We start from the raw sequence: 223,526 nt of genomic DNA, 5'->3' as shown, positions 1-223,526 counted from the left end.
GGGGCGCCGCGGCGCAAAAGCGATGCGCGAATCGCACCTGCCTGCGATTATCGGGACCGCTTCACCGAACCTCCACATCGTGGCACGCGGGTGAAGCAACCGGGACAAGGCAACCGGAGCCCTATCCTTGACCCGGCACGGACCGCAGCCCCACCCCCACCAGGGGCTCCAGGCCCACCACGGCCACCTTCCGGCCCCCGTAGCTCAGTGGATAGAGCAGGTGCCTTCTAAGCACTTGGCCGCAGGTTCGAGTCCTGCCGGGGGCACCACTTCTCCACCCCGCGAAACCCTCCCTCCGGGAGGGCTTCCGTGCAGGTCAGAGGGACCCTAGCGGGAGTGTTGTAGCACCGCCGTAAGCCCCGCGCAGGCCCGGGCGGCGGGGGGCGCAGCCCCGTCGGACCCGGACCTGGAAGATCATCCGCTCGGCCCTGCCGCTGCCCGGCGCTCCGGGAGTTCACCGATGACCTGCTGGACGACGGCCAGCTCGCCAACAACCACGTCTCGCGCCTGCTGTCGGCCGGCAAGGGCGAGTCGATCGACGCACTGAACCGCTACTGGAACATCGTCAAGGGCAAACAGAGCCGCGACCGCGCGGAAGCGCAGGAACGTCTGTGGCAAGGGGGGAGCGGGGAGCCGGGAGCCCAAGCCGGCAGAACTTCGACAGCCCGGATCCCGCCCCCTCCTCTGGGCGGTGACCGAGAACGGAGACTGCCTCCACTGGCTGGCGCGCCCCGGCGCGGAACCCGACGAGTGGACCGTCGCCCTCAAGGAGGGACGCGGCCGGGAATGGGAATCCCACGCTCAGTCATGCACCGGGTTCCTGCGGTCCATTCTGGTCGCCGGCGGTACCCGGTCGGAGTTGTTCTACGACTTTCCCACCGACGAGGCGCACGAATTCCGTCCGAGCACCGACTTCCTCTGACCGACCCGGGAATTCCCGGTCCTGCTCGGCGCGGGGCGCGGGACCGCACGGCTAGGAGATGCCGAAGAGCCTGACAGCCTGGTAGTACGTCCACGCCGTGCCGTCGCAGGAGCCCTTGCGGGTGCCCGAGTACCGGGCGCAGACCCGGGTGAGGTCGGCGTGGAACGCCTGGTCCAGGCGGGCCTTGGCCGCCGGGAACAGGCCCGCCGCCCTGTGGTTGCGGTAGCCGAAGTCGTGGCGGGCGCAGGCGTCGCCGAACGGGAAGCCGAGGGGGTTGTCCGGGGAGGACGTGCAGAGGTCCGTGGACCAGTCGAATCCGTACGCGGCCCAGGCGGACCGGTGCGCACGTGCCTCGGACCACGCCTCGTAGCTGGCGGCGTCGGTCTGCGTCCAGCGTTCCAGTACCAGCGGTTTGTCCGCGGGGACGGCCGCGGCCGCCGACGCGGGCGGGGCGAGGGCGAGGAGGGCGGCCGCGGCAGCCGGGGCGAGGGCGGAGACGAGGCGACGGCGGCGCATGGGCATTCCTCGGGGCGGGGGCGGGGCGGGGAGGTGGTCCGCACCCCTGCCAACTGCCGTGGGGGCCGGGGGGTTACTGCACCGGCCGGCCGATGGCCACAGCTCTCAGGTATGACGCGTATGAGACTTCCGGCAGAGTCGGGATTCGTCCTGGGGAGGGACGCGCGGGAGGGGGTGGGCCGCCGAGACTGGAGGGCATGAACCGCCGTCCGCTCGTCATCGCCGCCGCTACCGTAGGAGTCCTCGCCACCGGCGCCTTCGCGCTGCCCAACCTCCCGCCCAACCCCGTGACCGACGTGGTCAACGACCGTGTGTTCCACGAGAGGGGCAGACAGTTCGCGACCGCGGCGGACGCCTCCGGGCAGCGGGGCCGGAAGGAGAGGGAGTTCGACCTGCCGTCCTGGATACCCAAGGACGCCACGCACGTGCGGATGAAGGTGCGCACCACCGGCGAGACCCGCCTGATCCGGTTCACGCTCGGCAAGACGCCGCTGGACGGCCCGCAGTGCGCTGCGGGCACACCGGGGAAGGTCCAGGACCCCGACCTGGCGGCCCGGTGGTGGCCGGACGGCATACGGGCCGAGGCGCGGCCCGAGTGCCGGGACCTTCGTCAGTACCAGGTCGCCGTGCGCGGCAAGCGGGTCTACGCCTGGACCGACGGCACGCTCTCTCCCGGCGCGAAGCCCCAGGCCGGCGCCTCCTCGGACCGTGCGCCGGGCGGGACGTGGGCCGTTCACCCGCGCCGCTAGAGGCAGCCGCCGCCTGCCGGTCGCCGGTCGCCGGCGGGCAGCGCGAGGGTCGGGGTTCGGGGGCTTCGGGCGGCGGAGCCGGGGGGTCAGGAGCGGCGGGTCGGGCGCCGGTCAGGGCCGTCACGGCGGCGGGGGCAAAGGCCAGGTCCCGCACCTGGGTCCAGGCGTCGGCCAGGCACTCCGCCTCGGTCTACGCGGCGATCCCGCTGCTCCCGGCGGCGCCCGGGGTTGGCGGCGGGTCGAGGTTGGCGTCGACGAGCACCAGCCGGGGGTGCCGGGCGGCGAGCACGATGGCGACGGAGCCGCCCACGCTGTGCGCGATCACCTCGGCGCCCTGGACCGAGCTGCCGTGAGGGCGGCCGCCAGGGAGTCGGCAGGTGCGTCGAGCATGTAGGCGAAATCGTCGGCCGGTCGCTGTGTCCGTGCCCCAGCAGGTCGAGCGGCAGCGACCGGTGGCCCGCGAGCAGCGGGTGTGCGGCGGCCGCCGCGAAGTGGGCGGGTGAGGTGGAGCCGAGCCCGTGCAGGTCCACGCGGGCCGGTTCCGTTCCGGGCGGCTCGACCCGGCGGATGCGGTCGCCTTCCGCTGTGAGCACGGCACTCCGCACGATCCGCTCCCCCGGTGTGTCCGAAAGGAACGAGGGTGGCCAGCCGCCCCCGCCGCCTCCTGGACTACCCTCGTCGGGTGATCGAGCACGTGAACCAACTCGGCAGTGACGCGCCCCAGATCGGGGCCCTCCCCCGGGGCCGCGCCGTGGCCGTGTGGTCCCTGGACACCACGCTCGGCCAGGTCGCCGGCCACCCCGTCGGCCGGGCGGACGACATCCTGGACGCGGGCGAACGGGACCGGGCCGCCCGGCTGGTACGCCCCGGGGACCGTCTCCGCTACGTCGCCTCCCACCTGGGGCTCCGGGTGCTGCTCGGCGGCTACCTGGGGCTGGCGCCGGAGCAGGTCGGGCTGGTCCGGGAGGACTGCCCGTGCTGCGGCGGCCCCCACGGGCGTCCCGCCGTGGCCGGGGGCGCCGTGCACTTCTCCCTCTCGCACAGCGGTGACCTGGCCTACTACGCCTTCGCCCGGCTGCCGGTCGGCATCGACGTGGAGCAGGTGCCGGACGCGAAGACGCTGGCCAGCGTGGTGAACAGCCTGCACCCGAAGGAGACCGCCGAGTTGGCCGCGCTCCCCGGACCGGCCCGCGAGATCGCCTTCGCCCGGCTCTGGTCCCGCAAGGAGGCCTACCTCAAGGGCACCGGTGCGGGGCTGGCGCTCGGGCTGGTCGACCCGTACATCGGCTCCGCCCCCGCCCCGGCGCTGCTGCCCGGCTGGACCCTGACGGACCTCGCCACCCCGGCGGGTTACGCGGCCGCCGTGGCCGTCGCCACCCCGGCCGCCGCCGGCGAACGCCCCGTTTAGGCCGTCGCTTTCGGATGTTGCCGGGTCCGGGGACCGGCCGGGGCCAGGTACCGCACCGCGCCGACCCCCGTGAACTCCGCCGCGGCCGCGCACATCCCGCACGGTTCCCGCGTGCTCCACAGCACCGTCGCGCCGAGGTCCCAGCCCGTCCGGGCGGCGCCGAGCGCGTTCATCTCGGCGTGGGCCAGTGGCGTACCGCGCAGGGGGCCCGTCCCGGGTCCCTCCTCGTACGCCTCGTTGCGCCCCTCGCACCACACGGCGCCCGACACGTCCGTCAGCACCGCCCCCACCGCAAGGCCGCCCGCCGTCAGCGCCTCGTAGGCGAGCGCGAGCGATCTCCGTACCGCCGCCGGGGCCGTCCGCCACGCCGCGCCGAAATTCAACTGCCCTTGCGCCATGGGGCCATTATCGTCACCCCCCATGGACATCCGCCGTGCCCTCTCCTCCGCCGAGATCACCGCCGCCGAGGCCCTCTTCGACGGCCCCGCACGCACGGACTGGTCGGAGCGCTTCCTCGCGGCCCCGGGCCACGTGATGCTGATCGCCTACGTCGACGGCGTGCCCGCGGGCATGGTCTCCGGCGTGGAGATGACCCATCCCGACAAGGGCACCGAGATGTGCCTGTACGAGCTCTCCGTGGACGAGGGCCACCGGCGCCGCGGGATCGGGCGTGCCCTGACCCTGGCCCTGGCCGAGGAGGCCCGGGCCCGCGGTTGCTACGGCATGTGGGTGGGCGTGGACACCGACAACGAGGCCGCCCTGGCCACCTACGGCTCCGCCGGCGGGATCGACGAGGGCGTCTTCACGGTGCGCGGCTGGCCGCTCGCCCCGTAACCCCCGCCCTACCCCCGGCAGTAGCCCTCCCGGCGGCGTGTCGTGCGCCCACTCGGCGCACCCTCCGCGCGCCCGCTCCCCCGCTCGCCGAGCATCGGCCGCATGACCGCACTGACGTCTCCGACCGCGCTCCTCCCGGCCGCCGCCGCCCTCCTCGCCACGCTCACCACCGCCGCCGCTCCCCCGCAGGCCGCCGCAGCGGCCTCCGGCGACGGCCCCACCGCCCCCTACGTCGTCGTCCTCAAGGACACCACCCCCCGCGCGCCGACCCGTGCCCTGGCGGCCGAGGCCGCCGAGTCCGGGGACGCGATCGGGTCCGTCTACGACACCGCCCTGAACGGCTTCGCCGTCCGCACCACCGCCGCCCGGGCCGCGGCCCTCGCCGCCGATCCGCGGGTGGCCTCCGTGGAGCCGGACGCGGAGTTCCGCACCGCCGACACCCAGCCGCTGGCCCCCTGGCCGCTGGACCGGATCGACCAGCGCGAGCTGCCGCTGGACGGCGCGTACACGTACGCCTCCAAGGCCGGGGGCGTCACCGTGTACGTCGTGGACACCGGGATCAACGTCCGCCACCAGGAGTTCGGCGGCCGGGCCCGCAGCGGTTACAACGCGGTGTGGCTGGAGACTTCCGGCGACTGCAACGGCCACGGCACGCACGTCGCGGCGACCGTGGGCGGAGCGACGTACGGGGTCGCCAAGGGCGTCTCGCTGGTCGGGGTGAAGGTGGCGAACTGCCGGGGATCCGGGCGGCTGTCGGGCATCCTGCGCGGTCTGGAGTGGCTGGTGAAGGACGCGGCGGCCGCGCCCGCCACGCCGGCGGTGGCGAACATGAGCATGGGCGGCACCCCCAGCTTCGCCCTCGACGCCGCGGTGACGCGGGCCGTCGCCGCCGGGATCACCTTCACGGCGGCCGCCGGGAACGCGGGCAAGGACGCCTGCGCTGGCTCCCCGGCCCGGGTCCCGCAGGCCGTCACCGTCGGCGCGACCGACGCCGCGGACCGTCGCGCGAACTTCTCCAACCACGGCTCCTGCGTGGACCTCTCGGCGCCGGGAGTGGGCGTGGTCTCGGCCTGGAAGGGGTCCACCACCGCCACGGCCCGCGCCTCGGGCACGTCCATGGCCGCCCCGCACGTGGCGGGCGTCGCGGCGCTGGCGCTGGCGGACGGTACAGCGCGCACCCCGGCCGAAGTCACCCGCGCCCTCGTGCGCGGCGCCGTCCCCGACCGGATCACCGGCCTGCCGGCCGGCACGCCGAACCTGTTGCTGCACACGCCGACCGTCCGCTGACCCCGCCCGCGCACCTGGCCGTTTCCAGCGGTTCCGGATCGCCCCACCGGCCGGAACCGCTGCCTCCGCGCCCTCCCGCGGGAACTCCTCCGCCGGACCCGGCCTGATGGGACATCAATGTGTGTGCCCTTCGGGCGAAAGCAAGCCATTGACTTCTCATCACCGCGACGCGACCTTGTCGGCCACCGCACCGGCTCGGCCTCCCCCACACAGCGGGTGGGGGGAGGGGTTCGTCATGACGAAGGAGTCGCGACCCAGTGAGTACGAGAATGCTCAGACGAAGAGTGCTGGCCGGGGCGGGAGCCCTATCCCTGGCCCTGACGGGTGGGGCGGTGGGCCTCGCGGGCTCGGCGCAGGCCGCGACGAAGACCACCGCCGTCTTCGAGAACTGCGACGCCCCGGCGCCGCAGCCGGACGGCTCCGGCAACCAGAACTTCACGGTGACGCTTCCCGACGGCGCCAAGGCCGGCGACGTCGTCCCGATCACCATCGATCCGGGCGCGAGCCCGCTGATCCCCGGCTTCTCCGTCACGACGGTGAACACGTCCAAGATCACCCTCAAGGTCGGGGCGACCACGCAGGTGGTCACGAGCCCGCCCGAGACCGTCAGCGTCGTGGCCGGTCAGCCGCTCGACCCCAAGGCGTTCTCCGGAACCGTCAAGATCCCGGACGGCACCGAGGGCACCACCGTCAACGTGGCCCTCGACCTGGCGGTGACCGACGCGGACCTCTCCGGTTCCGTCTTCACCACGACGTGCACCCCCGCTCCCCGGCCGAGCGCCTCCCTCGGCTCCGTCGCCGTGGAGGCCCTGCCCAAGGACCCGATCACCACCAAGCTGACGCCCAACAGCGGCAAGGCCGGTACCGCGGTCGCCGTCACCGGCGCCAACTTCGCCCCGGGGGCGGTCACCTGTTCCGCCCTCCTGAACGACGTCCCCACCGGTGACACCGGCACCGGCACGGCCGCCGCGAACGGCGTCGCGGACTGCAGCGTCACCGTCACCAAGAAGGCCGACAAGATCCGCATCGACGGCGCGATCAAGCCGTACAAGGACTTCGTCTTCGTCGAGGACCAGCCCGGCGTCAAGAACCCGGTCGACGTCGAGGTCCTGCCCGGTCCGCTCGCCATCGGTCCGCAGGGCGGCAACCCGGCCGTCGACTTCGGCAAGGTGACCATCAACGGCAAGGCGCAGTCGGTCGTGGGCCAGTTCACCGCGATGTCCGTCCAGGACTTCCGCGGCGGCACCCTCGGCTGGGACGTCACGGCGACCCGTACCCCGTTCCTGAACGAGACCACGGGCCACTCGATGACCAAGGCGCAGCTCGGCATCCAGCCGTCCTGCACCGTGACCAACGCGGACAGCCCGAGCACCTGCTCGGCCGGTACGCCGGGCGCGATCTCCGACACCCCGATGAAGATCGCCTCTCAGGCGGCCGGCGGGGACGAGCTGACCGGTGGCGAGTTCGCCGTCGGCGGCGCGGGGATGATCCAGCTCCCGCCGTTCATGTTCGCCGACACCTACCAGTCGGTGGTCACCTTCTCCATCGCCTGACCCGTACGCCCCGCTCGCTCCAGGGTGGTGCGGTGCTCCGGCGCCGCACCACCTTCGCCCTGTCCGCCGCGACTGGAGACCCGCCCATGCGCACCCGCACCCCTCTGTACGGTCTGCTCGTCAGCCTGCTCCTGCTGGGCGCGGGCCTGTTCCTCCCCGCCTCCGCCGCGAGGGCGGCGGACAACGGCACCTGGGGGGTCTTCCCGACCCCGCCGGCCGGTGCGGCGATGACCGACCGCGCGTACTTCTTCCACCAGGGCGCGGCCGGGACGACCGTCGCCGACAGTGCGACGATCATCAACTCCTCCGACCGGGAGCTGACGTTCCAGGTCTTCGCCACGGACGCGATGAACACGCCGTCGGGCGGCGCCTTCGCGCTGCTCCCCGTGGAGACGAAGCCCCGGGACGTGGGCACGTGGATCGCCCTGCCGCCGGAGACTGCGGGCACGGTGACGGTGCCCGCCAAGGGCCGCAAGGACGTTCCCTTCACCGTGAAGGTGCCGGCGGACGCGACGCCCGGCGACCACGTCGGCGGCATCGTGGTCCTGAACACCGCCGTGGAGGGCGTGCAGAAGGACGGCAAGGTCCAGGTCGGGGTGAAGCGCTCGGTGGGCGCCCGGCTCTACTTCCGGGTCCCCGGGCCGGTGGCCGCGGGGCTGAGCGTGGAGGACGTGCGGGTCAGCCGGTCGACGCCGCTGTTGCCGTGGATCCAGGACGCCCGCGCCACCGTCACGTACGCCCTGGTCAACCGGGGGAACGTGGTCGTCGAGCCGCGCGTCACGGTCTCCGCCGAGGGGTTGTTCGGGCGTGAGGTGCTGGACCGGCCGGCCCGCGAGCTGAAGCTCGTCCTGCTGCCGGGGCAGCGCGTGGAGCTGACGGAGGCCTGGCCGGACGCGCCGCAGTCCGACTGGGTGACGGTACGCGTCGCAGCGGATGCGGCGGCCCATCCCGACCTGGCCACCGCGTCCGAGGCGGAGTTCGTCGCCGTGCCGTGGCCGGCGGTGGGCGCGCTCCTGGTGCTCGCGGGAGCCGGAACCGGCCTGTGGGTGCTGCGCCGGCGAGGGGCCGCCCGCGACGCGGAACTCCCCACCCCCGCACCGGCCGTGGCCCGGGTGCACTGACGGGCCCGGCACCGGAAGCGCCACCGGGAACGGGACCGGGAGCGGCCTCGCCGACGACCCGGGCAGCGGAAACCCCCGGCCGGTGAGGGTGGGCCGGGGGTCCGCGGTTCGGGGTGCCCGGTGGGGCGTGGGCGGCTCCGTCAGTGGTTGCGGGGGAAGCCCAGGTCGACGCCCGCCGGGGCGTCCGAGGGGTCCGGCCAGCGGGTGGTGACGACCTTGCCGCGGGTGTAGAAGTGGATGCCGTCGGTGCCGTAGATGTGGTGGTCGCCGAAGAGCGAGTCCTTCCAGCCCCCGAAGGAGTGGTAGCCCACCGGCACCGGGATCGGCACGTTGACGCCGACCATGCCCGCCTGGACCTCCAGCTGGAAGCGGCGCGCGGCGCCGCCGTCGCGGGTGAAGATCGCGGTGCCGTTGCCGAACGGCGAGTCGTTGATGAGGGCGACGCCCTCCTCGTACGTCTCGGTGCGCAGGACGCACAGGACCGGGCCGAAGATCTCGTCGCGGTAGGCGTCGGAGTCGGTCTTGACGTTGTCGAGCAGGGAGAGGCCGATCCAGTGGCCGTTCTCGTTGCCCTCCACCGTGTAGCCGGTGCCGTCCAGGATCACGTCCGCGCCCTGGGCGGCCGCGCCCTCGACGTACGAGGCGACCTTGTCGCGGTGGGCGGCGGTGATCAGCGGGCCCATCTCGGAGGCCGGGTCGTTGCCGGGGCCGATCTTGATCTTCTCGGCGCGCTCGCGGATCTTCTCCACGAGGGTGTCGGCGATGGCGCCGACGGCCACGACCGCGGAGATCGCCATGCAGCGCTCGCCGGCCGAGCCGTACGCGGCGGAGACCGCCGCGTCGGCGGCCGCGTCCAGGTCGGCGTCCGGGAGGACGAGCATGTGGTTCTTGGCGCCGCCCAGTGCCTGGACGCGCTTGCCGTTGGCGGAGGCGGTCGTGTGGATGTGGCGGGCGATCGGGGTGGACCCGACGAAGGAGACGGCCGAGATGCCCGGGTGGGCGAGGAGCGCGTCGACGGCGGTCTTGTCACCGTGGACCACGTTGAGTACGCCGTCCGGCAGACCGGCCTCGGTCGCCAGCTCGGCCAGCTTGTTCGCCGCCGACGGGTCCTTCTCGCTCGGCTTGAGGATGAAGGTGTTTCCGCAGGCCACGGCCAGCGGGAACATCCACATCGGCACCATCGCCGGGAAGTTGAACGGGGTGATGCCGGCGACGACGCCCAGCGGCTGGCGGATCGAGGCGACGTCCACGCGGCTGGACACGGACGTCGACAGCTCGCCCTTGAGCTGTGTGGTGATGCCGCATGCCAGCTCGACGATCTCCAGGCCGCGGGCCACCTCGCCCAGCGCGTCCGAGTGGACCTTGCCGTGCTCGGCGGTGATCAGCTCGGCGATCGCGTCGCGGTTGGCGTCGAGCAGGGCGCGGTAGGCGAACAGCACCTTGGTGCGGGCGGCCAGCGAGGACTGGCCCCAGGACGCGAACGCCTCCTGGGCGACCCGTACCGCCGCGTCGACCTCCTCGGCGGAGGCGAGCGCGACCCGGGTCGTGACCTCGCCGGTGGCCGGGTCGGTGACCGGGCCGTAGTTGCCCGACGCGCCCTCGACGGTCTTGCCACCGATCCAGTGGTTGACGGTCTTCATGCCTTGCTCCTTCACAGATGGCGACGTCGCTGCGCGGCTTGCCGGTCGTACGCTTCACGGGCCTCGACCGCCGCCTTGCGGGTCGCGGTCTCGGCCACAGGAACATCCCACCACGCCTGTGCCGGGGGTGGGCCCGACACAGTGTCGGGCGTTCGGGTCTGTACGTAGACACATGTGGGACGGGTCGCCGCACGCGCCTCGGCGAGGGCTTCGCGCAGGTCACGCACGGTGCGGGCGCGAATGACGGCCATGCCGAGGGAGGCCGCGTTGGCCGCGAGGTCCACCGGGAGGGGGTCCCCCGTGTACGAGGCGTCGGGTGCCCGGAAGCGGTACGCGGTGGCGAAGCCCTCGCCGCCGACGGCTCCCGACAGGCCGCCGATGGAGGCGTAGCCGTGGTTGTCGAGGATCACCACCTTGACGGGGACGCCCTCCTGCACGGCGGTGACGAGCTCGGTCGGGTTCATCAGGTACGTCCCGTCGCCGACCAGCGCCCACACGGGCCGGCCGGGCGCGGCGAGCGCCACGCCGAGGGCAGCGGGGATCTCGTAGCCCATGCAGGAGTACCCGTACTCGACGTGGTATTGGTCCGCGGAGCGGGTCCGCCACAGCTTGTGCAGGTCGCCGGGGAGCGAGCCGGCCGCGTTGACCAGGATGTCCGTGCCATCGACGAGGGCGTCGAGGAGCCCGAGCACCTGGGTCTGGGTGGGCGGCAGGTCCTCGTCCGCCGCGGGTACGGCGTAGGCCTCGTCGACGCGCGCCTCCCACCGGGCCCGGCCCCGCCGGTACGCCTCCTCGTACGCGGGAGCGACGCGGTGGCCGGCGACCGCATCCCGCAGCTCGTCGAGCCCCTCGCGGGCGTCGGCGACCAGCGGCCGGGCGGCGAGCTTGTGGGCGTCGTACGCGTCCAGGTTGAGGCCGAGGAACCGGACCGCCGGGTGCTGGAAGAGGGTCGCCGACGCGGTGGTGAAGTCGGTCAGCCGGGTCCCGGCGGCGATCACCAGGTCGGCCTCCCGGGCGAGGTCGGCGGCTGCGGCCGTGCCCGTGTGCCCGATGCCGCCCACGTCGGCCGGGTGACCGTGCGGGAGGGCTCCCTTGCCCGCCTGGGTGGAGGCAACCGGGATGCCGGTGGCCTCGGCGAACGCGGCGAGGGCGGCCCGGGCGCCGCTGTGGCGGATGCCGCCGCCGGCGACGATGAGGGGGCGCGCGGAGCCCCGTACGGCCGCGGCGGCCGCGGCGAGCTCGGACCGGTCGGGCCGGGGCCGGCGCACGCGCCAGACCCGTTCGGCGAAGAACTCCTCGGGCCAGTCGTACGCCTGCGCCTGTACGTCCTGCGGCAGCGCGAGGGTGACGGCGCCGGTCTGCACGGGGTCGGTGAGCATCCGTACGGCCTGGAGGGCAGCCGGAATCAGCGCCTCGGGACGGGTGACGCGGTCGAAGTGGCGGGAGACGGGCCGCAGGGCGTCGTTGACGGTGACGTCCCCCGCGTACGGCACCTCCAGCTGTTGCAGCACCGGGTCGGCGGGCCGGGTCGCGAAGCTGTCCCCGGGCAGCAGGAGCACCGGGATCCGGTTGATTGTGGCGAGGGCGGCCCCGGTGACGAGGTTGGTGGCGCCGGGCCCGATGGAGGTGGTGACGGCGTGCGCGGAGAGCCGCCCGCACTGGCGGGCGTACCCGACGGCGGCGTGCACCATGGCCTGCTCGTTGCGCCCCTGGAGGAAGGGCATCGCGTGCGGTCCGGCCTCCAGCAGCGCCTGCCCGATGCCGGCGACGTTGCCGTGGCCGAAGATCCCCCAGGTGGCGGCGATCAGCCGGTGGCGCTGCCCGTCACGTTCGGTGTACTGGCGGGCGAGGAAGCGGACGAGGGCCTGCGCGACGGTGAGTTTCATCGGGAGGCCTCCGCCTGGGGGAAGGGCGCCTGGGGGAAGGGCAGCCTGGGGTCGGTCCCGGCGCCAGGCCAGGTGGCGCGGATCCAGCCGTGGTCGGGGTGGTCCCGGATGAGCCACTCCCGGGTGCGGCCGGGGCCGGCCATCACGTTCAGGTAGTACATGTCGTGCCCGGGGGCGGCGATGGACGGGCCGTGCCAGCCGTCCGGGATGAGCACGGCGTCACCGGTGCGCACCTCGGTGAGGATGTCGGTCCGTCCGGCCGGGGAGGGGCTGACCCGCTGGTATCCGAGGCCGGGGGTGTCGCCGTGGGGAGCGATCTCGAACCAGTAGATCTCCTCCAGCCGGGACTCCTCGCCGGGACGGTCCTCGTCGTGCTTGTGGGGCGGGTACGAGGACCAGTTGCCGCCGGGGGTGAGCACCTCGACGGCGATGAGCCGGTCGCACGCGAAGGAGTCGGCGGCGGCGAAGTTGTTGACCTGGCGGGAACAGGTCCCGGCGCCCCGCAGCTCGACGGGCACGTCCGCGGCCGGGCCGTACCGGGCGGGCAGGCGGCGGTCGCAGCGCGCTCCGGCGAGCGCGAAGCGGCCGCCTGCGGCGGAGGTGACGGTGGCGTGCGCGTCCCGGGGCAGGTACGCGAAGTCGGTGGGACCGGCGAACACCCCGGGGCGGCCGCGCAGTTCGAAGGCGTGCACCCCGCCGGCGGGGCCGGGTCCCGCTCCCGAGGCGGGGTCCGGGTCAGGGCCCGGTACGGGGTCAGGGGCCGGGCCCGGTACGGGGTCAGGGGCCGGGTCGGCGCCGCGTACGGGGTCGGCTCCCGGGGCGGGTCCGGCGCCCGGGTCGGGTCCGGCCCCCGCGTCGGGCCCGGCGCCCGGGTCGGGTCCGACGCCGGGGTCGCGGCAGTCGACCTGGCAGGCTCCGGACAGCGGGAGCACGATCCACTCCGCCTCCCCGCACGGGTGCGCGTACGTCTCCCCCGGTTCGAGGGCGAGCACGAGCAGCCTCGTCCATTCCATCCCCCACTCAGACACCACCGGCACGGCCGAGCACCTCCTCCACCTCGTCGGGAAACGGCATCGCGGTGGAACAGGCCAGCCGCGTGGCCACGATGGCCCCGGCCGCGTTCGCGAACCGCACCGTCCGCTCCAGGTCCCATCCGGCGAGCAGCCCGTGACACAGCGCGCCGCCGAACGCGTCGCCCGCGCCGAGGCCGTTGACCACCTCCACCGGTACGGGCGGGACGTCGACCACCGTGCCATCCCGGTGGACCGCCAGCACACCGTCCGGGCCCCGCTTGACGACCGCCAGCTCCACGCCGGCGGCGAGCAGCGCCCGCGCCGCCGCGTACGGCTCGGACACACCGGTGGCGATCTCGCACTCCTCCTGGTTGCCGACGGCCACCGTGGCCAGGGCCAGGGCCCGTGCGTAGTGCGCCTCCGGCTTCTCCCGCCACAGCATCGGCCGCCAGTCCAGGTCGAAGACCGTGGTCCGGGCCCGGGCACGGGCCTCCAGCGCGGCGAGGGTGGCGGAGCGGCTCGGCTCCTCGCTCAGGCCCGTCCCCGTCATCCAGAAGACCCGGGCCGCCCGGACCGCCTCCAGGTCCAGCTCCTCGGCCTCGATCTCCAGGTCGGGTGCCTTCGGCACGCGGTAGAAGTAGAGCGGGAAGCGGTCGGGCGGGAAGATCTCACAGAAGGTGAGCGGGGTGGGGAGCCCCCGGACCTCGGACACCCACCGGTCGTCCACGCCGAGGCGGCGCAGCTCCGTGCGCAGGTAGCCGCCGAAGGGGTCCGCGCCGGTACGGGTGACCACCGCCGTGCGGCGGCCGAGCCGGGCGGCAGCGACGGCCACGTTGGCCGGGGAGCCGCCGAGGAACCTGCCGAAGGTGTCGGCCTCGGCCAGCGGTACGCCGGTCGTCAGCGGGTAGAGGTCCGCCCCGATCCGGCCCATCGTGATCAGGTCGAAGCCCAACCGGTCGCCCGTCACTGCCGGTCCTCCCACGCGCTCGTCCACCTCGCCCGCCGTGCCCGCCGTGCCCGCGCCGGAGACACCGCCTGCGCCGTCCACCTCGTCCAACTCGTCCACCCCGTCCACCACCCCGTCGTCTTCCGTTCCGTCCCGCCGCGTTCCGGCCACCTGCGTTCCGGCCACCTGCACGCCCTCTCCACCGCCTACCCGCCCCGTGCGCCGTGCCGTGCGCGCCCTACGCCACCCCACGCTCCGTCCCACGCCGTCCCGCGCACCGCCTTCACCGTCCTCTTCGCCGCCCCGTCGGGCCTCGCCCCCTAAGGTGGCCGCTATGACGTCCTCCCCGCCCGCGTTGACCCGTATCCGCATCGGTTCGGCTCCGGACTCCTGGGGTGTCTGGTTTCCCGAGGACCCGCGCCAGACCCCCTGGGAGCGGTTCCTCGACGAGGTCTCCGACGCCGGGTACGAGTGGATCGAACTCGGCCCGTACGGCTACCTGCCCACCGATCCCGTCCGCCTCGCCGAGGAGACGGCCCGGCGCGGGCTGCGCGTCTCGGCGGGCACCGTCTTCACCGGACTCCATCACGGGCCCGCCGTGTGGGAGGACACCTGGGAGCACGTGTCGCGGATCGCCGCGCTGACCCGGGCCGTGGGCGCGTCCCACCTCGTGGTCATCCCCTCCTTCTGGCGGGACGACAAGACCGGGGAGGTGCGCGAGGACCGCACCCTCACCGCCGGCCAGTGGCGCGACCTGACGGCCCTGACCGAGCGGCTGGGCCGCGAGGTCCGGGACCGGTACGGACTGCGGATCGTCGTGCATCCGCACGCCGACACCCACGTCGACACCCCGGAGAACGTGGCCCGGTTCCTGGACGCCACCGACCCGGAGCTGGTCTCCCTCTGCCTGGACACCGGGCACTACGCGTACTGCGGCGGCGACAGCGTCCGGGCCGTCGAGACCTTCGCGGAACGGATCGGCTACCTCCACCTCAAGCAGGTGGACCCGCGCGTCCTCGCCGAAGTCGTCGCGGACGGCGTCCCCTTCGGTCCGGCCGTGGCCCGCGGGGTGATGTGCGAACCTCCGTCGGGGGTGCCGGACCTGGAACCGGTGCTGGCGGCGGCCCAGCGGCTCGGAGTGGACCTGTTCGCGATCGTGGAGCAGGACATGTACCCCTGCCCGCCCGACCGCCCGCTGCCGATCGCCCGGCGGACCCGGGCCTACCTGCGCTCCTGCGGCGCCCGCTGACCTTCCCGAAGGGACCCCCCGACATGAGCACGCTCGGCATCGCCGTCATCGGCACCGGGAAGATGGGCGCGGACCACGTCCGCCGGATCGGCCGCACCGTCGGCGGCGCCAGGGTGGTGGCCCTGGCGGATCCGGACGGGGACCGGGTCAAGGAGCTGGCGGGCACCTTGGACGGGGCGGGCGCGTACACCGACGCGGCGGCGGCGATAGCCGCGCCCGGGGTGGACGCGGTGCTGATCGCCTCTCCGGGACCGGCCCACGAGGAGGCGGTCCTGCGTGCCTTGGAGCGGGGGCTGCCGGTGCTGTGCGAGAAGCCGTTGACCCCGGATCCGGCGGGCGCGCTGCGGATCATGGAGGCCGAGCAGCGGCTGGGCCGCCGCCTGGTGCAGGTCGGTTTCATGCGGCGGTACGACGCCGAGTACGAGCGGCTCAAGGAGCTGCTGGACGCGGGCGGGATCGGCCGGCCGCTCTTCCTCCACTGCCGGCACCGCAACGCGGCCTCCCCCTCCTTCTTCACCAGCGACATGCTGATCACGGACTCCGTGGTCCACGAGGTGGACGCGGCGCGCTGGCTGCTGGGGCAGGAGGTCACGGCGGTGTCCGTGCTCTCCCCCACGCCCTCCTCGGCGGCGCCGGGAGGACTGCGCGACCCCCGGCTGGTGCTGCTGGAGACCTCCGGCGGGGCCGTCGTCGACGTGGAGATCTTCGTCAACTGCGGTGTCGGGTACCAGGTGCGGTGCGAGGCGGTGGGCGAGTCGGGCAGTGCCGTGATCGGCGACGGGCACGCGATGGTCGTCCAGGCGGCGGGCCGGTGGGGCGGTGAGATCGCGCAGGACTTCACGGTGCGCTTCGCCGACGCCTACGACCGTCAGCTGCGGAGCTGGGTGGCCGCGGCCGCGCGGGGCCGGGTGACCGGGCCGGACGCCTGGGACGGTTACGCGGCGTCGGCCGTCTCTCAAGCCGGCCTGGCGGCGGCGCGCAGCGGCGTACGGGCCCCGGTCGAACTGGTGGAACGCCCGCCCCTGTACCGCTGATCCCCCGCGGGCGCCGGGAACGCCCCCGGCCCGCGGGGCATCTCCCGGCGGCCCCGGGCCTGTCCCGGGCCTGTCCCGGGCCTGCCCCGGGCCCCTGCGCCCGCAGGCCCGAGCCCCGGACCCTCCCGGCACAACACCCCTCGCACCCCGGCACCCCCGACGCCCCCCGACGCCCCAACTCCCTGCGACCTCCGGGGCGGTGTGTCGCATCTGTCACAGGGGTCCCGCTTGTGTCACGCATGTCCGCATGACGCGGGTTTTCCGTCACAGGCGGTCGACAGCCCCTCCCCTGCCCTCACTCTGTGTCGTTCCCCGGGCACAACCCGAGTGATCGTCAGTGTCCACGCGCCGGCTCCCCCGACGGCCTCCCGGCCGACCCCGCAGCGTGGACAAGGAGGTGTCGTACATGAGCGACCGACAGCTGTGGTCGTACAAGGAGATCGCCGCCCACATCCGGGTCCAGCCGGACACGGTCCGCTCCTACCGCAAGCACGGGCTGCTCCCCGCCCCCGACCACGTGGAGGGCGGCAAACCCTACTGGTACGCCGACACCATCCGCACCTGGGTGGCCCGCCGCCCCGGCAACCGGGGCCGCCGCGAGGACTGACCGCCCGCCCCGGCCGTCCCCCGCCACGGCCGCCCCCGCCCCGGTCCCCGCCGCCGGGGCCGGGGCGGACGTCCCGCACCGCCACCCAGCGACCGGGCCTACCGGGCTCCGGCCGGTATCCGCTCCGTCTCTCCGGCCCCCGACTCCGACCCCGGACCGGCCTGCGGACCCGTTCCCGGACCGGGCGCCGGAGCGGCGGACTCGCCCTCGCTCAGCCCGAACCGCTCGTACAGCCGGCGCAGCGGCCCCGGCGCCCACCAGGTGGCCCTACCGGTCAGCTTCATGACCGCGGGGACCAGCAGGCTCCGTACGACCATGGCGTCCATCAGGACCGCCAGGGCGATCCCGAGCCCCAGCATCTTGGTGTTGGTCACCCGCGAGGTGCCGATGGCCACCATCACCACCGCCAGGATCACGGCCGCCGCGGTGATCAGACCGCCGGTGCGGGCCAGACCGGCGCGCACCGCCCCCTCGTGGTCCCCGGTCCGGTCGTACTCCTCCTTGATCCGCGATATGAGGAACACCCCGTAGTCCATGGAGAGTCCGAAAGCGATGCAGAACATCAGCACCGGCAGGGTGGTCTCGATGTCACCGGTCGAGGTGAAGGAGAGCAGGCCCGAGAGGTTGCCCTCCTGGAAGACCCACACCACCGCCCCGAACATCGCGGTCAGGCTCAGCGCGTTGAGCAGGATGGCCTGCACCGGTATCAGGACGCTCCCGGTGAGGAGGAACACCAGCAGCAGCGTGGCCAGCACCACCAGGGCCAGGGCCGCGGGCAGTTCCTCCGCTATGGCGTCCTGGGCGTCCACGAGCACCGCCGCCTGTCCGGTCACGGACGTCTCGAAGGGCGCGTCCACCTTCCGCACCTCGCCGACGAGGTCCTGTGCCTGTGGGCCCACGGCCTCCCCCTCGGCGGCGACCGAGAAGTAGGCGTACGACGAGCCGGGTCCTGCGCTCACCGGGCCGTCGATCCGGACCACCCCGGGCAGCGCGTCCACCCGCTCCCGGTACGCGGTCAGCTCCGCGGGTCCCGCCGCCCCCTCGGCCAGCACGATCAGCCCGCCCCCGGGGCTGCCCGGGAAGCCGTCCCGGATCTGCTGCTGGACCACGTGTGACTCGGCGGTGGCCGGCAGCTGCCGGTCGTCCACGGTGCCGAACTTCACCCCGAGGAACGGCAGGCCGAGCAGCAGCAGCCCCGCCGTGGTGGCGACCGCGAACAGCGGAGCCCGCCGCATCACCAGCGCGGTCGTCCGCGCCCAGCCCCGGCCGGGCTCCCCGGCCTGCCGCGCCCCGTCGGTACGCCGGCCCCGGCGCCACAGCGCGCGCAGGTCCAGGGAGTTGACCCGGTGGCCGAGCAGCACCAGGGCAGCGGGCAGCAGGATCAGCGCGGCGGCCGCCGCCAGCAGGACCACCGCGACCCCGGCGTAGGCGAAGGACCGCAGGAAGTACATCGGGAAGAAGAGCATCGCCGAGAGCGAGACGGCGACGGTCAGCGCCGAGAACAGCACGGTGCGGCCCGCCGTGCGCAGGGTGGCGCCGACGGCGCCGACCGGGTCGCGGCCCGCGGCGAGCTCCTCGCGGAACCTCCGCACGATGAACAGGGCGTAGTCGATGGCGAGTCCGAGCCCGAGGGCGGTGGTCAGGTTCTGGGCGAAGACGGAGACGTCGGTGAACTCGGTGAGTCCGCGCAGCACCGCGTTCGTCCCGAGGACGGCCACGATGCCGACGCCGAGCGGCAGCAGGGCGGCCACCGCGCTGCCGAAGACGAGGACGAGCAGCACGAGCGTCACCGGCAGGGCGATCAGCTCGGCGCGCAGCAGGTCCTCCTGGATCGTGGCGGTCACCTCCCGCTGGACGGCGGCCTGCCCGCCGAGCGAGACCCTGACCGGCCCGTGGTCCCCCTGGTAGTGCGGGGCGATCCGGTCCAGCACGCGGGTGGTGGTCTTCTCGTCGCCCGTCACCCGGGCGGCGATCAGCGCCCGCCCGCCGTCCTCGGAGCGCAGCGCGGGCAGCGGCGTGCGCCAGTACGAGCCGACGCCGGCGACCCCCTCTTCGGCGGCGAGGCGGACCGTCAGCCGTTCCGCCTCGGCGGCGACGGCGGGATCGTCGACCCCGGCGCCGTCCCGGGCATCGACGAGCAACAGCAGGTTGGGCTGGGAGCCGGGGAACTCGCGTTCCAGCACGGAGGCCGCGCGGGTGGACTGGGCGTCCGGATCCTCCCAGCCGCCGCTGCCCATCCGCTCGGCGACGCCGCCTCCCGCGAACACGGCCAGCGCCGTCACGACCAGGGCGAGCAGCAGCGAGAGCCGCGGCCGGGCCGTGACGATCCGGGTCCACCGGCCGCTCTCCCCGGGCGGCGGCGGATTCTTGACTTCGGGCATGACTCGGTGTCCCCTTCACCTGATTGCCAGGCCGAATACACTGGCAAATACGAGCAGTCGCTCGCGTTCCCTCAGAATGCGAGCGATCCCTCGCGTTTGTCAATCGCCCACGGGAAGCAAGGGATTGGACATGCCGGGGACACCCCAGGACAAAACGGCAGAAGAGGCAGGGGGGCCGACGGAATCCGACCGGGCCGCGGCCGCCGCTCCCCGGCGCCGCCAGGCCCGCGGCGAGCGGCGGATCAGCCAGCTCCTGGCGGCCGCCTCGGGCGTGTTCTGCCGTACCGGATACGCCGCGGCCAGCACCAACGCGATCGCCCGCGAGGCCGGGGTCTCACCGGGCACGCTCTACCAGTTCTTCCCGAACAAGGAGGCCATCGCGATCGAGCTCGGCGGCCGGCTGCTCCAGCGCGCGCACGAGACGCACGGCCAGGCCTTCCTCCCCGAGAACCTGGACCGACCCCTGCCCGAGCTGCTGGACGCCGTCCTGGACCCGGTCATCGCGTTCAACTGCGAGAACCCGGCGTTCTGGGCGCTGATGCACGGCTCCGGCGTCCCGGGCATCACGCAGGAGCACGAGGAACTGCACTGCAACCTGCTCACCCGGATCGAGGCGGTCCTGCACGGCTTCGCCCCCGCCGCCACGCAGGCCGAGCTCACCCACACCTCGAACATGATCCTGGGCATCTTCAAGTCGGCGCTGGACCTGATCCTCGCCCACGAGGGGCCGGAGCGCGCCGCCTACACCGCGGAGCTGAAGACCGTCCTGCTCCGCTACCTGGAGCCCATGGTCACCACGACTCGCTCCCGCTGACCCGGCCCGGGCGCCGCCCGCCCGGCTCCGGCCCGTCCCCCGACCCTTCGCCGGAGCGGGCCCCGACCCGCAGCCCCACCGGCGGGATCACAAGGACGGACAGCATCCCCGCGCCCACCAGCGCCGCCGCCCCGGCCGGCTCGACCGTCCCGGCCCGCACGCCCATCGTGGTGACGGCCTCGACCTTCGACAGCTCCGCCCCGCCGCTCTCCGGCGCCGCCCCGTGCAGCACCAGCCGGGTGACCAGTCCGGTGGCGAAGGCGCCGAGCAGGATGTCGAGCCCCATCGCCTGGGCCAGCGCCAGCATCCCCACGAGCACCAGCATCACCAGCCGTACCGCGAACCGCGCGCTGCTGTGCAGGGTCTTGTCTATGACGCGGGAGAACCACGGCGGCTTGGGCCGCAGCGCGCCATATCCGCCGTTTACATCCCACCCATCCGTATCGTCCGCCGCAAAAGAATGGGCGCGCATCCTCGCTTCGATACCCCCTAGGGGTATAGTCTCGAAGCGTCGGAGGAACAGGCTGGAGACATCCGCCGCCCCCACGCCCGGACCCACCCCTCATGAGGAGAACGACATGACCGCCGAGACGGACACCCAGACCACCGCCGTCTACCGCGTGACCGGCATGACCTGCGGGCACTGCGAGGGCGCGGTGACCGCGGAACTCTCCGCCCTGGCCGGCGTCAGCTCGGTCAAGGCCGTCGCCGCGACCGGCGAGGTCACCGTGGTATCCGCCGCCCCGCTGGCGGACGCGGACGTGCGCGCCGCCGTGGACGAGGCGGGCTACGAGTTCGCCGGCCCCGCCCAGCCGTAAGCGGGAGCCCGGAACCACCGCTCCCGACCCCGGGCGGCACCCGCCCCCCGCAGCACCCGCAGCACCCCGCCGGGGCGGTACCGGCCAGCTCATACTGGTTCCGTACCGCCCGGCCCTCCCCCTGGAGCACCGGAACATGACGAGCACAGTGCACGACGGACCCATAGCGGCGGTCGAGCTCACGATCGGCGGAATGACCTGCGCCTCCTGCGCGGCCCGCATCGAGAAGAAGCTGAACCGGATGGACGGGGTCACCGCGACGGTGAACTACGCCACCGAGAAGGCGAAGGTCTCGTACGCGGGTGACGTGCGGGTCGCCGATCTGATCGCGACCGTCGTGAAGACCGGGTACACCGCCTCGGAACCCCCGCCTCCGCAGCCGCAGCCGCAGCCGGACCTCCGGCCGGGCGCCCCGGCCGGCCCGGGAGCCGAAGCCGACGGGACCCGGGGTCCGGCCCCGGCGGCGGCTTCGGAGGCAGCCGACCCCGAGCTGGCCGCGCTCCGCACCCGGCTGCTCGTCTCGGCCGTCCTCGCCGCCCCCGTCGTGCTCCTCGCGATGGTCCCGGTGCTCCAGTTCGACAACTGGCAGTGGCTCTCGCTGACGCTCGCCGCCCCCGTCGTCGTCTGGGGCGCCCTCCCCTTCCACCGGGCCGCCTGGACCAATGCCCGGCACGGCGCCGCCACCATGGACACCCTGGTCTCGGTCGGCACGCTCGCCGCCTTCGCCTGGTCCCTGTGGGCCCTGTTCTTCGGCCACGCGGGCATGCCCGGCATGCGGCACGGCTTCGACTTCACGATCTCGCGGACGGACGGCTCCTCGGCCGTCTACCTGGAGGTCGCGGCCGGCGTCGTCACGTTCATCCTGCTCGGCCGCTACCTGGAGGCACGCGCCAAGCGGAAGTCGGGCGCGGCCCTCAAGGCCCTGCTGCGGCTGGGCGCCAAGGACGTCGCCGTCCTGCGCGACGGCGTCGAGGTCCGCGTTCCGGTGGGCACGCTGGAAGCCGGTGACCGGTTCGTCGTCCGCCCCGGCGAGAAGATCGCCACCGACGGCACGGTCGTCGAGGGCGAATCCGCCGTGGACGCCTCCATGCTGACGGGCGAGTCGGTGCCGGTCGAGGTGTCGCCGGGGGACGCCGTCACCGGCGCCACCGTCAACACCTCGGGGCGCCTGGTCGTCGAGGCCACCCGGGTCGGCTCCGACACCCAGCTGGCCCGGATCGCGCGTCTCGTCGAGGACGCCCAGAACGGCAAGGCGGAGGTCCAGCGCCTCGCCGACCGGATCTCCGCCGTCTTCGTCCCCGTGGTCCTCGTCCTCGCGCTCGGCACCTGGGTCGGCTGGCTGCTCGCCACCGACAACCCCACCGCCGCGTTCACGGCCGCCGTCGCCGTCCTGATCATCGCCTGCCCGTGCGCCCTGGGTCTGGCCACCCCGACCGCGCTGATGGTCGGCACCGGACGGGGAGCCCAGCTCGGCATCCTGATCAAGGGCCCCGAGGTGCTGGAGTCCACCCGCCGGGTGGACACCGTCGTCCTGGACAAGACCGGTACGGTCACCACCGGCCGGATGGCGCTGACCGGCGTCCACCCCGCCGAGGGCGTCGACCGCGGGCAGTTGCTCCGCCTCGCCGGTTCGCTGGAGCACGCCTCCGAGCACCCGATCGCCCGGGCCGTCGCGGCGGGCGCCGCCGACCTCGCCGGGGGGCTGTCGGTGCCGGAGGACTTCGAGAACCTCGCCGGACTGGGTGTCCGGGGGTCGGTCGACGGCCACGCCGTCCTGGTGGGGCGGGCCCGGCTGCTGGCCGAGCGCTCGATCGAGCTGCCCGCAGCAGTCGCGGCGGCCCTGGCCGACGCCGAGGCCGCGGGCGACACCGCCGTCCTGGTGGCCTGGGACGGGGCGGCGCGCGGGGTGCTGACCGTGGCCGACGCGGTCAAGGAGACCAGCGCCGAGGCGGTCGCCCGCCTGCGTGCGCTGGGCTTGACGCCGGTCCTGCTGACCGGCGACAACAAGGCCGTGGCCGAGACGGTGGCCCGCGCGGTGGGCATCGACGAGGTGATCGCGGAGGTGCTCCCGCAGGACAAGGTCGACGTGGTCAAGCGGCTCCAGGCCGAGGGCCGTACGGTCGCCATGGTCGGCGACGGGGTCAACGACGCCGCCGCACTGGCCCAGGCCGACCTGGGCCTGGCCATGGGCACGGGCACCGACGCGGCCATCGAGGCCGGCGACCTGACCCTCGTACGGGGCGACCTCAGGGTGGCGGCGGACGCGATCCGGCTGTCCCGGCGGACCCTGTCCACGATCAAGGGCAACCTGTTCTGGGCCTTCGGCTACAACGTGGCGGCCCTGCCGCTGGCCGCCGCCGGGCTGCTCAACCCGATGATCGCGGGAGCCGCCATGGCCTTCTCCTCGGTCTTCGTGGTGACCAACAGCCTGCGGTTGCGGTCCTTCCGCTAGTGGATCACCTTCGCATCCCCGCCACGATTCCTTCACGCGAGACGCAGATCACAGTGATCGCAACGTAACCATCCGGGGCCGTCGTGGGTCTAATGGGGCGGTGCCAGGGATGTCTTGGGGGACGTCTCACGGACGTCTTGGGGGATGTCCGAGGCACCGGCCGGCCGGGACGCGTGCCCGCGGGAAGCTTTGAGCGGCCCACCCGACCCGAACGGGTCCCGGCAGACACCGACGCCCCGGTCGGATCCCGTGGGGGGAATCCGTACCGGGGAAAGGAAAGCGCCCCGACCGTCGACCCGTGGGGGGATCGACGGCGGGGCGCTTCTCCCTGCCTGTGCGTGTACGTCGTGCGGGTGCGTCCTGCGCGTGCGTCGCCGCTCCGCGCCCGGACGCCGCCCCGGCCCGTGGGCCCCGGTTCAGCGGACCGCCGTGATCAGCGGCTCTCTACGGGGACGAAGTCACGCAGGACCTCGCCGGTGTAGATCTGGCGGGGGCGGCCGATGCGGGAACCCGGCTCCTTGATCATCTCGTGCCACTGGGCGATCCAGCCGGGAAGGCGGCCGATCGCGAAGAGCACGGTGAACATCTCGGTCGGGAAGCCCATGGCCCGGTAGATGAGACCGGTGTAGAAGTCCACGTTCGGGTAGAGGTTGCGCGAGACGAAGTAGTCGTCGGCCAGCGCGTGCTCTTCCAGCTTGAGCGCGATGTCGAGCAGCTCGTCGCTCTTGCCGAGCGCCGAGAGGACGTCGTGCGCCGCGGCCTTGATGATCTTCGCCCGGGGGTCGAAGCTCTTGTAGACGCGGTGTCCGAAGCCCATGAGGCGGACGCCGTCCTCCTTGTTCTTCACCTTGCGGATGAAGGCGTCGACGTCGCCGCCGTCGTTCTTGATGCCTTCCAGCATCTCGAGGACGGACTGGTTGGCGCCACCGTGCAGCGGCCCCCACAGGGCGGAGATGCCGGCGGAGATCGAGGCGAACATGTTCGCCTGCGAGGAGCCGACCAGACGCACGGTGGAGGTCGAACAGTTCTGCTCGTGGTCCGCGTGCAGGATCAGCAGCTTGTCGAGCGCCGAGACCACGACCGGGTCCAGGTCGTACTCCTGGGCCGGCACGGAGAACGTCATGCGCAGGAAGTTCTCGACGTAGCCGAGGTCGTTGCGCGGGTAGACCACCGGGTGGCCGACCGACTTCTTGTAGGCGTAGGCCGCGATCGTCGGCAGCTTGGCCAGCAGGCGGATCGTCGAGAGGTGGCGCTGCTTCTCGTCGAACGGGTTGTGGCTGTCCTGGTAGAACGTCGACAGCGCGCTGACCACGGAGGACAGCATCGCCATCGGGTGCGCGTCGCGCGGGAAGCCGTCGTAGAAGCGCTTCACGTCCTCGTGCAGCAGCGTGTGCTGGGTGATCTCGTTGCGGAACGACGCGAGCTGGTCGACGGTCGGCAGCTCCCCGTTGATCAGCAGGTAGGCGACCTCGATGAAGGTCGAACGCTCGGCCAGCTGCTCGATCGGGTATCCGCGGTAGCGCAGGATCCCCTGCTCGCCGTCGAGGTAGGTAATCGCGGACTTGTACGCCGCGGTGTTGCCGTAGCCACTGTCCAGCGTGACGAGCCCGGTCTGGGCCCGCAGCTTCGAGATGTCGAAGCCCTGGTCACCGACGGTGCTCTCGACCACCGGGTAGGTGTATTCACCGTCCGCGTACCGGAGTACTACAGAGTTGTCGCTCACGTCATCCCTCACCGACGTAGTGCCTCTTCTTCGAGGTGCCCTGACTGCCTCTACCTTCCCCCATTTGGCGCAGGAGAGTGCACTCGGGGTCGGCATTTGGTCTTCTCGACGGCACTGAGTGCCGCCAAGCTGCTCATCCTGCCCCTTCACACCGGCGCCGGGAACCCCAAATGATCGATCATTTAGGTGATGTTTCCCACCGGTATCCGGCCGGACAGCCTCGGAGCGACCGCCGTGTACCTCCTGCCTGCGGAAACCGTACGCACGGCCTGTCCGAGAGCCTTGCGTGACCCGACGAGGACGACCAGTTTCTTCGCCCTGGTCACCGCCGTATAGAGCAGGTTCCGCTGGAGCATCATCCAGGCTCCGGTGGTGACCGGGATCACCACGGCCGGATATTCACTCCCCTGGGAGCGGTGGATGGTGACGGCGTACGCGTGGGCCAGCTCGTCGAGTTCGGCGAACTCGTACCCGATCTCCTCGTCCTCGTCCGTCCGTACGGTCAGGCGCTGTTCGACCGGGTCGAGGGCGGTGACCACGCCGAGCGTGCCGTTGAAGACGCCGTTGGCGCCCTTGTCGTAGTTGTTCCTGATCTGGGTGACCTTGTCACCCACCCGGAAGACCCGGCCGCCGAACCGCTTCTCCGGCAGGTCCGGGCGGGCCGGCGTGATGGCCTGCTGGAGCAGGGCGTTGAGGTTCCCGGCGCCCGCGGGTCCGCGGTGCATGGGGGCGAGCACCTGGACGTCCCGGCGCGGGTCGAGCCCGAACCGGGCGGGTATCCTGCGGGCCGCCACGTCCACGGCCAGCGCTCCGGCCGCCTCCGTGTCCTCCTCGGCGAAGAGGAAGAAGTCCGGCAGCCCCTCGGTGATCGGCGGCAGGCCGGTGTTGATCCGGTGGGCGTTGGTGACCACCCCGGACTGCTGGGCCTGACGGAAGATGCGGGTCAGCCGTACGGCGGGCACCGGTCCGCCTTCGGCGAGCAGGTCCCGGAGCACCTCCCCCGCGCCGACCGAGGGGAGCTGGTCGACGTCCCCGACCAGCAGCAGGTGCGCCCCCGGCGCCACCGCCTTGACCAGCTTGTTGGCCAGCAGCAGGTCCAGCATCGAGGCCTCGTCGACCACGACCAGGTCCGCGTCCAGCGGCCGCTCCCGGTCGTACGCCGCGTCCCCGCCCGGCTTGAGCTCCAGGAGCCGGTGCACGGTGGAGGCCTCGGCCCCGGTGAGTTCCGAGAGCCGCTTGGCGGCCCGCCCGGTGGGCGCGGCGAGCACCACCTTGGCCTTCTTGGCCCGTGCCAGCTCCACGATCGAGCGCACGGTGAAGGACTTGCCGCAGCCGGGCCCGCCGGTCAGGACGGCCACCCGGCGGGTGAGGGCCAGCTTCACCGCGTCCCGCTGCTCGGGAGCGAGCGCGGCCCCGGTCCGGTCGGCGAGCCAGCCCAGGGCCTTGTCCCAGTCCACGTCCCGGAAGCCGGGCATCCGGTCGTTCTCCGCGTTCAGCAGCCGGCGCACCTGCCCGACCAGCGACAGCTCGGCGCGGTGGAAGGGGACCAGGTACACGGCGGTCAGCGGGTCCGGCCCGCCCTGCGGATCGGGCACGGGCTCCCGTACGACACCCTCCGGGTCCGCGGCGAGCTCGGCGAGGCAGTCGATGACCAGCCCGGTGTCCACCTGGAGCAGCTTGACCCCGTCGGCGATGAGCCGTTCCTCCGGCAGGAAGCAGTGCCCCTGGTCGGTGGACTGCGACAGGGCGTACTGGAGGCCGGCCTTGACCCGCTCGGGGCTGTCGTGCGGGATGCCGACGGCCTGGGCGATGCGGTCGGCGGTGAGGAATCCGATGCCCCAGACGTCGGCGGCGAGGCGGTAGGGCTGGTTCTTCACCACCGAGATGGACGCGTCGGCGTACTTCTTGTAGATGCGCACGGCGATGGAGGTGGAGACGCCGACCCCCTGGAGGAAGACCATGACCTCCTTGATCGCCTTCTGCTCCTCCCAGGCGGCCCCGATCAGTTTGGTCCGCTTGGGGCCGAGCCCCGGCACCTCGATGAGCCGCTTCGGCTCGTCCTCGATCACGTCGAGGGTGTCGGTGCCGAAGTGCTCCACGATCCGGTCGGCGATCTTCGGTCCGATGCCCTTGATCAGGCCGGAGCCGAGGTAGCGCCGGATGCCCTGGATGGTGGCGGGGAGCACGGTGCGGTAGTTCTCCACCGTGAACTGCCGGCCGTACTGCGGGTGGGAGCCCCAGCGGCCCTCCATCCGGAGCGACTCGCCGGGCTGCGCACCGAGGAGCGAGCCGACGACGGTGAGGAGGTCGCCGCTGCCGCGGCCCGTGTCCACGCGGGCGACCGTGTAGCCGGTGTCCTCGTTGGCGTAGGTGATGCGCTCGAGCACCCCGTCGACCACCGCCAGTTGTACCGCCGCCGCCCCGTCCGCTGCCATGGACCGAAAGCTACCGTCCGGCGCCGACAGCGCGTCACGCCTGTGGAGAACCGGGGGCGGAGCGGGTCCGGGACACCAGAAGGGGGTCCGGCCTCGCGGCCGGACCCCCATCACGGTTACCCCTCCCGTGTCGGACTTCCCGATCCCCCCAGATCCCCTCCCGAAAGTCCCGACGCACCATACGACCCGCGATTCCCGCACGGGGTTGCACCGGGATGCGGAGCTTTATCATTCCGTTACCGAGGCTGGGTCCGAGGTGCCGTCAAATCGCCGCAGAAGTAGCGTTTCCCGCATGAGCGAACCTTCATTCCAGGACGACGTGCTCCAGGAACTCGGCGACGACAAACTGACCGAGATCGCCGGTCTCCTCGGCACGGACACCAACGGCGCCCGCGACACCGTCGCGGAGACGGTCGGCGCCATGACCGGCGGCCTGCAGGAGAAGGCCGCGGCCGACGACGACGGCGGCGTCGAGGTCCGCCAGGCCGTCGCCGAGGTGGCGGAGCCCCCACTGCGGGGCGTGTCCACCCTGGGCGGCGGCCTGGGCGGCATGCTGTCCGGCGGGATGATGGCCGGGGTGCTCGCCAAGATCAGCAAGCCCGTGGCCGGCGCCGTGTCGAAGAAGACCGGCATCCCCGCGCCCACCATCAGCCGCGTCATCGAGCTGCTGATCCCGGTGCTGCTGGCGGTCTTCGCCAAGCGCGCGGCCTCGGGCAAGACCGCGGGAACCCCCGCGGCCGGCGGCGCCGCCCCGGCCCCCGGCGCGGCCCCCGCGGCGGGCGGCGGGCTCGGGGACCTGCTGGGCCAGATCCTCGGGGGCGGCAAGAAGTGACCCGTACGGCGTAACACCCGCCGGAGGGCGGTCCGGGGCGGCTGGAGCCGCAGCCCGGGACCGCCCTCCGCGGCATCCCCCGCCACCGCACGCCGCGCTATCCTCGGGCGCCATGGACACGCCCGAGAAGGCACCCGTACGGCTGCGGTCCCCCGAGCCCGGCGACCTGGGCTGGATCGTGCAGCGGCACGGCGCGCTGTACGCCGCGGAGTACGGCTGGAACACCGAGTTCGAGGGCCTGGTGGCGCGGATCGTCGCGGACTTCGCCGAGGACCACGACCCGTACCTGGAACGCGTCTGGATCGCCGAACTGGACGGCCGCCCGGTCGGTTCGGTGATGTGCGTCCGCGAGGACGCCGCGCCCGGCACCGCGCGGCTGCGGCTGCTCCTGGTGGACCCCGCCGGCCGCGGCCGCGGCATCGGCGCCCTCCTCGTCGACGCCGTCGTGGCCTTCGCCCGCTCGGTCGGCTACCGGGAGCTCGTCCTGTGGACCAACGACGTGCTGACCTCCGCGCGCTCCCTCTACCTGCGCGCGGGCTTCACCCTGGTCGCCGAGCGCCCGCACCGCTCGTACGGGGTCGCCCTCACGGGACAGGACTGGCGACTGCCACTGCGGGAGGGCTCCCCGCGCTGACGTCCGGACCGACCCCCGTACCGTCCGGACGCCGCGCGAGCGTCAGCGAGGTCAGCGCCACCCCGCCGACCAGGAGCACCGCCGCCAGCCAGCGCGTGCCGGAGACGGACTCCCCCAGCACCAGCGCGGCCGAGGACATCCCGAAGACCGGGACCAGCAGCGAGAAGGGCGCCACCGAGGAGGCCGGGTAGCGGCGCAGCAGGTAGCCCCAGGCGCCGAAGCCGAAGACGGTGGACACCCAGGCGACGTACCCGATGACGGCGGCCCCGGACCAGTCCAGGGACCGCAGCGCGGCCAGGTCCCGCTCCGGCCCCTCCAGCAGCAGCGAGAGCGCGAACAGCGGCAGCACCGGTACCGCGCACACCCACACCATGAAGTTCAGGGCGTCGGGCGGCGAGGCCCTGCGGGTCAGCACGTTGGAGACGCCCCAGCAGGCGGCGGCCGCGACGACCAGGACGAAGCCGAGCACCGGCCCCGAGGTCCCCCCGTCGACGGCGGCGACGGCGATCCCGGCGAGCGCGACCCCCATGCCGGCCACCCGCACCCGGCCGGGCCGCTCGCGCAGCACGACGGCGGCGAGGACCGCGGTGAAGACGGCCTGGATCTGGAGCACCAGCGAGGACAGCCCGGCCGGCATCCCGGCGGCCATCCCGGTGAAGAGCAGGCCGAACTTGGCGATGCCCAGGGCCGCCCCGACCCCGAGGATCCACTTCCAGGCGACCCTGGGCCGCCCGACGAAGAACACGGCGGGCAACGCGGCCGCGAGGAAGCGCAGGGCGGACAGGAGCAGCGGCGGGAAGTGGCCGAGTCCGATCTCGATCACGACGAAGTTGACGCCCCAGACGGCGGCGACGAGCACGGCGAGTGCGGTGTGTACGGGACGCATGGTTCGAGCATCGGCGCCCGGAGGATGTAGCACCAGCGCGAGTCCCTTCCGCGTTGGATGAAGCATTGCTACCGAATGGCCGCGGTGCCACGATGGGGGCATGCTCGATCTGGCCCGGCTCCGCGCGCTGCACGCCGTCTCCGTCCACGGCTCGGTCGCCGGCGCGGCGGCCGCCCTCGGCTACACCCCCTCGGCGGTCTCGCAGCAGATCGCCAAGCTGGAGCGGGAGACCCGCACCACGCTGCTGGAGCGTCGCGGACGCGGGGTCGCCCTCACCGAGGAGGCCCGCCACCTGGCCGACACGGCGCAGGAGTTGCTGGCGATCGTGGAGCGGGCGGAGACCACCCTGGAGGAGCGCCGCGGGCAGCCCGGCGGGCTGCTGACGGTGGCCGCGTTCGCCTCGGCGGCGCGCGGGCTGCTGCCGGGAGTGCTGGCCGACCTGGCCGCACGGCACCCGGCGCTGGACGTACGCCTCACGGAGGTGGACCCGCACCTGTCCGTCGACCTGGTGGTCCGGGGCGTCACGGACCTCGCGGTGGCCCACGACTGGGACATCGCCCCGCTGCCCGCGCCCGAGGGGGTCGAGCAGGCGGTGATCGGCGACGACCTCTGCGACCTGGTGGTCCCGGCCGGGCACCCCTTCACCCGCCGCGGGGTGGTCCTGCGCGCCGACCTGGGCGGGGAGCGCTGGGTGTGCCAGCCGCCCGGGCGGGTCTGCCACGACTGGCTGGTGCGGACCCTGCGGACGGCCGGCTTCGAGCCCGACATCGCGCACGTCGCCGAGGAGAACCACACCATCGTCGCCCTGGTCGCGGCCGGGCTCGGCGTGGCCGTCGTCCCCCGTCTGGGCACGGGCCCGCTGCCGCCGGGCGCGGTGGCCGTACCGCTGGAGCCCGGGCCCGTGCGCCGGTTGTACGCCCTGTGGCGGACCGGGGCCGCCCGTCGGCCCGCCATCACCGAGGCCGTACGGACCCTGCGGGAACACTGGGCCGCGACGGCGGCCCGTCCGGGGGACCTCCCGAGTGTCCGCCACCCCCCGGCCCCGGCCCGGCAGTAGGGTCCGGCGCGTGCCGAACCACGCCTCCCGCCGGACCCTGCTCGCCGCGGCCGCCCTGGCCGCCGTCACGGTGGCCGGGTCCGCCTCCGCCACCGCGGGGGCCCGGCGCGTCCCGGACGATCCGCGCTCCCATGACCGCGCCCCGGGCGGGCCGCCGGGCCGCCGGCCGGAGCCGGCCCGGCTGCGCGCGCTGGTGGAGGGGATGAGCCTCGCCGAGAAGGTCGGGCAGCTCTTCGTGTCCCGGGCGTACGGCCACTCGGCGACCGACCCCGACCCGGCGGACGCCGAGCGGAACCTGGCGCTGTTCGGGGTCCGCACCGCCGCCGAGCTGGTGTCCCGCTACCACCTCGGCGGGATCGTCTACTTCGCGTGGGCCCACAACACCCGCGACCCGCGGCAGATCGCGGAGCTCTCCGGCGGCCTCCAGCGGGCCGCCCTGGCCGGCGGCGCGCGGATCCCGCTGCTGCTCTCCACTGATCAGGAGCACGGGGCGGTCGCCCGCATCGGCCGGCCCGCGACCCTGCTGCCGGGGGCGATGGCGCTCGGCGCGGGCGGCTCCCCGGCCGACGCCCGCCGGGCCGCGCGGATCGCGGGCACCGAGCTGGCCGCCATGGGCATCCGCCAGGACTACGCGCCGGTGGCCGACGTCAACGTCAACCCGGCGAACCCGGTGATCGGCGTACGGTCCTTCGGGTCCGATCCGCGCGCCGTGGCCGCCCTGGTCGCCGCCCAGGTCCGCGGCTACCAGGGCGCCGGGGTGGCCGCCACGGCCAAGCACTTCCCCGGTCACGGGGACACCGAGACCGACAGCCACGTCGGGCTGCCCGTGATGCGGCACACCCGGGCCGTCTGGGAGGAGCTCGACGAGCCGCCCTTCCGGGCCGCGGTCGAAGCGGGCGTGGACGCGATCATGACGGCGCACATCGTGTTCCCCGCGCTCGACCCCTCCGGGGACCCCGCGACCCTCTCGCGGCCCATCGTCACCGGCATCCTGCGCGAACGCCTGGGCTTCCGCGGGGTCGTGGTCACCGACGCCCTCGACATGGCCGGGGTCCGCCAGAAGTACGGGGACGACCGGGTGCCCGTCCTGGCCCTGCTCGCGGGCTGCGACCAGCTGCTGAACCCTCCGGACCTGAGGCTCGCGCACCGCAGTGTGCTGGCGGCCGTCGAGGCCGGCGAGCTGACCGAGCCGCGGATCGACGCTTCGGTGCTGCGCATCCTGGAACTCAAGGCCCGGCGCGGCCTGTTCGGGGCGCCCCGGGTCTCCGCGGCGGGGGCCGGTTCCGTCGTCGGCTCCCCGGAGCACCTGGCGGCGGCCGACGCGATCGCGGCCGGCACGACCACGCTGCTGGCCAATCCCGTCGGGCTGTTGCCGCTCGACGCCGCGGCGGCGCCCCGGCTGCTGGTCACCGGGGCCGACCCCGTGTCCCCCACCGGCACCACGGGTCCCCCGGCGGCCGTCCTGGCCCGGGAGCTGACCGCGCTGGGCTGCCGGGCCTCCGCGGTGGCGCCCGAGCGGGCCGCGGCCGCGGCGCCGGGCCACGCGGCGGTGCTGGTGTGCACGTACAACGTCCCCGAGGGGGACAGCCCCCAGCGCGCGCTGGTGGCGGAACTCGTCGCGTCCGGGGTCCCGGTGGTGGCGGTGGCGGTCCGCAACCCGTACGACGCGGCCCGGCTGCCAGCCTGCGCGGCGGAGCTGGCGACGTACTGCTGGACGGACGTGGAGATGCGCGCGGCGGCCCGGGTGATCACCGGTGCGGTACGCCCCGGGGGCCGCCTCCCGGTCCCGGTTCCGGGCCGCTATCCGCTGGGCCACGGACTGGCGTACCCCTGACGGCGGCCGCCCGGCGGCGATCGGCACCCGGCGGGCCGCGCACGGCGACGCGAGGCACGCGACGGGCGCCGGGCGCCGGGCGACGGGCGACGGGCGACGGGCAAACGGCGGCGGGCATACGGCGATGGCCTCGGCGGCACACGGCACCGGGCGGGCGGCTCCGGCGAACGGCGGCCCGGGACACGGGTGAGGGCGTGTCCGCACCGTGTGCGGACACGCCCCGGATTCACCTGCCGGCTACGGCCGCAGCTGCGGCTCGCGCTCCAGGTCGCGCTGGTCGAGCTGCGCGTCCGGCGCCGCCAGCGGCGCCGCCTTGCCCGTGTCGGCGAGCGCGGCGGCCGGAGCCACCCCGGCCCACTGGAGGATCTTCGCGGTGGCCAGCGTCCGCTCGCCGTCCAGGAGCTTGGCGACGTTGGCCCCGTGGTTGGCGCCGGGGGCGGTCATCACGTAGCTGTCGCGCACCCCGTAGCCGAGGCGGAACGGTTCGGCACCCCACGGGTCGTTCTGCCCGTACACGAACAGCATCTGGTTCGCGTTCGTGCGGACCCAGTGGTCCACGTCCGCCATGGCCCCCGGCTGGAAGGTCATCGGGATCGAGCGGGGCACGAAGTTGCGCGGCGGCTGGTAGCCGTAGCGGCTCAGGCCCTTGAGGTGGGGCTGCTTGATGTCGGGCGAGCCGAGCTGGGTGCCCGCCTGGTAGTAGTACGGCGTGTACGTCTCCAGGCCCTGGTCGGCGTAGGCCGAGAAGCCGGAGATCGCGTCGATGGTGTCCCAGATCTCCTGGTCCGAGGCGGTCGCGGCGGCCGGGACCGAGGAGCAGTCGGCGAGCAGGCTGTACTGCCAGAAGGCCCAGACGTAGTCGAGCACGACGGCCTCGTAGGCCTTGTCGAGGGTGCCGACGGTGGTGAAGGTCCAGCCGTTCTCGGCGGCGGCGGCCGCGTACTTGGCCTCCAGCGGCTCGCGGCGCACCAGCGCCTCGCGCTGCACGGCGTTCAGCCGGTCGCGGCACTCCTTGGTGCCGACCTTGTCGAAGAACCGGTCGTAGGCCGAGTCCTCCTTGTTGACGACGTCGTTGGGCGCGACGTACGCGACGATGCCGTCCATGTCGCGCGGGTAGAAGCGCTCGTAGTACGTGGCCGTCATGCCGCCCTTGCTGCCGCCCGTGGCCAGCCAGTTCTTCTTGTAGGTCTTCTTCAGGGCGGTGAAGAGGCGGTGCTGGTCACTGGCGGCCTGCCAGATGTCCAGGTTGGCCCAGTTGGCCGGGTCGGGCCGCGAGGGGGTGAAGAATCGATACTCCAGCGACACCTGGTTGCCGTCGACGATGGTCGTCGGCTCGCTCCGGCGCGGGTTGGTGTTGACGTTGTAGCCGGAGGTGAAGAACACCGTGGGCCGGGACACGTCCTTGTGGAGCAGGGTCAGGCGCTGCTTGAAGGTGCCCTTCCACGGCTGCCGGTGGTCGACCGGCTGCTCGTAGTTCAGTACGAAGAAGCGGTAACCCGGGTACGGCTTCTCCTCGATCAGGCTCATCCCCGGGATGCCGAGGATCTGGTCCTTGATGTCCGTGGCGGCGGCCGGCCCCGCGGCGGTGGCCGCTTGTGCCGTGGAGCCCGCAACACCCACGGTGCCGATCAGCACCACGAGTGACAGCAGCCATCCGAGCGTCTTGCGCATGCACCCTCCCCTTGCGTTCACTTCGGTCGCCGTGAACCTAGCGGGGCGAACACGCGTCTGACCAGACCTAGTTGGGTCGCGCCGTCAGCACAGGATCCAGCCGGAATCGACGGATCCGGCCCCCACACTCCCCCTTACATACACGCAGCGACTGATCGCGCCGACAGTGACAGGCCCGGCATATCGGGTGAATCGCCCCACGTCGCGGACCGGCGCCCCGCCCCGCGGCTGGATGCTGACCTCCATCGGCCGACGCTCGCCGGGAACGCGGGCCACCGCCATCGCGCAGGCCTGGGTGCGGCTCTTGTAGATCCGCACCTCACCCGTCGAGAAGGGCAGCGTCCGCGCCAGCCGGCCGCCGCAGCCCTCGCTCGCGGCCCGGACCTTCCCGGCCCGCAGGGCCCCGGACCCCACCGCTCCGACCGGCCCCGCCTGCGCCGCCCCGGCGCCCCCGCTCCGGGCCTGCCAGGCCTGCACGGCCCCGGCCCGGGCCGTCCCGGCCTCTGCGGGCGTCGCCGCGACCAGCCCGCCGGCGCACAGCGACAGCGCCGCCGCGAACACCCCCAGCACGACGGCCCACCGTCCGCGCCCCCTCCACACCTGCACCATCCAGCCCCCCCAACGGTCGTACGCACACCGCGCGCACGCACGTACGACGTTCCGACCACCCGGAAGGTTGCAACGCACAAGCATCCGCGGCACGGTGGCCGGTTCGCGCCGGTCCGAAACGTGGCGAACCGCCCCAACGCACCCGGATCCGGCCCGCCCCGCCCGGCCACCGGACCCGCGCACTCCGGGTCTGTCGGACCCGGAGGCCCCTCCCCCGTACGAGTGCATCCACAACTTCCCAGCGGGAGAGGGGGAGTTCACGATCACCGGGAAGATTACGCTAGGCGATCGGACGACCGCCCACCGTAGCCGCGAAAGGCCACCGACATGACGAACGACCTGCTCGACCGCAAGCTGGAGCGCGCCTTCACGCACCTGGACGTCAACGACGACCGGGTCATCGACGAGCACGACATCATCGGGCTCGGCTCCCGCCTGCTCACGGCCCTCGACGAGCCGGCGGACTCGCCCAAGGCGGCGAAGGTCATGAGCGGGCTCGTCGACTACTGGGTCGAGCTGTTCAAGGAGCTGGACGTCGACAAGGACCACAAGCTCACGCAAGCGGAGTACAAGCAGGGCATGACGCGCCTCTTCCAGGACGGCGGCGCGGCGTACGACAGGTCCTTCCGCCCGATGGTCCAGGCGATCCTGACGGTCGTCGACACCAACGGTGACGGGCACATCAGCCCGGAGGAGTTCCACAAGGCCCAGCTGGCCTTCGACACGAAGCTGGACCCCGCGGACGCGGACGCCCTCTTCGCGAAGATCGACAAGAACCACGACGGGTACCTGACCGTGGACGAGCTCCTCGACGCCGTGCGCGAGTACTACACCGGTACGGACGAGGACGCCCCCGGCAACCTGCTGTTCGGCGAGCTCTGAGCCGGCGCGGCGGCGGCCCGGGTTCCGGGCACCGTCCCCCGCAGCCCGGACCGGCCGGGACCCCGGCGGGAGCCTGGGACCCGCCCGGCGACCCCGGGGCCGCCGGGGCCGGAGCCTAGGCCGCGGCCGGCTCGTCCTCCCCCACGAAGGTGCGCCACAGGTCGGCGTACCGCCCGCCGAGGCCCAGGAGTTCGGCGTGGGTGCCGTCTTCCACCACCCGGCCGCGGTCCATGACCACGACCCGGTCGGCACGGGCCGCGGTGGTCAGCCGGTGGGCCACCACCAGGGTGGTGCGCTTGCCCGCGAGCCGGTCGGTGGCCCGGTTGACCTGGGCCTCCGTGGCGAGGTCGAGGGCGGCGGTCGCCTCGTCGAGCAGCAGCACGTCGGGGTCGACGAGCTCGGCGCGGGCCAGCGCGATCAGCTGGCGCTGCCCGGCGGAGAGGTTGCGGCCGCGCTCGGAGACGGTGTGCAGGTAGCCGCCGTCGAGGGTGGCGATCATGGCGTGGGCGCCGACCGCGCGGGCGGCGGCCTCCACCTCGGCGTCGCTCGCTTCGGGCCGGCCGTAGGCGATGGCGTCACGGACGGTCCCCGGGAAGAGGTACGGCTCCTGGGGGACCACGCCGAGCCGGTGGCGGTACGCCGTCAGGTCGAGCTCCCGCAGGTCGGCGCCGTCGGCGGTGATCCGTCCGGAGGTCGGGTCGTAGAACCGGGCCACCATCTTGACCAGCGTGGACTTGCCCGCTCCGGTCTCGCCGACGAAGGCCACGGTCTGCCCGGCGGGTATCCGCAGGCTGATTCCGGCCAGCGCCTCCCCCTTCTCGCCCCGCTCCTCGGCCGTGCCGTACTGGAAGCGGACGTCCTCGAAGGCGATCTCCCCGCGCAGCTCCGGCACCTCGCCGGGGTCGGTCGGCCTCGGCGTGGAGGTGGGCTCCCGCAGCAGTCCCTGGATCCGGCCGAGCGAGACGGTGGCCTGCTGGTAGCCGTCGAAGACCTGGGAGAGCTGCTGGACCGGGGCGAAGAACAGGTCGATGTAGAGCAGGTACGCCACCAGCGCGCCGAGGGTCAGGGTCCCGGCGTCCACCCGGCCGGCGCCGACGATGAGCACGGCGGCCGCCGCGCCCGAGGACAGCAGCTGCACGAACGGGAAGTAGACGGAAATCAGCCACTGGCCGCGGACGCGGGCCTCGCGGTACGCGTCGCTGCGCTCGGCGAACCGGGCGGCGCCGGCGCCCTCGCGGCGGAAGGCCTGGACGATGCGCAGCCCGGAGACGGACTCCTGGAGGTCGGCGTTGACCAGGCTGACCCGGTCGCGGGCGAGCTCGTACGCGGCGACCGACTTGCGGCGGAAGTAGACCGTGCCGACCACCAGCAGGGGCAGGGTCGCGAAGACGATCAGCGCCAGCTCGACGTCGAGGACGAGCAGGGCGACGAGGATGCCGAAGAAGGTGAAGACGGAGACGACGGCGGTGACCAGCCCGGTCTGGAGGAACGTGGACAGGGCGTCGACGTCGGTGGTCATCCGCGTCATGATCTTGCCGGTCAGTTCGCGCTCGTAGTAGTCGAGGCCGAGGCGCTGGAGCTGGGCGAAGATCTTGACGCGCAGCGCGTACAGCACGCGCTCGCCGGTGCGGCCCGTCATCCGGGTCTCGGCGAACTGCGCGGCCCACTGGGCGACCACGATCACGAGGGCGAACCCGGCGGCCACCCAGACGGCGCCCAGCGCTGCCTGCTCGACGCCCTGGTCGATGCCGTGGCGGATGAGGATGGGCAGCAGCAGCCCGGCGCCCGCGTCGACGGCCACGAGGCCGAGGCTGACGGCGAGCGGCGCCCAGAAGCCCTTGAGGAGGCGGCGCAGACCGTAGCTCTCCTCGGCGGCCGCGGCGCGGGTCTCGTCCACGTCGGGTTCGTCGTCGGCGGGCGGCAGCGCGGCCACCTGTGCGAGGAGCTCGGGGGTGGCGGGCATCCCGGCCACCGCTCCGGCCATGGAGTGCCCGGCCCCGGGGGCGCGGATCCCGGCGGAGCCGTCGGGCGCGGCGGCGGAGGCGTGGTCCGCCTCCTCCTGGCGCCGCCACAGCTCGGGGGTGATCCCGCCCGCGACCCGGCGCTTGGCGTTGACGGGCTCGCAGTCGATCTCCGCTTCGAGTTCGATGCCCCGCTCCAGGTCGCCGTCCCGGTCGAGGTCGCGTTCGAACTCGTCCATCGGCGTGTCGGCCGGCGTGCGCGGCGAGCCGGCACCGAGGGCGTCGGGGTCGGTGAGGAGCCTGCGGTAGAGGGCGGAGCGGCGCTCCAGCTCCTCGTGCGTACCGAGGTCGGCGAGCCGGCCGCCGTCGAGTACGGCGATCCGGTCGGCCAGCGCGAGCGAGGAGCGGCGGTGCGCGATCAGCAGGGTGGTCCGGCCGGCCATGACGGCGCGCAGCGCCTCGTGGATCTCGTGCTCGACGCGGGCGTCCACGGCGGAGGTAGCGTCGTCGAGGAGCAGCAGCCGGGGGTCGGTGAGGATGGCGCGGGCGAGCGCGATGCGCTGGCGCTGGCCGCCGGAGAGGGTGAGCCCCTGCTCGCCGACCTTGGTGTCGTAGCCGGCCGGGAGGGCCTCGATGAAGCCCTCGGCCTGGGCGGCGCGGGCGGCGGCCCGGATCTGCTCGTCACCGGCCTCGGGGTGCCCGTAGGCGATGTTCGCGCGGATGGTGTCGGAGAAGAGGAAGGAGTCCTCGGGCACCAGGCCGATGGCCGACCTGAGGGACGCGTACGTCAGGTCGCGGACGTCGTGGCCGCCGACGCGGACGGTGCCGCGGTCGGGGTCGTAGAAGCGGGGCAGGAGGAGCGAGAGGGTGGACTTGCCGCTGCCGGAGGCTCCGACGAGGGCGATGGTCTCCCCCTCGGCCAGGGAGAGCGAGAACCCGTCGAGCACGGGCCGCTCGCGGTCGTAGCCGAAGGCGACGCCGTCGAACTCGACGGTGGCGGGCGAGTCGGCGGGCAGCTCGGTGGCGCCCTCCCGGATCACGGGCTCGGTGTCGATGAGCTCGAAGACCCGCTCGGCGCCGGCGCGGGCCTGCTGGCCGACGGTGAGGACCATGGCGAGCATCCGGACGGGGCCGACGAGCTGGGCGAGGTAGGTGGAGAAGGCGACGAAGGTGCCGAGGGTGACCTGGCCGTTGGTGGCCATCCAGCCGCCGAGGGCCAGCATGGCGACCTGTGCGAGGGCCGGTACGGCCTGGAGCGCCGGGGTGTAGCGGGAGTTCAGCCGGATGGTCCGCATCCGGCCGGCGAACAGCCGGCGGCCGGCGGCGCGCAGCTTGCCGGTCTCCTGGTCCTCCTGGCCGAAGCCCTTCACGACGCGGACGCCGGTCACGGCCCCGTCGACGACGCCAGCGACGGCGGCGGCCTGCCCCTGGGCCCACCAGGTGGCGGGGAAGAGCTTCTTGCGGCTGCGCTTGGCGATGAACCAGAGGGCGGGGGCCATGAGGAGCGCGACGACGGTCAGCAGCGGGGACAGCCACAGCATGATGCCGAGGGATATCCCGAAGAGGAGGAAGTTCCCGATGGTCATCGGGAGCATGAAGAGCAGGCCCTGGATGAGCTGGAGGTCGCTGGTGGCCCGCCCGATCACCTGGCCGGTGGACAGCTCGTCCTGCCGCCGGCCGTCGAGGCGGGCGATGGTGTCGTACATGTCGGTGCGCAGGTCGTGCTGCACGTCGAGGGCGAGGCGGCCGCCGTAGTACCGGCGGATGTAGGTGAGTACGTAGACGAGCAGGGCGGCGGCTATGAGCAGGCCGGCCCAGGGCGCCATGTCCCTGGTCTTGTCCCCGATGACGTCGTCGATGATCACCTTGGTGACCAGCGGGACGAGCGCCATGACGGCCATGCCGGCCAGCGATGACCCGAGCGCGAGGAGCACGTTGACCTTGTAGCGCCAGGTGTAGGCGATCAGCCTCCTGCCCCAGCCCTGGTGTTCCCCGACCGCCGTCTTCGCCGCCGTCACGTGATGCCTCCCCGTAGCTCCTGCCCTGCCGCCTCCCCCAACGCCCCGACCGGCGGATTTCATCCCTCCGCAACAATCGAACGGGTTTGCGCGCCGTTCGGCGAGCCGCCCTGAGCCGTACGGGTCACGGGGGCAGCGGGAGCCGCGGGGCGGCGCCCGGCGATACTCGGCGCATGACGATCAAGGACACCGAAGCCGACCCGGCCCCGTGGGTCCGCGCCTCGGCCCCGGCGGCCGCGGCCCGGCCCCTCCCCGCGCCCCTCCCGACCGCGGCCGCGGCCGCGGTCGCGAACCACGAACCGGACCGCGACGAGGACGACCTCCTCCTGTCGGGCTGGTTCACCCCGGCATAGGCCGTATCCGCCGGCCGGGCGCGGATGCGGTTGCGGTTGCGCGCCCGGCTCGCCACCTGGAAGGTCGGCGCGGGAGCCGCAGGAACGGCCGAGCTGGTCCTGTCCGAGCCGGTCACCAACGCCGTACGTCGTGGAGGCGCTCGCAGCACGGTGGGGCTGCCGCCCCCGGCCGCACGGCATCGGCAAGGCCGTCTGGGCCGAGGTGGGCCTCAGGGGGCAGGCAGCGGCTTCACGACGGGGGGCGCGGCGAGGGGCTTGTTCTCGCAGCCGAGGGCGTCGGTGACCCGGCGGGCCATCAGATAGGTGAGAGTCATCCGCCTGTCCTTGGCCGCCTGATCCACGACCGGCCCGTCCGGCCGGTCGAACATCGCGTCCGCCGAGAGCCGCACGTTTCGCGACTGTCCCCCGAGCTCACCGGGCAGGTCGCACTGGACGAGCAGCGTGGACTGGCCGGCGCTCGCCACGCCTCCCGCACCGTTCAACTCGTACGACGCGCCATTGTGGGACGGGGACACCTCGGAAGCCGCCCGGGGGGACCAGCCGAACGAAAAGATCGCATGTCCACGAACCTGCCGGTCATCCTCGTACCGGCACGCAGTGTTGAAATACGAGTCCTTGCCCGGCCGCATCTGCTGCACCGCCGCTTTCATCTTGTCCACCAGCTGGTCCGTGGACTTGTAGGCCTTCGTCTCGTAGCCCTCGGTACCGAGGATCTCCCGCACGAGCGCCTCCTCCTCCGAGGAGGCGATCCCGCACAGGTTCGCAGCCTTCCCCTCGGAGTCGCCCGAAGCGCACGACGCCAGCGTCAGCACGCAGACGAGCGCAGCCGTCGAGCTTCCGATGGTCTTGATCACGTCACGGCCTGAGATGTGCACGAGCAGCTTCCCGTCCCGAGGTGTATCCCTCGCCCGCCTCGTTCTTGGCGTGATCGAACGCAGGATCATCGCTGATCTTCCACTCGCGTCCCCACGCGTCCAACAGACTGCTGGTTCCCTCGACACCAGCCGCGTAGTTGCTGCTGGAATCCTTCTTGCTCTGCTCCTCGGCCGCTTCTTTGACGCCCTCGACCCACTCGTACTTGGCCGAGTCGATCAGTGAGCCGCCGACCGTGCCGACGACCGGGATTTCGCCGATGAGCCCGTTCGCGACGGCAGCCGTGTGCTCGGACACGCCTTCCGCCCACGTGACGCGGTCCTCTTCCTTGTCCTTGTAGACGTCGGCCCCGATGCCGTTCAGGGCACCCGTTGCGGCCCCGATGTCGTGCGCGCGGTTGTCCCAGTCAGCGCTCACGCCGTGCGGGGAGTCGGCCTTGTACGGGGCGGCGGTCGCGAGCTGTTCCGCCGAGTAGGAACGCTCCGCTTCGACCAACAGGGCGTAGGCCGGGCCGTCGTCCGCGATGCCGCGCATCACGCGGACCAGGCTGCCCTGGCCGACCGCGATCTGGGCCTGATCGCCCGAACCGTGGATGGAGTCCTTGCCACTGACAAGGCCGAGGTCGCTCTCCTGACCTCCCAGGATGAGATGGGTGTCCGCCACGTAGTCGACCAGGGCCTTGGCCATCGGCTGACGGAACTTCTCCAGTTCCTCCGGGAACTCGTCGCCGCCCATGTCGTCGTCGATGAGACGGATGGCGTTGTGCATGACGCGCGCCTGGCCCTCGGTGTGCGTGCCCGCCGGGCCCATCTTCTCCCCGGGCGCGTCGCCGGTGGCCGCCGCGTGGAAGGCCGCGGCGAAGCCGTCCATCTTGTGCGGGTTTTCCATCTCCATCGGGGGGCCGTACGGCCCCGACATCCACTGGTCGTGCCACTTGCGGTCGGTGAGCAGGTGGTCCAAGTGGTCGTTCTTGTTGCCGGGCGCGTCCGGGTCGAGGAAGTAGGTGGCCGTCTCCGGGTCCTTGGCCATGATGCCCAGGATCGCGTCCAGCGGGTCCGAGACCAGATTGGGCCGTTGGGAGTCGTACGCGTGGGAGTACATGTTCGGCTTTGTCTTCTCGGCCTCGATGATGCCGTGCCCGACATCATTGAGGAACTGCTTGCCGTAGCCGTCGCCGTGGCCCATGAGCGTCAGGAGCGCCTGGTAGCCGTACGTCGGCCGCAGGCCCTTGGCGACCAGTTCCGGGCCCTGCTCCTTGAGGCCGTTGACGAACGGCTGGTAGGCGTAGCTCCCCGGGTCCTTCGTGCCCGAGGCGATCGTCCCGGCGAGGCCGGAGTTGATCGACTCGTAGAGCTTCTTGTCGGCTGCCGACGCGCCGCGTTCGTTGGACGCCAGGTTCATCTGGTCGGCGAGCTGCAGGGTGTCCTTCGCGCCCAGCGCGTGCAGGTACGCCTCGCTGAAGTGCTGGTCCCCGGAGTTCTGCCGCAGGAGGTCGTTGTAGTGCCGCAGCTCCTCCGGAGAGGCCTTGCCGTCACGGATCTTCGAGGTGAGCGCGAGCGCCTCCACGGCCTCGACGTCGTTCACCGGCTTGGAGTTGAAGCCGAACATCGCCGTGCCGTCCGCGCCGGACGCGTTCAGCAGGGCTACCTTGACGTCGGCGTCGAAGTCCGTGACCGCCTTGACCGTCTCGGCGATCCGGCGCGTCCAGGAGCGTTCGACCTCCGGGAGGTCGGGGTCGTGGCGGATCGCGTTCGCGGCGGCCGGGTCCGTCTTGCTGAAGTCGTAGCTGGCGACGCCGGCGTCCGAGACCTTCATGCCGGCGGCGACCGCGTCCGAGACGGCGGAGGTCACTCGCGACTTGAGGTTCACGAACTGGGCGTGTGCGTCGCGGAGCAGCGACTCCATGGCGAGCGCCTCGGTCTGGGCCGCGTCGAACTCCCCGCGGGTGATCCCCGAGTTCGTGCTCGCCACCTGGGCGCTGGAGCCCAGCCAGCCGTTGCCCGTCGATACGCTCTGGACTTCCTTCTCGTACACGTCCTCCATGGTCTTGAACTGCTTCGCCATGGCCTTCCAGCCGTCGGCGGCCGTCGTGAGCGCGGAGAGGTCCGTCTGCAGGATCTGCTGGTACGTCGGCATGTCTCCCCTACACCCCCGAGATGTTGGACTTCACCGGCTGGAAGCCGCGGCCGGTCAGCTGGTCGTTCCCGGTGAACAGGTTCGACGCCCCGCGCAGTGCCGTCTTCTCGGAGTCCAGGCGGGACATCAGCCGCTTCACCTGGTCGTCCCAGTGGGTGTGCGCCTTGGTCAGGCCCGCTGCCGTGTCCCAGCCGTTGAAGGCGGCGACCGCGCCCTTCGTCGGTTCGTCGGCCGCGTCCGCGGCCTTCCTGGTCCCGGGCTGCAGGACGTTCTCGATGGTGTTGGCCGCCTTCTTCTTCTCCGGCGGGGCGGTCGCCAGGACGCCCGAACCGCCGACGCCGCCCGGTTCGGCAGGAACCTGGTTCAGCCGCATCCGCGGTGACGGGCCGGCGGCTGCGGCCTGCTTCTGCGCGGCCCACTCCTGCTCGAACGACACTGCTCCCCCTACCGAATGCCGGTACCTGATCACCACCACCCTAACGAGGGGCCCGGGCGGCCCTAGACGTGCGTCGGGGCGAACATCCTGAGGGTCGTCGGGAGGACCAGGACCGAGGGGCCCGGTTCCGCGAGGGACGCGGCCAGGTCCTCGCTCAGGGTCTGCGGCGTGGTCGTGGCCGCCGGGACGCCGAAGGACGACGCCAGGGCGACGAAGTCGGGGCGGGTCAGTTCCGTGCCCGTGGCCCGGCCGAAGGACGCCGTCATGTACTCCCGCAGGATGCCGTAGCCGCCGTCGTCCACGATCAGCCACGTGACGTCGAGGTCGTGCTGGCGGGCCGTGGCCAGGTCCGCGAGCGAGTACATCGCGCCGCCGTCGCCGGACACGGCCAGCACCGGGGTGCCCGGTTCGGCGACGCAGGCGCCCAGGGCCGCGGGGAACGCGTAGCCGAGGCCGCCCGCGCCCTGCGCCGAGTGCATGGTGTTGGGGTGCTTCGGGTCGAAGGCGGACCAGGCCCAGTAGGACAGCATCGTCATGTCCCAGAAGGACGGGGAGCGCGCCGGGAGCGCCGAGCGGACGGACCGCAGGAGGTCCTGTTCCAGGCCGACGTCCTGGGTGGACAGCCGGGCCGCGATGTCCGCCAGGACCGTGCGGACGCGCTCGGGGGCGCCCGGGTCCTCCCGGGCGGGAACGGTCTCCAGCAGGGCCTGGAGCGCGAGCCGGGCGTCCGCGTGGATACCGAGGGCCGCGTGGTTCGACTCCAGCTTGCCGAGGTCCGCCTCGATCTGGACGACCCGGCCCGTGGGGAAGAACGTGTGGTAGTTCGACGAGAGTTCGCCGAGGCCCGAGCCGACGACCAGCAGGACGTCGGCGTCCTCCAGGAAGTCGGTCATGTGGCGGTCCTCCAGCCAGGACTGGAGGGAGAGCGGGTGCGTCCAGGGGAAGGCGCCCTTGCCGCCGAAGGTGGTGACCACGGGCGCGTTGAGCCGCTCCGCCAGCTGCCTGAGCTTGCCCGCCGCGTCGGAGCGGACGACGCCGCCGCCCGCGATGATCACCGGGCGTTCGGCCCCTCCCAGCCAGTGGGCCGCCAGCGCCGTCAGCTCGGGGCGCGGGACCAGTTCGTGGGGGGTCGCGTCCATGCCCGTGACCTGCGGCACGATCGTTTCCGCGCGGAGCACGTCCTCGGGGATCTCCACCCAGACCGGACCGTGCGGGGTGGTCAGGGCCGACTCCCAGGCCTCGGCCACCACCGACGGGATCTGGGAGGGGGTGCGCGCGGTGTGCACGGACTTCACCACGTCCCGGAAGGACGCGGACTGGTCGCGCAGCTCGTGCAGATGGCCGTGCCGGCCGCCGCCCAGGCCCGCGGACGGCACCTGCGAGCAGATCGCGAGGACCGGCGCGGAGGCGGCCGCCGCCTCCGCGAGGGCGGGCAGGGCCATGAGCGCGCCCGGCCCCGTGGAGAGCAGCAGGGGGACGGCCTCCCCGGTGATCCGGCCGTACGCGTCGGCCGCGAAGGCGGCGTTGTTCTCCGTACGGAGGCCGATCAGTCGCAGGTCGGAGCGGCCGACCGCGTCAAAGAGGCCCAGCGCGTGCTGGCCGGGCAGTCCGAAGACGGTCGTCGCGCCGAGCGAGCGGAGCGTCTCCACGACCAGGTCCCCGCCCGTGCGCCCCGGCGGCGGTGCGAGGGCGGCGGCCGTCTGGGCCTCGGTGGGACGGAGTACCAGGTCGTGGTCGTGCGTCACGTGCTCAGTTGCCCTTCGCCTTCGCCGCAGCGATCTGCCGGCTCATGATCGTGGTCAGCTCGTACGCGGTGTGCGAGGCCGCGACCGAGGTGATCTCCGCGTGATCGTACGCCGGGGCGACCTCGACGACGTCGGCGGAAACGAGGTTGCAGGAGGACAGCCCGCGGATGATCTCCAGCAGCTCGCGGGAGGTCATGCCGCCCGCCTCGGGGGTGCCGGTGCCGGGAGCGTGCGCCGGGTCGAGGACGTCGATGTCGATGGAGATGTAGAGGGGGCGGTCGCCGATGCGCTGGCGGAGCTGGTCGGCGACCTCGTCGGCGCCGCGGCGGTAGACGTCGGCCGAGGTGACGATGCCGAAGCCCATCTTGGCGTCGTCGGTCAGGTCCTGCTTGCCGTACAGCGGGCCGCGGGTGCCGACGTGGGAGAGCGCCTCGGTGTCGAGGATGCCCTCCTCCACGGCGCGGCGGAACGGGGTGCCGTGGGTGTACTCGGCGCCGAAGTAGGTGTCCCAGGTGTCCAGGTGCGCGTCGAAGTGCAGCAGCGCGACGGGGCCGTGCTTCTTGGCGACCGAGCGGAGCAGCGGGAGCGCGATGGTGTGGTCGCCGCCGAGGGTCATCAGGCGGGAGCCGGCGCCGAGGAGGTCGTCGGCGGCGGCCTCGACCTGGTCGACGGCCTCGTTGATGTTGAAGGGGTTCACCGCGATGTCACCGGCGTCGGCGACCTGCGCCAGGGCGAACGGGGAGGCGTCCTGAGCGGGGTTGTACGGGCGCAGCAGGCGGGAGGCCTCGCGGATGGCGTTGCCGCCGAAGCGGGCGCCGGGGCGGTAGGAGACGCCGGAGTCGAAGGGGACGCCCACGACGGCCACGTCGGCGGTGCCGACCTCGTCCAGGCGGGGGAGCCGGGCGAAGGTGGCCGGGCCCGCGTAGCGCGGGATGCGGGAGGAGTCGACGGGTCCGCGCGGCTGCGTGCTCATGGGGAGTGCCCTTCTGGAGGTCCTGCTGGTGCGGTGATTCGAGCGTAAGCGGACAGCCGTGAGGGGCGAAGTGTACGTTTCATCCATCATGGCCCCTCGATGTGTACGGAGCATCCATGGAAGCCGCCCCTTTTCCCACCCCGCCGGTCCCCCTGGCGCGGCTCCTCGCCGACCCCGAGCTGGGGCTGCGGCTGGTGGCCGGGGGCGCCGGAGCCGCCCGGGCCGAGGTGCACGGGGTGCACGCCTCCGAGATGGCGGACCCGTCGCCGTACCTGCTGGGCGGGGAGCTGCTGCTGACGGCGGGCGCCGAGCTGGGGGCGGATCCCGACCGGTACGCGGCCCGGCTCGTCGCGGCGGGCGCGGCGGCGCTCGGCTTCGGCGTGGCGCCCGTGCACGAGGCGGTGCCGCCCGGCCTCGCCGAGGCGTGCGGCCGGCACGGGCTGCCGCTGCTGGAGGTCCCGCCGGGGACCCCCTTCACGGCGGTGGCCCGTACGGTGTGGCGGCTGATGGAGCAGGCCCGTACGGGGGAGCTTCGCCGGGTCACCGAGGCCCAGCAGTCCCTCGCGGCGGCGGCCGCCCGCCCGGACCCGGTCCCGGCGGTGCTGCGGCGGCTCGCGGCGAGCCTCGGCGGGCGCGTCGAGCTGGCCCCGGACGGCCGGTCGGCGGGCGGGCCGGTTCCCGCCGGGGCGGCCGGGGCGCTGGCCGCGCTGCTGGCCCGGGTGGGGCGGGCGGGCGGCCCGGCCACGGCCACCGACGAGTCCGGAGGCTGGCACCTCGCGGCGTACGCACTGTCCCGGCACCCGGAACCGCCGCCGGGGCCCACTCTGCCCGCGCCGCCCGCACCCGCGACGCCCGGCGCCACGGCGGCCGCGCCCCCGCCGCCCGGCGCGACGCCCCCCGCACCCGCGACGCCCGCCACGGCGGCCCCCGGCACCCCGCCCCCCGGCCCAGCGCCCGCCGGAGCCGCCGCCGGCCCGTCCGGAACCCCGGGCGCGCCCCCGCCAGGAACGCCCGCCACGCCCGCCGCCCCCGCTTCCCCCGTCGCCCCCGCCCGTGCCCTCGGCACCGCCACGCCCGCGCGGGCCCCCGGTGACCACACGATCGCCTCGGTGGCGGCGGTCCTGCTCGCCCTGCTCACGGCCGACCGGCCCGCCGGCGACGAGGCCGCCGCGCTGACCCGGCTGCTGCTCGGCGGCTCCCCCGCCGGGTCACTGCCAGGGCCGGGGCCCTGGTACGCCGTCCACGCCCGGAGCACCGGCGGCGGCGACCCCCTGACCCTCGCCGCGGGGCTGGGCACCGTACTGCTGGACCCGCACGGGGAGGCCGTACGCCTGCTCGCCGACCGGGAGCCCGGCCCGCAGCCGGGGTGGCGCCTGGGGGTCAGCGCCCCGGCGGCGGCCGAGGGGCTCGCGACCGCCGACGCGCAGGCCCGGCGGGCCCTGGAGCGCGCCGAGGCGGCCCGGACCCCCCTCGCCCGGCACACGTCCGGGGGCCTGGGGGCCCTGCTCGATCCCGCCGAGGCGCGCGCGCACGCCGAGGCCCTGCTCGCCCCGCTGAACGGGACCCAGGCCGCCACCCTGCGGGCGTGGCTGGCCCACCACGGCAGCTGGGACCGGACCGCCGCCGCCCTCGGCGTGCACCGCAACACGGTCCGCCAGCGCATCGCCCGCACCGCCGCGCTCCTGGACCGGCGGGACCTGGACGACACGGACACCCGGATGGAGCTGTGGTTTGCGCTACGCGCTCTGGACACCGGCGACAACTCGCCGGTAACTTAATCTGAGCAAGCGCTTAGATGAGCCATCAATCGAGCAACGACGACGGCGCGCGACCACCTCCGCGAGAGCGGCGGCGGTTTAGCCGCATAAGGGAGGGCCGGCCGTGCGCCGTACCGTTTTCAACGAGGACCACGAGGCGTTCCGCGAGACCATCCGCGCCTTCATCGAAGCCGAGGTCGTCCCCGTCTACGACGAGTGGTTCCAGGCCGGCCAGGCGCCCCGCGATTTCTACTACAAGCTCGGCGAGCTGGGCGTCTTCGGCATCAACGTCCCCGAGGAGTTCGGCGGGGCGGGCCTGGACACGCACAAGTTCGAGGCCGTCCTCTACGAGGAGACCTCCCGCGCCGGCGTGAACTTCGGCGGTTCCGGCGTGCACGTGCTGCTCGCCCTCCCGTACATCAAGATGCTCTCCACCGACGAGCAGAAGAAGCGCTACCTGCCGAAGTTCGTCACCGGCGAGGAGATGTGGGCGCTCGCCATGACCGAGCCGGGCACCGGCTCCGACGTCGCGGGCATGAAGACCACCGCCAAGCTCTCCGAGGACGGCACCCACTACGTCCTCAACGGCTCCAAGACCTTCATCACCGGTGGCGTGCACGCCGACCGGGTGATCGTCTGCGCCCGCACCTCCGCCCCGCGCGAGGACGACCGCCGCTTCGGCATCTCCCTCTTCGCCGTGGACACCAAGTCCGAGGGCTACTCGATCGGCCGCAAGCTCGACAAGCTCGGCCTGCGCACCTCCGACACGGCCGAGCTGGCCTTCGTCGACGTGAAGGTCCCGGTCGAGGACCTGATGGGCGAGGAGAACAAGGGCTTCTACTACCTCGGTGCCAACCTGCCGTCCGAGCGCTGGGGCATCGCCTTCGGCGCCTACGCGCAGGCCAAGGCCGCCGTCCGGTTCGCCCAGCAGTACGTGACGGACCGCACCGTCTTCGGCAAGCCGGTCGCGCACTTCCAGAACACCAAGTTCGAACTGGCCTCCTGCCAGGCCGAGGTGGACGCCGCCGAGGCGGTCGCCGACCGCGCCCTGGAGGCCCTGGACGCCGGTGAGCTGACCGCCGCCGAGGCCGCCTCCGCGAAGCTGTTCTGCACCGAGGTCGCCCACCGCGTCATCGACAAGTGCCTCCAGCTGCACGGCGGTTACGGCTACATGAACGAGTACCCGATCGCCCGCCTGTACGCCGACAACCGCGTGAACCGCATCTACGGCGGCACCAGCGAGGTCATGAAGTCCATCATCGCCAAGTCCATGGGTCTGTAAGGGATTCGGGACACCTACCCTTCCCCCATGAACGAGGCACTGACGACGCTCCTCGATCTGCTCGACCTGGAGCAGATCGAGGAGAACATCTTCCGCGGTACCAGCCGTTCGGCGCTGGTACCGCGCGTGTTCGGCGGCCAGGTCGCGGCCCAGGCCCTGGTCGCGGCCGGGCGTACCGTTCCCGAGGACCGCGCCGCGCACTCCCTGCACTCGTACTTCCTGCGCGCCGGGGACCCGGGCGCGCCCATCGTCTACTCGGTGGACCGGATCCGCGACGGCCGCTCCTTCACCACGCGCCGGGTCGTCGCCGTCCAGCACGGGCAGCCGATCTTCCACCTCTCCGCGTCCTTCCAGACGTACGAGGACGGGCTCGACCACCAGGCCGCCATGCCGGCCGCCCCGGACCCGGAGACCCTGCCCACCGCCGCCGAGGCCCTGCCCGCATACCGGTCCGCCTTCCGCGATCCGGGCACCGTGGAGCGGTTGATCGACGCGCGCGCCGCCGTGGACCTGCGCTACGCGACGGTCCCGCCCTGGGGCAGTGTCGGCGAGCCGCTGGAGCCCCGGTCCCAGGTGTGGTTCCGTACGTCCGGGAAGCTGGAGAGCGACGATCCCCTGCTGCACACCTGCCTGGCCACGTACGTCTCGGACATGACGCTGCTGGACTCGGTGCTGCTCGCCCACGGGCGGGGCGGCTGGGCGGTCGGGGACGTGGTGGGGGCCTCGCTGGACCACGCCATGTGGTTCCACCGGCCGTTCCGCGCGGACGAGTGGCTGCTGTACGACCAGGAGTCGCCGTCGGCGGCCGCCGGCCGGGGCCTCGGCCAGGCCCGGATCTGGACCCAGGACGGGCGCCTGGCCGTGACGGTCATCCAGGAGGGCGTCGTCCGGGTCCCGCGTGCGTGACGCCCGCCCCGGCGGCCCTCAGTCCCACCAGAAGCCCCAGTGGCGGGTGCCGGTGACCGCCTCCTCCGCGTAGGCGCGGATGCTGCCGGAGCCCTGCCGGACGTTGTCGGGGCAGAACGCGAAGTGCTCCGCCGCGACGGGGAGGGCCCGGTCGGCCGTCGGCGGCGGGGCCGACACGGACACCTGGAGCTCGTCGAAGCCGAGGGCGACGACCCGGGCGCCGAAGCGGTCCTCCCAGGAGCGCAGGACGACGCTGAGGAGGGCGGTGTCGTTCTCGTGGTTCGTGGGTCCGCACCAGCCCGCCGCGGCGGGTACGTCGGCGGAGCGGCCCGCGGGGACCAGCGCGAGTCGCGGGCTCGGCAGGAAGCCGGTGGCGATCAGCTCGTCCGCGAGCGCGCAGGCCGCGGCCTCCGCGTCGGCCGGGTCCGGTACGCCCTCCGGCCCCGGCCGGGCGAGGCCCGGCCACCGCCTGCCGAACGGGGCGATGAGCTCCTCGCCCTCCGCCCCCTCCACGGGATCGGGGACGACCCCGGTCCACAGCGCGCGCAGCACCGGTTCGACGCGGTGGTCGTCGGGGTCGGACATCCGCTGCGGCATGAACTCCCGTTCGTGCCACCACCGCTCCAGCCCCCGGCGGTCCTGGAACAGCACGGCCTGGAGTCCGGCGGCGGCCGTCGCAGGGGTGCGGTGCGCGGCGAGATCGCCGGCGCCCACGGCCCCGTCGGAGACCCACAGCAGCGGCTCGGGAGCCCTGCCCCACCTCCGCCGGCCGGGCGCGGCGACGACCGTGCCGGGCGGCAGTTCCAGTCCCAGGGAGCGTCCCCGGGGGTCGTCGGCCAGGACGGACAGCGGGTTGCGGGCGCGCGGCGGCTTCGGCATGGGGGCGACCGTAACGGCGGCCACTGACAGCGGGCGCCCCGGGCGGCGGCGCCCCTGCGACCGCGGCAGCGGACCCCGGCAGCCGCCGGCGGCCGGAGCCGCGGCCCGCCGGTCCCATGCCGCCGGCCGCCCTACGCCTCCAGCAGGCCCGCCGCGTCCAGCAGGTACGCCACCATCGGGTCGTAGTGGCGCGGGTCGCGCACGTGGTCGTCCAGGGGGATCGCCACCTGGAGGGTGCCCTCGGCCTCGGCGAGGAACAGCGCCGGGTCGTTGCAGTCGGCGTAGCCCACCGCGTCGAGGCCCCGCTGGGCCGCGCACCCCGCCCAGCCGTGGTCGGCGACGACGAGGTCCGGCTGCGGGCGGTTCGACGCCGCCAGGCCGTCCAGGATCGCGGCCATCGGTTCCGGCGAATGGGTGTGCCACAGCGTCGCGCCCCGCTCCAGGACGGCGACGTCGGCGAACTGCCACACCGAGCCCTCGTCGGCGTGCAGCCCGGCCGGAATGACCACGATCTCGCAGCCCGCCGCCCGCAGCGCGGCCGCCGTCGCCCGGTGCACGTCCAGCAGCCCGCCCGGGTGCCCGGTGGCCAGCAGCACGCTCTGCCGGTCCAGGGCGGCCTTGCGCAATCGCGCCGCCAGCCGGTCCAGGCCGGCCACGGTCAGCTCCGGGTCGATGGTGTCCTGCCCGTACCGGTGCTCGGCGTCGTCCACGACCCCGCAGCGCTCCGCCATCACCGCGAGGACGTCCTGCTCGTCGGTCCAGCGGTCGCCCAGCTCCAGGCCGAGCCAGTAGTGCCGGTCGCCGTTGGCGAGCTTGCGGTAGTGGGAGAGGTTGTTCTCGCGCGGCGTCGCGACCTGCCCCGCGATGCGGGTGCGCACCAGGTGGTCGACGAGTTCGGCGCGGCTCGGCGGTTCAGCAGATCGGGCGGGCGTCTCTATCGGCTTCGGCATACGGCCCATTCTGCCGCCGCCCGGGCGGAGGCGTCCCGTCCATCTCGGTCGCCGGACGCGCCCGCTCACACGGACAGCGCCCCGAACGCCCCGTGGGCGAGCCGGCGCAGCAGCGACTCCGTCGCCTCCCGGCCCAGCGCGGCCAGGTGCGGGGTGGAGTTCAGCAGGCCGAAGACGGCGTGCACGGAGACCCGCACCTCGTCCTCGCCCACCTCGGGGTGCAGTTCCCGTACGACGTCCACCCACAGCTCGACGTACTGGCGCTGGAGCTGCCGCACGAGCTTGCGGTCGGCGTCCCGGAGGCGGTCGAGCTCCCGGTCGTGCACGGTGATCAGCGCACGGTCGTCGAGCGCGAAGTCGATGTGCCCGTCGATGAGGGAGGACAGCACCCCCGGCGGGTCGCCGGCCGCCTCCGCCACCCGGTGCCGGCCGCCGGCGAGCAGCCGTTCGCTGATGCCCACCAGGAGCTCGGCGAGCATCGCGTCCTTGCCCGCGAAGTGCCGGTACAGGCCGGGGCCGCTGATGCCCACCGCGGCCCCTATCTCGTCGACGCCGACCCCGTGGAACCCACGCGCGGCGAAGAGACGAGCGGCCTCACTGAGGATCTGCTCGCGACGGGTGGGGACGGCCGCTCTGGTGCTCATGGGAAACCATTCTAGACAGGGCCGTTAGCGGTCGTTAACCTAACTCCCACAAGCGTTAACGCTCATTAACACCGTGCACCGAGCAAGGGAGCTCGACCGATGCAGCAGGCACCAGTGCTGACGAGCGCCGCGGACCCGGCGTCCGAGGCCTGGCGGGCCAACGAGGCCGCCCACCGCGAGCTGGCCGAGGACCTGCGCGCCCGGCTGGAGACAGCCCGGCTCGGGGGCGGCGAGAAGGCCCGCGCCCGCCACACCGCGCGCGGCAAGCTCCTCCCGCGCGACCGCGTGGACGCCCTCCTGGACCCCGGCTCGCCCTTCCTGGAGCTGGCCCCGCTGGCCGCCGAGGGGATGTACGGGGGCTCGGCCCCCGCCGCCGGAGTCATCGCGGGCATCGGCCGGGTCGGCGGCCGCGAATGCGTGATCGTCGCGAACGACGCCACCGTCAAGGGCGGCACCTACTACCCGATGACCGTCAAGAAGCACCTGCGCGCCCAGGAGGTGGCCCTGGAGAACCGTCTCCCCTGTCTCTACCTGGTCGACTCCGGCGGCGCCTTCCTCCCCATGCAGGACGAGGTCTTCCCCGACCGGGAGCACTTCGGCCGCATCTTCTACAACCAGGCGCGCATGTCGGGGGCCGGCATCCCGCAGATCGCCGCCGTCCTCGGCTCGTGCACGGCCGGCGGCGCGTACGTGCCGGCGATGAGCGACGAGGCCGTCATCGTCCGCGGCCAGGGCACGATCTTCCTCGGCGGCCCGCCGCTGGTGAAGGCCGCCACCGGTGAGGTGGTCACGGCCGAGGAACTGGGCGGCGGCGAGGTCCACTCCCGCGTGTCCGGGGTGACCGACCACCTCGCGGAGGACGACGCGCACGCGCTGCGGATCGTACGGAACATCGTGGCGACCCTGCCCGACCGCGGGGCCCTGCCCTGGTCGGTGGAGGCCCCCGAGGAGCCGAAGGTGGATCCGTACGGGCTGTACGGCGCGGTCCCCGTCGACTCCCGGACCCCGTACGACGCGCGCGAGATCATCGCCCGGGTCGTGGACGGCTCCCGCTTCCAGGAGTTCAAGGCCGAGTACGGGCAGACCCTGGTCACCGGCTTCGCCCGGATCCACGGCCACCCGGTCGGGATCATCGCCAACAACGGCATCCTCTTCTCCGAGTCCGCCCAGAAGGGCGCCCACTTCATCGAGCTGTGCGACCAGCGCGGGATCCCGCTGCTGTTCCTGCAGAACATCTCGGGCTTCATGGTCGGCCGCGACTACGAGGCGGGCGGCATCGCCAAGCACGGCGCCAAGATGGTCACGGCCGTGGCCTGCGCCCGCGTGCCGAAGCTGACCGTGGTCGTCGGCGGCTCGTACGGCGCGGGCAACTACTCGATGTGCGGGCGCGCCTACTCGCCCCGCTTCCTGTGGATGTGGCCGAACGCCAAGATCTCCGTGATGGGCGGCGAGCAGGCCGCGTCGGTGCTGGCCACGGTCAAGCGGGACCAGATCGAGGGCGCCGGCCAGGACTGGCCGGCCGAGGACGAGGAGGCCTTCAAGGCCCCGGTCCGCGCCCAGTACGAGGAGCAGGGCAACGCGTACTACGCGACCGCCCGGCTGTGGGACGACGGGGTCATCGACCCCATGGAGACCCGGCAGGTGCTGGGACTGGCCCTGACCGCGTGCGCGAACGCCCCACTGGGCGACTCCGCTTTCGGCATCTTCCGTATGTGACGTGAGGACCTCTTCGATGTTCAGCACTGTTCTGGTCGCGAACCGGGGCGAGATCGCGGTACGGGTCATCCGCACGCTGCGGCAGCTCGGCATCCGCTCCGTGGCCGTCTTCAGCGACGCGGACGCGGACGCCCGGCACGTACGGGAGGCCGACACGGCCGTCCGGATCGGCCCGGCGGCAGCCGCGGAGAGCTATCTGTCGGTGGAGCGGCTGCTGGACGCGGCCCGCCGCACCGGCGCCGGGGCCGTCCACCCCGGCTACGGCTTCCTCGCGGAGAACGCGGCCTTCGCGGCCGCGTGCGCCGACGCCGGACTGGCCTTCATCGGGCCGCCCGCCTCGGCGATCTCGCTCATGGGCGACAAGATCCGCGCCAAGGAGACGGTGAAGGCGGCCGGTGTCCCGGTCGTCCCCGGCTCCTCGGGCAGCGGCCTCTCGGACGCCGAACTGGTCGAGGCGTCGCGGGAGATCGGCATGCCGGTGCTGCTCAAGCCCTCGGCGGGCGGCGGCGGCAAGGGCATGCGGCTGGTGCGCGACGAGACGGTGCTGGCCGAGGAGATCGCGGCCGCCCGCCGCGAGGCCCGCTCCTCCTTCGGCGACGACACCCTGCTGGTCGAGAGGTGGATCGACCGGCCGCGGCACATCGAGATCCAGGTGCTGGCGGACTCCCACGGGAACGTGGTCCACCTCGGCGAGCGGGAGTGCTCCCTCCAGCGGCGCCACCAGAAGGTGATCGAGGAGGCCCCGTCGGTCCTGCTGACGCCCCAGCTGCGGGCGTCGATGGGCGCGGCGGCCGTGGAGGCCGCCCGCTCCTGCGGGTACGTCGGCGCGGGCACGGTGGAGTTCATCGTCCCGGGCGGCGACCCGTCCTCGTACTACTTCATGGAGATGAACACCCGGCTCCAGGTCGAGCACCCGGTGACCGAGCTGGTCACCGGCCTGGACCTGGTGGAACAGCAGCTGCGGGTCGCGGCGGGTGGCGCCCTGGGCCTCACCCAGGCCGACGTCGTGCTGACCGGCCACGCCATCGAGGCCCGCGTCTGCGCGGAGGACCCGGCCCGCGGGTTCCTGCCGTCGGGCGGTACGGTCCTGGCCCTGGCCGAGCCGTCGGGCGGCCCGGTCCGCACGGACTCCGGCCTGCTGGCGGGCGTCCCGGTGGGCTCCGCGTACGACCCGATGCTGTCCAAGGTCATCGCGTACGGCCCGGACCGGGCGACGGCGCTGCGGGTGCTGCGGGGCGCGCTCGCCGACACCGTGATCCTGGGCGTCCAGACGAACACCGGGTTCCTGCGGCGGCTCCTCGCCCACCCGGACGTGGTCGCGGGCGACCTGGACACGGGCCTGGTCGAGCGCGACCTGGCCGGACTCCTGCCGGAGGGCGTTCCGCCGGAGGTGTACGCGGCGGCCGCGCTGCTGGCCGAGGCCCCGGCGGTTGCGGGTGCGGCGGCCTGGGCGGACCCCTTCGACGCCCGCTCCGGCTGGCGCCTGGGCGGCACCCCGGCCTGGACCGTGCACCACTTCCGCCTGCCGGGCCAGGACCCGGTCGCGGTCCGCACCCGCCCCCAGGGCTCCGACACGGAACTCCTCCTCCCGACCGCCGACGATGACGCCGACGCCGGCCGCTGCCAGAATCCCGCCCCGCCGGCGTTCGAGGCGCGGGGTCCGGGGCGGAGCCCCGCGGCACCGGCCCGCGCCCGGATCGTCAGCCGCACCCCCGACGCCCTCACCCTCGAACTCGACGGTGTCACCCACCGGTTCAGCCACGCCGCCTCCCCGGAGGGGACCTGGCTGGGCCGCGACGGCGACAGCTGGCACGTCCAGGACCACGACCCCGTGGCGGCAGCGCTCGGCGGCCGGGGCCAGGGCGGCGCCGGAACCCTCGCCGCGCCCATGCCGGGCACCGTCACCGTCGTCAAGGTGGCCGTCGGGGACGAGGTCGTGGCAGGTCAGAGCCTGCTCGTCGTAGAGGCGATGAAGATGGAGCACGTCATCTCCGCCCCGCACGCCGGCACCGTCACCGAACTCGACGTCACCCCCGGCAGCACCGTCGCCATGGACCAGGTCCTGGCCGTGGTCACCGCGGACGAGGAGGAGGGCCGGTGAACGGGCTCCCGATGAAGGTCCCCGCCCCCGGCCTCCCGGCGCGGGTGCGCATCCACGAGGTGGGCGCCCGCGACGGCCTGCAGAACGAGAAGACGGCCGTACCGACCGCCGTCAAGGCGGAGTTCGTCCACCGCCTCGCCGCGGCCGGCCTGACGACCATCGAGGCCACCAGCTTCGTCCACCCCAAGTGGGTGCCCCAGCTCGCCGACGCCGAGGAGCTCTTCCCGCTCCTGGCCGACGTGGACGCGGCGCTCCCCGTCCTGGTCCCCAACGAGCGCGGGCTGGACCGCGCGCTCGCCCTGGGCGCCACCCGCATCGCGGTGTTCGGCTCGGCCACCGAGACCTTCGCGTCCCGCAACCTCAACCGCACGGTCGCCGAGTCCCTCGCCATGTTCGAGCCCGTCGTGGCCCGGGCCCGGCAGGACGGCGCCCACGTCCGCGGCTACCTCTCGATGTGCTTCGGCGACCCGTGGGAGGGGCCGGTCCCGCTCCCCCAGGTCGTCTCCGTCGCCACCGCCCTGCTGGACCTCGGCTGCGACGAGCTGAGCCTCGGCGACACCATCGGCGTCGCCACCCCGGGCCACGTCCAGGCCCTGCTGGAGGGCCTGAACGGCGCGGGCGTCACCAACGACCGGATCGGCGTGCACTTCCACGACACGTACGGACAGGCCCTGTCCAACACCCTCGCCGCCCTCCGGCATGGCGTGACCACCGTCGACGCGTCCGCCGGGGGCCTCGGCGGATGCCCGTACGCCAAGAGCGCCACCGGGAACCTCGCCACCGAGGACCTGGTGTGGATGCTCGACGGCCTCGGCATCGAAACCGGGGTCGATCTGGCCGCCCTCACCGCCACGAGCGTGTGGATGGCCGAACGGCTGGGCCGGCCCAGCCCCTCCCGCACCGTCCGCGCCCTCTCCCACAAGGAGTAGTCACACCATGCCCCTCGACCACCGGCTCACCCCCGAGCACGAGGAACTCCGCCGCACCGTCGAGGCGTTCGCGCACGACGTGATCGCGCCCAAGATCGGCGACCTGTACGAGCGCCACGAGTTCCCGTACGAGATCGTCGCCGAGATGGGCCGCATGGGCCTGTTCGGCCTGCCCTTCCCGGAGGAGTACGGCGGCATGGGCGGCGATTACCTCGCCCTCGGCATCGCCTTGGAGGAGCTCGCCCGCGTCGACTCCTCCGTCGCCATCACCCTGGAGGCCGGGGTCTCCCTGGGCGCCATGCCCCTCTACCTCTTCGGCTCCGAGGAGCAGAAGCGGGAGTGGTTGCCGAAGATGTGCTCCGGTGAGGTCCTGGGCGCCTTCGGTCTGACCGAGCCGGGCGCCGGCAGCGACGCCGGCGGCACCCGCACCACGGCGGTGCGCGACGGCGACGCATGGGTGATCAACGGCTCCAAGTGCTTCATCACCAACTCCGGTACGGACATCACGGGCCTGGTCACCGTCACGGCCGTGACCGGCCGCACGGCGGACGGCCGCCCCGAGATCTCCTCGATCATCGTCCCGTCCGGCACCCCGGGCTTCACGGTCGCCGCCCCGTACTCCAAGGTCGGCTGGAACTCCTCGGACACCCGCGAGCTGTCCTTCTCCGACGTACGGGTGCCCCTGGCCAACCTGGTCGGCGCGGAGGGCCGCGGCTACGCCCAGTTCCTGCGGATCCTCGACGAGGGCCGCATCGCCATCTCCGCCCTGGCGACGGGTCTGGCACAGGGCTGCGTGGACGAGTCGGTGAAGTACGCCAGGGAGCGGCACGCGTTCGGCAAGGCCATCGGCGACAACCAGGCCATCCAGTTCAAGATCGCGGACATGGAGATGCGCGCCCACATGGCCCGCGTCGGCTGGCGCGACGCGGCCTCCCGGCTGGTGGCGGGCGAGCCGTTCAAGAAGGAGGCGGCGATCGCGAAGCTGTACTCCTCGACGGTGGCCGTGGACAACGCCCGCGAGGCCACCCAGATCCACGGCGGCTACGGGTTCATGAACGAGTACCCGGTGGCCCGCATGTGGCGCGACTCCAAGATCCTGGAGATCGGCGAGGGCACCAGCGAGGTCCAGCGCATGCTGATCGCCCGCGAGCTGGGCTTCTCCGTCTGACCGCGCCCCGCTTCGCCCTCTCCCCCGGTCCGCGTGCGGGCCGGGGGAGAGCCGTGTCGGGGAGAGCCGTGTCGGGTGACCCGTCCGCAGTCTCCTGACGGCGTTTCCGCCGCCCCCGGCCAGCCGCCCGCCGGGCCCGCGCGCCCGGCGGGAGACCCGCCCTCCTCGCACCTGTGGGGAAAGGTTAGGCTAACCTTCCCTCCAAACGGCCAGCGGCCGCCCTGACCCACGAAAGCGGACATCGACATGCCCAAGTCGCGGACCTCCCCCCTCACCCGTCGCGGCTTCATCGCCGCCGGCGGCGCCCTCGGCCTCGTCGCGGCGCTCGCCGCGTGCGGCGGCGGCGACGACTCGGCGAAGGGCGACGGCGGCAAGGACAAGGGCGCGGCCGCCTCGGGCCCGTGGACGTTCAAGGACGACCTCGGCGTCGACGTGAGCAGCAAGTCCACGCCGAAGAACATCGTCGCCTTCACCGGCACCGCCGCCGCGCTCCACGACTACGGCGTCCCGGTCAAGGGCGTCTTCGGCCCGACCAAGACCGCCGACGGCAAGCCGGACGTCCAGGCCGGTTCGCTGGACATATCCAAGGTCGAGATCCTCGGGAACGTCTACGACCAGTTCAACGTCGAGAAGTACGCCTCCCTCCAGCCCGACCTCCTCGTCACCAACACCTGGGACGGCAGCTACTGGTACGTCCCGGAGGCGTCCAAGGACAAGATCCTGAAGCTGGCCCCGGCCGCCGCGATCAGCGTCGGCAAGGACGCCACCATGGACAAGGCCCTCCAGCGCACCGCCGACCTCGCCACGTCCCTGGGCGCGGACATGGAGGCCAAGAAGACGGCCGACGCGAAGGCCCGCTTCGAGGCCGCCGCCGAGAAGGTCCGCCAGGCCACCAAGGCCAACCCTGGCATCAAGGTCCTCGTCGGCTCCGGCTCCCCGGAGATCTTCTACGCCTCCAACCCGAAGACCTCCGCCGACCTGAGCTACTTCCAGCAGCTGGGCGTCGAGTTCATCACCCCGGACAAGCTGGACGAGGGCGACTTCTTCGAGAGCCTCAGCTGGGAGAACGCCGGCAAGTACAAGGCGGACCTCATCCTGCTCGACAACCGCAGCAGCGCCCTGCAGCCCGAGACCCTGGGCAAGGAGAAGCCCACCTGGGCCGAGCTCCCCGCGGTCAAGGCCGGCCAGGTCGCCCCCCGCGTGACCGAGCCGATCTACTCGTACGACAAGTGCGCCCAGATCCTGGAGGACCTCGCGAAGGCCGTCCAGGACGCCAAGAAGGTCGGCTGACCTCCCTTCCGTTCGGGCCGGTGTCCAGGCCGACGTCCCGGCTGCACACCGGCCGAACTCCGGAGGGATCTCCGCATGACCGCCGCCGCGCCGGACACCCCGGCCGCCGCCCCCTTCCGGTTCTTCGACCTCGAAGTGGTGCGCACCCTCCGGCTCGGGCACTCGTTCCTGCGCGTCACGTTCGGCGGGGAGGCCCTCGCGGAGTTCCGCTCGGGCGGCTTCGACCAGAGCCTGTCGCTGTTCCTGCCGCCGTCGCACCGGGAGCACACCGTGCTCCCGTCCACCGGCGAGGACACCTGGTACGCCGCCTGGCGCGGGATGCCGGACGAGGAGCGCCCGCCCATGCGCTCGTACACCGTGCGCGAGCAGCGCCGTACGCCCGACGGCGCGGACGAGGTCGACATCGACTTCGTGCTGCACGACGCCGGGCCGGCGGCCGGCGGCCGGGCGGATCGCCCGCGGCCCGCTGGGCGGGCAGCGCGGTCGCCGGCCGCCGGATCCTGGCGATCGGTCCGGCCGTCGCGGAGAACAAGTCCGTACGGTTCCGGCCCCCGGCCGGCGCCGACGCGTTCTTCCTGTACGCGGACGAGACCGCCCTCCCCGCAGCGGCCGCGATCCTGGAACGGCTGCCCGCCGGCCCGCCGGTACGGGCCTGGTTCGAGGTGCCGCACGCGGACGACCGGATCGGCCTGCGGGCTCCCGCCGGTGCGGACGTCACCTGGATCGTGCGCGGGGAGGCGGCGCGTGAGCGCGCCGGGGCGGTGCCGGAGGCGCTGCGCTCGGCACGGCTCCCGGAAGCCGTCGCCCCGTACGTGTGGCTGGCGGGCGAGGCCGGCGCGGTCCGCGCGGTGCGCCGCCACTTCGTGCGGGACCGCGCGATCGACCGTCGCTCGGTCGGCTTCGCCGGGTACTGGCGGCTCGGCGCCAGCGAGGAGCAGCTCCTCGCCGAGGCCGCCGCGGGCACGGCGCCCGGCGAGGATCCGGCGTCCGAGTGCTAGTCAGCGGCCATCGGCCGTGGAACGGTGTCGAGTTGGGCCCCGGTTTCCCACCGGGGCCCTTCGGCATTGCACTTCTAATTAGGTGAGGCTAACCTAAGAATCGCACGCCGGGGGCGGGTGGTTGTCGATACGGTCCCTCGACATCCCGCCCGCCCCCGGCACCACGGCGCGGACGCGAAGACCCCAGCGGCCCCTCTTCGCGACCGCGCCGCCGCGCGTCCACCCGCCGGGGCCCGCCGTGCTCAGTTCCAGGGCACGCCCGGCGCCCGGTGGAAGTCCACCCCCTGCGCGTCCAGCCGGGGCCCCTGCGCCGCGAGCCGCCGCCGGTAGTCGTCCCAGCCGAGCGACCCGGCCTGCGACCACCCCAGCTCGGCCAGCCCGAGCACCCGAGGGAACGCCATGTACTCCCAGTCCGCCCGGGTCGCGATCGTCTCCGTCCAGAGCGGCGCCTCCACCCCCAGCACCGCGGACTCCGGCACCCCGGCCAGATAGGCGCCCGGGTTCCAGGAGTACGCCCGCTCGACCGGCACGTGGCCGGCCCAGGCCAGGCCCGGCTTCGTCGCCGCGTCGTACTTCATGTCCAGGTACAGCCGGTCCGCCGGCGACAGGATCACCGGGTGGCCCGCCTTCGCGGCCGCCACCACCCCGGCCTTCTCCGCGGCCGACGTCCTGTCGTGGCCCCAGTACTGGAGGACCGCGCCCCCGGCGGGCCGGGCCGCCGCCAGCTGGTGCCAGGCGACCACCGTCTTGCCGTGCTTGGCGACCACCGCCTGGGCCCGGTCCATGAAGGCCGCGTAGTCCGCCGCCGGGGTCGTGTGCGCCTCGTCGCCGCCGATGTGCAGGTAGCGCCCGGGCGTCAGCTCCGCCAGCTCGCCGAGCACGTCGTCGACGAACTCGTACGTCCGCTCCTTCGCCACGCACAGCGAGCTGAAGCCGACCTTGATCCCGGTGTACCGCTCGGGGGCCTTCCCGTCGCAGTTCAGCTCCGGGTACGAGGACAGCGCCGCGTTCACATGACCCGGCATGTCGATCTCAGGGACCACGTCCACGTACCGCGCCCCCGCGTACGCCACCAGCTCGCGGTACTCGGCCTTGGTCCAGTAGCCGCCGGGCCCGCCGCCGACCTCGCTGCCGCCGCCGTGCTCCGCGAGCCGCGGCCAGGAGTCGACCGCCAGGCGCCACCCCTGATCGTCGGTCAGGTGCACGTGCAGGGTGTTGACCTTGTACTGGGCGAGCTGGTCGACGTACCGCTTCACCTGAGCCACCGTGAAGAAGTGCCGGGCGATGTCGATCATGGCCCCCCGGTACGCGAACCTCGGCCGGTCCTCGACCGTCCCGCCCGGCACCGTGCCGGGCCCGGCCACCGGGACCAGCTGCCGCAGCGTCTGCCCCGCGTGGAAGAGCCCGGCGGGGGTGCGCGCGGTGAGGGTGATCCCGTCGGGGCCGGACTCCAGGCGGTAGCCCTCGTCCCCCACCCCCTCCGCCTCCCCGTCGAGCCGCAGCCGGATGCCGTCCCCCGCCGCCCCGTCGACCACGGGCAGCGGCAGCCCGCTGGGGCCGCGCAGTTGCTCCGCCAAGAGCTCGCCGAGCTGCCGGACCTCCTCGCCCGCGGCCGGGCCGGTACGGATCACCGTGCCGGCCCCGAAGGCGTACCCCGGGCCTTCGGCGCGGGCCATGGCGGGCGCCGGCAGCAGCCGCTCGAAGGGGGCGAGCACGGCGGGGGGATCGTCGCCGGGCCGGGCGTCGTCACCGCGGGCGGCGGTGCAGGAGGACGCGGCGGCGAACGCGCCGAGGGCGAGGAGGGTACCGAGCGTGCGTCGCAGGACTCTCATGCAGCCAGGTATAGACCCCGTGGGGCGCGCCGGCCGGTGCAAGAATCGTCGGATGGCGGAAATCATCCAGAAGGACGGCACATGGACCTTCGACGGGGACACGGTGCGCATCGTTCCGGGCCGCGACAAGGGGGTGGGGCTGTTGCGCCAGACCCTCGGCGAAGTCGCCGTCCCGCTGCGCGCGGTGGCCGGGATCAGCTACGAACCGGGCCGCCGCTCCGGGCGTCTCCGGCTGCGGCTGCGTGACGGCGCCGATCCCCTGCTCCAGGTGACGGGCGGGCGGCTGCCGGAGGCCTCCGACCCGTACCGCCTCACCGTGGACTCGGACCGCAGCGGGGTCGCGGAGTACTTCGTGGACGAGGTGCGCAACGCCCTGCTGCTGGAACAGGTGGAGTCGGGCCCGGCGGACGCGTACCTGCTGACCGGCCCCCCGGTGCCGATCACGGCGGGCGCGGGCGACGGAACCGTCGCCTTCGACGGAGACCGCGTCACCCTGGAGTGGAACTGGACGGCGGAGGAGGCCAAGCGCTCCGGCGGGACCCGAACCGTCAAGCTCTCGGAGCTCCGGGCGGTGGAGTGGTGCCCGTCCAAGGGGCTGACGAACGGCTGGCTGCGCTTCGCCCCGACGGGGAACACGGCCGCCACGCCGCCCAAGTACGACCCGTACACGGTGGAGCTCTTCGGCTTCAAGAACGATCCCCTGATGGCACTGGTCGCCGCGGCGGTGGCCGCGCGCATGCCGCACCCGGCGGCCCCCGCCACCAGGGTCGCTCCCGCCTTGGCGGCCGCGGCCGCCGCAGCCCCGGCCCCGGAGGACGGCCCGGCGGACCACGACACGCTGCTGCGGCGGCTGCGCGAACTCGGCGAGCTGCACCAGTCGGGGATCCTCACGGAGGACGAGTTCACGGCCGCCAAACAGTCCGTTCTGCGGCGTTTCTGACCGGATCCATCCATTCCGTTGGTACGGACCAGAGAGATCCTGCCCGATTCCGGGCAGGATCTTTGCATTCACTTCCGTGAGACGCCACTATCTACGGGTGCTCGATCGCCGTCCGTCGCACGACGACCTCGTCGACCACCTGGTGCGCAGCACCGCGCTCCAGCGCGGCGAGGCCACCCGGGTGGTGCTCGACGTGCTCGCGTACTTCGACGAGACGACCGAGGAGTTCGTCCGCCGCCGCCACCGGGAACTGCAGTCCGGCGGATCGGTGAACGCGGAGATCTTCGAGCGGATCGCGGCAGAACTGCCGCACCGCGCCGTGGCGCCGCCGGAGCTCTCGCTCCGGCAACTGCGCCGCATCGTCTACGGCTGAGCACGGATCACCGGACTTCAGGAGGGGCAACACCGCATGTGCGGAATCGTGGGATACATCGGCAAGCGTGACGTGGCACCACTGCTGCTGGAGGGTCTGCAGCGGCTGGAGTACCGCGGCTACGACTCGGCGGGCATCGTGGTCAACAGCCCGAAGGCCAGCGCTCTGAAGGTCGTCAAGGCCAAGGGCCGGGTCCGCGAGCTGGAGTCCCGCGTGCCCAAGCGCTTCACCGGCACCACCGGCATCGCCCACACCCGCTGGGCCACGCACGGTGCCCCGAGCGACATCAACTCCCACCCGCACCTGGACCCCGAGAACAAGGTCGCCGTCGTCCACAACGGCATCGTCGACAACGCCTCCGAGCTGCGCGCCAAGCTCGAGGGCGAGGGCGTCGTCTTCGTCTCGGAGACCGACACCGAGGTCATCGTCCATCTGGTCGCCCGCTCCCAGGCGGACTCCCTGGAGGAGAAGGTCCGCGAGGCGCTGAAGGTCATCGAGGGCACCTACGGCATCGCCGTCATGCACTCCGACTTCGCCGACCGGATCGTCGTCGCCCGCAACGGCTCCCCTGTCGTCCTCGGCATCGGCGAGAAGGAGATGTTCGTCGCCTCGGACGTCGCCGCCCTGGTCGCCCACACCCGCCAGGTCGTCACCCTCGGCGACGGCGAAATGGCCACCCTGAAGGCCGACGACTTCCGCACCTACACGACGACCGGCACGACCACGACCGCCACCCCGGAGACCGTGGAGTGGGAGGCCGCCTCGTACGACATGGGCGGCCACGACACGTACATGCACAAGGAGATCTCCGAACAGCCCGACGCGGTCGACCGCGTGCTGCGCGGCCGGATCGACGACCGCTTCTCCACCGTCCACCTCGGCGGCCTGAACCTGGACCCGCGCGAGGCGCGCGGCATCCGCCGGGTCAAGATCCTGGGCTGCGGCACCTCGTACCACGCCGGCATGATCGGCGCCGGTCTGATCGAGGGCATGGCCCGGATCCCCGCGGACGCCGAGCCGGCGTCCGAGTTCCGCTACCGCAACCCGGTCGTGGACCCCGACACCCTCTACATCGCGGTCTCGCAGTCCGGCGAGACGTACGACGTCCTCGCCGCCGTGCAGGAGCTCAAGCGCAAGGGCGCCCGCGTCCTCGGCGTGGTCAACGTCGTCGGTTCCGCGATCGCCCGCGAGGCGGACGGCGGCGTGTACGTGCACGCCGGCCCCGAGGTCTGCGTCGTCTCCACCAAGTGCTTCACCAACACGGTCGTGGCCTTCGCGCTGCTCGCCGTGCACCTGGGTCGCATCCGCGACCTGTCGGTCACCGACGGCAAGCGGATCATCGACGGCCTGCGCAAGCTGCCCGCGCAGATCCAGGAGATCCTCGAGGGCGAGGACGAGATCAAGAAGCTGGCGGCCGAGTACGCCGAGGCCAAGTCGATGATGTTCATCGGCCGGGTGCGCGGCTACCCCGTGGCCCTGGAGGCCTCGCTGAAGCTCAAGGAGATCTCCTACATCCACGCCGAGGCCTACCCGGCCTCCGAGCTCAAGCACGGCCCGCTCGCGCTCATCGAGCCGGCGATGCCGACCGTCGCGATCGTCCCCGACGACGACCTGCTGGACAAGAACCGCGCGGCGCTGGAGGAGATCAAGGCCCGCAGCGGCCGGATCCTGGCGGTCGCCCACCGCGAGCAGGAGAAGGCCGACCACACGATCCTCGTGCCCAAGAACGAGGACGAGCTGGACCCGATCCTGATGGGCATCCCGCTCCAGCTGCTCGCCTACCACACCGCCCTGGCCCTGGGCCGGGACATCGACAAGCCGCGCAACCTGGCGAAGTCCGTCACGGTCGAATAGCGGGCGGCGGCGGGCGGGGCGCGACGGGCGCGCCGATCCGGCCCGCCGGGCACGACACAGGGAACGGCCCCCGGGACACCCCGGGGGCCGTTCCGCGTTCCGGGCGGTCGGCCCGCCGACAGGTGGCGGTGCCGCTCAGCTCGGCTCAGCTCGGCTCAGCTCGCGGCGACCGCGCTGCGGTTCGCCGACCTGCCCCGGCCGAAGGCCATCGGCCAGTGCGCCAGGGCCGCGGTGGCCCCGTACCAGGCCAGCAGCCCGGCGACCGCAGCCACCCAGCCGGCGGCCTTGCCCAGCACGCCGCTGTCCGCGAAGGCGCCGATCGCCAGGAGCAGCAGCGAGAGGGTGAACAGGCCGTACACGGCCTGTCCGAACAGGCCGCTCGCGGCGCCCACGGTGAGGGTGACGCCCAGCAGCACGAACAGGAGAAGGAACGTTCCGGCCGCGTCCGCCGAAACCTTCGCGTCCGCTCCCGCGGCCCAGGTGAACCAGAAGGCTCCCAGGCCCGCGAACGCCGTGCCGTTGAATCCGTCACCGCCGCGGAATTCGAGGATCCCGAGGACGAACAGGGCGATACCGCCGACGTACGTCGCGAGCGACACGGAGCCGGCGGCGGTCACGCCGTCGATGACGCCGGTGTGACCGACGCCGAACGCCAGAAGGGTGAGACCCAGGGCGATGTGCCCGAGGGTCGAAGTCGAGGCCGTGCTTCCCGCAGAGACACCGTTGTCCACGGCGGGCTCCCTTCGATCTGCAGTTGTTTGCTGCGTCCCAGCGGCACTTATTTACCCTTTACATAGACGCACAACCGCACAAGCGCCGTACAGCCGGTTACGGAATGACAACAACCGGTCGCTGTGCGCGCTTGGCCAGCCGACCCGCCACCGATCCGAAGATCCGGCCGACGATCCCGTGCGTGGAGCCGACGACGATGGCGTCGGCCGAATACTCCCGGCCGACCTCCTCCAGCTCATGGCAGATGTCCCCACCGCGCTCGACCAGGATCCATGGCACTTCCGCCAGGTAGTCCGCGCAGGCGAGCTCCAGCCCGAGCACCTCGGTCCGGTGGTCGGGCACGTCCACGAAGACGGGTGGCTCGCAGCCGGCCCACACGGTGGTGGGCAGCCGGTTGGCCACGTGGACGATGATCAGGCCGGATCCGGAGCGCCTCGCCATGCCGATGGCGTACGCGAGGGCGCGCTCACTGGACGTGGAGCCGTCGAATCCCACGACGACCCCGTGCCGGAAGGCCGGGTCGCACGGAAGGCGTGGCTGTTCCACCGCACGCAGCTCGGCGGCCGACGCGGGGTCGGCGAGGCGCTTGCGCTTGCGGTCCCCGGGTTCGGAGAATTCGTGACCGGCCATGGGTGTCTCGGCGAAGGTTCTTGGAGGAAGCGACAGGGGAAAAGTGGCGACACTGTGTGACGGAGCTCTGTCCGGGAAGCATCTTCCCAAGCCCATACCCACCAGGGTACGGCGACACTCTGATCCTGCACAGGGCTTGCCGCCCCTGGAGAGCGTCCCAGGGAGCATGCCGGAGCGAGCGCTCCTTGGCAATGACCGCTGTCCCCTACAGCCAGTGACGAGTCCGGGCGGAGCCACCCGTGCGCACAGTGACCGAGGCCCGTCGCGAGGCGTTGGACACACGTCCGACCGTCCAGGAAGAGCCCGCAGGGAGTACGCCGTGCCCGGCCATCCGGTTCACCCCGTCCAGCCCGCCCGGCGGACGCAGTCCGCCCCGTTCGCCGACACGACCCCGCCGTCCGCCCCCGCCCCGCGATCACCCCTCCACCCGTCCGCGCACCGCTCCGGACACCCCCACGACGACCCCGCGGGCGACGTCGTGCGCTGGGCCGCCTTCAGCTGCCTGCTCGTCCCGGTGGTGCTCGTCGTCTACGGGACCTCCTACGGCGGGGCCGCCGTCGCGACCCTCGGGCTGCTCGTCGTCACCGCCGCGTGCCGGGCGATGCTGCGCTACTCGGAGGAGACGGACCGGGCCGCGGACCGGGTCCTGGCGGAGGCGCGCACGCCGTCCGTCCACCGCGGCCGGCACTCGCGCTCCGGCACGGGGAGCCACCGCGGCTGCCACGGCTCCGACACCGCGTCCCCGCAGGACTGACTTATTCGTACACCCACACCCGCATGTTTTAAGCCAACTTCCCGGCAGGGTGCCCCCCTTGCCGGAATGTCCGCCCGCTCCCCCCACCACCAGCGACGACGGAGCCCGGGGGGCGCCGTGACCGTACGGGTACTGGCCATGGCCGGACAGCACGCTTCCCACCCGGGTAGCGGAGTGGAACGCTTCCTGATCGAATGCTTTTCGCCAAGTTGCCAAGTCGACATAGCGCTGCGTGCTGAACTTGTCACGCCGACACCACGGGACGCAGTAGATTCGATCATGTATTTACGGCGGGGGATCCACGTGCAAGGCCGAGGGGAAACGTGCAGGTGCGACCAGACCAAGGAGTCGCGACACCCAAGGGGGGCTTAGCGCCATGAGCCAGGATTCCACCGCCGTCGTCGCAGACGCCGGCCGGAAGCTCGCGGGGCGTCGCCGCAGGGAGATCGTCGCGGTGCTGCTCTTCAGCGGCGGACCGATCTTCGAGAGCTCCATTCCACTTTCCGTGTTCGGCATCGACCGGCAGGACGCGGGAGTTCCACGCTACCGACTGCTCGTGTGCGCCGGTGAGGACGGTCCGCTCAGGACCACCGGCGGACTCGAACTGACCGCGCCATACGGGTTGGAGGCGATCGCCCGGGCAGGCACGGTCGTCGTGCCCGCCTGGCGTTCCATCACCTCACCGCCGCCGCCCGAGGCGCTCGACGCGCTGCGTCTGGCGCACGAGGAGGGGGCCCGGATCGTCGGACTGTGCACGGGGGCCTTCGTGCTCGCCGCCGCCGGTCTGCTGGACGGCCGGCCCGCGACGACGCACTGGATGTACGCGCCGACGCTGGCCAAGCGGTACCCGTCCGTCCACGTCGATCCGCGCGAACTGTTCGTCGACGACGGCGACGTGCTCACGTCCGCGGGCACGGCGGCCGGAATCGACCTCTGCCTGCACATCGTGCGCACGGACCACGGCAGCGAGGCGGCCGGGGCCCTGGCCCGCAGGCTCGTCGTGCCGCCGCGCCGGACGGGCGGCCAGGAGCGCTACCTCGACCGGTCGCTGCCGGAGGAGATCGGCGCCGACCCGCTGGCCGAGGTCGTCGCCTGGGCGCTGGAGCACCTCCACGAGCAGTTCGACGTGGAAACCCTGGCGGCCCGCGCCTACATGAGCCGGCGCACGTTCGACCGGCGCTTCCGCTCACTGACCGGCAGCGCGCCGCTGCAGTGGCTGATCACCCAGCGGGTGCTCCAGGCACAGCGGCTGCTGGAGACGTCCGACTACTCGGTCGACGAGGTCGCCGGGCGCTGCGGGTTCCGCTCGCCGGTCGCCCTGCGCGGTCACTTCCGGCGGCAGCTGGGGTCCTCCCCGGCCGCCTACCGGTCCGCCTATCGGGCACGCCGCCCGCAGGCGGAGGTGGCGCAGGTCTCCGACATCTCCGGGGGGCCCCTGCCGCACCAGCGCACTCCGCAGCCCCAGCGGGCGGCGGCGGCCCTGGCCGCCGCGGGCCCGACGGTGACGGAGCTGTACGCCCCGGGCCGCGTCCTGCGGGAACACGCGTAACCCCCACAGCGGGTACGTGAGGCGCAGGTCCTCCGCCGGTCACCGCCGGCGGGGGACCTTCCGCATGTGCGGTCCCGGCCCGAAGGGACCGCATAAGGTGGGACACATGAACGATCGCATGGTGTGGATCGACTGCGAGATGACCGGGCTCTCGTTGACGGACGACGCACTTATCGAGGTGGCCGCACTGGTCACCGACTCGGAGCTCAACGTGCTCGGCGACGGCGTGGACATCGTGATCCGCCCGCCGGACGCCGCACTGGAGACCATGCCCGACGTGGTGCGCGAGATGCACACCTCCTCCGGACTGCTCGACGAGCTGGCCGGCGGGACCACCCTCGCGGATGCCGAGGCGCAGGTCCTGGCCTACGTACGGGAACACGTGAAGGAGCCGCGCAAGGCGCCCCTCTGCGGGAACTCGGTCGGCACCGACCGCGGGTTCCTGCTGCGCGACATGGCCGCGCTGGAGGGCTACATGCACTACCGGATCGTGGACGTGTCCTCGGTCAAGGAGCTGGCGCGCCGCTGGTACCCCAAGGCCTACTTCAACAGTCCGCCGAAGAACGGCAACCACCGGGCGCTCGCGGACATCAAGGACTCGATCGCCGAGCTGCGCTACTACCGCGAGGCGGTCTTCGTGCCGCAGCCCGGGCCGGACTCGGACACGGCTCGGGCGATCGCCGCCAAGCACGTCGTGCCGGGGCTGTAGGGCCGCACCGGCGGGGCACACCGGAGGCGGGCGCGGGAAAAGGGTGGAGCGAGCACCCTCCCGGACCCTGTACGCTTTTCTTCGGCCGGTCGGTTCTCCGACCGGACATGGTGGGTGTAGCTCAGTTGGTAGAGCACCTGGTTGTGGTCCAGGTGGCCGCGGGTTCAAGTCCCGTCACTCACCCTGTGGGGAGGCCCCGGTACGCGAAAGCGGACCGGGGCCTTCTGCGTGCCCGGTGCGGGGCCCGCCTCCGGTGCGGGGCCCCTGCCCGGTGCGGGGTCAGGACGACTCGCGGACCACGAGGCTGTTCGGCAGCACGACCGCCGGTACGCCCGGGTCCTTGCCGCCCGTCGCGCCCGGCTCCCCCGCGGGCTGTCGGCCCGCGATCCGGTCCAGCAGCAGCCGCGTCATGGTCCGGCCCATCTCCTCGATCGGCTGCCGGACGCTGGTCAGCGGCGGGTGCATGTGGCGGGCCACCACCGAGTCGTCGAAGCCGACCAGCGCCACGTCCTGCGGGATCCGGCGGCCGGCGGCACGCAGCTCGAACCGGGCTCCCGCCGCCATGACGTCGGAGGCGGCGAAGACGGCGTCGAGGGCGGGCCTGCGGTCCAGGAGCTCGCGCATGGCCCGGCGGCCGCCGTCCTCGGTGAAGTCGCCGACCGAGACCAGTTCCGCGTCGGCCGGGTGTCCGGCGGCGGCCAGGGCCTGCCGGTAGCCGTCCAGGCGGCACTGGGCCCCGTACACGTCCAGCGGGCCGGTGATCGTGGCGATGGCGCGGCGGCCCCGCCCGAGGAGGTGGCGTACGGCCTCGGCGGCGCCCGCGAGGTTGTCGGAATCCACGCTGGGCAGCGTCTCCTCGGCCGAGCGGCGGCCGCTGATCACGGTGGGGATGCCGAGCTCGGCCAGCAGCTCGGGCAGCGGGTCGCCCGCGTGGACCGAGACGAGCAGCACCCCGTCGACGCGGTGGCCGGAAAGGTACTGTGCCAGGCGGCGCCGCTCGCGGTCGCTGCCGGCCAGGGTGAGCACGAGCTGCACGTCGGTCTCGGCGAGGGCGGCGCCGACCCCGCGGACCACGTCGGAGAAGTACGGCTCGGCGAAGAAGCGGGCCTCGGGCTCGGGGATCACGAGGGCGACGGCGTCGGTGCGGTTGGCCGCGAGGGCCCGTGCCGCGCGGTTGGGTACGTACGCCAGCTCGGCCACGGCCGCCTCCACGGCGGCCCTGGTGTGCTCGCTGACCTTGGAGGATCCGTTGATCACCCGGGAGACCGTGCCGCGCCCGACTCCGGCGCGCGCCGCGACCTCCTCCAGGGTCGGCCGTCCCCCACTGCGCCCGTGCCCGTTCATGTCTTCCTCCCGGTTGTGAATCTACCCCTTGACGACTGTGGGAGCGCTCCCACACTGTGTCACACGACACCCGGCACGTTCCGTCCTTCAGGGAGGATGCACATGCGAGCCCACACCCGAGCCCGAAGAACCCTTCTCACAGCAGGCACCGCGTGGGGGGCGGCGGCCCTGCTGCTCGCGGGGTGCGCGCAGGACCCGGCCGAGAAGCCCGAGCCGGGAGCCCCGGCCGACGGCAAGGCGAAGACGACGCTGACCGTCGGGGTCTTCGGGGCCTTCGGGCTCCAGGAGGCCGGCCTCTACGACGAGTACACGGCGCAGAACCCCGGCATCCGCATCGAGCAGACCTCCATCGAGCGGAACGAGAACTACTACCCGCAGCTCCTCACCCACCTGGGCACCGGAAGCGGGCTCGCCGACATCCAGGCCGTCGAGGTCAACAACATCGCCGAGATCACCGCCACCCAGGCGGACAAGCTGGTGGACCTGGGCAAGGCGGCGGGCGTGGACAAGTCCGCGTACCTGCCGTGGAAGTGGTCCCAGGGCACGGCGAAGAGCGGGGCGACGGTCGCCCTCGGCACCGACATAGGCCCGCAGGGCATCTGCTACCGCAAGGACCTCTTCGCGGCGGCCGGGCTGCCCACCGACCGGGCGGCGGTCGGGGCGCTGTGGGCGGGCGACTGGAACAAGTACCTGGAGGCGGGCAAGGCCTACAAGGCGAAGGCCGGCGAGGGCAAGGCGTTCGTCGACTCGGCGTCGGGCGTGATGGCGGCGGTGACCGGGAGCAGCGCGCAGCGGTACTACGACGAGCAGGGCAAGGTCGCCTACAAGACCAACCCCGCGGTGCGCGGCGCGTTCGACCTGGCGGCCTCCTTCGCGACCGAGGGGCTCAGCGCCAAGCTCCAGCAGTTCACCCCGTCCTGGGACCAGGGCTTCTCCAACGGCAACTTCGCGACCGTCTCCTGCCCGGCCTGGATGCTCGGTTACATCCAGGACAAGGCCGGTCCGGCCGGCAAGGACAAGTGGGACGTGGCGGCGGCGCCGAAGCCGAGCAACTGGGGCGGCTCCTTCCTCGTGGTGCCCAAGGCGGGCAAGCACGCCGAGGAGGCGGCGAAGCTCGCGGCCTGGCTGACGGCTCCCGCGCAGCAGGCGAAGCTGTTCGAGAAGCGCGGCAGCTTCCCGAGCGCGAGCGCCGCGTACAAGATTCCGGCGGTGTCGGGAGCGCAGCACCCGTACTTCGGGGGCGCCCCGATCGGCGAGATCTTCGCGCGGGCGGCGGAGGGCGTGCCGGTGACGGTGATCGGTCCGAAGGACCTGGTGATCGCGCAGAACCTGGCGGACATCGGGATGCTCCAGGTCGACCAGAAGGGCCGCAGCCCGCAGGAGGGCTGGGAGGCCGCGGTGAAGGCGATCGACAACGCCCTGGAGCAGTGAGGCTGCGGTGACGGACGATACGGCTGTCCTGTCCCCCTCCCCCTCCGCCGCCGGTGCGAAGTCGCCGGCGGCGGAGGGGGGCGGCCGGGGGCAGGTGTGGCGCTCGCGGCGCTACCGGTGGGACGTGCGCTGGAGCCCGTACGCCTTCGTGGCGCCCTTCTTCCTGTTCTTCGCCGCCTTCGGGCTGTTCCCGCTGCTGTACACGGGCTGGGCGGCGCTGCACCAGGTGGAGCTGACCGACCCGGACGCCATGACGTGGGTGGGGCTGCGGAACTTCACCCGGCTGTGGGGCGACGAGTTCTTCTGGAACGCCCTGCGCAACACGGTCACCATCGGGCTGCTGTCCACGGTGCCGCAGCTGGCGATCGCGCTCGGCCTGGCCCATCTGCTGAACTACAAGCTGCGGGGGTCGGCCTTCTTCCGGGTCGCGGTCCTCACCCCGTACGCGACCTCGGTGGCGGCCGCCACCCTCGTCTTCGTGCTGCTCTTCGGGCGGGACTACGGGATGGTCAACTGGGCGCTGTCGGTGGTCGGCTTCGAGGCGGTGGACTGGCAGAACGGCACCTTCGCCTCCCAGCTGGCGGTCTCCACCATCGTGATCTGGCGGTGGACCGGCTACAACGCGCTGATCTACCTGGCGGCCATGCAGGCCGTGCCGGCCGAGCTGTACGAGTCGGCCGCTCTCGACGGTGCCTCGCGCTGGCAGCAGTTCATCCACGTGACCGTGCCCTCGCTGCGGCCGACGATCCTCTTCACCTGTGTGGTGTCGACGATCGGGGCGACCCAGCTGTTCGGGGAGCCGCTGCTGTTCAACGGCGGGGCGGGCGCCACGGGCGGCTCGGACCACCAGTTCCAGACGCTCGGGCTGTACCTGTACGAGCAGGGCTGGGTGAACCTGCACCTGGGCCGGGCCTCGGCGATCGCGTGGGCGATGTTCCTGATCCTGCTGCTGATCGCGGGCGCGGCACGGCTGCTGCGCGGACGGGGGGACTCCCGATGAGGGCACTGCGCGCGGGCCGGCTCACCTACGTGGTGCTCGCCCTGTTCACCGCGGGGTCGCTGTTCCCACTGGTGTGGACGGCGATAGCGGCCTCGCGGAGCAATACGCGCCTGGCCCAGACGCCGCCGCCGTTCTGGTTCGGCGGCAACCTGTGGCGCAACCTCCAGGTCGCGTGGACGGACGCCCACATGGGCACGGCCCTGCTGAACACGGTGGTCGTGGCGGGCACGGTCGCCGCCGGCACGGTGGCGTTCTCCACGCTGGCCGGCTTCGCCTTCGCCAAGCTGCGGTTCCGCGGCCGCAGCCTGCTGATGACGCTGGTGGTCGGGACGATGCTGATCCCGCCGCAGCTGAGCGTGGTCCCGCTGTACATGCTGATCGCGGAGCTGTCGTGGACGGACCGGCTCCAGGCGGTGATCCTGCCGACGCTGGTCTCCGCCTTCGGGGTGTTCTTCATGCGCCAGTACCTGCTGCAGGCACTGCCCACCGAGCTGATCGAGGCGGCGCGGACGGACGGGGCGAGTTCACTGCGGGTCGTCTGGCACGTGGTGTTCCCGGCGGCCCGGCCCGCGATGGCGGTGCTGGGGATGCTGACGTTCGTGATGGCGTGGAACGACTTCTTCTGGCCGATCGTCGCGCTGACGCAGAGCGGCAGCCCGACGGTGCAGGTGGCTCTGACCGGGCTGGGCCGGGGCTACATCCCGGATCAGTCGGTGATCATGGCGGGCGCGCTGCTGGGCACGCTCCCGCTGCTGCTGGTGTTCCTGGTCTTCGGCCGACAGATCGTCGGCGGCATCATGCAAGGGGCGGTGAAGGGATGACGGACACGGATGCCGGAGCTCGGTTCCCGGAGGGCTTCCTCTGGGGCGCGGCCACGGCGGCCTTCCAGATCGAGGGCGGCGCGGCACTGCGCGGGCCGTCCATCTGGGACACGTTCTGCCGTACGCCGGGCAAGGTGTACGGCGGCCACACCGGTGAGGTGGCGGTGGACCACCTGCGGCTGTGGCGGGAGGACGTCCGGCTGATGGCCGGGCTGGGGCTGGGGGCCTACCGGTTCTCGGTGTCGTGGCCGCGGGTGCTCTCCGGCGGGATCGGTTTCTACGACGCGCTGGTCGACGAGCTGCTCGCGCAGGGGATCCGGCCCTGCCTGACCCTGTACCACTGGGACCTGCCACAGGAGCTGGAGGCCGCCGGCGGCTGGCCGGAGCGGGAGACGGCCTACGCGTTCGCCGCGTACGCCGCACGGGTCGCGGAGGCGCTGGGCGACCGGGTGGAGCTGTGGACCACCCTCAACGAGCCGTGGTGCAGTGCCTTCCTCGGCTACGCCTCCGGGGTGCACGCGCCCGGCCGCACCTCTCCCGCCGACTCGCTGCGCGCCGCGCACCACCTCAACCTGGCGCACGGCCTGGCCACGGCCGTCCTGCCGTCCACCGCGCGGGTGGGCATCGCGCTGAACCCGAGCGCGGTGCGGCCGCTGACCGACTCGGCGGCCGACCTGGACGCGCAGCGCCGGATCGACGCCCTGGCCAACCGGATCTTCACGGGGCCGCTGCTGCACGGCGCGTACCCGCAGGACCTGATGGAGGACACGGCCTCCGTGACGGACTGGTCCTTCGTGCGCTCCGGCGACGAGGCGCTGATCCACCAGCCGTTGGGCTTCCTCGGCGTGAACTACTACACCCCGGCGGTGGTCTCGGCGGCCCCGGGCCGCGTGGGGCCGCGCGCCGACGGCCACGGGGCCACGGCCCATTCCCCCTGGCCGGCCGCGGACGACATCGCCTTCCACCAGCCTCCGGGCGAACGGACCGACATGGACTGGTCGATCGACCCGACCGGCCTGTACGACCTGCTGCTGCGCTTCGCCGGCGAAGCGCCGGGCCTGCCGCTCATGGTCACCGAGAACGGGGCGGCCTACGCCCCGGAACTGCACGACCCGGCGCGCATCGGCTACCTGGAGGCCCACCTCGCCGCGGTCCACCGCGCCCTGGAGGACGGCGCCCCGGTGGAGGGCTATTTCCTCTGGTCGCTGCTGGACAACTTCGAGTGGTCCTACGGCTACAGCAAGCGGTTCGGCATCGTCCACGTCGACTACGACACCCAGGTCCGCACCCCCCGCTCCAGCGCCCGCTGGTACGCCCGGCTGGCCCGGACGGGAGCCTTGTGACCTCCGGCGGCATGCCGGCGGCCCGGTTCAGCGCAGGGCGTGCCGGCCCGCCCGGGCGGCGACGGCCCGGCCCGTGGTGACGGGACGGTCCCCGGGGGTGTGATGCCCGACCTGGGGGTCGTGGTGCCCGATGTCCCGGCCGGAGACGTCGTCCTCGCGCCGGGCGAGCGTCTCCGGGACGGTCGTCGTCCCTGGCCCGGGGGCGAGTACAGCATCAGCTTCGGCGTGTCCGCGGCGAGGAGTGCGGAGAGGCCGCGGGCGACGGCGCCGAGGCCGCCGGTGACGAGGATCGACATGAACGGTTCCCTTTCCCTAGGATGAGGATGTGACGCAGATTCTGTGTGACGCACTTCCTGCGCCACACAGATAAATTTGAAGCATGGAGAAGTCGATGTCAACGGAGATCCCCCGTACGGGTGAGGCCTGGAGCCGCGCGGAGCTGCTCGCGCGCATCGTCACGGAGACCCAGCGGCACTACGCCGACTACTCGCGCTTCAGCCAGGCGATGGCCGACCACGTCGGCCTGCACCCCACCGACCTGCAGTGCGTCGCGCTCCTCGACATGGAGCCCGGCCCGGTGAGCACCGGCGACATCGCCCGCCTCACCGGCCTGACCTCGGGCTCCGCCACCCGCCTCGTCGACCGCATGGTCAAGGCGGGCGTCGTCGAACGGCACGCCGACCCGAACGACCGCCGGCGCTCACTCGTCTCCCTCGCACCCGAGGCCCGCGAACGCATCGGCGCGGCCTGGGACGTCCCCGGCCGTGCCTTCGGCGCCGTACTGGAGGGCTACTCCGACGCCGAACTCGGCGTCATCGCCGACTACCTGCACCGTGCCGCGGAAGTCGGCCGTGCCCAGGCCGTGCGCCTGAACACGGGCGACACCGCCTGACGGCCCGGACGCCCCGCCGGGCCGCCGGCGGACGCCCCGGCGGACGACCCGAGGCGGAACCGGACGCCCCGGCCCGGCGGGCGGTCCCCGTCGCCTCAGACCCCGCGCCGCTTGCGCCGGCCGCGTCGGACCCGCGGGCCGCCCGGGCCGCCCCGGGTCCGCCCGTCCAGCGCGATCCACACCCGGATCTCGGTCCCGCCGAGCACCGAGCGCCCCAGCCGCACATCGCCCCCGGTCGACTCCGCGACCCGGCGCACGATGTCGAGGCCGAGTCCCGTGGAGCCGTCACGGCCGCCGTCGTTGCCGCGGCGCAGGGCGGCGTCCGGGTCGGCGATGCCCGGTCCCGCGTCCGAGACCAGCACGATGACCGCGTCCGGGGTGTCGTGGACGTCCACCGCGAAGGGGGTGCCCTCGGGGGTGTGCCGGAAGACGTTGCCGAGCATCGCGTCGAGGGCGGCGGCCAGTTCGGGCCGCGCGATGGGGATGCGCACCGTACGGTCCACACCCGCCAGCCGCACCTCGCGGCCCTCGTCCTCCGCCAGCGCCGACCAGAAGGCCATCCGGTCCCGGATCACCTCCGAGGCGTCGCAGCCGGCGCCCGGGCCCGGCCCGGCCGGGCCGGTGGCCGGGCGCTGTTCGCGGGCCGTACGGATGATGGTGTCGACCTCCCGCTCCAACTGCTCCACGGCCGCCCGGGTCTGTTCGGCGGCCGGACCGTCCCCGAGCGAGGCCGTGTTGAGCCGCAGCACCGTCAGCGGCGTCCGCAGCCGGTGCGAGAGGTCGGCGGCCAGCTCCCGCTCGTTGGCGAGGAGTTGCACCACCTGGTCCGCCATGGCGTTGAACGCGACGGCCGCCGAGCGGAGTTCCTTCGGCCCGTCCTCCGGGACCCGCGCCCCGAGCCGCCCCTCGCCCAGCTGGTGCGCGGCGTCCGCGAGCCGCTCGGCGGGGCGGACCAGCCGGGCGCCGAGCCGGTCGGCCACGCCCACCGAGCCCACGATCAGGGCCAGTCCGACGCCCGCGAGGACCGCCCAGGCGGTGGTGACCCCGTTGCTGACCTCGCTCTCCGGCACGAGGATCTCCACCACCGCGATGTCCCCGGACCCCAGCGCGGTGGGCTGGAGCAGCGCCGATCCCCCGCCGGGCACCGTCGCCGTCGTGGCCCGGCCCATGCGGCGGGTCTCGGTGACGACCCGCTCGCCCGCCCAGCCGTCGCCGATGTCCGCGGGCGGACTGTCGCCGATCGCGGGCAGGTGCACGGCCATCCGCCCGGCGGCGCCCATCTGCGTGGTCTCCACCGCCTTGCGCAGCTGCGCCGGGTCGGTCGTGATGGACAGGGTCGGTCCGATGGTGGCGGCCTGCCGCTCGGCGTTGGAGAACGCCCGGTCGCTGGCCATCTCCTGGACCACCAGCCCCAGCGGTACGGCGAAGGCCACGACCACCATGGCGGTGACCGCGAGGCACACCTTGACCAGGGCCCACCTCACCGGGGCGGCTCCAGCTTGACCCCCACGCCCCGCAGCGTGTGCAGGTACCGCGGGCGGGCGGCGGTCTCGCCGAGCTTGCGGCGCAGCCAGGACAGGTGCACGTCGATGGTCTGGTCGTCCCCGTACGACTGCTGCCAGACCTCGGCGAGCAGTTCCCGGCGGGCCACGACGACCCCGGGCCGCCCGGCGAGGAACGCCAGCAGGTCGAACTCGCGCCGGGTCAGGTCCAGTACGGCTCCGTCCAGCTCGGCCTGGCGGCGCAGCGGGTCGATGGCCAGGCCGCCGACGCGCAGCACCCGCGAGGGCGGTTCGGCTGCGGCCGCCTGCGAGCGGCGCAGTACGGCGGCCATCCGGGCGGAGAGGTGCTCCACGGAGAAGGGCTTGGTCAGGTAGTCGTCGGCGCCGTCGTTGAGCAGCCGGACGATCTCCGCCTCGTCGTCGCGCGCGGTCGCGATGATCACAGGGACGTCGGTGATGCCGCGCAGCATCTTCAGGGCCTCGGACCCGTCCAGGTCCGGCAGTCCGAGGTCGAGGATGACCACGTCGAAGCGGTGGTGGGCGACCTCGCGCAGCGCCTCCAGGGCGGTGCCGACGCTGCGCACGGTGTGCGACGCCTCGGTCAGGTGCCGGATGAGGGCGGAACGTACGAACTGGTCGTCCTCGACCACGAGCACACTTGCCATGGCCCGCACCGTAGTCCATTCGGGGGACCCCGGGAGGTGCCGGGCGCCTCTTGGGGCGGGTGGTGCAGTATGTGCTCGATGCTACGAGGACTTGTACATGCCATGGCGTGGACGCTGGCGACCGGGGCCGCGGTGACCCTGTCGTGGTGGGGCGTGCACACCGTCATGTCGGGTACGGCCTACGATCCGCCGCTCGCGGTGCCGCTGACCACGCAGCCGCTGTCCTCGTCCACGCACCGCGACCAGCCCGACCCGCCGTCCCCGGAGCCGTCGCCCTCCCCCACTCCCTCGCCGTCCCCCAGCGCGTCCGCGTCGGCCTCGCCGGGCGCCGCCGCGTCGTCCTCGGCCAGGCCGTCCCCGAAACCGCCGGCCGGCCGGCAGCCGCGCCAGACGGACGGGGACGACGGCACGGTGAAGTCGTACAGCACCTCCGGCGGCCGGGTCGTCTTCGACATCGGGCCCTCCTCGGCGGAACTGGTCTCCGCGACCCCGGCGGCCGGCTGGCGCATGCAGGTGTGGAAGCAGGACCTGTGGATGCGGGTCACCTTCACCCGGGAGGGCCGCGAGGTGTCGGTGTTCTGCACCTGGCACGACCACCCCCCGCGGGTCGAGCTCGTCGACCCCTAAGGGCTGTCCCGTAATCCCCGGCGGGCGCGCGGCGTCAGCTACGGCGCCTCGCTGCGTTGTCGGAACGCCCTCATACGCCCAGCATGAGGGCGCCCCTCCGCCTTACGACGCACCGCATCTGACGCCGCGCGCTGATCCACCAGGGATTACGGGACAGCCCTTAGGCCGCGTCTTCCGGATCAGGGCGGATCAGCCCGGGCCCGCCCTGATCCGAAAGACACGGCCTGAGCCGATCGCCCTACCGGAACACCGACGGCGGCGGTTCCGGGGAGGCCACCGCGGAGGCGTCGCGTACTGGCGGGGCTCCGCCCGCGAAGTCCGCGAGGGCCCGCCCCTGCTCGACCCGTCCCGGGTGCGGATCGCTCGCCACCCGGCGGGTGAACTCCGCGACGGGCAGCTCCCGGTCACAGGCCACGAGCACGGCGTTGCCGAAGCGCTTCCCGCGCCACACCACCGGGTCGGCGGCCAGCGCGAGCTGTCCGAACCGGGATGCGGCCGTCGCGATCTGGCCCCGCAGGAACGCCAGCGGCGGACCGTCCGCGAGGTTCGCCACGTACCACCCGCCGGGCGCAAGGGCGCGGCGCACGTCGTCCAGGAACTCGGCGCTCGTCAGATGCGCCGGGGTCCGTGCGCCGCTGAACACGTCCGCGATCACCAGGTCCGCCCAGCCGTCCGGCACCTTGGCCAGCCCCGCCCGCGCGTCCGCCGAGCGGACCCGGATCCGCGCCTGCGGGTCCAGCGGCAGGTGTTTCCGTACGAAGGCCGTCAGGGCCGCGTCGATCTCCACGACCTGCTGGCCGGAGCGGGGGCGGGAGGCGGCCGTGTAGCGGGCGAGCGTGAAGGCGCCGCCGCCCAGGTGCACCACGTTCAGCGGCTGCCGGGCCGGCGCGCAGAGGTCGATGAGGTGGCCGATCCGGCGCTGGTAGGAGAAGTCCAGGTACCCGGGGTCGCCGAGGTCCACGTGGGACTGCGGGGCCCCGTCGATCAGCAGGGTCCAGCCGTCCGCGCGTTCGCGGTCGGGCTCCAGCCGGGCCAGGCCGCCGTCGACCTGCCCGACGACCGCCTCGCCGCCGCCGCGTCCGCGCTGCCTGCCCTTGCCCTTTTCCTTGCCTGCCACCCCACCATTGTGACGGGGCGGCGGACGGGCCCGCTCAGCGGCAGTTGTCCGCGGCCTCGATCAGCCGGGCCGCCTCGCCGAGCGCCGCGCGCAGCACCGCGGGATCGGTCACCGGGCCGACGGCCTCCGGGGGGAGCAGCCAGCCCGTGCCGCCCGCGGTGGGCGAGGCGGCCTCGCCGAAGCGCATCCCCCGGCCGTTGGTCTGCGTGCACGCGCTGCCCGGCAGGTCCCAGGCGTCGGCGGTGCCGGGCGGGACGAGGAAGCCGAGGGTGTCGCCCGAACCGTCGTGCAGGACCGGCCCGACCCCGTCGGCCCGGCAGGCGGCCCGGCGGATGATGTCGACCGCCTCCAGCCCCTGCCGGGTGGGCACGGTGACCAGGTCCGGCTCACCGGCCGGAACGGCACCGGGCCCGGGCGCGGTGTGCGTTCCAGTGCTCTCCATGCCGGCCTCCACCAAGGGAACCCCTCCTCGATCCGCGTACGAGCCGGGAGCGGGGAGTCGCCTCCCACTCCGCACGGGTTCAACGCACGGGAACGTCAACGGGTGCGGCGCCAAGACGCCGCAAAGGATGGCAGTTCATGGCGGATCACGGGTGAGATATCCGTTTTGTAGCCAAACATCGTGTGAACGACCCGTCACTGAGGGTACGTTCATGCGCGCCGGGCCACCCCCTCCACAGGCGGGGCGGGCGCGGCGCTGCGTCCCTCGCCAGAGAGGCCACGTCCATGGCGGCGTCCCCCCACTCCCCCAACTCCACGTTCCGGCGGCTGCGCGGACAGCGCTCCCCGGCCGAGTTCGCGGCCCTGGTGCGCCGGGCGGCGAAGGAGATCGGAGAAACGGTTTCCTGCGACGCCCGCTACATCGGCAGGGTCGAGTCCGGTGAGATCCGCTGTCCCAACTACGCGTACGAGCGGGTCTTCCTCCATCTGTTCCCCGGCCGCACCCTGGCCGACCTCGGCTTCCCGCCGCGCGAGGCCGTCCGGGGGCGCGCAGCGCACCGCGACCCCTTCTCCGCGAACGCCGCCGTCCCCGTCCCCGCCCACCACCGTCCCGGTCCCAGTCCCAAGGAGAGCGACGTGCTGCGTCGCGCGTTCATGGCGGGAGGCTCCGCGACCGTGGCGGCCGCCACCCTCGGTCTCACCCTGCTCGGCGACACCCGTCGCGTCCCCGCCCGCGCGGGCGAGTCCGAGGCCGCCGCCGTCGAGGACGCCGTACGGCAGATCCGGCTGCTGGACGACCGGCACGGCGCGGACGCCCTGTACCGCAGGGCCGCCGAACCCCTGCGCACCGCTTACGCGCTGCTCGACGCGGGGGCCGCCCGGCAGTCGACCGAGGACCGGCTGCACGCGGGCGCGGGCGAGCTGGCCGTCTCGGTCGGCTGGCTGGCCCACGACTCCGGCCGCTTCGACGACGCCCGCTCGCACTACGCGGAGGCCCTGGCGACGGCCCGGGTCTCGGGGGACGCGGGGCTGGAGGCGCACGCCTTCAGCAACATGGCGTTCCTGGCGCGGGACTGCGGCCGCTCCCGCGAGTCCGTACGGGCGGCCCAGGCGGGCCGGCGCGCGGCCCGTTCCCTGGGCTCCCCGCGGCTGCTGTCGCTGCTCGCGCTGCGCGAGGCGGGGGGCTGGGCCGGGCTGGCCGACCGCAAGGCCTGCGAGGAGGCGCTGGCCCGCGCCCACACGGAGTTCTCCCGGGGCGAGGGGGACACGGACCCCGAGTGGATGTCCTTCTTCGGCGAGGCCGAGCTGGAGTTCCTGGAGGCCCGCTGCTGGGCGGCGCTCGGGGAGTACGCACGCGCGGCCCGGCACGCCCGCCGGGCCGCCGACCTCCAGGACCCGCACTTCGCCCGGAACGTGGCCCTCTACACCGCCGAGCTGGCCGGCGACCTGGCCCGCGCGGGCGCCCCGGACGAAGCCGCCTGGGCGGGCGGCCGGGTGCTGGACCTGCTCGCCGAGGTGCAGTCGACGCGGATCCGGTCGATGCTCTCCGGGACCGCCCGGGCCCTGGTCCCGCACCAGCGCTCCCCTCGCGTCGGCACGTTCCTGACCCGGCACGCGGCGGTCTGAGTCCGGCGGCCGCGGGGGAACCGCGTCAGCCGTCCAGGTGCCCGGTGTCGTTCCAGCGCTCCAGCGCGGGGGCCCCGTACGCCCACCCGAGGACGGACAGCGAGGTGGGCTCCAGGCGGATGCGGGCGCCGAAGGAGGCCTCGAAGCCGAGCCAGCGGGCGGCGAGGGTGCGCAGGACGTGTCCGTGCGCGAAGACCAGGACGTCGCGCTCCGCGGAGCGCGCCCAGGCGACGACCTCGTCGGCGCGGGCGGCGACGTCGGCCACCGACTCGCCGCCCGGCGCCCCGTCGCGCCAGATCAGCCAGCCGGGGCGGACCGCCTGGATCTCGGCCGGGGTCATGCCCTCGTAGTCGCCGTAGTCCCACTCCATGAGCGCGTCCCACGGCTCGGCCCGGACGCCGAAGCCCGCGAGGTCGCAGCTCTCGCTCGCGCGCGCGAGCGGGCTGGTGCGGACCTCCAGGCCGCGCAGGCCCGCCCACGGGTCCCGGGCCAGCCGCTCGCCGAGCAGCTTCGCTCCGCGCCTGCCCTCCTCCAGCAGGGGCACGTCCGTGCGTCCGGTGTGCTTGCCGAGCTGGGACCACGCCGTCTGGCCGTGGCGGGCCAGCAGGATGCGGGGGGCCATGTGATTTCTCCCGGTATCTGAGAGTTCGCGCGTTTTACGGTGCTTCCGTCGCCCGACCATCATCCATCACTCGAACAGCGGGTCGCCCACCCCGTCCGCCCCACGGGCCACCGGCTCCCCCGGCCACCGGTTTCCGCCGTAAGTCCACGATTGTCAGTGGCGGATGGGACACTTCCGCCCGTGAGCTCCTACCCGCCCAGCGTCCCCCCGCAGAGCAGCGCGCAGCAGTCCCCGCGGCCGGCGGTCCCCCGGCCCGGGGCCCCCGAGCCCGCGGCCCCGCGCCCGACGACCCTGCGGCAGCGGCTCGCCGGCCTGCGCGGCCCCGCCGTGCCGCCCCGCCCGCTCGACGCCCGCGCGCTGGCGGCCCTCGCCGCCAACCCCGGCTGCGGCAGACGCGCCCTGCTCGACGGCGCCGGAGTGGACAAGACGGCGCTGGCCTCGGCACTCGGCTCCCCCGCCGCCTTCGGGCAGTCGCAGTTCGCCATCGTCCGCGGGAACTCCTTCGAGGCCAAGGTCAAGGGCGACGGCGGAGCCGCCCTGCTGCGGCTGGTCCACGAGCACCTGGGCGCCGGCGCCGAGCCGCCCGGGCCGGACGCCCGCGTCCCCGACCTCACCGCCGCCGGGCCCGAGGGCCGCGCCGCCCGTACCGCGCTGGCCCTGCGGGAGGCCACCGCCGCCGCGGCCTGGACGCTGCTCGACCACCCGATGCTGGCCCTGGAGGTGGCGGGCACCCCCGCCTACCTGGAGCCGGACGCCGTCGTGGTGCATCCCGACGGCCGCTGGACCGTCGTGGAGATCAAGTCGTTCCCGATGATCGACGGCGCCGCCGACGCCGCGAAGGTCGGCGCCGCGGCCCGGCAGTCCGCCGTGTACGTCCTCGCCCTGGAGAAGACCGCCGAGAAGCTGCCGGGCGCCGAGGCCGGGCACACGGTGCTGCTGGTCTGCCCGAAGGACTTCTCCAACCTGCCCACCGCGGCGCCGGTCGACGTCCGCCGCGAGCGGGCCGTCACCCGGCGCCAGCTGGACCGGCTGACGCGGGTCGAGGAGCTGGCCGGGGCCCTGCCCGAGGGGCTCACCTTCGACCCGGCGCGCACCGCCGAGGAGCTGGCCGAGGCCGTGGCCGCGGTGGGCGCCTCGTACGCCCCCGAGTGCCTGGCCGCCTGCGAGCTGGCCTTCCACTGCCGGGAGAAGGCGCGCGCCGCCGACGAGCTGACCTCGCTGGGCCGCTCCGTACGGGGTGAGCTGGGCGCGCTGACCACCGTCGAGGCGGCCCTCGCGGCGGCCCTCGGCGGCGGCCGCGCCGACGATCCCGCGTCGGCGGCGCTGCACCACGCGGCCCGGCTGCGCGCCGAGGCGCTGGAGAGCACCGGATGAGCCTGCTGAACACCCTCGCGCGGCTGCAGGCCGTCCGGGCGGGCCGGGCCCAGCCGCTCGCCACCGTCCGGCACCGGCACCTGGCCGAGGCTCCGCTGGTCCTCGTGCCGCTGACGACGGCCGGTGAGGCCGGGGCGCCGCTGGGCGCGCTGGTGGGCACCGATCCGGCGGAGCCGAGGCTGCTGGTCGTGCCCCAGCCGCGCGACCGGGACCTGCGCTGGGCCTTCCTGGCCGACCTCGCGGACGTGGTCCTGCCGTACGTGGACGCGTACGCCGACGACGTGGAGTTCGTGGAGCGCAGCGAGACCGACCCGGAGACGGGCCGCAAGACCAAGGTCGAGGCCGAGCTGTGCCGGGACGCTCCGCAGCTGATCGTGCCGAGCCGGGCCGGCGTGGAGTACGTACGGCTGCTGGGGCGCTCGATGCGGTTCCGGCGGACGGCCGAGGAGGATCCGGAGAACCCCTACCCGGCGCCCGCGCGGGTGCCGCTGCTGGGGCGCTGGTTCACGCACCTCGGCGAGCGCGCGCGGGTTCCGGGCTCCTCGATGCTGGTCTCGGCGACGGACCTGCTGTCCCGGCACTGGGCGAGCGGCCAGAGCAACCTGGAGGACCAGCACCTGGGCGCGCTGCTCGCCTGGATAGCGCCCCCGCGGGGCTCCTCGGGAGCGCAGGAGGCGCTGCGGGCGGAGCTCGGCCGCGACGGGGACGGGCAGTTGCTGGTCCCGCCCGCGGGCCCGGCCACCGACCCGGCGTTCGACAACCGGGTGCTGGCTCCGGCGATGGCCCGCTACGACGCGGCGCGCACGGCGCAGCCCCCGGACGGGGCGGCGCTCGCCCGCGCCGAGGAGCACGTACGGGCGCTGGTGGAGGCGCAGATGCGGCCCGCCTGGGACGCGGTGTGGCGCTCCGTGGAACTGCTGCGCGCGCTGCCGGCCGGGGAGCGCGCCGAGGAGCGCTGGACCCGCGACCGCTGGTCGTACACCGGCCACCGGGACCGCGTACGGGCCGGCGAGCCGCCGCAGCCGCGCCGCGACGACGCGGTGACGGCGGCTCAGAAGCTGGCCACCCGGGAGACCGAGCAGGTACGGCTCGACGCCCAGGAGGCGCTGGACGATCCGCTGGTGATGGCGGGCCGGCGCCTCGCGGGCGAGGCCTTCGCCGGCGAGGTCACCGAGGTGGTGATGGAATGGACGGAGACGAAACGGCCCAGTCCGCGCCCGCTGGTGATGGTGGCCACGGAGGACCGGCCGCAGCTCGCCGAGGAGGGCGGGACGAAGGTGTTCCGCTCGCTCGACGGACGCCCGCAGTCGGCGCGCTTCGTCCGGTTCGACGAGGACGGGCGGCTCGTGCTGCGGCTGCTGGACAAGATGGGCCGCGGCCGGGACCCGGAGCCGGGTTCGGTGCCGGAGAAGGGCGACCGGGTGTGCTGGACGCTGTTCGAGCACGACGCCCGCGGCGGCCCGAAGCTCCCGGACCCGGAGCGGACCCCGTGGACGCACGGCGGCCCGCCCGCACACCTGGCATCCCCGACCGCCCCCGCGCCCGACGCCGTGACCGACGAGGACCTCCTGTGACCGCTTTCGACCCGGGTGCGGCGGCCGCGCGGGCGACCGCCGCGATCCTCCACGACACGCTGCACGGGACCGAGCGGGGCGTCGTCGTCGACTCCCCGCCCGGCGCCGGCAAGTCCACGCTCGTGGTGCGGGCGGCGCGGGAGCTGGCCGCGGCCGGGCGCCGGCTGATGGTGGTCGCGCAGACGAACGCACAGGTCGACGACCTGGTGCTGCGGCTCGCCGAGAAGGACCCGGGCCTCAGGGTCGGCCGGCTGCACAGCAGTGACGGCGACGCGTACGATCCGGCGCTCCGCGAGCTGCCGTCCGTGACGCTCTCCGCCAAGCCCGGGGACCTCGCCGAGCTGCCGGTGACCGTCTCCACGGCGGCGAAGTGGGCGTACGTCAAGGACGCCGAGCCCTGGGAGCACGCGATCGTCGACGAGGCGTACCAGATGCGCTCCGACGCGCTGCTGGCCGTGGCCGGGCTGTTCGAGCGGGCCCTGTTCGTGGGCGACCCGGGGCAGCTGGACCCGTTCAGCGTCGTCGGTGCCGAGCAGTGGGCGGGTCTGTCGTACGACCCCTCCGCGTCGGCGGTCTCCACCCTGCTGGCCCACAATCCGCAGCTGCCGCAGCACCGGCTCCCCGTGTCCTGGCGGCTCCCGGCGACGGCCGCGCCGCTGGTCTCCCGGGCGTTCTACCCGTACACGCAGTTCCGCAGCGGTACGGGTCCGGGCGAGCGCACCCTCGCGTACGGGGTCCCCTCGGACGGCTCGGGCCCGGACCGGGTGCTGGACGAGGCGGCGGAGTCGGGCTGGGGCCTGCTGGAGCTCCCGGCGCGGCACACCCCGCGCACCGATCCGGAGGCGGTCCGGGCGGTGGCCGCGGTGGTCCGGCGCGCCCTGGACCGGGGGGCGGTGACCTCCGACGAGCACGGCCGGGGCCCGGCCCCGCTCACCGCCGACCGCGTCGCGGTGGGCACGGCGCACCGCGACCAGGCGGCCGCGGTGCGCTCGGCACTGGCCGGGCTCGGGGTCACGGGAGTCACCGTGGACACCGCGAACCGGCTTCAGGGCCGCGAGTACGACCTCACGGTGGTCCTCCACCCGCTGTCGGGACGCCCGGACGCGACGGCCTTCCACCTGGAGACGGGCCGGCTGTGCGTGCTGGCCTCCCGGCACCGGCACGCGTGCGTCGTGGTGGCCCGGGCGGGCATAGCGGAGCTGTTGGACGACCACCCCTCGACGGAGCCGGTACAGCTCGGGGTGACGGTGAAGTTCCCGGACGGCTGGGAGGCCAACCACTCGGTCCTGGCACACCTCGCCGAACACCGGGTGTCCTGGCGGCCCTGAGGACCGTCCCGTGATCCCCGGCGGGCGCGCGGCGTCAGCTACGGCGCCGGCCCCACGGGCGGCGCCCCGGCCGCCGAGATGCCGCTGCCCGTCCTCACCCGTCCGGGCATGCTCCCCGCCGCCCGTTCCCTCGCCGTTCCGGGGATCCCCGGCCTGATCGGACCCGAGGGCTTCCGCGCCCCGAGGGGCTCGCCGACGGGCTGGCCGGCGTGCTCGACGACGTGGCGGCGCCGGCCGCGGACCGCGCCGGGGAGCCCGCCACCGTGTGGCCCGGACCCCCCGGGCGCGCTACGCGGCTGACGGCCGGTCAGCACGGTCCCGGGGCCCGGTCGGGCCGGGACCGCGGCGCCCGCGGGGGCGCCGGCCGCTCACCTGCTCGACCCGTGCGCCACGGGACCGGCCGGGTTCCCCGTACGCCCCACATGCCGTACGGGCGTTCCCGCCGACCGCCGTCCGCAGCGGTGCACTCTTGCGCGGCGTTGGACAATGGACGGTGGCCCGGAAGCATTTCGCACGCGCAGCAGCTGGAGGACACGCATGGCAGAGCCCGAGCGGACCGAGCGGAGGCTGCGGCCCGCGCCGCTGCTCTTCGAGCCGTCGGACGCCGCCACGGACCCGGAGCACTTCTTCGATCTGGAGTCGATCGACGACCCGCGCGAGCTCCTGGTCCGAGCGACGGAACTGACACTGGCCTTCCGGGCGGCACAGGAGCGTGCGGTGGAGTTCCAGGCCGTGGCGGCGGCGCAGCTGGCGGACCCGCGGCGGTTCGACCGGCTCTCGCCGGCGACGATCGCCGAGCAGGCGGACTGGACCGAGGACTACGCCCGCAAGATGATCGAGTTCGGCGAGACCCTCCAGCGCGACGCCGGCCCCGAGGGCCCCTGACCGCGACGGGCGGCCGTGCGCGCGGCACCTGGCATATGCGGGGCGCAACATACCGCAGCACGGCCCGCCCTGTCCCCGATTCCGGTAACTCCCGGGAACCGGACCACTACGGCGGGTAGACCTGGATCCATGACGACCCTGACGACGGCATCCGGTTCCTCCGCCCTCGACGCCCGCGTCGCGCCCGCCACCCACGTCACCGCACAGGGCGCCGCCTGGCTCGCCTCCGCGTCCGCCTCCCCGCGGACCACCCTCGCGCTGTGGCTGGCGCGGCCGGGCGCGAGCGCCGTGCTCCCGTGCGGGACCGCCTTCGACGTCGTCAACGTCCCCGTCGTCCTCGGCCGCCGGGTGCTGGACCTGCTCTGGGACGAGGGCCCCGGCTGCGGGCCCGTCGCCGTGCACCGCGGCCGCCTGCTGCTGTTCGCCACTGCCGGCACCGCCCACCGGCTGCCCGCCCTGCTGGCGTGGGAGGAGTGGGGCGGCTCCCGTACGGCGCCGGTCCCCCTGTGCCACGGCCTGGGCGACGCGGTGACCGTGCCGCCGCTGGCCGCCGCGGCCGGGCCCTCGCGGTGGCTCGTGGCCCCCGGGACCCGGTCGCCGTGGCTGCCCGGCCCCGAGGCGCTGCTGTGGGCCTTCGTCCGCGCCGCCCGTGCCGCCGGGCCCACCACCGACCTGGGGATATCGATTTTTCCTTCCGCGGATCAGGATGCTAATGTCTCCGATGTCAGCAGGCGCCGCTAGCTCAGTTGGTTAGAGCAGCTGACTCTTAATCAGCGGGTCCGGGGTTCGAGTCCCTGGCGGCGCACAGACGGAAGAAGGCCTCCACGCGAGTGGGGGCCTTCTTCGTGTCCCGGTGCGGGCGGCGCCGCTCAGGTGGTGATCTTGACCGTGTAGGCGCCCGACTGGGTTCGGTCCGCCACCTCGATCGTGATCCGCTCACCGGGCACGGTGAACGTCTCGCCCACCTCCAGCGGCGCGTCCGCGAGCGGCGGGTACACCGAGCGGTCCCAGCAGGCCTCCGTCCGCGGGTGCCCGTCGATCACTTCGATCGGTCCGCCGCCCGACGCCGCCTCGTTGCGCACCCGGTAGACGAGGATCCCTTCCGTGCAGGTGTCCCCGTCGTTGCCGGAGGAGCCGCGCGCCTCCACGGCGATCGCGCTGCCGGCGCCGGTACGGATCACCGCGAGCCGGGTGCCGCCCGTGCCGCCGGCCGGCGGGGTCTGCGCGAGCGGCTGGAGCGTGTGCATCGAGGAACCGGACTGCACGCAGTCCACCTGGGAGGTCTCCAGCCAGCCCAGCTTCCACTTGTGCCAGGCGAAGAGGTCGGGCGCCATCCCGAACTGGCTGCCCATGACGTCCCAGTCCCCGACGTACGTGTCCCAGTCGCCCTTGCCGTCCGTCGGCCGGTGGTAGAGGTCGGGCAGGTCGAAGACGTGCCCCGTCTCGTGGGCGAGGACGTGGCGGTCCGGCGGGTGCCGCTCGAAGACGGTGACGATCCGGCGCAGGTCGGTACCGTCCGCGCGGATCGGGCGGTCGAAGTTGACGACCTTCGTGGCGTCGGAGTCCACCCCGGGCGCGTCCGGGTCGGCGACGAAGTACACGACGTCGTACCGCGAGAAGTCCACCCGGGCGTCGGCGGTGGCGACCGCGTCCCGGACGTAGGCCGCCCGGTCCTCGGGGGCCCAGTCGCGCTGTATGCCGTACGCGGTCGACGGCCGGGGCATCCGGGCCCACTGCCGCTGCGGGTGCGGGACGAGGCGGAAACGGCCGTACGAGGCGCGCTCGAAGAACTCGCTCGTCGCGGGGAAGTAGTCGCCGGTGACCTCCTGCGGGGTCACGGCGGGCCGGTGGTCGGGGAAGGAGAGGAAGACCATGACCGCGTCGAGGGTCCGCTCGGGGCGGGGGTAGGCGCCGTTCCAGCTGTCCAGGCCCAGGGAGTGGTGCGCCGCCGTACGGGTCAGCGCGCAGGGGCCGGCCCCGGGTTCGGCGACGGCGGGACCCGCGACGAGCGACATGGCGGCGAGCGCCGTCAGGGAGGTGAGCACGGCCCCGGTACTCCGGACGCGGGAGCGGTCCACTCCCCCGGGTGTCTGCTGTCGCGGCACATCGACCTCCGGTGGTGGATTGATCCCATCTCGTCCACCTTGAGGCGATTGTCTTACTAATGCCCTGTTCCGCTGCCCCACACGAGTGAGCGGTACGGCAACCCGGTGACCCCGGCACTTGACGCGTCCACCTACAGAACGTCACGATCGGTCATGTGGGATCAGCAGAGATCTCCGCGCGTTCAGAGCCGCACAGAAACGATCGCCCGACCTTTGGCCGACGATTCGTCATCACGGCGAACTACCCTGCTCCGCGCGGCGATGCCGCTGGATAGCCCCTCCCGTCAGCCTCTATGATCGGCACACTTTCCTGCACGGACACTCACGAGCACTGCGGGAGCCAACGGTGAGCGGAACCTCAGAGGGAACCGGTTCGGCGGCCGACAGCATCCGATCGGCCATCACGGAACGTCACCCCGTCCTACCGGCGGCCCAGTCGGCGCCGGCCACCCCGTCCGCTACGGATCCGTCGTCCCGCGCACGGTCCGAGCTGCGCGACTACCGGGCCGCCTTCAACGCGGCCCACCTCGCCATGGCCGTCGTGGACCGCGACGGCTTCGTCCTCACCGCCAACCAGGCCCTCGCCGGACTCCTGGGCACCGAGCCGCACGCCCTCACCCACCAGTGCGCCGCCGATCTGGTCGACCTGGCCGCCGAGGCCCGGACCTGGGCGGCCTACCAGGAGGTCCTCCGCGGCCGCCAGGCCCGGCTGCGCTGCACCCGCCGGCTCAAACACCCCGACGGGCACTCGCTGTGGACCGAGGTCACGCTGGGGCCCGTCCCGGGCACCGGGGACGTGCTGCTGTCCGTCGCCGACATCAGCGACCGGCGTGACCTCCAGGCCCGGCTGCGGCACCTCCAGATGCACGACCCGGTCACCCGGCTGCCCAACCGGGCCCTGTTCTTCGAGCGGCTCTCGACCGCCCTGGAGGTGTCCTCGTACGAACGCGGCGGCGGGACCGGCCGGATCGGGCTCTGCTACCTGGACCTCGACGGCTTCAAGGCGGTCAACGACACCCTCGGCCACAGAGTCGGCGACCGGCTGCTGGCCGCCGTCGCGGCCCGGCTGACCCAGTGCGCCGACCGGACCGGGTACGGGCGCACGGGCGGGCACCTGGTGGCACGCCTCGGCGGCGACGAGTTCGCCCTGCTGGTCGAGGACTCCACGGGCACCGAGCAGCTCGCGGACCTCGCGCGGAGCGTGCTGGCCGCCGTGCAGGAGCCCTTCGACCTGGCCGGGCAGCGACTGTCGGTCTCGGCGTCGATCGGCGTGGTGGAGCGGGCGGCCGCCGGGACCTCGGCGACCGGGCTGATGCAGGCCGCCGACACGACCCTGTACTGGGCGAAGGCGGACGGCAAGGCCCGCTGGACCCTCTTCGACCCGGAGCGCAACGCCCACCGCATGACCCGCCAGGCCCTGTCCTCGACGCTCCGGCCGGCCGTGGAGCGAGACGAATTCGCTCTTGAATACCAGCCGTTGGTGGACCTGGAGAGCGGCGCGGTGCGCGGGGTGGAGGCGCTGGTGCGCTGGAAACACCCGCAGTTCGGCACCCTGACGCCGAACCGGTTCATCGGCATCGCCGAAGAGGACGGCTCCATCGTGCAGTTGGGTCGGTGGGTGCTGCGCACCGCCTGCCGCCAGGCCCGGCGCTGGCAGCTCGACCATCCCAGCGACGCACCGGTCTTCGTGTCGGTCAACGTCGCGGTGCGCCAGGTGTGGGACTCCGACCTGGTGGGCGACGTCGCGGAGATCCTCGCCGAGACGGGGCTCGCCCCGCAGCTGCTCCAGCTGGAGCTGACCGAGTCGGCGGTGATGGGCTCCGCGGGCCGTCCGCTCCAGGCCCTCCAGGCGCTGAGCGACATGGGCGTGCGGATCGCGATCGACGACTTCGGCACCGGGTACTCGAACCTGGCCTACCTCAGCCGGCTGCCGGTCTCGGTCCTGAAGCTGGACGGTTCCTTCGTCCGCGGCTTCCGCTACGACGAGGGCGCGCACCCCAACCCGGCCGACGAGACCATCGTCGAGGCGCTGGTCCAGCTCGCGCACCGGCTGGGCCTGACGGTGACGGCGGAGTGCGTGGAGACCGCCGGGCAGGCGGCCCGGCTGCGCGGCGTGGGCTGCGACACCGGCCAGGGCTGGCTGTACTCGCGGGCCGTGCCGCCGGACGTGATCGCCCGCATGATCCGCCGCCAGGCCGCCGCCGAGGGCGCCCCCGCCTTCGCGGCCCCGGCCGCCGACGGACCCGCCCCGCACCCCCAGGTCTGAGGGGTACGGGGCGGGCCCGGCCGCGCCGGGCCGGGCGTACGGTCAGAGACTCCGGACGAACGCCCCGAACGCCTCCGGCGCCACGGTGAAGGCGGGCCCGTCGGGCCGCTTGGAGTCCCGCACGGCGACCCGGCAGGGTTGCGCGGCCACCTCGACACACTCACCGCCGGTGTTGCCGCTGTACGAGGCCTTGCGCCAGGCGGCGGGGCCGAGAGGGGCGCACTCGACGCAGTCGCCGCCAGTCCCGCCGCTGTAACTCGATTTACGCCACTGCGTGCTCGTCAGGTCCTGCATGGTTCCCATAACGTTCCTCCCGTACGCGGGCGATCAACGCCGCCGAGTCCTCCACGGAGAGCGCCGCGGCCTGCAAATGATCGTAGCGATGCGCACAGTCGCCGGCGGTCTCGGGATTCGCCGTCACATGGGCAGAGCCGTAGCTCTCGGCGTAGACGACATCCGGGTCACCTTCGAAACGAAGAACGTTGAACGCACCCACGGTGGCCGGGTGTTGTCCGGCGCTGAACGGGAGAACCTGAATTCCCACCTCACGGCGGTGCCGGAAATCCAGCAGCCGCTGCAATTGCTCCCGCATGATCCCGCGACTGCCAAAGGGGCGGTACAACACTGCCTCGTCCAGGATCACCCACACAAGCGGCGGACCCTCACGTTGCAGAATGCGCTGCCGTTCCATCCTCGCGGCTACCGCATCGTCGAGCTTCTCACCCCACCCCGCCTGGAGGACGGCTCGTGCGTACTCCTGGGTCTGGAGAAGCCCGTACACCAACTGCGGCTGGAACGAGGAGATGTGCGTCGCCCGCACCTCCATCTCCGCGTACGCCTGGAACCACGTCGGCAGCTGGCTGCGCAGCACCAGGCCCACCAGGCGGGAGAAGTGCCCGTCCGCGCCCAGCGCCGCGTCCAGCCGCTCCGAGAAGTCCCGGGTCGGGACCTTCCGGGCGGTCTCGATCTGGCCGATCAGCGAGCCCGTGCAGTAGATGATCTCGCCCAACTGGCCCTGTTTCAGCTTCGCGTCCTCCCTCAGCCTGCGCAGTTCGAAGCCGTAGTAGTCCAGCGGCGAGGCGCTGGGGTCGAGGTCGCGGATGTTGACCACGGGACGGTCACCCCCATGAGGACGCGGGTCGGATGCAGCCGTGGCCGAGCGTAGCGAGACCGGTACGCAGCGGTGTCGGGAATCCGGCAACCATGTGACACAGCTCCGCCCCGCACCCGGGGTCCGGGGGTGCGGGACGGAGTGTCGCTCGGCGCGGGGTGGGGGGATCAGCAGGCGCCGAGGTCCTTCCAGACACCCCATTCACCGGTGGTGCCGGGCACCTCGTTCTGCGTCCACCACTGGGCCTTGTACTTGCGGCCGTTGTGGGCGACCTCGGTGCCGCCGTTGTAGACGGTTCCCGCGACGTAGGCCGGGACGGAACCGCAGCCGGTGGCCGGCGGGGTCGTCGGCGGCGTCGTCGGGGGCGTCGTGGGCGGCGTGGTCGGAGGCGTCGTCGGCGGGGTGGTCGGCGGCACCGTGGTTCCGCCGAGGGCGTCCGAGATCTGGTTCAGCAGCGTGGTGTTGTTGTCCAGGCCGAGCAGCGAGTACATCATCGCGCCGGCCAGGCCGCGCTGCTTGCCGTAGTCGACCCGGGCCTGGATGGACTTCTGGTTCAGGCCGGTGAAGAACTCGCCGTCCTTGTAGAAGTACGAGGCCTTGGCCTGGTCGTCCCAGAAGGTGCTCGCCGGGTTGTCGACGATGCCGCCGAGCTCCTTGTAGTTCGCGATGCCGGCCTGCTGGCTCGTGGGCCGGGCGCCGGAGGCGCCGGTCGCGGACTGGGCGAGGCCGTTGTTCGCCCCTGCCGGGACGCCCTTCCAGCCGCGGTAGTAGAACTCGTAGCCCAGGGTCAGCTTGTTGGCGGGGAAGCCGCCGGTGATGCCGTAGGCCGGGTTGCCGTCGACCCAGGAGTCGATGGCGTTGTCGATGCTGTACTTCTGCGTGCCCGGGGCGATCGGGTCGGTCGGGTCACCGGCCGGGGAGTACAGCGGGGACTGGTGGTACGTCGGCCCGTCGCTGTCCCACGCGCCGTGCATGTCGTACGTCATGATGTTCGCGTAGTCGAGGTACGCGCCGATCTTGTCCGTCTCGATGTACTTGATCTTGTCCTGGCCGGCCGGGAGGGCCGAGGTCAGCAGGTACTTCTTGCCGCCGTTGGCCGCGCCGTGGGCGTCGAGCTGCTGGCGGAACTCCTTGAGCAGGAGCGTGAAGTTCTGCTTGTCCTCGGGGGCGTAGTGGTTGCCGAGGTGGCCGCCGGACGAGCCCGGGTACTCCCAGTCGATGTCGATGCCGTCGAAGATCCCGGCCGCCGCGCCGACGCCGCCGTAGCCGCCCTCGACCGGCAGGTTGCCCTTGATGTACTGGTCGATGCAGGAGGACACGAGCTTCTTGCGGGAGGCGTCGGTCTTCGCCGCGTCGCTGAAGTACTTCGAGTACGTCCAGCCACCGAGCGAGATGTTGATCTTCAGGTGGGGGTACTTGGCCTTCAGCTGCTTGAACTGGTTGAAGACGCCCACGATCGGCTGGTCCCACTTGTCGGCGACACCGCTGACGCTGTCGGCCGCGCTGAAGGACTTCTGGTAGTCGGCGTACGAGTCGCCCGCACCGTCACCGGCGTTGGGGTTGTTGTCGTCGCCCGCCGCCTTGTTCGCCTCGAAACAGGTGAGGTTGGTGGGGTGGATGTTGCCGAACGAGTAATTGATGACGTCCAGCTTGCCCGCTATGCCGCGGGTGTCGAGGTGCTTGGGATAGAAGGCGCTCCCGTACACGCTCCACTGGTCGTAGTAGGCGATGCGGACGCCGCCGGCCGCGGCTGCCGCCGCGGCGGGGGTCGCGTCGGCCGCCTGGGCGGTGCCGAGCCCCGCGAAGGAGGCCAGCGCTCCGGCGGCCAGTGCTGCCGTGGCGGCGGCGGCGATGAGGGGTTTACGGATGTGCATGAACTGCCCCCGGGGGGTGGGAGGTAAGAGCAAGAAGTTCAGGTGGGAGATTGATAGCGATCACCGGAGGCCCGAGTCAATGGTTTGGACCAAACAAGGACTAGACCACTCCCCGCACAAACCCCCTCGTCAGAGACCTGAGCGCACATCAGAAACCGCTCGCCACCTAGGGTGACGAGCGGCTTAAGGCTGGCTTGAGCCATCCCTCGGCAAGGTTTTGGCAACAAACCAGCCAAACTCCGTTTGTGTACGGTCAGCGCCCCTCGGGGGCCTCCACCGGCAGGCCGTACGCATCTGCGATGAGCCCGTACGAGCGCAACCGCACCGGGCCGCCATGGGCGTTGGCGGTCAGCATCAGCTCGTCGGCGCCGGTCCGCTCGACCAGGTCGTCGAGTCCGCCGCGGACCTCGTCCGGCGTGCCGTGGACGATGTCCACGAGCCGCGCCTCGACGAACTCCCGCTCCAGCGGGGAGTACGGGTACGCGGCGGCCTCCTGCGGCGTCGGGATCAGCCCGGGCCGCCCGCTGCGCAGCCGGAGCATCGACAGGGCCCCGGTGAGCACCTCGGCGCGGGCCTCCGCCGCGGTGTCGGCGGCGAGCGCGGCGACCCCGATGACGGCGTACGGGGCGTCGAGCACCGCCGAGGGCCGGAAGCTCTGCCGGTACAGGTCGAGGGCGGGCAGGGTGCCGGCCGCCGAGAAGTGGTGGGCGTAGGCGAAGGGCAGGCCGAGCTCGCCGGCGAGGCGGGCGCTGAAGCCGGAGGAGCCGAGCAGCCAGATCGGCGGCCGTCCGGCGGGCCCCTGGACAGGTCCGGGCACGGCGTGCACGCGGGCGTAGGGGTGGCCGTCGGGGAAGTCGTCGTCGAGGAAGCGGATGAGCTCGGAGAGGCTGCGGGGGAACTCGTCGGCGGCTTCGTCCAGCCGCCCGGCGCCGCGCAGCGCGGCCGCGGTCCGCGGATCGGTGCCGGGGGCCCGGCCGAGCCCGAGGTCGATCCGCCCGGGCGCGAGCGCCTCCAGGGTGCCGAACTGTTCGGCGACGGCGAGCGGGGCGTGGTTGGGCAGCATGACGCCGCCCGAACCGAGCCGGATGCGGGAGGTGTGCGCGGCGAGGTGGGCGAGGATCACGGCCGGTGAGGAGCTGGCGACCCCCGGCATCGAGTGGTGCTCGGCGACCCAGTGGCGGTGGTACCCGCGAGATTCGGCCAGCCGGGCGATCTCCACACTGGTGCGCAGGGCCTCGCGGGCCGTGCTGCCCGCGCCCACGGTGACGAGGTCCAGTACGGACAGCGGCACGGGCGCCTGCCCTTGTGCGGCCCCGCGGATCCCGTCGCGGAGGCCGCCTCGGCCACCCTCGGACCGGCCGGCGTCCCCGGTGTCACTCATCGTCGCTCCTGTCTCGCTTTTCACGTCCGTACGACATCCGTACGACAGACGTACCAAGGACGTGAACCCCGGGCGCCGCCCGGGCATTCCCGGCTCACCGGGGCAGGGGTCATGACCCAGGCATATGCCAGCGGACTAGACACAGGCGGGACGGCGTGATTGAGCCATCAATCTCTCCAACAGCCGCTCCACAGCCGCCCCTTGGTGGTTACTGTGTTAGGGCAAGCGGTAACAACCTGCTAGGGGGAAAACCGTGGCGCTGAAGCCCGAGCCGACCGCGCCGTTCCACTCGGCGCAGTACGCACTGCGCGTACTCGAAGCGATCGCACGGCACGCCGGTGGCGTGACCGACGTGCAGATCGCGCGTGAGACCGGCCTGCCCGCAGTACATCTCGCCCCGATGCTGCTCATGCTGCGCCGGGAGGGGTACGTCGTGCAGGTCGCCGACGGCGCCTATGCCATAGGGGACTCCCTCGTCCTCCTCGGCTCCGGCGCCGACCGCCAGCAGGCCCTGTCGGACAAGCTCCAGGACACCCTGGACCAGCTCCGCGACTCGGTCGGCGCGGCCGTCTACATCAGCCGGTACGTGGACGGCGAGGTCCGGATCACGCAGTTCGCGGACAGCCCCCGCACCCCGAAGGTGCACGAGTGGGTCGACTTCCGCTCCGCCGCGCACGCCAGCGCGGTCGGCAAGTGCCTGCTGACGCAGCTCGACCTGGACGGGCGCCGCGACCACCTGTCCCGGCACAAGATCGCCCGGCTCACGTCGAAGACGATCGTGAACGAGCGGATCCTGTTCTCCAAGCTGGACGCGCAGCCGGCCACCGTGCCCATGCTCGACCTGCAGGAGTACGCCGTGGGCACCGTCTGCGCGGCGGTCCCGATCACGGCCGGGAACGCGGTGGGCTGCCTGGCGCTGTCGATGCCGGTGGAGCACGCGCACCGGCTGCGGGCCGCGGCCGAGGCGCTGAACCGGAAGGCCGCGCCGTTGCTGCTGTCGCTCACGCTGTGAGCGGTGCGTGGCGGATGGGCCGCGGGGCCCGGTAAGGGGCGGAAAACACTTCGGGCGGTTCCCGGTGAACCGGAAACCGCCCGAAGGACAGGTGCGCCGCCAGGGACTCGAACCCCGGACCCGCTGATTAAGAGTCAGCTGCTCTAACCAACTGAGCTAGCGGCGCCTGCTGACAGAGAAAATACTACCCGGTCGTGCGGGGTGCTCAAAACCATGAGCCGGGGGGCCGCCCGCGGGCCGGTTTCACGCTGCGCGGGGCCTGCCCCTGCCCGCCCTTCCGCCGTTCCCCGGGGCTCCGCCCCGGACCCCGCGCCTCAAACGCCGGCGGGGCTGGATCCGCCCGACCTAAGGGTGGAGGAGGTGGGTGCGGTTCTGGGTCTCGTACTTCGCCAGGAGTGCTGCCAGGGCCGGGGCGTCCAGGGGGCGGTACGCGCCGTCGGGGGTGCGGTGCCAGACCGGGTCCGGGTGGCCCGGGGGGCCGTCCGGGGGTGGCTGCGGGAGGAAGCCGGCGCGGCGGAGGGCGACCCGGTGGACCTTGTTCGTGGCGGTGACCGGCATCGCCGGGACCACTCGCACGTAGCGCGGCGGCATCTTGGTACCCAGGTCCGGCTGCGCGGCCAGGAACTCCGCGAAGGCGTCCGGCGCGAACTCCGCGCCCTCGTTCAGGGCCAGCGCCGCCATCACCTGGTCCCCCGACACCTCGTCCGGCACGGCGTAGACGGCGACCGCCGCCGCCCGCGGCCACCGGGCCAGGATGCTCTCGATCACTGCCGCCGCCAGGTTCTCGCTGTCGACCCGGAGCCGGTCGTCCGTACGTCCCGCGAAGTAGAGGAAGCCCGCCGCGTCGCGGAAGAAGAGGTCCCCCGTCCAGTACCAGCCGTCCCGGGTCCGGGCGGCTTCCGCGCCGGGGTTGCGCCAGTAGCCCTCGAAGAGGCTGCGGCCCCGGTTGACCAGCTCGCCGATGGCCTCGTCGCCGTTCAGGAGGCGGCCGTCCCCGTCGAAGACCGCCGGCGGGCAGGTGCGGCCCGTCTCCGGGTCGATCACCGCCAGGTCGTCGCCCGCGCCCGCCCGGCCCAGGGCTCCCGGCGGGGTGTCCGGGGTGCGCTGGACGGAGGCCCCGCCCTCGGTGGCCCCGTACCCCTCCACCAGCCGGACCCCGAAGCGCTCGGTGAAGCGGTCCGCGTCCACCGCCCCGGCCTCGGTGCCGAAGCCGAGCCGCAGGGTGTGCTCGCGGTCGTCGGGTCGCGGTGCGGTGGCGAGGAGGTACTGGACGGCCCGGCCGACGTACGTGAAGTACGTCGCCCCGTACGCCCGGACGTCCTCCAGGAAGGCCGAGGCCGAGAAGCGGCGGCGCAGCGCCACGGACGCGTCCCCGGCCAGGGCCGGCAGCCAGTCGGCGATGACCGCGTTGCCGTGGAAGAGCGGCATGCAGACGTAGTGGACGTCGTCCGGCGTGACGGCGAACCGGCGGGCCAGCGCCGACCCGGCGGCGGCCAGCCGGCCCTGCGTGCAGATGGCGGCCTTGGGGGCGCCGGTGGAGCCGGAGGTGAAGTAGAGGAGCAGCCGGGAGGCGGGTCCGGGGGTGCCCAGCGTCGCCTCGCCGGGCTTGGCGGCCGCGTACGGGGCGAGCAGGGCCTCGTACTCCTCGGTGCCGGTGACGAGGAGGCGGACGCCGGGCAGGTCGAGGCCGCGCAGCAGCGGCAGGTGGGCGCGCTCGGTCACCAGCAGGCGGCAGTCGGTGTGCAGGATGTCGCGCGCGAGCTCGGGACCGCGCCGGGTCGGGTTGATCCCGGCGACGGCGGCCCCCGCGAGGGCCGCCGCGCCGAGCCAGAACGGGAACTCGGGGGTGTTGTCGAGCAGCACCCCCAGGTGCGGTTCGGCCTCCGGCGGCAGGAGGTCGACGAGGAGCGCGGCGCGCGCGGCGGATTCCTGGGCGGTCCGGTGCCGGGTGAGGACGCGGCGCACGCCGTCCTCGTACAGCAGCCCGGGCCGGTGGTCGCCCCATTGGCGCGCTATGAGCTCCGCGACGGTTTCGGGTGCAGTCGACGTCCGCATGCCGCCGGAGAGTAGCTGACGCTACGTCAGAATTGAACGTCGGAGCAGGAGTAGAAGGCCATCGGTGTGTCGTTGACCGTCCAGACCGCGAGGATCATGTGGCGACCCGACTTGCCGCTCGGCATGGCCCCCTGGTGGACGGTGGTCATGGAGGGCCGGGCGCCGTTGTAGGCGACGGTGAGGAAGGGCTGGGGGTCGAGGGACGCGCGGGTGAGGGGCTTGGTGGGGTCCCACCCGTTCTTGGTGGCGTAGTACTTGAAGTCGGTGGTCGAGTGGTTGGCGGTGAACTGCCACCGGAAGGAGTAGCCCTGTCCGCTGGTCACACGGGTGGTGGGCCAGGTGCCGCCGCGCTGGTCGTCGAGCTCGGAGAACTGGGCGTTGCCGCCGGCGCATATCTTGCCGTCGGCGGGGCCGGCGGCCGGGAAGCCCTTGAAGCCCTCGACGCTCTGCGGCTCCCACTGGATGGCTCCGCAGTTGGACACGGTCTTGTTGGCACAGAGCTTCTGGCGGCTGATGGCGGTGTCGGTGTAGCCGTGGCTGCTCGCGCTGGGGGCGCTGAGCAGGGTGATCCCGGCGACGAGACCGAGGCCGAGCGCGGCGGCGCCGGCCCGTCCGGGCATGCGGAAGTGACGCATGATGCTCCTTGAACGTGGGGGGAGTTCGGCGAGAGCGTGCGCACGCGTGGGGATGAAGTGACGGGCCCTTGATCGCCGTACGGATTTCAGGTCTAGACCAACTCCCAGATTATTGACGAGAGTTGTCCGTGTCCATACCAAAGGGGGAACGGGTGGTCCGGTCCAACCGGCCACCCGTTCCCCATCGCTGCGGAATCCGCTATTCCGACCGGCCCGTGTAGAAGGCGACCGTGAGGTCCTTCACGAGGGCCTTGCGCTCGTAGTCGTCCAGTTCGACGATCCCGCGCGAGGTCAGCCGGTGGACGGTGTCGTCCACCGCGTCCACGACCGAGGTCAGTACGGAGTCGCGGTGCTTGGCGTCGATCGCCGCGACCCGGCGGCGGCGCATCGCCTCGGCGACCTCGGGGGCGTACTCGATCCTCGTCGGCTGGGCCGAGAACACCTCGACGCCGACGGCCTCGGTCTCCGCCGCCAGCATCCGGGTCAGCGCGTCACCGACGGCCTCGGCGTCGCGCAGGGTCGGGGCGGCCTCGTGGAAGGCGTCGGCCGGGAGCTGGGACAGAACGCGGGCCATGGCCGACTCGACCTGTTCGGCGAGGTATTCGGTGTGGTCGGCGACGGCGAGCGTGGCGCGGGCCGTGTCCTTGACCTGCCAGACGACCTGGACGACGACCTGGAGGGCGAGGCCGCCCGAGTCCACGGCGGGCATCGGGTCGCTGCGCCAGTGGCGCAGCCGCACGTCGACCCGGCGGCGCAGCAGGAGCGGGCTGACCCAGGTCAGACCGGTACGCCGGACCGTGCCCCGGTAGCGGCCGAAGAGGGTGAGCACCCAGGCGTGGCCGGTCCGGGCGCGGCCGAGGCCGCCGAGCGCGAGGAGCGCGACGACGCCGAGGAAGGCGAGCGGCGGCCAGTGGGTGGCGCGCAGCCCCTCATAGGCGCGGGGGGTCGCGCCGAACGCCGCCACCAGGGACGCCGGGACGACCCCGGCCCGCCAGAGCACGGCGACGCATCCGGCGAGGGCCAGGCCGCCGACGGCCACGCCGATCCAGCCGGGCAGCACCGGTCCGCGGTGCTCCCGGAGCCGGTCGTCGCCCCGGGGGACGCGGCGGCCGGGGGCGGGGCGCACCGGTGCCGACGCCGTGCCGGGCGCGGGCCGGGCCCGGGCGGGCCGGTCCGGGTCCGCGGCGGGGGGCCTGGGGCCGGCGCGGAACGGCAGGCGGAGCGGTACCTCGGTGGCCGCCGTGCCGCGGAACGGCGCGGCGGGGGCGACGCGGGGCAGGTCCTGGGTGTCGTCCTCCTCCCGCTCCATCCCCCGGGCCACGGCCTGGGCGACGATCTCGGCCACCCCGGGCCCCGGCACGCCGGAGTGCGGGGGGCGGGGGTCGGCGGCCGTGCCGGACTCCGGGTCGGCGGTCGGGCCGGACTCCGGGTCGGTCGCCGTGCCGGCCTCCAGGGCGGCGGCCGTGCCGACGGCCGCTTCGGTGACCGGGTCGGCGCCGTCGTGGGGCGTCTCGGGTTCCGGGCGCGGGCGGGGGTGGGGGTGCGGGTCGGGGTCCGGGGCAGCGAGCGGCTCGGCCTCGGGCTCGGTGCGTACGCGGGCGGCGGGGACCGGGGCCTCGGCGGGGGCCTCCCGCTCCTCGGCACCGTCGCGCGGGCCCGTGAGCACCGCGCCCGGGTGCTCGTACGGCGGCGCGGACGCGGGCTCCGGCGCCTCGGCGGCCGGGCTGGGGCGGGTGTGCGGCAGCGCGGAGACGGCCCCGGCCCGGCGGGCGGCCGGGGTTTCCTGGCGCGCGGGACCGGTCTCCGGGGCGGCTCCGGCGGGCCCGAACGGCGCCACCGGCCCGGGCTCGCGCACCGCCGCGGCCTCCGCCGGGCGGGAGTGCGACACCTCGGCGTCCGGCACCGGCGACCAGGGCCAGGGTTCCACCGGGCGGGCGTACGGCGCGGCCGCCGGGACCTGCTCCCCCGCCGAGGGGGCGGCCACCAGGACCGCATCGGCCCGCGCCGCCGGTACGGCGTCCGCCGGGACCGGAGCGGGCGCCGGCTCCGGGCGACCGTACGGCGCGGCCGGGGCCGCCGGGCGTTCCGCCCCCGCCGGGGCGGAAGCGCTCAGGACCAGCGGCTCGGCCGCCGACCCCTCGGCCCGAGCCGCGGGCGCCGACGCGGGTGCGGGCGCCGGGGCGGGACGGGCGTACGGCTCGAACGGGATCGCTTCGGCCCGGCCCGTCCGCTCCCGCGGGGCGGCACCCGGCGCGGCCGGGACCTGCGGCTCGGCCGTCGGGCCGCCGGGCAGGCGGGCGGGAGCCGCCTCCACCGGGACCGGAACCGAAGCCGAACCAGTGAGAGCCGACGCCGGGACCGCGGAGAACGGGACCCGGACCGGCTCCGCGGCAAGGACCCGAGCCGAATCCGGAGCGGAAACCGGAGCCGCGTACGGCGCGTACGGCGCAGAAGCCGGGCTCGGCGCGGGAGCCGGTCCCGGCGCCGAAGCCGCGTACGGCGCGGAAGCCGCGTACGGCGCGGAAGCCGGGCTCGGCGCGGAAGCCAGGCTCGGCGCGGAAGCCGCGTACGGCGCGGGAGCCGGGCGCGGCGCCGCCGGGGAGGCCTCGGTCCAGGCCGTCGGTGCCGTCGGAGTCATCGGTGCCGTCGGAGTCGCCGGGCCCGCCGGGGCTTCGGCGAGGGGGGCCGGGCGGGCGGCCGCCGGGGGGATCCGGAAGGTGCCCGTCGTCGACGTGGTGCGCGTGGGGTACATCGTTGCCTCCGTCATGCGAACAGCCGGCGCCAGGTTTCCGGGCCCGGGTAACCGTTGGCCGCGGCGCCGCGCCAGCCCTGCGCGCGCTGGAACGCCTCGACGTTGCGGCGGTCGGCCTCGCCCCAGCGGGGTCCGGGGCCGGAGGTGTAGTGCTTGCCGAAGCCCTTCTTGACCAGCTGGCGCCCGAGCGCCGTCACGGCCTCGTGGGACCCGCCCGGGCGGAACAGCGCCGCGCCCGGGTAGGCCCGTACGCCGCCGGGGCCCGGCGCGCCCGTCGCCGACGGCGGGATGTCCTTGCCCTGGCGCTCGACCAGCAGGCGCCAGGTCTGCGCGCCCGGCAGGCCGTCCGCGTCGGTGCCCGTCCAGCCCTGGGCGCGCTGGAAGGCCTGGGTGGCCAGCCGGTCGGCGTCGGTCCAGGCCCGGCTCGGGCCCTTCGGGTAGAACCGGGCGCCGCCCCGCTCGACCAGCATCCGGCCCAGGTGCTCGACGTACTCGTTCGAGGTGCCCGGCCCGAACTTCGCGGCCCCCGGGAAGGCCGTGGGGACGGTCGGCTCCGGTCCGCCGGCCGGGGCCTCCGGGGTGATGCCGCCGGTGATGCCCTTGTACCGGTACGGCAGGTACTTGCTGGAGTTGGTCCAGTAGCCGTACGGGGTCGCCTGTTTCCGCGTCGTCGGCTTCGTCTGCTCGTACGCGATGTAGTGCGTCCGGGTCTGGTCCGCCCAGCCGCCGAAGAGGACCACGTGGGAGCCCTTGTTGGGGTCCGCCGGGTTGTGGAAGAGCAGCATGTCCCCCGGCAGCAGCTCGCCCTTGGTGATCTTCGTGGCGAAGGCGTCGAGGCTGCCGGTCCACTCGTTCGTGCCGAGGTTCCAGGCCATGGAGACGTAACCCGAGCAGTCCTGCCGGTACCCGTCCGTCCAGTACTCGGTCATGCTGTACGGCACCTTCGCGTCCAGCCACAGCTTCGCGCGGTTGATGATCGTCGCCCGGTCGATCCGCTTCACCACACCGGGGGCCGCCGGGGCGCCCGGGGTGCCGGGCTTGCCGCCCTTCGGGCCGTGCAGCGGTGCCCGGCCGCCCTGCGGGGAGCCGGGCGGGTCCTCGTCCGCGGTCACCGGGCCGGCGGCCGGCGCGGCCGCCGCCACCGCGGCCGTACCTCCGCCGCCGAGGACCACGCCCGCGGCGGTGGCCAGGACGAGCGCGCGGCGTGCGCCGCGCGCCGCGGGGTGCCCCCCGTCCCGGAGCGGTATGGCCCGCGCACGGGCTAGGGCGCGACGGCGCTGGGCGCAGCCCTGGCACGCACAGTCGCCCGCGGGCTCGTACTCCTGGAAAACGGGCATCGGCATCGGCCCATGCGGCGTCGGAGGCTGCATCGTCATGCGGTTCCGTCCACTCCCCTGCTCGTCCACTGGTCGGACCGTGCCGCATCTGGCGGGGCATCAGATGTGGCACGACCAAGACATATCGTGCACGATGAACCACGCAAACATGGGTTAATCGGACAAGGTGGGCGTGGCTGGTCATGAGCACCGGCAGAAGTGGGGTAGAGTTTCGCCTGTCACCAAGCGCCGCTAGCTCAGTTGGTTAGAGCAGCTGACTCTTAATCAGCGGGTCCGGGGTTCGAGTCCCTGGCGGCGCACAGACGACAAGAAGGCCCCCACGCGAGTGGGGGCCTTCTTCGTGCTCGTACCGCGGGCGCGCGGGAGCCCTACGCCGCCGTTCCGGGGCGGACGCCCGAGCCCGTCAGGTAGGCGGAGACCACCACGTTGGCCGTGTACTCCTTGGTCGCCTTGTCGTACGAACCGCCGCAGGTGACCAGCCGCAGTTCCGCCCGGCCCGCGACCCGCTGGCCGTAGGCCTTGTGCGGGTCGAAGCCCGCCCGCTCGTAGACCCGTACGTCCTCGATGGTGAACTCGGCCACCGATCCGTCGGCCCGCACCACCCGTACCTTCTCGCCCGGCTTCGCCGAGCTCAGGCCGAAGAACACCGCCGGCTTCGACTTGGTGTCCACGTGCCCCACCATCAGTGCCGTCCCGGCGACACCCGGCTGGGTGCCCGCGCCCCACCAGCCCACCGTGCCCGGGCTGCCGTACGGGGGCGGCTCGATCGCTCCGTCCTTGTCCAGGCTCCGGGATATCACCGGGGCCTGGACGCCCAGGGAGGGCACGTCGACCCGCTCGGGCGAGGACCCGGGCATCGGGTCGTGCGCGGCCGGCATCCCCGGACCCACCGCCGCGCCGGCCCGGCCGGCGAGGGGCGAGGGTATCCCGGTCAGCTGGCGGCCCCACAGCCACAGGCCGAGGACCAGTACGGACCAGGCGACGAAGGTCAGCAGCCGGCTGCCGGCGGTCGCCCTCGTCCCGCTCACCCGCCGCTTCGGCGGCGGCGCAGCGTCAGCGCGCGTCCCGCGACGGCCAGCGTGGCCGCGGCGGCGAGCACGGCGCCGATCACCGTGTGCGGCACCCCCGGGCCGCCACCCTCCTGCTCCTTGGCCGCGGCGGCGAGCCGGGACTTCTCGGCGAGCTCGGCGGACATGCCGCCGCCGCCCGCGTGGACCGGCCAGACCGGCGAGGCGTGGTGGGTCGGGCGGTGGTGGTGTTGGGCGATCTCGATGGAGCCGCGGACCTTGTCGTGCCCGTCACAGGTCACCCGGATGGAGTGCCAGCCGGGCGAGGCGTGCGAGCTGATCATCGCCTCGCCGTAGAGCGGGCTGCGGCCGCTGTCGCGGCCGTACAGTTCGGCGTCCCCCGCGAAGACGGCGGACTTGGCCGCACCCCGGGTGCCGTCACAGCCCTGGACGCGCAGCTTGACCTGCGATCCGGGGTGGGCCGGGTTCGGATCGACCGAGACGCTCTCGCGGCCGCCGCGTTCCTCCTCGCCCGCGAGGGCGGTGGGCGCGGTCACCGCGGCGAACGCCGTCAGGGCTACGGCCACACCGGTGACACGGAGTGCGATGGAAATGCTGCGCATGGTGAACCTCCTCAACAAGGAGATTCACGCGCGGCGCGCCGCCCCGCATCCGGAGCGGCGCCGTACGTGTCAGCCGTACGCGCTACACCAGGTCGACCAGGTCGGCGATCGAGTCGACCGTCTTGGTCGGACGGTAGGGGTACTTCTCGGTGTCGGCGACCGAGGTCAGGCCGGTGAGGACGAGGAAGGTCTGCATGCCCGCCTCCAGCCCGGCCAGGACGTCGGTGTCCATCCGGTCGCCGATCATCGCGCTGCTCTCGGAGTGCGCGCCGATGGCGTTCAGCCCGGTCCGCATCATCAGCGGGTTGGGCTTGCCGGCGAAGTACGGCTTCTTGCCGGTCGCCTTGGTGATCAGCGCGGCGACGGCGCCGGTCGCCGGGAGGGGGCCCTCGGCGGAGGGGCCGGTCTCGTCGGGGTTGGTGCAGATGAAGCGGGCGCCCGCGTTGATCAGGCGGACCGCCTTCGTCATCGCCTCGAAGCTGTAGGTGCGGGTCTCGCCCCGCACGATCAAAACATCGTTCGATTACTCTGACCCCCGAACCGGAGCGAGAGAGTCCACATGGGGATAGTAGTTGGCGGCTACGCGCGAATCAGCGACGTAGGGGAACTCGGCGACGGCCGAGACGGCGAGGAAGGCGTCACCCGCCAGAAGGACGACGTGCACGACCTCGTCAAGGGTCGCGAGCTGAGCTTGCACCGAATGTACGTGGACAACGACCTGTCCGCCTTCAAGCGGCGGGTCAACCGACCGGACTTCCAGGAACTCGTGAGCGACCTGGAGACAGCCGTCATCTCGGGTATCGCCGCCTACAACATCGACCGCATCACCCGGCAGCCGCGCGAGCTGGAACAGCTCATCGACATCTACGCGACCGCCCGCCGTCCGATGGTTTTCGCAACCACTGCCGGCGACTACGACCTGTCCACCGACGACGGCCGATTCAACGCCCGGCTGTACGTGATGATCGCGAACAAGTTCTCGGCGGATGCGGCCCGGCGAGTCGCCCGGCAGAAGAAGGCCGAGGCAATCCAGGGGAAGCCCCACAAGGGGCAGCGGGCGTTCGGCTGGCAGCCGGGCGGGGAGAAGGTTGAGCCGTTCGAGGCTGAACTCATACGCAAGGGTCAGCGGGATGTCTTGAACGGCAAGCTCGAATCCGAGGTCCACGCCGAGTGGGTCGAGCTGGGCATCAGCAGCCCACAGAGCCCGAACGGCGAAACGATCTCGTTCTCCAGCGTTCAGTACATCCTGACGAACCCGCGCCTCTGCGGGTACCGGGCCTACGTGCCGCAGGTCGAGCGCGAAAGGCGGGGCAGGGTCGACCTCGGCGAATGGCTGCTGGAACGCGCGGACGGAACGCCGGTCATTGGCAACTGGGAGACGATCTGCACCCCGGAGGAGTGGCGGGCAGTGCGGGACGTGCTCAAGGCGCGCAAGACGGAGGGGCGGGGCCGCAAAAAGGGCACCACGGTCTCGAAGCGGATGCTGACCCGCATCGCACGATGCGGCGAGTGCGGCCGAGGGATGTTCTCGGCGATCTACACGCGGGGCACTAAGAGCTACGAGATACACGGCTACTACTACCTGTGCCGGAAGGCCGAGGGGGGGTGCGGTGGAGTCTCCCGCTCTGGCCCGCCAGTCGAGCTGCACGTTGAATTGGTGCTCTTGGAGCACCTGACCATCCTTGCGAAGGACTCGAAGCCGGGTCAGTCGCTGGATGACCCGGAGCTGATCAAGGCGCGCCAGGAACTCGCCCAGGTCGAGGCGGACATGGCCGAGGCGCGGCAACTCCGCGATGCCGGCGAGTTCAGCCTCGCCGAGTTCGTCCGTGAGATTCGGCGCCTGGAAGGCAGGCGCGACGAGCTGTCAGGGAAGGTGGCGACCCTGAATGCCGTGGGGCCGCAGACTGGCGCGTCGGCAGCCGAGCGGATCGTTCGGGAGTGGGGCACGTACACGACCCCGATGAAGCGCGCCGTTGTCGAGCGGTTCATCGAGGCCGTGGTGATCAAGAAGCAGCCGCGCGGCGGTAACCATGCCTTCCGGCCGGACTTGATCGAGATCATCTGGAAGAAGTGAGCGGGGGGTGCGTCAGTCGTCGGCTTCGAGCCGGAACCGCTGGCGCACCCACTCGACATCTTCGGGCCGGGGGGCGGGCGCCTTGGCGAGTTCACGGGCGATCCACTCCTCGGTGGTCACGGGGCGACCCGGCCATTCTTCTCGAAGGCCGCGTGGGTGACTGGCATGAGTCCGGCGAAGATCGCCTCGGCCTTCTCGGCGCACATCTCGATCTCGCGCTGCGGGTTGGAGACGAAGGCGGCGTCCTCGCGGTGGGTGCGGAGGCTGAGGAAGTTCATCAGTCCGCGGGGGTTCATGGTGACGTACATCGAGCTGTAGATGCCGACGGGCAGGGCAGCGCGGGCGACCTCGCGGGCGATGCCGGCGGAGAGCATCCGCTCGTAGGAGCGGTAGGCGGTCTCGTAGGTGGCGACCAACTCGGTGTCCACGATGTTGAACTGCTCGGTGGTGCCAGGCTCGAAGCGGTAGGCGCCTGCCTTGCCGACCTGGACGAGGTTGCGGCCTACGGCCGGGAGGTAGAAGGCTGGCCGCAGTTCGCGGTAGCGGGCGGACTCCTCGTTGTACGAGGCGATGCGGTGGCGCTGCCATTCTCGGAAGACGAAGATCGGGGCCTCGACGTAGAGGGTCAAACTGCCGTGCTCGAAGGGGCTGCCGTGCCGCTCGCGTATGAGGTAGTTGATCAGGCCGGTTTCGCGGTCGGCTGCCTGGTCGGGGGATTGGTGGGTCTGGCCCACCGTAGAGACGCGGGCGGCGCGCACGACGGCCTGGTCCGACAGGTTGTGGTCGACGAGCTGGACGGTCATGTCGGAGCGGAGGTTGAGGTTCACGACGGCCTTTCTGGTTCAATCTTTACACACAGGCCGCGTGGTAGGCGGCGTTCTCCTCGTAGGAGCGGCGGGACTGCTTCGTGAGGTGCCACATGCCGAAGTCGCACTGGTAGGCGCGGTTCTCGCGGTCGATGGCTCGACGTTGACCTCGACGTTCGGCGGAGCGATCACGCTTGGCCTGGGCCCGGCCGAGCGCCTTCTCTGCTGCTCGCTCGTCGGCGAAGGCCCGCTTGCCGGAGCACTCGCAGATGTGGAATTCGACGGTCTTCATGGGCTGGTCCTTTCGACTGTTCAGGTGCGGGGGGTCTGCGTGAGGCTGCGGTTTCGGGCCATCCGCATGTAGGTGAGTACGGCGTTGCGCTGCACTCCGAGGTAGTCCGCGAAGTGGCGGGCGGGATTGATGACGCCTTCGGCCTCGGCCTTCGCGTAGTGGGCGGCAAGGCGGATGAGGAAGGCATCGGATACCCGTGCCGTCTTGCCGCGTAGGACTAGCAGTTCGGCGATCTCAGCCTCGGTGACGCTCGGGGTGCGGAGGATGTCGGCCGGGTCGGTGCTGGTCATGTTGATGTCCGTCACTGTGGCTACTTCTGCTGGAACTTGCCGCAGGGGCAGGTGGGGATGTGGCAGGCGCCTCGGGCGGCGCCGGCAAGGGAGTGGGTGAAGGGGGCGTGGCCGCATTCGGGATGGAAGCAGTACCCCTTCCACCCCTTCTTGCCGTCCACGTTGGCCAGCATCGCGCCGGGGCTGTAGAGCTTCACCACGCGACCGGTGCCGCCGAACGCCATCTTCGAGGCGAAGGTCTTGATCTCGGCCTCGCTGCCGAAAGCGCCGAAGTTCAGGCCCCTTCGGCCGTCTTTCCAGGTGTGGACGAGGGCGAACAGGTCTCGCATCTGGAGGAGTTCGGCGGATGTCTTGTAGATCGCCTTAGCCATCTGGTCGGCGCTCTCGAAGGTGGGGTCCTCCAAGAGCGCCTTGATGGCTTCGACCTCTTCCTTCCGGGGGGTCAATCGCATGGCTTCACCTTAACAGAAGTGTTCCATGTTTACACTGGCCGCTTTGATGGCCTCCCTCACACTCACGTAGAGGTCCCACACGGTGCCGTCGTTGCGGATCACCCCGTCGAACGCGTACCCGGCGAGGGCGTTCTCGCTGGCGTGCCCGGCGTGGACGATGGGTTCCTGTCCGGGGCGCTCGATCAGGAGCACCAGGCCGCCGCGTGCGCGGATCGCGTCTGCCTCGTTCGGGAAGCGCACGTCTGTGATGACGGCGGGGCCCCAGGTCTCCCGGTCGCGAAGGAGGGCGTCGACCCACACGTTCTCGCCGAGGACTGCCCGGCCGCCTTCTGTGCCGAGTCGCTGGAGGTACTGCCGTACCTCGGGATACACGTCCTTCGTGGTCTCCCACCCGTAGCCGTCGACCTCGTATCGGAGGCTGGTCACACCCTCGGCGCACACCTTCTCGATCAGGACCGGATCGAGGGCGTAGAGCATGTCCTTGACCTTGTCGGCGAACGCCTTTCGCTGCCACCCTGCGCTGAGGAGTGCTTCGGCAGCGGTGTCCTTTCCTGAGCGTGCGGCACCCGCGAGGCCGACGAGCGGCGCGGGCTCGTTGCCGGGTTCCGCGGTGCCGGCGGACTCGGGATCGGTGATCGAGGTGTTCATGCTGTTCATCCTTCGTGGCTGTCGTTCAGTCGGTTCAGGCCGGGCGCCTGTGCTCGGCCCTCGCACACGTCGCAGTCGCAGGCGTGGAGGCACAGGTCGCATCCGGGCCAGTCACACAGCGGGTCGGGGCCGTGCCAGTGCTGTGGGTCGGGCTCGTCACAGCCCCACCCTGCGCAGGTGCGATCTCGGGCCCATGTCGGGTAGACGAGGTGCTCTCGCTGGCCGGATAGGCCGTGAGCGAGGTGAACACCGGGGCAGGTGAAGCGCGAGTGGCTGGCGCTCTCGCGGTCCCGGAAGGCCGCTCGACAGCGAGTGCACTGAAGTCGACCTTCCGGGCGCAGGCGAAGGTGATGCGTCACGCGGTCAGTGCGCCGAAGGCGGGAACCGCCGGGCCGAGCGTCCACGTGCCGGCGGCGGCCGGGAGCTGGCCGGTCAGGAGTTCGCGGCGCTTACTCAACCCGACCGCGCGTGTCGTGAGTTCGAGAAGGTGCTCCTGCACCTCGGCATACTCCTTCTCGACGGCCTTCAGACGATCGGCCTGGCAGTGCTCAGCGTAGGCTTCGGCCGCCCTGCGGACGAGGGTGTCGTCCTGGCGGTGCAGCTCGACCAGGGCGCGGATCAGCTCGCGGGTGCGGGCCTTCGTTCCGGCTGGGGCCGGACTGTCGTCGATCGAATTGTCCATGCGCCGCACAGAGAAGAGGTTGTTCTCCGGGACGGTCTCGCTGATGACGACCCCGCCCGCGAGTTCCTGACTGTTGACGTGCAGGGTGCCGCTTTCTTCGCGGCGGCTGTACCGGTGCGCCTTGCCGTATGCGACGCGCAGGGCGGACGGGCGGAACTCCCAGGCGGTCTCATTGGTTCGGCCGGTGTGCCACGCGGTGACGGGCTCGTTGTATCTGGGGGTGACGAGGACCGTTCCGCGGATGCGGGGGCCGGTCAGCTCGTAGGCGGTGATCCACGCCTCGGGGGCTTCGACGCGCTCGACCTCGACGCGGCCGAAGGACAGATTCAGCGTACTCATAGTCATGTCTTCCTTGTCTGGTGCGAGGTGGTGGGTCAGGCCGTGGTCTCGGCGGACCGGGCGGCGTAGAAGCGGAGAGCGTCTCGGGCCTGCGCTCGGGCGAACGAGCCGCTGTAGAAGCCGGAACGCGAGGCGACCTGGGACCACTCGGGCGCGTGGGCGTCGGGCTCGCTCGTCTCCTCGACGACGACCCCCCACACGTCTCCGGCGAGCCACGCTTCGTATTCCTCCATCTCGGCCTCGACGTAGCCCTCGGTGAGGAGGCCGCCATCAATGGCTCGGGCTTCCTCGCCGGTCACGTACCAGAGGGAGCGCGGGCCTTTGTCGGGGGCGGATTCGAGGACGATTCCGCCGTGCATGATCGCCACGTACCGGGTGAAGGTCTCTATGCCCTTCCACTGATTCCAGGCGAGGCGTCCCCAGGCGTCGGCGAGCGGGCCGCCGTCCTTGTCGACCGCCGCGTACTGGCCGAGGTGGGTGTCGATGGTGATCACGTGGACGCACGTGTCGGGGTCGTTGCGGGGGTTGTCGGCGCGTTCGTCGCGGACCAGGCGCACGCGGAAACGCCCGTCTTCGGTGGTGGACAGGATGTCGGTCATGGCTTCTCCGTCTCGGGGGGGGGCCGCCCCTGCTCTCCCTGTGTGCAGGGGCGGCCGGTTGCGCGGTGGGGTTAGGCTCCGGACTTCTCGGCGTCGCTCTCGCGGGCTATGCGGTCGAGTGCGGCGTCGCAGTGGCGCAGGAGGCTGCCGTACGCGACCTCGTGCGACTCGTAGGCATCGGCCATGTTCCGGAGGACGCGGCCGTAGTCGCCGAGGAACCCGATGTACTCGTCGATCGGAAGAGACTGCGCCTCGCGCATGTCGGTCTCGATCTGGGCCTTCTCAGACTTGAAGGTCTCGCCGACCACGGACTTCGTGCGGTAGGGCTGGGCAGTCATGTTGGTTCCCATCGGGGTCAGGGGGCGAGGCGGACGGCGTGCGCGTCGGTGTCCCAGACGGGCAGGTCGAGGCCGAGTTCGGCGTATCGGGCGGCTCGCGCCTGGGCGCGGCTGGGGCCCGAGAACTTGCAGCCCTTGTGGCGGCGGGGTGGTGCGGGGTTCTTGCCGGTGCGCTCCCGCATGTGGCTGTAGAAGACCTCGATGTCGACGCTGCACAGCAGGCAGTGCAGGGCCCATCGGTGTTCGCTGCCGGGGTAGCCCTCGTGGACTCCGGCGCACCGGGTGCGGGTGCAGCTCTCGGGTTCGATGACCGGCTCGGTGCGGGTGGTGTAGCCGAGTTCGAGCATCCGGACCCAGGCGGCTTTCAGACTGTCCAGGTTGCGCGGGTTGGCGCGCAGGAAGGTGGAGAGGAACGGGACGGCGGTCATGTGTCCTGCCTTTCGGACGGATGAGGGGTGGGGGTCATGCGTGATCGGGGGCGGGGAGGTAGCCGAGGGTGCCGGCGGAGTCGACGGCCCAGACCTCGCCGGGGTCCAGCACGAGATCACGGGTGCTGATCTCGGAGGTGCAGGAGTCGCAGCGGAAGAGGCCGAAGACCGTCGCCCCGAACGGGGCCCTGCCGCACTCGGCGCAGATGATCGTGATCACGGGTAGCCTTTCTGGGTGGCCCCTCCCCGCTCCCTGTGGGGAGGGGCCGCTTTGCGCTACTTCGCTTCGCCCTCTGCGAGGATTTCGAGCAGGTCGTCGCAGGCCGCGTACTCGGCCTCGCTGACGTGGCGCCACTCCTCGCCGGGGAGCATCTCGACCGGCAGGGACATGACGAGACTTCCGGCGTTGTCGGCGAGGTTGCAGAGCGTGTACCACTCCTGCGAGCCGGGGTCGTAGTCGTTGCGCCACTCCTCGACCTCACGCACGGTCTTGAGTACATCGGCGACGATGGTCTTGATCCTGTCGAACGCGACCGACTCGGCGTTCTTGATGGACGGCATCATGTGTGGGTCCTCTGTACGGGGCCGCCCCCTGCGCTCCCTGTGTGCGGAGGGCGGCCAGGAACGACGGGGATCAGACGCTGATGGCTCGGCGGGAACCGACACGGGTTTGGCCAAGGTCGGCACGGTTGGCCGCACTCCGGCCGTCATCGCCACCCGACCCCCGGCGCTTTGCGCCGCCGCCGCTTCGGGCATTGGGGTATGCGGCCTTGAACTGCGCCCGGACAACGGTCTTGCGGTCGGCGACGACCAGCTCGGCGGACCGGCCCGAGGCGGCTGCCGGGGCTTCCTGCCGTGCGCGGGCTTCGATCTCTCGGAGGCGTTCGTCGATGCGGAGGATGAATCCGGCGATCCACGACTTCCGGTAGGTGATCAGCTTCTCCCCGTACGGAGGGCGGGCCCGGCGCACACCGTTGAACATCTGGAGGAGGAGCGACGTGAACAGCAGCTCCACCCGGTCGAGGTCGGACTCGTAGCCGAAGAGATGAACTTCGGTCCTCCCTCGGCTCTTGTGCTTCGTGATGCCGTGGCAGTTCAGGGCGTCGGTGATGTAGCCGAGGAGGAATATCCGGTCGTTGGCGTAGGTGCCCTCGATCACGATCATGCGGTCACCGGGACGGTCAAGGTTCGGGTCCGCGTCGGCGAGCATCGCTCGCTCGATCCCGTACTTCGCCATCAGTTCGGCGGCCTTGCCGAAGTACGCCTCGGCTTCTTCCGGCGTGGTGGCCGGGTCCTCGGCCTTTGCCAGGAGGGCGCGGATCTTGGCGAGCTTGCCGTCTTCGGGCATGGGGGTAGCCATGTTCGGCCTTTCAGGAGGGTTCGACGCAGGCTGGCATCGTCAGAGGGGAGGAACCGCCTCCCGCTGACCTCCCTTCGGGAGGTTTCGCCTTTGCGTCCGAGGTCAGGCGGGAAGCAGGTCCCAGCCGTTGACGATGTGGGCGATGGCGAGGGCGTCGATGTGGGCCTTGGCTGCTGCCTCGCGCTCGGCGAAGGTCGGCAGGTCGTAGCTCACGATCAGCTCTTCGAGGGGGTCGACGCCGAAGCGCTCGAAGAATCCTGCGACCAGCACGTCACCGAATCGAAGGATGAGAGAGTGTGCGCCGCAGTCAAGGGCGCGGAAGGCGATCTCGTCGTCAGGCTTGATCATGGTTGGGCTCGTTTCTTGAGGGGCCTCCCCGCTCTCCCTGTGTGCAGGGAGGCCCGGCGGGTGAGAGGTCAGGCGGTCGCGGTACGGAGGGCATCGCGTACGGCGGTGAGCTTGGCCTTCAGCTCGGCGAGCTGCGTCGCGTTCCGCTCGGCGCGCTTGAGCTCCCACTGCCAGATATCGCCCCATGCCGAGTCGTTCGGGCTCTGCGCGAGGTGCTTCCGGGCGCGGTCGGCTTCGACCAGCTCATACGCCTCCCGGCGGACGACTGCGGCGAGGAGGGGTTCCCAGTGGGTGCCGATCAGTTCGGTGTCCTCGCAGAAGCGCCAACTGACCGCGTGGTGCAGTCCGGCCGCCTGGTCGGCCTGCTGGTGGTACTCCTCGGCCATGTGCGGCATCCCCATGTCTTCCGACTTGCGGGCCAAGAGCCGGAACTCTTCACGGTCGTAGCCCAGGGCGAGGCAGTAGATAGCGCTGTGCGTGATCAGGGTGCCGGCGGCAGCCGTCACCGCGGATTCGGTCCGGGTAGACATGTGTCCTCGTCTTCGTGGTGGAGGTACTGACGCTGGTTGGCTCGTCAGAGGGCAGGCCCCGCCTGCCGCTGACGCCCCGAAAGGGCGTTTCGCCTTTGCGTTGGGGGGTGGCCGTCCCCGCCCTCTCCCTGTGCGGGAAGGGACAGCCAGGAGGGATCAGGCCCGAGCGAGATCCGAGTTCCCCGTGATCTCTTGCACGGAGATCCCGTGTGGGTGCAGGACGCCGCAGTCGTCCTCGCCGCACTCGCACTCGTCGCGGAGGGTCTTGGCGTGCATCTCGGCGCAGCCCTGGGCGTACTGCCAGGCAGACCACAGCGAGGTGAAGCGGGACTCGGCGTCGCGCTCGTATCCCTCGCGCTGTGTCACGAGGACTCGGCCGGTTCCCTCGGCCTGGACCTCCCACAGGCCCACCAGGTCGCCGCTTTCGCGCCAGACCCGGACCTCGTGGCTCGGCTCGCACTCGCCCTCGAAAGCGCAGCCGGAACCATCGCAGTGATTGGTGAAGCAGTGCCACGAGTTGGCCGGGTCGCAGTCTTCGTTCCGGCAGGCTTCACACTCCCGGGCGTTCATGATGTGCATTCCGCAGCACCCACAGTCATGAGCACCTCGGATGATCTCTTCGGACTCGTCTTCGAGAAGCTCCCACCCATCGGGCACGAACAGCTCGATGTCGTCCGGCTCCTCAGAGAGGTACTCCTGCACGTACGTCGTCTGTGTAGCTCCCGGGACGCCCTTGTATGGCTGCCCGATCACCAGCATCAGGTTGAACTTCGCGTCGCTCGGGGCGACAACCTTCGCGCTCATGGGACCTCGCAATTCAGAGGATGGCTGACGGGCTGGCTCGTCAGGGGGGAGGCACCGAACCTCCCGCCGACACCCCCCACCGCACCCAGACCAGGGGCACAGTGGGACCGCAGGGCGTTTCGCCTTCACAGGGTCAATGTTTACACTCGGGCGTCGAGGTCGACCGCGACGAAGACGACCTCCAACTCCTCTTCCGTCTTCGGCTCGATCCCGTTCAGACGGTCGATTTCGGCAGCCTGCTGGGCTATGACGCGGTTGGCACGGTCGAGAGCGATGGCCAGGTCTTCGGCTCGACGGCCGAGGTTGTAGGCGATGGTCAGCAAGGGGAAGCGCTGAACTTCGGTCTTCGCAAGAGTGACCGGGCGCTTCGGCCGCTCGATCTCTGCGATGGCCTCAACCGTGAGGAACACGGGGCCGGCACAGTAGGTGCACCTCTCCCCTGCATCCCGTGCGGTGACCTCCCGCTCGTAGAAGCTGAAGTCGACGCACTGGTAGCACCGGAAGTCGCCATCCTCCCGCTTGAGCCCTACGACCTTGCCGTACTGCCGATCGCGGTCGGAGAAGACGAACTTGCTCATGTGGCCTTACCTTTCGGAACCGGCTGGTTCAAAGTTTACACTAGCCGGAGAGTTTCGCCGAACCGTTTGGCTCGGCGTTGGTTCCAACTTTACACCATTCACCGTGTGGAGTCTCGCATTCGGCCTGGTCAGCGGTAGGCACTCCCATGTCCTACCGCCAGGACCCTTGGCCTGCGATCCCCCGGACCGTGGTCCGTTCGATGTGGCTACATCTTAACACTATCTCCGGGCTGTTCCGCAACCCCCGTTGTGAGCTGCGGTCTTGCCCGTTGTGCGTGTCGTTCCGTCCATCCCGTTGCCGGTCCGTTCGGTGCGATGTGGCTACACCTTAACACGTTGCCCAGGGTGCACCGCAACCGTGCCCCACTGAGGGGGCTGGAGTCCTTAGCCTCTTACGCGTGTGCGTGCGCGCCCGCTGTGCGCTGGTATGCCGTGTATGCCCTGGTCTGTGGCCTTACATGGGCTTCTATCTCTGATCTGTCTATCCGCTACTCACGTGCGCCTATGCACTGTGATGCAGCAGATATCCACAACTGTGGATATCTGCCTGATGTGCGCCTAAGAGGATGGCATGTCCGCATTGACCAGTCATAGGCCGGGGGGTGGGGGTATGACCCAGCCGGCGATCCTCTCCTGGCCGCCATGTCTTAGCAGCTCGGATTCTGCCACGGTTCCAAGGTCGACCTGAAGCGAGAAACCCGGCTTCACCAGCGGGTTCGGAAGGCGAGGACTGCCAGGACTGACACGACTCCACCGATCAGCACCGCCACGTCAGGGACGAGTTGGAGACTACCGACCGTAAGCCACACCATGATCACAGGGAGCAGGATGTCGCGTGTCCGATGCCGCCTGACCTCCCCCGAAGGCGACGTAGGCGCTGGGTCCGTTGCTCCATCCTGGCTCGGCGCAGGGGGAGCCTGCTCATCAGTACGTATCGGTCCTGCGCTCGGCGACGCCCGCCTCGGCACAGGTGGCCGGTGATACGACAGCGCCGTGTAGATGACTGCGATAGCGGCCAGGATGAGCCCGATCACCTCCATATCTCCATGGTGAGCCTTCTCGGCTCATGTCGAAAGCTGAGCCGCTGACCGCCCTCACGAAGGGGCGGCCGGCAGGCCGCCACAGCCGCAAGCCGTCTTCACGCTGTCCGCCCTCCGGGCGGCACTGCTCCTTCGCCGCTGCCTCCTTCCGCCGTCGCCCTTCGGGCGCCGTCGAAGTGTGACTGGGGTCACAGGCTTTTGTTTTTCCGGAATCAAGATCAACTAGCGACTTATATATGTAAGTACGTAAGTCGCAAGGCTTGAGCCCCGAAGGGGCTCGCCAGCAGGAAGACGTCTTGCGTAATTCGCAGGATGGGGCCCGAAGGGCCACCTGAAAGGAAGACGCGTTCACATAAGTACGTCTTTCACGTAGGGGGTCCGACTGAAGATCCTCGAACTTTGCGCTGGGTACGGCGGCCTGGGAATGGCTGTCGCTCCCCTGGTAAACGGACGCGTCGCGTACGTCGCGGAGAGTGCCCCAGGCCCGAGCGCCGTCCTCGCTGAGAGATACCCGGACGCCCCGAATCTTGGGGACATCCAAGAGATCGACTGGCGTCAGCTCGTCGACGAGGTGGACGTAATCACCGCAGGGTTTCCCTGCCAGGACATCTCGATTGCGGGGAACCGAGTTGGAATTCGAGGTGCTCGCTCTGGAGTTTGGGTCAACGTCCTTGAAGCAGTTCGCGTCATACGACCGCGAATCCTCTTCCTGGAGAACGTCTCTAATATTCGGCGGCGGGGGCTCGAAGTCGTCCTCGGTGAACTGGCCGAGATCGGGTACAGCGCGCGATGGGTGTGCGTACGAGCTACCGCAGCTTGCGCACCTCACCTCCGTGACCGGTGGTTCTGTGTCGCGACCCCTGAAGACGCCTACCTCGAACCTCGGCAGTAACGGCGGCGCCCGTCACCCGGACGAACGCCGAGCTGGTGGTCACGGTCCCACCCTCGACGACGAGGCGTGCTACGTCCTCCCCTACTCGGACGCCATCCGCGAAGGCCGCCAGCCCGAAGCCGCGATTGACGGCCCGCGCTCCCCCGCGCACTGGTGGGGCGAGTACCTCCCCACCATCCGGCAGTGGGAGGAAGTGACCGGCCGAGCCGCTCCCCCGCCCACAGAAGCGGGACGCAAGGGGGGCCCACGCGTGACCGCCGAGTGGGTCGAGTGGCTGATGGGCCTCCCCCTCGGTCACGTCACCGCTATCCCCGGCCTCACGCGCGGACAGCAGCTCCAGATCCTAGGTAACGGAGTCGTCCCCCAGCAGGCATCGACGGCATTCGCCGCACTTCTCGACCTGGGGGCGTGATGCCGAGCTGGGCCTCTTCGGACAGGCGTGAGCGCCTGCCGGCGGACTGGCCGCGCATCCGGCTCCGCGTACTGCGGCGGGATGGAAACCGCTGCACTGCCCGCGATCAGTACGGCGAGCGCTGCGAAGAACTCGCTACCGACGTGGACCACATCGTGCCTGGTGATGACCATCGAGAGACCAACCTACGAGCGCTCTGCGGGTTTCATCACCAGGTCAAGTCCTCACGCGAGGGTGCCCTCGCTCTGGCCGCGAAGCGGCGACGCAACAACGGCAGGTTCCGGCGGACGGAGGCTCACCCCGGCCTGATCGGTTAGGAGGTGAGCTATGCCCGGCCCTGTGCCGAACCGCGAGGACAACCTCGCCCGCCCCCGCGAGCGCAAGGGCGGAGACGTGCAGCCCGTGACGCGAGGCGTCGCCCGGCCCGCGAAGATCCCGAACGCCGATCGCTCCTGGCACCCCATCGCGAAGCGCCTGTGGGACTCGCTCAAGACGAGCGGCCAAGCCGACTTCTACCAGGACTCCGACTGGGCGCTCGCCTTCTCGCTGTGCGAAGACCTCTCGTACTACAAGAAGGCCGGCAAGCGCTCGGGCCAGATGCTCCAAACCATCTACAGCGCATTCGAGAGGCTGCTCGTCGCCGAGGGCGACCGGCGCCGTGTCCGCGTGGAGCTGCACGAGCCTGAACCCGTAGTCCAGTCTGCTGCGGTACTCGCCATCGCTGACTACAAGAAGGACCTCGGGATCGACGCCTAGCCCTCCCACGTCAGTGGGCGCCCCGAAAGGCTGGTGTACCGAACGCGCGCCCACCCAAAGTCATCTGGGTGCAGCTTTCGAGCTTGCGCCCTCTTGGCGGGAGGGGCCGCAAGGTACTCGTCCGCCTTGGGTATGACCCAGTACCCGGGCCGCCGACGAATGCGGGCCTCGTAGTGCCCCAGCATTGTGTTGCAGCCCAAGCAGAGCAGTCCTCGAACGCAGGTCGGGCATCCCGTACAACACTCGTGATCGTGATCAATCTGCCACCAAATCGGCCCCTCCGCAGCACTGTCGCCAGGGCCTTCGTCGCAGAGCGGACAGTAGTCGTTCTGGACTCGCAGGATGGCATTTACGCGCTCAAGTCGGAGTCCGTAACGCCGCGCTTGGCGGACTGCCGGGCCGCACTCAGGGCAAAGGTTGCGCCTGAACCCCGGCTCGTTGCTGTAGACGAAGTTGTCGCATATCCGACAGTCCACGGGATCGTACTCGAACTGTGCATCGATCTCCGCCCAATCAATCTCCACAGAGCCGACGTTAGCTCCCGGCTCTGACAAGCCGTCTGGCTTCGGCCTTCGCAGTCCGCAGGGGGGTGAGACCAATCGCAGCCCTCACCGCTGAAGAGATCGATGCCCTCGAACCTTTCTTCCTTGGCCCTACCTGGCATCGCGAGTCGGACGGCTCGTGGAAGCTGCCTGAGCACACCCTCGGGTGGCAGATCGCCGGATGGTGCGCCGAGTACCTGAACAGCGAGGACGGCGGGCCCTGGCGCTTCACGCGCGAGCAGCTCCGCTTCCTTCTTCACTGGTACGCCGTTGACGAGTCCGGCCGGTTCATACACCGCAAGGGCGTCCTTCAACGGCTCAAGGGCTGGGGTTGACCGGGCAAGGACCCCCTCCTTGCCGTCATCAGCTTGGTTGAGTTCGTCGGCCCGTCCCGCTTCTCCCACTGGGAGAGCGGGCAACCTGTCGGCGCCCCGCACCCCCAGGCGTGGGTGCAGATCGCGGCCGTCAGCCGCGACCAGACCCGTAACACGATGACTTTGATGCCGTCCTTGATCTCGAACAAGATGATCGAGACGTACGGCATCAAGGCGGGCGCCGAGCTGATCCGTGCGAACGGTGGCAGGCAAAGACTCGAAGCGGTCACCAGCTCGTTCCGCGCCCTCGAAGGTGGCCGAGTCACCTTCACCGTGCTGAACGAGACGCATCACTGGGTGCAGGGCAACTCGGGCGACCGCATGTACGAGACGATCGACGGTAATGCGACGAAGAAGGACTCGCGGTATCTGGCGATCACGAACGCCTACCTTCCCGGCGAAGACTCCGTCGCCGAGAAGATGCGCGAGGCGTACGAGAAGATCCTCGAAGGCCGCGCGGCTGACATCGGCTTCATGTACGACAGCATCGAGGCGCACCCGGCAACTCCCCTGACGCCTGAGGCGATTCGCATCGTCCTGCCGAAGATCCGCGGTGACGCGGTCTGGCTGCGCGTCGAGACGATCCTTCAGTCGATCCTCGACACGACGATCGCGCCGAGCCGCTCGCGGCGTATGTGGCTGAACCAGATCGTCGCGTCCGAGGACGCCCTGTTCGGCCCGGCCGAGTGGGATGTCCTGCGGGACGACGACAAGCAGCTCGTTGCCGGCGACGAGATCACCATCGGATTCGATGGCGGCCTCCGCGACGACAGCACAGCGTTGGTGGCGCTTCGCGTCAGCGACATGTGCGCCTTCGTGCTGGGCCTGTGGGAGAAACCGGACGGCCCGGCCGGGAAGGACTGGGAAGTCCCCCGCGCGCAGGTCGACTCTGCCGTCCACGAGGCATTCGCCGCGTTCGAAGTGCAGGGCATGTACGCCGACGTGGCTCTCTGGGAGAGCTACATCAGCGAGTGGTCCGAGGCGTACGGCGAGGGCCTGGCCGTGAAAGCCCCGGGCAAGGACGCGATCGGCTGGGACATGAGGACCAGCCTGAAGGCGTCGACCCTCGCGAACGAACGCCTCATGCGCTCGATCTTCGACCGCAAGCTCGCTCACGACGGCGACCGCAAGTTGCGTCGGCACGTGCTGAACGCCAGGCGCCGGACGAACAACTTCGGCGTGAGCTTCGGCAAGGAGTCGCGCGAGTCCCCCAAGAAGGTCGACCTCTACGCGGCGTTGATGCTCGCGCACGAGGCCCTCTTCGATCTCCGAGCCCGAGGCAAGCGGGTCCGTAAGCGGACCGGCCGGGGCTTCTTCCTGTAGCAGTGTAAACATTGACCCAAGGGTGGTGAGACCATGGCCGACCCGACGCCTGCCGCCCTTGCGGTGCAGCTCCTCGCCATCCTCAGCAGGGACAAGGACCGGCTGACCCGGATCGACGACTACCTTCACGGGCGGCACGACGATCCGTACATGCCGGCGATGGCGGACGACGAGTACCGGCTCCTCGCGAAGAGGGCCGTCTCGAACTGGACCCCGCTCCTGGTCAACACACCAGCGCAAGCCCTCTATGTGGACGGTTACCGCGCGGGTGACGACGAGGGCCAGGGCGCGGCGACGGACCTCGCTTCTCCGCAGTGGCGGCACTGGCAGCGGTCCCGCCTCGACGCACGGCAGTCGGCCGTCTACAAGGGTGCGCTGACGTACGGGCACGCCTTCACCCTGACTGAGCGCGTGAAGGGCCTCGTCCTCACGAAGGGCCTGAGTGCGCTCCGTACAGCCGCGCTGTACGAGGACCCTGCGAACGATGACACCCCGCACTCCGCGGTGACCGTGACGGCCTGGCCCTCGGGTGACAAGCCCGGTCGGGCCCGCATGTGGGACAGCCACTTCGAGTACGCGGTCACGTTCAAGGCGCTGGACGACGAAGACGGCGTCCGTGTCGGCAAGGGCAAGCGCCACGGCGCCTCGGAATGCCCGGTCACGAGATTCGCCGCGTCGGTCGACCTCGAAGGCCGAACGGTCGGTGTGGTCGAGCCGATGATCCCGCTGCAAAACCGGATCAATCAAACCGTGTTCGATCTCCTCGTCGCCCAGACCTACGCCTCGGTGAAGGTCAGGACGGCTACGGGCATGGCTCCGCCAGTCCAGCGTGACCCGGAGACGGGCGAGATCGTCTACGACGCCCAGGGCAACGCGATCCCCCTGCCGATCAACCACAACGCGAAACGATTCTTGTTCGCGGAGGACCCGGACGTTCGCTTCGGAAGCCTCGACGAAACCCCCCTGTCGGGGTTCATCGAGAGCATCGACATGAGCATCCGGCACCTCAGTGCGTGCGCGCAGGTACCCCCTCATCATTTGCTGGGTCAGATAGCCAACCTTTCGGCCGAGGCCCTTCAGGCCGCCGAGACCGCGCTCAGCCGCAAGATCCAGGAGTTCAGAACCCTGTTCGGCGAAGCGTGGGAGAGGGTGTTCAGGCTGGCAGCCGAACTCGAAGAGCTGCCGGCGGCTGACGACTTCACGGGCGAAGTCCTGTGGCGCGACATGGAGCAGCGCTCCCTTGCGCAGGCCGCTGACGCGCTGGGCAAGCTGCGCGAGCAGCTCGGCATTCCCGCGAAGGGGTTGTGGAAGCGTGTCCCGCAGGTCACTCAGACCGAGCTGGACGAGTGGGACGAGCTTGCCGAGGAGGAAGACTCCGTCGGTCAGCTCGCTTCCGCGCTGACGCGGGCAACCGCTGAACCGGTCGCCGCGGAATCGCTTCCGGCGGCAGCGTGACGCGCACGAAGAGGCAGGCCGAGACGGACGAGGTCTCGGCCGCCTTCCATGTCGCGCTGACCCAGGTCGGAGCGAAGACCACAGCTGAGGCGATGGCCCTGTGGGCAGATGTTCCGATCGACAGGCGAGCGGCTACGGCGGGCTCCTGGCTGCGCCGGGCCATCACGCTCGTCATGGGGCGGCGACGCCAGTCACGTGATCTCGCACGGGCCTACTACAGGCTCGCGCGGGCGCTCCAGACCGGCAAGACGACGGCTGACCCCTATCACCCCGAGCCCACGTACGTGACGCTGGCCGACCTTCGGCGGGAGTTCGCGGAACTGGCGGGCTCCTACCGCCCGCCGGCTGAACCGGTGGGTGAGGCCGCGACCGTCGAGAACGGGGAAGCCTCGCCCGCTCCGGTCGTCGAGGAAGACCGCGAGGACGAGCCGGGCCAGGCGCCCAGCAACGATCCCGGTCCCGACAGCGACGACCAGGAGGACGAGCCCGACTGGGACCGCATCCTCGTCGAGGAGCTGGAAGGGCTTCGCGAAGAAGAGGAGCGGATCGAGCGTGCGGCCGAGGCCGAGCTTCGGATCGTGCTTGAGGCCCTCGGCCCCGCGAACCTCGACCGTCGCCTGACCGTCGAGGACGCCGACCCCGACGACGCCCACCGCCAGGCGGGTTCCCAGCAGGCCGCAGCCGCAGCCCGTGTCGCAATGAACGGCGGCCGGTCATCGAACTGGGCGCACATGCGCCGCGACCGGCGCGCCCTCGGCTATGTGCGCCTGTCGCGCACGGGTACCCCGTGCGGCTGGTGCGCCATGTTGATCAGCCGTGGCCCGGTCTACAAGAGCCGCGAGTCCGCGACGTTCAACGACGGCGACCGCTACCACGACAACTGCAACTGCTACGCGATGCCGGTCTGGAACCGGGATCAGTACCAGTCGAGCGAGCTGACCGCCCTTTCGCGGCAGTACGAGGCCCTGTGGCCACAGGTCACGAAGGGCCACACCGGCAAGGACGCGATCACCGTCTGGCGCCGGTTCATCCGCAAGCAGCACAGAGCCGCAGCCCAGGAGGCGCGGCCCCCCACTGACACGACCCCGGAGGCGTGAAGTGCCCGAAGAGAAGCCCGAGGCCACGGCCGAGAATCCGCCCGCCCCGCCTGCTGGCGAGGCAGCCCCGCCCGGCGAGAAGCCGGACGACAAGGGCGGTGCCGGCGCCGAGTCCACCAGCGAGGAAGAGGCGCTGCCCGACTGGGCCCGCAAGGAGCTGGCCAAGGTCCGAGGCGAGGCCGCTGGCTACCGCACGCGACTGCGAGACGCCGAGACGAAGCTGTCCGGCGCCAAGAGCCCGCAGGATTTCGAGGCCGCCCTTGCTGACGTGAAGGCCAAGAACGCCGAGCTGGAACACTCGCTCGTCGTCGCCACCGTGGCTCGCAAGTTCGACCTGCCCGAGGCTCTGGCCGGACGGCTGCGCGGCGCGACCCCCGAGGAACTGGAAGCCGACGCCAAGGCACTTCAGTCGCTCATCACCCCGGTGACCCCGCCTGCCCTCGGTGGTGGGCTGGACCCGTCCGACGAGGACGACGGAGAGATGGACCCGCGCAAGCTCGCGCGGCGCACCAGGCGCTTCTAGCGCCCCCGATGACCCCCCTTACTCAACCCCCGTGCTGACCAGCCGGGGGTTTTTTCATGCCCCCGGAGGTAGCACCCTTGCCCACCGCACAGCACCAGGTAGTCAAGCCCCAGAAGCTCGTGAACGCGGCTGTCGGAATGCTGGAGCAGGAGCTTCTCATTCCCAACCTGTTCACCAAGCAGGGCGTCGACCAGTTCAAGGGCGCCGAGAACGACACCATTTCCATGAAGGTCGAAGGCATCCTGCCGTTCCACGACTACGCGTGGCGTAACGACCGCTCCAGCCCGATCGTCTTCGACGAGTACGCGGAGCGGACCCTCGCTGTGACCTTCGGCGGAAACGTTTACTCGGCCGTCAAGCTGACCGATGAGCAGAACGACTTCGACATCGACAACTGGTCGAAGCTCCTGCGCCCGCAGTCCAAGGCCATCGCTCGCGGCCTCCAGCGCCGAGCGGTCAACATGCTGACCAGCCAGGCGTACAACGTCACCATCGGCAACGCCGGTCAGGCCCTTCGCGGCGCCCTCATCGAGGCCCGCCGCGTGCTCAACGCCTTCCACGCCCCGAAGGAAGGCCGCTACCTCCTGGTCGGTACCGAGTTCGAGTCGGCTCTCCTGAGCGACGAGAAGCTGAACCTGGCGCAGAACGTCGGTGACTCCGAGGCCGAGACCGCGCTCCGTACCGCCTCGATCGGCCAGCGCTTCGGCTTCAACATCGTCGTCGACCAGACCATCCCGGCAGACGCGGCCTACGCCTTCACTTCGTCCGGCTTCATCTTCCTCTCCGGTGCCCCGTCTGTGCCGCAGTCGGTTCCGTACGGCGCGACCACCTCCTTCGAGTCGATCGCCCTGCGGTGGGTCCGCGACTACGACCCGCTCTACATGCAGGACCGCTCCGTCGTGAACACCTACGCCGGTTTCCGGAGCGTCCCTGACGTGCTGGTGGGCTGGGACAAGGTCAACCAGAAGGAGATCGTCTCCACTCAGGAGCACTTCGTGCGCGGCATCAAGCTCACGCTCGACGGCAAGTCCGATTACCCGGTTGCCGCGTCCGAGCTGGCCACGATCACCGGCGTCTCCGACGCGAAGGTGTGGACCCCGACCGGCATGAAGGCGGAGACCGACCCGGCCAACGCCTAATCATGCTCGACGGCCCCTGAGCGCGGTGCTGCGAGTGCCGCGCTCAGGGTGTCGTGAATCACGAAGAGGGCGTCCGCGCCAGTGAGCGTGAGCAGCCGGGAGACAATTTCCGACGGCTGGACGAGTTGCAGGTCGACGAGGCGACGGAAGCGCAGAAGCAGATTAAGGGCGGTCGAGTCCGCGAAGCGGACCTCGCTCAGGTCGAGAATCACCAGTCCCCGCCCCGCCGATTCCAAGGCTTCAGCAAGCGGGCCTGCGCTGTCCATATCCAAGTCGCCGCTCACGACGATGACCCATGCATCGCCTGACGCGTACTGGTCGCGAACCACGTCGCTGGCTCGCCCCTTCTCAATCGTCATGACGCGAGCGTACCGGCAGGCCAGAAGCAAGCAAGAGGTGCTTAGGCCTCCGTGCTGACATGCCCTTTGGAGGCCCTATTGGCATACGCCACCCTCGACGAACTGAAGGCCCGTCTCGACTGGGATCTGGACGCAGACGAGCTGCGCATCGCGGAAGGGGCGCTCGAAGACGCTTCCGACCTTGCGGCTACCTATGGCCGCGACTGGCCCGAGGCCACCCCGCCCCGCCTCGTCCGAACGCTGGTCATGAAGGCCGCGGCAAGGTACCTGCGCAATCCGAACGGCTACACGCAGAGCCGGGCCGGGGACGAGACGCTCGCCTGGTCAGACGCCCATGGCCGCGACGCGGGCAGCGTCTACTTCACGCGCGAGGAGATCCGGCTCCTGGAAGAGCTTGCCGGCCGCAAGCGCGGCATCACCAGCGTGGTCGTCTCCGCCTGGGGCACGAAGCCGCAGCGGGCAGACAGCAGCGGGCTCGTACCCGTCGACTACTCCCCCGCCTCGCCCTTCCCCCTGTTTGGGAACGAGGGCCCCTGGTGAGTGTGCAACGGAGACGAGGCCAGACCGCGCGCGTGTGGCGGACAACCGAGACCGTCGACCGGCGCGGCAACACGGTCATCGCCGTGGACGAGAGCAACCCCGTCACCGTCAAGGCCGCCTTCATCCCCCAGCGCAGCGGCAAGGCCGAGGTTCCCGGCCAGCAGCAGATCAACGTCACTCGCATGATCGTGGACGCCCATGTCGAGGGCGTCACCCTGTGGTCCCGCGTCGAGTACCAGGGCCGCATGTGGGACATCGCGACGCCGCCCGCCTACCACCACGGTTCCCGCCGGACCCGTCACTGGAGCATCGACATAAGGGAGCGGCCCTGATGGCGAAGATCGAAGACAAGGTGGGCCGACTCAAGCTGGAGAAGTACATTGCCACCCTGCCCGGCGTGCAGGACGCGCTCGACGAGGCACGGTTCGAGATTGCGGCACGGGCCGAGGCCCTGCTTCTCCAGCACCGCCAGGAAGGCCACGCCACCATCGACGTGGTGGACGGCGATGTCGACAAGTACGTGGTTCTCGACGACGAGCGAGGCAAGAAGGCCGCCCTGTCGATCGAGTACGGCCGTGCTGAGCAGTTCATCGTTCGCAAGGACAAGAACGGTCAGACCTACCTCGACATCATCCCGGCGGCTGACGGCCTGTTCATCCTGGCCCGCGCTGCGAACCTCCCCAAGAAGAGGAAGGGGAAGGTGCACCTCGACTGATGGCAGGACTCCCCGACCACATCAAGGCCATGGCAGAGCTCTCACCGGTTGAGGATCTCCTTCTCGCCGTACTTCGCGAGGGCCTCCCCGGAGTCCGGGTGAAGTCGCTGGTTGACCTTCACGAGGAGTTCCCTCTCGTCCTGGTCCGGCGCGACCCGACGTGGGGTGAATGGCAGGGCGACACCCGCTTCACAGATGCGGCCCGCGTCGTCATCAACTGTTTCGTTCCGGACCCCAATGGCGACGAAGATGCCGCGATCCTCTCCGAGGCCGTGCGCGTCGTTCTGCGGAATGCCTGGCTGAATCAAAAGGTCTATCCCCGCCGGGGCCACATCATCCGCGTGGATCTGAATTCCGCGCCGAGACGAGCGACCGACTGGGCGACGGCTACCGGCCCGGTCCAGTACGCCGACCTCCCTACGGGCGTATGGCGTTACGAGTCGATCTACGACGTGCAGATCCGCAAGCCGCGGACTCGCCCGTACACCCCCTGACAGTTCCCAACACGCAAGGCCCGGACCCCATTCGCGGGGTGCCGGGCCTTTTGCATGCGCGAGTAAGGATGCAGCCCTCTTGGCGATCAATGACCTGGCCACCCTCGTTGTAGGTAGTGGCAATTACCTGACGGCCCCTGTCGGCACGACCATGCCGGCGGACCTTCTGACGCCACTCAGTCCGTGGCAGAACGTCGGTCACACCTCCCTCGAAGACATCTTCGGCATTACTTCCGAGGGCGGTGAGGCGACCACAATTGGAAGCCTCCAGAACAAGAGCCTCCGCACGAAGTACAGCGCGCGGACCGAAACGATGACGTTCACTTTGCAGCAGTTTGATACTGCTGGCCTGAAGCTGTATTTCGGTTCCAACGCTCCAATTCTGCCTGACGGTTCCGTTGGTGTCCCGACCAACCCGGAGCCGACTCAGTCTGCATTCCTCGCGGTATTCGTGGACGGCGACAATCATTTCGCTTTCTACGCTCCTCGCGCGGAAGTCTACCGGGCTGACGATATGGCGATCTCGGACACAGAGTCTCTCGCCGGACTACCGATCGGCGTCAAGCCCATGGTCCACGGAAACAACACCTGGACGTACGCGATCACGCCCCTGGGCGGGGTTCTGGCGACCGGCGCGACTGCCGGAACTCCGGGCTCCTTCACTCCGGAGGGCGCTGTCGTCCCGGCCAACCTGGCCGCGCTGGCCGGTGTGATCGCGACTCCGACGACGAAGTGGACCACAGGTCAGCACGTGAACCTCGGCGACGGCTCGAAGGCGTACTGGAACACCACGGTCTGGGCCGCCGGCACCGCCACCTGATCCCCCTGACTCCCGGCGCGGGCGTATTGCGGACCCGCCCGCGCCGGGCTTCTCCCTCTCGGTCCGCTCCCCTTTCCCATTTTCTTTCTGGAGGTCCGCAAACCCCATGGCTTCTTTCTCTCTTGACGACATCCGTGCCGCCGCGGAGCGCAAGTACGGCAGCACTGATATTCAGGTCGGCGACGACACGGTACGGCTCCTCAACCCGCTGCGCCTGCCCAAGGCCCGGCGCGATGTACTGATGTCCCTTCAGGAGCAGATGGGCAAGGAGGAATCCGACCAGGCTGAGCTTCTGTCGGAGGCCATCCTTACCATCGCCGCGTCCGAGAAGGCGGCACAGAACCTCCTTAACGAGGTGGACGGCGACCTCGCGATCCTCGCGGAAATCTTCGGCCACTACGGCGAGAGCACTCAGGTGGGGGAAGCCTCGGCCTCGCAGGGCTGATCGACGAATACGGAGAGGGCCTTTACCCGGACCTGCTTTTCCACTTCGGCATTGACCTGTCCGAGGTGATCGCAGGCCGGGGCCCTTCTCCCGCTCTCGTCCTTCTGCTCGTGCAGAGGCTTCCCGATACCTGCCTTACCGTCGCCCTCGCGTCTGGCGGCCGTGAGCATTTCGGCTGGGGTCAGGACCGGCATTTGTCGGCTGACCTCTTCGACTCAATTAATCAAAACACCCGCGCCACCGGCCAGTGGGGCAAGGGCAAGGCCCCGAAAATCCCGCAGTACCCGAGACCGCAGGCGAAGAAGGCCGAGAAGAAAAAGGCCAAGAAGCCGCGCTCCGTCGCGGAGATTTACAAGCACTTCCAGCGGAGGTAAGCCGGTGTCGGATGTTCAGATTGTCGGCCGCGTTGCGGTCAAGGTCATGCCGGATACGTCCGGCTTCAAAGAAGACCTGAAGAAGAAGCTCGAAAAGATCGAGAACGATCTAGCGATCACCATTCGCACAAAGGCTGATGCAACCGGTGCCCGCAAGGATGTCCTCGAAGCCGTACGGGCCATCAACGCCGACAACAAGAAGACCGACACCCGCAAGATCCGCTTCTACACGAAGCTCGACCTGGCCGGGATGTCCGGCGAGGTGACGAGGGCGGTACGCGAGTACCAGTCCCGCGCGAACCAGCACCGGATCACCTTCTCCGCCACCGGCCGCCAGGTCGTACAGGAAGCCCGCAGGACCCAGCGCCAGGCGCAGGCCGAGCTGTCCGATCTGCGCCTCGGCGTGAACCTCGACAACCAGGGCTCCGTTCTGGCGGCTATCGGGCGGGTTAAGGCCGCGCTCGTCGCGATCGGTGAGACGGACATCGAGATCGACCTCAACGAGGGGTCGCTGAACGCGGCGATCGACTTGTTCGAGGAGCGCCTCGACGAGATCGGGCACGTCAAGCTCCAGGTCGACCAGGAGAGCGAGTCCTCGGTCAAGGCCGCTGTCGCAGCCATCGACCGCGAGTTGCAGCGCCTCGCCGAAACCGAGCTGAAGGTCAAGCTCGACCGCGACTCCCTGGAAGAGGCGAAGGGGAACCTCGTCGCGGAGTCCCGCGCGGCAGCTCTGCAGGCTGCCGGCGAAATCCAAGACCAGCTCGACGCCATCCAGATCCGACCGAAGCTCGACGAGCAGAAGGTCGCGCAGGTGAAGCGGCAGCTCGAAGCGGCCTTCGAGCAGATGCGGACCCTGCGGTCACAGATCACGCCCGAGCTGGACGCCCTTGCCGCGCAGAAGGTCAAGCGGGACATCGACGACCTTCAGGACCGCATCGACGGCCTCAAGGCCGAGATCGAGCCCGAGCTGTCGCGGACGGGCGTCCTGGCCACAATCGCGCACATGGCGGTCCTCACACGGGACCGCTTCGTCGACCTGATCCCGCGCGTCAAGCTGTCGGCTGCGGCCACCGCTGCGGCGATGCTGCAAGCTCTCTCCGGTGCCCGCGTCCTGGGCGACATGTTCGAGCGCCTGGGCAACATGGTCCGGAACTTGGACAAGTCGGCGCCGATCATCGGCACCCTGGCGACGGCGATGGCGGGCCTCGCGGGCTGGGGCATCACCGCGGCTTCCAACCTCTTCACGATGTCGGCGAGCCTGGCTCAGATCGGCGCAACTTCCCTTGCCCTGCCGGGAATTCTGGGCGGCATGGCGATCGGCATAGCCGCCACCGTCGCCGCCTTCAAGGATTTCAACAAGGTCTTGCCGCAGGTCAAGGGGCAGCTCTCGCAGCTCCAGAATCTGATCAGCGAGAACTTCTGGAAGCACGCGAAGACCCCGATCCGGGAACTGATAGACACGCTCCTGCCCGAGCTGACGGCAGGGTTCGGGAAGACCTCCACGCAGCTCGGCCAGTTCTTCGGCGGCTTCGCCGACTCGCTCAAGTCGTCCTTGGCCCCGGCCCTGGGCGGCATGTTCGACGACCTCTCCAAGTCGATCGACATCGCCACCACTGGCACGGGCGCTTTCGCCAACATCATCAAGGTTCTAGGCGAGGTCGGCGCGGGCTACCTCCCCCAGCTCGCGCAGTGGTTCGTGGATGTCTCCACGAAGGCGTCTAACTGGCTGAACCAGAAGGGCGAGTCCGGGCTCCGCGAGGAGATCGACGCGGGCATACAGGCGCTCAAAGACCTCGGCGGAATCCTGATGGAGACGGGCGGCATCTTCGCCGGCATCTCCCGGGCGGCCACCGAAGCTGGCGGCTCCACCCTCGGCATGATCCGCCAGACCCTCGCCGGGGTTCACGAGGCGATCGACAGCAGTGGCGTGCAGGCGAAGATGGTCGGCCTGTTCACCGCAGCCCACGAGGCCATGTCCAACATGGCGGCGCAGGGCGGCGGCGAGGTGAAAGCTTTCTTCGGGCAGTTCGTCGGCCTGCTGACGGAAATCCTCCCGCAGGTCGGCACGATCCTCGGCACGGCCATGGGCGCCGTAGCCGCCGGGCTTAACCAGCCGGAAGTGTTCGCCGGTGTCTACGCGCTTTTCGATGGAATTCAGGTCGCGGTAAACGCCTTGGCTCCCGCCATGGCCCCCCTCGGCCAGGCTTTTGGCGTAATTCTTACCCTGGTCGGCTCTTTCCTGGCAATGCTGGGCCCTCTGGTCGCTGCCGTTCTGACGCCGCTTTCCCAGGCTTTCATTATGCTGGCACCAGCGATCGAGCCCCTTATCGGTTTGCTCGGCGAAGGTCTAATGGGGATAGTCGCCGCGCTCGCTCCGTTGATCATGACGGTGGTCGAAGCTTGTGCGCCACTTATCGAGGCACTTGTCGCTGGACTCGCTCCGATTATCCCGCTAATTTCGGCAGCGCTCGCTGTAATGTCGGCGGCACTTCAGCCGGTCATCGAAATTCTGATGCAGATTTTGACGGCCGCAATTCTCCCGCTGATTCCAGTGGTGCAATCGCTGGCCGCCGAATACCTGCCTCTGATCTCGGAAGCCTTCTCTGCTGTCATGGAGGCCATTCAGCCATTCCTTCAGGCACTCCTCGCAATCGTGAATTTCCTGATGCCGATCTTGGCGCCTGCCATTGAGTTCATCGCTGGCATTCTCCTCGGCTCCCTGGTCGGAGCGATCAACGGCGTTGCCGACGTGTTCACCGGCCTCTGGAACGTATTCAAGGGCGTCTGGGACATGATCGTCGGCTACTTCAAGGTGATCATCGGCATCTTCGTCGGTTCGATCACGGGCGACTGGAGCATGTTCGACAAGGGCTTGCGGCAGGTCTGGAACGGAATCAAGTCGTTCCTGTCCGGCCTTTGGGATGTCGTCAAGGGTCTGTTCATGATTTTCCTGAACATCGGAATTCTCGGTGTCGGAAAGAAGATCCTGATGGGCGTGAAATCCCTGTGGGATAACGTCTGGAACAGCATCAAGACATTTGCCACAGGTCTGTGGAGCTCCATCAGGACGAACTTCTCGGCTTTCATGACTGCCCTGAAGGAAGCGCCTGGCGCTGCCCTTCGCGCGATCGTTAAGTTCTTCTCGGATACCTGGAAGGGCATCAAGTCCGACGCGGGCATTCTCTGGGAAGCAGTGAAGACGGTCTTCAAAACGAAGATCGATGACTGCGTTAAGTTCGTCAAGGACATCCCGCAGAACGTCAAGCAGATATTCGGCGACGCAAAGTCTCTACTCATGGACGCGGGCCGGAAAATCATCACGGGTCTGATCGATGGACTCAAGAGCATGATCGGCTCCGTCAAGAGCACACTTGGCGACCTGACGAGCAAGATCAAGGACTGGAAGGGTCCGGCTCCCAAGGATGCCGTTCTCCTTTACGACGCTGGCAAGCTCATCATTCAGGGTCTGATCAAGGGCCTTGAATCTCAGTACGACAAGGTGAAGCAGTCCCTCAACGAGCTGACTGCGAAGATCCCGAAGAACGCTTCGAAGGGCCTGAAGGACCGGATCAACAAGGACCGGACCGCTCTTCTGAAGTTGGCCGCCCAGTGGGAGGCCGGATCGAAGCGGCTGGAAGCTGCGCGGGACAAGCTCGACAAGCTCCGCGAGGACGCCAGCCGGTACGCGCAGTCGGTCGCGGACAAGGTCATCAGCACGGGCGATGTCACGAAGATCAAGGACACGTCCTTCAACGGGATCTCGTCGGAGCTGAAGAACGCGGTGGAGCAGGCGAAGCGATTCGCCGACGTGCTGAAGAAGCTCAAGACGCTCGGCCTCAACACCGAGAGCTTCGACCAGATCGCAACGGCTGGCCCCGAGGCCGGGCTCGCTGCGGCCGAGGCCATCGCCAACGCGGGCGCGTCCGGTGTCGCTGAGATCAACGCCTTGCAGAAGGAGTTGGAGAAGTACGCCGGCAAGGCCGGGTCCACCGCGTCGCACTACATGTACGACGCCGGGGTCAAGGCAGCCGAGGGCCTGGTCAAGGGCCTTGAGGCGCAGCAAGGCGCGATCGAGAAGGCGATGCTCCGCATCGCTGACGCGATGGTCAAGGCGATCAAGCAGGCCCTCGACATCCACTCGCCCTCGCGCCTGTTCCGGAAGCTCGGCTCGTTCGTCGGCAAGGGCTTCGGCCTGGGCGTCCAGGACGAGCGGGGCCGCGTCGAACGTGCCACCAACGCGCTCGCTTCGAGCGCGACCTCGGGGGCGTCTCGCGAGGTCACGGCCGCTGTCTCTGGCGGCCTGGCGGCGGCCGAGTCCGGCCGGTCCGTGACGAAGGTCTTGAACTACTACGCGGGCTCGGCAAGCGGCTCCCTCTCGTCCGAGGAGGAGCTGTTCGCGGCTGCCTCGCGGGCAAGGATGGTCGGCTGGTGAAGCTCGAACTGGCTTCGGCCGCAGACAGGCTGGACCTGGATGGGTTCGAGAAGAACGGGCTGGGGTTCCAGGCCCTCGCCGGGATAACCGGCCTGGGCCTGCCCCAGCTCTCCGTTCAGTGGCTTGAAGGCGCGGGGGACGGCGCCGCCTATCGTGGGCGGCGCGTCCTCCCCCGTGACATAGACATCCCCCTCGACATCGTGGGGCGGGACAGGGTGCACCTCGCCGAGCTGGTAAACCGCCTCGCGCGGGTACTCGCCGCGGATTGCACCCTGACCTACATCGACGCCGAAGGCGCACGCTGGTCCACCCCCGTCCAGTGGACCGGCGGAGGCGACATTGACCCCGGCTCGGGCGAACGGGACGTGCAGACCGTCATCACGCTCCGGGCCCCCTCCCCCTACTTCCTGGCGGAGGCGGCGCAGACGGTCTCGATCGGCGGGGCCACGGCCGCCCCGTTCCTTTCGTCGATGTCGTCGATGCCCCTCGCATCGTCACAGGCGATGGGCGACGTGCAGTTCTCCAACGAAGGCGACGTGCCGGCGTACCCCGTCTGGGAGGTGACCGGGCCTGGCGACAACTTCAAGGCAATCAGCCCCAAGGGCGAAGTTCTGCACTGGACGGGAACGGTTGTCGCTGGCAAGAAGCTGATCATCGACATGGGCACCGGCATCGTTCTTGACGACGTGACTGGAGCGAACTGGTACCGGTACCTCGCGCCCGCTCCTAGCTTCTGGTCTGTGCCGCCGGGAACCTCGACGGTTACGGCCTCTCTCCTGAACACCACCTCCGCCTCGCGGATCGTGTGCTCCTGGCGTCCCCGGAAGTGGGTGGTGATCTAGTGCGTCAAGAGGATCTGCTCGTCGAGGTACGCGACAAGACCCTGACCCGCGTCGGCGCCATCCCTGCTGATCTCCTCACGCTGGAAGCCGAGGACGTACACAACAACGTTGGCACGTGGAAGCTCAGCATCAACGCCGAGCACCCCCTCGCCTCCGTCCTCGCGACGCCGGGTGCCGGCATCATCGTCACCGGCCCCAGCGACGTTCTGTTCTCGGGGCCAGTGACCAAGACGGAGAACGCTGCCACGGCAACGGACCCGCTCGGCACGCTGAAGGTCGAGGGCGTAGACGACACGATCATCCTGTCGGACATGCTGGCCTGGCCCGATCCCTCCAACGGGAACGCGGCCAGCCAGAACTTCGCCTACGACGAGCGCAGCGGTCCGGCCGAGTCCCTCATGCACGCCTACGTCTCCGTGAACTGCGGACCGTCGGCCCCCGCCAACCGACGCCGTGCCCGTCTCATCATGGGCACGAACGGCGCACGGGGTGCGACTGTCGCCAAGGCGGCTCGCTTCCAGCAGCTCGGCGAGCTGTGCAAGGAACTCGCCGAGTCTGCCAACCTCGGCTTCCGCGTGGTGCAGCGCGGTGCGGATCTCGTCTTCGAGACGTACGCGGTGCAGGACCGTACAAAGGAAGCCCGGCTCGGCGTCGTGAACAACACGCTGGCCGGTCAGCGAGTCTCGGTGTCGACTCCACAGAAGACCCGGGTCATCGTCGGTGGTGACGGCGACGGGTCGAACCGGCTGTTCGTCCCTGTCGACAACGCAGACTCGATTGCCTCCGAGTCGGACTGGGGTCGCAGGATCGAGACGTTCATCGACGAGCGCTCTTCCACGGACACGGCCGAGCTGACGCAGAAGGGCACCGAAGCCCTTGCCGAGGGCGGCATGACAGTCACCGCGGCTCAGGCCGTACCGATGGAGGACAGCGCACTCGACTTCGGGCGCGACTGGTTCCTCGGCGACAGGGTGTCCGTCATCGTGGGCACATCGGAGATGACTGCCGTAGTCACAGGCATGGTCCTGAAAATCGACTCGGACGGCTACCGCCTCGGCGCGACGCTGGGCGATCCGACCCCGCTCAACCCTGCGATGGCAGAGGCGAAAGCGGCGAAGGAACTGGAGTCTCGCGTCTCCTCGCTTGAACGGACGGCAGAAGCCAGCCCTGCCGGGGCTCGAGAACTGCCGGCAGGCACGCTTACTCAGGCCAGCGTCCCGGACGACTACCCCGAGCGCGCAACCGTCATGTACCTCACGGCAGCGGACGCCACCGCTGGCGGCTGGGACTTCGGCGGCAAGTACGGCTTCATCACCACCCGCCGCCAGGCGAACGGAGACGCCTACCAGACATGGAGTCGGGTGCACGCCGCCGCGACGACGCATGAAGAGTGGGTACGCGGCGGAAACAGGTCATCCGGCTGGAGCGCCTGGCGGCAAGTCGGCTTCGACAACCAGCTCGTTGCGGCGGATTTCACCTCCGCCTCCCTGCCGAGCGCGTATCCCTTCGGGGTGTCGACGCTCACCATGAACGAGACGCAGGCGATTGCCGGCGGCTGGGCGTTCGGCTCGGGCGGCAAGTACGGCGTCCTGCGCACCGTTCACCCCGTGGGTTCCACCTTCGCCCACCAGACATGGCTTCGGCTGAGTCCCACGGTCACCGAGGAGTGGACCCGTTCGGGCAACGACGCTGCGGGCTGGACGGCATGGCGAACGTCGGCGCACAACGAGAAGGCTGCGAAGGGCGCCGTCTCGATCCAGAACCTCGCCACCTCGGCGTACATCGGCGACACGGCCGCCGTGATCTACACCCAGCAGTTCACGGCCGAGGCGGGCCGCTGCTACAAGGTCGTGCTCAGGATCGCGGCCATCGACACAGACGGCACGGGCGACAACGCCACCGTCCGTTACGCGAAGCAGGGTGCGTACACAACCGTCCGATGGGCCGCAGGCACCACCGTGACGACTTCAAGCACGCTCGTCGGCGACGCATTCAGCACGACCTTCGACGACGACTCGAACACGTCGACCGGCCTTGACATCAGCTGCTACATCAACAACCCCCCGGCCGGACCGATCGCGGTCGGCGTCACGCTCAACACCCGCCGCGCCGCAGCGACGTACGGCATGGTCCGGTACCTGCCGGGTGCGCTGTCGACGCTCGTCGTCGAGGATGCGGGCGCGGCACTCTAAGGAGCTTCCCCCTTTGGCAATCACCTCCTACCCCTTCGACGGCCAGGCCGTCACGGAGACCCAGTTCTCCCAGATGTTCCGCGAGTTCCAGGACTCAGGTGTCGTCACCTCTCTCGGTGCGTCTGGATTCTCCGTGAGCGCCTCGACCGGCATGACGCTCACCGTGGGGTCCGGCCTCGCCTTCGTGCGGGGACACATGGTGCAGTCGACGGCCACAGAGAACGTGACCATCGCAGCGGCAAGCACTCAGGTCCGCGTCGACCGCGTTGTCCTGAAGCTGGACCCGGCAACCAACTCGATCACCCTCGCCGTGAAGGCCGGCACCGCGGGCTCGACCACTCCCCCGGCCCTGACGCAGACGGACACCGGGATCTACGAGATGGCCCTGGCTTCGGTGACGGTCGCGGCGAGCGTCACCTCGATCACGTCCGGGGACATCACCGCGACCCGCCCCTTTGTGGGACACCGCGTCGGCGCGTGGATCACTGCCACCCGCCCCACGTCCCCGCGACTGGGACAGCTCGGCTTCAACAACTCCACCGACTCGTGGGAATACTGGACCGGCTCCGCCTGGGCCCCCCTGCTCTCGACAGTGGACTGGGCCAACCTGTCCGGCAAGCCCACCACTTTCACGCCGTCCACCCACACGCACACCTGGTCCCAGATCAGCGACCGGCCATCGACCATGACCCCGACTGCGCACACGCACGACTGGAGCCAGGTCACGGCCAAGCCCACGAGTTTTGCCCCGAGCGCGCACGGCCACGCCTGGTCGCAGCTAACGGGTGTCCCCTCGACCTTCGCCCCAAGTTCTCACTCGCACTCCTGGGACAGCATCACCTCGAAGCCGTCGACCTTCGCGCCGAGCTCCCACTCCCACTCCGGCTACCTGGGGTCCGGGGACACAATCCACCGCGCCAACGGCTCGGACCGTCCGCACTCCTACACCGCTACAGGCTCCACCTGGTACGCGGTGTGGGTCGACGGCAACCACAACTTCTGCCGCAACACCAGCGCACGGCGCTACAAGGAGAACATCCGGGACATCGACATCGACCCCGATGCGGTTCTGTCCCTGCGCCCCCGCGTCTACGACCGCAAGCCCACCGTGAACGACGAGGGCGAGACCGTCGAGGGGCGTCGGGACGAGTTCGGCCTGATCGCCGAAGAGGTCGAGGAGACACTTCCCGAGATCGTCATCCGCGACGAAGAGGGCCAGATCGACAGCGTGCGCTATGACCTGATCGGCGTCGCGCTTCTGTCCGTCGTCCAAGACCAGGCAGAGCGCATCGAACGTCTGGAGCAGCTCGTCAGGGACATGTCCCGATGAATTTCGACCCGGCCGTTCAGGTGGCCATCGTCTCCGCCGGCGGAATGGTCACCGCGGCTTTGGTCGGTGTCCTGGTCGAACTGGTGCGACGCCAGGGGACAGCCATTGCGGAGGTGCGTGAGCACGCGCAGGAAGCCCGCGATCAGGTCTCCAACACTCACAGCACGAACCTGCGGGACGACGTGGACAAGGTGATCGCGGGACTCGATCGAGTCCTTGAGGGACAGGTTCGACACAGCCGGGACATCCGCGATCTGCGCGCCGATCTGTCCCATGAGCGCATCGAACGCCTCGCCGTGTCGGAGCGCCTCGACACTCACATCTCGACCTCTGCCCCCACCACGTAAGACGACCCACACCCCCAGGCCCTGTCCCCACCGGACGGGGCCTTTCGCATGTCTCGAAGGAGGACCCACCGTGAGCACTCAGGCTCAGAAGATCCTCGGCATCGCACGTGCCGAGAAGGGCTACCAGGAGGGCCGGAAGTCCGGCCACTGGAACAACGACCAGAAGTACAGCAACGAGACCCCCGGCCTGGAGTGGAGCGACTTCCAGGCGTGGTGCGCGACCTTCGTCTCCTGGTGCGCGCTGAAGGCCGGGGTCGCCGCCCTCTACCCGCGTACCGCGTCGTGCCTGACCGGCGTGAGCTGGTTCAAGCAGCGCAAGCAGTTCTCTGCCTATCCGGCGGTCGGTGCGCAGGTGTTCTTCGGCAAGAACGGCGGGACGCACACCGGCCTCGTCTACGACTACGACGACACGTACGTCTACACGATCGAGGGCAACACCAACGGCAACGGTTCGCCCGAGGGCGACGGCGTGTACGAGAAGAAGCACCGTCGTACCGATGCCTACGTGTACGGGTACGGCTATCCGGCCTTCGCCGAGGGGATCAAGTCGGCCGACCCGGCATGGAAGGACAAGGCTCCGAAGCCGCAGCCGCCGGCACCGCAGCCCGCATCGCAGATCGTCGCGCTGAACCCGGCGGTGAAGCCCGGTGCCGAGCACGCCCAGGTGCGCGACCTTCAGCGGCTTCTCATCAAGGCCGGTTACGGTCCGATCAACGGGGCCGTGACCAGCCTCTACGGGCCTGAGACTCAGCGGGCAGTGGCCCGCTTCCACGACCGAAACCCCGCCTACCGCAGCGGCCTGTACGACCCGCGGATCGGGCCTAAGGGCTTCGTCGCACTTCAGAAGCAGGCGGGCCACCGATGAGCAAGATGCTTATGCCCGGCTCGAAGCCGCCCGGCCTCCTGTCCCTGCTGCCCGTCCGCTACCGCTCGCGGGCCGGGGCGTTCCTGGCCGCGCTCGGCGTGATCGTGAGCGTCTGCGCCATCGTCTACGCCGACAAGCCGGAGGTGGCCGTCATCGTCCAGATCGCAACCGCCCTCGGCCTGGTCGAGTCCCCGGACTCCGAACCCACCGAGTGAAGCCACGCCCCCCTGCCGGTCCTCACGGGCTGGCAGGGGGGCGTTTTCGTCGTCTCAGGACTCGGCAGCCTTTGCGGCCTTGCTGGCTTCGATCTCATCCATCGTCATGACGGGAGTTCGGGAGCGGCGTCCCGAGGGCCGGGCGGGCCTGCCGCTCTCGGCAGCCTTCTTCGCCTTCGCCTTCGCTGCCGGCGGCGACTGCTGTCCGGGCACTTCGGCCTTCACGTCCCGAGCCGCCGCGAAGATGGCCGCCTCCGCGCGTTCGAGAGGGGCCAGCTCCGGAGGTCCCTGGGCGGCAAGGTCATCGCCGAAGAGGTCTCTCAGAGGCGCGGCGTCTTCGTCGCACAGGTCGCGGTCGCGGGGCTCAGCACCCGTGAGGGCAAGGGTGTACCGGGTTGTGGCGCGGTCCTTGCTCTTGCACTGGTCGCATAGGCGCACGGTGATCGTTAGTTCCATTTCGGCGCCCCCTCGCGCTGCGTGACTCTGTATATGTTGATTGTCGCTCATGGAGGGGGCGCGGGTCGAAGTTGTCACATGGAGGGGGACTCAAGCCTCTGGAGGTAGCGGCTGCCGGTACGCCGGTCACGGCCCATCAGCTTCGCCAGGTTCGGGCCGTTGACCTCCTGGCCCTTAGCCGCCAGGGCCTTAACGGCGTCCCTGATCTCGTCGAGGCTGGCAGTCGGACGGCCGGGACGCCGCCGCGCGCGAGCCTTGGCAACCTCGTCGACCAGGGGCTCCCCGCCGTCGAGGGTCGGCTGAACCGGCTTGGCCTCCTGGTCCTGGTGCTCGTCGTGCTCCTGGCCCTCGACGGCCTGCGCGGCTTCCGCCGGCACCGGCTTCGCGGCGCGGATGACCATGTGGGCGACGTGTCCGGCGACGATCGCAGGGACGGCGGAGACGGCGGCGACCAGCTCCTTCGAGGAGGTCATGTACCCCGCCGAAATCCAGTGGGCGACGACCTGCCCGGCAAGGGTCATACCGAGGGCTCCCACGGCACCCGCTATCGCCGACCCTCGGCCCTTTTCCCCCTTGGCCCGGCTCTCGGTGAACCAGACCGCGACGACGGCGTACACGGACATGCAGACCGGCATACCGGCGGCGACCCATTCGTTCCAGCCTGCGGTGCGGGCGAGCTGGTACTCGCCGGGGGCAGACATGGCCAGGGCGACGGCGAGGACGAGGCCGCCCACGACGTAGGCGTACCGGGGCATACGGGCAGACGAAGACATGGCTGTGCCTTTCAGAGGCAGTGCGAAATTGGAGAAAGTTCGAGGGGGCCGTCAGGCGCGGGACGGCTGCACCATGGCTGCGCGGGCCTCGGCGGCACGGTCGCGGTAGTTCGCGACGAAGCCGTTCTCTTCCGGCTGGGTCAGGTCGGCACCGGTCTGCGATGCGGCGATCAGCTCGCGGGCGAAGTCGCTCAGCTCGACGCCCGAGCAGACGCCGCAGATGCCGGAGTCCTGGCCAGCAGGCAGGAGACGGCCACAGCCGTCTGTGGCGCAGTCGGTGTACTTGCGCCACTGGCGCTTGCGCTCGGGCCGCTTGCGGTCGAGGCGGTCCTCGATCAGCTTCTTCGCGCTGTAGACCTTCCTAGGAAGCCCCTGCGTCACTGCGTCGGTGATCTCGGCGATGGTGGCTCCACGGTCCAGCCAGTCAGCGAGGGACGGCACCAGCGCACCGACCTGGCGCTCGTTGAGCTTGAGCCGGGGGTCGATCGCGGCAAAGCGCCGAAGGAGGCGTGCGGCCTCGGTCTCCTGCTTGCTGTCTTTCAGGCTCTCGCCCTCCCTCTCCTTGCCGGCGCCCAGTTCGGACGGCGCAGGCTCGGCCTTGGCGGGAGGGTTGGGAGGGTTCTTTCTCCTGTACTTAGAAGAGTCCTTTTCCCCGTTAGGGGACGTACCCGCCTTACTGGTGGCCGAAGGGCTGGTGACCGGGCATGTGGGAACCGGGGAAGAGGCTAGGTTCGGCAGCTCGTACACGTCCACAGACGAGACGATCTGGTTCGACTCGTCGTCGCGGGCGGTCTTCGTCACCCAGTAGCCGAATTCGCGCAGCTCAGTGACGGCCTTGGCCACCGCGGATCGGCCCTGCGGGTAGTTGTCCGAGAGAGTCCGGACGTTCTCTTTGACCCCACTGGGCAGGGAAAGGACGAGAGCGAGGATGCCGCGCGCCGTGTGGCTGATGCGCGGGTCCTGTATCGCCTTGTTGGCGATGATCACGAAGTCCCGCTCATGCGTCGGGATACGATGGATCTGCATTGGGAGTGGAAGCTCCTGGTGCCGGACCCCGGGGTGTTAGCGCACCGCCGGGGTCACCTGTTTATTGCGCCTGACCAGGGAGTTTCGTAAACCTGGCACGCGGCGGATCAGCTTCGCTGTCGGGTTCAGCTTGACATGATCACTAGTCGTTGGTCAATCTTTACTCGAACAAGACAGGTTCGGGGTCATCCTGGGGGATGAGCGCGGACAGCTCAGACCGACACCCGAGGGAGACACATGCCCGCGTCGAAGATCGTCGACGAGCAGGAAGTCATCCAGTGGTTCAAGGATGGCTTGACCTACCCCGAGATGCAGAGGATCTACGAGGAGAAGTACGGGATCGTGACGACCGCCCCCATGTGGTCTTCCTTCCGGCGCCGAAGGGGTCTCGACCGGAGGAATCTAAGGGCTGACGACCTGCTGCCTTGGAGGATGAAGGAGGAGCATAGGCACCAATATCCGCCCATCATGCTCCGAATCGAGGCCCGGCTGCGCGAGGAGGAGGCGGCCCTAGAGCGGGGTGATGAGCCGAGGCGCCCCGTAAGCGAGCGGGACAAGAAGCGCCTGGAGTCCTGGAAGAAGGGCCTCAGGGCGGACGGGCTTGACCTCGTTGTCCACTACGACGCCGACACCGAGGAGGGCTTCTTCCTGGTGCCGCGCAGGCCCGAAGACACTGACCTCATCCGTAAGCCCCCTCGTAAGACCGGCAACCAAGCTCGGGACTGACCCTACACCCGAACACTCGAACGCGCATTCGAACGCCGGGCGCCCTCCCCGCACAGAAGGGTTGCCCTACCCCCGTCGCATATCGGCGGGGGTTTTCTCGTTCTCAAGACGTATGCGCCCCTGACCTGCGCATGAGTAGTGTGTGTTCACCTGCCGTTCACTTTTTGCGCACAAGCGGTGCCTGTCATTCCGCCTGCCCACCTGTCGCGCGAGCGGCGGTTGACACAGCGTGCAACGGCCACGTAGAAACAAGCCAGCAAGTTCAATGTTTACACCTGGGGGGCGAGCCGTGCCGCTGATCTTTAGCGAGCCTGTCTTGGACGAGAGGCCGACGAAGTACGGCGACACGAAGTGCATGTTCGTGCGGGACAAGGAAGACGTTCCGCATGAGGGAGGACTCCCCGACCTGTACGCCCTGGCCGTCAACGAAGACGGCACTCACGCAAGGACCGATAGCGTGCTCAGCGGTATCAAATCGAACCTTCCGTCCGGCGTTGAGCTGGTGGGAGACCCGGCAGCCTGGGACTGCGCGCTGATCGTCCACCCGAACACCCCTGCCTCACAGATGGTCGAGGTTTACGCCGCACTGCGCGGCGCGGACCTGGAGCCCATGAGCGAGGACGAGCACGAGCCCGAGCTGCTCGACGACGGCAGGGTCCGTATCTGGCTGGTGCCCACCGAACCGGGAGACCCGTTCGACGAGGACGCCTCCCCCGCCCAAGACCTGGAGATCGCAGCTTGAGAATCGTCGACCTGGCGCCGACGCCGACCGTCCCCCGCGACGGCTGGGACCGGCCGCTCGTCGTCCCTAAGCAGGGCGGCAAGCCCGTCCCGCTCACCCGCACGACGACGTACATCGACTGCATCGAGGACAAGACCGCCCTGTCCGGCTGGAAGTCACGGATGACCCTGGTGGGGGCCGCGAAGCGCCCCTCCCTGCTGGACGTGGTCAGGCAGCTGGACCCCGAGGACCCCGACGACAAGCGCAGGCTGAACATCCTCGCCGAGCAGGCCATGGACTTCTCCGGGGCCAACGCCAAGCGGGAGAAGGGCACCCACCTGCACACGCTGTCGGAGTACGCAGACCGCGGTGAGCCCCTGCCCGCCGGCACCACCCCACGAGACCAGCTCGACATGGCCGCCTACATGGGGACCACCGTCGAGTTCGACGTGAAGGCGGTGGAGGAGTTCGTCGTCGTGCCCGAGCTGGGCACAGGCGGAACGTTCGACCGGGTTCTCGAATACGCGGGGCCGGGCCCGGACGGCGAGCCCGTTGAGGGCCGCTTCATCGGCGACCTGAAGACAGGCAGCATTCAGTACGGCGGCCTAAAGATGGCGACGCAGCTTGCCGTCTACTCACGCGGGGAGCTGTACGACTACACGCGCTTCCCCGTGGACCCTGCGGACAAGAAGGCGTTCGCTGCATGGAAGAAGCGGGAAGTGCCGGCGGACGAGGCCGCGCAGGCGTACAACGCCCTGCCTGACGTGTCGCAGAAGTGGGGCATCATCATCAACCTGCCTGCGGGTTCGGCCGAGTGCACCCTTCACTGGGTGGACCTCGAAATCGGCTGGGCTGCGGCCAAGCTCGCCCGCGAGATCCGCGCCATGCGCAGCACGAAGGGCGCGATGCGCCCGTGGGTGACCGGCCTCACAGAATCCAAGACTGCCTAATCGCCGGCACGGGTGTTAAGTTTGACCCAAGAGCGAGGGAGTGAAGTGAAGGCAGACCAGGCAGAACTCGTAACGTCCTTTCCGGATGGATCGATCGGTATCACCATCAAATATGGCAAAAGCTACGAAGACACATGGGCGGTCTTCCGTGGCTCCGTGAGGCAGGTCCGCGAGCTGCTCTGCGACTACTTCGGGTTCGAGTGTAAAGATGTAACAAGCCTCTCGCTCAGCGACCTCGTTGTCAACGCGACGAGCCTCGCCCACGGCAAGGGGAACATCGCCTCGATCCTCGACGCGCGGATCATCCCGGACGACACCGCAGACACGGCACCCGCAGACGACCCCTGGGCGGCTGCCTCGGCCGCCCCGTCCCAGCCCAGTACCGACAGCGGCTCCGCCTGGATTCTCGGCGAGATCGAGAAGCAGACCAGCGTGGCCGACCTGCAAAAGCTGTGGGCGGCGAACCAGCCCCACTTCGCCGACCCCGCCGTGATGACCGCCTACAAGGCCCGCGGCCGGGCCCTGAAGACCGGCTGAGCCCGATGCCCGTCATCGTCCTCTGCCTTGTCCTGGCCCTGTCCGCGCTGGGCGCGGTCGTCACCCCCCGGCTCTCCGAGCCCACCCCCTATTACCGAACCGAAGGAGAAACCGAGTGCCCCTGAACCTCGTCGAGATCGCGACCGCTGGCGGCGGCTGGCTCAAGCCGAATGACGTGAAGGACGCCCCCGCCCTGCTGATCGAGGTCAACTCCTACGAGGCCCAGCGCCCCACCCCGAACGGGCCGAAGGACTCGGCCCTGTGCGACGTGACTGTCTTCAAGGACCGCGCCGCCCTCGACGCCATGAGCCCCGAGATCAACAAGGGGATGCGCATCGAGCAGACCCTCCTCGCCCGCGACCTCGCTGCGCTCGTGGGCAGCGCGACCATCGTCACCCTCGCCCAGATTCCGCCCAAGCGGCCGGGCGCGTACCCGGCATGGGTCTGGCGTCCCGTCGCCGACGCGAACACCCGCCAGGCGGTCATCAACTACGCCGATCAGCGCGAGGCAGCCGTCGAGGCCGCCGTCGCCGAGGCTCCGTCCTTCGACTGATCCACGCGACGAGCTGGGGGCCGGTCATCCGGCTGGCCCCCGCTCTCGCGGGTCTGGAGGACCCGTGAACCGTCCCTCCTGGGACTGCTGGGCGATGGGCATCGCTCAGGCCGTGGCCACACGTGCGGACTGCACGAGAGCCCAGGTCGGAGCTGTCGTCCTCTACGCCAACAAGCGCGACATGTCGCCGGGCTACAACGGCTTGCCGGCGGGCGTGCCCGGCTGCGCGACGGCAGGCAACTGCCCTCGCGGCCGCCTGTCCGTCGAGGACTGTGCGCGTGACTCGGACTATGCGAACTGTGCCGCGAGCCACGCGGAGAGGAACGCGATCGAGCGCGCGGACCCGAAGGAGCTTCCCGGCTCCACCTTGTACGTCACCCGCAAGCCGTGCCCGGCCTGCCTGACCTTGATCGAGGCGGTTGGTATCCGCCGCGTCGTCTACCGAGAGGAGATACCCAGTGCTGACCCCCGCTAGGTCGCTGTCCCTGCACGCCGAGTCCGGCAAGGAACTGCCGCGCGTCGAGGCGTTCGAGGCCCTGTACGGCATGGGATGCCGCCCGCGTCATGGCGAGGTGGTCATGATCGCGGGCAGGAGCGGCACGCAGAAGAGCGGCTTCGCCCTGTACTGGACGGCACAGATGGGCCTGCCGACCCTGTACTTCTCCGCCGACATGTCGGCCTTCACCGCGAGCAGCCGCCTGGCGTCCATGATGACCGGCGACACAACCGAGATGGTGGAAGCGGGCATGGGTGCCGGCGGCCGTCACCGCGTCGAGTACCTCAACGCCCTGTCGGGCCTGCCGTTCACCTTCTCGTTCGGCTCGCCGATCACGTGGCAGGCGATCGACGAGGAACTCGAAGCCTGGGTCGAGCTGTGGGACAACTACCCCGCCGTCTTCGTCTTCGACAATTTGATGGACTTCCAGAACGCCGAGTCGGACTACACCGAGCAGATGGCCGTGATGAGCGGCCTGACCGAACTGGCCCGTGCGACCGGCGCGACCGTCATCGTCCTGCACCACGCCTCCGACAAGTCGTGGGAGGCCAAGTCCGATCCATGGGCGCCGCCTTCCCGTGATCAAGTCAAGGGCGGGTTGTCGGAGAAACCGGAGCTGAGCCTCTCCGTGGCGCTGGACCCAAACTCGCACGAGTACCGGGTCGCAGTGATCAAGCAAAGGATGGGGCCCTGTGACCCCACGGCCAGGCGCTACGCGTCGATGCGCTGCCACCCCGAGGTGACGCGGTTCTCGAAGCTCGAACGCCTCGCCCCGGTCGCGGCGCCGGCACAGCCCTGGTCCCCGACCGCCATCCTTCAGAAGCAGGGAGTGTAAAGATTGACCACGATCGCTGAGCGGAACCGCGCCAACCGGCGCAAGGGTGCCGCCTGGGAGACGGAACTCCTCGCTGGCCTGCGGTCTGCGGGCGAGGACGCCGAGCGGCTGCGGCTGACCGGCGCCGAGGACGAAGGCGATCTCGTCGTCCGCGAGGACGGCGGTCTGTTCACGGTCATCGAGACGAAGAACGCCCGCTTCGAGCCGGGCCCCTTCCTCGACGAGGCCGAGCGCGAGCGCCTCAACTTCGCCAAGCACCGAGACATCGACCCGGCCCGCGTGGAGTCGCTCGTCATCGTCAAGCGCCGGGGCAAGAACTGGCGCCACGCCTTCGTTCTGACCACGGTCGAGAACTACTTCGGACTGGACACCGCGTGATCACGGTGACGTTCGAGGAAGAGGCCGAACGCGACCGGCTCATCGTCGAGTTGGGCCGGTTCGACCTGAGCGCGGCCACCGGCCAGGGCCTTGACGAACTCGGATACGACGACGGCAAGGGCTGGTTCGTCGGCAGGCGGGTGCCGTGAGGTTCAGCCGGATCGACAGCGACGACCAGGAGCACGAGAAGCCGACGCTCGAATCGGTTCTCTACCACTACGGCGTCGACTTCAACGACCAGCGCGCCACGGGCATGGCGCCGTGCCCGTTCCACGACGACCAGACCCCGTCCTTCTCCTGGAACACCGACCGGCAGCTCTGGAAGTGCCACTCGTGCAGCAGGGGCGGCGACTCATTCACTTTGATCATCGAAAAGGAAGGCACAGACTTTGTCGGAGCGCGAGCCCTTGCGGCCTCTCTCTCCCTCGCAACGCGAGATGCTGGAGGAAGCGACCGCGACCTATCAGGCAGCGCTTACGGCGGACGCCGCAAGGTATCTCCTCGGCCGGGGAATCGGCCGCGAGGAGGCGGCTACGTACCGGCTTGGCGTCGTGGGTGACCACCCGTTCCCCGGCCACGAGAAGTACAGGGGAATGCTCTCCATCCCCTACCTCGACCGTAACGACGCCCCGCTGACCATCCGGTTCCGCTGCCTGCAAGACCACGACCACCGCACCTTCGGCCACGGCAAGTACAACACCATCAAGGACGACCCGCCGCGCATGTACGGCGTCGGCTCCGTCCACAAGGCCGACAGCGTGATCGAGGTGACCGAGGGCGAACTCGACCGGATCATCCTGGAGAAGCTTGGCCTCCACGCGGTCGCCATCCCCGGCGCCTCCATCTGGCAGGGACGCCACAGGCGGATGCTCGCGGGCTTCAACAGGGTCCGGATCTGGGGTGATCCCGACGATGCCGGCGCCGAGTTCACCGCCCGCATCTGCCGAGCCCTGCGTTCCGCGAAGGGGATGCGGCTGCGGGCCGGAGACGTGACCGAGACCTACGTGCAGGAGGGGGCCGAAGCCCTGCTCGGCCTGATCAAGGAGGACGAACAGTGACCCAGACCACCGCGAAGAAGACCGCTCCTCGCAAGGCGCCGGCACGAACGGCCGACCCGCTGGCTGCCGTCCTGGCCGAGGTGCAGGCAGCCGCGAAGACCGTGGGCCCGATGCCCGCCCATCTCGTCGGCGGCGTGCATCCGGACCGGGGAATCGACGCCTACCGCAGGCGCGGCGAGGAGTGGGCCATCATCAACGCCGACCGGGGAGAGGTCGGTGTGCTGGGCGTCGATGGCCTGGCGATCGAGGTTGCCTTCGCGGCCTTCGGTGGGCGCACGCCTGAAGAGATCCGCGGTGGCCTTGTCCGCCTGGGCTCGCTCGCCGTGGCCGCTGTCGCGCAGATCGACCGGGAGGGCAAGTGATGGCCGCCGCGATGAGTGCCGAGCACTACCGCCAGGCCGCCGCAGAGCTGGACGCGTGGGAGCCGAAGGACCCGTGGGGAGTCGACTTCTACACGGGGCTCGGGGTGGACGAGGCCGTCAAGATCCTGCGCGCACGAGCTGACGAGCTGGAAGGGGGCACCGAATGAGCGAGGCCCTGCCCGGAGACCCTGGCCCGACCCTCACCCGCCTGTACGAGGAGCTGGAGCCCGACGTGCGAGAGACCGTCCTTGTCCGGCTGCTGGACGGCTCCTCGGCCGAGCGCCTCGCCCTGGTCCTGCGGCGGCACGGGCACACCGTGAGCGCATCCACCATCCGCACGTACCGCCGATCTCTTCGCGATGGAGTGTAAAGTTTGAACAAGACTGAGCTGTTGAACGACCTTCTCGCGACACCGACCGCACCGGCCATCAGCGGACGCCAGACCGACCCCGACAAGGACTTCACCCGTCAGATAGAGGTGTCGGGCGACGCGGCCGAGGTGACCGTCCGGGGCCCCGAGGGCATCGACCCGGAGTCGACGGCGGCCGACGTGCTCCGCGCCCACCAGCTCGACCCCGCCGAGTGGGAGGTCACCGGCTTCCGGTCGAGCGAGTGGACCATGGCCAACGGTGAGCCGGGGGTTTCCGCCCGCTTCTCCTTCGGCCGCCGCAAGGTGCCGGCGGTAGTCGAGCGACCGAACATCGACGAGCTTCTCGCCCTGTTCGACCAGGCGCCCGGTTTCGTTCAGAACGGCGAGGAAGGCGAGTTCGCCTTCATCGTCGCCTTGGGTGACATGCAGTTCGGCAAGATCGATGGCGACGGCTACGCGGGAACGCTGACGCGGGCGATGCACTGCATCGACCAGGCTGTCGATCGCCTCGCCGAGTATCAGGAGCGCTTCGACATCGAGCACGTCCACCTCGCGTGGCTCGGCGATCACGTCGAAGGTTTCGTCTCGCAGGGCGGCGCGAACGTGTGGCGGACTCAGCTCACGCTCACGGAACAGATCCGCCTTACCCGCCGACTGATGGCACACGCGATCATCCGGTTCGCCCCGATGGCCAGCCGCCTGACGGTCGTTGCCGTACCCGGCAACCACGGTGAGGCAGTGCGGCCGGGCGGGAAGGGCGTGACCCGGTACGACGACAGCCACGACACAGACGCCCTGATCTCGGTCAGCGAAGCCTTGGCGCTGGCGGGCGAGGAGTTTGCCCACGTCGAGGTGTACGTCCCCGACACGGACGAACTGACCGTCGTCGTCGAGTGCTCGGGAACGGTCGTCGCCCACGCCCACGGACACCAGTGGCGGCCCGGCAAACACTTCGAGTGGTGGCGCGGCCAGGCCTTCGACAAGACCTCGGCCATGCACACGGCCGATCTGCTCTTGAGCGGTCACCTGCATCACGAGTTCGTCGACACGGACGGTCCGAGGACGTTCATCCAGGTGCCGGCGATGGAGTCCGAGTCGACGTGGTGGCGACACATGAAGGGCACGCGCGGGGCGCCGGGCCTGATGGTCATGGTCACGAAGGACGGGGCCGTGCCGGTCAAGGAAGTGATCCGGTGACCGCCTCGGCCGACTGGCGGGTCCTTGACCTGCCCGCCGTGGTGGCCCTCGCGGGTCGTGCCGCCCGCCGTATCGCGGACGGCTACGAGGACACGCTGACGATGGAGTACGAGGACGCCCGGCAAGAGGCGCTCATCATCCTGGCGACGAAGCCCGGCATGGTGAATGAGTGCCTGGCCGATCCCTCGCTCGGCCTCGGCGTGCTCTATCACCGCCTGGTCCTTGACCTGGTCGACCGAGTGAAGACGGAAGCGAAGCGGCGCATCCGGCACACCTCCTACGAGGCGGCCTGCGAGGCGGCCGAGCGGGGGCGCGTGTGAGCGGATACGACCGGCGCCTCGTCGAGCACCTGCTTCCGGCCGTGTGGGACGTGGAAGCCGCGTACGGCATCCGCACCCCCACGGCCCCGGACGCGGACATGCCGAAGGGGACCGTCGATAAGAAGTCCGCGGGGACCTTGTTCGCCCACCTCGCCGACATCCGAACGGGCTGGAGGACAGCTCCCCTGTCCCGCGTCGAGCGGCGGGCCGTGTTCATGCGGTTCGCCCTCGACTGGGACGACAGGCGGATAGCGGCCCGCGAGACGGTCACCGACCGCGCCGTCCGGTACCGCCTCGAAAGGGCCGTGGGCAAGCTCGCGGCCCACCTCAACGGCACTGAATACGTGGACAGCTACGACGACTTGGAGTGTGCAGCGTGAGCGTGAACCCGCCCGAGGGAGCGGTAGCCGTCGAGCCTCCGCCCGACATGGGGCCGAACGACTACGAGTTCTGGGACGACCAGACCCGCACCTACTACGAGCGCCAAGAGGACGGCTCGGTCGTCTCCCGCCCGTACAACGAGGACGAGACCCGCCAGACCGACGAAACGCAGAACCGGACTGCACTGGAGATCACGGTCACCGGCCTGTCCGCCCTCCTCGCTGGTGACATCACCACGAACCTTGGCTACCTGACGTTCGCCGGCACCGAAGCCGAGATGAAGGACCAGGTCGCCAGGCTCACGGAGCAGTCGATCTCGCAGGCCGAGATGCTGTCCGCCCTCGCCCGGCTGGTGCTGCCCCGGCTCGACAGCCTCGACATCGAAATCAAGTGACCCCCCTCTCGAAGGAGACCCCCATCACCATCAGCACCACCCCCGTCGTGCCCTTCGGCCCCACCGGCCAGACCGTCTACGAGCGGACCTACAGCCGCACAAAGCCGGACGGCTCTCGGGAGACCTGGCCCGAGACCGTGCGCCGCGTCGCCGAGGGGAACCTCTCCCTCGTCTACGGCCCCGCCGAGGACTGGAGCGATGACGTACGGGCCGAGTACGACGAGCTGGTCACGGCCATGGACCGATTCGCGATCCTGCCCGCAGGCCGCCACCTGTGGGCCAGCGGAGTCAAGGGGCGTCAGTACCTCTTCAACTGCCACGTCTCGGGCTGGGGCGACAAGCTCAGCCGGCACTTCGAGTTCAGCTTCCTGAGGCTCATGGAAGGGGGCGGCGTCGGCGCCAACTACTCGACCCGCTTCCTCAAGCCGTACGCCTCCCCCCGCCGGGCCCTGACCGTGCACATCGTCTGCGACCCCGCCCACCCCGACTACGAGGACATGAAGTCCGCCGGCGTTCTCTCTGCCCACTACGACTCGGACTGGACCGGCGCCTTCGAGGTCGAGGACTCCCGCGAGGGCTGGGCCGCCGCGCTCGTCGACCTGATCGACACCTTCATGACCGACGACGAGGTGAAGCACGCCGACCGCGTGTACGACGTATCGCGCGTGCGCGGGAAGGGTGCCCGGCTGAAGACCTTCGGCGGTGTCGCATCAGGCCCGGCGCCGTTCGGCCGCATGATGCAGGAGATCGCCCGCGTTCTCAGCCAGGCCGCGCGCTGCCAGTCCTGCGGCGACACGGGAGTGGTCGAGGACTACCAGGGCTGCGACTGCTGCGAATCCTCGTTCCCTTGCGTGGACTGCCCTGAGCACCTGACCCCCGTCGAGGCGATGGAGATCGACCACGCCATCGCCGAGTGCGTGGTCTCCGGCGGCAACCGCCGGTCCGCCCGGATGGCCATCTGCCGCTGGAATGACCCCTACATCGAGGAGTTCCTGTCGTGCAAGGACGACCCTACGAAGCACTGGACGACGAACGTCAGCGTCGAGATCGACCAGGACTTCATCGACTACCTGTCCGGCGAGAAGCACGACGACTTCGGACCCGGCGGGAACGAGTGGGCCTGCATGGTGCACCGCAAGGTCGTCGAGGGGATGCTCAAGAACGGTGAGCCCGGCTATTGGAACTCGACCGCCTCGAACGTCGGCGAGCCCGGCGAGGTTGTGGCCACGAACCCGTGCGGCGAGATCGCGCTCATGCCGTGGGAGAACTGCAACCTCGGGCACGTCAACCTCGACGCCTTCGTGATCGACGGACACGAGGCGTACGACGAGAACGGCCTGAAGCGGGCGCACGAGCTGATCGCCCGCTTCCTGGTCCGCGCAACGTACGGCGACGTGAACGACGCGGAACAGGCCGAGCGCCTGGCCGCACAGCGCCGGATCGGAGTCGGCCACCTGGGCGTGCAGGGCTTCCTTGCCAAGCAGGGCATCCCTTACTCGAGCGCGCCGGCACACACCCGCTTCCGTCTCCTTCTCGGGCGGATGAAGCGCGCCGTCCGCCAGGCCGCCCGCGACTACGCCTTCGAGCTGCGGATACCCGAGCCGGTCAAGGTCACCACTGTGGCGCCGACTGGCACCGTGGCGAAGCTCCCCGGAGTGACGGAGGGCATCCACCCCGTCTACGCTCGCACCTTCCTGCGGCGCGTCCGCTTTTCGGTCGCCGACCCGGCCCAGGCCGCTAAGGTCGCGGAGTTCAAGGCCGAGGGGTACGAGGTCGAGCCCTGTGTGTACGACGCCTCCGGGAACACGATGGTCGTCACCTTCCCCACGCTGGACAAGCTCGTCGCGGAGGTGGAGGCGCGCGGCTACCCGACTTCCCTGGTCGAGTCCGCCGACGAGCTGACCCTCAACGAGCTGCTGGCCTTCCAGGCCATGTATCAGGCGGAGTACGCAGACAACGCGGTGAGCTTCACGGCGAACGTGCCCGAGGGCCTGGACCTCAATGAGACGGCGGACGTGATCGAGGAGTGGCTGCCCCACCTGAAGGGCACCACGATCATGGTTGACGGCACGCGACCGCAGGCACCGTACGAGCGAATCACCCGTGAAGAGTTCGACGCCTACGAGCTTTACCGAGTCGAGGACTCGACCGACGAGGAGTGCTCGACCGGCGCCTGTCCCGTGCGCTGAGGAGTGTCAGTGGGGACGTGCATGATGTCCACATGGATCGCGTGCACAAGATCACCAGCCTCGGCGGAGCCTGGAAGCCGGGCGATGTCATCCTCACCGCCGATGGCGAACTCCGCATCCGCGCCACCAACAATCCGGTGTACCCCTGGGGCTACCCGGACGAGGGCAACCTTCGGAGCGAGTTCGGTGAGCCCCACTTCGAAGGTGCGCTGAGGGAAGAGGATGTCGCCCGCCCCCTGACGCTCCTCGTCCGTGACGGAGTTGCTGTCGGGGGGCGGCTCATCGAAGAGAAGGAACTGCCGTAAGCACATGGCCAGTTGGGCTCCCGAGAGGGAGCCCATTTGGCGTTTTCGCAGGTAGGATGCCCTGCATGACGTTCAAAATGACATGGGCGCTGGTCGCCGAGCACGTAGACGAGTGGACCGGCGACGACTTCACCGAGGCTGCATCGGTACTGGACCGGGAGGTCGGCGCCACAGTCTCGGCGAGCGGCATGAACCAGGGCGCGCAGACCCACTTCCGCGAGACGTTCCTCGCTCCGGTCCGTGACGGGATAGCAAGTGCTGGCAAGGAAGCGGTCGAGGCCGGACGCGGCTGGGACCGAGCGGCCGGTCCCCTGCTCGTTGTCCTCAGCCCGGCAGCCTGACGAAGCTAACGAACACTGCCCATGCCGCCGGATCGACACCGACGATCGCCCGGTCGCGCCACTTCGTGTCCCTGACCACCACTTTGGCAGGGTCGTTGTCGGCGACCTCTACGCACGAATCGCTCTTCGTGTACGAACTCGTGCGCCAGTTCAGCCTTTCAGCCATGATTTCCCTCTCTCAGTGATTGAAATGGTCGATAGCGCGAAGGATTAGAGCTCTGGCATTCTGGCCATAGACGGCGGCCTGCCGATGAAGCTCGAACGCCTTGCGGTAAAGCTCGATTTCTCTCGGCTGCGTTACAGACATCTCCGCAGAATACGTCTCTACCATGACGAGCTTGTCGTCGAACATCGCAAAGCCGTGCCCGATCCATAGAGCAAGGGGTGCGGACCGTGGGACGATGCCCAAGCTGAGACGGGGAAGCGCCAATACGGCGAGGAGTCGGTCAAGTTGCGCCCTCATTACCTCCGAACCGCCGTGGTTCGAGTAGAGGGCCTGCTCACCGAGGAGCACGTTGAAGATCCGGCCCCCCTCATAGAGATACTTCTGCCGTTCGAGACGCTTGGCCACGGCAGCTTCCGTATCGGCTGGCGTCTCATAGAAGTGCAATACCTGATTGAAGATGTTCTCGGCGTAATCGGCAGTCTGGATGGTGCCCCAGATCGTGGTGGGTTCCCAGATCCGGAAGACCCTGGTCTTCTGGTAGAGCGGCAGGGACTTCTTCTGGCGGTTCTCAGCCCCATCTTGAAGCTGCCTGCGCCAATCCATCCACATCTCGTCGATGTGGCGGACCGTGGCGACCAAGTCAAGGAAGTCCGCCTCGTGCCCGGTCGTCTGGCACCAGACGCGGATGTCTTCCTCGCTCGCGGTCTGCTTACCGTTCTCGATGCGAGAGACCTTGGATTCCTGCCAGCCGGTGGCGGCGGCGAAGGCCCGGCCGCTACTGAACCCCGCGTCCTTGCGGAATCCACGCAACCGGGCACCCAACGCCTCGCGTGTCTCTCGTGCTTGGTCGCTCACGGAACTGTCAGGGCTTGTACTCGATGGTTGGAGTCGCGATGGACCAGAGCAAGTCCCGGACGCGGATGCACTCGGCGACGATGGCGGGGTCCTCGATGATCTCGGAGCCCAGGACTTGCCCCGCGTCGTCGAAGTGCCCTACAGCCAAGAGCCTGTCGTCGTAGAGCCACCAGTCGTTGCCGTCCACGGGGAAGCGCAGGCCCTCGGGGAGCTTGTGCCGCGGCATCCAGCGGATCGACTCGCCGGCTTCCTCGTTGACAGCTGTGGTGGCGTACTCCCACTGGATGTAGGGGCTGTGCGGCTCGGAGACAACCCGCACCCGACGCACAGTCTTTCCTGAGCCGGTTACGCGCTTCATGAGCTGCAACCACGGCTCCATGAACGAGTCGTCGCCGCCGGTCCCGTTGAGCCAGTCCGCAAACGGCCCCTCCTCGTTGGGAACTGAGTAGTCGTCCCTCAGCTCCAGATGGAAGGCGTCGCGCGTAAAGCTCTCAAAGAGCTGGTTGCGCTCGGCGCTGGAGATCAGCTCCACGTGGTTCCTCCAGTAGGGCTGTGATCGCGGCCTTGGGGACCTCGACCACGGTCTCGTAGTCCGGAATCGACATCTGGGCCAGGGCCTCGGGGTCGGTGACTTCCCGGCCCTGGACAACGTACGTACCACCCGGCGTGAGGATCATGAGGGGGTCGTCCAGACGGCGGAACTCTCCGCACGGCAGGCCGTCCTTCTCCAGGTGCTCGAACAGTTCAGTGGGCACTTCCACAGCCGTCTCGCCCTCGGGGATGGTGAGCTGCATCAGCAGGTCGTTCGCGTAGATCCTCCAACCCTGAACAAGGTAGGTGTCCCGGTCGGTGGCGTAGAGCGTCGGGCAGTCCCCCGATTTGGAGTTCTTGCCAAGGAACCGTAGCTGCATGGCTGGTCTCCCGTCTGCTGCCTTGCGCGGATTTGCGCGACGCTCCGATGGTCGAGGCCCTGTTCGAGTCCGTCAATCAGCCTGCTGCAAACTGGCGCAATCTCTTTGGGAGTTGGCACACCCGGGCTCTAGGTTCAGTCACGAACCCGAGCAGCCAAGGAATCCGCACCTCGTGCGGTACCGAGGGGAGATGCGTGGTGGTGTCCACCGTGACCGAAGAACCCGAGACTCCGGATATCGACGGCAGGCCGATCGACATCGAGGTGGTCTCCGACAGCACTGACACGGCCCTGTTGATGCGGCAGGGGACCTCCACTCGCGTGGAGATCGACGCCGCCACGACCCGCATCATCGGTCACCTCAACATGCTGTTGGCCGAGGAACTCGGTGCCGACACTGACCCCGTCATTCAGGAGCAGTTCAGCAAGGCCTACAACCTGCTGGAACTCACGCAGCGCCCCACGGCCGCAACGCCGGCATTCGGCGCCTTCAGCTACCTGCGCGAGGTTGCCGCCGTGACCCGACGCCTGTTGTGGATCTACGCCCAGGGCCTCGGGGCCGATGTCGCGTGAGCCCCAAGGCCCAGCAGGTGGCTTACGTCCTAACCGTGCTGGCAGTGGGCGCAGCTCTGGTAGTGGCGATCCTCGCCGAGCCGAAGCCCGTCGCCCCCCACCCGGTTGGCGTCAGTGGGCCCTTCAGGCCCTGATGATCGCCGTCTCGCTCATCTGGAGCTGGGCCTTCTGGGCCGTCAACCGATGATCTTCCGCCCCCGAGTGCCCACCGCACCGGCTCCCCCGCATGTGCACACCCTCGGGGGCGGATGCAGAACCCCCACCCCGGCCAGCCGTTCCCCCGAAGAAGGACAGGTCGGGCCGGGGTGGGGAGCAAGTGCACGACGGCACGGAGAACGACTCTCCGTACAGCGGATGCACCAGGAGGAATCCCAATGAAGAGCGACCTCTACAGCCTCCCGACCGACAGCGCCGACTTCACGAAGTTCTGCGGCGGCAACCTCCAGGGCGACCACGAGGCGTGTGTCGAACTCGCCGCGATCCCCGGCGCCGAGACGGCCTTCGCCCTCCGCGACAGCAAGCCCGAGGGTGCCGGCAACGAGCTGCGCTTCACCGAGGCGGAGCTCGACACGTTCGTCCTCGGCTACGCCGCCAAGCGGGGCCTCAAGCTCTAGCCTGGCCGTCCCCCACCACGCACCAGGCGGGCCGCTCTGCTCAGGCGGGGCGGCCCGCACCTCTCGGAAGGGCGCAAATGAGCTGGTCAGGGCACTGGCACGGGTTCGGACCGTGGGTGGGTTCTCCCGCCGCACACGCGCAGGAGGGGAACCGTCGCCCTCCGCACGAGAACGGCCCGCCCGTACCGACAGACTCGGAGGACAAGAAGCAGCAACGGGTTTTTGAGCGCTATCGCGAGGCCGCCGCAGAGTTCCAGACGGGCAACGTCCCTCCCCTGATGACCGGCCATTGGCTCCTCAAGCGGAGCCAGGTCTCACCCGAACGCACCTGGACTGACGTGGGCGTCGCGCTGGCCTGGCTCACAAAGCTCTATCAGGAGAACCCGCCATTCGAACGCGAGGGCGGTCGGCGGGCTTACTGCTCCCTGGAAGACAAGCTGGAGTACGCCTCCGACGTGCTGCCTCGCGGGGTCGACGTGACGTGGGTGCACTACACGCCGTCCAAGAACCTCTTCGCGCTCTCCGTCGTGTGTTGCCCGAACCGCTTCCACCCCGACGTGCCCTGCCCGCTCCCGCCCGCCTGACCTGAAGGAGAGGCCGCCCATGTCACTCAGCCTGTTACTGCCGCAGGACGGCGTAGCCGAACTGCTGGCCTCGTGGCCCGACGAGCCCCGCGTCTACGAGCGAGGCCGTACGGCACTCGACGAGACGGTCACCGCGGATTTCCTCGACGAGTACGTGAACACCGGCTGCGTGCCGGCGAACGAGATCGCGCTCGTCAAGGCCCCCGCTCCCTCGCTGAACCGGGACACCTTCTCGACCAACGGACGCACCGACGCCACCCGGCTTCGCAAGTTCTACGCGAACGGGTACACGGTCCGCCTCGGCAACCTTCAGCGCGTCATCCCCTTCATGGCCTCGGCCTCGCAGGCCATCCAGCAGGAGACTGGCTATTCGAACTACATCCACGCCTTCCTGACTCCTCCTGGCCAGCAAGGACTTCGCCATCACTGGGACCAGCAGATGGCTGTCATCGTGCAGGTGACGGGCGTCAAGAGGTGGCAACTCTGGCGCCCGCCGGTCGAGGCTCCGATGCGCACCTACAACGAGTCCTTCCGGGTGTGGCGCGACAACTACATCCCGGACTGGGAGGCTGCGGGCCCGGATCTTCAGATCGACCTCCAGGCCGGTCAGTCGCTCCTTCTGCCGCGAGGCTGGGTCCACAACCCCCACGTGACCGACACCGACGAGCACAGCGTTCACCTGACGTTCGCGATCCGTGAGCGCACCATGCTGTGGCTCGCCGAGAAGCTGGTCGAGAGCGCCATCGAGGACCCCGAGTTCCGACGCATCATCCGCCCTGGCGACCTGACGGACGCGACGCTCGCCAGCCGCCTTCAGGAGGCCCGTGGGGCACTCATGAAGCACCTCGACGGGCTCGACATGGACTCGCTGAAGCCGGCTGTGCGAGAGGCCGCCCTAACCGAGCTGGAGTACACGACCTAGCCTGCCGGCGTGGGCCCCGGTTCCTCGGTCTCTCTACGAGCGGCGGGGTCGGGGCTCTCGGCCGCCTCGGGCGGCGTCGGTTCGGGCAACACTCCCAAGACGGACAAGTCCGGGGCCCGGCTCTCCTCGTGTGCTTCGAGGACCACCTCAACCGCTTGCCCAATCGCGACCCCTGACGCGGCATCAATGTTCGGGCATGCCTGGGGACCGTGTTCGGCGACGACTTCGCCGGTCTCCATGTCCGTGACCACGGTCTCTACGAGCGGCTGGACGTTGGCAGCCGCCGCCATCGGTGCCGAGAAGGTGGTCCTGAGCGACAGCTCCGCCGATACGGGGGCCTCCACCTGGATCTTCAGCAGGTTGCCGCTCTGGACAGGGCCGGTCACCATAGCCTCGCCAGGGGAGGCGGCGCCCAGCCAGTCGGAGAAGCGGTCAGCACCGCTGACGAGTCCTTCCAGGGGCTGGGGCACCGCCTTCTTCAGCTTCTCCCCCAGCTTCTTTTCCTTCTTGGCCTTCTTCATCTTCTCCTCCGCATGGAGGTTCTTGCCTGTCGCGGGGTAGTACGGCTTTCCCTTGGCTGGGGGAGCTGTTGGCGCTCCCTCTGTCTGCCCCTTGCTATCCGCGGAGTCCTTCGGCGCTTCCTCCGCAGCCACGATCGGCGCTTCACCGTTGCCGGCGACCGATGGCAGCATCCTGGCGTAGACCGGCCCGTTCGGGACGACAACCCCTGCCGTGTGCACGTGCACCGTGCCGTCCGGGTGCACGTGGACCTGAGCCTTGTCGCCATAGGCCAAGGCGTATGCGTCCTCAGTCGACAGCCCACGCCGCCGCGCTTCACGAATGAGCGCCTCGCGCTGGTCCTTCGTCAGCGGGACACCGGCAATGCCGCCTCCGCCATCCAGGTACGTGGGGAAGTAGCCAGGTGCCGGGGCAGACCTGAAGGCGTCGTCGATCTTGGCCCCATGGGGCTCGTCGGCCTTCTTAGGGGGCGGCTGCTCATCGCGAGCGATGGTGCTCATGGTGAGGCACGTGAAGGTGCCGCCGACCAGGAGCCCCCACGTGCCAATGGCGAGCTTCCGATCACGTTGCCCCTTGGCGGGCAGGGCAAGGAGCTTCCCAATGGGATGAGTGCTGATCTCATCCTTCGACGCCTCATTGCGTCGGTCCATGGGTGGACTCCCCTCAAACGGAATGTGAACTTCCGTCAAATACAACCACGTGTTCGAAGATCGATTTAGTCCTTAATCGTTCGAGATGCACCCAAATCTGTGAGGTGAACCACACGCGCCGGACCTACTAACGAGTACCCGTGTCCGCATATCGGACACTCTCGCCAGTCGTCAAGGGGCCGATAGTCCCTAGGTTCGATTGCGTGCGCGGCGTGAAATGATCGCCTGACGAGTTACCCCTTAACGGCAGGAGTCCGTACCCATGGCAGAGCGCAAGCCCATCGAATCGTGGCTCACCGACATGGACGGCGTGCTCATGCACGAGGGCGTGCCCATCCCTGGCGCAGATGCCTTCATCAAGAAGCTTCGCGAGTCGGGCAAGCCATTCCTGGTGCTGACCAATAACTCGATCTACACCGCTCGTGACCTGCATGCCCGGCTGACGCGCATCGGCCTGGAAGTGCCGGAAGAGAACATCTGGACTTCCGCACTGGCAACCGCCCAGTTCCTCCACGACCAGGCTCCGGGGGGCACGGGGTACGTCATCGGCGAGGCCGGTCTGACCACCGCCCTGCACGACGTCGGCTACATCTTGACCGACCACGAGCCAGACTTCGTGATTTTGGGCGAGACGCGAACCTACTCCTTCGAGGCGATGACGAAGGCAGTCCGCCTGATCAACGCGGGAGCCCGCTTCATCGCCACGAACCCCGACGAGACCGGCCCCTCCGCCGAGGGGGCTCTTCCGGCTACCGGCGCAGTGGCCGCGCTGATCACGAAGGCGACCGGCAAGAAGCCGTACTTCGTTGGCAAGCCCAACCCGCTGATGATGCGAACCGGCCTGAACGCGATCGGCGCGCACTCGGAGACGAGCGCGATGATCGGCGACCGGATGGACACGGATGTTCTCGCTGGACTGGAAGCCGGCATGGAGACCTTCCTCGTCCTCACGGGGCTTACGGGCCGGAAGGACATCAACCGATACCCGTACCGACCTACCACTGTCGTCGACTCGATCGCGGATCTCGTCGACCGCATCTGATCTTCCCGGTAGATACAGAGAAGGCCCTCCCGGTACCTTGGGAGGGCCTTCCGTGTTGGTGACTGCGTGGTCGCCTATGTCTAACGGAGTGCGACAAACCGCAGGTCAGGGCGAAGTATGTTTTGGTGGTCCGGGTCTCACCGAGGACCACGTAGTCGGGCTCGTGGTCGGTCAGGATGTAGCCGATGTCGTGCATGGCGGTGGTCAGGCCGGCCTCGCCGATGACGTACGCCGTGCCGCCCGGACGCTGGTCGTCGAGGAACTTCGCGGTGGCCAGCGCCGAGGTCCAGATGTTCTCGACGGGGACGTCGAGGCCCATGCGGCTGAGGCGGGCCTGCAGGTCGCGCGGGGTGTAGATGGAGTTGTTCGTCAGCACCAGGAAGGGCTTGCCGGAATCGCGCAGCCGCTTGATGAAGGCGTCGGCACCGGGGATCGGTGTGCCCTCGTGGATGAGGACCCCGTCCATGTCGGTCAGCCAGGATTCGATCGGCTTGCGCTCTGCCACGGGACTGTTCTCCGCTCTGCGGGGCCTCTGACCTCGGGGGCCTCTGGTCTGTACCACCCTATCCGGGCCGGGCCGCGGACGCGGAGGGCGTCCACGGCCCGGACAGGCGGGCCCCGGAAGGCTCCGGCCTGTCCGGTCGGCGGACCGCCCCGGCCGGGGTCCGCGCTCAGCCGAGGCGGACGTCGTCGACGGTCCAGTACCAGTTGTTGTCGCCGCTGTAGCGGAAGCGGACCTGGACGTCGGTGGCGCCGGCCGGCACCTGGAGGGCGATCGACTCGGTCTTCGCGACCGCGTCGGCGGTGTAGTTCTTCACGACGGCCGGGGCGCCGCCGTTGTAGGACACCAGGACCTGCGCGGTCTGGCCGGCCTCCTGGCGGTAGTGGGTCTGGAAGGACAGGGTCCTGGCGGTCCCGCCCGCGACCGGCCACTTCGGGGTGATCAGCGTGGAGTCGAAGGTGCCGGTGTGGCTCTTGTCGTCCCACTCGTCGGAGTCGGCGACGGCGAAGACGTCACGGGAGCGGACGTTCAGCTCGCGCCACTGGTCGCGCTGCGACTGGCTCCAGAACTCGTCGGTGGCGAAGGCCCATCCGGCCCACTCCGTGACGCCGCCCGTGCCCATCTTCGAGTTGTCCACGGCCCAGCCCGCCGGCGGGGTGCGGGTGAAGCCCTTGGTGCCGGCCGGGATGCCGGTCTCGTCCACGCGGGCCTGGAGGGCCGGGCGCAGGGTGTCGAAGGGGTCGCTGTCGGGGGCGTTCAGCGGAACGCCGTCGAGGCCCGCGCCGCTGACGCCGACGTGGGCGAGGGCGGTCGCGGCGACGTCGACCAGGCGCACGTCGTCCCGTACCGAGCCGGCCGGGATCCCCGCGCCCCTGGCGATGACGAAGGTGCCGCGCTCGGCGATGCTGGAGCCGCCGTGGCCTCCGCCGCTGGTGTGGCCGTGGTCGGTGGTGACCAGGACCTTCCAGTTCTCCTGGGCGTACGTGGGACGGCTCTGGACGGCGGTGAGGAGCTTGCCGACCAGGACGTCGACCCGGGCGACGGCGTTCAGGTAGGCCTGGCTGGCGGCCCCCGAGGAGTGGCCGGCCGCGTCGATCTCGCCGAGGTAGACGAAGGCCGCGTCGGGGTTCTGGTCCCGCAGCTCGGTGGCGGCCGCGGCGGCGATCTTCGGGTCCTCGCTGCCGTAGCCGTCGCGGTCGCCCTTGAGGGAGAGGCGCTTGTCGACCTTGGCCGAGAAGATCGGTCCGTTCTGGTCGGTGGAGGTGATCGGCTCCCAGTCGGCGGCCGCGTACGTGTTGAGCGCCGGCCGGGCGTTCTCGATGCGGGTCAGGAAGTCCGGGTGGGCCGTGTAGTTCTTGCCGGTGAAGGAGTTGTCCTTCACGCCGTGCTTGTCGGGCCACACGCCGGTGGCGATGGTGGACCAGCCGGGACCCGAGGAGGTGGCGGCCATCGGGTTGGCGTAGAGGGTGCTGCGCGCGGTCAGGCCCTGGGCCATCAGGCCGTTCAGGTGCGGCGCGTTGGCCGCCTTGACGCGGTCGAGGACAGCGCCGTCGAGGCCGATGACGAGGACCTTGTCGGTGGTGGCCGCCGACTCTCCGGCGGTGGCGGCGGTGGCGCCGAAGGTGGTGGCGAGCAGGGCGGCGGCGGTGGCCGCCACAGCGAGGGTGCGTCCGGGCAGGACAGCAGTGGGCACGTACTCCTCCGGGAGCAATCGTGGGGAAGGCGCGGCAGGGCGGGGCGGGGGCGTGCGGGTGGGGCGGGGACGCTGCGTGCGCCGGGCCCGGACCGGGGGTGCGGTCCTCGGTCCAGACCCGTTATCTCGGTGTCACGGCGGGGCCGTGTCGGTGCAAGCGTCACTCTCGCGGCCGTGGGTGGCCAGCAAGTAACCGGTCAGCTTCCGGTTGCCGACTTCCACGCGTCCACGTAGCCGGTGAGGTTCCGGTCGATGTCCGCCCAGTCCGGCTCGAAGACCTCGACGCCCGCCAGGATCCTGCTGAGTTCGACGGCGTTGGCGTCGGTCGGCCGGACGTCGGTGCGGGCCGGGAAGCCACCGCCGACCGCGCTGACCAGCTTCTGGGACTCCTCGGTCAGGAGGTGGTCGAGGAGCTTCTTGCCGTTCTCCGCGTGCGGGGCCTCGGCGACGAGGCCGGCGGCGTACGGGAGGGCGAAGGTGGTGGGCTTGCCGCCTTCGCGGGCCGGGAACCAGATGCCCAGGTTGGGCATGGACTTGGACTGCGCGAAGTTCATCTGGACGTCGCCGTTGGCCACGAGCAGCTCGCCCTTGTCGGTCTTCGGCGCGAGCTTGCTGGTGGAGGAGGACGGGCCGACGTTGTTGGCCTGGAGCTTCTTCAGGTACTCCATCGCCGGCTCCTTGCCGCCGAAGTCGTGCATCGACTTGATGAGGACGGCGGTGCCGTCGCCCGCGACGCCCGGGGTGGAGTACTGGAGCTTGCCCTTGTACGTGGGATCGAGGAGTTCCTCCCAGGTCTTGGGGGCCGCGGCGAGCTCCTTCTTGTTGTAGACGAAGCCGAAGTAGTTGTTGACGACCGAGGTCCACCTGCCGTCGGCGGCCTTGTCCCCGCCGTTGACCTTGTCGGCGCCCTGCGGCGCGTACGCCTGGAGCAGGCCCTTGCCGTCGGCCTGCTGGATGAAGGGGGGCAGCGTGATGAGTACGTCTGCCTGGGTGTTGGTCTTCTCGCGGACGGCGCGCTGGACCATCTCGCCCGAGCCGCCCTCGACGTACTTGACCTCGATGCCGGTCTTCCGGGTGAAGTCGGCGAAGACCTTGTCGTACCAGCCGTCGCCCTTCTCGCTCTTGAGGCCGTCGGCGCTGTAGACGGTGACGACCTTCTCGCCGTCGCCCGAGTCCGCGGAGGAGGCGGCGCCGCCGCAGGCGGTGAGGGCGGCGGCGAGGACGAGGCCGCCGGAGGCGGCGGCGGTACGGAGGAGGAGTGTCCCGGGCAGGAGCGTGCTGGGCGGGAGCGTGCTGGGCATGGAACTTCCTTACGGGGAAAGGGAGTCGGCAGAGGTTCAGCGGGGGCGGCGGTGCGGCGGTGGGGGGCGCTGGGGTCGGGACGGCGGTACGGGACGCGCGGTACGGCACGGGCGGTACGGGACGCGGCCGGGGCGGGTCAGCGGTACGCGGCCCGGGTGCGGATCCGCGAGACGGCCAGCAGGACCGTCAGGGTCGCGGCCATCAGGACCACGGCGACGGCGGACCCGGTGAACAGCGCGCCGCGGTCGGTGGCGGTGAAGACGCGGACGGGCAGGGGCATCCAGTCCGGCGGGTAGAGCATCATCGTGGCGCTCAGCTCCCCCATCGACAGGGCGAAGCAGAGCCCGGCGGCCGCCGTGAGGGACGGCAGCAGCAGGGGCAGCCGGATCCGCCACAGCACGTACGCGGGACCGGCGCCGAGGGAGGCCGCGGCCTGTTCGTACGCGGGGTCGAGCCGGATGATCGCGGCGGAGACGGACTGGTAGGCGAAGGCGGTGACCAGGACGGTGTGCGCCAGGACCACGATGGAGCCGGTGCCGTTGAGCAGCAGGGGCGGCCGGCTGAACGCGACGAGCACGGCGAGGCCGACCACCACGGACGGCACGGCGACGGGCAGCACGAACAGCGCGTCGAGCACCCGCTTCCCGCGGCGCCCCAGCGCGGCGGCGGCGAGCGCGGCCCAGGTGCCGACGGCGAGGGCGAGCAGGCTGGCCGTCACGGCGGTGATCAGGGACGTGGTCAGCGCCTGGAGGGATTCGCCGCGGACGGCGGAGGCGTAGTTCTCCGTGGTCGGGCCGGAGGGGAAGGCGCCGGACCAGTGGGTGGCGAAGGAGGCCCCGACCACGACGAGCAGCGGCAGGGCGAAGAGGGGCAGGAAGAGGAGGGCGAAGAGGCCCCAGGCGGCCCAGCGGCCGGTCCGGCTATGCACCAGCACGCTTGCTCACCATCCGGTAGAGGCCGAACAGGCCGACGGAGATCGCGATGTTGACGACGGCGACCACGCAGGCGGCCTGGTAGTCGGATTCGAGGATCGCCTTGCCGTAGACGAGCATCGGCAGCGTCGTGACGCCCTTGGCGCCGGTGAACAGCACGATCCCGAACTCGTTGAGGCACAGGACGAGGACGAGGCTGCCGCCGGCGGCGAGCGCCGGGAGGGCCTCGGGCAGGATCACCCGTCGGACGATGCGGGCGGGGCGGGCGCCGAGGCCGGCGGCGACTTCGAGCTGGGCGGTGTCCAGTTGGGAGAAGGCGGCGAGCAGGGGGCGCATCACGAAGGGCGTGAAGTAGGTGATCTCGGCGAGGAGGACGCCCCAGGGGGTGGCGAGGAACTGGAAGGGCCCCTCGGCGGTGCCGGTGAGGTCGGTCCAGACGCCGTTGGCCATGCCGACGCTGCCGTAGATGAAGAGCAGGGCGAGGGTGATGAGGAAGGAGGGGAAGGAAAGGAAGACGTCGATGAACTTCGCGACGGCGCGGGCCCCGGGGAACGGCACGAAGGCGATCACCAGCGCGAGCACGAAGCCGAGGACGAGACAGCCGGCGGTCGCGCCGACGGCCAGCCAGACGGTGGTCCAGAGCGCCTCTCGGAAGGCGGCGGAGGCGAAGACGGAGCCGTAGGCGTCGAAGGCGCCGCCGCCGCCCTCGGGAGTGAGGGACTGCTGGACGACCAGGGCGAGGGGGTAGAGGAAGACGAGCGCGAGCACGGCGACGGGCGGTAGCGCCCACACTCCGCGCGGCAGCCGCCGGCCCGGTGGCGGGGCCGAGCCGCCCGCGGGCGCGCCCGCCGGGGCCGAGCGGCGCCGAGGCGTGCCGCCCGTGCCCGTACCGTTCCCGCCCGTACCGCCCCTGCCCGTACCGGCCCCGCCCGGGCCCGCCGGGGCCGCGGGGGCGGGGGCCCCTGCGGCGTGCTGCGACGGTACGGACGGCGTGCGGTCCGGTGCGGGGTGGGCGGGGGCCCGCCGCGAGGCGTCAGGCATGGGACACCCCCGCCGCCAGCAGCACCGCGTCCCGCGGCGCGAAGTGCAGGGTGACCCGGTCGCCGAGGGCGGGGGTCTCGCGCAGTTCGGGCAGGTCCGCCTTGACGCGGTGGCCGTGGACGTCGACGTACAACCGGTGCGTGGAGCCCCGCCACTGGACCTCGGCGACGGTGCCGCTGAGGGGGTTGGGGCCGTCGCCGAGCCCGAGCAGGTGCGGCCGTACGCACAGGGTGGCGTGCGAGCCGGGCACCGCGCGGCCGCGGTCGAGCTCCAGCGGGCGGCCCTCGAAGACCGCTCCGGCCTCCGCGACGGTGACCGGGAGCAGGTTGGCGTTGCCGACGAACGAGGCGGTGAACTCGGTGCGCGGGGAGCGGTACAGCTCCTGCGGGGTGCCGCAGTCCCGGAGCCGGGCCCGGTCCATGACGGCGATCCGGTCGGCCAGGGTGAGCGCCTCCACCTGGTCGTGCGTGACGTACAGGAGGGACACCTCGGGCAACTCGCGATGTAGCCGGGCGAGTTCCGCGAGCATGCCGGACCGCAGCTGCGCGTCGAGCGCGGACAGCGGCTCGTCGAGCAGCAGCACCCCGGGGCGGATCGCGAGGGCGCGCGCGATCGCCACGCGCTGCTGCTGGCCGCCGGAGAGCTCGCGGGGGTAGCGCTTGGCGTAGGCGGCCATACCGGTCAGGTCCAGGGCTTCGGCGACCCGGCCGGGTATCTCCGCGCGGGGCGTCTTGCGGGCCTTGAGGCCGAAGGCCACATTCGCGTCCACCCGCAGGTGCGGGAAGAGCGCGTACTGCTGGACCACCATGCCGATGCCCCGCCGGTGCGGCGGGAGCGCGGTGACGTCCCGGCCGCCGATCAGCACCCGGCCCGCGGCGGGCCGTACGAACCCGGCGACCGCGCGCAGGGCCGTGGTCTTGCCGGAGCCGGAGGGGCCGAGCAGGGCCATGACCTCGCCGGGCTCGACGGTCAGGTCGAGGGAGTCCAGGACGGTGGTGCCGTCGTAGGCGACGGTCACCCCGTCGAAGCGGATGCCGCTCACGTCGGCTCCGCGCGGCGGGCGGGACGGGCGGGACGGGCGGCGGCGAGGGCCGCGGGGAGTTCCGCGACGGAGCCGAGGACGTGGGTCGCGCCGTGCTCGGCGAGGGCGGCGCGGTCGTGGGCACCGGTGAGGACGCCGGCCACGACCCCGGCGCCGGCGCGGCTGCCGCTGAGCATGTCGTACGCGGTGTCGCCGGCGACCACGACGTCGCGCACGTCGGCCACGGCGCCGGTGCGCAGGAACGCGGCCAGCACCATGTCCGGGTACGGGCGGCCGCGGCCGCCCGCGTCGGCCGGGCAGAGGGTGAGGTCGGCGAGGTCGCGCCAGCCGAGGGCGTCGAGGATGGCGTCCTGGGTGACGCGGGCGAAGCCGGTGGTCAGGACGACCGTGCGGCCGTCGGCACGGAGTTCCTCGATGGCTTCCCGGGCGCCGGGGAGCGGAGCGACGAGCCCGCCGTCGACGAGGTCCCCGTACGCCTCCTCGAAGGCGGCGTTCGCGCGCTGCGCGCTCTCCTCGCTGCCGAAGAGGTGGCGGAAGACGGAGATCTTCGACTCGCCCATGGTGTCGCGGACGTAGCGGAGCTTCTCCTCGTGGTCGGGGGTGCCCGGTGCGACGCCGAGCCGTTCGGCGGCGCGCTCGAAGGCGCGCTCGACCAGGCCTCCGTCGGCGACGGTGGTGCCGGCCATGTCGAGGACGACCAGCTTGCGGGAGTCTGCGGTGGCGTGGGCAGAGGGGGTGGCGTGGACGTCGGCAGGGGCGTTGGCGGTGGCAGGGGCGTGGGCGTCGGCAGGGGTGTTGGCGGTGGCAGGGGTGTCGGTCATGTGGTTCACCAGCCCAGTTCGTTCGCTGTGGTCTCGGCTATGGCGGGCGAGCAGGTCATGCCGCGGCCGCCCGGTCCGGTCACCAGCCAGACGTCGTCGGTCACCTGCTGGCGGTGGACGACGCGGGTGGTGTCGGTGCACTGCGCGTACACGCCCGCCCAGCGGCGCCGGATCTTCGGCAGGGGGCGGCCCAGGAAGGACTCGGCGACCTCGGTGAGGTGCTCGTAGGGGTCCTCGACCGTGTCGAAGGCGAAGGGGTGCTCGTACTCGTGGGTGTCGCCGATGGTCAGTCCGCCGTCCTGGCGCTGGACCATCAGCAGTTGCATCTTGTGCGCGGCGGCGGTCGGCGCCTGGTCCTGCTCCGCGTTGAGCGCGTCCAGGGCGGGCGAGCCGTAGGCGGGGTAGTAGCGGAAGCTGTCGGCGTCCGCGACCGAGGTGGTCAGCGCCTCGCCGAGCGGCGCGGTCTGCATCATCTGGAGCCGGACGCGGCGCACGGGCAGGTCGTGGGCCAGCTCGCGGACCAGGCCGGACAGCCAGGCGCCGGTCGCGAGGACGACGACGTCGCCGCGGTGGATGTACCCGTGGTCGTCGCGGACGGCGCCGTGCCCGGCCAGGGCGCGGACCTCGCGGCCGGGGACGAAGGTGTAGCGCCCGCTCGCCCGCAGGGCTTCGCGGAGGTGGAGCTGCGCGGTGCGCGGCTCGACGGCCGCGTCCCGCTCGCACCACAGGGCGGCCTCGAAGTCGCCGCGCAGGGCCGGGTTGATCTTCCGGGCCGTACCGGCGCTGACGAGTTCGTAGCCGCGGGCGGCGGCGTCGGGGCGGGCCACAGCCGCCTCGGCGACCGCGTACTCGCGGGCGTTGCGGACGGGGGTGAGGGAGCCGATGGCGCGGAAGCCCAGGCAGGGCACCTCCGCGCCGATGCGCTCCCAGAGCTCGCGGGCCCGCAGGGCGGTGTCGAGCTCCTCGCCCCCGGCCCGCCCGCTGACCCAGATCTGGCCGAAATTGCGCAGTGACGCGCCGCGGGCCTCCGCCTCGCGCTCGATCTGGACGACCTCGTGGCCGCGTTGGACTGCTTGCCAGGCGTGCATGGTACCGACCACGCCGCCTCCGACGACTATGACTCTCACGGCGTCCACGGTGGTGCGGGCCCGTGGCCCGAGGGGGGCGGGCCGGCGACGCGGCGGTGAACAGCCCTCGACGTTTGGACTAGACCCGTTATCTTTCTGTGACACGGATGCGCCCCTTTCCAGGCGGTACGGGGGATTGTGCGGGTGGTCTGCGGGGTCTTCCGCGGCTTTATTCGGGCCGCAGGTGGGTCGTGAAGCTGAACCTGTCCCCACGGTAGAGGGAACGCACCCGCTCCAGCGGCCGGCCCTCCCCGTCGCGCGAAAGGCGGTGGATGAGCAGCATGGGGAGGGCGGGCGGCGTCCCGACGAGCAGGGCTTCGCGGGGGGTCGCGAGGACGGTCTCCAGCTTCTCGTCGGCGTCCCCGAAGACGATGCCGAGGCTGTCTCGGAGGTATCCGTAGAAGGAGGAGTCCGGCTGGAAATCGATGCCGAGGCGGGGGGCACGGGCGACCCGGATGTACGTGCTCTCCAGCCCGACGCGCTCGTCGTCCGCGAGCAGGACGCGCTCCAGGTGCCAGACGGGTTCGGCGGGCTCGGCGCCGATGCCGGGAGCGAGGTCGGGCGGGCAGGGGAACTGCTCCAAACCGATCAGGGTGCGGCCGGGGCGCCGGCCCTGGCGGCGTACGCCCTCGGTGTAGCTGGCGAGGGCGAGCGGCTGCTCCAGCTTCGGCCCGGCCACGACGGTGCCCCGCCCGGAACGGCGGAGCCGGCCCTCCAGCAACAGCTCCCGCAGGCCTTGGCGAACGGTCTCGCGGGAGACCTCGTACCGCTCGGCGAGATCCCGCTCGGTGGGGAGGGTGCCGCCCTCGCCGAGCTCGTCGAGGAGGGCCGCGATGCGGGCCTTGACGGCGTAGTACTTGGGGATGCGGCCGTGTTCGGGGATCCCGGAGCGGACGGGCGATCCGGGACGGTGGCGCGGGGTCTGGTCTTCCACGGTGGGACTCTATGCGGGCCGGGTGAACGGCTCCGGTACGGGGACCGGCGCGGGGGCGGGGGTCCGGGCGGGGTCCGGGCGGGGGTCCGTACGAGCAGAGGCCCCGGGCGGCCGGGAGTCGGCGGGCGGGGGTCAGCGGGCCGGGGTCGCGCGCAGGCGTCGGGCGGCCAGCAGGAGTCCCCCGCCGGCGGCGACCGCGACGGCCGCCCCGATCCCGTACGTCCGGTCGCGCGGACCGGTGTGTGCCAGGGCGCCCGCCTCCGCGGACTCGTCGCCTCGGGGGCCCTCCACGGTGAAGCGGTAGCCGCCGGCCTCGCCGACCCAGTCGCCGTCGTCGCCCTTGCGCTGGACGAGGGCCGCGTCGGCGAGGACCTCGCCGGTCGGGGCGTCGGGGGCGAAGGAGAGGCCGACCTTGACGGTCAGGGAGCCGCCGGCGCCGACGGTGAAGCCGGGGAACGCGTCGCCCCCGTCGAACACGGCGATGACCTCGTCGCGGTCGGTCCCCTCCAGGCTGACGGGGAAGGTGCCGCCCGGGGCGTCGAACTCCATCCGCAGGTGGGCGGGGCGCAGGGTGCGGGCCTTGCCGGTGAAGACGACGACGGGGTGGATGGCCGTGCACACGGAGCCCGTGGTGTTGGTCAGGTCCAGGTACCAGCTCTGCGGTCCGCCGCCCGTGCGGTACACGGCCGGGCCCCCGCGGATCCGCGCGCCGATCGGAAAGGCGGAGGCCTTCCCGTCCCCGCAGGTGGCCTGCGCCCGGGACGGCAGCGCGGGGGCGGGTCGCGCCCCGCCGCCGGTGCCGACGTCCGCTCCCGCGGTGGTCGCCGGGCCGGCGACGAGGGCGGCGGAGAGGGCTGCGGTGAGGGCAAGGGCTTTGCGGAGTCGCATGGGAGGCCTTCGCTGCTCGCCGGACGGGACGATGATCGGACGAGGCGACAATCACCCCGGGCCGCGCTCGCACCGTGTCACGCACGCGCGATGCGCTGCCGGGCGCCGCGCCTGAGTCGTACCGGTTTACGCCCGATCGGAGCACGAGGTCAAGCCGGTGCCCCGGCCTGACCGGTCCCGCCCCCGTGACGCGCGCGACGGTGACCGTACGGCGAGGCCGGAGTGCCGGGCCCGGGCGGCCGGCGGCGCGGGCCCGCGCGGAGGAGCCGCCGGGACCGGACCACACGCGGCAGGGTCGGCGGGAGCCGGACCACACGCCGCGGGGACCGCGAGAGCCGGACCACACGCGGCGGGGTCGGCGGGAGCCGGACCGCACGCCGCGGGGTCGGCGGGAGCCGGACCGCACGCCGCGGGGTCCGCGGGAGCCGGACCGTCCGCGGCGGGGTCGGCGGGGTGGGGGTGCGTGAGCGGGGCTGATGGGGCCGCGGGCGGGTCAGGTGTGGGCGAAGACCGGGGACAGGGCCAGTTCCGCCGCGCCCTCCGCCACGCCCCTCGGCGCCAGGGACACCGTCGGCGGGTCCGGGGTGAGGGCGCGGGCCGCGAGGACGGCGCGGACTCCGGCGACGAAGGTCTCCGGGGCCGCCGCCACCACCCGGCCGCCGAGGAGCACGTCGTCCACGTCCAGCAGCGCGACCAGGTTGGCGGCTCCCTCGCCCAGGATCCGTGCCGCCCCGGGGAGGTCGCCGCCGGCCACGGCCGCCAGACAGAGCACCTCCGCGCATCCCCGCGCACCGCACCGGCACGACGGGCCGTCCAGGAGGAGGACCTGGTGGCCGAACTCCCCCGCCGCCGATCGGGCGCCCCGGTAGACCCGGCCGCCCAGCCGCAGGCCCGCGCCGAGGCCCGTGCCGACGTGGAGGTACACGGAGGTACGGGGAGCCGCCCCGGCAGGCGGCCCGTGCCCGGGGCCGGCCCCGGGCATCCCCGTACCGGCCGCCGCCGCGCCGGCGTTCGTGTCCTTGTCCAGCAGTACCGGCAGGCCCAGCCGCCCCCGCAGGACCTCCCGCAACGGGAACCCCTCCCACCCCGGGAAGCCCGTCACCCGTCCCATCACCCCGGTCCGGTGGTCGAGGGGTCCCGGTGCGGCCACCCCCACCCCGAGCAGCGGCGGCCCGGCCGGGTCCGCGACCCGCGCGACGGCCCGTACGACCTCCTCGACCGCCGCGGCGGGACCGGCCGCGAAGTCCAGCGGGCCGCCGGCTCCGGCGAGGACGGTGCCCGCCAGGTCGACCCGTACCGCCCGCAGCTCGTCGCGGTCCAGGTGCACGCCGACCGCGTGGCGCGCCTGCGGGACCAGTCGGAGCAGGGTGCGCGGTTTGCCGCCGGTGGACGCGGCGCGGCCGGCTTCCGCGAGCAGCCCCTCGGCCCCGAGCCGTGCCGTGATCTTGCTGACGGCCTGGGGGGTCAGCCCGGTACGGGCGGCGAGTTCGGCGCGGCCCAGGCCCGCCGGGCCGGCGCCGCGCAGCAGGTCCAGCAGCAGCGCCTCGTTGTGCCCGCGCAGCGCCGGCAGGTTGACCCCGCCGCGCCCGTCACGGGCGCCGCGCCTCTCGTGGTCGCCGCGCCCGGCGCCGCCGCCGTACGCGCTTCCGGGTTCGTCCCCGCTACCCCTGTTCACCTGCCCATTGTCCACCTTCCTTGCACTTTGGCAACGCTGTTGCCAAAGTGGAGGGCATGAACGCCACCGCCCCCACCGATCCCCTCCGCGTCGGCCTCATCGGCTACGGCCTCGCCGGTTCCGTCTTCCACGCCCCGCTCGTGACCGCCACCGACGGGCTCGTCCTCGACACGGTCGTCACCTCCGACCCCGAACGCCAGGCCCAGGCGCGCGCGGCCTACCCGGGCGTCCGGATCGCCGAGTCCGCCGACGAGCTGTGGGACCGCGGGGACGCCCCCGCCCTCGACCTCGTCGTGATCGCCTCCCCGAACAAGACGCACGTCCCGCTCGCCACCGCCGCCCTCACCGCCGGTCTTCCCGTCGTCGTGGACAAGCCGCTGGCCGCCACCGCGGACGAGGCCCGCGCCCTCGCCGCGCTCGCCGAGCGGACCGGCACGTTCCTGTCCGTCTTCCAGAACCGCCGCTGGGACAACGACTTCCTCACCGTGCGCCGGCTCCTCGCGGACGGCGAGCTCGGCGAGATCCAGCGCTTCGAGTCCCGCTACGAGCGCTGGCGCCCGCAGCTCAAGGGCGGCTGGCGCGAGTCGGGGGCGCCGGAGGAGATCGGCGGTCTGCTGTACGACCTCGGCAGCCACGTCGTGGACCAGGCGCTGGTGCTGTTCGGTCCGGTCGTACGCGTCTACGCGGAGGCCGACGCCCGGCGGCCGGGCGCCGCGACCGACGACGACACGTTCATCGCCCTCACGCACGCGAACGGCGTGCGGTCCCACCTGTACGTCAGCGCGACCACCGCCCAGCTGGGGCCGCGGATGCGCGTCCTGGGCTCCAGCGCCGGATACGTGAAGTACGGCCTGGACCCCCAGGAGGGCGCCCTGCGCGAGGGATTGCGCCCCGGGGCGGGCACGGCGTGGGGCGAGGAGCCCGAGCACCTCTGGGGGCGGCTGGGCTGCGGCGAGTCCCCGCTGACCGGCGGCGGAACCCCGGTGCCGACGGTGCCGGGCGACTACCCGGCGTACTACGCGGCGGTGGCCGCCGCGCTGCGCGAGGGCGGACCGGCCCCGGTGACGGCGTACGAGGCCGCACACTGCCTCGACGTCCTGGAGGCCGCGCGCACCTCGTCCCGCGAGGGCGTGGTCGTGGAGATCCCGGCCGACGGGGCGACCGCTCCGTAGCGGGGACGGGTGAGGGGCTCCGCCCCTCACCCGTGTCGTGCGGTCGCGGGCTACGCGTTCTTGAACTCCTGGCGCTGGCGGCCCAGCCCCTCGATCTCCAGTTCCACGACGTCACCGGCCCGCAGGTAGGGCTTGGGCTCGGGCTGACCCATGGCCACACCCGCCGGCGTGCCGGTGACGATGAGGTCGCCGGGGTACAGGGTCATGAACTGGCTCAGGTACCGCACGACCTCGCCGACCGGGAAGATCTGGTCCGCGGTGTTGCCGTCCTGCCTGAGCTCGCCGTTGACCCACAGCTTCACGTCCAGGACCTGCGGGTCCGGCACCTCGTCGGCCGTGAGCAGCCAGGGGCCGACGGGGGTGAAGGTCTCGCAGTTCTTGCCCTTGTCCCAGGTGCCGCCGCGCTCGATCTGGAACTCCCGCTCGGAGACGTCGTTGACGAGCACGTAGCCGCCGACGTGCGCCAGGCCCTCCTCTGCGGAGGACAGGTAGCGGGCGGTGGCGCCGATGACGACGCCGAGCTCGGCCTCCCAGTCGGTCTTCACGCTCCCGCGCGGGATCAGCACGGTGTCGTCCGGGCCGCCCACGGTATCGGCGGCCTTGAGGAACAGGATCGGCTCGGCCGGCGGCTCCGCGCCGACCTCGGCCGCGTGCCCGAAGTAGTTCAGCCCGATGCCCACGACCTTGCCGATGCGGCCGACCGGCGAACCGATGCGCAGCCCTTCGGCGCCCAGGACCGGAAGCCCGCCGGACTCCGCCGCTTCCCGTACCCGGGACAGCACGGAGTCGTCGGCCAGCAAGCCGCCGTCCACATCCGTGATCACGCCGGACAGGTCACGCAGGGTCCCGTCCTGGTCGAGCAGCGCGGGGCGCTCCGACCCGACCGGTCCGACACGCAGCAGCTTCATGGGCATTCTCCCGTGGTCGAGGGTGGTCGGCCCAAGGGCATGCCCCGGGCCGGACGATGGGTTGCGGCCATCGGAGGATTGGTTGATCCTCCAAGAAGTCGACCCAATCCGCAAGACCCTGTTCACAGGGTGGAACGCGCGCCTCCGCCGGTACGGGACACCGGCCGGTCCGCACGGCCCGGCTGCTCCGGCTGCTCCGGCTGTCGTGCACGCTCCGCGCGGTCCTTGCGGTACTGGAGCCAGATCCGCTCCGCCACCGACCACGCGGTGGTGGTCAGCAGGTACAGCCCGGCGGCCAGCGGCACCACGGCGGCGGTGATCAGCGTGCCGAAGGAGAGCAGGGGCAGTACGCCGCCCACCTTGCGCATCAGCTCCTGCTGCTCGGCGGTCAGCTCCGCCGACCGGCCGGCACCCGGCTTGGCGCCGGACTTGCCCTTGGCACCGGCCTTGCCCTTGGCACCGGCCTTGCCCTTGGCGCCGGCCTTGGCGCCGGCTGCCGATGCAGCCGAGGCGAGGGCGGCCGCCCGGCGACCCCGTACCGCGCTCCAGGCCGCCACGGCCGCGATCGCCGCGAACAGCCCGAGGAACACGAGCCCCTGCGCCCCCAGCAGGCCGCCCTCCCCGAGCGCCCCGGTCCACGTGGCCCCCAGCGGCGCCTCGAACAGCCGCTGCCCGAGCAGCTCGTTGGCCGTCCCGCCGACGTCCGCCGAGGAGAACACCCGGTACATCACGAAGAACACCGGCAGCTGAAGCAGCATCGGCAGGCCGGCCGCCAGCGGGGTCGCCCCCCGGAAGGCCGCGCGGCTCAGCGGGTACAGGGCGAGCCGGACGAGAACGGTGAACAGCACGATCGCGGCGGCGGTCGCGGACTCGGCCAGCACCGGCTCCAGCAGCCGGCCCAACTGGGCGACAAGATGAATGAAAGCAGACATGAGGGCCCTCCGGAGGGTCTCGTCGAACGTCGAAAGAGCCGCATCGGACGACGCGTGGACGCACGGAGTGCGTGGACGCGGGACGCGTGGGGATGCGAGCGGTGTACGTCGGCGTGACGACCCACGAGGGCCCCAGCCGGCACCTGGAGGCACCAACTGGGATCAGCGATCAGCGGGACAACGACCGGTCGGCGGGCGGCGCGTGCCGGAAGGCACCGGGCCGGGAAGCCGAGCGGTGTGGTGACGCGCCCCTACGCGGCCGTCGGGACGGACCGGCCGGGCGCCCTGGGCCGGGAGCGGCCCGAGGCGTCGGGATCGCGCTGCGGCAGGAACGCCGTGCGCTGTTCGCGATCGCGGAGCGCGGTGCGTATGCGGTGCGGCGGCACCGGCCGCACGAGCCGCGCGGCGGCGGCCAGGGCCTCGGAGCCCACCGCGATGGTGGCCGCCGCGAGGGCCAGCACCACGACGCCGAGTCCGCTCTCCCCGGCGAACAGGCCGAGGACACCGCCGAGGAGGACCAGGGACAGCGTCAGCAGTGCCGACACCCCCGCCGTCCGGACCAGGCGTGCGCGGAGGGACGCCGGCAGACGGCCGCCGCTTCGTTGCCGAGCCACGCTGACCGCCCCCTCACCCTCTCCGCGTACGAACTCCCGTACGGCACCGGTCACTCGGATCCGATCCTAACCGGCCCCGCCGACAACCGGTACGGCTCCGGCCTTCGGCAGCGGATCCCGGGCCAGCACCTCCTCGTCCGGCCGGCCGTCCGCGGTCTCCTCCGGGCCGAACCGGGACACCGCCAGCGCGACCGCCAGGTTCACCACGAGCGCCACCGCCCCCGCGTTCACCCCCCGCACCGGATCGTTCCCGGTGAAGACCAGCGCGCAGACCAGCCCGACGCCGACGACCAGCCCGCTCACCGCCCCCGCCGTCGTCAGCCCCCGCCACACCAGCCCCAGCAGCAGCATCGGCACCAGCTGCGCCATCCCCTCGTACGAGACGAGCGAGAGCCGCACCAGCGTGTTCGGGGCGACGTACGTCATGACCAGCGCGACCGTCCCGGCGAGCACGACCACCGTCTGCGACGCCCGCTTCTGCCGCTCCCCGCCGCCCCACCCCGGCACCAGCGACAGCACGCTGCGCCCCCACATCGTGCCGATGACCAGCATGAACACCGCCATCGGCACGATCGACGACAGCGCGGCGGCCACCCCGACCAGACCCACCGCCCAGGCCGGCAGCGAGTCCACCACCAGCTCGAACAGCGCGAGGTTGGTGTCCGCCCCGGCCAACCCCGGCACCACGAACAGCGCTGCCATCCCGAGCAGCATCGGTACGAGGAGCAGCACGTTGTAGGCGGGCAGCAGCACGGCGTTGCGGCGCAGCGCGTCGGCGTCGCGGGCGCCCAGGTAGCCCGCCACGGTGGTCGGGAAGATGACGACGGTGAGCGCGTTCAGCACGGTCGTGGACGCGAACCACGCGGTTCCGAGCTCGCCGCGCCCGCCCGGACCGGCCCCGTGCCCGGGCAGGGTCAGCCACTGCGGCCGCTCCGTCACGAGCCGGTCGAACAGCTCTCCGTAGCCGCCGAAGTAGTGCAGGGGCACGTACACCGCCAGGAACGCGAGGGTGCCGATGACCAGCACGTCCTTGAGTACCGACACCCACGCGCTGCCGCGCAGCCCGCTGACGACCACGAAACCGGTCGTGACCGCGAAGGCCACGAAGTAGGCCCACCCCAGCGGGACGGCCCCGTAGGTGACCGTGGAGACGACGACGCCCATGCCGGTGATCTGGAGCTGGATGTAGGGCAGCAGGAAGACGGTCGCGAGGACGGCGACCGCGGCTCCCAGCCAGGGGCGCCCGTACCGGTGGGCCACCATGTCGGTGATCCCGACCAGGCCGTGGCGCCGCGCGTAGTCCCACAGCAGCGGGCCGACCACGTACCCGAGGGCGTAGCCGCAGGTCATGTACGCGATCACGTACATGACCGGCGCCCCGTACGAGTAGCCCCAGCCGGCCGCCCCGAGGTAGCTGAAGCTGGTGTAGCCCTCGCCGGCCATCAGCACCCAGATGAACACGGTCCCCAGCGAGCGCCCGCCGACCGACCACTCGGCGAGCCCTCCCCCGCCCCCGCCGCGCCCGCGCACGGCGAGCAGCCCGAGCGCGACGGTCGCCACCATGGACACGGCGAAGACGCCGGTCGCCACCGCGGCCGCGCTCACCGGTGGTCCCCCCGCCAGGCCAGCCAGACGGCGAGCGGCGTCACCAGCGTGGCCCCGGCGCACCAGACGAGCAGGAACGGCACCCCGCCGATCCGCGGCTCCACCCGGTTCACGAGCGGCAGTGCGCCGACGAACAGCACGAAGGGAACGGCCAGCCAGGCCAGATGGGGGCGCTTGGCCCGGTCGGAACGCACCGCATCACCCTAAACAGGCCGCTACGGCCTGAGCGTCCCCCACACCACCAGCCGGTACCTGGAGGTGTATTCGGGCGTACAGGTGGTGAGCGTGATGTACGCGCCCGGCTCGCTGTAGCCGTACTGCGGCTTGACCACGCTGCGCGGCACCGGAGCGATCACCCCGGTGTCCCGCTCGGTGGTCTCGCCGAGGACCTTCCCGACCACGTACGTGTACCTGCGCCCCCGGACGTCGACCAGGAGCTCGTCCCCCACCCTCAGCCGGTTCAGGTAGCGGAACGGCTCGCCGTGGGTGTTGCGGTGCCCCGCGAGCGCGAAGTTCCCGCGCTCCCCGGGCGCCGCGGTGCCGGGGTACTGGCCGGCGTACCCCTTGTCGAGGACGGCCCGCTTGTCGACGCCCCGGGCGACGGGGACGGAGAGGCCGAGGCGCGGGACGCGCAGAACGGCGTACGCCGCCCCACTGCCGTACGCCGCCCCACCGGCCGCGGGCGCTCCGGCGGCGGGCGCGGGGGCCTTGGGCGCGGGCGCCCTGGACGCGGGACCGGACGGCACGGCGGCGGACCCGCTCGGGGAGGCCGACCCGCCACTCTCGGACCCCGGTTGGGGCGTTTCGACCGTTTGGTTGGATTCATGGGGCGGGGCGGCTTCCACGGATGGGGCGGGGGCGGAGTCCCACTCGCGCTCCAGGGCCCGTACCCGGTCCTGCGCGGCGGCAACGGCCTGCCGGTTCGTCCACCACACCTGGTGCACCACCAGCAACGCCACCACCACCCCCACGGTGGTGACCAGTTCGGCGCACACCCACAACACCCGCGCGAACGCCACCCGCGGCACCCGCCGTGCGCGACCCTGCACCACCACCGGTATGTGATCTCTCACGGGCGGCACCATAAGACCTCCCCCGCCAACTGACCAGCGGCAGTACGGTGTGAACCATGCGCCCCGACACGCCCGCAGAGCATATCGCCGAAGCCGAGCGCCTCATCCGCACGGCGACCCGCTACCCCGAGGACCAGGAGCCGTTGCTCCTCCAGGCCGCGGCCCACCTGGAACTGGGTGACGCACGCGATCGGGCGAGCGCCCTGTACGACCTGCTCCTGACGTCCGACCCCGCCGACCCGCTCCTGATCAAGGCCCTCCAGGCGGCCAACCTCTGGGAGTACGGCCACGAGGCCGAGGCCCGCGCCCTGATCTCGGGCATCCGCGCGGCCGCCCCCGCGGAACCGGCCCCCTGGGAGATCATCGCGGAGGCCCTGGAGGCCCACGACGAACTGGAGGCCTCGCACGACTGCTTCACCGAGGCCGCCACGCTCCTGATCACGGAGGACGCCCCGCTCACCCAGGCCACCACGGCCCTGCTGACCGGCCGCCACCGGGTCCGCCGCCTCCTGGGCCGGCCGCACGACGACTGGGACATGGTCGCCGACACCCGCCACATCGGCCCGATCCCGCTCGACGAGCTCCACGACCCGAAGCGCATCTGGGCCCTGGGCTCCGACGACCCGTCGGAACTGCGCGCGGAGATCGCCCGCCTGCGCGCGGAACTGGGCGACCGCCGGGCGGCGCTCTCCCGCCCGTTCCCGGTCGCGCTCCTGCACTGGCCCCAGCGCGAACTGGCCGAGCTCCTGACGAGCTACCCCACCCTGTCCGCGGAGTACCCCTCCCACGGCACCCACCTCGCCCGCATCGAGGCGTCCCTGCGCGCCCTGGCCGCCTCGGGCACCACGAACCTCGGCATCGTCACGGCGAGCGTCCCGTCCTTCGAGGCCTTCGCGGCGTCGGAGAAGACCTCCCCGGCCTCCCCGTCCCTCCTGGCGGAGTACGCCACCACCCTGGCGGCCCGAGGCAAGGCCACCCCGTGGCCCCCGACCCCGACGGCACCGTGCTGGTGCACCTCGGGCAAGCCGTACGCGGAATGCCACGGCGCCACGAGCCCCGCTGACCGCAGATGAGCCGGGGCCGCCTCGTCCTTCAGGAACCCGGGGAGGTCTGCACGGGCACCGGCACGGGTGAACACAGCCTGCGCACACCAGCCGAGGACTCCGAATTGCAGAAGGTCCTCGGCTGGCTGGCCCGGCATGATGTCGCTGGGCTGTACACGGGAGCCATAGCGAACGCGATCGACTACGTGCTCGACGGCGCAAGGACGGGCCGTTACGACCTCCGGTCCCCTGAGGTGCACCCCGGCGAGAAGGCCTCCGTGGGTGCGAAGCTGGAGTACGAGGTGCTGCGTTCCTTCAGCCTCCCGAAAGCGCCACCGCTCGACACTCTGATTGCTGGAGTCCCGGTTGATATCAAGGCAACCGTCGGGGCGAACTGGGCCATCCCTTCCGAGGCGCATTGCCACCTCTGCATCTGCACCCAGATACAGCTCGGCCGCAGCCGTCATCGTTCCTGGCTGGTCCGAGCGCACAGATCCTGGCTCTACCGTGGCGCGGGGAACCGGGATGGCAAACGGGGCCTCGCGGTGCGTGCCTGGGACCAGTGGAGCGTTCCGCTCTATGACTGGACACCTCTGCCGGTCAACCCTCTGACGCTGCTGTCTCCGGAGCAGGCCAGCCGCGTCCTGGCGCCGAAGCCCGGACAGGAGGAACGGCTCACGCTGATGTTCCGGTATCTCGAAGGGCGCATCATCCCGCGCAGTGTGATCTCAACAGTGGGGGCCGGACGCCACGACCCACTGCGAAGGGCCAGAGGCGTGAGGGAGCGACTGGCCCAGGATGGTCTCACTCTTCTCTGTGGCAAATTCCCCGAGCAGCGCGACGCCGCCGCCGCACACGCGATTACGCTGGGGCCAGAGGACTGGATTGCTCTGAGAACAGATGGAGAGCACGAGAGTGCAGGATGAGACGCCCTGGCAGCCCCCCGAGGGCTCCTGGGCTTCCACTGCGGCACGCCGACGCAACATGCAGGCCATCCGGAGTCGCGACACCAAGCCGGAGAAGGCCATCCGGCGCCTCGTGCACGCGAAGGGACTGAGGTACCGGATCGCGTCCCGGCCGCTACCTGCCCTCCGCAGGACGGCAGACATGGTCTTCCGGCCCGTACAGGTAGCGGTCTTCATCGACGGCTGCTATTGGCACGGCTGTCCGGATCATTACGTGTCGCCGAAGACGAACCCGGGCTACTGGTCCGGAAAAGTAGCGGGGAACGTGGCCCGGGACCGCGACACTGACCGGAGGCTCGGGGAAGCCGGCTGGCTCGTGCTCCGGTTCTGGGAACACGAGGAGCCCGCCGCATGCGCCGAGGACATCGCCGCCGCGGTCCAAGAACGGCGCGGCCGATCCCGGACCGCAGAGGGCTAAAATCCGATGCCATCCCCTGACGTGCCTACGATCTTCGGGCCGGCGGCCCGGAGAACCTTCGCGATCGCCTCGCCTACCGCGCGGGCCACCGGTGGCGGGAAGGCATTCCCGACCTGTCGGTACTGAGCCGTCTTCCCCGGGGTCCTCTCCCGCTCCGGGTCCCCTTCGAAGTCCCACTCCGGCGGGAAGCCCTGAATGATCGCGGCCTGACCGACCGTGAGCATCGGGCCGTCAGGCCGGAACAGATCTCGGTCTTCGCTCTGCTTCTTCTCCAACTCCTTGGGCGAGTTGGCTACGCCCAAAGCATTGACACCCAGCAACTTCCACGCTGCCTTGGCACGACTCGGCCCCAGGTCCGCACCGCCGTGCTTCTTTGACCCGCCGACCAGAGTGGGCGCGATGCCGCCACTCATGTCCTGCCAGCGTTTGAGCGCCTTCTCGGCCTTGAGCTTGCTCTCTCCGCCCCGCTGCAGGAAGGGTTCGTACCTGGCCTTCATCGTCTCATCGAGCGCTTTTCGGACGGTCCACAGTTCTTCCTTCGGGGCGGGCCAGTGGAATTCCTGGCCGTCAAGGACGTCCTTGTGGATGGCCACGAGAATGGCGCGGGGACGGAGCTGAGGGACGCCAAAGGTACTGGCTTCGAGGACCCTCCATCCGCACACCTGATAACCAGCACCCTCGTAGTGCTGCTCGACACCCGTCTGGGGATCCACCGCAGCGCCACCCTGCAGGCGCGCTTCAACCCAGGTGCGGTATTCCTCGAACTTGTCGTCCTTGATACCTCGAACGTTTTCAATCATGACCGCGTGCGGCAGCACTTCATCTACGAGATCGAGCATGCGAGGGAATAGGTCGCGCTCGTCGTCCTTGCCCAGCTGCTTGCCAGCATGCGAGAAGGGCGGGCACGGGACACCACCAGCCAGGAGGCTGAGCTCGCCTCGCCGCAGGGAGCCCTTAAGGAATTTGAGCGGCTTCTCAAGCTCAACCATAGGCTTGAAGTCATTCACATCATTATGAATGATGTCGCAATTTTCCCGTTCGAATTCCCAGCCGTCACGGTGCTCGACGTTGCGCCGCAGTGTGGCCGCAGCGTGCTGGTCGATCTCAACGAGCGCAAGGTGACTGAAACCGGCCTGGTGGAGGCCGATGGCCTGGCCCCCAGCTCCCGCGCAAATCTCAATCGAGGTCAGCGTGTGATCGCTGGCTCCCATCGAGTCCTCCTGGTGTGGCAGATGCAGACAGGCAAGTGTCGCACCTGCCACCGACACTGGCGGCACTTCGACCTATGCAGACGCGCTGGCCTCGCTGCCCCCGGGCCCCTCATCGTCCCCTGTCACACCCTGGCAACTCCCATATGGTGCAGCAGCGCCCGCACGTCGGCTTCGTCCATGCCCGCTGCTCCAGGCCGTTCCTCCTGCAGATCGCCCAGCTGACGAACGGCAGGGTCGTCCAGGATGGCGCCCATGAACTCAAGCTTTTCGGCCAGGCGAAGTGTCACCACCTCGTCGATGGTTCCGCCTGAGACGAGCACCGTGACACGCGTCTCAGCATCCGGAGCCAGGCCCAGACGATGGATGCGGTCGAGGCTCTGCAGGAAGCGGCCCGCCATGAAGTCACGGTCGACGTAGACGGCATCGTGGCAGTCCCGGTGGAGGCTGATGCCCTCCCCCAGAGTCGCGGGATTAGTGATCAGTACGACGCAGTCGGGATCTTGCCTGAAGCGTCTGATCTGCTCCTCACGGTCCGGCGTCCCGCCGTGGACGACGGCAGGCTGGTAGGCGCTGAGCAGCTGCTCAAGGCTCGTGATGTTCCGGACGAAAGTCGACCACACGAGGGTCTTGCGGCCCGCGGCCGCATTCCGGGAAACGATGTCCTGTACGGCACGGTACTTCGGCGGCATTTCATGCTGCGGAAGCTTTTGCAGCAGTCTGAACAGCGATTCGTTCTCCGCAGCCTCCAGGGGGGGTACCTGGAAGCTGAGAGGTTCGTACCTGCTGCTGCCTTCCACCAGCAGGGCAGGACTCGTCGCGGCCATCAGCAGCCGGAGCATCGCCTTGCCCAAGGCGTCGAAGTCATCCCTTGAAGCTTCGGCCCGCGCGGTGAAACGCCCGACCAGTGCGTCGTAGATCTCCCGGTGAAGGCCCTCCAATTCCACCGTCCGGATCACTGGCTGGAAGGGCGGCAGCCCGAGCTCGCTCTTCGTCGTACGTGTGAAGAGCGGCCGCAGCACCGAACTGGCATGAGCGAGATCCCCGCCCGCCACGGCTTGCGTGACCACGCGGCGCCCATGACCGGGCCAGACAAACGACAGCAGATTCTCCAGATCGCGGGCTCCGTTCGGAGCCGGTGTGCCCGTGAGGATCAGCCGACGGCGGCTGAGTGGCCCCAGCGCCATGCAGGCGCTGCCGTACGTCCCCCGCGCCCCGAGCTTCATCCTGTGCGCCTCGTCCAGGATGACCATCGAGGGCAGTGCGCGCAGCCAGCCGGCTAGCCCGGCAAGCGAACGGTCCAGCCGTTCGTAGTTGACCACCAGGATCTCGGCGTGCGGATCCGGCAGCCTGTCCATGACCTTGATGGCCGGAGGCGAAGCGAAGCATTCCTGGGCTTCTGACAACCACGACTCATATGCGGACTTGGGACTCACGACCAGGAGACGCCGTGCCAGCCCGCGCTCCTTCATCGCCGCGTACACGGCCAGGCCGACTCTGGTCTTACCCGCACCGGGAACGCTGAAATTCGCGCCGTGACGCATGGAGAGCAGACGGCCGATGTCCCTGAGCTGGAAGGGCGTCAGATCGGCCTGCCAGTCCAGACCCAGATCCGTGACCACGGATTCGTTACCCGGGCGATCGGACGCAGTTGACTCCTGACTCAGGCGTTCCTCTGCCTGATCAGCGTCATCGAGCACTTCGCTGACCAAGGCGAGGAGATCATCGTCCCACTGAACGGACTCGGCTGCCGGCCAGTCCGACAGCGCGTTGATACCGGTCAGGAATTCATCGAGCGGAATCTCAAGCATCAGCAGCCCCAGCCGGACACTGTCCGGGAAACCCACTGCCAGATGCGTCAGATCGGTGCTGTACGGCGCCGCCGACTGGAGCACCGCCTTGGTCCGGGACACGTCGAAGCCGAGCCGGAGTGACGGTTCTGCAATCTCGGTCACCGTGCTTCCTGCCGCATGAGGTCGAGAAGCCACGCCACGCCGTCGCCAGGTTCCGCGATGCTGCGCGAGGTCTCCCGCGCCAGCTTGAGCATGCTCGCCTTCAACGTCAGCACCGCCTCGTCGAAACTCTCCTCGTCCAGGCTGCGCGAGGCACGAGCCAGCGTCATGTCCGTGATGCACTGATCAATATCCTGGGCGGCGTCGTGCAGACGGTCAGGAGCCGCCTGCTTGCGCTTGCGCACCCGGGCGTCCTTCCCCGCCGGCACCAGCGCTTCCTCGACCGCTTCTCTCGCCTGCTTCCAGATGGCGGCAGCACCATCCGCCTGCTCACGCGGTACCGCCCCGGGTGCCTTCTCGACCGCTTTGGCCTGCAGCAGCAGATTGGTGAACGCTTTGGCGGCCGCCACCTGCGGGCTCTCAACTCCTACGGTCCGGTTCAGGCCCGGGATAACACGCGCAGCAGGCGCGGCGGGAGTCTGCCTCAGCTGTTCCGGAAGATGGCGGTGCAGGTAGCGTGCCCGGAAGTCCACGTCAGCGAGACGGACATCCGTTTTCGAGAATTCAAGGACGATCAAGGCCAGCTTGTTCTCCTTCAGCAAGTCAGCCTGTCCCGTATTCTGCTTGGACTCCTTGGCGAAAGCACGGTGCAGCTCGCGCAGCTTCTCCTGCTGGTCCTCAAAGTCCATCAGCTTGAGCTCAACCGTTCCCGTCCTGGAACGGTTGACCAGGTCCTTGAGGGTGGTGAGCACCCACTGGTCCTCCTTCGCCGTCTCGGGCCTGATCCTGAAGTCCTTGGCGATGTCCGCGAGCGGCCTGCCGCTGCCCACTTGCTCTTCGATCGTCAGGAGCCGGTTAATGTAGGAGTACGGCCTGCGGGTGTCATGGCGCAGCTGCAGCGAGAGCTCGACCGAGTTGATATCGGACCACGTGCAGGTTTCCGGAAGAACACCCACGCGGACGCTGCGCACGCCCAGTTCCCGCAGTGCAGCTACCCGGGTATTGCCGTTGACGAGAACCCCGTCCCGGGTGATGAGCCCCGGCTCGTTCTGGCGGTACTCCTTCAGGCTGCTCTTGAGGTCCTCGAAGTCACCGTCTCGCTTGGCCGGGTTGGAAGGCAGCGCCTGCAGCAGGTAGCGAAGGTAATCCTGGCTCTCCTCACTCCACGCGTCAGCCGTGAGCAGACGGTCACGGTCCGGGTCGAAGCTGCGCTGCGCCCGGATCCGGTGCGTGGAAGGGTTGAAATACACCTGGTCGATGGGCATGTCGATGACCTGGACAACCATCGGCTTGGTCCGCCACTCGATGGTCAGAGTCTCCTGGAGCCCCTGGCCGGCGGCAGCTTCTTGGAGCCGCTTCTCCACCAGTTCCTGATTCTCGATGGCGCGGGGCGGCCGGCCGAAGTCCGTGCTCACGGTGTTTGGTCCTCCAGTACGAGTGCGGGGGTGTGCGAGGTGCGGGGGCAGGGACCGCACGCGGCCCGTGCCCTCCGGGCCGGAGTCACGCCGGCGGCAGCGCCAGGGCTTCGCGGACCTTACCCCGGGCATCGGCCGGCAGGGTCCGGATGTCAGCCCACAGCCTCTCCACCTCGGCGAACTCGCGCGTGTCCGCGTCGATCCAGTCCGTGATCGTCTTGCGTTCCATGGCGCCGAGCCGTCCCAGCCGGACCAGGACGGATCCCAGGTCCGCGGTCAGCTCCCGGCCGCCCACCCGGCAGCGGTTGCATTCGGCTACGAGCTCCACCGTGCTGTTGCCGTCAGGGAGCAGCACGGGGCGCCGCGCGATGTCAAGCTGTGCCGACTCGTACGTGCCGGCGAAGGTCTCCCCCGGGGTGATTCCGCACGACCTGCAGTGATGTCCGTCGCGGGCCAGCACTTCACGGCGCTGGGTAGCGGTGATCGAACTCGTCGGCTTCGTGCCCTTACCGGGCTCCCATACCGGTTCTCCCTGCGCGACGAAGCGCTGTTCGTGCTGCCCCAGGGTCGCGTCCTCGCGCTGGGTATCGATCCTCCATCCGAAGTCACGCAGATCACGCACCCGTCGGTCGGCCTGGCTCACCCCGGGAAACGCAGCCTTCACATCTTCCTTGGTGAAGGGGTTTCCCTCCCCCACCACAGCGACGAGCCACAGCGCCGCGCGCTTCATCGTGCCGAGCTTCTGATCCGTCCACGAGGGAAGGCCCATTGCGTATCTCCTAGATCAGTACAGAACAGACAGGCACAGCTTGGCCGGACCGTGGGCCGTTTCCCCCACAGGCAGTCTCGGCGGATGCGACAACTCTCGCCTGCCTACCGGGCCTGAAGCCACCTCTTGCCCGATATCGAGGTCTCCTGAAAACCGCGGAAGGTTCTCCGGGGACCTCGTTGCAGGAAGACTGCGGTCTCTGACGATGTGACAGCGCCCGGTGAGAATGGAGATGCGGTGCCGCGTAAGGCCAGGTGGAAAGAGCTTTCAGAAGAACTGCCCGAGGATCACCGGAATCTCGTGAACATGCTGCGCAGGGTGCGCGAGTGCTCGGACCGGACCCAGGCGGACATCGCTTCCCGGGCGTTCCTCGTAGCCTCCAGCCTCTCCAACCACCTCAACGGTGGCCGCATACCGGAGGAGTCACTGCTCAAGGCCTTCTACGCCACTGTGCAGGGCGACGCCAGCACGCATGGCACGCAACTGCCCTGCACGCTGCCGGAACTGCTGGAGCTGCGGCATCTCGCCCGCATTCAGCACTGTGGATGCCCCACCCACCCGGTTAGTGCACCGTCCTCGGCGGTACACGGTGATGATCCGCCGGCTTCCGTAGCGGTACCCATCCGCACCGCCCCCTCCAGGCGCTTCAGGCGCCGCCGCCTCACCGCCCGGTACAGGGCACTTTCACGCTCCCCACTGTCCGCTGTCCCAGCCGGGAGTCAGGTGCCGGTCCCCCCTGCAGAGGGGGACCGGCACCGTACGGAACTCTCCGGTGCGACCTGGACCGAGCTGGAGACGCTGACCCGCTTCCTCGCCGAAGGCAGGAATCGTGACGCTGGATTCCTCCTGTGGCGTGCCGGTAAGACGCTCAGCACGGATCAGGTCATCGAGGCGGTGGCCTCGTGCAGGGATGCCGGACTGAACGAAGCCGCCGAATCCCTGCTGGCCGGCGTGAGCGAACGTGCCGACAGACAAGCCGTGCTGAACATCACCGCCGCCTTCCAGGATGCGGGCCGACGCACGGACGTTGGCTTTCTGCTGTCAGTTGCCTCCCAGTAACTGGAGTGGCAGCAAGAGTTGTTGGTGGCCGCGGGCTGTTGTCGTGGGTGGGGTGGGGCGGGTGGACGCGAGGGTGAGGAGGGTGCGGAGGGCTGCCAGGACCTCCGTCGGGGTGTCGCGGATCATCGACGGGGTGGCGCTGACGACCAGCACGCCGTGGGCCTCCAGGCGCAGGCGGCGGCGGAGGGTGGCGTGCCAGGAGTCGCGGGTGTAGTGGTACTCCGCCGAGTCGATCTCCAGGGCCACGCCCTCGTCGGGCCAGTACGCGTCCGGGCTGGCCAGGAACGCGCCGTCCGGGGTGTGGAGGCGGGCGTTCCACAGCGGGGTCGGGAGGTCCGACGCCGTGAGGGTGTCGCGGGCCCGGGCCTCGGCGATCGAGCGGACCCCGGCCAGCAGTTCCGCCGCCGCGGCGGCGACCGCGGGCCGGGTGAGGAGGCGGGAGGCGCGGAGCTCGGCGTGCAGGTCGCGCGGGTGGCACCAGCCAGCCTGGACGACCCCCGCGAGGACCGACCGGACCCGGTCGGGGTCTTCCGTACGGGCGGCGAAGTCGGCGGCCGCGCGCACCGGGCGGGTGCTGGGGACGCCGGACACCGTGATGGTGCGCGGCCAGCGGGAGGTCGGCAGCGGGCGTACGTGCGCGGTGGCGGCGAGCCGGCGCGGGGAGCGGATCAGTACGTCGACGGGGCTGCCGGGGGCGTACGGGGCTTCGCGGATGCCGAGCAGGGCGAGGGTCGCGGCGCCGGTGAGGGCGGCCGTGTCGCCGGTGAGGGGGTCCGCGGTGAGCTCGGCGGCGTACAGGACGGCGGAGAGGGCGCGTTGACGCTGGTCCGGGGGGCCGGTCTGGAGGAGGTAGACCCGGGGCAGGAGGCGCTGCCAGGGGCCGCCGGGCCGGGAGCGGGAGGTGATCGTGCCGGAGGGGACGCCGGCGGCGGTGAGCTGGTGGCGCGTGGCCAGGTTCAGCTGCCGGCGCGCGGCCCGCGGCGGGCGCTGCCCCTGCGGCTCGCACCGCGGGCCGGGGCGGGACCGCGGGCTGGGGCCGGACCGCGGGCCGGGGCCGGGCTCACGCCACCCCTCGGGCTCGCGGTGCCCGTCAGGCTCGCGCCGCCCGTCGGGCTCGCGCCGCTCGTCGGGGCCGGGCCGCCCGTCGGGACTGCTCCGCGGGCCGGGGCCGAGCTCGCGGTGCCCGTCAGGCTCGCGCCGCCCGTCGGGGCCGGGCCGGTCCGCGGGGTTGGACTGCGGCTCGCTCCGCGGGCCGGGGCCGGGGCCGGGCCTCGGGTCGGGCTCGCAGCGCCCGTCGGGCCCAGGCCGCGGGCCGGGCGCGCTCCGCCCGTCGGGGCCGGGCCGCAGGTCCGGCACCTGCGTTGCGTCGGGCTGCCGGGGAGGGCGGCCCGGGCCGGGGTGGGCGGGACGGCGGTTCGGGCGGGGGCGGGGGCGGGGTTGCCGCGTGGTGATCATGCGGCCGGTATGCCCGGGCGCGGGGGTGGCGTACCGCCCTCAGCGAGCCGGGTGCTCCGGCGACAGGAACACGACGACCCCCGTCTCGGTGCCCGGCCGGGCCGGGACCTCGTGCCAGCCCAGGCGGCGGTAGGTCGCCACCGTGTCCCGGGCCAGGCGGGACGTCAGCAGCCAGGCCCGCCGGTCCGGGGCGTCGGCGGTGATCTCGGTGAGCAGGGCCCGGCCGGTGCCGTGGCCGCGCGCGTAGGGGCGTACGGCGAGCTCGTCTATCTCCAGCGCGCCGGTCAGGAGCTCCTTCACCCGGGCGGCGCCGAGTTGGGCGGTCACCTGGGCGTAGCCGCGGACCTTGGGGAAGGCCGCCGGGGTGATCCAGCCCGTGGCGAAACCGTCGATGCCGGTCGCGGACTGGGCGAAGGCGGTACGGAACCCACGGCGCCGGGCGTCGGCGGGGAGACGGGTCGCGAACTGGCGAATGGTTTCTTCATCCTCGTTCCACGGCGGGCCGGAGAAGACGTCGGCATAGACGTCGACCAGTTCGTCCGCGAGGTCGAGGACGGCCTGTCCGTAGCAGATCACGTTGTTCTGGCTCCTGAGGTCGGGGTGTGCGGGCCCGGGCGGCGCGCGAGGGGGGGGCGTCCGGGCATGTGGCCCTTGTGGGTTGAGAGCGAATTTATTGGCTCCGCGTTCCCGTCGCGGACATCACACGGATCCGGCGAGTATGCGACAAATCACCTTCCGGCCCTCCGTGTCGGGACACCCGGCGGCCGCGTTGAGCAGCCGTGGACAGAATGCTTCGAACGGTCGGCCGGTGCGCGCTCGCCTTCCTCCTCGCCCTGGGCGTCCTGGCGTTGCTCCCGCACGCCGTGCTGGACGCGGTGCCGGACTCCGTGATCGGCGGGGCCGTGATCGTGCTGGTGTGGGTCCTGGGCACCCGCCGGGTGGCCGGTCGAGCGCGTTAGCCTCGTCCTCGTAGTCTCACAGTGAAGCTCATGGGGCAAGACGACCGAAGGAGTTGGACATGGCTCGGGTACCGAGCTCCGCCGTGGCGGCGGCCGGTCTGGTCGGCGGGTACGCCGTCGCCCGGTGGACCAAGAAGCGGCCCCTGGGCGGTGTCGTGCTCGGCGCGGCCGGACTCGCCGCCGGGCGGGAGTGGCACCGTCGGGGCGGCGTGCCGGCGGCCGCCGGACTCGGGGCGCTCTACGTCGCCGCGTTCGCCGGCTCGCACCCGCTGGCCAGGAAGGTCGGCGCGTGGCCGGCCGTGCTCGGGGCCGCGGGCGTCGTCGCCGCCGCCACCTGGGCCGTCGCCGACCGCGGCTAGCTCCACCTTCCCGGCCGGGGCCACCCGGCCGGGGCCACCCGGCCGGGGCCGGCGGCCCCGGCCCGCCGCCCGAACCACCGCCCCGCTACGCGCCGAACGCCTGCGACACCGAGTAGATCAGCAGGCCCGCCAGGGCGCCGACCACCGTTCCGTTGATCCGGATGAACTGCAGGTCGCGGCCGATGTGGGCCTCGATCTTGCGGGACGTGTGCTCGGCGTCCCAGCCCGCCACGGTGTCCGTGATCAGCGAGGTGATCTCGGTGCGGTAGGTCGTGACGACGTACACCACCGCCCCCTCGATCCAGCCCTCCACCTTGTCCTGGAGACGGCCGTCCGTCGCCAGCCTGGCCCCCAGTGTCATCAGCGAGGACCGGACCCGCAGGCGCAGCGCGCTCTGTTCGTCCTCCGCCGCCGAGATCATCATCGACCGCACCGCGGTCCAGGCGGAGGCGATCACGTCCTGCACCTCGTCGCGCGCCAGCAGCTCGGACTTGAGGCGCTCCATCCGCGCCCGGGTCTCCGTGTCCGACTGGAGGTCGGCCGCGAAGTCCGTCAGGAACCGGTCGACCGCCCCGCGCGCCGGGTGCTCCGGCATGTCGCGCATCTCCGTGACGAAGCGGAGCAGCTCCTTGTACACGCGGTCGCCGATCTTGCGGTCCACGAACCGCGGGGTCCAGCCGGGTGCCCCGCCCTGGACGGCGTCCATGACCGCTTCCCCGTGCGTGACCAGCCAGTCGTGGGCGCGCGCGCACACGAGGTCGACGGCCCGGTGGTGCCCGCCGTCCGCGACGACCCGCTCCAGCGTCTTGCCGATGCCCGGCGCGATCTCGGCCGTCTCGGCGCGCCGGGTGATGGCCTCGCCCACGACCGCCTGCACGTCGGAGTCGCGCAGTACGGTCAGCGCCCCGCGCAGCGCGGTCGCCAGCTCGGCCGTGACCCGGTCGGCGTGCTCCGGCTCGGCCAGCCAGGCGCCGAGGCGGCCGCCGATGCCGAGGGCGTGGAGGCGGGCCTTGACCACGTCGGAGGAGAGGAAGTTCTCGCCGACGAACTCGCCGAGGGAGACCCCGAGCTGGTCCTTCTTCGTAGGGATGATCGCGGTGTGCGGGATGGGCAGCCCCAGTGGCCGCCGGAAGAGAGCGGTGACCGCGAACCAGTCCGCGAGCGCGCCGACCATGCCGGCTTCGGCCGCGGCGGCGACGTACCCGGCCCAGCCGCCCGCGCCCCAGGCGTTCTGGGCGTACTTGGCCAGTACGTAGACCAGCGCGACCAGGAGCAGCAGTCCCGTCGCGGTGGCCTTCATCCGGCGGACGCCCTGGCGGCGCTCCTCGTCGGCCGCGCTGAACACGAACGCCCCGCGGGCGGGTACCGCCGGCCGCGCCGCCCGCCCGGTCGCCTTCGGGCCGCCCTGATCCGAGGCCCTGCCCGGGTCCGAAGGGCCGCCCGGCGGCGGTCCCCCGGGCGGGGGGTCGATCGGCCGCGGGGTACTGCCTCCGGCGGTGGTGCGGTTGTCCACGTGCTCCTGCTTTCCCCGGGGACGCCGGTTTGTCTGCATAGCATCCGACTCCCGGGAGCCGCGAGGAGTTCCCGGCACGCCGTGTCACTCCCGCCGGCGCCATCGCGCCCCCGTGCGGACACCCGTGCGCGTACCCGCATCCGGACCGCTCAGCCAGCGGGGGAACCGGGCGCCCCCCGCGTCGGGCCGGACCGACGCCGAGCCGGACCGGCGCCCGCACCCGTCCGGCGCCGGCGCCCGGCCGGCCGCCCCGACGTCCGCCGGCTCCGCCCCGCTCCCGTCAGTGCTTCTTGCGCAGCGACTTCGGACCGTCGGGGCCCTTGGGGAGCTTCGGGGACTTCGGCGCCTTGACCCTGACCTCCACCCCGCCCCAGAACGCGAAGCCCGTCACGACCACCCGGGGGGCGCCCGGCTCCGCCGGTCCCGGGGTGTCGCGCTGGTCGAAGGCGCCCATCACGCCGATGCCCCGGACGTCGACCTCGACCCCCGGCGGCACCGTGATCTGGACGCCCCCCATGACCGCGACGCAGCTGATCACGACCTCGCGCTGGGCGAAGTCCGCCTCGCGCAGGTCCAGCTCCCCACCGCCCCAGAACGCCACCGCGTCGAAGCGCGCGGGGACGACCCACCGGCCCTTGCGCTGGAAGCCCGACATGACCGCGACCGCCCCGGACGAACTCCCCGCCTCCCGGCCGACCCGCTCGGCCCAGGGCCGCACCGTGCCCCCGCCCGCGAACGGCACCGGCACCGGGGAGGCCGCCGGGACGACGCCCCCCGGGACGCCCGGCACCGCCGGCAGGTCACGGGTCAGCGGTTCGAGTTCCGCGTACGTACGGGACGTGTAGGCCGCCTCCAGTCGCTCCTCGAACTCCTCCATGTCGAGTCGGCCCTCGGCCACCGCGTCGCGCAACCGCTCCGCCACCCGGTCCCGGTCGGCATCGGACGCCCTCAGCTCCGGCAACGGCTTCTCCGGCCGCTCGTCACTCATGCGGCCCAGCCTATGCACGGATCCACGGGAGTTGTATGGCCCGCCGCCCCCCTGCACCCCGGCCTCGACCCTGATTTATCCCCGACCCGCGGAGGGTTCCGCCCCCGAGCCGCCGACGCCGTCACCCCCGACCCGCGGAGGGTTCCGCCCCCGAGCCGCCGACGCCGTCATCCCCGGCCCGCGGAGGGTTCCGTCCTCGAGCCGCCGACGCCGTCATCCCCGGCCCGCCCCCTCGTCACCCCCGGCCCGCGTACATCCGCGCGATCACGTCCTCGATGTCCGGCTCCCGCACCGACAGGTCCACCAGCGGGTACCGGGCCGCCACCTCCGCCACCAGCGGCGCCGCCGAGGCCCCCGCCGGGAACGCCAGCCACTGCCGCGGCCCGTCCACCTTCACCACCCGCGCGCCCGGCACGCTGAGCGGCGCGAGCTCCCGCTCCAGGTCCACCACCAGCGTCCGCTCGCTCTCCCCGACCGACCCCGCCGAGTGCAGCCCCTGCAGCGGCCCGTCGTACATCAGCCGGCCGTGGTCGATCACCATCACCCGCTCGCACAGCTGCTCGATGTCCTGGAGGTCGTGCGTGGTCAGCAGCACCGTCGTGCCGAGCTCCTCGTTCAACTGCCGCAGGAAGCCGCGCACCTTCGCCTTGCTCACCACGTCGAGCCCGATCGTCGGCTCGTCCAAGTACAGCACGTCCGGATCGTGCAGCAACGCCGCCGCGATGTCCCCGCGCATCCGCTGCCCCAGCGAGAGCTGGCGCACCGGCACGTCGAGCAGCTCGGCCAGGTCCAGCCGGTCCACGCAGCGCTCCATGTTCTGCGCGAACCGCGCCGCCGGAATCCGGTACATCCGCCGCATCAGCCCGTACGAGTCCTTCAGCGGCAGGTCCCACCACAGCGTGGTCCGCTGCCCGAAGACCACGCCGATCCGGTGCGCGAGCCGCATCCGCTCCCGCGCCGGGTCGATGCCCGCGACCCGCAGCCGGCCGCCGCTCGGGGTCAGGATGCCCGTCAGCATCTTGATCGTGGTCGACTTCCCGGCGCCGTTGGGCCCGATGTAGCCGACCATCTCGCCCCGCGCCACCTCGAAGCTGAGCCCGTCCACGGCCCTGACCTGACGCTTCTCCCGGCGCACCAGCCCCACCCGGCGCCGTACGTCGAACACCTTCTCGACCCCGTCCAGCGTGATCAGCGCATCCGCCACAGCCAACTCCCTAGCTTCCCGTGCTTCGGTACGAACGGACGCCCGCACGCCACGCCAGCGACGCGGGCAGGAACACGGCGAACGCCACCAGCGGGCTCACGAACGCGGCCCACTGCGGCAGCCCCAGCGGGTCCGGCCGGCCCAGCAGGTACAGCGCGGGCAGCCAGTTGACGAAGGCCAGCGGGACGATGAACGTCACCCCGCGCAGCAGGTCCTTGCCGAACACCGTCGGCGGGTACTGGAGCATCGTGCAGCCCCCGTACGTGAAGGAGTTCTGCACCTCCGCCGCGTCCCCGGCCAGGAACTGGAACGCCGCGCCCGCCACCATCACCGCCCCGAAGATCGCCGCCCCCGCCGTGATCATCACCGGCACCAGCAGCACCTTGCCGACGGTCCACTCCAGGTCCAGCGCGGACACCGCCCAGGCCAGCAGCCCCAGCCCCTGGGCCATCCGGCCCAGCCGGCGCAGCGCGAACCGGTCCGCCGCGACCTGCGCGAGCACCGGAACCGGACGCACCAGCATGGTGTCCAGCGAGCCGTCGCGGATGCGGGAGCCGATCCGGTCGGTGTTGCCCAGGAGCAGGTCCGCCAGGCCCAGGGAGGCCGAGCAGGACCCGTACAGCAGGGCGACCTCGGGCAGCGTGAAACCGCCCAGGACGTCCACGTGCGAGAACATGATCGCGATCGCGACGAAGTCCAGGAGCGTGATCGCCGCGTTCCCGAAGGTCGACAGGAAGAACGACGTCCGGTACGTCATCGTCGACCGGATCCACATCGCCACGATCAGCCCGTACCCCCGCACCCCCTCCACCGCCCGGTTGCGCCGGGGCAGCTCCGGCCCCCACTCCGTCCGGCTCCGCGCCAGCACCGCCTCAGCCACCCTGGACCACCACCTTCCGCGTCGCCGCCGACTGCACCAGCCGGCCCGCCCCCAACAGGACGACCGCCCACCCGGCCTGGAACGCGAGCGCCCCGGCCGCCGCCCCCGCCCCCGCGTGCTCACCCAGCAGCACGTCCATCGGAACCTGGAGCATCGCCGCCCACGGCAGGGTCCGGACGACCTCGCCGAAGCCGCCCGGGAACACGGTGAGCGGCAGCAGCATCCCGGAGAAGAAGATCGTGACCACGGTGGCCATCAGGTTGATCCCCGCCCCGTCCATCAGCCAGAACGCCGCCAGCCCCAGCAGGTAGCGCAACGCGAAGCTCACCACCAGCCCGAGCGTGACGGAGACCAGGAACAGCAGCCAGCGCGCCGGGTCCGCCGGCAGCGCCAGTGGGAACGCCAGCGCCCCCGCCAGCATCGGCAGCGCCCCGCGCCCCGCCAACTGAAAGGCGGCCCGGCCCAGATCGGCCGCCAGCCACCACAACTGGAGGTCCGCCGGCCGGTACAGGTCGACGGCGATGTCCCCCGTGCGCACGCGCTCCTGGAGCTCCTCCTGGAACCCGCCGCCGATGAGCGCCGCCGCGGCGAGCAGCGCCTGGCTGACCCACACGAAGGTCAGGGCCTGCGCCTGGTCGTAGCCGCCGAGTCCCGGCCGCTCGTCCCACAGCGCGATGTACGTGTACGCGACGATGAAGCCGAACACGGTGTTCGTGAACACCCCCGCCGCCGTCGCCGTCCCGTAGGTGGCGTAGCGCCGGAATCCCCCGGCCGCGACCGCCAGGTAGAGACGTAACCACGACCGTGCTCCCCCGCCAGCTCTCTGACGCACCGTATCCCTCCGTTTCCCACGTCGTTCCTACGTCGGCCAAAGCGCGCGAGCTTAGTGCGGAGGGGCGATCCCCGCGACCGGTTTTACGCCCGTCCGGCTCGGAACCCGCGGCCATCGGGTAGACACCATGAGGTACAGAAGTGGATATTTCGCACGGCGCCGAGGAGTCCTGGAGATGAGCGACCCGTCACCACCACCGGGCTGGAACCCTCGCGACCCGGACACCCCGCCCGGAGACCCGCGGGCCCGGCAGTCCCCGCGGCAGCCCGGTACCCCCCGACAACCGGGCACGTCACAGGACCAGGGACCACCCGGGAAACCCGGGAAGCCCGGCAGGAGGACGCGCGGCCGGCGGACCGGCGTGCGCCGCTACCTCCCCACTTGGCGCATGGTCGCGGGCGGCGTGCTGCTGGCGGCACTGCTGCTCGGCGGCGCCCTCGTCGCCGGCTACCTCCTGGTCGACATCCCCCCGGCCAACGCCGCGGCCACCGCCCAGTCGAACGTCTACCTCTACTCGGACGGCTCCCTGATCGCCCGCGACGGCGAGGTCAACCGGGTCAACGTCGCGCTCTCCCAGGTCCCCCGCACCGTCCAGGAGGCCGTACTGGCCGCCGAGGACCGGGACTTCTACTCCGAGCGGGCGGTCGACCCCAAGGCGATGCTCCGGGCCGCCTGGAACACCGCCACCGGCAAGGGCACCCAGTCCGGTTCCACCATCACCCAGCAGTACGTGAAGAACTACTACCTGGGCCAGGAACAGACGATCAAGCGCAAGGCCAAGGAGTTCTTCATCGCGATCAAGCTCGGCCGCGAGAAGTCGAAGGACTACATCCTGGAGGGCTACCTGAACACCAGCTACTTCGGCCGCAACGCCTACGGCGTCCAGGCCGCCTCCCAGGCCTACTACGGCAAGGACGTCGACCGGCTCACCACCGCCGAGGGCGCCTACCTCGCCACCCTCCTCAACTCCCCCAGCGCCTTCGACGTCGTCTTCCACCCGCAGAGCCGCCCGCGCGCCGTCGCCCGCTGGAACTACGTGCTCGACGGCATGGTGAAGAAGGACTGGATGCCCGCCGCCGAGCGCGCGGCCACGCAGTTCCCCGAGCCCGGCAAGGTCCGTACGGCCGCCGGGCTGTCCGGCCAGCGCGGCTACCTCGTCGAGGCCGTCAGGGACTTCATCGTCGATCGGAAGGTCCTCGCCGACAAGACCCTCGCCGAAGGCGGCTACCGCATCACCACGACCATCGACCGGCGCCGCCAGAACGCCTTCGTCGAAGCCGTCGACGGCGAGATGGTGAGCAGGCTCGAACCGGACAAGCGCAAGGCCGACCGCCTCGTACGGGCCGGCGGGGTCTCCATCGACCCGGCCACCGGCAAGGTCGTCGCCATGTACGGCGGCATCGACTACACCAAGCAGTACGTCAACAACGCGACCCGGCACGACTACCAGGTCGCCTCAACCTTCAAGCCGTTCGTCTTCGCGGCCGCCGTCGAGAACGGCTCCCGCACCCAGGACGGCCGCCGCATCACCCCCCACACGGTCTACAACGGCGACAACAAGCGCCGCGTCGTGGGCACCCGCATCCCCTACGCCCCCGAGAACGAGGGCCAGGTGTCGTACGGGAACATCACCGTCACCACCGCCACCGACCTCTCCGTCAACGCCGTCTTCGCCCAGATGGTCGTCGACGTCGGCACCGACGAGGTCAAGAAGACCGCCGTCGCCCTCGGCATCCCCGAGGACACCCCCAACTTCGACTCCGGCCCGGCCATGGCGCTCGGCACGATGCAGGCCAGCGTCCTGGACATGACCCAGGCGTACGCGACGCTCGCGGACCACGGCCGGCGCACCCCGTACACCTTCCTGGAGGAGATCACCAAGGGCGGCGACACCGTCGGGCTCCCCGCCCGCGAGCCCGCCCAGGCCGTCAGCCGCGAGGCCGCGGACACCACCACCTCGGTGCTGGTCAGCGTCGTCGACAACGGCACGGGCACCGCGGCCCTCGCCGCGGGCCACCCCGCGGCCGGCAAGACCGGAACCGGTGAGCTGGACCGCTCGGCCTGGTTCGCGGCGTACACCCCGGACCTGGTCACGGTGGTGGCGATGATGGGCCAGGACCCCGACACCGGCACCCTCCAGTCCCTGTACGGCGCCCTGGGCGAACCCCGGATCGGCGGCGGTGGCTACCCGGCCCGGATCTGGGCCGCGTACACGAAGACGGCGCTGGAGGGCACCGACCCGCTGGACTTCGAACTCGACCTCCAGCCCGGCGCGGCCGACCCGCCGCCACTGCTGCCGCCGTCCGAGTCCGACACCCCGCCGCGAACCCCGGGCGGCCGCACCCCGACGCCCCCGCAGCGGCCGGGCCGGCCCACGCCCCCCACCCCGTCCACGGGCGGCCAGGACCAGGGCGGCCGGACGAACAACGGCCAGGGCGACGGCGGCCGCACGGACGGCGGACAGGGCGACGGGGGCCAGGGCGACGGCGGACAGACACAGGGGGGCCAGACGCAGGGAGGCCGGACGAACGGCGGCCAGACAGACGGCGGCACCACCCAGGGCAACCAGGGCGGCACCACCGCGGGCACGGAGGGCACGGAGGGGGGCGCCACCGAGGGGCTGCGCCCGCCGCCGTCCGCGTTCCTGGAGTGACACACCGGCCGGACCCGGGCCGGGGTGCGCCCCGGTCCGGTCACTGGCCGGAGGTCGCCTTCAGCCCCACGACGGCCACCAGCAGCAGGCAGATGAAGAAGATCCGGGCGGCGGTGACGGGCTCACCCAGCACCGCCATACCGAGCACGGCCGCACCGGCGGCGCCGATGCCCACCCACACCCCGTACGCCGTGCCGATCGGCAGGGTCTTCGCGGCGTAGGACAGCAACACCATGCTGGCGACGATCCCGGCACCCGTGAACACACTGGGCCACAGCCGGGTGAAACCCTCGGTGAACTTCATTCCGATCGACCAGCCGACTTCGAGCAGACCGGCGACGAGCAGCAGGATCCAGGCCATGACGGCACCTCCGGGACGAGAGCGAACGGGGTGCGTCGTCTTGTCCTCAACCCGGTACGGCGCGTCTCGTCGGGGTACTCTCCCACCGTAGCAAAGGGCGGGGTGCGGGGCCGGTGACCCTGGTCACCGGCCCCGCACCCCGCCCGTCGTCGTGTCCGCCCCGCCGTCAGGGACTCAGAGGTACAGCCCGGTGGAGTCCTCCGACCCCTCCAACCGCTCGGCGGCCACGGCGTGCAGGTCGCGCTCGCGCATCAGCACGTACGTCGCCCCCCGCACCTCCACCTCGGCCCGGTCCTCGGGGTCGTACAGCACCCGGTCGCCGGGCTCGACACCCCGCACGTTCTGCCCGACCGCGACCACCTCGGCCCAGGCCAGCCTCTTGCCCACCGCGGCCGTCGCCGGAATGAGGATGCCGCCGCCCGAGCGGCGCTCGCCCTCCGGCAGGTCGGACTTCACGAGCACGCGGTCGTGCAGCATGCGAATGGGCAGCTTGTCGTGGGTGGTTTTCTCGCTCACGCCCCGAACCTACCCGCCCGCACCCGCCCGGCACGCCGGAGGGGTCGTCAGCGCTTGCGGCGCGCCGACACCACGATCAGGCCGACGACACCGACCGCGAGCAGGGCCACGGGCACGATCCGCTCGACGCGCGGAGCCCCGTCCTCGTCGCGGAACCGGCTCGTCACGTCCGTCACCAGACGGTTCACCGACACGTAGGCGCGCCCGGCGGTGTGGTCGACCGTCGAGGCGACCTTGGCCTTCGCGTCCCCGATGATCGTCTTCGGGTGCATGCGCACGCCGATCTCGTCGAGCGTCTCGGCGAGCTGGTCGCGGCGGCGGACGATGTCCGCCTCGATCTGTGCGGGGGTCCTGGCTTCCGGCACCGCGCTGCCTCCGTCGTCGTGTGGTCTGTGGGCATGATCCGTCATGGACACTCTGTCAGCTTAGGCTCATGCCGTACCGATCCCCTCCCGAGGAGACTGTCTGACATGAGCGAGCGACTCCAGCCGGGCGACACCGCCCCCGCCTTCACCCTGCCCGACGCGGACGGCAACGAGGTCTCGCTCGCCGGCCACAAGGGCCGCAAGGTGATCGTCTACTTCTACCCGGCCGCCCTGACGCCGGGCTGCACGAAGCAGGCCTGCGACTTCACGGACAACCTGGACGCCCTGGCGACGGCGGGCTACGACGTCATCGGCGTCTCCCCGGACAAGCCGGAGAAGCTGGCGAAGTTCCGCGAGCAGGAAAGCCTGAAGGTCACCCTGGTCGGCGACCCCGACAAGGCCGTCCTGACGGCGTACGGGGCCTTCGGCGAGAAGAAGCTGTACGGCAAGACGGTGACCGGGGTGATCCGCTCCACGGTGGTCGTGGACGAGGAGGGCAAGGTCGAGCACGCCTTCTACAACGTCAAGGCCACCGGGCACGTAGCGAAGATCATCAAGGACCTGGGCATCTGACCCTCCGCCTGCCCCGCCGGAGCGGCCCGCACCCCCCGGCGCGGGCCGCTCCGCTGATCGGCCGATATCCCCCGTAACCGCCTGCCCACCACCCCGTCACTCCGTACGAGGGCCGTACGCACGGCCGGGGGTTCGGCACCGAGTGGCGCGACTCGGCCTCGATACCTCACATTTCACGCGGCGGTCCTGGAGCACCACACCCCCTCGCCCGCCGAAGCTCACCGCGCCACACACACTCGTCACCCTGCCGAAGGGGTCCCCCCGGACCAACCGGGCTCGGCCGCATCGCGCCTTGCAGGAAACCGGTCATCCGTACACCTGCACCATGTGCGGGTACCCCGGCGAGTGGCTCGGCCGGCCGATCACACTCCAGATCGACCACATCAGCGGAGACTGGCTGGACAACAGCCCCGAAAACCTCCGCTACGCATGCCCCAACTGCCACTCTCCGACTGATACGTGGTGCCGCAAACGCCGCCCCGCCTCTGTCGCTTCCCCAACCGCCGCCCCGTAGACTGATTGCGCCCCAGACGGACCTGGTGTCCGAATTGGGCAATATGTCGCGGTTGTGATGGAATGGCTAGACATGCTGGGTTTAGGTCCCAGTGGGGTAAAACCCGTGGGGGTTCGAATCCCCCCAACCGCACACCTACGACGAGGGTCCCGTACGCAGCTGCGTACGGGACCCTCGTCGTACCGGGCGTCAGCCGCCCAGCAGTTCCCGGACTTCCGGGATCAGGGCGCGGAAGGCCTGGCCGCGGTGGGAGATGGCGTTCTTCTCCGCCGCCGTCAGCTCCGCGCAGGTGCGGGACTCGCCCAGGGGCTGGAGGACCGGGTCGTAGCCGAAGCCGCCCGTGCCCGCCGGGGCGTGGCGCAGAGTGCCGAGCAGGCGGCCCTCGACGACGCGCTCGGTGCCGTCCGGGAGGGCCAGGGCGGCCGCGCAGAAGAAGTGCGCGCCGCGGTGCTCGTCGCCGATGTCGCCGAGCTGGGCCAGCAGGAGCGCGAGGTTGGCGGCGTCGTCGCCGTGGGCGCCGGCCCAGCGGGCGGAGAAGATGCCGGGGGCGCCGTTGAGGACGTCCACGCACAGGCCGGAGTCGTCGGCGACGGCGGGCAGGCCGGTGGCCCGGGCGAGGGCGTGGGCCTTGAGGAGGGCGTTCTCGGCGAAGGTGACGCCGGTTTCCTTCACGTCCGGGATCTCGGGGTACGCGTCCGCGCCGACCAGTTCGTGCGGCAGGCCGGCGTCGGACAGGATCGCGCGGAGTTCGGTGACTTTGCCCGCGTTGCGGGTGGCGAGGACGAGGCGGCTGGGCGTGGAGGTCATGCCGGCCATTATTCCGGTCCGCGGGGGGCCAGCGGCCGGACGCTTCCGCGCGGGCGGCCCGACGGGCCGGTCCGGGGGGCCGGGACCCGCTCCGGGGGCCGGGGCCGCGCGACCGGGCCCACACCCCCCGTGCCCGCCCCGCGCGCCGCGCCCCGGTCGCGTCAGCCGGGGGTGCAGACCTTGGAGAGTTCGCTCGCCGCGTCGGCGACGGGCTGGATGTCCGGGGTGGCGTCGCCGCCTTCGATCGAGGTGCGGACGTTCTGGACCGCCGTCTCCATCGAGTCGATGGCCTTGCCCAGATCGGCGTTGTCCGTCTGGTCGCCGATCTTCTTGAGGTTGGCCTCGATCGCGTCGAGCGCGTTCTGGGCGTCCTGCGGGCTGTTGCCGGCCTGGGAGACCGCCTGCTGGAGGTCGTTCGCGCCGTCCGTGATGGCCACCGCCGTGTTGGCGCAGTCCATCGCCGTGGAGATGGCGTCGCAGGCGGAGAGGCCGGGTATGGCCAGGGCCGCGGCGAGGGCCACGGCGGCGATGCGGTGCTTCGGCTTGATCGGCTTCACTTCGGGTCCCCCAGGAACTCGGATACGTGGACATCGGGTGCGCAGGTGCGCGACATCGGGTACGCGGGTATGCGGACGGGCGCACGGCTCTGACACCGTGCGCCCGTACCGGCGTAGACGCCGGGTCGCGCCCGGCGGTTGCCGCCTACAGTTCCAGCGCGCCCCGCTGGATGGCCTCGAGGTCCGCGCAGCCGCCGGCGGCGAGGTCGAGGAGGGCGTTCAGTTCCTTGCGGTCGAAGGGCTCGCCCTCGGCGGTGCCCTGGACCTCGACGAAGCGGCCGTCGCCGGTGCAGACCACGTTCATGTCGGTCTCGGCGCGCACGTCCTCCTCGTAGCAGAGGTCGAGGAGGGGCTCGCCGTCGACGATGCCGACGCTGACGGCGGCGACGGTGCCGGTGAGGGGCTTGCGGCCGGCCTTGACCAGCTTCTTCTTCTGGCCCCAGGCGACGGCGTCCGCGAGGGCGACGTACGCGCCGGTGATGGCGGCGGTGCGGGTGCCGCCGTCGGCCTGGAGGACGTCGCAGTCCAGGACGATGGTGTTCTCGCCCAGCGCCTTGTAGTCGATGACGGCGCGCAGCGAGCGCCCGATCAGGCGGGAGATCTCGTGGGTGCGGCCGCCGATCTTGCCGCGTACGGATTCGCGGTCGCCGCGGGTGTTGGTGGAGCGGGGCAGCATCGAGTACTCGGAGGTGACCCAGCCTTCGCCGCTGCCCTTGCGCCAGCGCGGGACGCCTTCGGTGAAGGAGGCGGTGCAGAAGACCTTGGTGTCGCCGAAGGAGATGAGGACGGAGCCCTCGGCGTGCTTGCTCCATCCGCGTTCGATGGTGACCGGGCGGAGCTGTTCGGGCGTACGGCCGTCGATGCGAGACATGGCTCCGAGCCTAGTCCCTGTGGGGGAACGCGAGGACCCCGTCCCGGGGGTGGGGGACGGGGTCCTCGGTGGTGCTGTGGTGGGTCCGGTCAGTGGGACCGGATCACATCATGTCTTCGATGTCGGCGGCGATCGGGTCGGCGTCGGTGCCGATGACGACCTGGATCGCGGTGCCCATCTTGACGACGCCGTGGGCGCCGGCGGCCTTGAGGGCGACCTCGTCGACGAGGGAGGGGTCCTTGACCTCGGTGCGGAGGCGGGTAATGCAGCCCTCGACCTCTTCGATGTTGTCGATACCGCCGAGCCCGGCGACGATCTTCTCAGCCTTGGTGGCCATGTGTTTCTCCCTGGGTGTGACGAAGAACGAGTCTCGGCGGCCAGTACGCGGAATCCGCCCGTGGGTCCGTTTCGTCACGGTAACTCACGGTTGGCCCAACTTCACGGGCGCGTGCCCGGTCCCTGCCGAATGATGACGATCAGCAGCAACCTGTCCACAACTGGTCTACACCAGTGTGCCGCAAGTGTTGCGGCTGCCAAAAACGAGCCGGTCAGGGAGGACGCCGATGAGCGCGAGCAGCGCGGGCAGCACCACGGGAGTGCCGCGGCAGAAGTGGTGGAACGGCTTGTTCCAGGGCCTGCAGAAGATGGGACGCAGCCTGCAGCTCCCGATCGCCGTCCTGCCGGCGGCGGGCATCCTGAACCGGCTCGGCCAGGACGACGTGTTCGGCAAGGACGGCCTGGGCTGGAACGACGTCGCGCGGGTGATGGCCGCCGCGGGCGGTTCCCTGCTCAACGCCGACCTCGGCCTCCCCCTCCTCTTCTGCATCGGCGTCGCGATCGGGATGGCCAAGAAGGCGGACGGCTCCACCGCGCTCGCCGCGGTGGTGGGCTTCCTGGTCTACCGGAGCGTGCTGCGGGCCTTCCCGCTGGCCTGCCCCGAGGGCACGAGGGACATCGGGGGCGGCTGCCTGGGGGCGGACGACACCTTCGCCGAGTACAACTTCCAGAACCCGGGCGTCTTCGGCGGCATCATCATGGGTCTGCTGGCCGCCTGGTTCTGGCAGCGCTACCACCGGGTGAAGCTGGTCGACTGGCTGGGCTTCTTCAACGGCCGCCGGCTGGTGCCGATCATCATGACCTTCGTCGCGATCGCGTTCGCCGTGCTGTGCCTGTGGGTCTGGCCGCCGATCGGCGGCGCACTGGAGAGCTTCTCGGACTGGCTGGTGGGCCTGGGCTCGTGGGGCGCCGGGATCTTCGGCATCGCGAACCGCGCGCTGCTGGTCATCGGCCTGCACCAGTTCCTGAACGTGCCCGTGTGGTTCCAGTTCGGCAGCTTCACCAAGCCGGACGGTCAGGTCGTGCACGGTGACATCCCGATGTTCCTGGCGGGCGACCCGAACGCCGGGCAGTTCCTCTCCGGCTTCTTCCCGATCATGATGTTCGCCCTCCCGGCGGCGGCGCTGGCCATCACGCACTGCGCCAAGCCGCTGCGGCGCAAGGAGGTCGGCGGGCTGATGCTGTCGGTCGGGCTGACCTCGTTCGTCACCGGGATCACGGAGCCGCTGGAGTACTCGTTCCTGTTCGTGGCGCCGCTGCTGTACGTGATCCACGCGGTGCTGACGGGCGTGTCGATGGCGGTGACCTGGGCGCTGGGCGTGCACGACGGCTTCAGCTTCTCCGCCGGCCTGATCGACTACGTCATCAACTGGAGCCTGGCCACGAAGCCCTGGATGATCATCCCGATCGGCCTGTGCTTCGCGGTCGTCTACTACGCGGTGTTCCGCTTCGCGATCACGAAGTTCGACATCCCGACCCCGGGCCGGGAGTCGGACGAGGAGATCGAGGCGATGGAGTCGGAGAACACCAGGGCGTAGCCGAGCCGTGATAAAGCGGCGCACGACCCCGTCGGGCCTTCGGTCCCGGCGTCGCGGCCCTCGGATCCCAGGATCCGGGGGCCTTCGCCATGTCCGGAGGTCCGGGGTTCCGGATGCGCGGCCGGTTCGGGCCGGATGTGGCGCAGACCACAGGAAATTGAAGGTTCCTTATCTAACCCTCACCGTGTTACAACTGGTCTACACCACCTATTGGTGTAGACCATGCGGGCTGGTTCGGCCCCTGCGGTCCACCTTTCTGAGACGTCGCCATCTCCAGTTTCCTTGTCCCCTGGCGGCGCCTTGCCCACTGGAGGAACCACATGTCCACAGCGACCGCTGCGGAAAACAAGAAGGGCGCTGGCGTGATGGCCGTCATGCAGCGCATCGGCCGGAGCCTCATGCTCCCCGTTGCCGTGCTGCCCGCCGGCGCGCTCCTGCTCCGCCTGGGCGCCGACGACATGCTCGGCGACAAGGACGTGTTCCCGACCTTCATCCTGAAGATCGCCGGATACATGGCCGCCGGTGGTGGCGCGATCCTCGACAACATGGCGCTGCTGTTCGCCGTCGGCATCGCGATCGGCTTCGCCAAGAAGTCCGACGGTTCCACGGCCCTGGCCGCCGTCACCGGCTACCTGGTCTTCCAGAAGGTCCTCGCCACCTTCACCGACGGCAACCTGCCCCAGGTCGCCAAGGTCGTCGGCGGCAAGATCGTCAACGTCGACGCCCCGGTCAACGCCGGTGTGCTCGGCGGTGTCGTGATGGGCATCATCACCGCGCTGCTCTACCAGAAGTTCTACCGGACCAAGCTGCCGGACTGGGCGGGCTTCTTCGGCGGCCGCCGCCTCGTCCCGATCCTCTCCGCCCTCGCGGGTCTGCTCACCGGCATCGTCTTCGGTCTGATCTGGCCGGTCCTCGGCACGGGCCTGCACAACTTCGGTGAGTGGCTGACCGGTTCGGGCGCCGTCGGCGCCGGCATCTTCGGTGTCGCCAACCGCGCGCTCATCCCGATCGGCATGCACCACCTCCTGAACTCCTTCCCCTGGTTCCAGGCCGGTTCGTACGACACCGCCAACGGCGCCGTCCACGGTGACATCGCCCGCTTCCTCGCCGGTGACCCCTCCGCCGGACAGTTCATGACCGGCTTCTTCCCGATCATGATGTTCGCCCTCCCGGCGGCCTGCCTCGCGATCGTCCACTGCGCCCGCCCCGAGCGCCGCAAGGTCGTCGGCGGCATGATGTTCTCGCTCGCCCTCACCTCCTTCGTGACCGGTGTGACCGAGCCCATCGAGTTCACCTTCATGTTCATCGCCCCGGTGCTCTACGCGATCCACGCGGTCCTCACCGGTGTCTCCATGGCCCTGACCTGGGCCCTGGGAATGCGCGACGGCTTCGGCTTCTCCGCCGGCCTCGTCGACTTCGTCCTCAACCTGGGCATCGCCGAGAAGCCCTGGATGCTGGCGGGCGTCGGCCTCTGCTTCGCGGTCGTCTACTACTTCGTCTTCCGCTTCGCGATCACCAAGTTCAACCTCCCCACCCCGGGCCGCGAGTCCGACGAGGAGCTCGCCGAGCTGGCGAAGGCCGAGGCGAAGTAAGCCTCAGCCCCACCCGCCGCACCCGGCACGTCAGGACCGAAGCCCCTGCCTTTCCCTACGAAAGGCAGGGGCTTCGGCGTGCCCGCGCTGCCTAGCGTGGAAGGCATGACTCCCCCCGCACAGCCCCGCATCCTCGACCTCGACCGCGACCGGCTCGCCGCCCTGCGCGGGCGCGCCCTGACCCGGGCCGTGGCCGCCGCCGAGGGGCGGACCATGGTCGCCGAGGTGTTCGCCGAGCGCGCCGCGCTGTCCCCGCACCCCGACGGGAGCGGCGTGCACAACGCCGAGCTCGTCGCCGCCTTCGGCGCGGACGTCGTCGTACTGAACCTGATCGAACGGGCCTGGGACGGCGAGCGGCTGCGGCTCCCGGGGCTGGGCGAGTTCACCTCCTTCACCGAGCTGGCCCGGGTCATCGGCCGGCCCGTCGGCGTGAACCTGGAACCCGGCGACGTGCCGGAGATCCGGCGCGCGAAGCCCGAGTACGCCAGACGGCTCCTCGACATGGGCGCGGCCCTCCTGTGCATCACGGCGAACCCGGGCACGGGCGGCTCGTACGGGGCCATGGCCCGGGTCACCGACGAGCTGCGCCGGGGGCTGGGCGACGACGCGGCCCTCTGGTCGGGGAAGATGCACCACGCCGGGCACCCGGAGCGGATCACCACCGCGCGGCTGACGGCGCTGGTCGACGCGGGCGCGGACGGCGTGGTCATGCCGCTGCCCGGGACGCTGCCGGGGGTGACCCGGGAGCTGGCCGCGACGGCGGTGGCCGCCGTGCAGGACGCGGGCGCGATCGTGATGGGCGCGATCGGCACCAGCCAGGAGGGCAGCCACGCGAACGTGGTGCCGCAGCTGGCGCTGAACGCCAAGGAGGCGGGCTTCGACGCGCACCACTTCGGGGATTCCTACATCCCGGGCCTGTGCGACCCCGAGGTCATGTACGCGTACTCGGTGGCGATCCGCGGCCGCCGCCACACCTGGAACCGCATGGCGCTCGGCGGCCGGTGCGCCCGGCCCGCGGCGGAGGCTGCCTAGAGCTCGTAGACGGCGCCCGCGTGGGCCAGGTCGACGGGGCCGCCGTAGACCGCGCGGGCGTCGGCGAGGTTGCGTTCGGCGTCCGTCCACGGCGGGATGTGCGTGAGCACGAGCCGGCCGACGTCGCCGCCGCGGGCGTACTCGCCGGCCTCGCGGCCGTTGAGGTGCAGGTCCGGGACGTCCTCCTTGCCGTGGGTGAAGGAGGCCTCGCAGAGGAACAGGTCGGTGCCCTCGGCGAGCAGGCCCAGCTCGGGGCAGGCGCCGGTGTCTCCGGAGTAGGTGAGCGAGCGGCCGCCGTGCTCGACGCGGATGCCGTACGACTCGACCGGGTGGCTGACCCGCTCGGTGCGCACCCGGAAGGGGCCGATGTCGAAGGTGCCGGACTTCAGGGTGCGGAAGTCGAAGACCTCGCTCATCGAGCGCTCGTCGGGAACGTCGTCGTAGGCGGTGGTCAGGCGCCTCTCGGTGCCCTCGGGGCCGTAGACGGGCAGGGCGGAGCAGCGGCCGCCCTCGTGCCGGTAGAAGCGGGCGACGAAGTACGCGCACATGTCGATGCAGTGGTCGGCGTGCAGGTGGCTCAGGAAGATCGCGTCGAGGTCGTAGAGGCCGCAGTGGCGCTGGAGTTCGCCGAGGGCGCCGTTGCCCATGTCGAGGAGCAGCCGGAAGCCCTCGGCCTCGACGAGGTAGCTCGAACAGGCCGATTCCGCGGACGGGAACGAGCCCGAACAGCCGACGACGGTGAGCTTCATGGAGCGTGAACCTCCGTGGACGGTCCGTGGACGGAATGCGGGCCGTGCGTGGGTCGAGCGTAAAGCGCGAAACGTCGGGTCGCTCCTCCGCGGCAGGCCGTTGTGGGGGGAATCACCTGCGCTGTCACCCGGGGGAGCGACGGTGGGTACGGGCGTTGCCATGGCCGGGTGTCCCCTGCCGTGCCGGGGCTTCCCCACACGGCTACGGTCGAAACATGGACACCTCCTGGTGGCCCGCGGTGGCCGCGGTCGTGGCCGTCGCGCTGGTGGTGCTGGTCGCCGGAGGACGGCTGGGGCTCACCCGCCGGGCCCCGCCCGCACGGGGGACGGGTCCGCCGCCGCGGCCGCGGGCGGGCGAGCTGTGGCGCCTGGCGGACGGCCGGCTGTGCCTGGTGCTGTCGGCGGGGCGGGTACGGGACCACCGGGCGCGGGTCGCGTGGATCACGGGGAAGTACGACGACCGGCGCGCCGGGGTGATGCCGCTGCCGCCGGGGACCGCGGGGTTGCACGGCCGGGCGGGTTACCTGGAGGCGGACCGGCCGGCGGAGGTGTCGGTGTGGGAGTTCCGCGACCGGGCGGGGGTGCTGGACCCGACGGTGTGGGACGAGGTCAAGGGACTGTGGGGCGGCCGGTGATCAGCGTACGGACGGTGCACGACCCGGCCGGAGCGGACGGGGATGCGGACGCGGACGCGGCGCTGCCCGGACTCCCGGGGCTCCGCCCCGGACCCCGCGCCTCAAACGCCGGCGGGGCTGATGGTGTGGCCCCGGCCCGGCCTGTCACGTACGCCGCCGGCGGGGCTGGAGGCGCGGCCCGGCCCGGCGGTCGACGTCGTGGCCGGACCGGGCGTCCTTCGCCACCTTCGGGCGGGGCGCCCGGCCCGCCGCGGGGCGTCGGGTGTCAGGCCCAGAGCTGGCCCTGGAGGACCTCGATGGCCTCCTCCGTCGTCGCCGCCGTGTACACGCCCGTGGACAGGTACTTCCAGCCCCCGTCGGCCACGACGAACACGATGTCCGCCGTCTCGCCGGCGGCCACCGCCTTGCGGCCGACGCCGATCGCCGCGTGCAGGGCCGCGCCCGTGGAGACCCCCGCGAAGATGCCCTCCTGCTGGAGCAGCTCCCGGGTGCGGGTGACCGCGTCCGCCGAGCCCACCGAGAAGCGGGTGGTGAGCACGGAGGCGTCGTACAGCTCCGGGACGAAGCCCTCGTCGAGGTTGCGCAGGCCGTACACGAGGTCGTCGTACCGCGGCTCGGCCGCGACGATCTTGACGCCCTCGACGTGTTCGCGCAGGTAGCGGCCGACGCCCATCAGGGTGCCGGTGGTGCCCAGGCCCGCCACGAAGTGGGTGATCGACGGGAGGTCGGCGAGGATCTCCGGGCCGGTCGTGGCGTAGTGCGCGCCCGCGTTGTCCGGGTTGCCGTACTGGTAGAGCATCACCCAGTCCGGGTGCTCCGCCGCCAGCTCCTTGGCCACCCGGACCGCGGTGTTCGACCCGCCCGCCGCGGGCGACGGGATGATCTCGGCTCCCCACATGCGCAGAAGGTCCCGGCGCTCCTGCGAGGTGTTCTCCGGCATCACGCAGACGATGCGGTAGCCCTTGAGCTTGGCCGCCATCGCCAGGGAGATGCCGGTGTTGCCCGAGGTGGGCTCCAGGATCGTGCAGCCGGGGTACAGCCGGCCGTCCTTCTCGGCCTGCTCGACCATGTGGAGCGCGGGGCGGTCCTTGATCGAGCCGGTCGGGTTGCGGTCCTCCAGCTTGGCCCAGATGCGCACCTCGTCCGAGGGCGACAGCCGGACCAGCCGGACCAGCGGCGTGTTGCCGACCGCGGCCAGCGGGGAGTCGTAGCGCATTACTTCGATCCGCCGGCCACGGCCGGAAGGATGGTGACGCTGTCGCCGTCCTTGAGCGCGGTCGAGATGCCGTCCAGGAAGCGGACGTCCTCGTCGTTGAGGTAGACGTTCACGAAGCGGCGGAGCTTGCCGCCGTCGATGATGCGCTCCTCGATGCCCTTGTGGCGGGTCTCCAGGTCGGAGAACAGCTCGGACAGGGTCGCGCCCTGGCCCGACACGGCCTTCTCGCCGTCGGTGTAGGTGCGGAGGATGGTCGGGATGCGGACCTCGATGGCCATGGCGGGCTCCTGTGTCGTGAGGATCTGGGGTGGTGCGAGGGCGTGGGCGTCGATGCGGGCGCGCGGTTCTCGTGCCCCCGCGCGACGGGGCGGCGTGGTGCTCAGGCAAGGTGTGGTGCTCAGGCGGGGCGTGGTGCTCAGGCAGCAGGACAGATGGCACTGGCGAGGCGGCACAGGTCGACGTGCAGCCGCGCCACGAGCAGCAGCCTGCCGGGCGTCTCGTTGCTCACGTCGTGGGAAACCATGCGGTCATGTTAACGATTCCCGACCGGCGGTTTGGAGTGTGATCCCGCATCGTGGACACCCGCGGCTCACATACTGGTCAGTAGGCCGCGACGACCTGTACTTCCTCTTCGCTGATCACTCCGTCGACGATGCGGTACGAGCGGAACTGGAACTCCCCGAGGCCGTCCTCGTCCGCCGTCGAGACCAGGACGTAGTGGGCGCCGGGCTCGTTCGCGTACGTGACGTCGGTGCGCGAGGGGTAGGCCTCGGTCGCCGTGTGCGAGTGGTAGACGATCACCGGCTCCTCGTCGCGGTCGTCCAGTTCGCGGTAGAGCTTCAGCAGGTCCTTCGAGTCGAACTCGTAGAACGTGGGCGAGCGGGCCGCGTTGAGCATCGGGACGAACCGCTCGGGGCGGTCGGTGCCGGCCGGTCCGGCCACGACGCCGCAGGCCTCGTCGGGGTGGTCCTGGCGGGCGTGCCCGACGATCTGGTCGTAGAGGGCCTGGGTGAGGGTCAGCATGAGCGACAGGATAAGCAGACGGGCCCTCCCGTACCGAGGGGCGGTACGGGAGGGCCCGAATGATGGACACACCGCCCTGGGGGCGGGTGTCGGGAGCGTGGTTCCCGGCCGCGGCGGGCGGCCGGGAACCACGGGCGGCGGGGCCGCCTACGAAGACTGCGACGACCGCGAGGACTCCGGGGACTGCGGGGCCTCCGGGGACCGCGAGACCTTGTTGAAGGCGGCGCCCTGCGGGTTGCGGGACTTCAGGACGAGGTAGGAGACGCCGAGCAGCAGGCCCCACAGCGGGGCGCAGTACAGCGAGACCCGGGAGTCCTTGTCGACACCCATCATCACGATGACCATGCCGATGAACAGCAGGGCGAACCAGCTGGTCCACGGGGCGCCGGGGGCGCGGAAGCTCGACCGGGGCAGTTCGCCGCGGTCGGACGCGGCGCGGTACTTGATCTGGCAGACCAGGATCATGATCCAGGCCCACATGCCGGAGATGGTGGCGAAGGAGACGACGTAGTCGAAGGCCTTGCCCGGGGCGACGTAGTTGATCCAGACGCCCACCAGCATCAGCGCGGCGGAGAAGGTGGTGCCGATGAGCGGGGTGCCGCTCTTGGTGAGCCGGGTGAAGACCTTCGGGCCCTGGCCGTTGAGCGCGAGGTCGCGCAGCATGCGGCCGGTGGAGTACATGCCCGAGTTGCAGGACGACAGGGCCGCGGTCAGGACGACGAAGTTGACGATCGCGGCGCCGACACCGAGGCCCATGCGCTCGAAGGCGGCGACGAAGGGCGAGACGCCGGGCTGGAAGTGCGTCCACGGGACGACCGACAGGATCATGATGAGCGCGCCGACGTAGAAGACGGCGATGCGCCACGGCACGGTGTTGATGGCCTTGGGAAGGGTCTTCTCCGGGTCCTTGGACTCGCCGGCGGTGACGCCGACCAGCTCGACCGCGAGGAAGGCGAACATCACGATCTGCAGGGTCATCAGCGTGCCGCCGATGCCCTTGGGGAAGAACCCGCCGTCGTTCCACAGGTTGGAGACGGACGCGGTCGCGGCGGCGTCGGAGAAGCCGATGGTGAGGATGCCGGCGCAGATCAGGATCATGCCGACGATGGCGGTGACCTTGACCATGGAGAACCAGAACTCGAGCTCCCCGAAGAGCTTCACGGAGATCAGGTTGGCGCCGTAGAGGATGACCGTGAAGATCAGCGCGTACGCCCATTGCGGGAAGCTGTCGTGCGTCCAGTACGACATGTACTTGGCGGCCGCGGTGACCTCGGTGATGCCGGTGACCACCCAGAACAGCCAGTACGTCCAGCCGGTCGCGTACCCCCAGAACGGGCCCAGGAACTCGCGGGCGTAGTCCGAGAAGGAACCGGAGACGGGGCGGTACATGAGCAGCTCGCCCAGGGCCCGCATGATGAAGAAGATGACCAGGCCCGCGATCGCGTAGGCCAGGATCAGGCTCGGGCCGGCCTTGGAGATGGCCTTGCCCGCGCCCAGGAACAGGCCGGTGCCGATGGCGCCGCCGATCGCGATCATCTGGATCTGGCGGGCCCCGAGCGCGCGGTGGTAACCCTCGCCGCCCTCTCCCCGCGTGCCCTCGCCGGGCGTCTTGCCGTGCTGCTCGACCTGCACAGAGGTCATGTCTGGTGCGCCTTTCTCCACGCCGACCCGCGCCCTCTGCAGGCCGCGGATCGGGTCCTCGATCCCCCCGGATACGGATGGAGTGCACGCCGGCGGTCCGCCGGTTCAAGCAGGCCGGGGAACATGGGTGGCGTCCCGTCGGCGATCGTGAAGATTTATCACGGGCTTACGGGCGATCGAGGCAGGAGAATGTGACGCGGACCACCGCAAATTCGGGACATAGGACGTGAAACGCTTCAGATCACCGCAACGCGGTGATCTGATCGTTATCCGGATTTGAGCGTCCGCTGAGCGAACGCAGTCCGTCGTTGAGGAACTTCTGAGGGTTCCCGGAGGCCGTGCGCCCCCCGAAATCTCAGAGGGTCTCGATGAGGGTCTCCTGGAGCCCGCCGAGCCAGAGGTACGCCATCACCATCGGCTTGCGCGGGTCGTCGTCCGGCAGCCGGAACAGGACCGCGCCCTCGTCGTCCTCCGTGATGTCCAGGCGGGCCGCGATCGTCAGGCGCAGGTCGTTGAGCGCGCCGAGCCAGCGCAGCGGCAGCTCGCCCTCCAGCTCCAGCACCGCCGCCCCGTCGCCGGCCGGGGTGAGCCCGTCCAGGCTGCGGACGACGGCCAGCGCGTCCTCGCGCTTGCGGGCGCGCAGGTCGTTCTCGGTGAACCGGCGGAACTCCGCCGCCCGGGCCGTCAGCTCGGCCGCGTCCACGCCCGGCTCTACGCCGCCGCCGGGAGCCCCGTACGCGTCGGGGAACAGCCGGGCCAGTGCCGGGTCGGTCGGGGGCTCGGAGGGGCCCTCGGCGAAGAGCGCGGCCAGCGGGTCGGCGTCCTCGGCGGGCTCCGGGGCGCCGGGGCCGATCAGCTCCAGCAGCTGGACGGCCAGCGAGCGCAGGATGGAGATCTCGATCTCGTCCAGCGCGATGGCGGCGCCGCCGCCCCTGCGGGTCTCGAACGTGCCCCCCATCAGCCGCGGTCCTGCGTCAGGGTCGCCCACAGGCCGTAGCCGTGCATGGCTTGCACGTCGCGCTCCATTTCCTCGCGGGTGCCGCTGGAGACGACCGCCCGCCCCTTGTGGTGGACGTCCAGCATCAGCTTGTGCGCCTTGTCCTTGGAGTAGCCGAAGTACGCCTGGAACACGTACGCCACGTAGCTCATGAGGTTGACCGGGTCGTTGTGCACCAGGGTCACCCAGGGGACGTCGGGTTCCGGGACCGCGAAGGTCTCTTCGGCCGATTCGGTGCGTTCGATCTCTACAGGAGCAACACTCACTCGTCCCATGCTGCCACTGCCGGGGGCCCGTCGCACAAACGGGCCGTACATCTCGTCACTCTGACGAAATGTGCGCTAGCATCCCAGCCATGAACCCTGCGGACCTGGGCCTGCCGGTGGACGTGCCGTCGACAGCGCTCTTCACGGACCATTACGAGCTCACGATGCTGCAGGCCGCCCTGGCGAACGGCACTGCCGACCGCCGCTCGGTCTTCGAGGTATTCACCCGCCGGCTGCCCGAGGGGCGCCGCTACGGGGTCGTCGCCGGCACCGGCCGGGTGCTGGACGCGGTGGAGAACTTCCGCTTCGACGGCGCCGTGCTGGAGTTCCTGCGCGAGCGGGCCGTGGTCGACATGCGCACGCTCGACTGGCTGGCCTCCTACCGCTTCTCCGGGGACATCTGGGGCTACCCCGAGGGTGAGGTCTACTTCCCCGGCTCCCCCGTCCTGCGGGTTGAAGGCAGCTTCGCCGAGTGCGTGCTGCTGGAGACCGTGATCCTGTCGATCCTGAACCACGACTCGGCCATCGCGGCCGCCGCCTCCCGGATGTCCTCGGCGGCGGGTGCGCGCCCGCTGATCGAGATGGGCGCACGGCGCACGCACGAACTGGCGGCGGTGGCCGCGGCGCGGGCCGCGTACGTCGGCGGCTTCACCTCGACCTCGGACCTGGCGGCCGGCTTCCGGTACGGCATCCCCACCGTCGGCACCAGCGCCCACGCCTTCACCCTGGTCCACGACAGCGAGCGCGACGCGTTCACCGCACAGGTCGCCTCACTGGGCCGGGGCACGACGCTGCTGGTCGACACCTACGACGTCACCGAGGCCGTCCGCACGGCCGTCGACATCGCCGGGACGGACCTGGGCGCGGTGCGCATCGACTCCGGCGACCTGCTGCTGGTGGCCCACCGGGTCCGCGCGCAGCTCGACGACCTGGGGGCGACCGGGACGAAGATCGTGGTCACCTCGGACCTGGACGAGTACGCCATCGCCTCGCTGGCGGCGGCGCCGGTGGACGCGTACGGCGTCGGCACTCAGCTGGTGACGGGCAGCGGGCACCCCACCTGCTCGATGGTCTACAAGCTGGTGGCGCGGGCGACCTCGGCGGACCCGAAGGCGGCCTTGGCCCCGGTGGCGAAGAAGTCCTCGGGCGGCAAGACCTCGCTGGGCGGCCGCAAGTGGGCGGCCCGCCGGGTCGACGCCGAGGGCGTCGCCGAGGCGGAGGTCGTGGGCCTCGGCCCGGTCCCGGCCGCACTGACCGACCACCAGTTGCTGACGCAGCTGGTCAAGGCGGGCGAGGTGATCGCGCGGGAGCCGCTGGAGGCCGCCCGCGACCGGCACCGTACGGTCCTGGCCGGCCTGCCGCTGTCCGCGACGCAGCTCTCACGGGGCGAGGCCGTGCTCCCGACCGAGTACGTCTGACCCCGCGCCGGGCAGGTCCGGCCGCCGCCGGGCACCTCCGGCCCCGCGCCCGGACCGGGGCACCGCCGGCCGGGTCGGGGCCCCGGTTTCGGGAAGGGGCGGGGTGGGGGAGGAACCTCCGCAGGCCCCCGCCCCGCACACCACCACGAACCGAAGGGCACGCGCCATGCACCGCGCACTGATCGTCGTCGACGTACAGAACGACTTCTGCGAGGGCGGCAGCCTCGCGGTCACCGGCGGGGCCGACGTCGCCGCCGCCGTGACCGAGCTGATAGGCCAGGCCACGCCCGCGTACCGGCACGTCGTCGCCACCCGCGACCACCACATCGACCCCGGCGCCCACTTCGCGCACCCCCCGGCGCAGCCCGATTTCGAGACGTCCTGGCCCGTTCACTGCGTCGCCGGGACCGAGGGAGTCGGCTTCCACCCGAACTTCGCGCCCGCGGTGGCGTCCGGTTCCGTCGCCGCCGTCTTCGACAAGGGCGCCCACGAAGCCGCGTACAGCGGGTTCGAGGGGGCCGACGAGAACGGGCTGACGCTCGACCGGTGGCTGCGGGACCGAGACGTGACCGAGGTCGACGTGGTCGGGATCGCCACGGACCACTGTGTGAAGGCCACCGCCCTCGACGCCGCCCGCGCCGGTTTCACCACCCGCGTCCTGCTCGACCTGACGGCCGCCGTCGCCCCGCACACCACCGCCCGCGCCCTGGACGAGCTCCGCGCGGCCGGGGTGGAGCTGGTCGGCGGCTGACCCCGGCCGAGGGGCCCCGGCCCGTCCCGGCCCGCCCCGTCCGGTGCCTAGCGCCCCAGCAGGGCCCGGATCGGGTGCCAGAGCTCCTCCGCCACGTCGGGGGCGCAGCGCCACAGCAGTCCGTCCGGATGGTGCAGGACGGCCGTGACCTCGTCCGGGGTCGGGGGCTGGGCGTTGCCCCGCAGGTACACCGCGCGCATTCCGAGGTTCCGCAGCCTGGTCAGGGCGCGGGCCCGGTTCGCGGCGTGCACCAGCACGCGGACGCTTCCGCTGTCGCCCCCGTCGCCGTGCGACGGCCTCGGCAGCGTGAGCGCGACCACCACGCTGCCGCCTGGCAACCTGACGAAACCTCCACCGGGCATGATCTTCAGCTCCCCCGTCAATAAGAACACTCAGCCCGTGCATCTAAACGCGAACGGCCGCCGCCCGCTAGAGGGCGACGGCCGATCATGCTTTGACCTGCGATTTTACCGTGAAACTACTTGGAGGGGCCGACTTCGACCGTCATCTGGAGACCGTCGTAGGCCTCCTTGAGGATCTTGATCTTCGTGTTGGTGTCAGTGACCTTCACGGAGCCGGTCGGGTTCTCGTCGTAGTAGTACTTGCCCTTGCGGTCGTCGAAGACCAGGTTCGTGGGCTTCGGCTTGACGAAGAGCTCCTCGCCGTTCTTGTGCAGCGTGAACGCGTCCGTCGAGTAGGCGCTGAACGTCGCGTCGTACGGCTGGATCTTGTTCCGCAGCAGCGTGCCGTCGGCCCACTTCATGGGCTTGGCGTTGGCGTCGATCGGCAGGATCAGGCCCTGGCCCGGGTGCTGGCTGGTGTTGTTGTCCTTCTGGGAGGTGTCCCACTGCCAGATCAGCAGACCGTCCTGGTACGGGTAGTGCTCGACCCAGTCCGGACGGGTGTTGCCGAAGCCGAAGTTGTACGGGCCCACCTTGAGGGTGGAGTCGTACGACACGTAGCGGCGGTTCTCGGCCAGGTAGTACTGCGCGTACTCCTTGGTGAAGCCGGCGCCGATGCGGGAGAAGCCCTTGCCGGTCCAGCCGTTGTCGCCGTTCTCGGCGCCGTCGGCGAAGACGGCGGAGCCGTCCGCGGTGATGGTGACGGCGTCGGCGGTGAAGCCCTTGCCGCCCGCGCCGCCGTCCGTCTGGTAGCGGAAGCGGAGGTCGACCTTCTTGCCCGCGTAGGCGTCGAGCGGGAAGTTCAGCGACTTCCAGGCACCCGAGGCACCGGTCAGCGAGGGGCTGCCGCCGGCGTCGGCCGGAAGGGCCTCGCCGTCGGCCGTGCCCGCGAGGGCGGTCCAGTTGGCGCCGCCGTCGGTGGACACCTCGGTGTAGAGGTAGTCGTACTCGGCCTCGATGTCCCACCAGCCCTTGAGGGACAGGGCGGCGGACTTCTTGCCCGTCAGGTCGACCGACCGGGTGAGGGTGTTCTTGAGGTCGTCACCCATGTTGCTCCACCACTGCGAGGAACCCTCGGCGGGAGCGACGACGTCGGTCTGGACCTTCTTCTTGGGCAGCTCGACGACGAGCGCCTGCTTGTCCTTGGTGTTGTACGCGGAGACGCCCAGCTTGTGGGTGGACTTCGTCGCGGCCTTCGCCTTGTCGTAGTTCAGCCAGCCCAGCTGGAGCTTGTCCCAGGCGGTCATGTCGCCCGGGAGGTCGCCTATGGAGTCCTTGCCCTTGCCGAGCCACGAGCCCGCCGACATCAGGGACCAGAAGCCGACGCCGTTCTCGCCGCCACCGGAGGTGTCGTAGAGGTCCGGCAGGCCCAGGTCGTGGCCGTACTCGTGCGCGAAGACGCCGAGGCCGCCGTTCTCCGGCTGCATCGTGTAGTCGCCGACCCAGATGCCGGTGTCACCGATCTGGGTACCGCCGGCCTTGTTGTTCGCCGGGCCGGTCTTGCCCGCGCTGGTGCCGTACGCGTACCAGCGGTGGGCCCACAGCGCGGTGGTGCCCTGCACGCCGCCGCCGGCCGACTCGTCCTCGCCCGCGTGGACGATCTGGAAGTGGTCGATGTAGCCGTCGGACTCGTTGAAGTTGCCGTCGCCGTCGAAGTCGTAGCGGTCCCAGAGGTCGTACTGGGCCAGCTGCGCCTTGATCTGCGCGTCGGTCTTCCCGGCCTTCTTCTGGGCCTCCGTCCACGCGAGGACGCCGTCCTTGACGGTGTCCCACACGTTGGAGCAGTTGGTCTGGCCGCAGTAGTTGGAGCCGTAACGGGCTTCGTTGTACGGGACCTTCACCCAGTCGGAGACCTCGCCCTCGACCGAGTAACGGCCCGAGGAGGTCTTCTCGTAGTAGGTCTTCAGCGAGTCCTTGCCCTTGCCGGTACCGAAGTACAGGTCCTGGAAGTAGCTGCGGCTGAAGTCCGCGCGCCAGGCGGTGCTGTTGTCCAGCTTCCGGTCCGGCTGGGCGATCGTGTTGTGCAGGGGGCCGGGGGTGCCGCCGTACTTGGGCGCCTCGGGCTTGGGGCCCGGGCCGTCCGGGTCGTGCATGGTCGTGTTGTCGACCTGGTCGCCGAACTCCACGAGGATCGTGAAGATCTTGTCGGTCTTCTCCCGGCCGAGCTCGACGTACTTCTTCTCGTCGAGCTTGACGACCTTGGAGGCACCGCGCTGCTCGACGTCCTTCTTGCCGGTCAGCACCTGATCCAGGGCGGCCTTGCGCTGCTGCGCCTGCTGCTCGCTGAACGGGCCCTTGAGGTCGTGCTCGGCCACCTTGGCCGGGGCGGTCGGGTCCTGCCGGTCGGCAGCCGGGGCGCCGATCGGGCTGGGATTGGCCTGGGCGGCGGTGACGCTGAAGAAGGTGACGCTGGTCGCGCAGGCGGCCATGGTCACGGTGACGGCAGCGGCGCGCAGCGCGCGTCGTCTGACGGAGTTGCTGGTCACTTGATGTCGTTCCCCTCCCGCGGCCGCGACGTAGGTCGGAACTTCTCCATAGGAGCGGGGGGTTCCGCGCGGCGCGCGTCTCAAGTGACGACATTTGACCGGAGAGACGCGAGAAAAGACAGACCTTGACTTGTTCGTTACAACTGCACTATGCGGGCAATGAGTTCCGCTATTCGGACGTTCCGCAGCCATATGGGGCGAAGGGTGCTTCCTCGACGGCACACCCGTCCGATTCACGCCACTTTCCCGCCCCGTTCAGGCCACGTCGGGGCACGAGAAATGATTCCGTGCGCCCCCCGTGCTCCGGCACCGTGGGTTAGGTCACGCTTACTGGCGGTTCCCCACGGGCATCTCCCGTCGTAGAGTCACTTGACGCGCGACCTTGTTGAGCCGACTCCCCCTCCCCTCCCTGAGGACGGATATCGCCATGCCGCGTCCGACTGCCGCACAGCTTGCCTACGGGTCCGCCACCGTCATCGTGTCGACGATCGCCATGCTGCTGCTCTCGCAGACCAGCACGGGGCTCGGAGTCGGTGTCGTCTCCGCGGCCGCCCTCGCCCTGGGCCTGCTCGTCGCACTCACCGTGCCCGTACCGAAACGCCGCGGCCGCCACACGGTCCGTACGGCGCCGGCCGCCCGGGTACCCGAGCAGAGGACGGCGGCGTCCGAACACCCCGTGCACCACTGAGGGTTACCCCGTCCGGCCGGCGCCCGACGCGCCGCAGGCGGCCTCCCCGGAGGGAGACCGCCGCTTCGTGCTGCGCGCCGTCGTAGCCGGAGGGCCTAGGCGGACCTGACCACCACGGTCTTGGCGACCTTGTCGTGCAGGCCCTGCTTGTACGGCTTGTCCACGAGGATCGAGATGATCAGCGCGATCGGCCACAGGCAGAAGCAGCAGATCAGCGTCGGCAGCCACAGCACGGCGGCGCGGCTCAGTGCCGGGCCGGACTGGGGGACGCTGCCGTCGTTGAGCATCGCGACGCGCAGGCCCATCGTCTTCTTGCCGATCGTCTGGCCGTTCTTCTTGGTGAAGAACCAGTCGTAGCCGACGTAGGCGAGGATCGAGATCAGCGTCATGATCAGGCCACTGCCGCTGTAGGACTTGGTGACGACCTCGGAGATGTCCTCGCCCCGGTCCGTCTCGACGGTGTAGCGGTTCGTGCCGAACGCCAGCTGGATCAGGAACAGCGGGACCGCCACGATGACCACGTCGATGATGCGGGCGCCGAGCCGCTTGCCGATGTCGGCGAGCGGGGGCATCCCGGCGAGCGGATCGGGCATGCCACCGCCTCCGCCGTAGGGGTCGCCGCCTCCGTACGGCGGGGGCGGGGGCGGGTATCCACCGCCGCCGCCCGGGCCTCCGGGGGGAGGGGGCGGCGGGTGGCCGCCGCTCCCGGGGGGCGGTGAGCCGTACGGCGAACCGCCCGACGGAGGCGTCGGTTCCTGGGGCTTCTTGAGGAACGGGTCGTCCTCGGGCGGCTGGCCCTGCGGCGGCTGGTCGGTACTCATGGCCCGAGTCGAACCCGGCTCCCGGACCCCCGCAACGGGACGGCGTCCGTTCGGGGGACGGGCCGCCCCGGGTGGCTCAGCGGGACACGTACGTCCCCGCCGCCCGGTCGTGCCAGCCGCGCCGGCGCGGCCGGTCGAACAGACACCAGAGGCTGCCGGGGAGGCCGAGGAAGGCGTACACGAGCCAGCGGCGCAGGGCGGCGCCGACGGTGGGCGGCCGCAGGGTGGCGACCGCCAGGACCCGTACGCCGAGCAGCTTCTTGCCGGGAGTGCGGCCCCAGCGCGCGGTCGGCAGCACCTCGTAGAAGACCCCGAAGAGGAGGACGGCGCCGAGGACGAGGCCCACGTCGGTGGCGATGGTGGTGTCGAACAGCCAGACGGTGGTGGTGCGGCCGCCGGCCCGGGCGGCGTCCACCTTGGCCTGGAGGTGCGCGGTGGCCGTGGGGACCAGGGGCAGGGCGACGGCGGCCGCGACGGCTCCGAACACCAGGGAGTCCAGGACGCGGGCCACGACCCGGCGCCCCAGTCCGGCGGGGCGTGCGGCCCGCTCAGCCATCCGCTCGAACACGGCCCGGGAGGTGGCGCCGCGGGCCGTACGGGCCCCCTCCTCGGGCTCCGGCAGCGTCGGGCCGGCTCCCCCGGCCCGCGGCTGCCACCCGGACGCGGCGGCCGACTCGGCGACGGGCACCCGGGGGGCGGGCCGGGCGGCGGCGGGCACCCGGGGGGCGGGCCGGGCGGCGGCGGGCCGCACGGGGGCCGGGCGGGACGCGGGCTCGGCGGCACCGGGGCGGGCGGCCGCGGGCCGGGCGGCTGCCGGGTTCGCGCGGCGGGGCGCGGCCTCCTCGCGGGCCGGGGCCTCGGGGGCGGCGGGCGGCGCGGTCGCCGAACGGGCCGGTGCCGGGGCCGGGGCGGGAGAGGCAGCGGCCTCGGCCGGACGCGGGGCCGCCGGGGCGGACGCGGCGGCGCGGGGGCTCGCCTCGGGCCAGGAGGACGTCAGGCCGGAGACCACGCCGCTCCCGCTGCCACCCGGGGCGTCGGGCCACGCCGGCGCGGAGACGGCCGGCGCGGAGACGGCCGGCGCGGAGACGGCCGGCGCGGAGACGGCCGGCGCGGT

The 223,526-nt window shown here is 71.2% G+C and carries 227 protein-coding genes, 6 tRNA genes, 5 pseudogenes and 1 riboswitch; of the genes and pseudogenes, 120 read left to right on the top strand and 118 right to left on the bottom strand.

Annotated elements, in window-relative coordinates; genetic code table 11:
* The first annotated feature begins 193 nt into the window (after positions 1–193).
* Positions 194–269: transfer RNA gene (locus tag ACFWW8_RS11950), tRNA-Arg, on the top strand.
* 422 nt (positions 270–691) lie between these two features.
* Positions 692–922: a hypothetical protein gene (locus ACFWW8_RS11945; protein ID WP_386526970.1), complete on the top strand. Its 231-nt coding sequence runs from the start codon at positions 692–694 to the stop codon at positions 920–922.
* Positions 923–973: 51 nt separating this feature from the next.
* On the opposite strand, the gene ACFWW8_RS11940 is transcribed toward ACFWW8_RS11945, so the two are convergent.
* Complete coding sequence (locus ACFWW8_RS11940) at positions 974–1,438, bottom strand: phospholipase (protein ID WP_386526968.1); 465 nt, start codon at positions 1,436–1,438, stop codon at positions 974–976.
* Between the two features lie 197 nt (positions 1,439–1,635).
* Between ACFWW8_RS11940 and ACFWW8_RS11935 the strand changes: the two genes are divergently transcribed.
* Positions 1,636–2,187: a hypothetical protein gene (locus tag ACFWW8_RS11935; protein WP_386526966.1), complete on the top strand. Its 552-nt coding sequence runs from the start codon at positions 1,636–1,638 to the stop codon at positions 2,185–2,187.
* Positions 2,188–2,380: 193 nt separating this feature from the next.
* Here the strand turns inward: ACFWW8_RS11935 and ACFWW8_RS11930 are convergent.
* Positions 2,381–2,792 (bottom strand): annotated as a pseudogene (locus tag ACFWW8_RS11930) (alpha/beta fold hydrolase); the annotation flags it as partial.
* Between the two features lie 77 nt (positions 2,793–2,869).
* Between ACFWW8_RS11930 and ACFWW8_RS11925 the strand changes: the two are divergent.
* Positions 2,870–3,595, top strand: coding sequence for a 4'-phosphopantetheinyl transferase family protein (locus ACFWW8_RS11925; RefSeq protein ID WP_386526964.1), 726 nt, complete (start codon positions 2,870–2,872; stop codon positions 3,593–3,595).
* On the opposite strand, the gene ACFWW8_RS11920 is transcribed toward ACFWW8_RS11925, so the two are convergent.
* Positions 3,592–3,993 (bottom strand): nucleoside deaminase, encoded by a 402-nt coding sequence (locus ACFWW8_RS11920; protein ID WP_386526961.1) that lies wholly within the window; start codon positions 3,991–3,993, stop codon positions 3,592–3,594. The two genes, ACFWW8_RS11925 and ACFWW8_RS11920, sit on opposite strands and share 4 nt — an antisense overlap.
* A 22-nt stretch (positions 3,994–4,015) precedes the next feature.
* Here ACFWW8_RS11920 and ACFWW8_RS11915 point away from each other — a divergent pair, with 22 nt between their 5' ends.
* The 4 genes from ACFWW8_RS11915 (at position 4,016) to ACFWW8_RS11900 (ending at position 8,390) form a co-directional block, all read left to right on the top strand.
* Positions 4,016–4,429, top strand: coding sequence for a GNAT family N-acetyltransferase (locus ACFWW8_RS11915; RefSeq protein WP_386526958.1), 414 nt, complete (start codon positions 4,016–4,018; stop codon positions 4,427–4,429).
* Positions 4,430–4,531: 102 nt separating this feature from the next.
* The gene (locus tag ACFWW8_RS11910) at positions 4,532–5,716 is read left to right on the top strand and encodes a S8 family peptidase (protein WP_386526955.1); all 1,185 of its coding nucleotides are present in this window, start codon (positions 4,532–4,534) and stop codon (positions 5,714–5,716) included.
* Between the two features lie 269 nt (positions 5,717–5,985).
* Positions 5,986–7,269, top strand: coding sequence for a hypothetical protein (locus tag ACFWW8_RS11905; protein WP_386526953.1), 1,284 nt, complete (start codon positions 5,986–5,988; stop codon positions 7,267–7,269).
* Between the two features lie 86 nt (positions 7,270–7,355).
* A complete protein-coding gene (locus ACFWW8_RS11900) occupies positions 7,356–8,390 on the top strand; it encodes a WxL protein peptidoglycan domain-containing protein (RefSeq protein ID WP_386526951.1) in 1,035 nt (344 codons plus the stop codon).
* Between the two features lie 140 nt (positions 8,391–8,530).
* On the opposite strand, the gene ACFWW8_RS11895 is transcribed toward ACFWW8_RS11900, so the two are convergent.
* From ACFWW8_RS11895 to iolC, 4 genes are read right to left on the bottom strand one after another with little or no spacing between them, the layout of a single operon-like run.
* Positions 8,531–10,030 carry a CoA-acylating methylmalonate-semialdehyde dehydrogenase gene (locus ACFWW8_RS11895; RefSeq protein ID WP_386526949.1) on the bottom strand — a complete coding sequence of 500 codons (1,500 nt, stop codon included), beginning with the start codon at positions 10,028–10,030 and terminating at the stop codon, positions 8,531–8,533.
* Positions 10,031–10,041: 11 nt separating this feature from the next.
* Positions 10,042–11,916, bottom strand: coding sequence for a 3D-(3,5/4)-trihydroxycyclohexane-1,2-dione acylhydrolase (decyclizing) (iolD, locus tag ACFWW8_RS11890; RefSeq protein WP_386526947.1), 1,875 nt, complete (start codon positions 11,914–11,916; stop codon positions 10,042–10,044).
* Positions 11,913–12,953, bottom strand: a complete 1,041-nt coding sequence (iolB, locus tag ACFWW8_RS11885; protein WP_386526945.1) for a 5-deoxy-glucuronate isomerase — start codon at positions 12,951–12,953, stop codon at positions 11,913–11,915. Before iolB ends, iolD begins: the two co-directional genes overlap by 4 nt.
* Positions 12,937–13,923 carry a 5-dehydro-2-deoxygluconokinase gene (gene iolC / locus ACFWW8_RS11880; RefSeq protein WP_386527057.1) on the bottom strand — a complete coding sequence of 329 codons (987 nt, stop codon included), beginning with the start codon at positions 13,921–13,923 and terminating at the stop codon, positions 12,937–12,939. The genes iolB and iolC overlap by 17 nt, the downstream gene beginning before the upstream one ends.
* 286 nt (positions 13,924–14,209) lie before the next feature.
* On the opposite strand from iolC, the gene ACFWW8_RS11875 reads away from it, so the two are divergent.
* The 3 genes from ACFWW8_RS11875 to ACFWW8_RS11865 all read left to right on the top strand — a co-directional run bounded on the left by ACFWW8_RS11875 (position 14,210) and on the right by ACFWW8_RS11865 (position 16,765).
* The gene (locus tag ACFWW8_RS11875; protein WP_386526942.1) at positions 14,210–15,124 is read left to right on the top strand and encodes a sugar phosphate isomerase/epimerase family protein; all 915 of its coding nucleotides are present in this window, start codon (positions 14,210–14,212) and stop codon (positions 15,122–15,124) included.
* Positions 15,125–15,147: 23 nt separating this feature from the next.
* Positions 15,148–16,158, top strand: a complete 1,011-nt coding sequence (locus ACFWW8_RS11870) for a Gfo/Idh/MocA family protein (protein ID WP_386526940.1) — start codon at positions 15,148–15,150, stop codon at positions 16,156–16,158.
* 406 nt (positions 16,159–16,564) lie between these two features.
* A complete protein-coding gene (locus ACFWW8_RS11865) occupies positions 16,565–16,765 on the top strand; it encodes an AlpA family transcriptional regulator (RefSeq protein ID WP_030297784.1) in 201 nt (66 codons plus the stop codon).
* A 98-nt stretch (positions 16,766–16,863) separates the two neighbouring features.
* Here ACFWW8_RS11865 and ACFWW8_RS11860 read toward each other — a convergent pair whose 3' ends face one another.
* Complete coding sequence (locus tag ACFWW8_RS11860; protein ID WP_386526938.1) at positions 16,864–19,146, bottom strand: MMPL family transporter; 2,283 nt, start codon at positions 19,144–19,146, stop codon at positions 16,864–16,866.
* Between the two features lie 130 nt (positions 19,147–19,276).
* On the opposite strand from ACFWW8_RS11860, the gene ACFWW8_RS11855 reads away from it, so the two are divergent.
* Complete coding sequence (locus ACFWW8_RS11855) at positions 19,277–19,960, top strand: TetR family transcriptional regulator (protein WP_386526936.1); 684 nt, start codon at positions 19,277–19,279, stop codon at positions 19,958–19,960.
* On the opposite strand, the pseudogene ACFWW8_RS11850 reads toward ACFWW8_RS11855, so the two are convergent.
* A pseudogene (locus ACFWW8_RS11850) lies at positions 19,938–20,387 on the bottom strand (cation:proton antiporter); the annotation flags it as partial. The gene ACFWW8_RS11855 and the pseudogene ACFWW8_RS11850 overlap by 23 nt on opposite strands.
* Positions 20,388–20,538: 151 nt before the next feature.
* Between ACFWW8_RS11850 and ACFWW8_RS11845 the strand changes: the two are divergent.
* Together ACFWW8_RS11845 and ACFWW8_RS11840 are read left to right on the top strand one after the other, a co-directional pair.
* Positions 20,539–20,778 (top strand): heavy-metal-associated domain-containing protein, encoded by a 240-nt coding sequence (locus tag ACFWW8_RS11845; RefSeq protein ID WP_386526934.1) that lies wholly within the window; start codon positions 20,539–20,541, stop codon positions 20,776–20,778.
* A 136-nt stretch (positions 20,779–20,914) separates the two neighbouring features.
* Entirely contained in the window at positions 20,915–23,230 is a 2,316-nt protein-coding gene (locus ACFWW8_RS11840) for a heavy metal translocating P-type ATPase (RefSeq protein ID WP_386526931.1), read from the top strand.
* A 433-nt stretch (positions 23,231–23,663) separates the two neighbouring features.
* On the opposite strand, the gene ACFWW8_RS11835 is transcribed toward ACFWW8_RS11840, so the two are convergent.
* Complete coding sequence (locus ACFWW8_RS11835) at positions 23,664–24,953, bottom strand: citrate synthase (RefSeq protein ID WP_386526928.1); 1,290 nt, start codon at positions 24,951–24,953, stop codon at positions 23,664–23,666.
* 182 nt (positions 24,954–25,135) lie between these two features.
* Positions 25,136–27,388 carry an ATP-dependent RecD-like DNA helicase gene (locus ACFWW8_RS11830; protein ID WP_386526925.1) on the bottom strand — a complete coding sequence of 751 codons (2,253 nt, stop codon included), beginning with the start codon at positions 27,386–27,388 and terminating at the stop codon, positions 25,136–25,138.
* 292 nt (positions 27,389–27,680) lie between these two features.
* Between ACFWW8_RS11830 and ACFWW8_RS11825 the strand changes: the two genes are divergently transcribed.
* Complete coding sequence (locus ACFWW8_RS11825; RefSeq protein ID WP_386526922.1) at positions 27,681–28,220, top strand: DUF937 domain-containing protein; 540 nt, start codon at positions 27,681–27,683, stop codon at positions 28,218–28,220.
* A 136-nt stretch (positions 28,221–28,356) separates the two neighbouring features.
* Positions 28,357–28,854 (top strand): annotated as a pseudogene (locus tag ACFWW8_RS11820) (GNAT family N-acetyltransferase); the annotation flags it as partial.
* On the opposite strand, the gene ACFWW8_RS11815 reads toward ACFWW8_RS11820, so the two are convergent.
* Entirely contained in the window at positions 28,805–29,740 is a 936-nt protein-coding gene (locus ACFWW8_RS11815; RefSeq protein WP_386526919.1) for an EamA family transporter, read from the bottom strand. The pseudogene ACFWW8_RS11820 and the gene ACFWW8_RS11815 overlap by 50 nt on opposite strands.
* Positions 29,741–29,840: 100 nt before the next feature.
* On the opposite strand from ACFWW8_RS11815, the gene ACFWW8_RS11810 reads away from it, so the two are divergent.
* Both ACFWW8_RS11810 and ACFWW8_RS11805 read left to right on the top strand, forming a co-directional pair.
* The gene (locus ACFWW8_RS11810; protein WP_386526916.1) at positions 29,841–30,797 is read left to right on the top strand and encodes a LysR family transcriptional regulator; all 957 of its coding nucleotides are present in this window, start codon (positions 29,841–29,843) and stop codon (positions 30,795–30,797) included.
* A 10-nt stretch (positions 30,798–30,807) separates the two neighbouring features.
* Positions 30,808–32,631, top strand: coding sequence for a glycoside hydrolase family 3 protein (locus ACFWW8_RS11805; protein WP_386526913.1), 1,824 nt, complete (start codon positions 30,808–30,810; stop codon positions 32,629–32,631).
* Between the two features lie 237 nt (positions 32,632–32,868).
* Here the strand turns inward: ACFWW8_RS11805 and ACFWW8_RS11800 are convergent, their stop codons facing one another.
* Together ACFWW8_RS11800 and ACFWW8_RS11795 are read right to left on the bottom strand one after the other, a co-directional pair.
* On the bottom strand, positions 32,869–34,302 hold the full coding sequence (locus ACFWW8_RS11800; RefSeq protein WP_386526910.1) for an aminopeptidase: 1,434 nt from the start codon (positions 34,300–34,302) through the stop codon (positions 32,869–32,871).
* Between the two features lie 84 nt (positions 34,303–34,386).
* Positions 34,387–34,911 (bottom strand): hypothetical protein, encoded by a 525-nt coding sequence (locus ACFWW8_RS11795; protein WP_386526907.1) that lies wholly within the window; start codon positions 34,909–34,911, stop codon positions 34,387–34,389.
* A 327-nt stretch (positions 34,912–35,238) separates the two neighbouring features.
* Between ACFWW8_RS11795 and ACFWW8_RS11790 the strand changes: the two genes are divergently transcribed.
* Complete coding sequence (locus ACFWW8_RS11790) at positions 35,239–35,793, top strand: EF-hand domain-containing protein (protein WP_386526904.1); 555 nt, start codon at positions 35,239–35,241, stop codon at positions 35,791–35,793.
* 115 nt (positions 35,794–35,908) lie between these two features.
* Here the strand turns inward: ACFWW8_RS11790 and ACFWW8_RS11785 are convergent, their stop codons facing one another.
* On the bottom strand, positions 35,909–39,772 hold the full coding sequence (locus ACFWW8_RS11785; RefSeq protein ID WP_386526901.1) for an ABC transporter ATP-binding protein: 3,864 nt from the start codon (positions 39,770–39,772) through the stop codon (positions 35,909–35,911).
* A gap of 173 nt (positions 39,773–39,945) precedes the next feature.
* On the opposite strand from ACFWW8_RS11785, the gene ACFWW8_RS11780 reads away from it, so the two are divergent.
* Positions 39,946–40,125 carry a hypothetical protein gene (locus ACFWW8_RS11780; protein WP_386526898.1) on the top strand — a complete coding sequence of 60 codons (180 nt, stop codon included), beginning with the start codon at positions 39,946–39,948 and terminating at the stop codon, positions 40,123–40,125.
* Between the two features lie 209 nt (positions 40,126–40,334).
* Here the strand turns inward: ACFWW8_RS11780 and ACFWW8_RS11775 are convergent, their stop codons facing one another.
* The 5 genes from ACFWW8_RS11775 to speB all read right to left on the bottom strand — a co-directional run bounded on the left by ACFWW8_RS11775 (position 40,335) and on the right by speB (position 46,288).
* Positions 40,335–40,979: a hypothetical protein gene (locus ACFWW8_RS11775; protein WP_386526896.1), complete on the bottom strand. Its 645-nt coding sequence runs from the start codon at positions 40,977–40,979 to the stop codon at positions 40,335–40,337.
* A 1-nt stretch (position 40,980) separates the two neighbouring features.
* Positions 40,981–43,134: a hypothetical protein gene (locus tag ACFWW8_RS11770; protein WP_386526893.1), complete on the bottom strand. Its 2,154-nt coding sequence runs from the start codon at positions 43,132–43,134 to the stop codon at positions 40,981–40,983.
* A 7-nt stretch (positions 43,135–43,141) separates the two neighbouring features.
* A complete protein-coding gene (locus ACFWW8_RS11765) occupies positions 43,142–43,570 on the bottom strand; it encodes a hypothetical protein (RefSeq protein WP_386526891.1) in 429 nt (142 codons plus the stop codon).
* A gap of 62 nt (positions 43,571–43,632) precedes the next feature.
* Positions 43,633–45,315: a thiamine pyrophosphate-binding protein gene (locus ACFWW8_RS11760; protein ID WP_386526889.1), complete on the bottom strand. Its 1,683-nt coding sequence runs from the start codon at positions 45,313–45,315 to the stop codon at positions 43,633–43,635.
* A 4-nt stretch (positions 45,316–45,319) separates the two neighbouring features.
* Positions 45,320–46,288 (bottom strand): agmatinase, encoded by a 969-nt coding sequence (gene speB, locus ACFWW8_RS11755; protein ID WP_386526886.1) that lies wholly within the window; start codon positions 46,286–46,288, stop codon positions 45,320–45,322.
* A gap of 116 nt (positions 46,289–46,404) precedes the next feature.
* Between speB and ACFWW8_RS11750 the strand changes: the two genes are divergently transcribed.
* The 3 genes from ACFWW8_RS11750 (at position 46,405) to tesB (ending at position 50,233) form a co-directional block, all read left to right on the top strand.
* A complete protein-coding gene (locus ACFWW8_RS11750; RefSeq protein ID WP_386526883.1) occupies positions 46,405–48,066 on the top strand; it encodes a PucR family transcriptional regulator ligand-binding domain-containing protein in 1,662 nt (553 codons plus the stop codon).
* Between the two features lie 103 nt (positions 48,067–48,169).
* Positions 48,170–49,327, top strand: a complete 1,158-nt coding sequence (locus ACFWW8_RS11745) for an acyl-CoA dehydrogenase family protein (RefSeq protein ID WP_267718675.1) — start codon at positions 48,170–48,172, stop codon at positions 49,325–49,327.
* A gap of 27 nt (positions 49,328–49,354) precedes the next feature.
* Positions 49,355–50,233, top strand: a complete 879-nt coding sequence (gene tesB, locus ACFWW8_RS11740; RefSeq protein WP_386526881.1) for an acyl-CoA thioesterase II — start codon at positions 49,355–49,357, stop codon at positions 50,231–50,233.
* Positions 50,234–50,251: 18 nt separating this feature from the next.
* Here tesB and ACFWW8_RS11735 read toward each other — a convergent pair whose 3' ends face one another.
* From ACFWW8_RS11735 to ACFWW8_RS11725, 3 genes are all read right to left on the bottom strand, one after another.
* The gene (locus ACFWW8_RS11735) at positions 50,252–51,112 is read right to left on the bottom strand and encodes a DUF4253 domain-containing protein (protein ID WP_386526879.1); all 861 of its coding nucleotides are present in this window, start codon (positions 51,110–51,112) and stop codon (positions 50,252–50,254) included.
* A gap of 131 nt (positions 51,113–51,243) precedes the next feature.
* Positions 51,244–52,071 carry a phosphatase gene (locus tag ACFWW8_RS11730; protein ID WP_386526876.1) on the bottom strand — a complete coding sequence of 276 codons (828 nt, stop codon included), beginning with the start codon at positions 52,069–52,071 and terminating at the stop codon, positions 51,244–51,246.
* Positions 52,072–52,127: 56 nt separating this feature from the next.
* Complete coding sequence (locus ACFWW8_RS11725) at positions 52,128–52,706, bottom strand: TetR/AcrR family transcriptional regulator (RefSeq protein ID WP_386526874.1); 579 nt, start codon at positions 52,704–52,706, stop codon at positions 52,128–52,130.
* Positions 52,707–52,805: 99 nt separating this feature from the next.
* Here ACFWW8_RS11725 and ACFWW8_RS11720 point away from each other — a divergent pair, with 99 nt between their 5' ends.
* From ACFWW8_RS11720 to ACFWW8_RS11695, 6 genes and pseudogenes are all read left to right on the top strand, one after another.
* Positions 52,806–54,422 carry a carboxyl transferase domain-containing protein gene (locus tag ACFWW8_RS11720; protein WP_386526872.1) on the top strand — a complete coding sequence of 539 codons (1,617 nt, stop codon included), beginning with the start codon at positions 52,806–52,808 and terminating at the stop codon, positions 54,420–54,422.
* Positions 54,423–54,438: 16 nt separating this feature from the next.
* Complete coding sequence (locus ACFWW8_RS11715; RefSeq protein WP_386526870.1) at positions 54,439–56,523, top strand: biotin carboxylase N-terminal domain-containing protein; 2,085 nt, start codon at positions 54,439–54,441, stop codon at positions 56,521–56,523.
* A gap of 11 nt (positions 56,524–56,534) precedes the next feature.
* Positions 56,535–57,452, top strand: coding sequence for a hydroxymethylglutaryl-CoA lyase (locus tag ACFWW8_RS11710; protein WP_386527054.1), 918 nt, complete (start codon positions 56,535–56,537; stop codon positions 57,450–57,452).
* 7 nt (positions 57,453–57,459) lie between these two features.
* Positions 57,460–58,620 carry an acyl-CoA dehydrogenase family protein gene (locus ACFWW8_RS11705; RefSeq protein WP_386526867.1) on the top strand — a complete coding sequence of 387 codons (1,161 nt, stop codon included), beginning with the start codon at positions 57,460–57,462 and terminating at the stop codon, positions 58,618–58,620.
* 246 nt (positions 58,621–58,866) lie between these two features.
* Positions 58,867–59,910, top strand: a complete 1,044-nt coding sequence (locus ACFWW8_RS11700; RefSeq protein WP_386526864.1) for an ABC transporter substrate-binding protein — start codon at positions 58,867–58,869, stop codon at positions 59,908–59,910.
* Between the two features lie 75 nt (positions 59,911–59,985).
* Positions 59,986–60,908, top strand: a pseudogene (locus tag ACFWW8_RS11695) (siderophore-interacting protein).
* Between the two features lie 242 nt (positions 60,909–61,150).
* On the opposite strand, the gene ACFWW8_RS11690 reads toward ACFWW8_RS11695, so the two are convergent.
* Positions 61,151–62,740, bottom strand: a complete 1,590-nt coding sequence (locus ACFWW8_RS11690) for a beta-N-acetylhexosaminidase (protein ID WP_386526862.1) — start codon at positions 62,738–62,740, stop codon at positions 61,151–61,153.
* A 52-nt stretch (positions 62,741–62,792) separates the two neighbouring features.
* Between ACFWW8_RS11690 and ACFWW8_RS11685 the strand changes: the two genes are divergently transcribed.
* From ACFWW8_RS11685 to glmS, 3 genes are all read left to right on the top strand, one after another.
* Complete coding sequence (locus ACFWW8_RS11685; protein ID WP_386526859.1) at positions 62,793–63,680, top strand: DUF4429 domain-containing protein; 888 nt, start codon at positions 62,793–62,795, stop codon at positions 63,678–63,680.
* A 97-nt stretch (positions 63,681–63,777) separates the two neighbouring features.
* A complete protein-coding gene (locus tag ACFWW8_RS11680; protein ID WP_386526856.1) occupies positions 63,778–64,053 on the top strand; it encodes a hypothetical protein in 276 nt (91 codons plus the stop codon).
* A 36-nt stretch (positions 64,054–64,089) separates the two neighbouring features.
* A complete protein-coding gene (gene glmS, locus ACFWW8_RS11675; protein WP_386526853.1) occupies positions 64,090–65,907 on the top strand; it encodes a glutamine--fructose-6-phosphate transaminase (isomerizing) in 1,818 nt (605 codons plus the stop codon).
* A 155-nt stretch (positions 65,908–66,062) separates the two neighbouring features.
* On the opposite strand, the gene ACFWW8_RS11670 is transcribed toward glmS, so the two are convergent.
* Positions 66,063–66,638 (bottom strand): GPR1/FUN34/YaaH family transporter, encoded by a 576-nt coding sequence (locus ACFWW8_RS11670; protein ID WP_386526850.1) that lies wholly within the window; start codon positions 66,636–66,638, stop codon positions 66,063–66,065.
* Between the two features lie 97 nt (positions 66,639–66,735).
* Positions 66,736–67,269: a universal stress protein gene (locus ACFWW8_RS11665; RefSeq protein WP_386526847.1), complete on the bottom strand. Its 534-nt coding sequence runs from the start codon at positions 67,267–67,269 to the stop codon at positions 66,736–66,738.
* 319 nt (positions 67,270–67,588) lie between these two features.
* On the opposite strand from ACFWW8_RS11665, the gene ACFWW8_RS11660 reads away from it, so the two are divergent.
* The 4 genes from ACFWW8_RS11660 to ACFWW8_RS11645 all read left to right on the top strand — a co-directional run bounded on the left by ACFWW8_RS11660 (position 67,589) and on the right by ACFWW8_RS11645 (position 70,464).
* Positions 67,589–68,023 (top strand): hypothetical protein, encoded by a 435-nt coding sequence (locus tag ACFWW8_RS11660; protein ID WP_386526845.1) that lies wholly within the window; start codon positions 67,589–67,591, stop codon positions 68,021–68,023.
* A 376-nt stretch (positions 68,024–68,399) separates the two neighbouring features.
* Positions 68,400–69,572 carry a helix-turn-helix domain-containing protein gene (locus ACFWW8_RS11655; protein ID WP_383917100.1) on the top strand — a complete coding sequence of 391 codons (1,173 nt, stop codon included), beginning with the start codon at positions 68,400–68,402 and terminating at the stop codon, positions 69,570–69,572.
* Between the two features lie 106 nt (positions 69,573–69,678).
* Positions 69,679–70,281 carry an oligoribonuclease gene (orn, locus tag ACFWW8_RS11650; RefSeq protein ID WP_386526841.1) on the top strand — a complete coding sequence of 201 codons (603 nt, stop codon included), beginning with the start codon at positions 69,679–69,681 and terminating at the stop codon, positions 70,279–70,281.
* 110 nt (positions 70,282–70,391) lie between these two features.
* Positions 70,392–70,464: transfer RNA gene (locus ACFWW8_RS11645), tRNA-His, on the top strand.
* 96 nt (positions 70,465–70,560) lie between these two features.
* On the opposite strand, the gene ACFWW8_RS11640 is transcribed toward ACFWW8_RS11645, so the two are convergent.
* Positions 70,561–71,625: a LacI family DNA-binding transcriptional regulator gene (locus ACFWW8_RS11640; RefSeq protein WP_386526838.1), complete on the bottom strand. Its 1,065-nt coding sequence runs from the start codon at positions 71,623–71,625 to the stop codon at positions 70,561–70,563.
* 102 nt (positions 71,626–71,727) lie between these two features.
* Between ACFWW8_RS11640 and ACFWW8_RS11635 the strand changes: the two genes are divergently transcribed.
* The 5 genes from ACFWW8_RS11635 (at position 71,728) to ACFWW8_RS11615 (ending at position 77,112) form a co-directional block, all read left to right on the top strand.
* Positions 71,728–73,056: an ABC transporter substrate-binding protein gene (locus tag ACFWW8_RS11635; RefSeq protein ID WP_386526836.1), complete on the top strand. Its 1,329-nt coding sequence runs from the start codon at positions 71,728–71,730 to the stop codon at positions 73,054–73,056.
* 7 nt (positions 73,057–73,063) lie between these two features.
* Positions 73,064–74,056, top strand: a complete 993-nt coding sequence (locus ACFWW8_RS11630; protein ID WP_386526833.1) for a carbohydrate ABC transporter permease — start codon at positions 73,064–73,066, stop codon at positions 74,054–74,056.
* On the top strand, positions 74,053–74,877 hold the full coding sequence (locus ACFWW8_RS11625) for a carbohydrate ABC transporter permease (RefSeq protein ID WP_386526831.1): 825 nt from the start codon (positions 74,053–74,055) through the stop codon (positions 74,875–74,877). Before ACFWW8_RS11630 ends, ACFWW8_RS11625 begins: the two co-directional genes overlap by 4 nt.
* Complete coding sequence (locus ACFWW8_RS11620; protein ID WP_386526829.1) at positions 74,874–76,220, top strand: GH1 family beta-glucosidase; 1,347 nt, start codon at positions 74,874–74,876, stop codon at positions 76,218–76,220. Before ACFWW8_RS11625 ends, ACFWW8_RS11620 begins: the two co-directional genes overlap by 4 nt.
* Positions 76,221–76,611: 391 nt before the next feature.
* Positions 76,612–77,112 carry a MarR family winged helix-turn-helix transcriptional regulator gene (locus ACFWW8_RS11615; protein WP_386526827.1) on the top strand — a complete coding sequence of 167 codons (501 nt, stop codon included), beginning with the start codon at positions 76,612–76,614 and terminating at the stop codon, positions 77,110–77,112.
* Between the two features lie 95 nt (positions 77,113–77,207).
* Here ACFWW8_RS11615 and ACFWW8_RS11610 read toward each other — a convergent pair whose 3' ends face one another.
* Together ACFWW8_RS11610 and ACFWW8_RS11605 are read right to left on the bottom strand one after the other, a co-directional pair.
* Entirely contained in the window at positions 77,208–78,596 is a 1,389-nt protein-coding gene (locus tag ACFWW8_RS11610; RefSeq protein WP_386526825.1) for a sensor histidine kinase, read from the bottom strand.
* The gene (locus ACFWW8_RS11605) at positions 78,593–79,279 is read right to left on the bottom strand and encodes a response regulator transcription factor (RefSeq protein ID WP_150519499.1); all 687 of its coding nucleotides are present in this window, start codon (positions 79,277–79,279) and stop codon (positions 78,593–78,595) included. The genes ACFWW8_RS11610 and ACFWW8_RS11605 overlap by 4 nt, the downstream gene beginning before the upstream one ends.
* 69 nt (positions 79,280–79,348) lie before the next feature.
* Between ACFWW8_RS11605 and ACFWW8_RS11600 the strand changes: the two genes are divergently transcribed.
* Entirely contained in the window at positions 79,349–79,906 is a 558-nt protein-coding gene (locus ACFWW8_RS11600) for a hypothetical protein (RefSeq protein WP_386526822.1), read from the top strand.
* A 238-nt stretch (positions 79,907–80,144) separates the two neighbouring features.
* On the opposite strand, the gene ACFWW8_RS11595 is transcribed toward ACFWW8_RS11600, so the two are convergent.
* Both ACFWW8_RS11595 and ACFWW8_RS11590 read right to left on the bottom strand, forming a co-directional pair.
* Positions 80,145–81,023 (bottom strand): spermidine synthase, encoded by an 879-nt coding sequence (locus ACFWW8_RS11595; protein ID WP_386526821.1) that lies wholly within the window; start codon positions 81,021–81,023, stop codon positions 80,145–80,147.
* Positions 81,024–81,057: 34 nt separating this feature from the next.
* Positions 81,058–81,465 (bottom strand): hypothetical protein, encoded by a 408-nt coding sequence (locus ACFWW8_RS11590; protein ID WP_386526819.1) that lies wholly within the window; start codon positions 81,463–81,465, stop codon positions 81,058–81,060.
* Positions 81,466–81,749: 284 nt separating this feature from the next.
* Between ACFWW8_RS11590 and ACFWW8_RS11585 the strand changes: the two genes are divergently transcribed.
* Positions 81,750–83,090, top strand: coding sequence for a tetratricopeptide repeat protein (locus ACFWW8_RS11585; protein ID WP_386526817.1), 1,341 nt, complete (start codon positions 81,750–81,752; stop codon positions 83,088–83,090).
* Positions 83,091–83,115: 25 nt separating this feature from the next.
* On the opposite strand, the gene ACFWW8_RS11580 is transcribed toward ACFWW8_RS11585, so the two are convergent.
* Positions 83,116–83,712 carry a histidine phosphatase family protein gene (locus ACFWW8_RS11580; RefSeq protein WP_386526815.1) on the bottom strand — a complete coding sequence of 199 codons (597 nt, stop codon included), beginning with the start codon at positions 83,710–83,712 and terminating at the stop codon, positions 83,116–83,118.
* A 180-nt stretch (positions 83,713–83,892) separates the two neighbouring features.
* Between ACFWW8_RS11580 and ACFWW8_RS11575 the strand changes: the two genes are divergently transcribed.
* The 6 genes from ACFWW8_RS11575 to ACFWW8_RS11550 all read left to right on the top strand — a co-directional run bounded on the left by ACFWW8_RS11575 (position 83,893) and on the right by ACFWW8_RS11550 (position 89,678).
* On the top strand, positions 83,893–85,086 hold the full coding sequence (locus ACFWW8_RS11575) for a hypothetical protein (protein ID WP_386526813.1): 1,194 nt from the start codon (positions 83,893–83,895) through the stop codon (positions 85,084–85,086).
* A complete protein-coding gene (locus ACFWW8_RS11570; protein WP_386526810.1) occupies positions 85,083–86,660 on the top strand; it encodes a hypothetical protein in 1,578 nt (525 codons plus the stop codon). Before ACFWW8_RS11575 ends, ACFWW8_RS11570 begins: the two co-directional genes overlap by 4 nt.
* Positions 86,657–87,988 (top strand): AAA domain-containing protein, encoded by a 1,332-nt coding sequence (locus ACFWW8_RS11565; RefSeq protein ID WP_386526807.1) that lies wholly within the window; start codon positions 86,657–86,659, stop codon positions 87,986–87,988. Before ACFWW8_RS11570 ends, ACFWW8_RS11565 begins: the two co-directional genes overlap by 4 nt.
* Positions 87,989–88,525: 537 nt before the next feature.
* Positions 88,526–88,873 (top strand): hypothetical protein, encoded by a 348-nt coding sequence (locus ACFWW8_RS11560; RefSeq protein WP_386526805.1) that lies wholly within the window; start codon positions 88,526–88,528, stop codon positions 88,871–88,873.
* 129 nt (positions 88,874–89,002) lie between these two features.
* A complete protein-coding gene (locus tag ACFWW8_RS11555; RefSeq protein WP_386526802.1) occupies positions 89,003–89,614 on the top strand; it encodes a bifunctional DNA primase/polymerase in 612 nt (203 codons plus the stop codon).
* Positions 89,605–89,678: transfer RNA gene (locus ACFWW8_RS11550), tRNA-Lys, on the top strand. The genes ACFWW8_RS11555 and ACFWW8_RS11550 overlap by 10 nt, the downstream gene beginning before the upstream one ends.
* Before the next feature lie 64 nt (positions 89,679–89,742).
* On the opposite strand, the gene ACFWW8_RS11545 is transcribed toward ACFWW8_RS11550, so the two are convergent.
* Positions 89,743–90,978 (bottom strand): M6 family metalloprotease domain-containing protein, encoded by a 1,236-nt coding sequence (locus tag ACFWW8_RS11545; protein WP_386526799.1) that lies wholly within the window; start codon positions 90,976–90,978, stop codon positions 89,743–89,745.
* Between the two features lie 346 nt (positions 90,979–91,324).
* Here ACFWW8_RS11545 and ACFWW8_RS11540 point away from each other — a divergent pair, with 346 nt between their 5' ends.
* Entirely contained in the window at positions 91,325–93,244 is a 1,920-nt protein-coding gene (locus ACFWW8_RS11540; protein WP_386526797.1) for a putative bifunctional diguanylate cyclase/phosphodiesterase, read from the top strand.
* 42 nt (positions 93,245–93,286) lie between these two features.
* Here ACFWW8_RS11540 and ACFWW8_RS11535 read toward each other — a convergent pair whose 3' ends face one another.
* The 4 genes from ACFWW8_RS11535 to ACFWW8_RS11520 all read right to left on the bottom strand — a co-directional run bounded on the left by ACFWW8_RS11535 (position 93,287) and on the right by ACFWW8_RS11520 (position 97,610).
* Complete coding sequence (locus ACFWW8_RS11535; protein ID WP_386526795.1) at positions 93,287–93,547, bottom strand: DUF397 domain-containing protein; 261 nt, start codon at positions 93,545–93,547, stop codon at positions 93,287–93,289.
* Positions 93,507–94,355: a helix-turn-helix domain-containing protein gene (locus ACFWW8_RS11530; protein ID WP_386526793.1), complete on the bottom strand. Its 849-nt coding sequence runs from the start codon at positions 94,353–94,355 to the stop codon at positions 93,507–93,509. The genes ACFWW8_RS11535 and ACFWW8_RS11530 overlap by 41 nt, the downstream gene beginning before the upstream one ends.
* Positions 94,356–94,522: 167 nt before the next feature.
* Complete coding sequence (locus ACFWW8_RS11525) at positions 94,523–96,229, bottom strand: glycosyl hydrolase family 18 protein (RefSeq protein WP_386526790.1); 1,707 nt, start codon at positions 96,227–96,229, stop codon at positions 94,523–94,525.
* 253 nt (positions 96,230–96,482) lie between these two features.
* Entirely contained in the window at positions 96,483–97,610 is a 1,128-nt protein-coding gene (locus tag ACFWW8_RS11520) for an LLM class flavin-dependent oxidoreductase (protein ID WP_386526787.1), read from the bottom strand.
* 253 nt (positions 97,611–97,863) lie between these two features.
* Between ACFWW8_RS11520 and ACFWW8_RS11515 the strand changes: the two genes are divergently transcribed.
* Positions 97,864–98,622 carry an IclR family transcriptional regulator gene (locus ACFWW8_RS11515; protein WP_386526786.1) on the top strand — a complete coding sequence of 253 codons (759 nt, stop codon included), beginning with the start codon at positions 97,864–97,866 and terminating at the stop codon, positions 98,620–98,622.
* 92 nt (positions 98,623–98,714) lie between these two features.
* Here the strand turns inward: ACFWW8_RS11515 and ACFWW8_RS11510 are convergent.
* The 5 genes from ACFWW8_RS11510 to ACFWW8_RS11490 all read right to left on the bottom strand — a co-directional run bounded on the left by ACFWW8_RS11510 (position 98,715) and on the right by ACFWW8_RS11490 (position 105,407).
* Positions 98,715–98,788, bottom strand: a tRNA-Lys gene (locus ACFWW8_RS11510).
* Positions 98,789–98,967: 179 nt separating this feature from the next.
* Positions 98,968–100,677 (bottom strand): AMP-binding protein, encoded by a 1,710-nt coding sequence (locus tag ACFWW8_RS11505; protein ID WP_386526784.1) that lies wholly within the window; start codon positions 100,675–100,677, stop codon positions 98,968–98,970.
* 26 nt (positions 100,678–100,703) lie between these two features.
* Positions 100,704–101,297 carry a lytic polysaccharide monooxygenase gene (locus ACFWW8_RS11500; protein WP_386527052.1) on the bottom strand — a complete coding sequence of 198 codons (594 nt, stop codon included), beginning with the start codon at positions 101,295–101,297 and terminating at the stop codon, positions 100,704–100,706.
* 214 nt (positions 101,298–101,511) lie between these two features.
* On the bottom strand, positions 101,512–103,626 hold the full coding sequence (locus tag ACFWW8_RS11495) for an SPFH domain-containing protein (RefSeq protein WP_386526782.1): 2,115 nt from the start codon (positions 103,624–103,626) through the stop codon (positions 101,512–101,514).
* Between the two features lie 449 nt (positions 103,627–104,075).
* Positions 104,076–105,407 carry a peptidoglycan-binding protein gene (locus tag ACFWW8_RS11490; RefSeq protein WP_386526780.1) on the bottom strand — a complete coding sequence of 444 codons (1,332 nt, stop codon included), beginning with the start codon at positions 105,405–105,407 and terminating at the stop codon, positions 104,076–104,078.
* Positions 105,408–105,626: 219 nt separating this feature from the next.
* Here ACFWW8_RS11490 and ACFWW8_RS11485 point away from each other — a divergent pair.
* Positions 105,627–105,700, top strand: a tRNA-Lys gene (locus ACFWW8_RS11485).
* Positions 105,701–105,769: 69 nt separating this feature from the next.
* Here ACFWW8_RS11485 and ACFWW8_RS11480 read toward each other — a convergent pair.
* The 3 genes from ACFWW8_RS11480 to ACFWW8_RS11470 all read right to left on the bottom strand — a co-directional run bounded on the left by ACFWW8_RS11480 (position 105,770) and on the right by ACFWW8_RS11470 (position 107,500).
* Positions 105,770–106,429, bottom strand: a complete 660-nt coding sequence (locus ACFWW8_RS11480) for a class F sortase (RefSeq protein ID WP_386526778.1) — start codon at positions 106,427–106,429, stop codon at positions 105,770–105,772.
* Positions 106,426–107,031 carry a hypothetical protein gene (locus tag ACFWW8_RS11475; protein ID WP_386526776.1) on the bottom strand — a complete coding sequence of 202 codons (606 nt, stop codon included), beginning with the start codon at positions 107,029–107,031 and terminating at the stop codon, positions 106,426–106,428. The genes ACFWW8_RS11480 and ACFWW8_RS11475 overlap by 4 nt, the downstream gene beginning before the upstream one ends.
* Before the next feature lie 82 nt (positions 107,032–107,113).
* Positions 107,114–107,500 (bottom strand): HAD hydrolase-like protein, encoded by a 387-nt coding sequence (locus ACFWW8_RS11470; RefSeq protein ID WP_386527049.1) that lies wholly within the window; start codon positions 107,498–107,500, stop codon positions 107,114–107,116.
* Between the two features lie 90 nt (positions 107,501–107,590).
* Between ACFWW8_RS11470 and ACFWW8_RS11465 the strand changes: the two genes are divergently transcribed.
* Positions 107,591–109,105 (top strand): recombinase family protein, encoded by a 1,515-nt coding sequence (locus ACFWW8_RS11465; protein WP_386526775.1) that lies wholly within the window; start codon positions 107,591–107,593, stop codon positions 109,103–109,105.
* Between the two features lie 116 nt (positions 109,106–109,221).
* Here ACFWW8_RS11465 and thyX read toward each other — a convergent pair whose 3' ends face one another.
* The 16 genes from thyX to ACFWW8_RS11385 form a co-directional block, all read right to left on the bottom strand.
* A complete protein-coding gene (gene thyX / locus ACFWW8_RS11460; protein WP_386527046.1) occupies positions 109,222–109,908 on the bottom strand; it encodes an FAD-dependent thymidylate synthase in 687 nt (228 codons plus the stop codon).
* Between the two features lie 46 nt (positions 109,909–109,954).
* Complete coding sequence (locus ACFWW8_RS11455) at positions 109,955–110,203, bottom strand: hypothetical protein (RefSeq protein WP_386526772.1); 249 nt, start codon at positions 110,201–110,203, stop codon at positions 109,955–109,957.
* 20 nt (positions 110,204–110,223) lie between these two features.
* Positions 110,224–110,493, bottom strand: a complete 270-nt coding sequence (locus ACFWW8_RS11450; protein ID WP_386526770.1) for a hypothetical protein — start codon at positions 110,491–110,493, stop codon at positions 110,224–110,226.
* A 20-nt stretch (positions 110,494–110,513) separates the two neighbouring features.
* A complete protein-coding gene (locus ACFWW8_RS11445) occupies positions 110,514–110,945 on the bottom strand; it encodes a hypothetical protein (protein WP_386526767.1) in 432 nt (143 codons plus the stop codon).
* Positions 110,946–110,954: 9 nt separating this feature from the next.
* Entirely contained in the window at positions 110,955–111,593 is a 639-nt protein-coding gene (locus ACFWW8_RS11440) for a hypothetical protein (protein ID WP_386526764.1), read from the bottom strand.
* Between the two features lie 355 nt (positions 111,594–111,948).
* Entirely contained in the window at positions 111,949–112,614 is a 666-nt protein-coding gene (locus tag ACFWW8_RS11435; protein WP_386526761.1) for a hypothetical protein, read from the bottom strand.
* 35 nt (positions 112,615–112,649) lie between these two features.
* Complete coding sequence (locus tag ACFWW8_RS11430; RefSeq protein ID WP_386526759.1) at positions 112,650–113,213, bottom strand: hypothetical protein; 564 nt, start codon at positions 113,211–113,213, stop codon at positions 112,650–112,652.
* A 71-nt stretch (positions 113,214–113,284) separates the two neighbouring features.
* Positions 113,285–113,551 (bottom strand): hypothetical protein, encoded by a 267-nt coding sequence (locus tag ACFWW8_RS11425; RefSeq protein WP_386526756.1) that lies wholly within the window; start codon positions 113,549–113,551, stop codon positions 113,285–113,287.
* A gap of 17 nt (positions 113,552–113,568) precedes the next feature.
* Positions 113,569–113,979, bottom strand: a complete 411-nt coding sequence (locus ACFWW8_RS11420) for a hypothetical protein (protein ID WP_386526753.1) — start codon at positions 113,977–113,979, stop codon at positions 113,569–113,571.
* A gap of 34 nt (positions 113,980–114,013) precedes the next feature.
* Positions 114,014–114,199, bottom strand: a complete 186-nt coding sequence (locus ACFWW8_RS11415) for a hypothetical protein (protein WP_386526750.1) — start codon at positions 114,197–114,199, stop codon at positions 114,014–114,016.
* 56 nt (positions 114,200–114,255) lie between these two features.
* Positions 114,256–114,543, bottom strand: coding sequence for a hypothetical protein (locus ACFWW8_RS11410; protein ID WP_386526748.1), 288 nt, complete (start codon positions 114,541–114,543; stop codon positions 114,256–114,258).
* A gap of 70 nt (positions 114,544–114,613) precedes the next feature.
* Positions 114,614–115,339 carry a DUF2786 domain-containing protein gene (locus ACFWW8_RS11405; protein WP_386526745.1) on the bottom strand — a complete coding sequence of 242 codons (726 nt, stop codon included), beginning with the start codon at positions 115,337–115,339 and terminating at the stop codon, positions 114,614–114,616.
* Between the two features lie 102 nt (positions 115,340–115,441).
* Positions 115,442–115,687, bottom strand: a complete 246-nt coding sequence (locus ACFWW8_RS11400; RefSeq protein ID WP_386526742.1) for a hypothetical protein — start codon at positions 115,685–115,687, stop codon at positions 115,442–115,444.
* A 68-nt stretch (positions 115,688–115,755) separates the two neighbouring features.
* Positions 115,756–116,217: a hypothetical protein gene (locus ACFWW8_RS11395; RefSeq protein WP_386526740.1), complete on the bottom strand. Its 462-nt coding sequence runs from the start codon at positions 116,215–116,217 to the stop codon at positions 115,756–115,758.
* Positions 116,218–116,373: 156 nt separating this feature from the next.
* Positions 116,374–117,021 (bottom strand): hypothetical protein, encoded by a 648-nt coding sequence (locus ACFWW8_RS11390; protein WP_386526738.1) that lies wholly within the window; start codon positions 117,019–117,021, stop codon positions 116,374–116,376.
* A gap of 140 nt (positions 117,022–117,161) precedes the next feature.
* Positions 117,162–117,599 (bottom strand): hypothetical protein, encoded by a 438-nt coding sequence (locus ACFWW8_RS11385; RefSeq protein ID WP_386526735.1) that lies wholly within the window; start codon positions 117,597–117,599, stop codon positions 117,162–117,164.
* Positions 117,600–119,063: 1,464 nt separating this feature from the next.
* Here ACFWW8_RS11385 and ACFWW8_RS11380 point away from each other — a divergent pair.
* From ACFWW8_RS11380 to ACFWW8_RS11370, 3 genes are all read left to right on the top strand, one after another.
* The gene (locus ACFWW8_RS11380) at positions 119,064–119,531 is read left to right on the top strand and encodes a DNA cytosine methyltransferase (protein ID WP_386526732.1); all 468 of its coding nucleotides are present in this window, start codon (positions 119,064–119,066) and stop codon (positions 119,529–119,531) included.
* Positions 119,488–119,943, top strand: coding sequence for a DNA (cytosine-5-)-methyltransferase (locus ACFWW8_RS11375; protein ID WP_386526729.1), 456 nt, complete (start codon positions 119,488–119,490; stop codon positions 119,941–119,943). Before ACFWW8_RS11380 ends, ACFWW8_RS11375 begins: the two co-directional genes overlap by 44 nt.
* A gap of 327 nt (positions 119,944–120,270) precedes the next feature.
* Positions 120,271–120,699 (top strand): hypothetical protein, encoded by a 429-nt coding sequence (locus ACFWW8_RS11370; protein WP_386526726.1) that lies wholly within the window; start codon positions 120,271–120,273, stop codon positions 120,697–120,699.
* Here ACFWW8_RS11370 and ACFWW8_RS11365 read toward each other — a convergent pair.
* Positions 120,696–121,175 (bottom strand): endonuclease domain-containing protein, encoded by a 480-nt coding sequence (locus ACFWW8_RS11365; protein WP_386527044.1) that lies wholly within the window; start codon positions 121,173–121,175, stop codon positions 120,696–120,698. The two genes, ACFWW8_RS11370 and ACFWW8_RS11365, sit on opposite strands and share 4 nt — an antisense overlap.
* Positions 121,176–121,288: 113 nt before the next feature.
* Here ACFWW8_RS11365 and ACFWW8_RS11360 point away from each other — a divergent pair, with 113 nt between their 5' ends.
* The 6 genes from ACFWW8_RS11360 to ACFWW8_RS11335 all read left to right on the top strand — a co-directional run bounded on the left by ACFWW8_RS11360 (position 121,289) and on the right by ACFWW8_RS11335 (position 127,152).
* Positions 121,289–121,576: a hypothetical protein gene (locus tag ACFWW8_RS11360; protein ID WP_386526723.1), complete on the top strand. Its 288-nt coding sequence runs from the start codon at positions 121,289–121,291 to the stop codon at positions 121,574–121,576.
* Positions 121,577–121,609: 33 nt separating this feature from the next.
* Positions 121,610–122,938, top strand: coding sequence for a terminase (locus ACFWW8_RS11355; protein WP_386526720.1), 1,329 nt, complete (start codon positions 121,610–121,612; stop codon positions 122,936–122,938).
* A 33-nt stretch (positions 122,939–122,971) separates the two neighbouring features.
* Positions 122,972–124,393, top strand: coding sequence for a phage portal protein (locus ACFWW8_RS11350; RefSeq protein WP_267843432.1), 1,422 nt, complete (start codon positions 122,972–122,974; stop codon positions 124,391–124,393).
* On the top strand, positions 124,390–125,490 hold the full coding sequence (locus tag ACFWW8_RS11345) for a hypothetical protein (RefSeq protein WP_386526717.1): 1,101 nt from the start codon (positions 124,390–124,392) through the stop codon (positions 125,488–125,490). Before ACFWW8_RS11350 ends, ACFWW8_RS11345 begins: the two co-directional genes overlap by 4 nt.
* A 1-nt stretch (position 125,491) precedes the next feature.
* Complete coding sequence (locus ACFWW8_RS11340; RefSeq protein WP_386526715.1) at positions 125,492–126,013, top strand: hypothetical protein; 522 nt, start codon at positions 125,492–125,494, stop codon at positions 126,011–126,013.
* A 77-nt stretch (positions 126,014–126,090) separates the two neighbouring features.
* A complete protein-coding gene (locus ACFWW8_RS11335) occupies positions 126,091–127,152 on the top strand; it encodes a hypothetical protein (RefSeq protein WP_386526713.1) in 1,062 nt (353 codons plus the stop codon).
* On the opposite strand, the gene ACFWW8_RS11330 is transcribed toward ACFWW8_RS11335, so the two are convergent.
* The gene (locus ACFWW8_RS11330) at positions 127,149–127,511 is read right to left on the bottom strand and encodes an STAS domain-containing protein (RefSeq protein WP_386526710.1); all 363 of its coding nucleotides are present in this window, start codon (positions 127,509–127,511) and stop codon (positions 127,149–127,151) included. The two genes, ACFWW8_RS11335 and ACFWW8_RS11330, sit on opposite strands and share 4 nt — an antisense overlap.
* 78 nt (positions 127,512–127,589) lie before the next feature.
* Here ACFWW8_RS11330 and ACFWW8_RS11325 point away from each other — a divergent pair, with 78 nt between their 5' ends.
* From ACFWW8_RS11325 to ACFWW8_RS11260, 14 genes are all read left to right on the top strand, one after another.
* Entirely contained in the window at positions 127,590–128,051 is a 462-nt protein-coding gene (locus ACFWW8_RS11325; protein WP_386526707.1) for a hypothetical protein, read from the top strand.
* 32 nt (positions 128,052–128,083) lie between these two features.
* A complete protein-coding gene (locus ACFWW8_RS11320) occupies positions 128,084–128,383 on the top strand; it encodes a phage head-tail adapter protein (RefSeq protein WP_269288086.1) in 300 nt (99 codons plus the stop codon).
* Positions 128,383–128,766 carry a DUF5403 family protein gene (locus ACFWW8_RS11315; protein ID WP_386526704.1) on the top strand — a complete coding sequence of 128 codons (384 nt, stop codon included), beginning with the start codon at positions 128,383–128,385 and terminating at the stop codon, positions 128,764–128,766. The genes ACFWW8_RS11320 and ACFWW8_RS11315 overlap by 1 nt, the downstream gene beginning before the upstream one ends.
* Complete coding sequence (locus ACFWW8_RS11310; RefSeq protein ID WP_215147542.1) at positions 128,766–129,260, top strand: hypothetical protein; 495 nt, start codon at positions 128,766–128,768, stop codon at positions 129,258–129,260. The genes ACFWW8_RS11315 and ACFWW8_RS11310 overlap by 1 nt, the downstream gene beginning before the upstream one ends.
* Before the next feature lie 79 nt (positions 129,261–129,339).
* Positions 129,340–130,080, top strand: coding sequence for a hypothetical protein (locus tag ACFWW8_RS11305; RefSeq protein WP_386526701.1), 741 nt, complete (start codon positions 129,340–129,342; stop codon positions 130,078–130,080).
* 106 nt (positions 130,081–130,186) lie between these two features.
* Complete coding sequence (locus ACFWW8_RS11300; RefSeq protein WP_215147546.1) at positions 130,187–130,525, top strand: phage tail assembly protein; 339 nt, start codon at positions 130,187–130,189, stop codon at positions 130,523–130,525.
* A 110-nt stretch (positions 130,526–130,635) separates the two neighbouring features.
* Entirely contained in the window at positions 130,636–130,899 is a 264-nt protein-coding gene (locus tag ACFWW8_RS11295; protein ID WP_267843440.1) for a hypothetical protein, read from the top strand.
* Positions 130,900–130,903: 4 nt separating this feature from the next.
* Positions 130,904–135,331, top strand: coding sequence for a hypothetical protein (locus tag ACFWW8_RS11290; protein WP_386526696.1), 4,428 nt, complete (start codon positions 130,904–130,906; stop codon positions 135,329–135,331).
* Positions 135,328–136,173, top strand: coding sequence for a phage tail family protein (locus ACFWW8_RS11285; RefSeq protein ID WP_386526693.1), 846 nt, complete (start codon positions 135,328–135,330; stop codon positions 136,171–136,173). Before ACFWW8_RS11290 ends, ACFWW8_RS11285 begins: the two co-directional genes overlap by 4 nt.
* Positions 136,173–138,365 (top strand): siphovirus ReqiPepy6 Gp37-like family protein, encoded by a 2,193-nt coding sequence (locus tag ACFWW8_RS11280; protein ID WP_386526690.1) that lies wholly within the window; start codon positions 136,173–136,175, stop codon positions 138,363–138,365. Before ACFWW8_RS11285 ends, ACFWW8_RS11280 begins: the two co-directional genes overlap by 1 nt.
* Positions 138,366–138,378: 13 nt before the next feature.
* Positions 138,379–139,695, top strand: a complete 1,317-nt coding sequence (locus ACFWW8_RS11275) for a tail fiber domain-containing protein (protein WP_386526687.1) — start codon at positions 138,379–138,381, stop codon at positions 139,693–139,695.
* Positions 139,692–140,042: a DUF2746 domain-containing protein gene (locus tag ACFWW8_RS11270; RefSeq protein WP_386526685.1), complete on the top strand. Its 351-nt coding sequence runs from the start codon at positions 139,692–139,694 to the stop codon at positions 140,040–140,042. Before ACFWW8_RS11275 ends, ACFWW8_RS11270 begins: the two co-directional genes overlap by 4 nt.
* 70 nt (positions 140,043–140,112) lie before the next feature.
* Positions 140,113–140,907: a CHAP domain-containing protein gene (locus ACFWW8_RS11265; RefSeq protein ID WP_386526682.1), complete on the top strand. Its 795-nt coding sequence runs from the start codon at positions 140,113–140,115 to the stop codon at positions 140,905–140,907.
* On the top strand, positions 140,904–141,122 hold the full coding sequence (locus tag ACFWW8_RS11260) for a hypothetical protein (RefSeq protein ID WP_386526679.1): 219 nt from the start codon (positions 140,904–140,906) through the stop codon (positions 141,120–141,122). Before ACFWW8_RS11265 ends, ACFWW8_RS11260 begins: the two co-directional genes overlap by 4 nt.
* A 54-nt stretch (positions 141,123–141,176) precedes the next feature.
* Here ACFWW8_RS11260 and ACFWW8_RS11255 read toward each other — a convergent pair whose 3' ends face one another.
* The 3 genes from ACFWW8_RS11255 to ACFWW8_RS11245 form a co-directional block, all read right to left on the bottom strand.
* Complete coding sequence (locus ACFWW8_RS11255; RefSeq protein ID WP_386526677.1) at positions 141,177–141,578, bottom strand: hypothetical protein; 402 nt, start codon at positions 141,576–141,578, stop codon at positions 141,177–141,179.
* 74 nt (positions 141,579–141,652) lie between these two features.
* Complete coding sequence (locus ACFWW8_RS11250; RefSeq protein ID WP_386526674.1) at positions 141,653–142,351, bottom strand: hypothetical protein; 699 nt, start codon at positions 142,349–142,351, stop codon at positions 141,653–141,655.
* 51 nt (positions 142,352–142,402) lie between these two features.
* Entirely contained in the window at positions 142,403–143,377 is a 975-nt protein-coding gene (locus ACFWW8_RS11245; protein ID WP_386526672.1) for a hypothetical protein, read from the bottom strand.
* A 237-nt stretch (positions 143,378–143,614) separates the two neighbouring features.
* Between ACFWW8_RS11245 and ACFWW8_RS11240 the strand changes: the two genes are divergently transcribed.
* The 21 genes from ACFWW8_RS11240 to ACFWW8_RS11140 all read left to right on the top strand — a co-directional run bounded on the left by ACFWW8_RS11240 (position 143,615) and on the right by ACFWW8_RS11140 (position 155,490).
* Positions 143,615–144,103, top strand: a complete 489-nt coding sequence (locus tag ACFWW8_RS11240) for a hypothetical protein (RefSeq protein WP_386526670.1) — start codon at positions 143,615–143,617, stop codon at positions 144,101–144,103.
* Between the two features lie 289 nt (positions 144,104–144,392).
* Positions 144,393–144,845 carry a hypothetical protein gene (locus ACFWW8_RS11235; RefSeq protein ID WP_386526667.1) on the top strand — a complete coding sequence of 151 codons (453 nt, stop codon included), beginning with the start codon at positions 144,393–144,395 and terminating at the stop codon, positions 144,843–144,845.
* The gene (locus ACFWW8_RS11230; RefSeq protein WP_386526665.1) at positions 144,842–145,774 is read left to right on the top strand and encodes a hypothetical protein; all 933 of its coding nucleotides are present in this window, start codon (positions 144,842–144,844) and stop codon (positions 145,772–145,774) included. The genes ACFWW8_RS11235 and ACFWW8_RS11230 overlap by 4 nt, the downstream gene beginning before the upstream one ends.
* A gap of 156 nt (positions 145,775–145,930) precedes the next feature.
* Positions 145,931–146,311: a hypothetical protein gene (locus ACFWW8_RS11225; protein ID WP_386526662.1), complete on the top strand. Its 381-nt coding sequence runs from the start codon at positions 145,931–145,933 to the stop codon at positions 146,309–146,311.
* A gap of 115 nt (positions 146,312–146,426) precedes the next feature.
* Positions 146,427–146,864: a hypothetical protein gene (locus tag ACFWW8_RS11220; RefSeq protein ID WP_267843458.1), complete on the top strand. Its 438-nt coding sequence runs from the start codon at positions 146,427–146,429 to the stop codon at positions 146,862–146,864.
* 64 nt (positions 146,865–146,928) lie between these two features.
* Positions 146,929–147,339 (top strand): deaminase, encoded by a 411-nt coding sequence (locus ACFWW8_RS11215; RefSeq protein ID WP_269288048.1) that lies wholly within the window; start codon positions 146,929–146,931, stop codon positions 147,337–147,339.
* Positions 147,323–148,195 (top strand): AAA family ATPase, encoded by an 873-nt coding sequence (locus ACFWW8_RS11210; protein WP_386526660.1) that lies wholly within the window; start codon positions 147,323–147,325, stop codon positions 148,193–148,195. The genes ACFWW8_RS11215 and ACFWW8_RS11210 overlap by 17 nt, the downstream gene beginning before the upstream one ends.
* A gap of 3 nt (positions 148,196–148,198) precedes the next feature.
* Positions 148,199–148,573 (top strand): hypothetical protein, encoded by a 375-nt coding sequence (locus ACFWW8_RS11205; RefSeq protein WP_386526657.1) that lies wholly within the window; start codon positions 148,199–148,201, stop codon positions 148,571–148,573.
* On the top strand, positions 148,570–148,722 hold the full coding sequence (locus tag ACFWW8_RS11200; protein ID WP_386526655.1) for a hypothetical protein: 153 nt from the start codon (positions 148,570–148,572) through the stop codon (positions 148,720–148,722). Before ACFWW8_RS11205 ends, ACFWW8_RS11200 begins: the two co-directional genes overlap by 4 nt.
* Complete coding sequence (locus tag ACFWW8_RS11195; RefSeq protein ID WP_324290295.1) at positions 148,719–149,132, top strand: CHC2 zinc finger domain-containing protein; 414 nt, start codon at positions 148,719–148,721, stop codon at positions 149,130–149,132. The genes ACFWW8_RS11200 and ACFWW8_RS11195 overlap by 4 nt, the downstream gene beginning before the upstream one ends.
* The gene (locus ACFWW8_RS11190; protein ID WP_269288422.1) at positions 149,125–149,631 is read left to right on the top strand and encodes a toprim domain-containing protein; all 507 of its coding nucleotides are present in this window, start codon (positions 149,125–149,127) and stop codon (positions 149,629–149,631) included. The genes ACFWW8_RS11195 and ACFWW8_RS11190 overlap by 8 nt, the downstream gene beginning before the upstream one ends.
* Positions 149,628–149,993 carry a hypothetical protein gene (locus ACFWW8_RS11185; protein WP_386526652.1) on the top strand — a complete coding sequence of 122 codons (366 nt, stop codon included), beginning with the start codon at positions 149,628–149,630 and terminating at the stop codon, positions 149,991–149,993. Before ACFWW8_RS11190 ends, ACFWW8_RS11185 begins: the two co-directional genes overlap by 4 nt.
* A complete protein-coding gene (locus tag ACFWW8_RS11180; protein ID WP_267843758.1) occupies positions 149,993–150,160 on the top strand; it encodes a hypothetical protein in 168 nt (55 codons plus the stop codon). The genes ACFWW8_RS11185 and ACFWW8_RS11180 overlap by 1 nt, the downstream gene beginning before the upstream one ends.
* Positions 150,157–150,363 (top strand): hypothetical protein, encoded by a 207-nt coding sequence (locus tag ACFWW8_RS11175; protein ID WP_215147586.1) that lies wholly within the window; start codon positions 150,157–150,159, stop codon positions 150,361–150,363. The genes ACFWW8_RS11180 and ACFWW8_RS11175 overlap by 4 nt, the downstream gene beginning before the upstream one ends.
* 3 nt (positions 150,364–150,366) lie before the next feature.
* Complete coding sequence (locus ACFWW8_RS11170; RefSeq protein WP_386526649.1) at positions 150,367–151,560, top strand: hypothetical protein; 1,194 nt, start codon at positions 150,367–150,369, stop codon at positions 151,558–151,560.
* Positions 151,557–151,880: a hypothetical protein gene (locus tag ACFWW8_RS11165; RefSeq protein ID WP_386526648.1), complete on the top strand. Its 324-nt coding sequence runs from the start codon at positions 151,557–151,559 to the stop codon at positions 151,878–151,880. The genes ACFWW8_RS11170 and ACFWW8_RS11165 overlap by 4 nt, the downstream gene beginning before the upstream one ends.
* Positions 151,877–152,260, top strand: a complete 384-nt coding sequence (locus ACFWW8_RS11160; protein WP_386526646.1) for a hypothetical protein — start codon at positions 151,877–151,879, stop codon at positions 152,258–152,260. Before ACFWW8_RS11165 ends, ACFWW8_RS11160 begins: the two co-directional genes overlap by 4 nt.
* On the top strand, positions 152,257–152,655 hold the full coding sequence (locus ACFWW8_RS11155; RefSeq protein WP_386526644.1) for a hypothetical protein: 399 nt from the start codon (positions 152,257–152,259) through the stop codon (positions 152,653–152,655). The genes ACFWW8_RS11160 and ACFWW8_RS11155 overlap by 4 nt, the downstream gene beginning before the upstream one ends.
* Positions 152,652–154,844, top strand: a complete 2,193-nt coding sequence (gene nrdJ / locus ACFWW8_RS11150; RefSeq protein WP_386526641.1) for a ribonucleoside-triphosphate reductase, adenosylcobalamin-dependent — start codon at positions 152,652–152,654, stop codon at positions 154,842–154,844. Before ACFWW8_RS11155 ends, nrdJ begins: the two co-directional genes overlap by 4 nt.
* A gap of 32 nt (positions 154,845–154,876) precedes the next feature.
* Complete coding sequence (locus ACFWW8_RS11145) at positions 154,877–155,149, top strand: hypothetical protein (RefSeq protein ID WP_386526639.1); 273 nt, start codon at positions 154,877–154,879, stop codon at positions 155,147–155,149.
* A 65-nt stretch (positions 155,150–155,214) separates the two neighbouring features.
* Positions 155,215–155,490 (top strand): hypothetical protein, encoded by a 276-nt coding sequence (locus ACFWW8_RS11140; RefSeq protein ID WP_386526637.1) that lies wholly within the window; start codon positions 155,215–155,217, stop codon positions 155,488–155,490.
* On the opposite strand, the gene ACFWW8_RS11135 is transcribed toward ACFWW8_RS11140, so the two are convergent.
* Genes ACFWW8_RS11135 through ACFWW8_RS11120 form a run of 4 tightly spaced genes read right to left on the bottom strand, consistent with a single transcriptional unit; the run spans position 155,474 to position 157,422 of the window.
* Positions 155,474–155,656, bottom strand: a complete 183-nt coding sequence (locus ACFWW8_RS11135; RefSeq protein WP_386526635.1) for a DUF397 domain-containing protein — start codon at positions 155,654–155,656, stop codon at positions 155,474–155,476. The two genes, ACFWW8_RS11140 and ACFWW8_RS11135, sit on opposite strands and share 17 nt — an antisense overlap.
* Positions 155,657–155,668: 12 nt before the next feature.
* A complete protein-coding gene (locus ACFWW8_RS11130) occupies positions 155,669–156,511 on the bottom strand; it encodes a helix-turn-helix domain-containing protein (protein WP_386526633.1) in 843 nt (280 codons plus the stop codon).
* Between the two features lie 7 nt (positions 156,512–156,518).
* Entirely contained in the window at positions 156,519–157,043 is a 525-nt protein-coding gene (locus ACFWW8_RS11125; protein WP_386526631.1) for a DUF6879 family protein, read from the bottom strand.
* Positions 157,003–157,422, bottom strand: coding sequence for a hypothetical protein (locus ACFWW8_RS11120; protein WP_386526629.1), 420 nt, complete (start codon positions 157,420–157,422; stop codon positions 157,003–157,005). The genes ACFWW8_RS11125 and ACFWW8_RS11120 overlap by 41 nt, the downstream gene beginning before the upstream one ends.
* Positions 157,423–157,616: 194 nt before the next feature.
* Between ACFWW8_RS11120 and ACFWW8_RS11115 the strand changes: the two genes are divergently transcribed.
* The 4 genes from ACFWW8_RS11115 (at position 157,617) to ACFWW8_RS11100 (ending at position 160,114) form a co-directional block, all read left to right on the top strand.
* The gene (locus tag ACFWW8_RS11115; protein ID WP_386526626.1) at positions 157,617–157,994 is read left to right on the top strand and encodes a hypothetical protein; all 378 of its coding nucleotides are present in this window, start codon (positions 157,617–157,619) and stop codon (positions 157,992–157,994) included.
* A gap of 374 nt (positions 157,995–158,368) precedes the next feature.
* Positions 158,369–158,608, top strand: coding sequence for a DUF397 domain-containing protein (locus ACFWW8_RS11110; protein WP_386526623.1), 240 nt, complete (start codon positions 158,369–158,371; stop codon positions 158,606–158,608).
* Between the two features lie 278 nt (positions 158,609–158,886).
* Positions 158,887–159,192: a hypothetical protein gene (locus ACFWW8_RS11105; protein WP_386526620.1), complete on the top strand. Its 306-nt coding sequence runs from the start codon at positions 158,887–158,889 to the stop codon at positions 159,190–159,192.
* Between the two features lie 19 nt (positions 159,193–159,211).
* A complete protein-coding gene (locus tag ACFWW8_RS11100; protein WP_386526617.1) occupies positions 159,212–160,114 on the top strand; it encodes a JmjC domain-containing protein in 903 nt (300 codons plus the stop codon).
* Here ACFWW8_RS11100 and ACFWW8_RS11095 read toward each other — a convergent pair.
* The gene (locus ACFWW8_RS11095; protein WP_386526614.1) at positions 160,111–161,283 is read right to left on the bottom strand and encodes a hypothetical protein; all 1,173 of its coding nucleotides are present in this window, start codon (positions 161,281–161,283) and stop codon (positions 160,111–160,113) included. The two genes, ACFWW8_RS11100 and ACFWW8_RS11095, sit on opposite strands and share 4 nt — an antisense overlap.
* A gap of 262 nt (positions 161,284–161,545) precedes the next feature.
* Here ACFWW8_RS11095 and ACFWW8_RS11090 point away from each other — a divergent pair, with 262 nt between their 5' ends.
* Entirely contained in the window at positions 161,546–162,325 is a 780-nt protein-coding gene (locus ACFWW8_RS11090) for an HAD-IIA family hydrolase (RefSeq protein ID WP_267843737.1), read from the top strand.
* Between the two features lie 127 nt (positions 162,326–162,452).
* On the opposite strand, the pseudogene ACFWW8_RS11085 reads toward ACFWW8_RS11090, so the two are convergent.
* The 11 genes and pseudogenes from ACFWW8_RS11085 to ACFWW8_RS11035 all read right to left on the bottom strand — a co-directional run.
* Positions 162,453–162,830, bottom strand: a pseudogene (locus ACFWW8_RS11085) (TIGR01457 family HAD-type hydrolase); the annotation flags it as partial.
* Between the two features lie 166 nt (positions 162,831–162,996).
* On the bottom strand, positions 162,997–164,520 hold the full coding sequence (locus tag ACFWW8_RS11080; protein WP_386526611.1) for an alkaline phosphatase family protein: 1,524 nt from the start codon (positions 164,518–164,520) through the stop codon (positions 162,997–162,999).
* A gap of 197 nt (positions 164,521–164,717) precedes the next feature.
* On the bottom strand, positions 164,718–165,821 hold the full coding sequence (locus ACFWW8_RS11075; protein WP_386526608.1) for a 2-aminoethylphosphonate ABC transporter substrate-binding protein: 1,104 nt from the start codon (positions 165,819–165,821) through the stop codon (positions 164,718–164,720).
* A gap of 137 nt (positions 165,822–165,958) precedes the next feature.
* The gene (locus ACFWW8_RS11070; protein ID WP_386526605.1) at positions 165,959–166,756 is read right to left on the bottom strand and encodes an ABC transporter permease; all 798 of its coding nucleotides are present in this window, start codon (positions 166,754–166,756) and stop codon (positions 165,959–165,961) included.
* On the bottom strand, positions 166,743–167,558 hold the full coding sequence (locus ACFWW8_RS11065) for a 2-aminoethylphosphonate ABC transporter permease subunit (RefSeq protein WP_386527041.1): 816 nt from the start codon (positions 167,556–167,558) through the stop codon (positions 166,743–166,745). The genes ACFWW8_RS11070 and ACFWW8_RS11065 overlap by 14 nt, the downstream gene beginning before the upstream one ends.
* Positions 167,559–167,787: 229 nt before the next feature.
* Positions 167,788–168,837 carry an ABC transporter ATP-binding protein gene (locus tag ACFWW8_RS11060; protein ID WP_386526603.1) on the bottom strand — a complete coding sequence of 350 codons (1,050 nt, stop codon included), beginning with the start codon at positions 168,835–168,837 and terminating at the stop codon, positions 167,788–167,790.
* Entirely contained in the window at positions 168,834–169,523 is a 690-nt protein-coding gene (locus ACFWW8_RS11055) for a phosphonatase-like hydrolase (RefSeq protein WP_386527038.1), read from the bottom strand. The genes ACFWW8_RS11060 and ACFWW8_RS11055 overlap by 4 nt, the downstream gene beginning before the upstream one ends.
* Before the next feature lie 140 nt (positions 169,524–169,663).
* Entirely contained in the window at positions 169,664–170,785 is a 1,122-nt protein-coding gene (locus ACFWW8_RS11050; RefSeq protein WP_386526601.1) for a TIGR03364 family FAD-dependent oxidoreductase, read from the bottom strand.
* Between the two features lie 169 nt (positions 170,786–170,954).
* A complete protein-coding gene (locus ACFWW8_RS11045; RefSeq protein ID WP_386526598.1) occupies positions 170,955–171,719 on the bottom strand; it encodes a GntR family transcriptional regulator in 765 nt (254 codons plus the stop codon).
* 132 nt (positions 171,720–171,851) lie between these two features.
* Positions 171,852–172,607, bottom strand: a complete 756-nt coding sequence (locus tag ACFWW8_RS11040) for a hypothetical protein (RefSeq protein WP_386526595.1) — start codon at positions 172,605–172,607, stop codon at positions 171,852–171,854.
* Positions 172,608–173,100: 493 nt separating this feature from the next.
* Positions 173,101–174,282: an ROK family protein gene (locus ACFWW8_RS11035; RefSeq protein ID WP_386526593.1), complete on the bottom strand. Its 1,182-nt coding sequence runs from the start codon at positions 174,280–174,282 to the stop codon at positions 173,101–173,103.
* Positions 174,283–174,338: 56 nt separating this feature from the next.
* Here ACFWW8_RS11035 and ACFWW8_RS11030 point away from each other — a divergent pair, with 56 nt between their 5' ends.
* The gene (locus ACFWW8_RS11030; RefSeq protein WP_386526590.1) at positions 174,339–175,454 is read left to right on the top strand and encodes a Gfo/Idh/MocA family oxidoreductase; all 1,116 of its coding nucleotides are present in this window, start codon (positions 174,339–174,341) and stop codon (positions 175,452–175,454) included.
* Between the two features lie 50 nt (positions 175,455–175,504).
* On the opposite strand, the gene ACFWW8_RS11025 is transcribed toward ACFWW8_RS11030, so the two are convergent.
* The 6 genes from ACFWW8_RS11025 to ACFWW8_RS11000 all read right to left on the bottom strand — a co-directional run bounded on the left by ACFWW8_RS11025 (position 175,505) and on the right by ACFWW8_RS11000 (position 180,586).
* Positions 175,505–176,362: a fumarylacetoacetate hydrolase family protein gene (locus ACFWW8_RS11025; protein WP_386526589.1), complete on the bottom strand. Its 858-nt coding sequence runs from the start codon at positions 176,360–176,362 to the stop codon at positions 175,505–175,507.
* A gap of 122 nt (positions 176,363–176,484) precedes the next feature.
* A complete protein-coding gene (locus tag ACFWW8_RS11020) occupies positions 176,485–177,294 on the bottom strand; it encodes a hypothetical protein (RefSeq protein ID WP_386526586.1) in 810 nt (269 codons plus the stop codon).
* A 251-nt stretch (positions 177,295–177,545) separates the two neighbouring features.
* A complete protein-coding gene (locus ACFWW8_RS11015; protein ID WP_386527035.1) occupies positions 177,546–177,857 on the bottom strand; it encodes a DUF6412 domain-containing protein in 312 nt (103 codons plus the stop codon).
* 117 nt (positions 177,858–177,974) lie between these two features.
* The gene (locus tag ACFWW8_RS11010) at positions 177,975–179,471 is read right to left on the bottom strand and encodes a sodium:solute symporter (protein WP_386527032.1); all 1,497 of its coding nucleotides are present in this window, start codon (positions 179,469–179,471) and stop codon (positions 177,975–177,977) included.
* 38 nt (positions 179,472–179,509) lie between these two features.
* Complete coding sequence (locus ACFWW8_RS11005) at positions 179,510–179,707, bottom strand: DUF3311 domain-containing protein (RefSeq protein WP_386526583.1); 198 nt, start codon at positions 179,705–179,707, stop codon at positions 179,510–179,512.
* Between the two features lie 21 nt (positions 179,708–179,728).
* Positions 179,729–180,586 carry a class E sortase gene (locus tag ACFWW8_RS11000; protein WP_386526581.1) on the bottom strand — a complete coding sequence of 286 codons (858 nt, stop codon included), beginning with the start codon at positions 180,584–180,586 and terminating at the stop codon, positions 179,729–179,731.
* A gap of 56 nt (positions 180,587–180,642) precedes the next feature.
* On the opposite strand from ACFWW8_RS11000, the gene ACFWW8_RS10995 reads away from it, so the two are divergent.
* The 3 genes from ACFWW8_RS10995 to ACFWW8_RS10985 are packed head-to-tail and all read left to right on the top strand — an operon-like array spanning position 180,643 to position 183,012.
* A complete protein-coding gene (locus ACFWW8_RS10995; RefSeq protein WP_386526578.1) occupies positions 180,643–181,659 on the top strand; it encodes an SEC-C domain-containing protein in 1,017 nt (338 codons plus the stop codon).
* Complete coding sequence (locus ACFWW8_RS10990; protein ID WP_386526575.1) at positions 181,656–182,555, top strand: NaeI family type II restriction endonuclease; 900 nt, start codon at positions 181,656–181,658, stop codon at positions 182,553–182,555. Before ACFWW8_RS10995 ends, ACFWW8_RS10990 begins: the two co-directional genes overlap by 4 nt.
* A complete protein-coding gene (locus tag ACFWW8_RS10985) occupies positions 182,530–183,012 on the top strand; it encodes a very short patch repair endonuclease (protein ID WP_386526572.1) in 483 nt (160 codons plus the stop codon). Before ACFWW8_RS10990 ends, ACFWW8_RS10985 begins: the two co-directional genes overlap by 26 nt.
* Here the strand turns inward: ACFWW8_RS10985 and ACFWW8_RS10980 are convergent.
* The 4 genes from ACFWW8_RS10980 to ACFWW8_RS10965 form a co-directional block, all read right to left on the bottom strand.
* Positions 183,009–184,223 carry a DNA cytosine methyltransferase gene (locus tag ACFWW8_RS10980; protein WP_386526569.1) on the bottom strand — a complete coding sequence of 405 codons (1,215 nt, stop codon included), beginning with the start codon at positions 184,221–184,223 and terminating at the stop codon, positions 183,009–183,011. The genes ACFWW8_RS10985 and ACFWW8_RS10980 overlap by 4 nt on opposite strands.
* A gap of 122 nt (positions 184,224–184,345) precedes the next feature.
* Positions 184,346–186,175, bottom strand: coding sequence for a DEAD/DEAH box helicase (locus tag ACFWW8_RS10975; protein ID WP_386526567.1), 1,830 nt, complete (start codon positions 186,173–186,175; stop codon positions 184,346–184,348).
* A complete protein-coding gene (locus ACFWW8_RS10970; RefSeq protein ID WP_386526565.1) occupies positions 186,172–187,587 on the bottom strand; it encodes a transcriptional regulator in 1,416 nt (471 codons plus the stop codon). The genes ACFWW8_RS10975 and ACFWW8_RS10970 overlap by 4 nt, the downstream gene beginning before the upstream one ends.
* Before the next feature lie 85 nt (positions 187,588–187,672).
* Entirely contained in the window at positions 187,673–188,356 is a 684-nt protein-coding gene (locus tag ACFWW8_RS10965) for a hypothetical protein (RefSeq protein ID WP_386526563.1), read from the bottom strand.
* A 300-nt stretch (positions 188,357–188,656) separates the two neighbouring features.
* On the opposite strand from ACFWW8_RS10965, the gene ACFWW8_RS10960 reads away from it, so the two are divergent.
* Entirely contained in the window at positions 188,657–189,415 is a 759-nt protein-coding gene (locus tag ACFWW8_RS10960; RefSeq protein WP_386526561.1) for a hypothetical protein, read from the top strand.
* On the opposite strand, the gene ACFWW8_RS10955 is transcribed toward ACFWW8_RS10960, so the two are convergent.
* Both ACFWW8_RS10955 and ACFWW8_RS10950 read right to left on the bottom strand, forming a co-directional pair.
* Positions 189,398–190,771, bottom strand: a complete 1,374-nt coding sequence (locus ACFWW8_RS10955; RefSeq protein ID WP_386526558.1) for a hypothetical protein — start codon at positions 190,769–190,771, stop codon at positions 189,398–189,400. The genes ACFWW8_RS10960 and ACFWW8_RS10955 overlap by 18 nt on opposite strands.
* Positions 190,772–190,909: 138 nt before the next feature.
* Positions 190,910–191,446 (bottom strand): GNAT family N-acetyltransferase, encoded by a 537-nt coding sequence (locus tag ACFWW8_RS10950; RefSeq protein ID WP_386526556.1) that lies wholly within the window; start codon positions 191,444–191,446, stop codon positions 190,910–190,912.
* A gap of 203 nt (positions 191,447–191,649) precedes the next feature.
* Here ACFWW8_RS10950 and ACFWW8_RS10945 point away from each other — a divergent pair, with 203 nt between their 5' ends.
* Entirely contained in the window at positions 191,650–191,829 is a 180-nt protein-coding gene (locus ACFWW8_RS10945) for a hypothetical protein (protein ID WP_386526554.1), read from the top strand.
* Positions 191,830–191,888: 59 nt separating this feature from the next.
* The gene (locus ACFWW8_RS10940) at positions 191,889–192,188 is read left to right on the top strand and encodes a hypothetical protein (RefSeq protein WP_386526551.1); all 300 of its coding nucleotides are present in this window, start codon (positions 191,889–191,891) and stop codon (positions 192,186–192,188) included.
* A gap of 85 nt (positions 192,189–192,273) precedes the next feature.
* Here the strand turns inward: ACFWW8_RS10940 and ACFWW8_RS10935 are convergent, their stop codons facing one another.
* The 5 genes from ACFWW8_RS10935 to ACFWW8_RS10915 all read right to left on the bottom strand — a co-directional run bounded on the left by ACFWW8_RS10935 (position 192,274) and on the right by ACFWW8_RS10915 (position 197,605).
* Positions 192,274–193,740, bottom strand: coding sequence for a DUF445 domain-containing protein (locus ACFWW8_RS10935; RefSeq protein WP_386526549.1), 1,467 nt, complete (start codon positions 193,738–193,740; stop codon positions 192,274–192,276).
* 241 nt (positions 193,741–193,981) lie between these two features.
* Positions 193,982–194,689, bottom strand: coding sequence for a DUF1707 domain-containing protein (locus ACFWW8_RS10930; protein WP_386526546.1), 708 nt, complete (start codon positions 194,687–194,689; stop codon positions 193,982–193,984).
* 235 nt (positions 194,690–194,924) lie between these two features.
* Positions 194,925–195,899: an ATP-binding cassette domain-containing protein gene (locus ACFWW8_RS10925; protein ID WP_386526544.1), complete on the bottom strand. Its 975-nt coding sequence runs from the start codon at positions 195,897–195,899 to the stop codon at positions 194,925–194,927.
* 4 nt (positions 195,900–195,903) lie between these two features.
* Complete coding sequence (locus tag ACFWW8_RS10920) at positions 195,904–196,773, bottom strand: ABC transporter permease (protein ID WP_386526543.1); 870 nt, start codon at positions 196,771–196,773, stop codon at positions 195,904–195,906.
* Complete coding sequence (locus ACFWW8_RS10915) at positions 196,766–197,605, bottom strand: ABC transporter permease (protein ID WP_386526540.1); 840 nt, start codon at positions 197,603–197,605, stop codon at positions 196,766–196,768. The genes ACFWW8_RS10920 and ACFWW8_RS10915 overlap by 8 nt, the downstream gene beginning before the upstream one ends.
* A 175-nt stretch (positions 197,606–197,780) precedes the next feature.
* Between ACFWW8_RS10915 and ACFWW8_RS10910 the strand changes: the two genes are divergently transcribed.
* The gene (locus ACFWW8_RS10910) at positions 197,781–200,258 is read left to right on the top strand and encodes a transglycosylase domain-containing protein (RefSeq protein ID WP_386526537.1); all 2,478 of its coding nucleotides are present in this window, start codon (positions 197,781–197,783) and stop codon (positions 200,256–200,258) included.
* Positions 200,259–200,298: 40 nt separating this feature from the next.
* Here the strand turns inward: ACFWW8_RS10910 and ACFWW8_RS10905 are convergent, their stop codons facing one another.
* From ACFWW8_RS10905 to ACFWW8_RS10895, 3 genes are all read right to left on the bottom strand, one after another.
* Positions 200,299–200,619 carry a DMT family transporter gene (locus tag ACFWW8_RS10905; protein WP_386526536.1) on the bottom strand — a complete coding sequence of 107 codons (321 nt, stop codon included), beginning with the start codon at positions 200,617–200,619 and terminating at the stop codon, positions 200,299–200,301.
* A 29-nt stretch (positions 200,620–200,648) separates the two neighbouring features.
* Positions 200,649–200,721, bottom strand: a riboswitch (guanidine-III (ykkC-III) riboswitch).
* A gap of 72 nt (positions 200,722–200,793) precedes the next feature.
* Positions 200,794–201,096: a co-chaperone GroES gene (locus tag ACFWW8_RS10900; RefSeq protein WP_351276517.1), complete on the bottom strand. Its 303-nt coding sequence runs from the start codon at positions 201,094–201,096 to the stop codon at positions 200,794–200,796.
* A gap of 86 nt (positions 201,097–201,182) precedes the next feature.
* Complete coding sequence (locus tag ACFWW8_RS10895; protein WP_386526533.1) at positions 201,183–201,500, bottom strand: DUF3618 domain-containing protein; 318 nt, start codon at positions 201,498–201,500, stop codon at positions 201,183–201,185.
* 105 nt (positions 201,501–201,605) lie between these two features.
* Here ACFWW8_RS10895 and bcp point away from each other — a divergent pair, with 105 nt between their 5' ends.
* The 3 genes from bcp (at position 201,606) to ACFWW8_RS10880 (ending at position 202,719) form a co-directional block, all read left to right on the top strand.
* Positions 201,606–202,073 (top strand): thioredoxin-dependent thiol peroxidase, encoded by a 468-nt coding sequence (gene bcp, locus ACFWW8_RS10890; RefSeq protein ID WP_386526530.1) that lies wholly within the window; start codon positions 201,606–201,608, stop codon positions 202,071–202,073.
* A gap of 325 nt (positions 202,074–202,398) precedes the next feature.
* On the top strand, positions 202,399–202,587 hold the full coding sequence (locus ACFWW8_RS10885) for an HNH endonuclease signature motif containing protein (RefSeq protein WP_386527029.1): 189 nt from the start codon (positions 202,399–202,401) through the stop codon (positions 202,585–202,587).
* 48 nt (positions 202,588–202,635) lie between these two features.
* Positions 202,636–202,719 (top strand) — tRNA-Leu (locus ACFWW8_RS10880).
* Positions 202,720–202,776: 57 nt separating this feature from the next.
* On the opposite strand, the gene rdgB is transcribed toward ACFWW8_RS10880, so the two are convergent.
* The 4 genes from rdgB to ACFWW8_RS10860 form a co-directional block, all read right to left on the bottom strand.
* Positions 202,777–203,394 (bottom strand): RdgB/HAM1 family non-canonical purine NTP pyrophosphatase, encoded by a 618-nt coding sequence (gene rdgB / locus ACFWW8_RS10875; RefSeq protein ID WP_386526528.1) that lies wholly within the window; start codon positions 203,392–203,394, stop codon positions 202,777–202,779.
* A 161-nt stretch (positions 203,395–203,555) separates the two neighbouring features.
* A complete protein-coding gene (locus ACFWW8_RS10870) occupies positions 203,556–203,951 on the bottom strand; it encodes a hypothetical protein (protein WP_386526525.1) in 396 nt (131 codons plus the stop codon).
* A 145-nt stretch (positions 203,952–204,096) separates the two neighbouring features.
* On the bottom strand, positions 204,097–204,822 hold the full coding sequence (gene rph, locus ACFWW8_RS10865; RefSeq protein WP_386526522.1) for a ribonuclease PH: 726 nt from the start codon (positions 204,820–204,822) through the stop codon (positions 204,097–204,099).
* A 103-nt stretch (positions 204,823–204,925) separates the two neighbouring features.
* Positions 204,926–205,159 (bottom strand): glucose PTS transporter subunit EIIB, encoded by a 234-nt coding sequence (locus tag ACFWW8_RS10860; protein ID WP_386526519.1) that lies wholly within the window; start codon positions 205,157–205,159, stop codon positions 204,926–204,928.
* A 226-nt stretch (positions 205,160–205,385) separates the two neighbouring features.
* Between ACFWW8_RS10860 and ACFWW8_RS10855 the strand changes: the two genes are divergently transcribed.
* The 3 genes from ACFWW8_RS10855 (at position 205,386) to ACFWW8_RS10845 (ending at position 209,320) form a co-directional block, all read left to right on the top strand.
* A complete protein-coding gene (locus ACFWW8_RS10855) occupies positions 205,386–206,696 on the top strand; it encodes a PTS transporter subunit EIIC (protein WP_386526517.1) in 1,311 nt (436 codons plus the stop codon).
* A 320-nt stretch (positions 206,697–207,016) separates the two neighbouring features.
* Positions 207,017–208,288: a PTS transporter subunit EIIC gene (locus ACFWW8_RS10850; RefSeq protein ID WP_386526514.1), complete on the top strand. Its 1,272-nt coding sequence runs from the start codon at positions 207,017–207,019 to the stop codon at positions 208,286–208,288.
* A 105-nt stretch (positions 208,289–208,393) separates the two neighbouring features.
* Positions 208,394–209,320, top strand: coding sequence for a hypothetical protein (locus tag ACFWW8_RS10845; RefSeq protein WP_386526512.1), 927 nt, complete (start codon positions 208,394–208,396; stop codon positions 209,318–209,320).
* Here ACFWW8_RS10845 and ACFWW8_RS10840 read toward each other — a convergent pair.
* Positions 209,317–210,069, bottom strand: coding sequence for an MBL fold metallo-hydrolase (locus ACFWW8_RS10840; protein ID WP_386526509.1), 753 nt, complete (start codon positions 210,067–210,069; stop codon positions 209,317–209,319). The two genes, ACFWW8_RS10845 and ACFWW8_RS10840, sit on opposite strands and share 4 nt — an antisense overlap.
* 215 nt (positions 210,070–210,284) lie before the next feature.
* Between ACFWW8_RS10840 and ACFWW8_RS10835 the strand changes: the two genes are divergently transcribed.
* Positions 210,285–210,704: a hypothetical protein gene (locus ACFWW8_RS10835; protein ID WP_386526507.1), complete on the top strand. Its 420-nt coding sequence runs from the start codon at positions 210,285–210,287 to the stop codon at positions 210,702–210,704.
* Positions 210,705–210,969: 265 nt separating this feature from the next.
* Here the strand turns inward: ACFWW8_RS10835 and ACFWW8_RS10830 are convergent, their stop codons facing one another.
* The 7 genes from ACFWW8_RS10830 to clpS form a co-directional block, all read right to left on the bottom strand.
* On the bottom strand, positions 210,970–211,920 hold the full coding sequence (locus tag ACFWW8_RS10830; protein WP_386526505.1) for a PLP-dependent cysteine synthase family protein: 951 nt from the start codon (positions 211,918–211,920) through the stop codon (positions 210,970–210,972).
* A complete protein-coding gene (locus ACFWW8_RS10825; RefSeq protein WP_383924487.1) occupies positions 211,920–212,198 on the bottom strand; it encodes a MoaD/ThiS family protein in 279 nt (92 codons plus the stop codon). Before ACFWW8_RS10825 ends, ACFWW8_RS10830 begins: the two co-directional genes overlap by 1 nt.
* 137 nt (positions 212,199–212,335) lie before the next feature.
* Positions 212,336–212,443, bottom strand: coding sequence for a putative leader peptide (locus ACFWW8_RS10820; RefSeq protein WP_386526503.1), 108 nt, complete (start codon positions 212,441–212,443; stop codon positions 212,336–212,338).
* A gap of 77 nt (positions 212,444–212,520) precedes the next feature.
* A complete protein-coding gene (locus tag ACFWW8_RS10815) occupies positions 212,521–212,943 on the bottom strand; it encodes a Mov34/MPN/PAD-1 family protein (RefSeq protein ID WP_386526501.1) in 423 nt (140 codons plus the stop codon).
* 147 nt (positions 212,944–213,090) lie between these two features.
* Entirely contained in the window at positions 213,091–214,584 is a 1,494-nt protein-coding gene (locus ACFWW8_RS10810; RefSeq protein ID WP_386526499.1) for an amino acid permease, read from the bottom strand.
* Positions 214,585–214,939: 355 nt separating this feature from the next.
* Complete coding sequence (locus ACFWW8_RS10805) at positions 214,940–215,542, bottom strand: DUF2017 domain-containing protein (protein ID WP_386526496.1); 603 nt, start codon at positions 215,540–215,542, stop codon at positions 214,940–214,942.
* Positions 215,542–215,856, bottom strand: a complete 315-nt coding sequence (gene clpS, locus ACFWW8_RS10800) for an ATP-dependent Clp protease adapter ClpS (protein WP_383802966.1) — start codon at positions 215,854–215,856, stop codon at positions 215,542–215,544. Before clpS ends, ACFWW8_RS10805 begins: the two co-directional genes overlap by 1 nt.
* An 80-nt stretch (positions 215,857–215,936) precedes the next feature.
* Here clpS and ACFWW8_RS10795 point away from each other — a divergent pair, with 80 nt between their 5' ends.
* Positions 215,937–217,265, top strand: coding sequence for a nicotinate phosphoribosyltransferase (locus tag ACFWW8_RS10795; RefSeq protein ID WP_386526493.1), 1,329 nt, complete (start codon positions 215,937–215,939; stop codon positions 217,263–217,265).
* A 166-nt stretch (positions 217,266–217,431) separates the two neighbouring features.
* Complete coding sequence (locus ACFWW8_RS10790; protein WP_386526490.1) at positions 217,432–218,016, top strand: isochorismatase family protein; 585 nt, start codon at positions 217,432–217,434, stop codon at positions 218,014–218,016.
* 47 nt (positions 218,017–218,063) lie between these two features.
* On the opposite strand, the gene ACFWW8_RS10785 is transcribed toward ACFWW8_RS10790, so the two are convergent.
* Together ACFWW8_RS10785 and ACFWW8_RS10780 are read right to left on the bottom strand one after the other, a co-directional pair.
* On the bottom strand, positions 218,064–218,378 hold the full coding sequence (locus ACFWW8_RS10785; protein ID WP_386526489.1) for a hypothetical protein: 315 nt from the start codon (positions 218,376–218,378) through the stop codon (positions 218,064–218,066).
* A 116-nt stretch (positions 218,379–218,494) separates the two neighbouring features.
* Positions 218,495–220,846: an immune inhibitor A domain-containing protein gene (locus ACFWW8_RS10780; RefSeq protein WP_386527027.1), complete on the bottom strand. Its 2,352-nt coding sequence runs from the start codon at positions 220,844–220,846 to the stop codon at positions 218,495–218,497.
* 484 nt (positions 220,847–221,330) lie between these two features.
* On the opposite strand from ACFWW8_RS10780, the gene ACFWW8_RS10775 reads away from it, so the two are divergent.
* Complete coding sequence (locus ACFWW8_RS10775) at positions 221,331–221,591, top strand: hypothetical protein (RefSeq protein WP_386526487.1); 261 nt, start codon at positions 221,331–221,333, stop codon at positions 221,589–221,591.
* A gap of 95 nt (positions 221,592–221,686) precedes the next feature.
* Here ACFWW8_RS10775 and ACFWW8_RS10770 read toward each other — a convergent pair whose 3' ends face one another.
* Complete coding sequence (locus ACFWW8_RS10770) at positions 221,687–222,412, bottom strand: RDD family protein (RefSeq protein ID WP_386526485.1); 726 nt, start codon at positions 222,410–222,412, stop codon at positions 221,687–221,689.
* A 76-nt stretch (positions 222,413–222,488) separates the two neighbouring features.
* A partial coding sequence (locus ACFWW8_RS10765; protein WP_386526483.1) for an RDD family protein occupies positions 222,489–223,526 on the bottom strand: 1,038 nt, incomplete at its 5' end.

Origin of the sequence: Streptomyces sp. NPDC058701 (assembly GCF_042715295.1) — a bacterium.
Taxonomy (GTDB): Bacteria; Actinomycetota; Actinomycetes; order Streptomycetales; family Streptomycetaceae; genus Streptomyces.
The sequence above is the reverse complement of the archived record's forward strand: the minus strand, read 5'-3'. Positions and strand labels throughout refer to the sequence as shown.

Coding starts and splice junctions, on each gene's coding strand:
- ACFWW8_RS11940 (WP_386526968.1), bottom strand. CDS start 1,438: ATGCGCCGCCGTCGCCTCGTCTCCGCCCTCGCCCCGGCTGCCGCGGCC.
- ACFWW8_RS11935 (WP_386526966.1), top strand. CDS start 1,636: ATGAACCGCCGTCCGCTCGTCATCGCCGCCGCTACCGTAGGAGTCCTC.
- ACFWW8_RS11920 (WP_386526961.1), bottom strand. CDS start 3,993: ATGGCGCAAGGGCAGTTGAATTTCGGCGCGGCGTGGCGGACGGCCCCG.
- ACFWW8_RS11915 (WP_386526958.1), top strand. CDS start 4,016: ATGGACATCCGCCGTGCCCTCTCCTCCGCCGAGATCACCGCCGCCGAG.
- ACFWW8_RS11910 (WP_386526955.1), top strand. CDS start 4,532: ATGACCGCACTGACGTCTCCGACCGCGCTCCTCCCGGCCGCCGCCGCC.
- ACFWW8_RS11905 (WP_386526953.1), top strand. CDS start 5,986: ATGCTCAGACGAAGAGTGCTGGCCGGGGCGGGAGCCCTATCCCTGGCC.
- ACFWW8_RS11900 (WP_386526951.1), top strand. CDS start 7,356: ATGCGCACCCGCACCCCTCTGTACGGTCTGCTCGTCAGCCTGCTCCTG.
- ACFWW8_RS11895 (WP_386526949.1), bottom strand. CDS start 10,030: ATGAAGACCGTCAACCACTGGATCGGTGGCAAGACCGTCGAGGGCGCG.
- iolD (WP_386526947.1), bottom strand. CDS start 11,916: ATGAAACTCACCGTCGCGCAGGCCCTCGTCCGCTTCCTCGCCCGCCAG.
- ACFWW8_RS11875 (WP_386526942.1), top strand. CDS start 14,210: ATGACGTCCTCCCCGCCCGCGTTGACCCGTATCCGCATCGGTTCGGCT.
- ACFWW8_RS11870 (WP_386526940.1), top strand. CDS start 15,148: ATGAGCACGCTCGGCATCGCCGTCATCGGCACCGGGAAGATGGGCGCG.
- ACFWW8_RS11865 (WP_030297784.1), top strand. CDS start 16,565: ATGAGCGACCGACAGCTGTGGTCGTACAAGGAGATCGCCGCCCACATC.
- ACFWW8_RS11860 (WP_386526938.1), bottom strand. CDS start 19,146: ATGCCCGAAGTCAAGAATCCGCCGCCGCCCGGGGAGAGCGGCCGGTGG.
- ACFWW8_RS11855 (WP_386526936.1), top strand. CDS start 19,277: ATGCCGGGGACACCCCAGGACAAAACGGCAGAAGAGGCAGGGGGGCCG.
- ACFWW8_RS11845 (WP_386526934.1), top strand. CDS start 20,539: ATGACCGCCGAGACGGACACCCAGACCACCGCCGTCTACCGCGTGACC.
- ACFWW8_RS11840 (WP_386526931.1), top strand. CDS start 20,915: ATGACGAGCACAGTGCACGACGGACCCATAGCGGCGGTCGAGCTCACG.
- ACFWW8_RS11830 (WP_386526925.1), bottom strand. CDS start 27,388: ATGGCAGCGGACGGGGCGGCGGCGGTACAACTGGCGGTGGTCGACGGG.
- ACFWW8_RS11825 (WP_386526922.1), top strand. CDS start 27,681: ATGAGCGAACCTTCATTCCAGGACGACGTGCTCCAGGAACTCGGCGAC.
- ACFWW8_RS11815 (WP_386526919.1), bottom strand. CDS start 29,740: ATGCGTCCCGTACACACCGCACTCGCCGTGCTCGTCGCCGCCGTCTGG.
- ACFWW8_RS11810 (WP_386526916.1), top strand. CDS start 29,841: ATGCTCGATCTGGCCCGGCTCCGCGCGCTGCACGCCGTCTCCGTCCAC.
- ACFWW8_RS11800 (WP_386526910.1), bottom strand. CDS start 34,302: ATGCGCAAGACGCTCGGATGGCTGCTGTCACTCGTGGTGCTGATCGGC.
- ACFWW8_RS11795 (WP_386526907.1), bottom strand. CDS start 34,911: ATGGTGCAGGTGTGGAGGGGGCGCGGACGGTGGGCCGTCGTGCTGGGG.
- ACFWW8_RS11790 (WP_386526904.1), top strand. CDS start 35,239: ATGACGAACGACCTGCTCGACCGCAAGCTGGAGCGCGCCTTCACGCAC.
- ACFWW8_RS11780 (WP_386526898.1), top strand. CDS start 39,946: ATGACGATCAAGGACACCGAAGCCGACCCGGCCCCGTGGGTCCGCGCC.
- ACFWW8_RS11770 (WP_386526893.1), bottom strand. CDS start 43,134: ATGCCGACGTACCAGCAGATCCTGCAGACGGACCTCTCCGCGCTCACG.
- speB (WP_386526886.1), bottom strand. CDS start 46,288: ATGAGCACGCAGCCGCGCGGACCCGTCGACTCCTCCCGCATCCCGCGC.
- ACFWW8_RS11750 (WP_386526883.1), top strand. CDS start 46,405: ATGGAAGCCGCCCCTTTTCCCACCCCGCCGGTCCCCCTGGCGCGGCTC.
- tesB (WP_386526881.1), top strand. CDS start 49,355: ATGAACGAGGCACTGACGACGCTCCTCGATCTGCTCGACCTGGAGCAG.
- ACFWW8_RS11735 (WP_386526879.1), bottom strand. CDS start 51,112: ATGCCGAAGCCGCCGCGCGCCCGCAACCCGCTGTCCGTCCTGGCCGAC.
- ACFWW8_RS11730 (WP_386526876.1), bottom strand. CDS start 52,071: ATGGGCCGTATGCCGAAGCCGATAGAGACGCCCGCCCGATCTGCTGAA.
- ACFWW8_RS11725 (WP_386526874.1), bottom strand. CDS start 52,706: ATGAGCACCAGAGCGGCCGTCCCCACCCGTCGCGAGCAGATCCTCAGT.
- ACFWW8_RS11720 (WP_386526872.1), top strand. CDS start 52,806: ATGCAGCAGGCACCAGTGCTGACGAGCGCCGCGGACCCGGCGTCCGAG.
- ACFWW8_RS11715 (WP_386526870.1), top strand. CDS start 54,439: ATGTTCAGCACTGTTCTGGTCGCGAACCGGGGCGAGATCGCGGTACGG.
- ACFWW8_RS11710 (WP_386527054.1), top strand. CDS start 56,535: ATGAAGGTCCCCGCCCCCGGCCTCCCGGCGCGGGTGCGCATCCACGAG.
- ACFWW8_RS11705 (WP_386526867.1), top strand. CDS start 57,460: ATGCCCCTCGACCACCGGCTCACCCCCGAGCACGAGGAACTCCGCCGC.
- ACFWW8_RS11700 (WP_386526864.1), top strand. CDS start 58,867: ATGCCCAAGTCGCGGACCTCCCCCCTCACCCGTCGCGGCTTCATCGCC.
- ACFWW8_RS11690 (WP_386526862.1), bottom strand. CDS start 62,740: ATGAGAGTCCTGCGACGCACGCTCGGTACCCTCCTCGCCCTCGGCGCG.
- ACFWW8_RS11685 (WP_386526859.1), top strand. CDS start 62,793: ATGGCGGAAATCATCCAGAAGGACGGCACATGGACCTTCGACGGGGAC.
- glmS (WP_386526853.1), top strand. CDS start 64,090: ATGTGCGGAATCGTGGGATACATCGGCAAGCGTGACGTGGCACCACTG.
- ACFWW8_RS11665 (WP_386526847.1), bottom strand. CDS start 67,269: ATGGCCGGTCACGAATTCTCCGAACCCGGGGACCGCAAGCGCAAGCGC.
- ACFWW8_RS11655 (WP_383917100.1), top strand. CDS start 68,400: ATGAGCCAGGATTCCACCGCCGTCGTCGCAGACGCCGGCCGGAAGCTC.
- orn (WP_386526841.1), top strand. CDS start 69,679: ATGAACGATCGCATGGTGTGGATCGACTGCGAGATGACCGGGCTCTCG.
- ACFWW8_RS11640 (WP_386526838.1), bottom strand. CDS start 71,625: ATGAACGGGCACGGGCGCAGTGGGGGACGGCCGACCCTGGAGGAGGTC.
- ACFWW8_RS11635 (WP_386526836.1), top strand. CDS start 71,728: ATGCGAGCCCACACCCGAGCCCGAAGAACCCTTCTCACAGCAGGCACC.
- ACFWW8_RS11625 (WP_386526831.1), top strand. CDS start 74,053: ATGAGGGCACTGCGCGCGGGCCGGCTCACCTACGTGGTGCTCGCCCTG.
- ACFWW8_RS11620 (WP_386526829.1), top strand. CDS start 74,874: ATGACGGACACGGATGCCGGAGCTCGGTTCCCGGAGGGCTTCCTCTGG.
- ACFWW8_RS11615 (WP_386526827.1), top strand. CDS start 76,612: ATGTCAACGGAGATCCCCCGTACGGGTGAGGCCTGGAGCCGCGCGGAG.
- ACFWW8_RS11605 (WP_150519499.1), bottom strand. CDS start 79,279: ATGGCAAGTGTGCTCGTGGTCGAGGACGACCAGTTCGTACGTTCCGCC.
- ACFWW8_RS11600 (WP_386526822.1), top strand. CDS start 79,349: ATGTGCTCGATGCTACGAGGACTTGTACATGCCATGGCGTGGACGCTG.
- ACFWW8_RS11590 (WP_386526819.1), bottom strand. CDS start 81,465: ATGGAGAGCACTGGAACGCACACCGCGCCCGGGCCCGGTGCCGTTCCG.
- ACFWW8_RS11585 (WP_386526817.1), top strand. CDS start 81,750: ATGGCGGCGTCCCCCCACTCCCCCAACTCCACGTTCCGGCGGCTGCGC.
- ACFWW8_RS11580 (WP_386526815.1), bottom strand. CDS start 83,712: ATGGCCCCCCGCATCCTGCTGGCCCGCCACGGCCAGACGGCGTGGTCC.
- ACFWW8_RS11570 (WP_386526810.1), top strand. CDS start 85,083: ATGAGCCTGCTGAACACCCTCGCGCGGCTGCAGGCCGTCCGGGCGGGC.
- ACFWW8_RS11560 (WP_386526805.1), top strand. CDS start 88,526: ATGGCAGAGCCCGAGCGGACCGAGCGGAGGCTGCGGCCCGCGCCGCTG.
- ACFWW8_RS11555 (WP_386526802.1), top strand. CDS start 89,003: ATGACGACCCTGACGACGGCATCCGGTTCCTCCGCCCTCGACGCCCGC.
- ACFWW8_RS11535 (WP_386526795.1), bottom strand. CDS start 93,547: ATGGGAACCATGCAGGACCTGACGAGCACGCAGTGGCGTAAATCGAGT.
- ACFWW8_RS11525 (WP_386526790.1), bottom strand. CDS start 96,229: ATGCACATCCGTAAACCCCTCATCGCCGCCGCCGCCACGGCAGCACTG.
- ACFWW8_RS11520 (WP_386526787.1), bottom strand. CDS start 97,610: ATGAGTGACACCGGGGACGCCGGCCGGTCCGAGGGTGGCCGAGGCGGC.
- ACFWW8_RS11505 (WP_386526784.1), bottom strand. CDS start 100,677: ATGCGGACGTCGACTGCACCCGAAACCGTCGCGGAGCTCATAGCGCGC.
- ACFWW8_RS11500 (WP_386527052.1), bottom strand. CDS start 101,297: ATGCCCGGACGGGCCGGCGCCGCCGCGCTCGGCCTCGGTCTCGTCGCC.
- ACFWW8_RS11490 (WP_386526780.1), bottom strand. CDS start 105,407: ATGCCGATGCCCGTTTTCCAGGAGTACGAGCCCGCGGGCGACTGTGCG.
- ACFWW8_RS11475 (WP_386526776.1), bottom strand. CDS start 107,031: ATGCGCAGCATTTCCATCGCACTCCGTGTCACCGGTGTGGCCGTAGCC.
- ACFWW8_RS11470 (WP_386527049.1), bottom strand. CDS start 107,500: ATGACGAAGGCGGTCCGCCTGATCAACGCGGGCGCCCGCTTCATCTGC.
- ACFWW8_RS11465 (WP_386526775.1), top strand. CDS start 107,591: ATGGGGATAGTAGTTGGCGGCTACGCGCGAATCAGCGACGTAGGGGAA.
- thyX (WP_386527046.1), bottom strand. CDS start 109,908: ATGACCGTCCAGCTCGTCGACCACAACCTGTCGGACCAGGCCGTCGTG.
- ACFWW8_RS11455 (WP_386526772.1), bottom strand. CDS start 110,203: ATGAAGACCGTCGAATTCCACATCTGCGAGTGCTCCGGCAAGCGGGCC.
- ACFWW8_RS11450 (WP_386526770.1), bottom strand. CDS start 110,493: ATGACCAGCACCGACCCGGCCGACATCCTCCGCACCCCGAGCGTCACC.
- ACFWW8_RS11445 (WP_386526767.1), bottom strand. CDS start 110,945: ATGCGATTGACCCCCCGGAAGGAAGAGGTCGAAGCCATCAAGGCGCTC.
- ACFWW8_RS11440 (WP_386526764.1), bottom strand. CDS start 111,593: ATGAACACCTCGATCACCGATCCCGAGTCCGCCGGCACCGCGGAACCC.
- ACFWW8_RS11435 (WP_386526761.1), bottom strand. CDS start 112,614: ATGAGTACGCTGAATCTGTCCTTCGGCCGCGTCGAGGTCGAGCGCGTC.
- ACFWW8_RS11430 (WP_386526759.1), bottom strand. CDS start 113,213: ATGACCGACATCCTGTCCACCACCGAAGACGGGCGTTTCCGCGTGCGC.
- ACFWW8_RS11425 (WP_386526756.1), bottom strand. CDS start 113,551: ATGACTGCCCAGCCCTACCGCACGAAGTCCGTGGTCGGCGAGACCTTC.
- ACFWW8_RS11420 (WP_386526753.1), bottom strand. CDS start 113,979: ATGACCGCCGTCCCGTTCCTCTCCACCTTCCTGCGCGCCAACCCGCGC.
- ACFWW8_RS11410 (WP_386526748.1), bottom strand. CDS start 114,543: ATGATGCCGTCCATCAAGAACGCCGAGTCGGTCGCGTTCGACAGGATC.
- ACFWW8_RS11405 (WP_386526745.1), bottom strand. CDS start 115,339: ATGGCTACCCCCATGCCCGAAGACGGCAAGCTCGCCAAGATCCGCGCC.
- ACFWW8_RS11400 (WP_386526742.1), bottom strand. CDS start 115,687: ATGATCAAGCCTGACGACGAGATCGCCTTCCGCGCCCTTGACTGCGGC.
- ACFWW8_RS11395 (WP_386526740.1), bottom strand. CDS start 116,217: ATGTCTACCCGGACCGAATCCGCGGTGACGGCTGCCGCCGGCACCCTG.
- ACFWW8_RS11390 (WP_386526738.1), bottom strand. CDS start 117,021: ATGAGCGCGAAGGTTGTCGCCCCGAGCGACGCGAAGTTCAACCTGATG.
- ACFWW8_RS11385 (WP_386526735.1), bottom strand. CDS start 117,599: ATGAGCAAGTTCGTCTTCTCCGACCGCGATCGGCAGTACGGCAAGGTC.
- ACFWW8_RS11380 (WP_386526732.1), top strand. CDS start 119,064: ATGGCTGTCGCTCCCCTGGTAAACGGACGCGTCGCGTACGTCGCGGAG.
- ACFWW8_RS11370 (WP_386526726.1), top strand. CDS start 120,271: ATGCCCGGCCCTGTGCCGAACCGCGAGGACAACCTCGCCCGCCCCCGC.
- ACFWW8_RS11350 (WP_267843432.1), top strand. CDS start 122,972: ATGGCCGACCCGACGCCTGCCGCCCTTGCGGTGCAGCTCCTCGCCATC.
- ACFWW8_RS11330 (WP_386526710.1), bottom strand. CDS start 127,511: ATGACGATTGAGAAGGGGCGAGCCAGCGACGTGGTTCGCGACCAGTAC.
- ACFWW8_RS11315 (WP_386526704.1), top strand. CDS start 128,383: ATGGCGAAGATCGAAGACAAGGTGGGCCGACTCAAGCTGGAGAAGTAC.
- ACFWW8_RS11310 (WP_215147542.1), top strand. CDS start 128,766: ATGGCAGGACTCCCCGACCACATCAAGGCCATGGCAGAGCTCTCACCG.
- ACFWW8_RS11300 (WP_215147546.1), top strand. CDS start 130,187: ATGGCTTCTTTCTCTCTTGACGACATCCGTGCCGCCGCGGAGCGCAAG.
- ACFWW8_RS11270 (WP_386526685.1), top strand. CDS start 139,692: ATGAATTTCGACCCGGCCGTTCAGGTGGCCATCGTCTCCGCCGGCGGA.
- ACFWW8_RS11260 (WP_386526679.1), top strand. CDS start 140,904: ATGAGCAAGATGCTTATGCCCGGCTCGAAGCCGCCCGGCCTCCTGTCC.
- ACFWW8_RS11255 (WP_386526677.1), bottom strand. CDS start 141,578: ATGGAACTAACGATCACCGTGCGCCTATGCGACCAGTGCAAGAGCAAG.
- ACFWW8_RS11250 (WP_386526674.1), bottom strand. CDS start 142,351: ATGTCTTCGTCTGCCCGTATGCCCCGGTACGCCTACGTCGTGGGCGGC.
- ACFWW8_RS11245 (WP_386526672.1), bottom strand. CDS start 143,377: ATGCAGATCCATCGTATCCCGACGCATGAGCGGGACTTCGTGATCATC.
- ACFWW8_RS11240 (WP_386526670.1), top strand. CDS start 143,615: ATGCCCGCGTCGAAGATCGTCGACGAGCAGGAAGTCATCCAGTGGTTC.
- ACFWW8_RS11180 (WP_267843758.1), top strand. CDS start 149,993: ATGGCCGCCGCGATGAGTGCCGAGCACTACCGCCAGGCCGCCGCAGAG.
- ACFWW8_RS11175 (WP_215147586.1), top strand. CDS start 150,157: ATGAGCGAGGCCCTGCCCGGAGACCCTGGCCCGACCCTCACCCGCCTG.
- ACFWW8_RS11145 (WP_386526639.1), top strand. CDS start 154,877: ATGGATCGCGTGCACAAGATCACCAGCCTCGGCGGAGCCTGGAAGCCG.
- ACFWW8_RS11140 (WP_386526637.1), top strand. CDS start 155,215: ATGACGTTCAAAATGACATGGGCGCTGGTCGCCGAGCACGTAGACGAG.
- ACFWW8_RS11135 (WP_386526635.1), bottom strand. CDS start 155,656: ATGGCTGAAAGGCTGAACTGGCGCACGAGTTCGTACACGAAGAGCGAT.
- ACFWW8_RS11120 (WP_386526629.1), bottom strand. CDS start 157,422: ATGCAGCTACGGTTCCTTGGCAAGAACTCCAAATCGGGGGACTGCCCG.
- ACFWW8_RS11110 (WP_386526623.1), top strand. CDS start 158,369: ATGAAGAGCGACCTCTACAGCCTCCCGACCGACAGCGCCGACTTCACG.
- ACFWW8_RS11105 (WP_386526620.1), top strand. CDS start 158,887: ATGACCGGCCATTGGCTCCTCAAGCGGAGCCAGGTCTCACCCGAACGC.
- ACFWW8_RS11100 (WP_386526617.1), top strand. CDS start 159,212: ATGTCACTCAGCCTGTTACTGCCGCAGGACGGCGTAGCCGAACTGCTG.
- ACFWW8_RS11095 (WP_386526614.1), bottom strand. CDS start 161,283: ATGGACCGACGCAATGAGGCGTCGAAGGATGAGATCAGCACTCATCCC.
- ACFWW8_RS11090 (WP_267843737.1), top strand. CDS start 161,546: ATGGCAGAGCGCAAGCCCATCGAATCGTGGCTCACCGACATGGACGGC.
- ACFWW8_RS11075 (WP_386526608.1), bottom strand. CDS start 165,821: ATGCCCAGCACGCTCCCGCCCAGCACGCTCCTGCCCGGGACACTCCTC.
- ACFWW8_RS11055 (WP_386527038.1), bottom strand. CDS start 169,523: ATGGCCGGCACCACCGTCGCCGACGGAGGCCTGGTCGAGCGCGCCTTC.
- ACFWW8_RS11040 (WP_386526595.1), bottom strand. CDS start 172,607: ATGCGACTCCGCAAAGCCCTTGCCCTCACCGCAGCCCTCTCCGCCGCC.
- ACFWW8_RS11030 (WP_386526590.1), top strand. CDS start 174,339: ATGAACGCCACCGCCCCCACCGATCCCCTCCGCGTCGGCCTCATCGGC.
- ACFWW8_RS11025 (WP_386526589.1), bottom strand. CDS start 176,362: ATGAAGCTGCTGCGTGTCGGACCGGTCGGGTCGGAGCGCCCCGCGCTG.
- ACFWW8_RS11020 (WP_386526586.1), bottom strand. CDS start 177,294: ATGTCTGCTTTCATTCATCTTGTCGCCCAGTTGGGCCGGCTGCTGGAG.
- ACFWW8_RS11010 (WP_386527032.1), bottom strand. CDS start 179,471: ATGGTGGCGACCGTCGCGCTCGGGCTGCTCGCCGTGCGCGGGCGCGGC.
- ACFWW8_RS10995 (WP_386526578.1), top strand. CDS start 180,643: ATGCGCCCCGACACGCCCGCAGAGCATATCGCCGAAGCCGAGCGCCTC.
- ACFWW8_RS10990 (WP_386526575.1), top strand. CDS start 181,656: ATGAGCCGGGGCCGCCTCGTCCTTCAGGAACCCGGGGAGGTCTGCACG.
- ACFWW8_RS10985 (WP_386526572.1), top strand. CDS start 182,530: ATGGAGAGCACGAGAGTGCAGGATGAGACGCCCTGGCAGCCCCCCGAG.
- ACFWW8_RS10980 (WP_386526569.1), bottom strand. CDS start 184,223: ATGGGAGCCAGCGATCACACGCTGACCTCGATTGAGATTTGCGCGGGA.
- ACFWW8_RS10965 (WP_386526563.1), bottom strand. CDS start 188,356: ATGGGCCTTCCCTCGTGGACGGATCAGAAGCTCGGCACGATGAAGCGC.
- ACFWW8_RS10940 (WP_386526551.1), top strand. CDS start 191,889: ATGGCTCGGGTACCGAGCTCCGCCGTGGCGGCGGCCGGTCTGGTCGGC.
- ACFWW8_RS10935 (WP_386526549.1), bottom strand. CDS start 193,740: ATGCAGACAAACCGGCGTCCCCGGGGAAAGCAGGAGCACGTGGACAAC.
- ACFWW8_RS10930 (WP_386526546.1), bottom strand. CDS start 194,689: ATGAGTGACGAGCGGCCGGAGAAGCCGTTGCCGGAGCTGAGGGCGTCC.
- ACFWW8_RS10910 (WP_386526537.1), top strand. CDS start 197,781: ATGAGCGACCCGTCACCACCACCGGGCTGGAACCCTCGCGACCCGGAC.
- ACFWW8_RS10905 (WP_386526536.1), bottom strand. CDS start 200,619: ATGGCCTGGATCCTGCTGCTCGTCGCCGGTCTGCTCGAAGTCGGCTGG.
- ACFWW8_RS10900 (WP_351276517.1), bottom strand. CDS start 201,096: ATGCTGCACGACCGCGTGCTCGTGAAGTCCGACCTGCCGGAGGGCGAG.
- bcp (WP_386526530.1), top strand. CDS start 201,606: ATGAGCGAGCGACTCCAGCCGGGCGACACCGCCCCCGCCTTCACCCTG.
- ACFWW8_RS10885 (WP_386527029.1), top strand. CDS start 202,399: ATGTGCGGGTACCCCGGCGAGTGGCTCGGCCGGCCGATCACACTCCAG.
- rdgB (WP_386526528.1), bottom strand. CDS start 203,394: ATGACCTCCACGCCCAGCCGCCTCGTCCTCGCCACCCGCAACGCGGGC.
- rph (WP_386526522.1), bottom strand. CDS start 204,822: ATGTCTCGCATCGACGGCCGTACGCCCGAACAGCTCCGCCCGGTCACC.
- ACFWW8_RS10860 (WP_386526519.1), bottom strand. CDS start 205,159: ATGGCCACCAAGGCTGAGAAGATCGTCGCCGGGCTCGGCGGTATCGAC.
- ACFWW8_RS10855 (WP_386526517.1), top strand. CDS start 205,386: ATGAGCGCGAGCAGCGCGGGCAGCACCACGGGAGTGCCGCGGCAGAAG.
- ACFWW8_RS10850 (WP_386526514.1), top strand. CDS start 207,017: ATGTCCACAGCGACCGCTGCGGAAAACAAGAAGGGCGCTGGCGTGATG.
- ACFWW8_RS10845 (WP_386526512.1), top strand. CDS start 208,394: ATGACTCCCCCCGCACAGCCCCGCATCCTCGACCTCGACCGCGACCGG.
- ACFWW8_RS10840 (WP_386526509.1), bottom strand. CDS start 210,069: ATGAAGCTCACCGTCGTCGGCTGTTCGGGCTCGTTCCCGTCCGCGGAA.
- ACFWW8_RS10835 (WP_386526507.1), top strand. CDS start 210,285: ATGGACACCTCCTGGTGGCCCGCGGTGGCCGCGGTCGTGGCCGTCGCG.
- ACFWW8_RS10830 (WP_386526505.1), bottom strand. CDS start 211,920: ATGCGCTACGACTCCCCGCTGGCCGCGGTCGGCAACACGCCGCTGGTC.
- ACFWW8_RS10825 (WP_383924487.1), bottom strand. CDS start 212,198: ATGGCCATCGAGGTCCGCATCCCGACCATCCTCCGCACCTACACCGAC.
- ACFWW8_RS10820 (WP_386526503.1), bottom strand. CDS start 212,443: ATGGTTTCCCACGACGTGAGCAACGAGACGCCCGGCAGGCTGCTGCTC.
- ACFWW8_RS10815 (WP_386526501.1), bottom strand. CDS start 212,943: ATGCTGACCCTCACCCAGGCCCTCTACGACCAGATCGTCGGGCACGCC.
- ACFWW8_RS10810 (WP_386526499.1), bottom strand. CDS start 214,584: ATGACCTCTGTGCAGGTCGAGCAGCACGGCAAGACGCCCGGCGAGGGC.
- ACFWW8_RS10805 (WP_386526496.1), bottom strand. CDS start 215,542: ATGGGGGGCACGTTCGAGACCCGCAGGGGCGGCGGCGCCGCCATCGCG.
- clpS (WP_383802966.1), bottom strand. CDS start 215,856: ATGGGACGAGTGAGTGTTGCTCCTGTAGAGATCGAACGCACCGAATCG.
- ACFWW8_RS10795 (WP_386526493.1), top strand. CDS start 215,937: ATGAACCCTGCGGACCTGGGCCTGCCGGTGGACGTGCCGTCGACAGCG.
- ACFWW8_RS10790 (WP_386526490.1), top strand. CDS start 217,432: ATGCACCGCGCACTGATCGTCGTCGACGTACAGAACGACTTCTGCGAG.
- ACFWW8_RS10785 (WP_386526489.1), bottom strand. CDS start 218,378: ATGCCCGGTGGAGGTTTCGTCAGGTTGCCAGGCGGCAGCGTGGTGGTC.
- ACFWW8_RS10780 (WP_386527027.1), bottom strand. CDS start 220,846: ATGGCCGCCTGCGCGACCAGCGTCACCTTCTTCAGCGTCACCGCCGCC.
- ACFWW8_RS10775 (WP_386526487.1), top strand. CDS start 221,331: ATGCCGCGTCCGACTGCCGCACAGCTTGCCTACGGGTCCGCCACCGTC.
- ACFWW8_RS10770 (WP_386526485.1), bottom strand. CDS start 222,412: ATGAGTACCGACCAGCCGCCGCAGGGCCAGCCGCCCGAGGACGACCCG.